Source organism: Stenotrophomonas sp. 22DLJC03 (genome assembly GCF_056861405.1).
Genome location: NZ_JBSPUG010000003.1, coordinates 679,442 through 905,205 on the forward strand (window position 1 = coordinate 679,442; position 225,764 = coordinate 905,205).

At 66.6% G+C, this 225,764-nt stretch carries 195 protein-coding genes, 1 tRNA gene, 1 other RNA gene, 1 pseudogene and 1 riboswitch (2 of these 199 running past the window's edge); of the genes and pseudogenes, 100 read left to right on the plus strand and 98 right to left on the minus strand.

The genetic code is table 11. The features are described 5' to 3' along the window. From rodA (AC13GA_RS13835) to AC13GA_RS13855, 5 genes are all read left to right on the plus strand, one after another. On the plus strand, positions 1 to 934 hold the 3' portion of the coding sequence (rodA, locus tag AC13GA_RS13835) for a rod shape-determining protein RodA (RefSeq protein WP_046985025.1). It extends 179 nt beyond the left edge of the window; 934 of the gene's 1,113 nt are visible here — the last part of the coding sequence; its start codon lies off the left edge, out of view; its stop codon occupies positions 932 to 934. Positions 935 to 1,093: 159 nt separating this feature from the next. Then, positions 1,094 to 2,173 carry a rod shape-determining protein RodA gene (rodA, locus tag AC13GA_RS13840; protein ID WP_482998456.1) on the plus strand — a complete coding sequence of 360 codons (1,080 nt, stop codon included), beginning with the start codon at positions 1,094 to 1,096 and terminating at the stop codon, positions 2,171 to 2,173. A gap of 1,065 nt (positions 2,174 to 3,238) precedes the next feature. Next, complete coding sequence (gene mltB, locus AC13GA_RS13845) at positions 3,239 to 4,384, plus strand: lytic murein transglycosylase B (RefSeq protein WP_046985795.1); 1,146 nt, start codon at positions 3,239 to 3,241, stop codon at positions 4,382 to 4,384. Further along, on the plus strand, positions 4,381 to 5,652 hold the full coding sequence (locus tag AC13GA_RS13850; protein WP_136638948.1) for a septal ring lytic transglycosylase RlpA family protein: 1,272 nt from the start codon (positions 4,381 to 4,383) through the stop codon (positions 5,650 to 5,652). Before mltB ends, AC13GA_RS13850 begins: the two co-directional genes overlap by 4 nt. Positions 5,653 to 5,752: 100 nt before the next feature. Next, positions 5,753 to 6,967, plus strand: a complete 1,215-nt coding sequence (locus AC13GA_RS13855) for a D-alanyl-D-alanine carboxypeptidase family protein (RefSeq protein WP_136638949.1) — start codon at positions 5,753 to 5,755, stop codon at positions 6,965 to 6,967. Between the two features lie 90 nt (positions 6,968 to 7,057). On the opposite strand, the gene AC13GA_RS13860 is transcribed toward AC13GA_RS13855, so the two are convergent. Beyond that, the gene (locus tag AC13GA_RS13860; protein ID WP_136638950.1) at positions 7,058 to 8,131 is read right to left on the minus strand and encodes a lipid A deacylase LpxR family protein; all 1,074 of its coding nucleotides are present in this window, start codon (positions 8,129 to 8,131) and stop codon (positions 7,058 to 7,060) included. 359 nt (positions 8,132 to 8,490) lie between these two features. Between AC13GA_RS13860 and AC13GA_RS13865 the strand changes: the two genes are divergently transcribed. The 8 genes from AC13GA_RS13865 (at position 8,491) to gnd (ending at position 17,143) form a co-directional block, all read left to right on the plus strand. Next, positions 8,491 to 9,483 carry a CsgG/HfaB family protein gene (locus AC13GA_RS13865; protein WP_136638951.1) on the plus strand — a complete coding sequence of 331 codons (993 nt, stop codon included), beginning with the start codon at positions 8,491 to 8,493 and terminating at the stop codon, positions 9,481 to 9,483. A gap of 168 nt (positions 9,484 to 9,651) precedes the next feature. Then, the gene (locus tag AC13GA_RS13870) at positions 9,652 to 9,930 is read left to right on the plus strand and encodes a YbeD family protein (RefSeq protein ID WP_012512125.1); all 279 of its coding nucleotides are present in this window, start codon (positions 9,652 to 9,654) and stop codon (positions 9,928 to 9,930) included. Next, entirely contained in the window at positions 9,918 to 10,628 is a 711-nt protein-coding gene (lipB, locus tag AC13GA_RS13875) for a lipoyl(octanoyl) transferase LipB (RefSeq protein ID WP_482998365.1), read from the plus strand. The genes AC13GA_RS13870 and lipB overlap by 13 nt, the downstream gene beginning before the upstream one ends. Before the next feature lie 18 nt (positions 10,629 to 10,646). Next, a complete protein-coding gene (gene lipA / locus AC13GA_RS13880) occupies positions 10,647 to 11,657 on the plus strand; it encodes a lipoyl synthase (protein WP_136638952.1) in 1,011 nt (336 codons plus the stop codon). A gap of 301 nt (positions 11,658 to 11,958) precedes the next feature. After that, positions 11,959 to 14,136, plus strand: a complete 2,178-nt coding sequence (locus AC13GA_RS13885) for a carboxy terminal-processing peptidase (protein WP_046986307.1) — start codon at positions 11,959 to 11,961, stop codon at positions 14,134 to 14,136. 247 nt (positions 14,137 to 14,383) lie between these two features. Then, the gene (locus tag AC13GA_RS13890) at positions 14,384 to 14,974 is read left to right on the plus strand and encodes a DUF2242 domain-containing protein (RefSeq protein ID WP_482998366.1); all 591 of its coding nucleotides are present in this window, start codon (positions 14,384 to 14,386) and stop codon (positions 14,972 to 14,974) included. Between the two features lie 17 nt (positions 14,975 to 14,991). Further along, positions 14,992 to 16,227, plus strand: a complete 1,236-nt coding sequence (locus AC13GA_RS13895; protein WP_136638983.1) for a hypothetical protein — start codon at positions 14,992 to 14,994, stop codon at positions 16,225 to 16,227. Between the two features lie 10 nt (positions 16,228 to 16,237). Next, positions 16,238 to 17,143, plus strand: a complete 906-nt coding sequence (gene gnd, locus AC13GA_RS13900; protein WP_482998367.1) for a phosphogluconate dehydrogenase (NAD(+)-dependent, decarboxylating) — start codon at positions 16,238 to 16,240, stop codon at positions 17,141 to 17,143. A 244-nt stretch (positions 17,144 to 17,387) separates the two neighbouring features. On the opposite strand, the gene AC13GA_RS13905 is transcribed toward gnd, so the two are convergent. Further along, positions 17,388 to 18,431: an oxidoreductase gene (locus AC13GA_RS13905; RefSeq protein WP_482998368.1), complete on the minus strand. Its 1,044-nt coding sequence runs from the start codon at positions 18,429 to 18,431 to the stop codon at positions 17,388 to 17,390. Between the two features lie 171 nt (positions 18,432 to 18,602). Here AC13GA_RS13905 and AC13GA_RS13910 point away from each other — a divergent pair, with 171 nt between their 5' ends. The 4 genes from AC13GA_RS13910 (at position 18,603) to AC13GA_RS13925 (ending at position 23,043) form a co-directional block, all read left to right on the plus strand. After that, complete coding sequence (locus AC13GA_RS13910) at positions 18,603 to 18,986, plus strand: BON domain-containing protein (RefSeq protein ID WP_012512120.1); 384 nt, start codon at positions 18,603 to 18,605, stop codon at positions 18,984 to 18,986. A gap of 286 nt (positions 18,987 to 19,272) precedes the next feature. Continuing rightward, complete coding sequence (locus AC13GA_RS13915) at positions 19,273 to 21,090, plus strand: sensor histidine kinase (protein ID WP_482998369.1); 1,818 nt, start codon at positions 19,273 to 19,275, stop codon at positions 21,088 to 21,090. Continuing rightward, a complete protein-coding gene (locus AC13GA_RS13920; protein WP_005411057.1) occupies positions 21,087 to 21,527 on the plus strand; it encodes a response regulator in 441 nt (146 codons plus the stop codon). Before AC13GA_RS13915 ends, AC13GA_RS13920 begins: the two co-directional genes overlap by 4 nt. A 4-nt stretch (positions 21,528 to 21,531) precedes the next feature. Beyond that, complete coding sequence (locus AC13GA_RS13925; protein WP_012512119.1) at positions 21,532 to 23,043, plus strand: ATP-binding response regulator; 1,512 nt, start codon at positions 21,532 to 21,534, stop codon at positions 23,041 to 23,043. An 81-nt stretch (positions 23,044 to 23,124) separates the two neighbouring features. Here AC13GA_RS13925 and AC13GA_RS13930 read toward each other — a convergent pair whose 3' ends face one another. Beyond that, positions 23,125 to 23,862 (minus strand): proteasome-type protease, encoded by a 738-nt coding sequence (locus AC13GA_RS13930; protein ID WP_482998370.1) that lies wholly within the window; start codon positions 23,860 to 23,862, stop codon positions 23,125 to 23,127. Between the two features lie 92 nt (positions 23,863 to 23,954). Between AC13GA_RS13930 and folK the strand changes: the two genes are divergently transcribed. After that, positions 23,955 to 24,440, plus strand: coding sequence for a 2-amino-4-hydroxy-6-hydroxymethyldihydropteridine diphosphokinase (gene folK / locus AC13GA_RS13935; protein ID WP_253078733.1), 486 nt, complete (start codon positions 23,955 to 23,957; stop codon positions 24,438 to 24,440). Positions 24,441 to 24,505: 65 nt separating this feature from the next. On the opposite strand, the gene AC13GA_RS13940 is transcribed toward folK, so the two are convergent. Further along, entirely contained in the window at positions 24,506 to 25,243 is a 738-nt protein-coding gene (locus tag AC13GA_RS13940; RefSeq protein ID WP_006391894.1) for a pteridine reductase, read from the minus strand. Between the two features lie 59 nt (positions 25,244 to 25,302). Here AC13GA_RS13940 and AC13GA_RS13945 point away from each other — a divergent pair, with 59 nt between their 5' ends. After that, the gene (locus tag AC13GA_RS13945) at positions 25,303 to 26,487 is read left to right on the plus strand and encodes a class I SAM-dependent methyltransferase (RefSeq protein WP_046986316.1); all 1,185 of its coding nucleotides are present in this window, start codon (positions 25,303 to 25,305) and stop codon (positions 26,485 to 26,487) included. Further along, on the plus strand, positions 26,484 to 26,876 hold the full coding sequence (locus AC13GA_RS13950) for a VanZ family protein (protein ID WP_482998371.1): 393 nt from the start codon (positions 26,484 to 26,486) through the stop codon (positions 26,874 to 26,876). Before AC13GA_RS13945 ends, AC13GA_RS13950 begins: the two co-directional genes overlap by 4 nt. 137 nt (positions 26,877 to 27,013) lie before the next feature. Here the strand turns inward: AC13GA_RS13950 and AC13GA_RS13955 are convergent, their stop codons facing one another. The 3 genes from AC13GA_RS13955 to AC13GA_RS13965 form a co-directional block, all read right to left on the minus strand. Further along, positions 27,014 to 29,371 (minus strand): beta-N-acetylhexosaminidase, encoded by a 2,358-nt coding sequence (locus AC13GA_RS13955; protein WP_482998372.1) that lies wholly within the window; start codon positions 29,369 to 29,371, stop codon positions 27,014 to 27,016. Positions 29,372 to 29,482: 111 nt separating this feature from the next. Next, positions 29,483 to 32,143, minus strand: coding sequence for a TonB-dependent receptor (locus tag AC13GA_RS13960; protein ID WP_482998373.1), 2,661 nt, complete (start codon positions 32,141 to 32,143; stop codon positions 29,483 to 29,485). A 143-nt stretch (positions 32,144 to 32,286) separates the two neighbouring features. Then, positions 32,287 to 33,306 (minus strand): glucokinase family protein, encoded by a 1,020-nt coding sequence (locus AC13GA_RS13965; protein WP_136638960.1) that lies wholly within the window; start codon positions 33,304 to 33,306, stop codon positions 32,287 to 32,289. Positions 33,307 to 33,682: 376 nt separating this feature from the next. On the opposite strand from AC13GA_RS13965, the gene AC13GA_RS13970 reads away from it, so the two are divergent. From AC13GA_RS13970 to AC13GA_RS13995, 6 genes are all read left to right on the plus strand, one after another. Next, complete coding sequence (locus AC13GA_RS13970; RefSeq protein WP_006391721.1) at positions 33,683 to 34,972, plus strand: sugar MFS transporter; 1,290 nt, start codon at positions 33,683 to 33,685, stop codon at positions 34,970 to 34,972. A gap of 39 nt (positions 34,973 to 35,011) precedes the next feature. Beyond that, positions 35,012 to 36,079: a LacI family DNA-binding transcriptional regulator gene (locus AC13GA_RS13975; protein WP_006391719.1), complete on the plus strand. Its 1,068-nt coding sequence runs from the start codon at positions 35,012 to 35,014 to the stop codon at positions 36,077 to 36,079. A 7-nt stretch (positions 36,080 to 36,086) separates the two neighbouring features. Then, entirely contained in the window at positions 36,087 to 37,115 is a 1,029-nt protein-coding gene (locus AC13GA_RS13980) for an SIS domain-containing protein (RefSeq protein ID WP_097048877.1), read from the plus strand. After that, the gene (gene nagA, locus AC13GA_RS13985; RefSeq protein ID WP_136638962.1) at positions 37,115 to 38,263 is read left to right on the plus strand and encodes an N-acetylglucosamine-6-phosphate deacetylase; all 1,149 of its coding nucleotides are present in this window, start codon (positions 37,115 to 37,117) and stop codon (positions 38,261 to 38,263) included. The genes AC13GA_RS13980 and nagA overlap by 1 nt, the downstream gene beginning before the upstream one ends. Then, the gene (locus AC13GA_RS13990; protein ID WP_482998374.1) at positions 38,263 to 39,330 is read left to right on the plus strand and encodes an acyltransferase family protein; all 1,068 of its coding nucleotides are present in this window, start codon (positions 38,263 to 38,265) and stop codon (positions 39,328 to 39,330) included. Before nagA ends, AC13GA_RS13990 begins: the two co-directional genes overlap by 1 nt. 264 nt (positions 39,331 to 39,594) lie before the next feature. Then, entirely contained in the window at positions 39,595 to 42,621 is a 3,027-nt protein-coding gene (locus tag AC13GA_RS13995) for an autotransporter family protein (protein WP_482998375.1), read from the plus strand. A 92-nt stretch (positions 42,622 to 42,713) separates the two neighbouring features. Here AC13GA_RS13995 and AC13GA_RS14000 read toward each other — a convergent pair whose 3' ends face one another. Further along, complete coding sequence (locus tag AC13GA_RS14000; RefSeq protein ID WP_430766894.1) at positions 42,714 to 43,076, minus strand: hypothetical protein; 363 nt, start codon at positions 43,074 to 43,076, stop codon at positions 42,714 to 42,716. A gap of 30 nt (positions 43,077 to 43,106) precedes the next feature. Continuing rightward, the gene (locus tag AC13GA_RS14005; protein ID WP_430766893.1) at positions 43,107 to 43,553 is read right to left on the minus strand and encodes a hypothetical protein; all 447 of its coding nucleotides are present in this window, start codon (positions 43,551 to 43,553) and stop codon (positions 43,107 to 43,109) included. Between the two features lie 414 nt (positions 43,554 to 43,967). Between AC13GA_RS14005 and AC13GA_RS14010 the strand changes: the two genes are divergently transcribed. The 4 genes from AC13GA_RS14010 (at position 43,968) to AC13GA_RS14025 (ending at position 46,948) form a co-directional block, all read left to right on the plus strand. Continuing rightward, positions 43,968 to 45,005, plus strand: a complete 1,038-nt coding sequence (locus AC13GA_RS14010) for a S41 family peptidase (RefSeq protein ID WP_482998376.1) — start codon at positions 43,968 to 43,970, stop codon at positions 45,003 to 45,005. A 3-nt stretch (positions 45,006 to 45,008) separates the two neighbouring features. After that, complete coding sequence (locus tag AC13GA_RS14015; RefSeq protein WP_253078722.1) at positions 45,009 to 45,344, plus strand: hypothetical protein; 336 nt, start codon at positions 45,009 to 45,011, stop codon at positions 45,342 to 45,344. 49 nt (positions 45,345 to 45,393) lie between these two features. Continuing rightward, positions 45,394 to 45,828, plus strand: coding sequence for an SseB family protein (locus AC13GA_RS14020; protein ID WP_136638968.1), 435 nt, complete (start codon positions 45,394 to 45,396; stop codon positions 45,826 to 45,828). 115 nt (positions 45,829 to 45,943) lie between these two features. Then, positions 45,944 to 46,948, plus strand: coding sequence for an RHS repeat-associated core domain-containing protein (locus tag AC13GA_RS14025; RefSeq protein WP_482998377.1), 1,005 nt, complete (start codon positions 45,944 to 45,946; stop codon positions 46,946 to 46,948). A 239-nt stretch (positions 46,949 to 47,187) separates the two neighbouring features. Here the strand turns inward: AC13GA_RS14025 and AC13GA_RS14030 are convergent, their stop codons facing one another. Both AC13GA_RS14030 and AC13GA_RS14035 read right to left on the minus strand, forming a co-directional pair. Next, positions 47,188 to 48,408 (minus strand): multifunctional CCA addition/repair protein, encoded by a 1,221-nt coding sequence (locus tag AC13GA_RS14030; protein WP_482998378.1) that lies wholly within the window; start codon positions 48,406 to 48,408, stop codon positions 47,188 to 47,190. 153 nt (positions 48,409 to 48,561) lie between these two features. Then, positions 48,562 to 50,547: a transglycosylase SLT domain-containing protein gene (locus AC13GA_RS14035; protein WP_482998379.1), complete on the minus strand. Its 1,986-nt coding sequence runs from the start codon at positions 50,545 to 50,547 to the stop codon at positions 48,562 to 48,564. Positions 50,548 to 50,698: 151 nt separating this feature from the next. Here AC13GA_RS14035 and AC13GA_RS14040 point away from each other — a divergent pair, with 151 nt between their 5' ends. Beyond that, positions 50,699 to 51,106, plus strand: a complete 408-nt coding sequence (locus AC13GA_RS14040) for an ExbD/TolR family protein (protein ID WP_482998380.1) — start codon at positions 50,699 to 50,701, stop codon at positions 51,104 to 51,106. 9 nt (positions 51,107 to 51,115) lie between these two features. Here AC13GA_RS14040 and AC13GA_RS14045 read toward each other — a convergent pair whose 3' ends face one another. Then, positions 51,116 to 51,457: a hypothetical protein gene (locus AC13GA_RS14045; RefSeq protein WP_253078718.1), complete on the minus strand. Its 342-nt coding sequence runs from the start codon at positions 51,455 to 51,457 to the stop codon at positions 51,116 to 51,118. 362 nt (positions 51,458 to 51,819) lie between these two features. Here AC13GA_RS14045 and AC13GA_RS14050 point away from each other — a divergent pair, with 362 nt between their 5' ends. After that, a complete protein-coding gene (locus tag AC13GA_RS14050; protein ID WP_136638974.1) occupies positions 51,820 to 54,681 on the plus strand; it encodes a TonB-dependent receptor plug domain-containing protein in 2,862 nt (953 codons plus the stop codon). Positions 54,682 to 54,812: 131 nt separating this feature from the next. Here AC13GA_RS14050 and fhuE read toward each other — a convergent pair whose 3' ends face one another. From fhuE to AC13GA_RS14065, 3 genes are all read right to left on the minus strand, one after another. Then, positions 54,813 to 56,945, minus strand: coding sequence for a ferric-rhodotorulic acid/ferric-coprogen receptor FhuE (fhuE, locus tag AC13GA_RS14055; protein ID WP_482998381.1), 2,133 nt, complete (start codon positions 56,943 to 56,945; stop codon positions 54,813 to 54,815). A 185-nt stretch (positions 56,946 to 57,130) separates the two neighbouring features. Continuing rightward, positions 57,131 to 57,682 carry a M23 family metallopeptidase gene (locus AC13GA_RS14060; RefSeq protein ID WP_295379888.1) on the minus strand — a complete coding sequence of 184 codons (552 nt, stop codon included), beginning with the start codon at positions 57,680 to 57,682 and terminating at the stop codon, positions 57,131 to 57,133. Between the two features lie 77 nt (positions 57,683 to 57,759). Further along, positions 57,760 to 58,242 (minus strand): Lrp/AsnC family transcriptional regulator, encoded by a 483-nt coding sequence (locus AC13GA_RS14065; RefSeq protein WP_482998457.1) that lies wholly within the window; start codon positions 58,240 to 58,242, stop codon positions 57,760 to 57,762. 72 nt (positions 58,243 to 58,314) lie between these two features. Here AC13GA_RS14065 and AC13GA_RS14070 point away from each other — a divergent pair, with 72 nt between their 5' ends. Beyond that, positions 58,315 to 59,190, plus strand: a complete 876-nt coding sequence (locus AC13GA_RS14070) for an EamA family transporter (RefSeq protein ID WP_253078713.1) — start codon at positions 58,315 to 58,317, stop codon at positions 59,188 to 59,190. A 185-nt stretch (positions 59,191 to 59,375) separates the two neighbouring features. Here AC13GA_RS14070 and AC13GA_RS14075 read toward each other — a convergent pair whose 3' ends face one another. The 4 genes from AC13GA_RS14075 to AC13GA_RS14090 form a co-directional block, all read right to left on the minus strand. Further along, complete coding sequence (locus AC13GA_RS14075) at positions 59,376 to 60,113, minus strand: endonuclease/exonuclease/phosphatase family protein (protein WP_211195202.1); 738 nt, start codon at positions 60,111 to 60,113, stop codon at positions 59,376 to 59,378. Positions 60,114 to 60,166: 53 nt separating this feature from the next. Continuing rightward, the gene (locus AC13GA_RS14080) at positions 60,167 to 60,994 is read right to left on the minus strand and encodes a thiol:disulfide interchange protein DsbA/DsbL (protein WP_136638980.1); all 828 of its coding nucleotides are present in this window, start codon (positions 60,992 to 60,994) and stop codon (positions 60,167 to 60,169) included. Between the two features lie 106 nt (positions 60,995 to 61,100). After that, positions 61,101 to 61,751 (minus strand): thiol:disulfide interchange protein DsbA/DsbL, encoded by a 651-nt coding sequence (locus AC13GA_RS14085; RefSeq protein WP_482998382.1) that lies wholly within the window; start codon positions 61,749 to 61,751, stop codon positions 61,101 to 61,103. Between the two features lie 106 nt (positions 61,752 to 61,857). Next, positions 61,858 to 62,658, minus strand: a complete 801-nt coding sequence (locus AC13GA_RS14090) for a c-type cytochrome (protein ID WP_136638981.1) — start codon at positions 62,656 to 62,658, stop codon at positions 61,858 to 61,860. A gap of 155 nt (positions 62,659 to 62,813) precedes the next feature. On the opposite strand from AC13GA_RS14090, the gene yihA reads away from it, so the two are divergent. Then, the gene (gene yihA, locus AC13GA_RS14095; protein WP_041864681.1) at positions 62,814 to 63,416 is read left to right on the plus strand and encodes a ribosome biogenesis GTP-binding protein YihA/YsxC; all 603 of its coding nucleotides are present in this window, start codon (positions 62,814 to 62,816) and stop codon (positions 63,414 to 63,416) included. Between the two features lie 120 nt (positions 63,417 to 63,536). Here the strand turns inward: yihA and AC13GA_RS14100 are convergent, their stop codons facing one another. The 3 genes from AC13GA_RS14100 to AC13GA_RS14110 form a co-directional block, all read right to left on the minus strand. Beyond that, the gene (locus AC13GA_RS14100; protein ID WP_337302189.1) at positions 63,537 to 64,511 is read right to left on the minus strand and encodes an MBL fold metallo-hydrolase; all 975 of its coding nucleotides are present in this window, start codon (positions 64,509 to 64,511) and stop codon (positions 63,537 to 63,539) included. 665 nt (positions 64,512 to 65,176) lie between these two features. Then, positions 65,177 to 66,001 (minus strand): helix-turn-helix transcriptional regulator, encoded by an 825-nt coding sequence (locus tag AC13GA_RS14105; RefSeq protein WP_046982986.1) that lies wholly within the window; start codon positions 65,999 to 66,001, stop codon positions 65,177 to 65,179. Continuing rightward, a complete protein-coding gene (locus AC13GA_RS14110) occupies positions 65,998 to 66,702 on the minus strand; it encodes a VIT1/CCC1 transporter family protein (protein WP_046982987.1) in 705 nt (234 codons plus the stop codon). Before AC13GA_RS14110 ends, AC13GA_RS14105 begins: the two co-directional genes overlap by 4 nt. Positions 66,703 to 66,854: 152 nt before the next feature. Between AC13GA_RS14110 and AC13GA_RS14115 the strand changes: the two genes are divergently transcribed. Next, a complete protein-coding gene (locus tag AC13GA_RS14115; RefSeq protein ID WP_482998383.1) occupies positions 66,855 to 68,219 on the plus strand; it encodes a glutamate--cysteine ligase in 1,365 nt (454 codons plus the stop codon). A 91-nt stretch (positions 68,220 to 68,310) separates the two neighbouring features. Here AC13GA_RS14115 and AC13GA_RS14120 read toward each other — a convergent pair whose 3' ends face one another. Next, the gene (locus tag AC13GA_RS14120; protein ID WP_032129891.1) at positions 68,311 to 69,369 is read right to left on the minus strand and encodes an NAD(P)-dependent alcohol dehydrogenase; all 1,059 of its coding nucleotides are present in this window, start codon (positions 69,367 to 69,369) and stop codon (positions 68,311 to 68,313) included. Between the two features lie 107 nt (positions 69,370 to 69,476). Between AC13GA_RS14120 and AC13GA_RS14125 the strand changes: the two genes are divergently transcribed. Next, the gene (locus AC13GA_RS14125; RefSeq protein ID WP_428710409.1) at positions 69,477 to 70,361 is read left to right on the plus strand and encodes a LysR family transcriptional regulator; all 885 of its coding nucleotides are present in this window, start codon (positions 69,477 to 69,479) and stop codon (positions 70,359 to 70,361) included. A gap of 48 nt (positions 70,362 to 70,409) precedes the next feature. On the opposite strand, the gene AC13GA_RS14130 is transcribed toward AC13GA_RS14125, so the two are convergent. Continuing rightward, complete coding sequence (locus AC13GA_RS14130) at positions 70,410 to 71,072, minus strand: TetR/AcrR family transcriptional regulator (RefSeq protein ID WP_046982990.1); 663 nt, start codon at positions 71,070 to 71,072, stop codon at positions 70,410 to 70,412. A gap of 76 nt (positions 71,073 to 71,148) precedes the next feature. Here AC13GA_RS14130 and AC13GA_RS14135 point away from each other — a divergent pair, with 76 nt between their 5' ends. Continuing rightward, positions 71,149 to 71,844 (plus strand): DAPG hydrolase family protein, encoded by a 696-nt coding sequence (locus tag AC13GA_RS14135; protein ID WP_136639620.1) that lies wholly within the window; start codon positions 71,149 to 71,151, stop codon positions 71,842 to 71,844. A gap of 12 nt (positions 71,845 to 71,856) precedes the next feature. Here the strand turns inward: AC13GA_RS14135 and AC13GA_RS14140 are convergent, their stop codons facing one another. Both AC13GA_RS14140 and AC13GA_RS14145 read right to left on the minus strand, forming a co-directional pair. Next, the gene (locus AC13GA_RS14140; protein ID WP_482998384.1) at positions 71,857 to 72,273 is read right to left on the minus strand and encodes a VOC family protein; all 417 of its coding nucleotides are present in this window, start codon (positions 72,271 to 72,273) and stop codon (positions 71,857 to 71,859) included. 99 nt (positions 72,274 to 72,372) lie between these two features. Continuing rightward, a complete protein-coding gene (locus tag AC13GA_RS14145; RefSeq protein ID WP_426355170.1) occupies positions 72,373 to 73,476 on the minus strand; it encodes an alkene reductase in 1,104 nt (367 codons plus the stop codon). Between the two features lie 131 nt (positions 73,477 to 73,607). Here AC13GA_RS14145 and AC13GA_RS14150 point away from each other — a divergent pair, with 131 nt between their 5' ends. Continuing rightward, complete coding sequence (locus tag AC13GA_RS14150; protein ID WP_482998385.1) at positions 73,608 to 74,513, plus strand: LysR family transcriptional regulator; 906 nt, start codon at positions 73,608 to 73,610, stop codon at positions 74,511 to 74,513. Positions 74,514 to 74,560: 47 nt separating this feature from the next. Here AC13GA_RS14150 and AC13GA_RS14155 read toward each other — a convergent pair whose 3' ends face one another. Then, positions 74,561 to 77,653 (minus strand): TonB-dependent receptor domain-containing protein, encoded by a 3,093-nt coding sequence (locus AC13GA_RS14155; RefSeq protein ID WP_482998386.1) that lies wholly within the window; start codon positions 77,651 to 77,653, stop codon positions 74,561 to 74,563. A gap of 212 nt (positions 77,654 to 77,865) precedes the next feature. Between AC13GA_RS14155 and frmR the strand changes: the two genes are divergently transcribed. From frmR to AC13GA_RS14180, 5 genes are all read left to right on the plus strand, one after another. Beyond that, positions 77,866 to 78,141 carry a formaldehyde-responsive transcriptional repressor FrmR gene (gene frmR, locus AC13GA_RS14160; RefSeq protein ID WP_005411009.1) on the plus strand — a complete coding sequence of 92 codons (276 nt, stop codon included), beginning with the start codon at positions 77,866 to 77,868 and terminating at the stop codon, positions 78,139 to 78,141. A 57-nt stretch (positions 78,142 to 78,198) separates the two neighbouring features. Continuing rightward, positions 78,199 to 79,308, plus strand: a complete 1,110-nt coding sequence (locus tag AC13GA_RS14165) for an S-(hydroxymethyl)glutathione dehydrogenase/class III alcohol dehydrogenase (protein ID WP_480982185.1) — start codon at positions 78,199 to 78,201, stop codon at positions 79,306 to 79,308. A gap of 8 nt (positions 79,309 to 79,316) precedes the next feature. After that, positions 79,317 to 79,676, plus strand: coding sequence for a YqcC family protein (locus AC13GA_RS14170; RefSeq protein WP_428710271.1), 360 nt, complete (start codon positions 79,317 to 79,319; stop codon positions 79,674 to 79,676). Between the two features lie 63 nt (positions 79,677 to 79,739). Next, entirely contained in the window at positions 79,740 to 80,570 is an 831-nt protein-coding gene (gene fghA / locus AC13GA_RS14175; protein ID WP_482998387.1) for an S-formylglutathione hydrolase, read from the plus strand. A gap of 186 nt (positions 80,571 to 80,756) precedes the next feature. Then, the gene (locus tag AC13GA_RS14180; protein WP_447782553.1) at positions 80,757 to 82,202 is read left to right on the plus strand and encodes a GGDEF domain-containing protein; all 1,446 of its coding nucleotides are present in this window, start codon (positions 80,757 to 80,759) and stop codon (positions 82,200 to 82,202) included. A 29-nt stretch (positions 82,203 to 82,231) separates the two neighbouring features. Here AC13GA_RS14180 and AC13GA_RS14185 read toward each other — a convergent pair whose 3' ends face one another. Continuing rightward, on the minus strand, positions 82,232 to 82,702 hold the full coding sequence (locus AC13GA_RS14185) for a hypothetical protein (protein ID WP_482998388.1): 471 nt from the start codon (positions 82,700 to 82,702) through the stop codon (positions 82,232 to 82,234). 5 nt (positions 82,703 to 82,707) lie between these two features. Continuing rightward, positions 82,708 to 83,154, minus strand: coding sequence for a universal stress protein (locus tag AC13GA_RS14190; RefSeq protein ID WP_478474047.1), 447 nt, complete (start codon positions 83,152 to 83,154; stop codon positions 82,708 to 82,710). A 141-nt stretch (positions 83,155 to 83,295) separates the two neighbouring features. On the opposite strand from AC13GA_RS14190, the gene AC13GA_RS14195 reads away from it, so the two are divergent. The 4 genes from AC13GA_RS14195 (at position 83,296) to AC13GA_RS14210 (ending at position 88,410) form a co-directional block, all read left to right on the plus strand. After that, positions 83,296 to 84,213 carry a LysR family transcriptional regulator gene (locus tag AC13GA_RS14195; protein WP_012512076.1) on the plus strand — a complete coding sequence of 306 codons (918 nt, stop codon included), beginning with the start codon at positions 83,296 to 83,298 and terminating at the stop codon, positions 84,211 to 84,213. A 154-nt stretch (positions 84,214 to 84,367) separates the two neighbouring features. Further along, on the plus strand, positions 84,368 to 85,897 hold the full coding sequence (locus tag AC13GA_RS14200) for an MFS transporter (RefSeq protein WP_482998389.1): 1,530 nt from the start codon (positions 84,368 to 84,370) through the stop codon (positions 85,895 to 85,897). Positions 85,898 to 85,918: 21 nt separating this feature from the next. After that, on the plus strand, positions 85,919 to 87,001 hold the full coding sequence (locus tag AC13GA_RS14205; RefSeq protein ID WP_482998390.1) for an HlyD family secretion protein: 1,083 nt from the start codon (positions 85,919 to 85,921) through the stop codon (positions 86,999 to 87,001). After that, entirely contained in the window at positions 86,998 to 88,410 is a 1,413-nt protein-coding gene (locus AC13GA_RS14210) for an efflux transporter outer membrane subunit (RefSeq protein ID WP_482998391.1), read from the plus strand. The genes AC13GA_RS14205 and AC13GA_RS14210 overlap by 4 nt, the downstream gene beginning before the upstream one ends. A gap of 110 nt (positions 88,411 to 88,520) precedes the next feature. Here AC13GA_RS14210 and AC13GA_RS14215 read toward each other — a convergent pair whose 3' ends face one another. The 5 genes from AC13GA_RS14215 to AC13GA_RS14235 all read right to left on the minus strand — a co-directional run bounded on the left by AC13GA_RS14215 (position 88,521) and on the right by AC13GA_RS14235 (position 93,298). Further along, positions 88,521 to 88,859, minus strand: coding sequence for a hypothetical protein (locus tag AC13GA_RS14215; RefSeq protein ID WP_005410998.1), 339 nt, complete (start codon positions 88,857 to 88,859; stop codon positions 88,521 to 88,523). Positions 88,860 to 88,936: 77 nt separating this feature from the next. Then, positions 88,937 to 89,878 (minus strand): DegV family protein, encoded by a 942-nt coding sequence (locus tag AC13GA_RS14220; RefSeq protein WP_046983004.1) that lies wholly within the window; start codon positions 89,876 to 89,878, stop codon positions 88,937 to 88,939. A gap of 95 nt (positions 89,879 to 89,973) precedes the next feature. Beyond that, on the minus strand, positions 89,974 to 90,606 hold the full coding sequence (locus AC13GA_RS14225) for a 2-hydroxychromene-2-carboxylate isomerase (RefSeq protein ID WP_447782544.1): 633 nt from the start codon (positions 90,604 to 90,606) through the stop codon (positions 89,974 to 89,976). Positions 90,607 to 90,626: 20 nt separating this feature from the next. Further along, positions 90,627 to 91,889, minus strand: coding sequence for an amidohydrolase family protein (locus AC13GA_RS14230; protein WP_478474043.1), 1,263 nt, complete (start codon positions 91,887 to 91,889; stop codon positions 90,627 to 90,629). Then, a complete protein-coding gene (locus tag AC13GA_RS14235; protein ID WP_337302182.1) occupies positions 91,889 to 93,298 on the minus strand; it encodes an amidohydrolase in 1,410 nt (469 codons plus the stop codon). Before AC13GA_RS14235 ends, AC13GA_RS14230 begins: the two co-directional genes overlap by 1 nt. Before the next feature lie 152 nt (positions 93,299 to 93,450). Here AC13GA_RS14235 and AC13GA_RS14240 point away from each other — a divergent pair, with 152 nt between their 5' ends. Together AC13GA_RS14240 and AC13GA_RS14245 are read left to right on the plus strand one after the other, a co-directional pair. Next, complete coding sequence (locus AC13GA_RS14240; protein ID WP_005414446.1) at positions 93,451 to 94,227, plus strand: AMP nucleosidase; 777 nt, start codon at positions 93,451 to 93,453, stop codon at positions 94,225 to 94,227. Positions 94,228 to 94,270: 43 nt separating this feature from the next. Beyond that, a complete protein-coding gene (locus tag AC13GA_RS14245; protein WP_046983008.1) occupies positions 94,271 to 94,810 on the plus strand; it encodes a DUF924 family protein in 540 nt (179 codons plus the stop codon). 77 nt (positions 94,811 to 94,887) lie between these two features. Here the strand turns inward: AC13GA_RS14245 and grxD are convergent, their stop codons facing one another. After that, positions 94,888 to 95,814, minus strand: coding sequence for a Grx4 family monothiol glutaredoxin (gene grxD, locus AC13GA_RS14250; protein WP_046983009.1), 927 nt, complete (start codon positions 95,812 to 95,814; stop codon positions 94,888 to 94,890). 59 nt (positions 95,815 to 95,873) lie between these two features. Here grxD and AC13GA_RS14255 point away from each other — a divergent pair, with 59 nt between their 5' ends. Beyond that, the gene (locus AC13GA_RS14255) at positions 95,874 to 96,653 is read left to right on the plus strand and encodes a polysaccharide deacetylase family protein (protein WP_046983010.1); all 780 of its coding nucleotides are present in this window, start codon (positions 95,874 to 95,876) and stop codon (positions 96,651 to 96,653) included. A 68-nt stretch (positions 96,654 to 96,721) separates the two neighbouring features. Here AC13GA_RS14255 and AC13GA_RS14260 read toward each other — a convergent pair whose 3' ends face one another. From AC13GA_RS14260 to AC13GA_RS14270, 3 genes are read right to left on the minus strand one after another with little or no spacing between them, the layout of a single operon-like run. Beyond that, positions 96,722 to 97,438 carry a methyltransferase domain-containing protein gene (locus tag AC13GA_RS14260; protein ID WP_295381536.1) on the minus strand — a complete coding sequence of 239 codons (717 nt, stop codon included), beginning with the start codon at positions 97,436 to 97,438 and terminating at the stop codon, positions 96,722 to 96,724. A gap of 4 nt (positions 97,439 to 97,442) precedes the next feature. Beyond that, complete coding sequence (locus AC13GA_RS14265) at positions 97,443 to 98,060, minus strand: SGNH/GDSL hydrolase family protein (RefSeq protein WP_046983012.1); 618 nt, start codon at positions 98,058 to 98,060, stop codon at positions 97,443 to 97,445. Between the two features lie 3 nt (positions 98,061 to 98,063). Further along, positions 98,064 to 99,338: a pyridoxal phosphate-dependent aminotransferase gene (locus tag AC13GA_RS14270; RefSeq protein WP_046983015.1), complete on the minus strand. Its 1,275-nt coding sequence runs from the start codon at positions 99,336 to 99,338 to the stop codon at positions 98,064 to 98,066. A gap of 114 nt (positions 99,339 to 99,452) precedes the next feature. Between AC13GA_RS14270 and rsgA the strand changes: the two genes are divergently transcribed. Together rsgA and AC13GA_RS14280 are read left to right on the plus strand one after the other, a co-directional pair. Next, on the plus strand, positions 99,453 to 100,562 hold the full coding sequence (gene rsgA / locus AC13GA_RS14275; protein ID WP_426355188.1) for a ribosome small subunit-dependent GTPase A: 1,110 nt from the start codon (positions 99,453 to 99,455) through the stop codon (positions 100,560 to 100,562). Positions 100,563 to 100,700: 138 nt separating this feature from the next. After that, positions 100,701 to 101,954, plus strand: a complete 1,254-nt coding sequence (locus AC13GA_RS14280; protein ID WP_295382282.1) for a flavohemoglobin expression-modulating QEGLA motif protein — start codon at positions 100,701 to 100,703, stop codon at positions 101,952 to 101,954. A gap of 438 nt (positions 101,955 to 102,392) precedes the next feature. Here the strand turns inward: AC13GA_RS14280 and AC13GA_RS14285 are convergent, their stop codons facing one another. The 5 genes from AC13GA_RS14285 to AC13GA_RS14305 form a co-directional block, all read right to left on the minus strand. Next, on the minus strand, positions 102,393 to 104,687 hold the full coding sequence (locus tag AC13GA_RS14285; RefSeq protein WP_482998392.1) for a TonB-dependent receptor: 2,295 nt from the start codon (positions 104,685 to 104,687) through the stop codon (positions 102,393 to 102,395). Positions 104,688 to 104,821: 134 nt separating this feature from the next. Beyond that, complete coding sequence (locus AC13GA_RS14290) at positions 104,822 to 105,280, minus strand: hypothetical protein (RefSeq protein WP_482998393.1); 459 nt, start codon at positions 105,278 to 105,280, stop codon at positions 104,822 to 104,824. Between the two features lie 227 nt (positions 105,281 to 105,507). Then, positions 105,508 to 106,248 (minus strand): acetoacetyl-CoA reductase, encoded by a 741-nt coding sequence (gene phbB / locus AC13GA_RS14295; RefSeq protein ID WP_340571989.1) that lies wholly within the window; start codon positions 106,246 to 106,248, stop codon positions 105,508 to 105,510. Between the two features lie 24 nt (positions 106,249 to 106,272). Next, positions 106,273 to 107,601, minus strand: coding sequence for a CitMHS family transporter (locus tag AC13GA_RS14300; RefSeq protein ID WP_046987164.1), 1,329 nt, complete (start codon positions 107,599 to 107,601; stop codon positions 106,273 to 106,275). A 75-nt stretch (positions 107,602 to 107,676) separates the two neighbouring features. Next, positions 107,677 to 108,816, minus strand: coding sequence for an OprO/OprP family phosphate-selective porin (locus tag AC13GA_RS14305; RefSeq protein WP_253078689.1), 1,140 nt, complete (start codon positions 108,814 to 108,816; stop codon positions 107,677 to 107,679). A 245-nt stretch (positions 108,817 to 109,061) separates the two neighbouring features. On the opposite strand from AC13GA_RS14305, the gene AC13GA_RS14310 reads away from it, so the two are divergent. Genes AC13GA_RS14310 through AC13GA_RS14325 form a run of 4 tightly spaced genes read left to right on the plus strand, consistent with a single transcriptional unit; the run spans position 109,062 to position 112,898 of the window. Continuing rightward, positions 109,062 to 109,751 (plus strand): response regulator, encoded by a 690-nt coding sequence (locus tag AC13GA_RS14310; protein WP_253078688.1) that lies wholly within the window; start codon positions 109,062 to 109,064, stop codon positions 109,749 to 109,751. Beyond that, positions 109,744 to 111,135: a sensor histidine kinase N-terminal domain-containing protein gene (locus AC13GA_RS14315; RefSeq protein ID WP_482998394.1), complete on the plus strand. Its 1,392-nt coding sequence runs from the start codon at positions 109,744 to 109,746 to the stop codon at positions 111,133 to 111,135. The genes AC13GA_RS14310 and AC13GA_RS14315 overlap by 8 nt, the downstream gene beginning before the upstream one ends. Continuing rightward, on the plus strand, positions 111,132 to 112,187 hold the full coding sequence (locus AC13GA_RS14320) for an ABC transporter substrate-binding protein (protein ID WP_426355195.1): 1,056 nt from the start codon (positions 111,132 to 111,134) through the stop codon (positions 112,185 to 112,187). The genes AC13GA_RS14315 and AC13GA_RS14320 overlap by 4 nt, the downstream gene beginning before the upstream one ends. A 60-nt stretch (positions 112,188 to 112,247) precedes the next feature. Continuing rightward, complete coding sequence (locus AC13GA_RS14325) at positions 112,248 to 112,898, plus strand: response regulator (protein ID WP_337302179.1); 651 nt, start codon at positions 112,248 to 112,250, stop codon at positions 112,896 to 112,898. Between the two features lie 400 nt (positions 112,899 to 113,298). On the opposite strand, the gene AC13GA_RS14330 is transcribed toward AC13GA_RS14325, so the two are convergent. Together AC13GA_RS14330 and AC13GA_RS14335 are read right to left on the minus strand one after the other, a co-directional pair. Beyond that, positions 113,299 to 115,941, minus strand: a complete 2,643-nt coding sequence (locus AC13GA_RS14330; protein WP_482998395.1) for a hybrid sensor histidine kinase/response regulator — start codon at positions 115,939 to 115,941, stop codon at positions 113,299 to 113,301. Positions 115,942 to 116,007: 66 nt separating this feature from the next. After that, on the minus strand, positions 116,008 to 117,177 hold the full coding sequence (locus tag AC13GA_RS14335) for an OprO/OprP family phosphate-selective porin (protein WP_065724721.1): 1,170 nt from the start codon (positions 117,175 to 117,177) through the stop codon (positions 116,008 to 116,010). Between the two features lie 332 nt (positions 117,178 to 117,509). Here AC13GA_RS14335 and AC13GA_RS14340 point away from each other — a divergent pair, with 332 nt between their 5' ends. Then, entirely contained in the window at positions 117,510 to 118,853 is a 1,344-nt protein-coding gene (locus AC13GA_RS14340; protein WP_253078774.1) for a dicarboxylate/amino acid:cation symporter, read from the plus strand. A 229-nt stretch (positions 118,854 to 119,082) separates the two neighbouring features. Beyond that, complete coding sequence (locus tag AC13GA_RS14345) at positions 119,083 to 121,374, plus strand: NADP-dependent malic enzyme (protein WP_136638946.1); 2,292 nt, start codon at positions 119,083 to 119,085, stop codon at positions 121,372 to 121,374. Between the two features lie 495 nt (positions 121,375 to 121,869). Here AC13GA_RS14345 and AC13GA_RS14350 read toward each other — a convergent pair whose 3' ends face one another. Both AC13GA_RS14350 and AC13GA_RS14355 read right to left on the minus strand, forming a co-directional pair. Beyond that, positions 121,870 to 122,607, minus strand: a complete 738-nt coding sequence (locus AC13GA_RS14350; RefSeq protein WP_136638945.1) for a basic secretory protein-like protein — start codon at positions 122,605 to 122,607, stop codon at positions 121,870 to 121,872. Further along, entirely contained in the window at positions 122,604 to 125,948 is a 3,345-nt protein-coding gene (locus tag AC13GA_RS14355; RefSeq protein WP_482998396.1) for a GH92 family glycosyl hydrolase, read from the minus strand. The genes AC13GA_RS14350 and AC13GA_RS14355 overlap by 4 nt, the downstream gene beginning before the upstream one ends. Positions 125,949 to 126,369: 421 nt before the next feature. Here AC13GA_RS14355 and AC13GA_RS14360 point away from each other — a divergent pair, with 421 nt between their 5' ends. Genes AC13GA_RS14360 through AC13GA_RS14370 form a run of 3 tightly spaced genes read left to right on the plus strand, consistent with a single transcriptional unit; the run spans position 126,370 to position 129,010 of the window. After that, positions 126,370 to 126,567 (plus strand): zinc-finger domain-containing protein, encoded by a 198-nt coding sequence (locus tag AC13GA_RS14360; protein WP_012512052.1) that lies wholly within the window; start codon positions 126,370 to 126,372, stop codon positions 126,565 to 126,567. Positions 126,568 to 126,582: 15 nt separating this feature from the next. Beyond that, positions 126,583 to 127,698 carry a glycosyltransferase gene (locus AC13GA_RS14365; protein WP_046985256.1) on the plus strand — a complete coding sequence of 372 codons (1,116 nt, stop codon included), beginning with the start codon at positions 126,583 to 126,585 and terminating at the stop codon, positions 127,696 to 127,698. Beyond that, the gene (locus tag AC13GA_RS14370) at positions 127,679 to 129,010 is read left to right on the plus strand and encodes an O-antigen ligase family protein (protein ID WP_253078770.1); all 1,332 of its coding nucleotides are present in this window, start codon (positions 127,679 to 127,681) and stop codon (positions 129,008 to 129,010) included. Before AC13GA_RS14365 ends, AC13GA_RS14370 begins: the two co-directional genes overlap by 20 nt. Positions 129,011 to 129,110: 100 nt before the next feature. Here the strand turns inward: AC13GA_RS14370 and AC13GA_RS14375 are convergent, their stop codons facing one another. Then, positions 129,111 to 130,028: an LpxL/LpxP family Kdo(2)-lipid IV(A) lauroyl/palmitoleoyl acyltransferase gene (locus AC13GA_RS14375; protein WP_046985258.1), complete on the minus strand. Its 918-nt coding sequence runs from the start codon at positions 130,026 to 130,028 to the stop codon at positions 129,111 to 129,113. Positions 130,029 to 130,087: 59 nt separating this feature from the next. On the opposite strand from AC13GA_RS14375, the gene waaA reads away from it, so the two are divergent. Together waaA and AC13GA_RS14385 are read left to right on the plus strand one after the other, a co-directional pair. Beyond that, on the plus strand, positions 130,088 to 131,386 hold the full coding sequence (waaA, locus tag AC13GA_RS14380) for a lipid IV(A) 3-deoxy-D-manno-octulosonic acid transferase (RefSeq protein ID WP_046985259.1): 1,299 nt from the start codon (positions 130,088 to 130,090) through the stop codon (positions 131,384 to 131,386). Positions 131,387 to 131,605: 219 nt separating this feature from the next. Continuing rightward, entirely contained in the window at positions 131,606 to 132,856 is a 1,251-nt protein-coding gene (locus tag AC13GA_RS14385) for an amino acid transporter (RefSeq protein ID WP_295379133.1), read from the plus strand. A gap of 99 nt (positions 132,857 to 132,955) precedes the next feature. Here AC13GA_RS14385 and AC13GA_RS14390 read toward each other — a convergent pair whose 3' ends face one another. The 3 genes from AC13GA_RS14390 to AC13GA_RS14400 all read right to left on the minus strand — a co-directional run bounded on the left by AC13GA_RS14390 (position 132,956) and on the right by AC13GA_RS14400 (position 135,795). Next, a complete protein-coding gene (locus AC13GA_RS14390) occupies positions 132,956 to 134,314 on the minus strand; it encodes a TolC family outer membrane protein (RefSeq protein WP_046985261.1) in 1,359 nt (452 codons plus the stop codon). 16 nt (positions 134,315 to 134,330) lie between these two features. Then, positions 134,331 to 134,978 carry a protein-L-isoaspartate O-methyltransferase family protein gene (locus AC13GA_RS14395; RefSeq protein ID WP_006390984.1) on the minus strand — a complete coding sequence of 216 codons (648 nt, stop codon included), beginning with the start codon at positions 134,976 to 134,978 and terminating at the stop codon, positions 134,331 to 134,333. Positions 134,979 to 135,114: 136 nt separating this feature from the next. Beyond that, positions 135,115 to 135,795 (minus strand): TetR/AcrR family transcriptional regulator, encoded by a 681-nt coding sequence (locus AC13GA_RS14400; protein ID WP_046985263.1) that lies wholly within the window; start codon positions 135,793 to 135,795, stop codon positions 135,115 to 135,117. A 123-nt stretch (positions 135,796 to 135,918) separates the two neighbouring features. Here AC13GA_RS14400 and AC13GA_RS14405 point away from each other — a divergent pair, with 123 nt between their 5' ends. Together AC13GA_RS14405 and AC13GA_RS14410 are read left to right on the plus strand one after the other, a co-directional pair. Beyond that, on the plus strand, positions 135,919 to 137,058 hold the full coding sequence (locus AC13GA_RS14405; RefSeq protein WP_046985264.1) for an efflux RND transporter periplasmic adaptor subunit: 1,140 nt from the start codon (positions 135,919 to 135,921) through the stop codon (positions 137,056 to 137,058). Between the two features lie 3 nt (positions 137,059 to 137,061). Next, positions 137,062 to 140,223, plus strand: a complete 3,162-nt coding sequence (locus AC13GA_RS14410; RefSeq protein ID WP_046985265.1) for an efflux RND transporter permease subunit — start codon at positions 137,062 to 137,064, stop codon at positions 140,221 to 140,223. Positions 140,224 to 140,455: 232 nt separating this feature from the next. On the opposite strand, the gene AC13GA_RS14415 is transcribed toward AC13GA_RS14410, so the two are convergent. Then, positions 140,456 to 141,361 (minus strand): LysR family transcriptional regulator, encoded by a 906-nt coding sequence (locus AC13GA_RS14415; protein WP_295379120.1) that lies wholly within the window; start codon positions 141,359 to 141,361, stop codon positions 140,456 to 140,458. Positions 141,362 to 141,476: 115 nt separating this feature from the next. On the opposite strand from AC13GA_RS14415, the gene AC13GA_RS14420 reads away from it, so the two are divergent. Further along, a complete protein-coding gene (locus AC13GA_RS14420) occupies positions 141,477 to 142,250 on the plus strand; it encodes an SDR family oxidoreductase (protein ID WP_046985267.1) in 774 nt (257 codons plus the stop codon). Between the two features lie 104 nt (positions 142,251 to 142,354). Here the strand turns inward: AC13GA_RS14420 and leuB are convergent, their stop codons facing one another. From leuB to ilvC, 9 genes and pseudogenes are all read right to left on the minus strand, one after another. Then, positions 142,355 to 143,416, minus strand: a complete 1,062-nt coding sequence (leuB, locus tag AC13GA_RS14425; RefSeq protein ID WP_046985268.1) for a 3-isopropylmalate dehydrogenase — start codon at positions 143,414 to 143,416, stop codon at positions 142,355 to 142,357. After that, positions 143,406 to 143,984 carry a 3-isopropylmalate dehydratase small subunit gene (gene leuD / locus AC13GA_RS14430; RefSeq protein WP_482998397.1) on the minus strand — a complete coding sequence of 193 codons (579 nt, stop codon included), beginning with the start codon at positions 143,982 to 143,984 and terminating at the stop codon, positions 143,406 to 143,408. The genes leuB and leuD overlap by 11 nt, the downstream gene beginning before the upstream one ends. Further along, positions 143,984 to 145,402, minus strand: a complete 1,419-nt coding sequence (gene leuC / locus AC13GA_RS14435) for a 3-isopropylmalate dehydratase large subunit (protein ID WP_482998398.1) — start codon at positions 145,400 to 145,402, stop codon at positions 143,984 to 143,986. Before leuC ends, leuD begins: the two co-directional genes overlap by 1 nt. A gap of 60 nt (positions 145,403 to 145,462) precedes the next feature. After that, positions 145,463 to 146,236 (minus strand): class I SAM-dependent methyltransferase, encoded by a 774-nt coding sequence (locus AC13GA_RS14440; protein WP_482998399.1) that lies wholly within the window; start codon positions 146,234 to 146,236, stop codon positions 145,463 to 145,465. A 10-nt stretch (positions 146,237 to 146,246) separates the two neighbouring features. Beyond that, positions 146,247 to 147,833 (minus strand): 2-isopropylmalate synthase, encoded by a 1,587-nt coding sequence (locus AC13GA_RS14445; protein WP_482998458.1) that lies wholly within the window; start codon positions 147,831 to 147,833, stop codon positions 146,247 to 146,249. Positions 147,834 to 147,863: 30 nt separating this feature from the next. Beyond that, a pseudogene (locus AC13GA_RS14450) lies at positions 147,864 to 148,928 on the minus strand (threonine dehydratase); the annotation flags it as partial. Between the two features lie 96 nt (positions 148,929 to 149,024). Further along, the gene (locus AC13GA_RS14455) at positions 149,025 to 149,276 is read right to left on the minus strand and encodes an ACT domain-containing protein (RefSeq protein WP_012512039.1); all 252 of its coding nucleotides are present in this window, start codon (positions 149,274 to 149,276) and stop codon (positions 149,025 to 149,027) included. After that, positions 149,260 to 150,996 (minus strand): acetolactate synthase 2 catalytic subunit, encoded by a 1,737-nt coding sequence (gene ilvG / locus AC13GA_RS14460; protein WP_426355232.1) that lies wholly within the window; start codon positions 150,994 to 150,996, stop codon positions 149,260 to 149,262. Before ilvG ends, AC13GA_RS14455 begins: the two co-directional genes overlap by 17 nt. Before the next feature lie 38 nt (positions 150,997 to 151,034). Further along, positions 151,035 to 152,009 (minus strand): ketol-acid reductoisomerase, encoded by a 975-nt coding sequence (gene ilvC, locus AC13GA_RS14465; protein WP_046985437.1) that lies wholly within the window; start codon positions 152,007 to 152,009, stop codon positions 151,035 to 151,037. Between the two features lie 733 nt (positions 152,010 to 152,742). Between ilvC and ggt the strand changes: the two genes are divergently transcribed. Further along, entirely contained in the window at positions 152,743 to 154,461 is a 1,719-nt protein-coding gene (gene ggt / locus AC13GA_RS14470; protein ID WP_482998400.1) for a gamma-glutamyltransferase, read from the plus strand. A gap of 557 nt (positions 154,462 to 155,018) precedes the next feature. Here the strand turns inward: ggt and AC13GA_RS14475 are convergent. Beyond that, positions 155,019 to 156,596: a BCCT family transporter gene (locus AC13GA_RS14475; RefSeq protein WP_482998401.1), complete on the minus strand. Its 1,578-nt coding sequence runs from the start codon at positions 156,594 to 156,596 to the stop codon at positions 155,019 to 155,021. 246 nt (positions 156,597 to 156,842) lie between these two features. Then, positions 156,843 to 156,944: riboswitch (TPP riboswitch) on the plus strand. An 82-nt stretch (positions 156,945 to 157,026) separates the two neighbouring features. On the opposite strand from AC13GA_RS14475, the gene thiC reads away from it, so the two are divergent. The 6 genes from thiC (at position 157,027) to AC13GA_RS14505 (ending at position 166,559) form a co-directional block, all read left to right on the plus strand. Beyond that, the gene (gene thiC, locus AC13GA_RS14480) at positions 157,027 to 158,871 is read left to right on the plus strand and encodes a phosphomethylpyrimidine synthase ThiC (protein WP_046983048.1); all 1,845 of its coding nucleotides are present in this window, start codon (positions 157,027 to 157,029) and stop codon (positions 158,869 to 158,871) included. A gap of 133 nt (positions 158,872 to 159,004) precedes the next feature. Beyond that, complete coding sequence (locus AC13GA_RS14485; RefSeq protein ID WP_136639586.1) at positions 159,005 to 159,676, plus strand: ion channel; 672 nt, start codon at positions 159,005 to 159,007, stop codon at positions 159,674 to 159,676. 259 nt (positions 159,677 to 159,935) lie between these two features. After that, a complete protein-coding gene (locus AC13GA_RS14490; protein ID WP_046983047.1) occupies positions 159,936 to 162,260 on the plus strand; it encodes a winged helix-turn-helix domain-containing protein in 2,325 nt (774 codons plus the stop codon). A gap of 115 nt (positions 162,261 to 162,375) precedes the next feature. Continuing rightward, the gene (locus AC13GA_RS14495) at positions 162,376 to 163,275 is read left to right on the plus strand and encodes a helix-turn-helix transcriptional regulator (RefSeq protein WP_046983046.1); all 900 of its coding nucleotides are present in this window, start codon (positions 162,376 to 162,378) and stop codon (positions 163,273 to 163,275) included. A 49-nt stretch (positions 163,276 to 163,324) separates the two neighbouring features. Then, positions 163,325 to 166,174 carry a TonB-dependent receptor plug domain-containing protein gene (locus tag AC13GA_RS14500; RefSeq protein ID WP_253078754.1) on the plus strand — a complete coding sequence of 950 codons (2,850 nt, stop codon included), beginning with the start codon at positions 163,325 to 163,327 and terminating at the stop codon, positions 166,172 to 166,174. Between the two features lie 175 nt (positions 166,175 to 166,349). Further along, on the plus strand, positions 166,350 to 166,559 hold the full coding sequence (locus tag AC13GA_RS14505; RefSeq protein WP_295376882.1) for a hypothetical protein: 210 nt from the start codon (positions 166,350 to 166,352) through the stop codon (positions 166,557 to 166,559). A 60-nt stretch (positions 166,560 to 166,619) separates the two neighbouring features. Here AC13GA_RS14505 and AC13GA_RS14510 read toward each other — a convergent pair whose 3' ends face one another. Both AC13GA_RS14510 and ppa read right to left on the minus strand, forming a co-directional pair. Next, the gene (locus AC13GA_RS14510; RefSeq protein ID WP_295376885.1) at positions 166,620 to 167,741 is read right to left on the minus strand and encodes an HDOD domain-containing protein; all 1,122 of its coding nucleotides are present in this window, start codon (positions 167,739 to 167,741) and stop codon (positions 166,620 to 166,622) included. A gap of 151 nt (positions 167,742 to 167,892) precedes the next feature. Continuing rightward, positions 167,893 to 168,429: an inorganic diphosphatase gene (gene ppa, locus AC13GA_RS14515; protein ID WP_005410935.1), complete on the minus strand. Its 537-nt coding sequence runs from the start codon at positions 168,427 to 168,429 to the stop codon at positions 167,893 to 167,895. A gap of 183 nt (positions 168,430 to 168,612) precedes the next feature. Between ppa and AC13GA_RS14520 the strand changes: the two genes are divergently transcribed. From AC13GA_RS14520 to AC13GA_RS14535, 4 genes are all read left to right on the plus strand, one after another. Further along, entirely contained in the window at positions 168,613 to 169,086 is a 474-nt protein-coding gene (locus tag AC13GA_RS14520; RefSeq protein ID WP_482998402.1) for a hypothetical protein, read from the plus strand. A gap of 72 nt (positions 169,087 to 169,158) precedes the next feature. Further along, entirely contained in the window at positions 169,159 to 169,659 is a 501-nt protein-coding gene (locus tag AC13GA_RS14525; RefSeq protein ID WP_046983041.1) for an RNA polymerase sigma factor, read from the plus strand. 104 nt (positions 169,660 to 169,763) lie between these two features. Beyond that, positions 169,764 to 170,702 carry a FecR family protein gene (locus AC13GA_RS14530; RefSeq protein WP_337302164.1) on the plus strand — a complete coding sequence of 313 codons (939 nt, stop codon included), beginning with the start codon at positions 169,764 to 169,766 and terminating at the stop codon, positions 170,700 to 170,702. A 210-nt stretch (positions 170,703 to 170,912) separates the two neighbouring features. Then, positions 170,913 to 173,834, plus strand: a complete 2,922-nt coding sequence (locus AC13GA_RS14535; protein ID WP_482998403.1) for a TonB-dependent receptor — start codon at positions 170,913 to 170,915, stop codon at positions 173,832 to 173,834. Between the two features lie 149 nt (positions 173,835 to 173,983). Here AC13GA_RS14535 and AC13GA_RS14540 read toward each other — a convergent pair whose 3' ends face one another. Then, a complete protein-coding gene (locus AC13GA_RS14540; RefSeq protein WP_046983051.1) occupies positions 173,984 to 174,241 on the minus strand; it encodes a DUF2789 domain-containing protein in 258 nt (85 codons plus the stop codon). 108 nt (positions 174,242 to 174,349) lie between these two features. Here AC13GA_RS14540 and AC13GA_RS14545 point away from each other — a divergent pair, with 108 nt between their 5' ends. The 5 genes from AC13GA_RS14545 to AC13GA_RS14565 are packed head-to-tail and all read left to right on the plus strand — an operon-like array spanning position 174,350 to position 177,302. Continuing rightward, positions 174,350 to 174,937, plus strand: coding sequence for a biliverdin-producing heme oxygenase (locus AC13GA_RS14545; RefSeq protein WP_253078748.1), 588 nt, complete (start codon positions 174,350 to 174,352; stop codon positions 174,935 to 174,937). Between the two features lie 31 nt (positions 174,938 to 174,968). Further along, a complete protein-coding gene (locus tag AC13GA_RS14550) occupies positions 174,969 to 175,436 on the plus strand; it encodes a YbaN family protein (protein WP_482998404.1) in 468 nt (155 codons plus the stop codon). Further along, on the plus strand, positions 175,423 to 176,151 hold the full coding sequence (gene exbB / locus AC13GA_RS14555) for a tonB-system energizer ExbB (RefSeq protein WP_482998405.1): 729 nt from the start codon (positions 175,423 to 175,425) through the stop codon (positions 176,149 to 176,151). Before AC13GA_RS14550 ends, exbB begins: the two co-directional genes overlap by 14 nt. Before the next feature lie 9 nt (positions 176,152 to 176,160). Beyond that, positions 176,161 to 176,586 (plus strand): TonB system transport protein ExbD, encoded by a 426-nt coding sequence (gene exbD / locus AC13GA_RS14560; RefSeq protein WP_046983035.1) that lies wholly within the window; start codon positions 176,161 to 176,163, stop codon positions 176,584 to 176,586. Further along, positions 176,583 to 177,302 (plus strand): energy transducer TonB, encoded by a 720-nt coding sequence (locus AC13GA_RS14565; RefSeq protein WP_482998406.1) that lies wholly within the window; start codon positions 176,583 to 176,585, stop codon positions 177,300 to 177,302. Before exbD ends, AC13GA_RS14565 begins: the two co-directional genes overlap by 4 nt. 85 nt (positions 177,303 to 177,387) lie before the next feature. Here the strand turns inward: AC13GA_RS14565 and AC13GA_RS14570 are convergent, their stop codons facing one another. Continuing rightward, entirely contained in the window at positions 177,388 to 179,415 is a 2,028-nt protein-coding gene (locus AC13GA_RS14570; RefSeq protein ID WP_136639593.1) for a sodium-translocating pyrophosphatase, read from the minus strand. Positions 179,416 to 179,672: 257 nt separating this feature from the next. Here AC13GA_RS14570 and AC13GA_RS14575 point away from each other — a divergent pair, with 257 nt between their 5' ends. After that, positions 179,673 to 180,176: a hypothetical protein gene (locus tag AC13GA_RS14575; RefSeq protein WP_223496440.1), complete on the plus strand. Its 504-nt coding sequence runs from the start codon at positions 179,673 to 179,675 to the stop codon at positions 180,174 to 180,176. Positions 180,177 to 180,256: 80 nt separating this feature from the next. Here AC13GA_RS14575 and AC13GA_RS14580 read toward each other — a convergent pair whose 3' ends face one another. Both AC13GA_RS14580 and AC13GA_RS14585 read right to left on the minus strand, forming a co-directional pair. Continuing rightward, on the minus strand, positions 180,257 to 180,646 hold the full coding sequence (locus AC13GA_RS14580; protein ID WP_253078742.1) for a DUF488 domain-containing protein: 390 nt from the start codon (positions 180,644 to 180,646) through the stop codon (positions 180,257 to 180,259). A gap of 117 nt (positions 180,647 to 180,763) precedes the next feature. After that, complete coding sequence (locus tag AC13GA_RS14585; protein ID WP_482998407.1) at positions 180,764 to 182,020, minus strand: 6-phosphofructokinase; 1,257 nt, start codon at positions 182,018 to 182,020, stop codon at positions 180,764 to 180,766. A gap of 136 nt (positions 182,021 to 182,156) precedes the next feature. Here AC13GA_RS14585 and AC13GA_RS14590 point away from each other — a divergent pair, with 136 nt between their 5' ends. From AC13GA_RS14590 to AC13GA_RS14600, 3 genes are all read left to right on the plus strand, one after another. Beyond that, a complete protein-coding gene (locus AC13GA_RS14590) occupies positions 182,157 to 182,720 on the plus strand; it encodes an adenylate kinase (protein WP_012512023.1) in 564 nt (187 codons plus the stop codon). Positions 182,721 to 183,048: 328 nt separating this feature from the next. After that, positions 183,049 to 184,413, plus strand: coding sequence for a UDP-N-acetylmuramate:L-alanyl-gamma-D-glutamyl-meso-diaminopimelate ligase (gene mpl / locus AC13GA_RS14595; protein WP_482998408.1), 1,365 nt, complete (start codon positions 183,049 to 183,051; stop codon positions 184,411 to 184,413). Further along, on the plus strand, positions 184,410 to 184,988 hold the full coding sequence (locus AC13GA_RS14600) for an LON peptidase substrate-binding domain-containing protein (protein WP_006389956.1): 579 nt from the start codon (positions 184,410 to 184,412) through the stop codon (positions 184,986 to 184,988). Before mpl ends, AC13GA_RS14600 begins: the two co-directional genes overlap by 4 nt. 190 nt (positions 184,989 to 185,178) lie before the next feature. On the opposite strand, the gene AC13GA_RS14605 is transcribed toward AC13GA_RS14600, so the two are convergent. After that, positions 185,179 to 187,173 (minus strand): bifunctional DedA family/phosphatase PAP2 family protein, encoded by a 1,995-nt coding sequence (locus tag AC13GA_RS14605; RefSeq protein WP_482998409.1) that lies wholly within the window; start codon positions 187,171 to 187,173, stop codon positions 185,179 to 185,181. Between the two features lie 85 nt (positions 187,174 to 187,258). Between AC13GA_RS14605 and AC13GA_RS14610 the strand changes: the two genes are divergently transcribed. Further along, positions 187,259 to 187,921 carry a serine/threonine-protein kinase gene (locus AC13GA_RS14610; protein WP_006389922.1) on the plus strand — a complete coding sequence of 221 codons (663 nt, stop codon included), beginning with the start codon at positions 187,259 to 187,261 and terminating at the stop codon, positions 187,919 to 187,921. Continuing rightward, entirely contained in the window at positions 187,918 to 188,424 is a 507-nt protein-coding gene (locus AC13GA_RS14615) for a DUF2867 domain-containing protein (RefSeq protein WP_482998410.1), read from the plus strand. The genes AC13GA_RS14610 and AC13GA_RS14615 overlap by 4 nt, the downstream gene beginning before the upstream one ends. Positions 188,425 to 188,487: 63 nt before the next feature. Here AC13GA_RS14615 and AC13GA_RS14620 read toward each other — a convergent pair whose 3' ends face one another. Beyond that, positions 188,488 to 189,171 carry a hypothetical protein gene (locus tag AC13GA_RS14620; RefSeq protein ID WP_100469489.1) on the minus strand — a complete coding sequence of 228 codons (684 nt, stop codon included), beginning with the start codon at positions 189,169 to 189,171 and terminating at the stop codon, positions 188,488 to 188,490. Between the two features lie 108 nt (positions 189,172 to 189,279). Here AC13GA_RS14620 and AC13GA_RS14625 point away from each other — a divergent pair, with 108 nt between their 5' ends. From AC13GA_RS14625 to AC13GA_RS14635, 3 genes are all read left to right on the plus strand, one after another. Beyond that, the gene (locus AC13GA_RS14625; RefSeq protein ID WP_482998411.1) at positions 189,280 to 190,098 is read left to right on the plus strand and encodes an SDR family oxidoreductase; all 819 of its coding nucleotides are present in this window, start codon (positions 189,280 to 189,282) and stop codon (positions 190,096 to 190,098) included. A 93-nt stretch (positions 190,099 to 190,191) separates the two neighbouring features. Continuing rightward, on the plus strand, positions 190,192 to 191,184 hold the full coding sequence (locus tag AC13GA_RS14630; RefSeq protein WP_482998412.1) for a YiiG family protein: 993 nt from the start codon (positions 190,192 to 190,194) through the stop codon (positions 191,182 to 191,184). Between the two features lie 17 nt (positions 191,185 to 191,201). Beyond that, on the plus strand, positions 191,202 to 192,167 hold the full coding sequence (locus AC13GA_RS14635) for a YiiG family protein (protein WP_482998413.1): 966 nt from the start codon (positions 191,202 to 191,204) through the stop codon (positions 192,165 to 192,167). Between the two features lie 65 nt (positions 192,168 to 192,232). Here AC13GA_RS14635 and AC13GA_RS14640 read toward each other — a convergent pair whose 3' ends face one another. Beyond that, positions 192,233 to 193,105, minus strand: coding sequence for an ion transporter (locus AC13GA_RS14640; protein WP_253078736.1), 873 nt, complete (start codon positions 193,103 to 193,105; stop codon positions 192,233 to 192,235). A 63-nt stretch (positions 193,106 to 193,168) separates the two neighbouring features. Between AC13GA_RS14640 and AC13GA_RS14645 the strand changes: the two genes are divergently transcribed. After that, on the plus strand, positions 193,169 to 194,395 hold the full coding sequence (locus AC13GA_RS14645; RefSeq protein ID WP_006467246.1) for an acetylornithine transaminase: 1,227 nt from the start codon (positions 193,169 to 193,171) through the stop codon (positions 194,393 to 194,395). A gap of 51 nt (positions 194,396 to 194,446) precedes the next feature. Here the strand turns inward: AC13GA_RS14645 and AC13GA_RS14650 are convergent, their stop codons facing one another. Continuing rightward, entirely contained in the window at positions 194,447 to 195,049 is a 603-nt protein-coding gene (locus AC13GA_RS14650; RefSeq protein WP_482998414.1) for an HAD-IA family hydrolase, read from the minus strand. Positions 195,050 to 195,172: 123 nt separating this feature from the next. Between AC13GA_RS14650 and azu the strand changes: the two genes are divergently transcribed. Further along, positions 195,173 to 195,622 (plus strand): azurin, encoded by a 450-nt coding sequence (azu, locus tag AC13GA_RS14655; RefSeq protein ID WP_164161125.1) that lies wholly within the window; start codon positions 195,173 to 195,175, stop codon positions 195,620 to 195,622. Positions 195,623 to 195,728: 106 nt separating this feature from the next. On the opposite strand, the gene hemL is transcribed toward azu, so the two are convergent. Continuing rightward, positions 195,729 to 197,018 (minus strand): glutamate-1-semialdehyde 2,1-aminomutase, encoded by a 1,290-nt coding sequence (hemL, locus tag AC13GA_RS14660; RefSeq protein WP_337302158.1) that lies wholly within the window; start codon positions 197,016 to 197,018, stop codon positions 195,729 to 195,731. Between the two features lie 16 nt (positions 197,019 to 197,034). After that, positions 197,035 to 197,661, minus strand: coding sequence for a thiamine phosphate synthase (gene thiE, locus AC13GA_RS14665; RefSeq protein ID WP_253079558.1), 627 nt, complete (start codon positions 197,659 to 197,661; stop codon positions 197,035 to 197,037). A 34-nt stretch (positions 197,662 to 197,695) separates the two neighbouring features. Here thiE and AC13GA_RS14670 point away from each other — a divergent pair, with 34 nt between their 5' ends. Beyond that, complete coding sequence (locus AC13GA_RS14670) at positions 197,696 to 197,920, plus strand: rubredoxin (RefSeq protein ID WP_014038358.1); 225 nt, start codon at positions 197,696 to 197,698, stop codon at positions 197,918 to 197,920. A gap of 71 nt (positions 197,921 to 197,991) precedes the next feature. Here the strand turns inward: AC13GA_RS14670 and AC13GA_RS14675 are convergent, their stop codons facing one another. The 8 genes from AC13GA_RS14675 to AC13GA_RS14710 form a co-directional block, all read right to left on the minus strand. After that, positions 197,992 to 198,837 (minus strand): SirB1 family protein, encoded by an 846-nt coding sequence (locus AC13GA_RS14675; protein ID WP_010484022.1) that lies wholly within the window; start codon positions 198,835 to 198,837, stop codon positions 197,992 to 197,994. A gap of 297 nt (positions 198,838 to 199,134) precedes the next feature. Beyond that, positions 199,135 to 199,578: a DUF192 domain-containing protein gene (locus tag AC13GA_RS14680; protein WP_046988280.1), complete on the minus strand. Its 444-nt coding sequence runs from the start codon at positions 199,576 to 199,578 to the stop codon at positions 199,135 to 199,137. Positions 199,579 to 199,598: 20 nt separating this feature from the next. Further along, entirely contained in the window at positions 199,599 to 200,246 is a 648-nt protein-coding gene (gene rpiA, locus AC13GA_RS14685) for a ribose-5-phosphate isomerase RpiA (RefSeq protein ID WP_046988281.1), read from the minus strand. 22 nt (positions 200,247 to 200,268) lie between these two features. Beyond that, positions 200,269 to 200,748 carry an EVE domain-containing protein gene (locus AC13GA_RS14690; RefSeq protein ID WP_012512007.1) on the minus strand — a complete coding sequence of 160 codons (480 nt, stop codon included), beginning with the start codon at positions 200,746 to 200,748 and terminating at the stop codon, positions 200,269 to 200,271. Continuing rightward, positions 200,745 to 201,338, minus strand: coding sequence for a 5-formyltetrahydrofolate cyclo-ligase (locus AC13GA_RS14695; RefSeq protein ID WP_482998415.1), 594 nt, complete (start codon positions 201,336 to 201,338; stop codon positions 200,745 to 200,747). Before AC13GA_RS14695 ends, AC13GA_RS14690 begins: the two co-directional genes overlap by 4 nt. Positions 201,339 to 201,421: 83 nt before the next feature. Continuing rightward, positions 201,422 to 201,607, minus strand: a non-coding RNA gene (gene ssrS / locus AC13GA_RS14700) — 6S RNA. A gap of 97 nt (positions 201,608 to 201,704) precedes the next feature. Then, a complete protein-coding gene (locus tag AC13GA_RS14705; RefSeq protein ID WP_006467013.1) occupies positions 201,705 to 202,001 on the minus strand; it encodes a cell division protein ZapA in 297 nt (98 codons plus the stop codon). Then, on the minus strand, positions 201,998 to 202,219 hold the full coding sequence (locus AC13GA_RS14710; RefSeq protein ID WP_005410898.1) for a TIGR02449 family protein: 222 nt from the start codon (positions 202,217 to 202,219) through the stop codon (positions 201,998 to 202,000). The genes AC13GA_RS14705 and AC13GA_RS14710 overlap by 4 nt, the downstream gene beginning before the upstream one ends. 154 nt (positions 202,220 to 202,373) lie before the next feature. On the opposite strand from AC13GA_RS14710, the gene AC13GA_RS14715 reads away from it, so the two are divergent. Next, positions 202,374 to 202,922 carry a YecA/YgfB family protein gene (locus AC13GA_RS14715; protein WP_046988283.1) on the plus strand — a complete coding sequence of 183 codons (549 nt, stop codon included), beginning with the start codon at positions 202,374 to 202,376 and terminating at the stop codon, positions 202,920 to 202,922. Positions 202,923 to 202,927: 5 nt separating this feature from the next. Beyond that, positions 202,928 to 204,250 (plus strand): aminopeptidase P N-terminal domain-containing protein, encoded by a 1,323-nt coding sequence (locus AC13GA_RS14720; RefSeq protein WP_136639606.1) that lies wholly within the window; start codon positions 202,928 to 202,930, stop codon positions 204,248 to 204,250. Between the two features lie 476 nt (positions 204,251 to 204,726). On the opposite strand, the gene pepQ is transcribed toward AC13GA_RS14720, so the two are convergent. From pepQ to rph, 7 genes are all read right to left on the minus strand, one after another. Further along, the gene (gene pepQ / locus AC13GA_RS14725) at positions 204,727 to 206,058 is read right to left on the minus strand and encodes a Xaa-Pro dipeptidase (protein WP_482998416.1); all 1,332 of its coding nucleotides are present in this window, start codon (positions 206,056 to 206,058) and stop codon (positions 204,727 to 204,729) included. A 75-nt stretch (positions 206,059 to 206,133) separates the two neighbouring features. Continuing rightward, positions 206,134 to 206,508 (minus strand): PilZ domain-containing protein, encoded by a 375-nt coding sequence (locus AC13GA_RS14730; protein ID WP_046986667.1) that lies wholly within the window; start codon positions 206,506 to 206,508, stop codon positions 206,134 to 206,136. Continuing rightward, positions 206,505 to 208,787 (minus strand): DUF1631 family protein, encoded by a 2,283-nt coding sequence (locus tag AC13GA_RS14735; RefSeq protein WP_482998417.1) that lies wholly within the window; start codon positions 208,785 to 208,787, stop codon positions 206,505 to 206,507. The genes AC13GA_RS14730 and AC13GA_RS14735 overlap by 4 nt, the downstream gene beginning before the upstream one ends. 203 nt (positions 208,788 to 208,990) lie before the next feature. Further along, on the minus strand, positions 208,991 to 210,217 hold the full coding sequence (gene hemW / locus AC13GA_RS14740; RefSeq protein ID WP_482998418.1) for a radical SAM family heme chaperone HemW: 1,227 nt from the start codon (positions 210,215 to 210,217) through the stop codon (positions 208,991 to 208,993). Positions 210,218 to 210,273: 56 nt separating this feature from the next. Continuing rightward, on the minus strand, positions 210,274 to 210,870 hold the full coding sequence (gene rdgB, locus AC13GA_RS14745; RefSeq protein ID WP_337302873.1) for an RdgB/HAM1 family non-canonical purine NTP pyrophosphatase: 597 nt from the start codon (positions 210,868 to 210,870) through the stop codon (positions 210,274 to 210,276). Continuing rightward, positions 210,867 to 211,256 carry a VOC family protein gene (locus AC13GA_RS14750; protein WP_046986671.1) on the minus strand — a complete coding sequence of 130 codons (390 nt, stop codon included), beginning with the start codon at positions 211,254 to 211,256 and terminating at the stop codon, positions 210,867 to 210,869. The genes rdgB and AC13GA_RS14750 overlap by 4 nt, the downstream gene beginning before the upstream one ends. Then, entirely contained in the window at positions 211,253 to 211,978 is a 726-nt protein-coding gene (rph, locus tag AC13GA_RS14755) for a ribonuclease PH (protein WP_012512000.1), read from the minus strand. Before rph ends, AC13GA_RS14750 begins: the two co-directional genes overlap by 4 nt. A 124-nt stretch (positions 211,979 to 212,102) precedes the next feature. Here rph and AC13GA_RS14760 point away from each other — a divergent pair, with 124 nt between their 5' ends. Further along, positions 212,103 to 212,963 (plus strand): YicC/YloC family endoribonuclease, encoded by an 861-nt coding sequence (locus AC13GA_RS14760; protein WP_046986673.1) that lies wholly within the window; start codon positions 212,103 to 212,105, stop codon positions 212,961 to 212,963. Positions 212,964 to 213,020: 57 nt separating this feature from the next. On the opposite strand, the gene selD is transcribed toward AC13GA_RS14760, so the two are convergent. The 9 genes from selD to fdnG form a co-directional block, all read right to left on the minus strand. After that, positions 213,021 to 214,100: a selenide, water dikinase SelD gene (selD, locus tag AC13GA_RS14765; RefSeq protein ID WP_482998419.1), complete on the minus strand. Its 1,080-nt coding sequence runs from the start codon at positions 214,098 to 214,100 to the stop codon at positions 213,021 to 213,023. 26 nt (positions 214,101 to 214,126) lie between these two features. After that, positions 214,127 to 214,222 (minus strand) — tRNA-Sec (locus tag AC13GA_RS14770). A gap of 24 nt (positions 214,223 to 214,246) precedes the next feature. Further along, the gene (selB, locus tag AC13GA_RS14775; RefSeq protein WP_482998420.1) at positions 214,247 to 216,178 is read right to left on the minus strand and encodes a selenocysteine-specific translation elongation factor; all 1,932 of its coding nucleotides are present in this window, start codon (positions 216,176 to 216,178) and stop codon (positions 214,247 to 214,249) included. Further along, positions 216,175 to 217,599, minus strand: coding sequence for an L-seryl-tRNA(Sec) selenium transferase (selA, locus tag AC13GA_RS14780; protein WP_253079569.1), 1,425 nt, complete (start codon positions 217,597 to 217,599; stop codon positions 216,175 to 216,177). Before selA ends, selB begins: the two co-directional genes overlap by 4 nt. A gap of 3 nt (positions 217,600 to 217,602) precedes the next feature. Next, the gene (gene fdhE / locus AC13GA_RS14785) at positions 217,603 to 218,586 is read right to left on the minus strand and encodes a formate dehydrogenase accessory protein FdhE (protein ID WP_482998421.1); all 984 of its coding nucleotides are present in this window, start codon (positions 218,584 to 218,586) and stop codon (positions 217,603 to 217,605) included. After that, positions 218,567 to 218,752 (minus strand): hypothetical protein, encoded by a 186-nt coding sequence (locus tag AC13GA_RS14790; RefSeq protein WP_482998422.1) that lies wholly within the window; start codon positions 218,750 to 218,752, stop codon positions 218,567 to 218,569. The genes fdhE and AC13GA_RS14790 overlap by 20 nt, the downstream gene beginning before the upstream one ends. A 202-nt stretch (positions 218,753 to 218,954) precedes the next feature. Beyond that, the gene (locus AC13GA_RS14795) at positions 218,955 to 219,602 is read right to left on the minus strand and encodes a formate dehydrogenase subunit gamma (RefSeq protein WP_482998423.1); all 648 of its coding nucleotides are present in this window, start codon (positions 219,600 to 219,602) and stop codon (positions 218,955 to 218,957) included. Next, the gene (gene fdxH, locus AC13GA_RS14800) at positions 219,599 to 220,516 is read right to left on the minus strand and encodes a formate dehydrogenase subunit beta (protein ID WP_006389637.1); all 918 of its coding nucleotides are present in this window, start codon (positions 220,514 to 220,516) and stop codon (positions 219,599 to 219,601) included. Before fdxH ends, AC13GA_RS14795 begins: the two co-directional genes overlap by 4 nt. A gap of 10 nt (positions 220,517 to 220,526) precedes the next feature. Continuing rightward, on the minus strand, positions 220,527 to 223,595 hold the full coding sequence (fdnG, locus tag AC13GA_RS14805; RefSeq protein ID WP_482998424.1) for a formate dehydrogenase-N subunit alpha: 3,069 nt from the start codon (positions 223,593 to 223,595) through the stop codon (positions 220,527 to 220,529). A gap of 291 nt (positions 223,596 to 223,886) precedes the next feature. Here fdnG and gmk point away from each other — a divergent pair, with 291 nt between their 5' ends. The 3 genes from gmk to AC13GA_RS14820 all read left to right on the plus strand — a co-directional run. Next, positions 223,887 to 224,552: a guanylate kinase gene (gene gmk / locus AC13GA_RS14810; protein ID WP_005410878.1), complete on the plus strand. Its 666-nt coding sequence runs from the start codon at positions 223,887 to 223,889 to the stop codon at positions 224,550 to 224,552. Positions 224,553 to 224,662: 110 nt separating this feature from the next. Then, complete coding sequence (rpoZ, locus tag AC13GA_RS14815; RefSeq protein ID WP_005410877.1) at positions 224,663 to 224,962, plus strand: DNA-directed RNA polymerase subunit omega; 300 nt, start codon at positions 224,663 to 224,665, stop codon at positions 224,960 to 224,962. Between the two features lie 106 nt (positions 224,963 to 225,068). Continuing rightward, positions 225,069 to 225,764: the 5' end (the start) of a RelA/SpoT family protein gene (locus AC13GA_RS14820; RefSeq protein WP_046987317.1), read on the plus strand. 1,467 nt of this gene lie beyond the right edge of the window; 696 of the gene's 2,163 nt are visible here — the first part of the coding sequence; the start codon lies at positions 225,069 to 225,071; its stop codon lies beyond the right edge, outside the window.

Genomic DNA, 225,764 nt, shown 5'->3' on the forward strand with positions numbered 1-225,764 from the left:
GCTGTGGGGCATCTCGCGGGTGCCGATCCTGCGCATCCGCTCGGCCACGCCGATGATCTATGCGATCTCGATGATTCCGCTGCTGGCAGTGTTCGTGCTTGGCACCGGCAAGTACGGTCGGCAGTGGCTGGACCTGAAATTCTTCTACCTGCAGCCGGCCGAACTGCTGAAGGTCAGCCTGCCGATGATGGTGGCCTGGTACCTGCACAAGATGCCGCTGCCGCCGCGCTTCAACACGGTGCTGGTTGCCCTGGTCATCATTGGTGTGCCGACCGGCCTGGTGATGCTGCAGCCCGACTTCGGCACCGGCGTGCTGATCGCTGCCAGTGGCGTGTTCGTGCTGCTGCTGGCCGGCTTGCCGTGGTGGTGGGTTGGCCTGGGCGTGGGTGGCGTGGCAGCGGTCGCACCGGTGGCCTGGTTCTGGCTGCTGCGGCCCTACCAGAAGGACCGCATCATGATGTTCCTGGATCCGGAGATGGATGCACTGGGCGCAGGCTGGAACATCATCCAGTCGAAGATCGCGATCGGCTCCGGCGGCTTCGATGGCAAGGGCTGGGGCGAAGGCTCGCAGTCGCACCTCAACTTCATTCCCGAGCAGACCACCGACTTCGCGTTCTCGGTACTGAGCGAGGAATTCGGCTGGATCGGCGTGGCCACCGTGCTGGCGCTGTACCTGGTGGTGATCGGTCGCTGCCTGTGGATTGCCAGCCAGTCACGCGACTCCTATTCGCGCCTGCTGGCCGGTGCCACCGGGCTGGCGTTCTTCGTCTACGTGCTGGTCAACGGCGGGATGATTTCCGGCCTGCTGCCGGTGGTGGGCGTGCCAATGCCGCTGATCAGCTACGGCGGCACCTCGGCGGTTTCGCTGCTGGCCGGCTTCGGGCTGGTGATGGCCGTGCGCAGTCACAACCCGGTGCACGGCGGCTACGGTTGAGTCCGGCTGTGGGGTCAGATCCCTTTTTCCACAGGAAAAAGGGATCTGACCCCACAGCTCGGAAGCAGTCGAGCATGGCTCGACGCTACAAACGCAGAAGCACCATGACAGCTTCACGCAAGCGCCCGTTGCTACCGTGGCCGCGTGGAATGGAAACGTATGCTTGGCGGCTGCCGTGAGGCGGTGCGCACGATCGATCTGCCGTTGCTGGTCGCGCTGTTAATCCTGATGGCCGCCGGCCTGGCGGTGCTTCACAGCGTGTCCGGACCAGTGGCCGGGCAGGCGGCGCGCTTTGCCGGTGGTCTGTTGGCAATGTGGCTGCTGTCGCGTGTCTCGCTGCTGCGTCTGCGCGCATGGACGCCTGCGTTGTATGCACTGTCGATGCTGCCGCTGATGGCGGTGTATGTGATCGGCACCGGCAAGTACGGGCAGCGCTGGCTCAACCTGGGCGTGTTCTACCTGCAGCCGTCCGAACTGCTCAAGCTCAGCCTGCCGTTGATGATGGCCTGGTACCTGCATCGGCAGCCGTTGCCGCCGTCGCCACGCTCGGTACTCACCGCAGTGGTGCTGATTGGCGTGCCAGCGGTTCTGATCTTGATGCAGCCCAACCTCGGCACCGCCACGCTGGTGACCGCCAGCGGCGTGTTTGCGTTGTTGCTGGCCGGCCTGCACTGGGGCTGGGTGGCGACGGGTGCGGCGGGGCTGGCGGTGGCCGCGCCACTGGCGTGGTTCGGACTGCTGCGGCAGTACCAGAAGGATCGCGTGCTGACCTTCCTTGACCCAGCGGCGGACCCGCTCGGCACCGGCTGGAACATCCTGCAGTCTCGCATCGCCATCGGCTCCGGAGGCTGGCAGGGCCGTGGCTGGGGGCAGGGTACGCAGGCGACACTGGATTTCCTGCCCGAGTACACGACCGACTTCGCATTTTCAGTGCTCGCCGAGGAGTTCGGTTGGATCGGCGTGGCGACAGTGTTCGCACTCTATCTATTTGTGGTTGGGCGCTGCCTGTGGATCGCGGTGCAGGCGCGCGACACCCATGCACGGTTGCTGGCCGGCAGCCTGGGGCTGGCGTTCTTCGTCTACGTACTGGTGAACGGTGGAATGATTTCCGGCCTGCTGCCGGTGGTGGGCATTCCGATGCCGTTGATCAGCTACGGCGGGACATCGGCGGTCTCGCTGCTGGCCGGTATCGGATTGGTGATGGCGGTACGTGGGCACCGGCCGGTGCACGGGGGATAGGGTTTCCAGCCAACGGCGCAGCCCCTCGTGGGTGGTCGCGCAAAGCAGTTCATCGGTGGGGCCGGGTAGATGGGCTGCGCAGGGGGCGCTGCAAGTACGTCCATGTAAGCTCGGTCGCCGCATCCATGCGGCTCACGCCCCTGCGCAGCCCATCTACCCGGCCACGGACAGGTTCCGTGCGCGTCCACCCACGGAGAAGAAAGAGAAGATCAAAAGCAAAAACGGCCTGGCGGGTCGCTTCCTTGCCTTGTGTAGAGCCGAAGGCAGCGGCAGGAGCCGCTGCCAACGTCGCCCACGGCGACGGCCCGAAGGGTGCCGGTCAGGACGACCGGCATAGCCATGCTCGGCTCACGAGCAAGCGCAGCGCGCGACCCGCTTTTGATCTTCTCTTTCTTCTCCGTGGGTGGCAGACCTCCGAAATCTGTCAGAGGGCGGTCGGGTTGGGTACGCGGGGGTGTCAGCCGCATGGATGCGGCTGCCAAGCCTCCAGGGACGGATTCACGGCGTCCCCCGCGCACCCAGCCCGACCGGCCCACCCACGGCTTCTGCTTTCCACGACCAACCAGACACCACCCACGAGGGGCTGCGCCGTTGGATGGAAACTTCCTGACTCTGCGCAACGCCCGTTGTGGAAGCGTTCTCACGACGATGCACGGCAGCACGCCCGCCGACCAAAGTCCGTAAAAAACGTTATCTGGTTCACACTTTTACAGCGCGTTGATCCTGATCAATGGACTTGTCGTAATCGGCCTGCACAATGGCGGCCCGTTCGGCACGGCGCGCCGTCAATCGTTGCAGCGCGAGGGGGCGTCGGGCGGGAAGCAGTACTGGTCCAACGGGTACAGGGAGCGCGGGGTACTGCCACTGGGGAGCGGCAGCCGCGCAGGTACCGACCGGATCCGGTCGCCGGTTGCGTCTGCGGGGATGGGGACGCAACCGGCAACCTCTATCTGAATGGGGAAACGGGATCACGAGGTCTTCACATTTCCCGCTGCTCGCAGGCAAATCGTTGTGATTCATGGTGTTAGGGGTTTTAATTCATCCATGACCTGCTAACCTGCGACGATGATTCGACGCACTCTGGCCTGCATGCTCACCCTCGGCCTGGTCGCCTGCGCGACCCAGCCGAAGTCCCCACCGTCTTCGCCCCAGGCCAGCAGTACGCCGCGCCAACCTGCCGCCAAGGCCCATGGCCCGGCCGAGGCCGCGCCTGAAGCCACCGCTGCCACCGCGCCGCCGGTCGACCTCACCCCGGTCCCGTTCGAGACTGCGCGGGCACGGTTCATTGCCGATACCGCCAAGCGCTACGGCCTGAAGCCGGAGCAGATCAGCAGCGTGCTCGACCAGGCGCAGGTGCGCCAGCCGATCATCGCCGCCATGTCGCGCCCGGCCGAACGGGTCAAGCCGTGGAACGAATACCGGCCGATGTTCATCAGCAAGGCACGCATCGATGGCGGCCGCGCGTTCCTGGCCCAGCACCGTGCCGAACTGGATCGCGTGCAGCAGCGCACCGGGGTGCCGGCTGAAGTGATCGTGGCGATCATCGGCGTGGAAACCAGTTACGGCAAGAACGCCGGCAGCCATCGCGTGCTCGATGCGCTGTACACGCTGGCGTTCTATTACCCGCGCAGTGGCGACCCGGCCAAGCTGGAGCGCGAAGTGCGCCGCGAACTGTTCTTCCGCGATGAGCTGGCCAAGCTGTTCGAGCTGGGCCGCGAAGAAAACCTGGACATCACTACGCTCAAGGGCAGCTATGCCGGTGCGATGGGCATGGGCCAGTTCATGCCGTCCAGCTATCTGGATTACGCCGTTGACGGCAACGGCGATGGTCGCCGCGACCTGTTCACCAGCTATGACGACGTGTTCTCGTCCATCGCCAATTACTTCGTGAAGAAGGGCGGCTGGGTACGTGGTGGCCAGGTCGCCGTGCCAGCAACGCTGGCTGCTGGCCGCGAGGAATTCAACCCGACCGAGTGGATGCCCACCTGGTCGCTGGCCGATCTGGCGCAGCGCGGCTACCAGCCGAACGCAGCGGTACAGCCGGGCGCCACCGCTACCCCGATCACCCTTGAAGGCAGCGCCGGCAAGCAGTACTGGCTGGGCTTCCAGAACTACTACGCGATCACCCGCTACAACCTCTCGAAGATGTACGCGATGGCCGTGTTCCAGTTGTCCCAGGCCATCGCCGGACAGGAGCTGCCCCCGGCATGAACATCAGATGGCTGGTCCCAGGCTTGATCGTCCTCGCGCTGGCTGCCTGCAGCAGCGCGCCGAAGAAGCCGGCCACGGCCGGCCATGGCGGCAAGTCCGGCGGTACGCTGGTGCAGGGCCGTGGCTCACGCCCGGCGCATTGCCCGGAGGGCTCGCCGTATGCGGCCGCCAAGGAAGACCTCAATACCCGCGGCAACTACACTGCCGGTGGCCTGTACAAGCCGGGCGTGCGTGACAGCACGCCAGACTACATTCCCAACGTGGCCTGCATCCCCGAGCCGGAAGTAACCGCGGAAGAACGCTCGGCGATCGGCAACAAGACCCCGTACGTGGTGCTGGGCAAGTCCTACAAGGTGCTCGACGACACCCGCAACTATGTCGAGCGCGGTACCGCGTCGTACTACGGTGCCAAGTTCCATGGCCGCCTGACCTCCAACCGCGAGGTCTACGACATGTACCAGTTCACCGCCGCGCACAAGACGCTGCCGCTGCCCAGCTTCGCCCGCGTGACAAACCTGGACAACGGCGAATCGGTGATCGTGCGCGTCAATGACCGTGGCCCGTTCCACGACGGCCGCGTGGTCGATCTCAGCTATGCGGCCGCCGTGCGCCTGGGCATTACCCAGCGCGGCACCGGCAACGTCGAAGTGCGCGCGCTGCAGCCGGGCGAAAGCAACCTGATGGCGCAGAAGCCGTCTCGTCGCGAACGCCGGGCTGCGGAAGCCGCCGCTGCGGCAACTGCGGTGGCCAGTGCGCGGCCGGTACCGGGCGCACGTGCCGCCGCCGACAGTGACATCGATCGCCTGGTCAAGGGCCTTCCTGCCGAGGGCATGCCGGCGCGCGGCCAGCCGGCCACCACCCAGGGCGTGGCCAGCACCGTGCCGGACGTGGCGGTCAGCAGCCTGCCGCCGAGTGCGCCGCCGGTACGCGGCACCGCGCCGGCACAGGCGGTCGTTGCCAGCACCACGCCGCGTGCTGTTGCGCCGGCGCCGGTCCGCACCACGCCAGCGGCACCCAGCCTGTCGCAGCAGGTAGTGGGCGCGGTGATGGTGCAGGTCGCCAGTTTCTCAAGCCGCGACAACGCCAACCGCGCGATGGGCCAGCTCAACGCCGCCGGTATCGTCGGCGCGACCATCAGCGACATCGCTGCCGGTGGCCGCACCCTGTTCCGCCTGCGCGTTCCCGCCAGCGACCATGCCAGTGCCGCGGAACTTGCCGGCCGCATCGCCGGTCTGGGCCTGGGTTCGCCGCAGATCGTCAAGGATTGATCCGCCCGGGCCGGTGCTGCCGGCCCATGCTCCCCCGGCCTTACAATGGCCGTTACGTTCCACCCTCCATTCCCGGCCGTCCCCTGGAGCCTGCTGTCCAATGAATTTCCGTTCCGCCGCCACCGCCCTGGCCGCCACCCTGGTGGTGGGCCTGGCCTCCGCCCAGACGCCGCTGCCGACCCCGGCCACGCCGGCGCCTGCCGCCGCTGCCCCGGCCACCGTCGCCACCCCGCCGGCACCCGCGCCCAGCGTGTCCAAAGCCTGGGTGCTGATGGATTACGCAACCGGCCAGGTGCTGGCTGGTGAAAACATCAACGAACAGCTGGCCCCGGCCAGCATTACCAAGGTGATGACGTCCTACGTGATCGCCGCCGAGGTCAAGAACGGCAAGGTCCGTCCGGACGACCAGGTGATGATGAGCGAGCGCGCCTGGCGCGAAGGTGGCGCGGGTACCGATGGCAGCTACAGCGGCTTCCCGGTCAACCAGACTGCACGCCTGGAAGACATGGAAAAGGGCATGGCGATCCAGTCCGGCAATGACGCCGCGATCGCCCTGGCCGAGCACGTGGCCGGCAGCGAAGAAGCCTTCGCTTCGCTGATGAACAGCTACGCTGCCAAGATCGGCATGAAGAACTCGCACTTCGTGAACGCCCACGGCCTGACCGCCCCGGGCCATCACAGCAGCGCCTACGACCTGGCCCTGCTGGGCCGCGCGATGGTGCGCGACTACCCGGAAACCTACGCGTACAACAAGATCAAGGAATTCCAGGTCGGCAACATCAAGCAGCCGAACCGCAACCTGCTGCTGTGGCGCGATGGCAGCGTGGACGGCATCAAGACCGGCCACACCTCGGAAGCCGGTTACTGCCTGATGAGCTCTGCCCAGCGCGGCGACCAGCGCCTGGTGGCCGTGGTGCTGGGTGGCGCTTCGGAAAAGCAGCGTGCCGACGACAGCCTGGCGCTGCTGAACTGGGGCTTCCGCTTCTTCGAGACCCACCGCCTGTATGAGCCGGGCAAGGCCGTGGCCGAGCACAAGGTCTGGAAGGGCACCACCGACAAGGTGCAGCTGGGCGTGGCCCAGCCGATGCTGGTGAGCGTGCCGCGCGGTCGCTACAACGACCTGAAGCCGAGCATCGACGTACCCAAGACCCTGGAAGCACCGTTCACCGCCGGCCAGCAGATCGGCACCGTGAAGGTGATGCTGGATGGCAAGCTGGTGGCCGAAGCGCCGCTGGTGGCGGTCGCTGCCGTTGAGCAGGCCGGCTTCTTCAAGCGCCTGTGGGACAGCTTCTGGATGTGGTGGGAATCGGAATGATCCACGCCTTGGCGTGGTGAACGAAAAAGGCCGGCGAATGCCGGCCTTTTTCGTTGGAATCGGTGTGCCGACCAACGGTCGGCAACTACCTTACAGCGACCGGCTGATGGTGAAGCTGCCGAACACGGGCGACTGGCGCTGGCCATCGAATTCGCGGGTGCTGTGGTAGCGCGCCACCGCGAACTTCCAACGGCCGCGCATCACTGCAATGCCATAACCGCCCTGTGCGACCACGTGGCGCTTGTCCACACTGTGGCTGCTGCGGAACGTGTTGCCGTCCAGCGTAATGTCGCGGATCACCCACGCCGCGTCGGTGGTCAAGAACATGTGCCACGACCAGCCGCTGGCACGTCCACCACGTGTCGGCGCGGTGTTTTCGCCGGCCGGGCGCAACGGCGTGCTGCCGAAGTCGTCGGGCAGCTTCCAGCCGAAGCGCACTTCGCCACCGGCGTTGGCCTTGGTTTCCAGGTTGCCGATCGCGCCGCCGTAGTGGCTGATCGCATCCCAGCCCCAGCCGCCGGCATTGACGCTGGCATCGGCCGGCCAGCGCCGCATGCGCTCGTGGGTCAGCATGAACACCGGCTCGTTGTGCAGCTGGTTGTCCCAGCCTTCGAACTTCTTGTCGTTGAGGATGTTGTGCACCGCATCCTGCACCTGCTTGCCCTGCGCCCACGGGCCGACCACGCCCAGCGCCAGCTGGGTGGTCTGCAGGCGGTCGCCGCTGCGCGCGTTGAAGCCGAAACTGGCCAGCAGCACACCGGCATACGGGCGGTCATCCTCGATCAGGTCGCGGCGCGTCGGGTCGGTCGGGGTGAAGATGCCCTGGCCGATGCTGAAGATCATGTTCTGTTGTTCGAACTTTCCCGGGTGCAGGCCTTCCAGGTACTGGTTCACCCAACGCGCCATACGCGGCAGGCACGGGTCATCGGTGTAGTCGACCAGATTCGGCGAGACCAGGGTCAGCTGCGCGCCGTTGGTATAGCCCTGGTCCTGGTGGCGGCCGCCAAACAGGTCGTTGTCGACGCGGAAGTTGATCTGCGGCGGATGGTCGCGCATCGCGTCCGGACCACATTGTTCAGCTGCCTGGGCAGCAAGGGGGAGGGCGGTGGCCAGCAGGCCAGACAGCCCGAAGGCTGCGAAACAGCGTTTGGAAGGGGGGCTCATGGGGGGCGGATTCTATTTGTCGTTTTCAGCCGCGACACGGTACCCCCAGGCGGTCCGTGAAACGACCACACGGCGCTCACTTGTCTGTTCCGAAAACAACATTGTCCATCCGACACGATGTGATACGGAATGTGGGGGACTGCGGGCAGGGACGGGTGCCGGTGGCCCCGTGCTCGGGACCGGTCGCGCGCCCCGGCGGGGGCCAAACCGCACGTCCAGTCAGCTGCGGTTGTGGTTGGGGGCACCTTGCCCTATTCTCTGCGCCGACGCCTGGGGGGCGTCGCAAAGGATTCAGGTCCCAGACCCTTTCTCAACCCATGGATTGTGCTTCGCCGTCGGCGAGGTGCTGGATGACTCAAATGAACAAATCGAATTCGCTCGCCCATGCGCTGGCCTGCGCGCTGCTGGGTGTCGGTCTGGTGGCCATCAGTGCCCCGGCTTCGGCTGGCCTGCGTGACAGTTTTGCCAACAGCCGTACCTCTGCCCAGGAGCAGAGCAAGAAGGGCCAGGCCGAGATTCCGGTGTGCACCAAGCCGCTGGGCTCCATCTCGGTGATCGAGCCGGAAGACGTTGTGAACTGGTGGACCGGCCAGCAGCTGCCGGCGCCTTCGAAGCTGATCAAGGTGTTCGTCAACAAGTCCAAGTGCTTCACGCTGGTGGACCGTGGGGTCGGCATGGCGGCGGCCCAGGCTGAGCGCGCGCTGGCCAGCGAAGGCCAGTTGCGCGGCCGCTCCAACATCGGCAAGGGCCAGATCCGTGCCGCCGACTACGTGCTGGTGCCCGACCTGATCTCGCAGAACAGCAACTCCGGCGGCAACGCCATCGGTGGCCTGCTGGGTGGCCTGATCGGCGGCAAGGCCGGTGCCGTGGTCGGCGGGCTGAACTTCCGCAGCAAGACCGCCGACGTGACCCTGACCCTGACCGACGTGCGCTCCTCCGAGCAGGTGGCCATTGTCGAGGGCAACTCCAAGAAGACCGACCTGGGCTGGGGCGCTGGTGGCGGCCTGTTCGGCGGCGGCGGCATCGGGGCCATGGGCGTGGGCGGCTATGCCAATACCGAAATCGGCCAGGTGATCACCCTGGCCTACCTGCAGGCCTACACCAACATGGTGGCCGAGCTGGGTGGCCTTCCGGCCAATGCGTCGGCCGCCAACGCCGGCCAGGCCGTGACCATGCTCAAGGCCGGTCGCCTGCTGGCCAATGCCAAGGGCACCGGCGCGCCGGTACGCTCGCTGGAGCCGGGCATGCTGCTGTACCCCACCGGTGTCAAGGAAGGCACGATGTGGGAAGTGGAAGACGAAATGGGCAACAAGGGCTGGGTCAACTCCACCCTGATGGAAACGGCCAAGTAAGCGGCCTGCATACCGGCCGCGTGCGGTATGTGTCCTGCCAGGGGCCGGCCTTCACGGGCCGGCCTTTTCCATGTGTAGGCCCCCTTGCAACGCAGCGGCCCGCAGATGCCGCGTTTGACGTTGATGAATACTCTTGGGTTTGTTGCCCTGCGGCCCGATAATGGGGGCATGGAAATCAAGTCCGACAACCCCGACCACGGCTTCCAGTTCCCCGGCCAGTTCGAGCTCAGCGCGATGGGCCCGGCCAACCGCGGCCTGGAACATGAGCTTCCCCGCCTGCTGCTGGCTGCCGGTATCGATGTGGTCAATGAACGCATCAGCTGGAAGCACTCGACCAACGGCAAGTACGTGTCTGTGCGCATGGTGTTCAAGGCCGAGAGCCGCGAACAGTACGATCTGGCGCACCAGGCACTGCGTGACCATCCGGAAGTGAAGTGGACGCTGTAGCCGACAGCTGCCCGGCCGAAGCCGCCCCTGAGCACCGCGCGCCGCGTCCGGCGCTGGTCCGTGATCTCGGTCGCCAGGCCTATGAGCCGGTGTGGCGTGCCATGCAGCGCTTCACCGACCAGCGTGGCGACGCCGATGCCGACGAGCTGTGGGTGGTCGAGCACGATCCGGTGTTCACTCTCGGCCAGGCTGGCAAGGATGAGCACGTGCTGGCGCCGGGTGAGATCCCGGTGCTGCACGTGGATCGTGGTGGCCAGGTGACCTACCACGGCCCCGGCCAGATCGTGGTCTATCCGCTGCTGCGCCTGCCGCGGCTGGGTATCGGCGTGCGCGACTACGTGTGCCGCATCGAACAGGCGATCATCGACACGCTCGCCGAATGGAACATCGGCGCTAAGCGCCGCGAGGGCGCCCCCGGCGTCTATGTCGGTAACGCCAAGATCGCCGCGCTCGGCATCCGCGTGCGCCGTGGCTGCACCTTCCACGGCCTGGCCTTCAACGTGGCCATGGACCTGGAACCCTTCCACCGTATCAACCCCTGTGGCTATCAGGGGTTGCAGGTGACCTCGGTGGTAGACTTGGGTGGCCCCTCCGGGATGGATGCCGTCAAGCCGGTGCTGCTGGACCACCTGGCCCGCCAGTTCGGCCTGCTGCTGCAGCACACGCCCGAACTGCCTGATTTTTCTGCGGCCGCCTGACCGCCACCCGGAACTGCCATGACTGAATCCACCGCCCGTTCCATTCCCCTGCAGATCGTGCAGGGCGATTCTCCGTCCGCCGCGCCGTTGCAGGCCGGGGTCAAGCAGCTGGGCGGTGACAAGATCAACCGCTCGCCGGTGCAGTTCGCCGACGCGCCGGTGCTGCGCAAGCCGTCCTGGATCCGCGTGCGCATTCCCTCGGGCAATGCGGTGCAGAACCTGAAGGCCAAGCTGCGCGAGAACCGCCTGGTGACGGTGTGCGAGGAAGCCAGCTGCCCGAACATCCACGAGTGCTTCGGCCACGGCACGGCAACGTTCATGATCCTCGGCGAAGTCTGCACCCGCCGCTGCTCGTTCTGCGACGTCGCCCATGGCCGCCCGAAGCCGCCGGATGCCAACGAGCCGGCCAGCCTCGGCCAGACCGTGGCCGACATGGGCTTGAAGTACGTGGTGGTGACCAGCGTCGACCGCGATGACCTGCGCGACGGCGGTGCCCAGCACTTCGTCGACTGCATCACCGCCATCCGCGAGAAGTCGCCGGGCACCCGCATCGAAGTGCTGACCCCGGACTTCCGTGGCAAGGGCCGCATGGAGCGCGCGCTGGAGATCCTGGCGCAGAACCCGCCCGATGTGTTCAACCACAACATCGAAACCGTGCCGGACCTGTACCGCAACGTGCGTCCGGGTGCGGACTACCAGTGGTCGCTGAACCTGCTGAAGAACTTCAAGGCGCAGCATCCGGAGGTGCCGACCAAGAGCGGCATCATGCTGGGCCTGGGCGAAGAGTTCGAACAGATCAAGGCCACCATGCGCGACCTGCGCGCGCATGACGTGGACATGATCACCATTGGCCAGTACCTGCAGCCGACCGCGCACCACCATCCGGTGCTGAAGTACTGGACGCCGGAAGACTACAAGGCGCTGGAAGACTACGGCTACGAGCTGGGCTTCAGCCACGTGGCCTCCGGCCCGATGGTGCGCTCGTCGTACCACGCCGACGTCCAGGCCAAGGGCGCAGGGGTCTCCTGAGGCCCCAGGCGGGCGCGGCCCGCCACCTTCGGTGGGTGCGAACCGTCCCGGTGGGTGCGAACCTTGGTTCGCACGCCTTTGCCTGCTATAGAGCCGAGCCCATGCTCGGCTGCTTGCTGACGGCTTGCCGAGCAAGGGCTCGGCCGTGCCTTCGCCTGCATTCACAATTTGCTACACCGGCCCCGCTAGGCTGGTTTTCCACCGAGCGCGGCCGGGTGACAAACCCGGCAACTTTCGGCACTGTCGTGGTGTCTGAACACCCCGCAGTCTCCCCCTTGGCAAGGCGCCTTCGAGCACGTCAATGAAATTCAAAGCCCCCGCATTCCTGATGGCCCTGGCGCTGGTCGCGCCGCTGGCGCTGGCGGCCAAGGCCGACTCGCCTGCATTGCCCGCAGCGGCAACTGCCGATCAGGTGACCACCTCCAAGCTGGTGTACGGCCTGTTGTCCGACAGCCGCTACGCCTATCGGCCGCGCGCGCTGGACGAGGCCACTTCCAAGGACGTGTTCAAGCGTTACCTGGAAACGTTGGACGGCGGCAAGCAGTACTTCACCCAGGCCGACGTGGCGCGCTTCGCGCCGTTCGAGGCGAACATTTCCTCGGCCATCCGTGGTGGCGAGCTGGAGCCGGCGTTCCAGGTGTTTGCCGTGTACAAGCAGCGGGTCGGCGAACGCGTGGCGTATGCACGCAGGCTGCTCAAGCAGGAGCCGGACTTCACCGCCGACGAGCGCTTCGAATACGACCGCAAGAAGGTGCCGTGGGCGGCCAGCAGTGCCGAACTGGACGAGCTGTGGCGCAAGTCGGTCAAGAACGATTGGCTGCGCCTGAAGCTGGCCGGCAAGAAGCCGGACGACATCCGCAAGACGCTGGACAAGCGCTATGCGACGCTGCAGAAATCGGTCAACGAACTGAAGGGCGAAGACGTCTTCCAGTTCTTCATGAATTCGTACACCAGCGCGGTCGATCCGCATACCGACTACTTCACCCCGCGCACCGCCGAGAACTTCAACCAGGCGATGTCGCTGTCGCTGGAAGGTATCGGCGCGCAGCTGCAGCGCCAGGACGACGTGGTGGTGATCCGCGAGATCATCGCCGGTGGTCCGGCGGCGGTGGACGGCACGCTGAAGCCGGGTGACCGCATTGTCGGCGTTGGCCAGGGCAAGTCCGGCCTGGTCGAGGACGTGATCGGCTGGCGCATCGACGATGTCGTCGCCAAGATCCGCGGCGCCAAGGACACCGAGGTCAAGCTGGAGTTCATTCCGGCGGCCGAAGGTGCCGACGGCAAGCACCACACCCTGGTGCTGACCCGGCAGAAGGTGCGCCTGGCCGAACAGGCCGCCAAGGGCGAGACCATGAGCATTCCGGCTGCCAACGGCGAGCCGGCACGCAAGATCGGCGTGATCAAGCTGCCGACCTTCTACCAGGACTTCGAAGGCCGTCGCCGTAATGCCGCCGACTACGCTTCGGCGACCCGCGACGTGGCCAAGCTGCTGGCCGGCTTCAAGAACGACAAGCTGGACGGCGTGGTGCTGGACCTGCGCAACAACGGCGGTGGTTCGCTGGATGAAGCCATTGAACTGACCGGTCTGTTCATCGAGCAGGGCCCGGTGGTGCAGGTGCGTGAATCCGGTGGTCGCATCACCGTCAACAGCGACCGCAACCAGGGCGTGGCCTGGGACGGCCCGCTGGCGGTGCTGATCAACCGTGGTTCGGCCTCTGCCTCCGAGATTTTCGCCGGCGCCATCCAGGACTACGGTCGTGGACTGGTGATCGGTGAGACCAGCTTCGGCAAGGGCACCGTGCAGAACATCGTCGACCTCGACCGTTGGCCGAGTGGCGAAACCCAGCGCTTCGGCCAGGTCAAGCTGACCATCGCCCAGTTCTTCCGCATCAGCGGCAGCAGCACCCAGCACAAGGGTGTGGTGCCGGACCTGGCGTTCCCGGCCAGCGTCGATGCAACCGAATTCGGCGAGAGCACCTACGACAACGCGCTGCCGTGGACCCGCATCGCCGCCGTGCCGCACACCCAGTACGGCAACTTCGCGCCGCTGCTGCCGAAGCTGGAAACCCGCCATGACGCGCGCATTGCCGCCGACAAGGAATTCCAGTGGTGGAACGAGGACGTGCAGCAGTTCCGCACCGAGGCCGCGAAGAAGTACATCTCGCTCAACGAGGCCACCCGTCGCGCAGAGCGTGAGCGCCAGGACACCCAGCGCAAGGAGCGCCAGGTGATGCGCAAGGAACTGGGCCTGGCCCTGGACCCGCTGGCCGATGACAGTAGCGATGACGGTCTGACCGGCAACGAGCGCGACATCGTCAAGGATGCCGCCCGCGAAAAGGCTGCCGAGAAGCGTCCGGACCCGCTGCTGCGCGAGTCCGCGTCGATCCTGTCCGATGCGGTGAACCTGCTGGCCAACGATCGCCCGCTGTCGGCGCAGGTGCTGCCGCAGTCCACTGGAGCCGGTCGCTGGGCTGACTGAGCCGGGGCGACGACGTTAGATACCCGAGGGGCCGGCATTGCCGGCCCCTTTGCGTTTGAGGACCTCATTCCAAGTGGCGCCTGGCCATGCCCGGCGAGCGAAGTGGATCGCGCGCTTCCGCCGGGCATGGCCCGGCGCTACCGGTGCATGAACAGGCCGCAACGACGGGGTCTGGTGGGCGTACTTTCGACCTGCCGCACACGGGCGCGGGACTACCCTTGGCCGTACTGTCCTCGCAGGAGTACCCATGCGGGCCTCCCGTTTTTCCAGTGCTGCCGTGGCGCTCGCCAGCGCCCTGATCCTGTCGGCCTGCGGTGGTCGTGCCGCCGACAGCACCGTGCTGCGCGAATCCTTTGATTCCGGCGATACCTTCTCGCGCACCGTCGATGGCCGCGCGGCTGACGCCTGCGAGGCTGCGCGGCGCACGCTGCTCAGCCAGGGCTACGCAATCGCCCGTTCCGACGACACACAGGTGGAAGGCAACAAGAACTTCCAGCCGCGCGAGGATGACCACGAACAGCTGGTGCTGCGCATCTCCTGCGCGCCGCGTGGCAGCCAGACGCTGGTGTTCGTCAGCGCGGTGCAGGACCGCTACGCGCTGAAGAAGAGCCCGACCTCAGCCAGTGTCGGTGTCGGTGCGCTGGGCTCGGTGTCGCTGCCGTTCGGCAGCAATGACGACTCGCTGGTGAAAGTGGCCAGCAGCACGGTCACCGATGCCGAGTTCTATCGCCGCTTCTTCCAGCGCCTGCAGCAGTATCTGCCGGCGGCCGCAGCCCCGCCCGCGCCGCCTCCGACCGCACCATCGGAACCCGCACCGGCCAGCCTGGACCAGGGTTGAGCGTGCGCGGCAGGTTCATGTGCGTGGCCCTGTTGCTGGCCCCGCCGCTGGTCACGGCAGCTCCCATCGACTGCACGCAGGGCCTGCTGCAGCGGTTGGGCTGGCAATTCGACGAGGCGACGGTGGCCGCGCCACAGGTGCAGGGTGGTCCGGTGTGCACGCGTGCGTCGCTGGCTGAAGCGCAGGCGGCAGGTGATCTGCGCGTGCGCTGGCCGACGGCATTGCCGACCCAGGCTCGACAGGCGCTGCTGCAGCAACTGCTGGACGATCCGGCCACGGTCTGCGCCTATGCCTTCCAGTTGGGGGCAGCCACGCAACGTACGGCCTCGGCATTGCAGGACAACCCGGCCTTCCGCTTCTCCGGCCCGCAGCTGGGCTGGATCGGCTTCGGACTGGAGGGCGCGCAGGCACAGGGCTGGCAGCGCACGCGTAGTTTCGGCCGCGGCTTCGTGCCCAGCGCGGGCAACAGTCAGGCGCTGCAGGCGTTCTACAGCGGTGCCGTGCGTGCCGAATGCGGGGTCGGCCGCCAGGTCGCGCAGCTGGCCACGCAACGAGAGCTGTATGGCGATGCTGCGTTCGATACTGAGTTCGCAGCGGATGAACTGTCGATCGGCACCTTCCTCGCCCTGCACAAGACCGACAGCATCCTGCTTGGCGCGCATGCCGGCGATTTCTTCGCCGATGGCAAGGCGGTGCGCACGTCGGCGATGGGGCGGCAGGCCTTCGTTGGCGTGCCCGGTTTCATCGAGCATGTGTATGACAAGGGCACGCTGGATGACCTGAGCAACCAGGCCGAGAACTTCGTCGTGGTCGAGGTGGGCGAGGGCGCCGCGCAGGCACTGGCTGAGCATGGCGGCCTGGCCTGGTACGACCAGCGCAATGCCGAACTGTGGACGCTGGCGCAGCGTATTCCGCGCGTCGGCCGGCGCTACTTCGAGCGGCTGCTGTTCGAGCGCGACCCGGACCTTCGTGCACGGCTGGAACCGCGCTACCACGACACGCTCGCGCGAATGGACCAGCTGCTGGACGATCCGTTCTACCAGCAGTTCGTGATCTATGTGCACCCGCGCGGTATACGTCCCATCGGCTACCACATCGCCCGCCTGCTTGATCGCAACCCGCGAACGCCGTTTTCGATCGATCTGGCGGTGCACAATCTGCATACCACGCTCTACCGGCGTTGGCGCGAGGCGCAGCTGCGCCACTGCGCGGCTACCGGCAGGCCAGGCAGCCTGACCCTAGACCCCAACTGAAGGTGAAACAATGGACATTGCAATGATCGGCCTCGGCCGCATGGGCGCCAACATGGCCCAGCGCCTGCATCGCGGCGGCCACCGCGTGGTCGGCTACGACCCGGGCGAGGGCGCCCGCCAGCGCGCTGCCGAGGCCGGCCTGGAAGTGGTTGATTCGCTGGCCGCGGCCGTCACCGCCCTGCCGGTACCGCGCGTGCTGTGGCTGATGGTGCCGGCCGGCGAAACCGTCGACCAGACCCTGGGCCAGCTGACCCCGCACCTGGCCGAGGGTGACATCGTCATCGATGGCGGCAACTCCAACTACCAGGACTCGATCCGCCGCGCCAAGGCGCTGGCCGAGGACGACCTGGGCTATGTCGACTGCGGCACCAGCGGTGGCGTGTGGGGCCTGCAGGAAGGCTACAGCCTGATGGTCGGTGGCGAAGCGTCGGTGGTGGAGCAGGTCGCACCGCTGCTGCGCACGCTGGCACCGGCCGAAGACCGCGGCTGGGCGCGTGTCGGCCCGTCCGGCGCCGGCCACTTCACCAAGATGGTCCACAACGGCATCGAGTACGGAATGATGCAGGCCTACGCCGAAGGCTTCGCACTGATGGAGCGCAAGCAGGAAATGGAGCTGGACCTGGCCCAGGTGGCCGAGGTGTGGCGCCACGGCAGCGTGGTGCGTTCGTGGCTGCTGGACCTTAGCACCGAGGCGCTCAAGCGCAATCCGTCGCTGGATGGCATTGCACCGTACGTGGAAGACTCCGGCGAAGGTCGCTGGACGGTTGCCGAAGCGATCGCACTGGATGTACCGGCGCCGGTGATCACCTTGTCGCTGCTGGAACGCCTGCGCTCGCGTGAATCGAATTCGTTCACCGACCGCCTGTTGTCGGCGATGCGCAACGAATTCGGCGGCCATGCCATCAAGAAGTCGTAATCACTGCGGTGGGGTCGGATCCCTTTCCGCAGGAAAGGGCTCTGACCCCATGAAGCCAATGGTTTCCACGTCGATGTGTCGACCAAGGTCGACACCTACCGTCGGGCGCGGATAACTGTCGAAGGCGGAGTGGGTCCGGTTGCGGGGGCGTGAGCGGCCCCCCCGCCATCACATGGATAGCCAGCTATTGCTTTGACGTTGACGTTGCCGTTGATTCGGCAGGTGCAGGGCGCAGCCCTGCCGGTCACCCCAACTGAACCCGCCGCCCTTCGCGCGCACTGACCATCCCCGCCTCCAGCAACCGCATCAGCTGCAGCGCCTGCATCGGGCTGACCGTCGCTTCGCCGTCACCATGCATCGCCGCCGCGAACTGCGCATACAACCGCCGGTAGTCACCGGGCAGGTTGTCGACAGTACTGCGCTGCACGTTGTCCTCCGCATCGCATTGCACCCGCTCACCATGCCGTGGATCGATGCCCCAGCCTGGCGCCCCCGGCGCAACCCCACGCCGCAACTGCGCTTCCTGCACGTCAAGGCCGTGCTTGATCCAACTGGCCTTGCTGCCATGCACGCTGAAGTGTGGTGTCTGCGCCGCAACCAGCGAACCGGCATGCACGATTGCGCGATGCCGTGGGTAGTGCAGCACCGCATGGAAGTAATCGATGCCGCTGCCGCCTTCGCGCTGCACGGCCAGATCGGCATCGATCGACTGTGGCCAGCCGAACAGCTCCAGCATCTGGTCCAGCAGGTGCGGTGCCAGGTCGTACCACAGGCCGCTGCCGGGGCCATCCTGCTCGCGCCAGCGGTCGCGCACCTGCGGCCGGTAACGGTCGAAGTGCGCGTGGCATTCGGCAACATCACCCAGCACGCCTTGCGCCAGCAGTGCCTGCAGGGTGAGGAAGTCGGCGTCGAAGCGCCGGTTCTGGAACACCGTAGCGATGCGCCCGGCGTCGCGCGCCGCAGCCAGTACCGTTTCCGCTTCGGCCACGTCCAGCGCGAACGGTTTGTCGACCAGCACGTGCTTGCCCGCGGCCAACGCCGCGATGGCCAGCGGAGCGTGTTGTTCGTTCGGTGTGGCAATCACTACCGCATCCACTGCAGGATCGCCGAACACTTCCTGCGGCGTGGCACGCACGTGCACGTCGCTGAACGCGCGCAGCAGCGTGTCGCGTTGCGAACTGACGATGCTGTGCAGCACCAGGCCGGGCGTGTGCTGGATCAGGGGCGCATGGAAGACGCGGCCGGCGAGGCCGTAGCCGATCAGGGCCAGTTGCAGGTCGGGGCGCATGGCAGAGCTCCGGCAGTGGGGAAGGGCAGGGTAAACGACGGGGGATGGCAGGCCAAAACTGAACCGTTGCCGTTGGAAACGCTTCGATTCACGGCAGCATGACCGTAACGCCACGCCTGCTCTACGCCGGTATGTCCAGACTGGCAGCACATTCCGAAGGAGTACGACACGATGAGCAATACCACCCGCACGCTGATTGCTTCCGCCCTGACGCTGGGCCTGGCGCTGTCCTCCTCGGCCGCATTCGCCAAGGATCCGGCCGCGAAGAGCCCGCCGACCAGCACTCATCCGGCCACCCACGCCGACCGCCATGATTCCAACGAGCCGGTGACCGACAGCTGGATCACCACCAAGGTGAAGGCCGACCTGCTGGCCAGCAGCAACGTCCCGGGCACCGAAATCAAGGTGGAAACGGTGAATGGCGTGGTCAGCCTGAGCGGTGCCGTGGCCACCCAGGCCGAGAAAGACAAGGCGGTCACAACTGCCAAGGGCATCAAGGGCGTGACCCGCGTCGATGCCGCCGCATTGAAGGTCAGCGCGGCCGCCAAGCGCTGAACCCGGTGGGCGCCCCGCATGGGGCGCCCACTGCCCGGGTAGATTCGAGCTTGCTCGGCTCGCTCCACTGCAGATCAACCCCGAGTCAACCGCCCGAGCAGTCGAGCGAGCTCGACTCTACGAAGCAGAGCCGACGGCCCCGGCCGGCCCTACCGTGGGTTTCCGGAACCCGTTCAGCCAACCAGGCTGGAAACTCCAGAGTTGTGACCGCCTGCGCTATATTGCCCGTTCCGCCGCAGCCGGGCCGGTATCGGCCTACGCTCCGCGGCCGTGCTGACGAGGAACTATGGCGCAGGTTTTCAGTGATGACGTCTGGGATCGCTGGCGATTGCCGGCCCTGGCGCTGGCGGCTGCCGCGATCATCGTGGTGCCGTGGTTGACCCTGCGCAAACTGCAGCAGGACAACGAACAAGCGATGGCCTGGGTCAGCCACACCCAGGCCGTGGGCGTGGCCCTGCAACAGCTGCAGGCCGATGTCCGCGATGTCGAATCGGCTGCGCTGACGCTGTCCAAGGGTGTGGACGCGCCGGGCCTGCGTGAGCGCATGGCCAAAGCGAATGAAATACCGGGCCGGCTGGCCCAGCTCGGCCGCATGACCCGCGACAATCCCGAACAGCTGATCCGCATCGGCCGCATCGAGTCGATGCTGGACGGGCGCTTGGTGGTCGCGCGCGAGCTGGCCAAGTCCGAACCGAACAGCGACCAGCGTGAACTGGTGCAGGACCTGAGCACGCGTTACCCGATCCGTGGCCTGGTCGAGGAGCTGCAGGCCAGCGAGGAAAAGTTGCTGGCTCTGCGCGCCGAGCAGGCCGCACGCCAGCGCAGGCAGACCGAGTTTGTTTCCTGGAGCTCGCTGGTGGTGCAGCTGGCCCTGCTGGGCCTGGTGCTGTGGTTGTTGCAGCGGCAGATCGGCCGCCGCCTGCATGCGGAACAGCAATCGCAGCGCGCGGCCGCGCGCGCGGCGTCGGTACTGCAGACTGTGCGTGAGCCGATCGTGCTGCTGGATCGTGAGTTGCGTGTACAGCTGCACAATCCTGCATTTGCTGAGCTGTACGGGTTGCAGGATGAGCGTGCCGATGGCCTGCTGCTGGAATCGGTCGGTGATGGCGCCTGGCGGGATCCGGTCATGCGCCAGCGACTGTCCGATGTGCTGCTGCGTGGCCGCGAACTATGGGACTTCGAGCACGAACAGTGCGCCGCCGACGGCATGGTGCGCTACATGCTGCTCAACGCCCGGCGCATGCCGCTGCCCGATACCGATGACGAGGTGGTGCTGATGACCGTCAGTGACGTCACCGTGCAGCGGGCCGTGCAGCTGCGCGTGGAAGAGCTGAACCGCCAGCTGGAGGGCAAGGTGGCGCAGGTATCGGAGGTCAACCGCGAATTGGAGGCGTTCAGCTATTCGGTCTCGCACGACCTGCGTGCGCCGCTGCGCCATGTTGCTGGTTTCTCCGACAAGCTGTCGCGCCATCTGGGCGAGCAGGCCGACGACAAGAGCCGCCATTACCTTGAAGTGATCTCCAGTTCGGCGCGGCGCATGGCAGCCCTGATCGACGACCTGCTGGTCTACTCGCGCCTGGGGCGCGTGGCGATGCGCCAGCAGGCGGTGGACATGCAGTCGCTGGTGGCCGATACCCGTGCCATGCTCGATTCCAACCTGCAGGCCGAGGCCGAAAACAACGGCCATGCGCATCAGGTGGAGTGGAGCATCGCACCGCTGCCGATCGTGGTCGGCGATGAAAACATGATCCGCCAGGTCTGGCTGAACCTGCTCGGCAACGCGGTGAAGTACTCGGGCAACCGCGAGCCGGCAAAGATCCGCGTGGACTACCAGCTGCAGCCCGACGGTGGTCATCAGTTCACGGTCAGCGACAATGGTGCAGGCTTTGACATGGCGTACGCCGCCAAACTGTTCGGTGTGTTCCAGCGCCTGCACAAGGCCAGCGACTACCCGGGTACCGGCATCGGCCTGGCCAGCGTGCGCCGCGTGCTGACCCGCCATGGCGGCCGTATCTGGGCAGAAGCCGAGCCTGACGTCGGCGCCACCTTCCACTTCTACCTGCCTCCCGCGATCGACGCGGACAAACAAGGTCCCTCTGCATGACGACTCTGCGCACCATTCTTCTCGCCGAAGACAGCCCGGCCGATGCCGAAATGGCAATCGACGCTCTGGAAGAGGCGCGTCTGGCCAATCCCATCGTGCACGTCGAAGACGGCGTGGAAGTGATGGACTACCTGCTGCGCCGCGGCGCCTTCGCCAACCGTGAGGAAGGCCTGCCGGCGGTGCTGCTGCTGGACATCAAGATGCCGCGCATGGATGGCCTGGAAGTGCTGCGGCAGATCCGCGAGCACGAAGAACTCAAGCGCCTGCCGGTGGTGATCCTGTCGTCCTCGCGCGAGGAAAGCGACCTCGCCCGCAGCTGGGACATGGGCGTGAACGCCTACGTGGTCAAGCCGGTGGACGTGGACCAGTTCTTTGGCGCGGTGCAGACCCTGGGCAAGTTCTGGGCGTTGATCAACCAGGCACCGGAACTCGAGTGAGCCCATGCCCCTGACCGGTCCCGCCCTGGGGGCGCTGCGCATCCTGCTGGTGGAAGATTCCCCGGAAGATGCCGAGCTGATGTCCGAACAGATGCTTGATGCGGGCCTGGAAGCCCGTTTCGAGCGTGTCGAGAGCGAGGTCGAGCTGCGCCAGGCGCTGGCTGCGTTCGTGCCGGACATCGTGCTGTCCGACCTGAGCATGCCGGGGTTCTCCGGTGACGATGCACTGCGCATCGTGCGTGAGACCTCACCGGAAGTGCCCTTCATCTTCGTCTCCGGCACCATGGGTGAGGAGAACGCAGTGGCGGCGCTGCAGAAGGGTGCCAACGACTACATCATCAAGCACCTGCCGGCGCGCCTGCCGTCGGCGGTGGCGCGCGCGATCCGCGAGGCGCGCAGCGCTGTTGAACGCGCACGCGTGGAAACCGAGCTGATGCGCGCACAGCGGCTGGAAAGCCTGTCACTGCTCGCCGCCGGCCTCAGCCATGACCTGCGCAACATCCTGCAGCCGCTGCTGATCATGCCGGACCTGCTGAAGGCCCGTACCGACGATCCACAGCTGCACCACCTGGCCGACGTCATCGCCGAGTGTGGTCGTCGTGGCCACGAGATGGCCGAATCGATGCTGTCGTTCGTGCGTGGCTCGCGCAAGCCGAGTGAACGCATCGAGATCGATGGCCTGTTCGATGCAGTCGCACTGCTGTTGCGCAGCAACGTGCCCGATGCCGTGCGCCTGGAACTGCAGGTGCAGGACCAGGGCCTGGTGGTCGATGCCAATTACACCGAGCTGCAGCAGGTGATGTTGAACCTGGCGCTCAACGCGATCCAGGCGATGCCCAACGGGGGCCGGCTGAGCCTGACCGCCAGCCATGCCGGCCAACGCGATGGCGTGGACTGGATGCAGATCCGTGTGGTCGATGAGGGCATCGGCATGGATGCGGACACGCTCTCGCACCTGTTCAACCCGTTCTTCACCACCAAGGCCGATGGCACCGGCCTGGGCCTGATTTCCTGCAAGCGCATCGTTGAAGGCGCCGGCGGCAGCATCCACGTCAGCAGCCAGCCGGGGCAGGGCACCTGCTTCGAACTGCGTCTGCCGATGCATGAGGCCATTGATGGCAGCGAGCCGATCGAGCAGCTGGTGGCGCTGGGCAGTGGCCAGTCGATCCTGGTGGTCGATGGCGAAGCCACCCGCCTGTCGCTGCTCGGCAATGCGCTGTCCAGCCAGGGCTATCAGCTGCAACTGGCGTCCGATGGTCCGGCGGCGCTGCGCTGGATGCAGCAGGAGGCGTTGCCGGCACTGGTGATCGCCGACGCCGGTTCCAAGCTGCTGCCGGCCAGTCAGCTGCTGGGCGAGATGGCTGTACTGGGCTATCGCGGCCCGGCGCTGGTGCTGGAAGACGCAACGGTGGATGTATCGGCCGATGCATTCCCCGCTGGCGTGGAAGTGCATGTGCTGCGCAAGCCGCTGCAGATGCAGCAGGTGTTCCGCGCGGTGGCCGAAGCGCTGGGCTGACGCCGCGGTAGTGCTGGCCGCTGGCCGGCGTCTGCGTGTGGTGGGATCATTGCGGTTGCCGGCCAGCGGCCGGCACTACCGTTAGGCGGTTTCCCACGGAAACCGCGGCAGGCTGTCCACTGCCTGTTCCAGCCGCCGCGACCAGTTCTGGTGGATGTCCGCATACAGCGCTGAATCCGCACCCAGCCGCAGCTGCTGGCCGATGCGCAGTTCGCCGTCGCGCAGCAGCGCCAGGTCGATCGGCAGGCCCACCGACAGGTTGGAGCGGATGGTGGAGTCCAGCGAGACGATGGCCGTGCGTGCGGCATCTTCCAGGCGTGTTGCCGGGCTGAGGATGCGGTCGAGGATCGGCTTGCCGTACTTGGATTCGCCGATCTGCAGGTAGGGCGTCTCCGGCGAGGCGGCGATGGCGTTGCCCAACGGATAGACCATGTACAGACCTGGGCGTTCGCCGGCGACCTGGCCGCCGAAGATCAGCGTGGCCTGGGTGTTGACCCCGTCATGGCCGTGCTCGCTGTGCTCGGTCTTGACCTGGCTGTCGACCAGCAACTGGCCGACGTAGGCCGCGGCCTCGAACAGGTGGGCCATGTCACGCAGGTTGGGCGTACGCCGCTCGTCGGCGTCGCGGACCAGGCGCGACACCAGCAGCTGGGTGGTGGCCAGGTTGCCAGCCGCCATCAGTACGTAGGCTGCCTGGCCGGGGTACTCGAACACGTGCAGCTTGCGGTGCACGCGCACATCGTCCAGCGAGGCATTGGTCCGGGTGTCGGCGGCGAAGACCAGGCCCTCGTCCACCTCGATTCCAACGCAATAGGTCATGTCGGTGCCCTATCATGTGCGTCCCGGATTGTAGGCAGGCCGCCGTGACGACGGCATGTCCACGCCCCCCCAAGTGCCGTCACCTGAACCGCATGACCACCGTGCTCCTGAGCCTGGGCAGCAACGTCCAGCCCCGCCGCTACCTCCACGCCGCGGTGACGGCCCTGCGCGAGCGCTTCGGCGCGCTGCAGGTGTCACCCGCCTACCGTACCGCTGCGGTCGGCTTCGATGGCCCGGCCTTCCTCAACAATGCGGTGGCGATCGAGACCGACCTGCCACTGCAGGAACTGGACGACTGGCTGCATGCGCTGGAAGACGCGCACGGGCGTGACCGCAGTGGCCCGCGCTTCTCCGACCGGACCCTGGACATCGATGTGGTGTTCTACGGCGACCTGGTGGTGGAGGGCCCTGGCCACCTGCGCATCCCTCGCCCGGAGCTGAAGCATGCCTTCGTACTGAAGCCGCTGGCGGACATTGCGCCGGGCTTCGTCGACCCGGTCAGCGGCCAGGACCTGGCCACGCTGTGGCGTGCGCACAGGCAGTTTGGCGAAGCGTTCGAGGTCGTGGACCTCGAATAAAGGGGTCAGATCCCTTTTCCTGCCTGGAAAAGGGATCTGACCCCATCGTGCATCCCGGCAACGCCTCAGCTGACCGTACGCCCGCCATCCACGCGCAGGGTATGGCCGGTGACGAAGCTGGCATCGGCCACCAGCCAGTACACCGCCTCGGCAATCTCTTCCACGGTGCCGATCCGTGCCAACGGCGTGCGCGCCAGCAGCGCCTCGCGGGCGAAATCGTCCTTGCCCTGTTCCGGCCACAGGATCGCGCCGGGGGCGACCGCGTTGACCCGCACCTTCGGCGCCAGTTCCAGCGCCAGCGAGCGGGTGGCCATCTCCAGCGCGGCCTTGGCCATCGTGTAGGCGATGTGGTCGCGCATCGGGTCGGTGCCGTGCAGGTCGGTCAGGTTGACGATGCAGCCGTGTTGGCGGCGCAGGTACGGAGCTGCCGCCTGCGACAGCAGCAGGGGCGCCCGTGCATTGACCGCGTAAAGCTCGTCCATCGCCTCGGCGGTGACCTGGCCCAGCGGGGTAGGGAAGAAGTTGGAGGCGTTGTTGACCAGCGCATCCAGGCGGCCGAAGTGGGTCACGGCCTGTTCCACCAGATCGGTCAGCGCGTCGGCGTCACGCAGGTCGGCCTGCAGCGCCAGCACGCTGCCGGGGCGCACGTTGTCGAAATCGAACGCGGCCTGCTGCAGCTCGGCGCTGGAGGTGTTGGCATGCAGCACCACCGACCAGCCACAGGCATGGAACTGGCGGGCAATGGCCGCGCCGATCCGGCGCGCGCTGCCGGTGATCAGGACCACGGGGGTGGTGTCGCTCATCGAGGGTCCTCCAAGGCTCGGCTATCCTGTGCACCATTGTCACCGCATTCGAAGACGCCATGCAGCCCACCTTCCCTCTGCCCGAAGCCGATGCCCTGGCCCACAGCGACCAGCTGGCCGCCGCCCTGCGCGCTGAAATCCTTGCGCAGGGCGGGGCGATGCCGTTCTCGCGGTTCATGGAGCTGTGCCTGTATGCCCCCGGCTGGGGCTATTACAGCGCCGGCGCCAGCAAGTTCGGCGGCAGCGGCGACTTCACCACCGCGCCCGAGCTCGGCAGCCTGTTCGCCGGCAGCGTGGCCAATGCACTGGCCCCGGTGCTCGCCCAGTTGGGCGCGCAGGCGCGCATGCTGGAGCTGGGCGGCGGCACCGGCGCCTTCGCCGAAGCCGTGCTGCTGCGCCTGGCCGAGCTGGACGCACTGCCGGCGCGCTACGCCATCCTCGAACCCAGTGCCGACCTGCGCGAGCGCCAGCAGCAGCGTCTGCAGCAGAACCTGCCGGCCGAGCTGGCCGCGCGCGTCGACTGGGTCGACCGCCCGTTCGAAGAGGATTGGGAGGGCGTGGTGTTCGCCAACGAGGTGATCGACGCGCTGCCGACTCCGCGCTTCCTGATCAGGGACGGCGAGGTGTACGAGGAGACCGTCGAGCTCGATGGCGATGGCAACTTCATCCGCGGAGCGCAGCCGGCCGACATCCTGCTCAACGGTGCGGTGCGCCATCTGGAACGCTACCTGGAAAAGCCCTTTGCCGAGGGCTACCGCTCCGAAGTGCTGCCGCAGCTGCCGTATTGGCTGCAGGCGGTGGCCGGTGGCCTGCAGCGTGGTGCAATGCTGTTCGTCGACTACGGCTACAACCGTGGCGAGTTCTACATGGAAGATCGCGATGACGGCACCGTGCGCGCGTTCTATCGCCAGCACGTGCACAACGAGATCTACCGCTGGCCGGGCCTGCAGGACATCACTGCTTCGGTCGATTTCACCGCGCTGGCCGAAGCTGGCCTGCACGGTGGCTTCGAGCTGGCTGGCTACTGCAGCCAGGCCAGTTTCCTGCTCGGCAACGGCCTGGACCAGGTGCTGCTGCTGGCCGAGGAACGCACCGATGAGGTCGGCCGCATCCAGCTGCGTGACCAGGTGAAGAAGCTGACCCTGCCGACCGAGATGGGCGAGCGCTTCCAGGCTATCGGCCTGCAACGGGGCGTCGATTTCGAGCCGGCGTTCGAGCTGGGTGACCTGAGCTGGCGCCTGTGAGTGACGTGTTGCCGGTGATCAAGCCGCTGCAGCGGCCGCGGCTGTGGGGCGTGCTGTGGGCGCTGGCGGTGCTGTTGGTGATCGTGGTCTGCCTGATCCCGCCGCCGCCGATCCCGCTGCCGGAAAACAGCGACAAGGGCGAGCACTTCCTCGCCTATTTCATCCTCGCCGGCAGCGCGGTGCAGCTGTTCCGTCGCGGCCGCCCGCTGCTGTGGGTGGGCATGGGCCTGGTGCTGATGGGCATCGGCATCGAGTTCGCGCAGGGCGCACTGACCAGCAACCGCATGGCCGACCCGATGGATGCGCTGGCCAACACGATTGGCGTGCTGGCCGGCATGGCCACCGCGCTGACCCCGCTGCGCGACCTGCTGCTGCGCTGGCGGGGGTAAAGGCGTGCCAACCAAGGTTGGCACCTACCAGTAGATCCACGCCATGCGTGGATGGAATTTCAGTAGATCCACGCCAAGCGTGGATGGACTGCCCGAGGTGCCGACTAAGGTCGGCACCCACCAGGACAGACCTGCCGTTACTTCCCCAGCGTCACCTCATCCAGCACCCACATCGCCGGGCGCGTATCGCCGGTGAAGTTGATGCACAGGTCACCGGTGCCCTGGGTCCCCTTCGGCAGCGTGGCGCGCAGCGTCACGAAGCCATCGGCATCCGGCTTGGCCGGTAGCAGTACCTCAGCCAGCACCTTGCCGCTGCAGTCACCGCGACGCACCTGCATCTCGCCGTGCGCACGCTTGGCCTTCTCGAAGCGGCGCTTGGGTTCGTCGTGGGCCAGCTGGAAGTAGTACGGAATGCGGCCAGCACGTACCTCCACGCTGCCGACGCCCTCCAGCTGCGCCTGCGGCCAGCGCCAGCACGGCTGGAAGATGTCCACGTTGAACACTGCACGCGTTCCCTCGCGCGGGCCATCGTCTTCCAGGCGCAGCACCAGCCCCTTCTTGCCTACGCAGCTGAGCAGTTCATCACTGCGGCGGCTGAGCAGTGACTGCGCGGTGAACGTGGCGATGGTCGGTTTCGCGGCCAGCATCTGGCCCTGGTAGAACGCAGCGGCCTGCACGGTGGCGGGCAGCTGCGCCGTCAGCGGCTGCTGGTACAGCGGCGACTGCGCGGTCACCGGCTGGCCATCGGTGCTGTAACGCACTTCATAGCCCAGCGGATTGGCCAGCGACACGGTCACGGTGTTCTTCGCGCGATCATCGGTGTAGTCCACGCCCACCTCGAACGGGGTCTGCGCGTAGGCCAGGCCCCAGGCGCGGTAACGCTGCAACTGTGCGGGCAGGCGTGCGAGAAAATCGCGGAAGTCACGATGCTCCGGCGTGCTCCAACCGGTCTCGGCCACCGCAGCCAGGCGCGGAAACAGGTTGTGCTGCAGGCGTGCGTAGCTGCGTGTGTGCTCGGTGAACATGTTGGCTTGAAGGCCGAGGATGTGCCCGCGCTTGTCGGCCGCCAGCTCGGCTGGCACCGGCTCGAAGTTGTAGAGCTTGCCGAGGTTGACCTGGGTCGGTCGGCCCGGCGGTTCGTTCGGCGAGGCGGTCTGCAGGTAGTCCAGGTACAGGTAGCCGACCGGCGACATGATCACGTCATGGCCGGCACTGGCTGCAGCCAGCCCACCTTCGGTGCCCTGCCACGACATCACCGTGGCCTGTGGCGGCAGCCCGCCTTCGAGGATCTCGTCCCAGCCGATCAGGCGCCGGTCGTGTTCCTCCAGGAAGGTCTCCAGGCGCTTGATGATGTGGCTCTGCATGGCCATCTCATCCTTGATGCCCAGCGCACGCATGCGCTGCTGCACCTGCTTCGAAGCTTCCCACTGGTCCTTCACTGCCTCGTCGCCACCCACGTGCACGTACTTGGCCGGGAACAGTGCGATCACTTCTTCCAGTACGTTCTCGAGGAAGGTGACGGTGCTGTCTTCCACATTGAACAGGTTCGGGAACACGCCCCATTCGCTGATCGGCTTCAGCGGCATGCTGATCGAACCCAGCTCCGGATACGCGGCGATCGCGGCGGTGGCATGGCCGGGCACGTCGATTTCCGGGATCACCTGGATATGAAGTTTGGCGGCATAGGCGATCACTTCGCGGATCTGCTCCTGCGTGTAGAAGCCGCAGTACGGATGCTCCTGGCCACTGACCGGATCGATGCCACCGTCGCCGGCCGGCAGGCGACAGCTGCCCACTTCGGTCAGCTTCGGGTAGCGCTTGATCTCCATGCGCCAGCCCTGGTCATCGGTCAGGTGCCAATGGAACGTGTTGAGCTTGTGTGCGGCCATCGCGTCGAGCACGCGCTTGATCTCGTCCAGGCTCTGGAAATGCCGCGCCGAGTCGAGCATGAAGCCGCGCCAGCTGAAGCGCGGCGCGTCCTGGATCTGCACCGCTGGCAGCACCCCATTGCTGCCGCCGGTGGCGAGCTGGGCGAGGGTGGTCGCGCCGTAGAACAGGCCGGTCTCGTTGCCAGCCTGCACCAGCACGCCCGTCGCCGTACTTTCCAGCGTGTAGCCCTCACCGCTGTCGCGGAAGGTCGGGATGATCTGGAAACGGATGCCGCCGTCCTGGGCGGCCGACTTGCCCTTGGCCAGCGCAAGGCGCGGGCCTCCGCTGCGCGCCAGCAGGTCGGCGAACTGGCTGGCGACCCGCTGCGCGGCCTCGCCTTCGGCATGCAGCGGAGTGCCAGCGCGTACGCTGATGCCGCTGCCCTGGCCGGCTTGCACTTGGGTGGGTGCGGGAATCAGCATCAGGCTGCCGGCGCGCAGCTGCGGGCCAGGAGCTTCAGCGACGGGCGTGGGATCGGCGGCGAGTGCCGGCATCGCCGGCAGCATCGCGAACAGGCTGCCCAGCAGCAGTGCGCTGCGCATCCGGGCGCGGGAAGGCTTGACCATCGGAACGACTCCTTGGAACGGTGCGATGAACGCTATACATGAAAAACGCCGGGCCCGGAATGACCCAGGCCCGGCGTGCGTGCACGACTCGGCGATGTTGCCGCCGCTGGATCAGTACTTGAAGCGGAAGTTGAGGTAGTACTGGCGACCGTTGCTGTAGAACGAGGTCGGGATGGCCGCGGTCTGGTAGTACTTGTAGGTCGGGTTGTTGAGGTTCAGCGCATCGAAGCTGATGCTCAGCCAGTCGGTGGCCTTGTAGCTCAGCGATGCCGACAGCGTGCCGAAGTCATCCTGGTAGTAAGGGTTGGCACCGGACAGGCCGATCAGGAACGACGAACGGCGGGTGTAGCTGACGCGTGCACCGAAGGTGTCGTTCTCGAAGTAGGCACCCACGTTGTAGGTGTTCTTCGAGGTGCCCAGCAGGTTGTCGGTGCCATCGGCCCAGGTGTGCTCGGTGCTGCCATCGGCGTAGGTGTAGTTGGCGTTGACGCCGAAGTACTCGCCGATCGGCTGCTCATAGGCCACTTCGATACCGCGTACCTTGCCGTCGGCGTTCTTCGGACGCGAGATGTCGTACTCCTCGAGCTGGTTGGTCAGCTCGCTGAACAGCATCTGCTTCTCGGTGCTGAAGGCCACGTAGTCCTTCAGGCGCATCGAGTACGCACCGACCGACAGCATGCCGCGCGGCATGAAGTACCACTCCAGGTTGGCGTCGAAGTTGGTCGAGATCACCGGCTTCAGCTTCGGGTTGCCGCCGCCGCCCTTGCGGTTCAGATCCGAGCCGTACGAAGACGCACCCAGCGCCGAGTAGTCCGGCAGGGTCTGGGTCTGGGAGGCGGCGAGGCGCAGCACCAGGTCGTCGCGCAGGTCGTACTTGAAGTTGGCGCTCGGCAGCACGCGGTTGTGCTTGTTCTCGAAGGCTTCGCGGGTCCACGCACCGAACAGGCTCTTCACGTCCGGCACGGTCGAGCCCGTGGCGGTGGCATAGGTATCGATGTCCTGCTTGATGTTGACGTAGCGCAGGCCGACGTTGCCGCTCCAGCGGTCGCCGCTGAAATTGCCCTGCACGTAGGCAGCGAAGTTCTTTTCGGTCACCTTCCATTCGGCGCCGTAGTTGTGGCGGCCATCCGGACCATCATTGCCCGACAGCCATTCGGAATTGTTGGTCACCGCATTGCGCAGCGCTGCCGGGGTGTAGTACCAGATGTTGCGCGGGAAGTTGCCGCCGATGTCGCCGGCGAAGCCACCCGGGTAGTTGGCGGTGGGGCTGCCGCGCAAGGCGTCCCAGATGTTGCCCGGGGTAGCGCCTTCCGGCGACTTTGCTTCACGCGTGTGCTTGGCGTAGCGCGCGCCGAAATCGATCGAGCTCAATACGCCGGCATTGAAGTACTGGCTGAAATCGACGTTGGTCCACTTTTCCTTGTCGATCGCAGTGACCTGCTGGTTGCCCCAGGTACCGCCCCAGCTGGCGCCGGCGGGGCTGAGGTCGCCCCCTACGTTCCAGTCCACCGGCGAGCCATTGCCATGGGTGGTCCAGCTGGCGCCACCACCGTTTGCGGTCAACAGCTCCGCGATGTACTGGCGTGGCGTTTCGCCAGTGCCCTTGGTGGTACCGGCCTGGAACTTCGCAGTCAGGTTTTCGCTGACCTGCCAGTCGGCATCCAGGGTGATGTAGTTGGTCTTGGCGGTCGACTCGCGGTAGATCATGTCGTACACCGCGTAGTTGGTGCCCGGCTTGCCTGCGTAGCTTGCCTGGGTCAGCACGCCATCCTTGACCACGTAGCCCGGATCAGGCGCCTGCGACTTGCCGAAGCTGTTGCCGAACATCATGAAATTGCGGTTGTAGTTGTTGGCTTCCAGCTTGGAGCTGAAGCCGCTGAGTACGAAGCTCAGATCGTCGGTCGGCTTGAACTGCAGCGAAACCAGGCCGCCGGTACGCTTGCGGGTCTGTTCGAACAGGGTTGAGCCCAGCAGGCCCGGAACCTGTACGCCGACCAGATCCGGGTTGGTCTTGGCCACCGGATCGTTGGCTTCAATAGTGAAGAAGCCACCCGGGATTTCCTGCGCTTCGCGGCGCAGCTCGCGCTTCTGGCTGAAGGCCTGCAGCATCACGCCGAAGGTGCCTTCATCGTTCTTGTAGTTGAACAGCGCCGACAGCTGCGGGTCGTTCGACTTGGCCTGGTCCGAGCGCACCGCGCCGATCGAGCCTTCAGCGGTGAACTGCTTGGAGAATTCCAGCGGCTTGCGGGTGATGATGTTGACGGTACCGGTGGTGCCGCCGTCCTGCAGCTTGGCCTGCGAGGACTTGTTCACTTCCACCGAGCTGACCAGTTCCGACGGCAGCAGCGAGTAGCTGACGCTGCGGCCGACGTTGTTGCCCTGGCTGAGCACGAACCAGTCGGCGGAGCCGACGGTGTGGCCGTTGATCAGGGTCTGGGTCAGGCTCGGGCTGGTGCCGCGAAGGCTGACACGGTCGGCTTCGTCGAAGCCGCCTTCATCGGCGCTGGACGAACTGATGTTGACGCCCGGCAGGCGCTGCAGGGTGTCGGCGACGTTGTGCGCGGGCAGTTTGCCCACGTCTTCGGCAGTGACCACTTCCACGCGCGCATTGGCTTCGCGCTTGGTGTCCAGCGACTTTTCCATCGAACCGCGGATGCCGGTGACGGTGACGGTGTCCAGATCGGTGGCGGTCTGGGGGGCCTGCTGCGCGTGCGCACTGAAGGCGATGCAGCTGACGATGGCGGCCGAAAGCAGGGTCTTGCGGGTGTTCATGATGTCTCTCCTCATCACTCGAATGGATGCCGGCGGCGGTGTTCGATTACGGTTGCGATGACATGCGCGGGGCGGCGGCGAAGTCCCGTGCGTTGGCGTGCCACGTACTGCGTGCTGCGATTGCGTTGAAGCCTGTTGCGGTGTCAGGCGGCGGACTGCTGCTGCAGGTACCAGCTGGCAGCGCCGACCACGCCCAGCTGGCCGTGTTCGACCACCTTCACCGGGATGCGTGCCAGCGCTTCGCCCATCGGACCCTTCTGCAGGTAGCGTTCGACGAAGGTGCTGCCGCGCAGGTATTCGCGGATCTGCGGCAGGATGCCGCCGGCCAGGTAGACGCCGCCATGGGCGCCGTAGAACAGGGCCATGTCGCCGATGGTGCTGCCGAGCAGGCCGCAGAACACATCCAGCGCCTGGCGCGCATGCGCATCGGTATCGGCCATGGCCGCTGCGGTGACCGCGTCGGGGCTGGCCAAGGTCGGTGCCTGGTCCTGCAGCGCACACACTGCGCGGTACAGGTTCATCAGGCCCGGGCCGGAGATTGCGTGTTCGATCGACACGTGGGCGCGGTCACGCTGCATGTGGCGGACGATGGCCATTTCCAGTTCGGTGCTGGCCGCCAGGGTCGGCTGGCCGGCTTCGGTGGGCAGGACCACCGGGCCGTGCGCGGTGGGAATCCACAGCGCCGCGCCAAGCCCGGTGCCGGGGCCGACAACCAGGGTCGGACCGCGTGCGGCAGTGTCAGGTCCGCACAGGTGCAGCACGCCACTGGCGTCAACCTGCGCGGCTGCGTAGGCCACTGCTTCGAAGTCGTTGACGATGTAGACCCGCTGCAGGCCGACGTCGGCTTCCACCTGGCGGGCTGACAGCGGCCACGGCAGGTTGGCGGTGATCACCGTGCCGTCTTCGCGGGCATAGCCGGCGCTGGCGACCACGCAATGGGTAGGACGCACGCCTTCACCCAGGAAATCGGACAGGATCGCGCTGAGGCCAGCATGGTCGGCATTGCGGTACTTGCGGTATTCCAGCACCTGCACCGGATGGGCAGCATCACCGCTGGCCTGGACCCGGGCAACGCGCACATGGGTGCCACCGACGTCGGCGGCCAGGAACGAGGGCGCGACTCGGGACAGGACATGGGCCGGGGCGGGGTGGCTGGCGGTCACGCGGGCTCCTGCTGCAGGTGGGGCCGGCCCCGGGATCGGGGGCGGCGATTGGGGCGGAGTCTGTAACCCCGCTGACAACGATGTCAACGAGTTCGTGACACTTTCGTTGCTGCATCGCAACGAATGCGATAGGCAGTAAACGTTTACATGGCGTGAGTGCGGGTTTCACGTTGGAACCATTGCCGCACATGGCCCAAGGCCTCCGGCGCATTCAGCACGAGGCGCCGCGATCGGGTTGCGCAGTGCAGCACGAGGTTCACAGGGCTGCGCGTGGAAGTTGACAAACCGCAGCTGTCCATCGAAAGAATGTGACAACGTTGTTCCCAGCCACTCTCCGACGCCGCGTTCTGCGGCCGTCGCCGCAGGAGCCCTCCTGATGTCCGCCGTCCCCGCTGCAAGCGCGCGCCCGAACGTGGCCACCTCCATCGCCATCGTTGGCGTGTTGTTCTTCCTGATCGGCTTCTTCACCTGGCTCAACGGCCCGCTGATCACCTTCGTCAAGTTGGCCTTCGAACTCAGTGAGGTCGGCGCCTTCCTGGTGCTGATGGTGTTCTACCTGTCCTACTTCTTCCTGGCCTTGCCGGCGTCGTGGATCCTGCGTCGCACCGGCATGAAGAAGGGCCTGAGCCTGAGCCTGCTGGTGATGGCCGGTGGTGCCGCGTTGTTCGGCGAATTCGCCACCCAGCGTTGGTACCCGGGTGCGCTCGGCGGCCTGTTCGTGATCGGCAGCGGCCTGGCCCTGCTGCAGACCGCGATCAACCCCTACATCTCCATCCTCGGCCCGATCGAGACCGCGGCGCGGCGCATCGCGCTGATGGGCATCTGCAACAAGATCGCCGGCATGCTCGCCCCGGTGCTGATCGGTACCGTGGTGCTGCATGGCATCGGTGACCTGTCGGCCACGGTGGCCGCTGCGGACGAAGCCACCAAGGCGCAGCTGCTCAACGAATTCGCCGCCAAGATCCACGCGCCGTACCTGGCCATGGCCGGCCTGCTGGTGGTGCTGGCGGTGGCCGTGCTGTTCTCGCCGCTGCCGGAAATCAAGTCCTCCGAGGCCAACGCCACGCCGGTGGCTGCCGGTGCCGCCGAGCGCCGCAGCATCTTCCAGTTCCCGCACCTGTGGCTGGGCGTGCTTTGCCTGTTCGTCTACGTGGGAGTTGAGGTGATGGCCGGTGATGCGATCGGCACCTACGGCCATGGTTTCGACCTGCCGCTGGACCAGACCAAGATGTTCACCTCGCTCACCCTCGGCGCGATGCTGGTGGGCTACGTGGTCGGCCTGCTGCTGATCCCCAAGGTCGTGTCGCAGTCGCGCTACCTGACCATTTCGGCGGTGCTGGGCGTGGTGTTCTGCCTCGGTGCCTGGGCCACCCACGGCTATGTGTCGGTGGCCTTCGTGGCCCTGCTGGGCTTCGCCAACGCGATGATGTGGCCGGCGATCTTCCCGCTGGCGATCCGCGGCCTGGGCCGTTTCACCGAGACCGGCTCGGCGCTGCTGGTAATGGGCATTGCCGGTGGCGCGATCATTCCGCAGCTGTTCGCCGTGCTCAAGCAGCACATCGACTTCCAGCTGGTGTTCGTGCTGCTGATGGTGCCCTGCTACCTGTACATCCTGTTCTATTCGGTGATCGGCCATCGCGCCGGCCTGCCGCAGGACAAGGTCTGATCGGCGATGATGGACGGCAGCCAACCCCAGGGGAAACCGATGCGCAGAGCGACCATCAAGGACGTTGCGGAGAAGGCCAAGGTCTCGCTGAAGACGGTCTCGCGGGTGATCAACAACGAGCCTTCGGTGATGCAGGCCACCCGTGCACGGGTGCTGCGTGCCATCGCCGAACTCGATTACGAGCCCGATCCGTCCGCGCGTAACCTGCGCAGTGGCACCACCTTCGTGATCGGGCTGGTCTACGACAACCCGAACCCGTACCACATCATCGGCGTGCAGAACGGCGTGCTGGCCGCGTGCCGCGAGACCGGCTTCGGCCTGCAGATCCATCCCTGCGATTCCAGCTCGCCGCTGCTGGCCGACGAGCTGGCCGATTGGGTGCAGCGTTCGCGCCTGGCCGGTCTGGTACTGACCGCGCCGATGTCCGAGCGTCGTGACCTGATCCAGGCGCTGACCGCGCGCGGCATCAAGCTGGTACGCATCATCGCCGCCACCGAAGACCCGGCCGACGGCGCCTGCGTGTTCGTCGACGACCGTGAGGCCGCCTATGAGATCACCGAGCACCTGATCCAGCTGGGCCACCAGCGCATCGGCTTCCTCTGGGGGGGCATCTCGCACCGTTCCTCGGGCGAGCGCTACGCCGGTTACGAAGCCGCGCTGAAGGACTACGGCATGACCGTGGACAAGCACCTGGTGGTGCAGGGCGACTACACCTTCGACGATGGTTTCCGTGGTGCGCGCCGCCTGCTGGCGCTGCGCGAACCGCCCACGGCCATCTTCGGTTCCAACGACGAAATCGCCGCCGGTGTGCTGGCCGCAGCGAAGTCGGCCGGCATGAACGTGCCGTACGACCTGTCCATCGCCGGCTTCGAGGACAGCCCGTTCTCGCGCCAGTCATGGCCGCCGCTGACCACCGCCAAGCAGGCCACCGAAGACATCGCCCGCCATGCCGCGCGCCTGCTGATCGCACAGCTGCGCAGCGACGCCTACGACGACGCGCCGGCACCGCTGCACAACCAGGGCTTCGTGCCGCAGCTGGTGGTGCGCGGTTCGACCGCGCCGATGCGCCCGGCCGGCGCACGCCCCCTTCCTTCCGATCCTGCCTGAGCCTGCCATGTCGCTGTCAGACCCCACTTCCACCCTGATGTTCGCCGAAGCCGCTGAAGCGGCCGACGTGGTCGCCCGCCAGTTCTCGCGCAACCACGCCACCATGGAGACCCTGGCCGCCAGCCTGCGCGCGGCGCCGCCGCCGTTCGTGGTCACCTGTGCCCGTGGCAGCTCCGACCATGCCGCCACCTACGGCAAGTACCTGCTGGAAACCCAGCTGGGCCTGGTGGTGGCCTCGGCCTCGCCGTCGGTGGGGTCGGTCTATGCCGCACCGCTGCAGCTGCGCGGCGCGCTGTTCATCGTCATCTCGCAGTCGGGCAAGAGCCCGGACCTGCTGCGCAACGCCGAGGCCGCCAAGGCGGCCGGCGCGCGCGTGATCGCGCTGGTCAATGTCGAGGATTCGCCGTTGGCGCAGCTGGCCGACACGGTCATTCCGCTGCATGCCGGTGCCGAGAAGAGCGTGGCAGCGACCAAGAGCTACCTTGCTTCGCTGGCCGCATTGCTGCAGCTGGCCGCGTACTGGAAGCAGGACAGCAGCCTGCGCAATGCGCTGGATCTGCTGCCGGATGCGATGCGCGAGGCCTGGCAGTGCGATTGGACGCCGGTGACCGAGGGCCTGGTCGAGGCGACCAATCTGTTCGTGCTGGGGCGCGGCTTGGGGCTCGGCGCGGCGCAGGAAGCTGCATTGAAGTTCAAGGAAACCTGCAGCCTGCATGCCGAGGCCTACAGCTCGGCCGAAGTGAAGCACGGCCCGATGGCGCTGGTCGATCGCGGTTTCCCGGTGCTGGCTTTTGCCCAGCCCGACGAAACCGGCGCCGGCACTCGTGCTGTCGTCGAAGAATTCACTTCGCGTGGCGCGCAGGTGTGGATGGCCGGTGCCGGTGGCAACCTGCCGGTGGCCGCCGCGCCGCACCCGCTGTGCGCACCGCTGCTGACCGTGCAGAGCTTCTACCGCGCGATCAACGCGCTGGCACTGCGTCGTGGCTTCAACCCGGACCTGCCGCCGCACTTGAACAAGGTCACGGAGACGGTGTGATGGCAACGGTCCTGCGCAACGCTCGTGTCCTTGCCGGCGACGAGTTCCGTGATGATCTGGCGGTGGTGATCGAGCACGGACGCATCAGCGCGCTGCTGCCCGATGCAGCGCCGCAACTGGGCCAGGCTGCCGAGCAGTTTGATCTGGGCGGTGGCTGGCTGCTGCCCGGTTTCATCGATGTGCAGGTCAATGGCGGTGGTGGTGCGCTGTTCAACAACACGCCGGACGTGGCGGCACTGCGCACCATCGCGCAGGCGCACCGCCGCTTCGGTACCACCGCGATGCTGCCGACGCTGATCAGCGATGACGTGGGCGTGATGCGTGAAGCCATCGATGCGATGCGCGAGGCGATCGCGCAGGGTGTGCCAGGCGTGATCGGCATCCATCTGGAAGGACCGTACATCGCGCCGGCGCGCAAGGGCACGCACGATGCCAGCAAGTTCCGCGTACCGGACGAAGATGAGATCGCGCTGGCCGCCTCGCTGGACAACGGCGTGACCCTGCTGACGCTGGCACCGGAACGCGTGCCGCTGGAAACCATTCGTGCGTTGGTCGAGCGCGGTGTGATCGTTGCCGCTGGGCACACCGCAGGCACCTACGAAGAGATCCGTGCCGGCCTGGATGCCGGCGTGCGTGGCTTCACCCATCTGTACAACGCGATGTCGCCGCTGCAGGGGCGTGAACCCGGCGCGGTTGGCGCTGCGCTGGAAGACCGCGACAGCTGGATCGGCATCATCGTCGATGGCGTGCATGTACATCCGGCCAGCCTGCGCGTGGCGCTGGCAGCCAAGCCGCGCGGCCGCCTGTTGCTGGTCACCGATGCGATGCCGCCGGTGGGTGCCGATGAACCCAGCTATGTGCTGTATGGCGAAACCATCACCGCCATCGATGGCGTGGTGCGCAATGCCGCCGGTTCGCTGGCCGGCTCGGCGCTGGACATGGCCACTGCCGTGCGAAACACCGTGCAACTGCTCGGCCAGCCGTTGGCAGAAGCCGCGCGCATGGCCTCGACCTATCCGGCGCAGTTCCTCAACGTTGACGATCGTCTGGGTCACATCGCCGAGGGCTACCAGGCTGACCTGGTGCTGCTGGATGATGCCCTGCAGGTGCGTGGTACCTGGATTGCCGGACAGTACGAGGCTGCCTGATGAACAGTACGCCGCCACGCCGGCTGGGCTCGATCGATGCCCTGCGCGGCATCACCGTGGCGGCGATGCTGCTGGTCAACAACCCGGGTGACTGGAGCGCGGTGTTCGCGCCGCTGCGTCATTCGGAATGGCATGGCTGCACGCCCACCGATCTGGTGTTCCCGTTCTTCCTGTTCCTGGTCGGCGTGTCGATGGCCTTCAGCGTAGCGCCGCGCGCGCTGGACGCGTCGGCGCGACCTGCACTGGCGCGTGGCGTGCTGGAACGCGCGCTGCGCATCCTGGTGGCCGGTGCGCTGCTGCATCTGCTGATCTGGTGGGCGCTGCATACCCATCACTTCCGCATCTGGGGCGTGCTGCAACGGATCGCGGTGTGCGCAGCCTTGGTGGGTGTACTGGCGGTGTATGCACGGCCGCGCGTGCAGTCCGGCGTGCTGGTCGCGCTGCTGGTGGGCTATACCGTGTTGCTGCTGGGCATCGGTGATCTGGCGCCATGGACCAACCCGGCCAGCCGCCTGGATACCACGCTGTTCGCACCGTGGATCTACCAGTGGCATGCCGATACCGGGCTCGGACATGACCCGGAAGGATTGCTGAGTACGCTGGGCGCGCTTGCCAGCACGGTGCTCGGCCTGCTTGCCGGTGGCCTGCTGCGCAACGGGCGTTCGGCGGCATTGGCCGGGCTGGGCGTGGCGACCGCTGTGCTCGGCCTGCTGCTGGCCATCGTGTTGCCGCTGAACAAACAGCTGTGGACGCCCAGCTACGTGCTGTGGGCCGGCGGCCTGGCCGCGCTGGCGCTGTGGCTGGGCCACATACTGATCGACCAGAAGGGCTGGCCGGCGCTGGGCCGGCGCTTCGGCGTCAACGCGATCACCGCATACCTGGGGGCATCGGTGATGTCGGTGGTGCTGATGGCGACCGGCGCCTGGGGCTGGATCTGGCAGCAGCTGGCCAATGCAATGCCGCAGTCGCTGGAACTGGCGTCGATGCTGCAGGCGCTGGCGTTCGTCGCAGTGTGGTGGGGCGTGGCGTGGTGGCTGGACCGGCGGAAGATCTATCTGAAGATCTGATGGCACTTCATCCACGCATGGCGTGGATCCACCACATGGGGCAGTAGATCCACACCATGCGTGGATGCTCTCCGCCTGGCTCGCGCCCGCCGCCATGATGAACAGTTTCAGCCACGTAGAGGTGAGGTGATGCCCGATCAAGTTCGCATCTGAACTGTGATGGCTGGCACGCAATTTCACCTATCGGAACCGTTCACCACACGGCAGACTGCCTGCGCAGTACCGCATGTCCGCAGTTCCTGATCCCCTGTCCAGGAGTGCTGTATGACCCATGCCGTCCCGCGCGCATTCCGTCCGCGCCGCCTCACCGTTTCCGTGCTGCAGGCCCTGGCCGTCCCGTCCGTCATGCTGATGACCGCCAGCGGCGCCTGGGCCGGCTGCAACAACTCGGCACCGACCGCCGGCCAGACAGTCACCTGCGATGCCAATGCGCCGAATCCACAGACCGTTCCCATCACCGCCAGTGGCGCGGCCGGCATCATCGTCAACGTCTCCAATGCCGCACAGCTGCAACAGAGCGGCGGCGGAAGTGCGATTTCGCTCGTCGGTGCAGGTGGTCACCTGCTGTCCAATCTGGGGGCGATCAGTTCGACGGGGGGTGTAGCCGTCCAACTTGGTGGCGGTAGCCGCGTCGAGAACAGCGGCAGCATCAGCACGGGCAACAACGTGGCCCTGCAGTTCGTCGGCACTGGTGACAGCGTTCTGGTCAACCGCGGAACGATCAGTGGCCGCACTGGCGTGCAGTTCGGTGCCGGCAACGATCGCCTCGAGATGCAGGCCGGCAGCATTACCGGCGGCGTCCTGCAAGGGGATGGCAACGACGTGTTGCTGCTCAACGACGGAACGATCGACAGTGTCGACCAGGGCGCCGGTGATGATCAGATGACGATCAACGGTGGCACCGTTACTGGCCTGGTGACGCAGGGCAGCGGCCGCGACGATTTCGTCATGACCGGCGGCACCGTCGGGGCCCTCCAGCAGGGTGACAACATCGATACCTTCCGCATGAGCGGCGGTCGCATCGTCGGCGCGTTCGAGGATGGCGATCAGGCCTGGATGACCGGTGGCCGCATCGGCCGGGTCAACATGAAGCTGGACAAGAACCTGTGGGACCAGTCCGGCGGCACGGTGGACGGCAACGTGGTCACCGGCTTCGACACCGATACCATCATCATCTCGGGTACGGCCTACATCGGCGGCAACATCAGCGTCAGCGGCGGCAATGACAGCGTGACCATCACTGATGGCACCGTGCGTGGCCAGGTGCTGCTCAGTACCGGCAATGACACGTTCAACTGGAATGGCGGTGGCATCGTCTACGGCGCGATCGACATGGGCCCGGACAACGATGTGGCCAACCTCAGTAACCTCAACCAGGCCAACATGGGCGCGGTGCCGCTGTTCGACGGTGGCGCAGGCGACGACAGGCTCAGCTTCAACAACGTAAAGACCGCAGGCGTGGGGCGCTTCCAGAACTGGGAAGCGATCAGCCTGGCCAACAGCACCGAGCTGAACTTCGACGGCGATCTGGTGCTGGGCGACAGTGCCAGCGGCACCGGTTCGCTCACCGTGGATGACACCAGCACGGTCTACGCAGGCAGTGGCGGCCATGCCATCCGTCCGTTCAACAGTGGTGCATTGGTGGAGATGGTCAATGCCGGGCGCATCGACCTGACCGGTAGCGGCGCCGGGGATGTGTTCACTGTCCGCGGCAACTATCGCGGTGACGGCGGTGGCCTGTACCTGCGCACCGTGCTGGGCGCGGACAATTCCACCAGCGACCGACTGGTGATCGATGGCGGCGCCGCAACCGGCACGACCGGCATCGGCATTCTCAACGCCGGCGGCGGCGGAGCGGCGACGCTGGCAGACGGCATTCTGGTGGTACAGGCCTTGAATGGTGGCAGCACCGCAGCAGGCGCATTCTCCTTGTTCGCGCCGGTGTCTGCGGGTGCCTACGAGTACTTCCTGTTCAAGGGCGGCGTCAGTGCCGGCACCGGCGAGAACTGGTATCTGCGCTCCACGTTGGTCAGCGGGCCGACGCCGGCACCCAACGGCGGCGGCAGCGAGACACCGCCGCCCCTGACGCCGCCGGTGGCGCCACCTCCGCCGATCACCCCAGCGCCGCCACCGCCGCCCGAAGGCGCCACTGATCCGGACCTGACCGCGGGCGAGACCGCACCGCCACCGCCGCCTCCAGAACCCGCGCCGGTGGCCCCACCCAGCGATCCAGCGGTGCCTGACGTGCCGGTGGCCGGCGGTGCATTGCCCGGTACCGGCGCGCCGCCGACACCGGGTGCGCGTCCCGCCGAAGGCGCGGTGGTGCCGCTATACCGCGTGGAGACCGCCACCTATGCGGTGGTGCCTCCGTTGCTGCGTGAGGCTTCGCTGGCCAGCCTGGGTACCTTCCACGAGCGCCAGGGCGAGCAGCGCCTGCTGTACAACCAGGGTGCGCTGCGTACCGCATGGGGCCGGTTGGTCGGGCAGAGCAGCGAGATCCACTGGAAGGGCGATGCGCAGCCGGGCTTCGACGGCGACGTGATGGGCCTGCAGGCCGGTCTGGATGTGTGGGCGGTGGCCAACGACAACCATCGCAACCAGATCGGCGTGTTTGTCGGACGTACCCGTGCGCAGGGCAAGACCACCGGCCTGGCACTGGGCTGGGAAAACGTGCAGGTGGGCCAGAGCCGTTTGGATGACAAGCACGTCGGCCTGTACTGGACATTCACCGACAGCAGCGGCAGCTACATCGATGCGGTGGCGATGCAGAGCCGTTACGACGGCCGCGTGCATTCCTCGCGCGGGCTTGGCTTCGGCGTGAGCGGTGACGGTACCAGCGTGTCGGTGGAAGCCGGAAAGCCGCTGCTGCACTTCGGGCAATCCGCATGGTGGCTGGAGCCGCAGGTGCAGGTGATCTGGCAGCGCACCTCGCTGGACGATCGCCGCGATGAAGTGTCGAGCGTGCGCTTCGACAATGACAATGCCTGGACCGGCCGCATCGGACTGCGCCTTGCCGGCGACTACCAGCTGGCCGACAACGGCTGGCAGCCGTACTTCAAGCTCAACTACTGGCATGGCCGTTCCGGCGAGGATCGCATCCGTTTCGACGACGACGTGATCGTCAATTCGCAGCGCTCACGCGCGCTGGAAGCCGGTGTCGGTGTGGTCGGGCGCTTCAACCGCACCATCAGCGCCTATGCCGTGGCCGACTACACCCGCGAACTGGGCGGTGACCGCAACGAGAAGCGCCGCATCATCGAAGGCAACATCGGCCTGCGCGCGGATTGGTAGCGCCGGGTATGGATGTCATGACCCGCTCTGGTGGGTGTCGACCTTGGTCGACACGTTCTGAAATATGGTTCGCTTTGGGCGATCGGGAACTGCTATGAATTGATGAATCCGTAGATGAGATTACCTTTCTCGAAATGGACATGAAGAATGGCTTCGCTGGGCTCGCCGTCCTCGAGGAGATAGCACTCAACTGCAATGTCACCATCACCATAGTCATATGTGGTCATCAACGGTACTAGGTCGTCTGCTGCGCCGTACGTAGGTGGAGGGATGGAAATGGCGGCACCTTCCAGGAGGTACACCGGAAGAAGTTCGTAGATTTCCAGAATCATGGCTGAGGTCAGGTCAAATTCTTCCTGTAGTGTGCTGCTATCTCGATCCGATAGCGCCTGCACGAACCTCCGAAGTAACTCATATCTCTTTTCGTCCAGGGCTTGCTCTGATTGCTTTCTCATGGGTCGATTTTTCCAGTAGGGTTCTAATGCCTAGCAGTATTCGTTGGCTCGTATCGGCAGCAGCTCTGGCGCGACCAGCGCCCCGGCATGATCGGCCAGCACCACCACCGCGTGCAGCAAGCCTTCCTCCACCTGCGGCGGACACTGCGCCGCCGCATCATCCATCTCGCGTGCCGACTGTGCGGCCAGCAAGACACCCCCACATGCAGACAACGCCGCCAGACAGCGCGTCGCCTCGGCCAGGTCCCGGCCGCGCGCCTCGCTGAGTTGCCGCTCGCGCCACGGCTGCCCATCGGCCGCGTGGTTGTGCGCGATACCACGCAACCGCGCGAAGAATGCGGAGGGCGGCGCCTGTTCGTGGACTTCGGCGAGCGCATCTTCCAATGCTTCGGCGGCGGTAGTGGACAGCTGCAGGCCGGGCAATGCTGCGCCGAGCAGTGCCTGCAGGCGTGGATAGGTGGGGTAAGGTGTGTTCATGGCGGCAACCTCACAAGGCAAGGCCACCTGCGGGATGCGAGGTGGCGGGCGGTGCGGGTTGGCGTGCCGGTGAAGCTCTTCACGAGGAATGACGCCGGCGGATCCGGGGATCCCCACGCACCGCCCGCCGCAGAACGACAGACGGTGCATTGTTCGGGCCGGCAACGACGTTGCAAGCCCGCTCGTGAAAAGCTTCATTCAGGACGCCAATCCCGGTCAGCGCAGGAAGCGCCGACGGGGCCACCTTGGCGCGTTGTACACCGCGATGACATGGGCAAAGTTGCAATGTTGTGATCGCCTGGCGCCTGCTTTACTGCAGGTCGCGGCAGGGTCAGATACGTCAGTTCGCGCGTGGCGCAAGCGATCATGCCCCGGTTATGCTGCGGTCCTGATTCAACGACAAGGAAGCGTCGCATGCAGGTTCGCAAGGGAGTGCGTCGCATCAGCGCGCTGATGCTCGTGTTGCTGGCGACCGGCGCCATGGCCGATACGCCAAGCGCCGTCGAGGTGCCCTCGCCGGAGGCCCAGGCCGAGATCCTCAATCTGCTTGAACGCCAGGCGCTGTATCGCGATCGGGTGGACTGGCCCGCCACCCGCGTACGCCTGCAATCGGCGCAGGGCGACCCCGCGCAACGGCTGGCCGTTCTGCGCGAAGCCATTGCGCTCAGCACCGGCCACCATGGTGCGTGGACAACGACCCAGCGCCAGCGCGAATCCCTCGCGCGTGCGCAGCAGGCCGGTGCCGCCGCCGTGGACCGGGCCAGGGCCGCTGATGCGGTGGATGCGCGCATCGGCTGGGTGGTCATCGAGGGCTATGCCTCCACGCCCGGCGCGACGCCGCAGGAAAAATTCCGCCAGGACATCCAGCGTGCCGCGCGCTGGCAGCAGGTCATCCGCAGCAAGGACGACGGCGCGCGCTGTGGCTGGATCGTCGACCTGCGGGACAACGGCGGTGGCGCCATGTGGCCGATGCTGCTGGGCATGGCCCCGCTGCTGCGCACCTCGGTGGTGAACAACGAGGACGTGGGCTCGTTCGAAACCGCGCACGGACCGCAGCGCTGGACGTTGACGGCGACCGCTGTGCAGCTGGCAGGCAAGCCATTGCTGGATTTCGGCCAGTCCGGTTATGTGCTGCGGCAGCCTGGCGCGCCGGTGGCGGTGCTGTTCGGGACCCGCACCGGCAGCTCGGGCGAGGCTTCGGTGCTGGCGTGGCGTGGCCGCCCGCAGGCGCGGAGTTTCGGCCAGCCGACCGCGGGTGTCTCCACCGGCAATGTCGTGCACACGCTTGCCGATGGCAGTCGCCTGCTGCTGACCACCAGCGTGATGCGCGACCGCAATGATCGTGGCGATGGGTTGAAGATCGAGCCTGACCAGCGCGTCGAGGGGGAGGTCGCCACCGTGGCTGCCGCCCAGGCCTGGCTGCTGGCCCAGCCCGCCTGCCAGGGCCACTGAGCCATGATCCTGATCGGCCAACAGGAACGGGTGCTGATCGTCGGCCCCATCGAAGTGCACCACTGCCTGCGCTGCCAGACGGAAACCGAGTTCGCCCCGCAGCTGCGCTACAAGATGGCGCGCATCGACCTGCTGTTTGGGTTCACCTACCAGCGCCGCTACGAACTGGCCTGCACCCGGTGCGGGCACGGTTGGCTGCTGGACACCGACATCCTGGACCAGCAGCTGGGCGGGGTGCCGATCCCGTGGCGGCATCGCTTCGGCCTGCCGCTGATGCTGGTGGTGGTAACCGGGCTGGCCCTGCTGGGCTGGCTGTGGCGGCACGGATTCATCGGTTGAGGGCCGGGGCTGTTAAAGTCTGTCCTGCAATCACGTACCGGAACCGACCATGGACCACGACACCCCGTTCGAACCCCTCAACGACCTCGAGGTGCGCCTGCTGCAGGCCCAGGACGGCACGCTGACCGCAGCACAGTTCCTCGATGGCCTGCTGACTTCGACGGCGTTCGTGCTGCTGGACAAAGCCATCGGCGAAGACGGTGCCTGGGATGAAAGCATTTCGCCGCTGGTGCTGACCAGCGAGAACGGCGAGGCGATGTTCGCGGTGTTCACCGCGCCCGAGCGCGCCGGCCTGTGGCACGAGCAGCTGCCGCAGTTTGCGCATGCCATGCCGATCGCGGTGCACGCGCTGCTGGCCGGTATCGGCGATGGCGTGGGCCTGGTGCTGAACCCGGGCCTGGATGTGGGCATGGAGATGATTCCCGATGCCGTGGCCCAGCTGAAGCAGCGTGCGGCGGCGATCACACGTGGCATGGCGCATTGAGATTGATGGCATAGAAATCGAACCGTCCTCTTCGTTCCTTGATGCTAGGCATTGATATGCCATTCGATTTGGGAATGTAAGAGCAAGAGCATTGGTGAAGAGCTTAAGAGTGAATATGCTATTCAAGGAGAGAGTAGCTATGCGGTCGATAGGTGTTGGTCTAGTTTTCGCTGTTTTCTCTGTAATCTATGCTTTTGAATCCAAAGCGGAAACAGTTACATATATTCATACTGATGCTCTGGGGTCAGTAGTTGCCGAGTCAGATGAGACTGGCCGGGTGACAAAGCGCTATAGCTATGAGCCGTACGGAGCGCAGATTGGAACTGGTATTGAAGATGGAGTGGGTTACGCCGGGCACGTGAGTGATTCGGCGACTGGGCTGAGCTACATGCAGCAGCGCTATTACGATCCAGGCTTGGGGCGTTTCTTGTCAGTGGATCCAGTCACAATGTACGGGAATGGTGATGGGAGACATTTCAATGCCTATGCATATGGATTCAACTCACCCTACACATTCAAAGATCCTGATGGCCGTTGTCCAATCTGCCCAGCCCTGTTTGGAGGCGCCGGTGGCATGGCGGTGGACTATGGGATTCAGAAGTACATGAATCCCGGAAAGCCAATCAACAAGACAGAGCTGGCAATTGCCGGCGTTGCTGGAGTTGTAACTGGTGGTACCGGCGGCCTGGTGGTTGGAGCCCTGGCGAGAGGGACGATTTCGATCGGTCAGGTCGTAGCAATTCAAGCGACGGTGGGTGCCGCGACTGGTGTTGCGGGTACGGCTGCACAGGGCGCAATCGAAGGAACACCAGTGACAAGCGCTCAACTGGGCTTATCGGCTGTCGGCGGGAGTGTTGGCAGTTTGGCGGGCAGCGGAATTGGAAAACTCGCTGGTGACTTTTCGCAGGCGTCTACTCAAGGGGCAGTGAGTAATATGATGAAGGCGCCAGTGAGTTCACCTACTGGCATCGGTGCACATATTGCAGAGGCGACTGCGAGCGCCGGCGCAATTGGAGCAAAGCAAGGGGCGGTACAGGGTGCATTGTCTAATGCGGGCCAACGCGGTGCTGATGCCGCAGTTGGAACTGGACAGAAAATCGCTGAGGACAGGTTGAAGTGATGAGATTTTTTAATCGATCTCTCCTTGTGTACGAGCTTGGGCTTCTAGTCGTATTCATACTGGTCGCATTCTTCATCACCCGGTTCAATCCGGTGGAGACGCTCCGGTTGGGTGGATGGCTGTTCCTCTTGATGCAACCCATCTTGTTGGGTGCTCATGCTGTCGACCATTTTTCGCGCAAGCGCCGTCGATAGACGGGAGATGTGAAGGTGCCGGCCAGCGACCGGCACTACCCGGCTTCAGCGGGCGGCGGCGATGGCTTTCACCCGCGCCTTGGCCAGTGCCTCACCGATGGCCGGACCCTTCAGATGCGTCGTATCCAGATCCCGTGCCTGCACTGACAGCGCCGCCTGATGCAGGCGTTTGAGCGTTTCGCCCTGTGGGTAGTCGCTGTCCTCGAATCCAAGCCGCCCGCGCTTGTCGGCCTCGCAGCACAGTGCGATGCGTGCCACGCGTTCTGGCCGGCGCAGCGCATCGCAGCGGCCCAGTAGTTCCAGCACGGTGGCATCGCGCAGATCGTCAATGCGGTGCACGTTCAAGTGCTCGCGGCAGACCGCTTCGGCCAGCTGCTGGTGCTCGGTGGGAATCTTCAACCGCGCGCACAGTGCCTTCAGCGGCTTGATGCCGCGCTGCTCGTGCATGATGTGGCGCGGCCATTCCTCCGGCGGGGTCAGGCCCTTGCCGAGGTCGTGGGTGAGGGCAGCGAAGCCGACCAGGTCATCACCCGGCGCCAGTTTCGCGGCCATGTCGCTGACCATTTCCTGGTGGATGCCGGTGTCGACTTCCGGGTGGAATTCGGCACGCTGCGGCACGCCGTACAGCGCTTCCAGTTCGGGCAGGATCGGCCCCAGTGCCTGTGCATCGTGCAGCGTGCGCAGGAAGGCGGAGGGCCGTTCACTGATCAGCGCCTTGCGCAGTTCCTGCCAGACGCGTTCCGGCACCAGCGCGTCCAGCTCGCCACTGGCGGCGACCTCGCGCATCAGTGCCATGGTCTCTTCGGCGATGGTGAAGCCCAGCGGCGCGAAGCGCGCCATGAAGCGCGCCGCGCGCAGCACGCGCAGCGGGTCTTCGACAAAGGCCGGACCGACGTGCCGCAGCACACGCTGTTCGATATCGCGTAGGCCGCCGTAAGGATCGACCAGTGAGCCGGTCTCCTCATCGCAGGCGATCGCGTTGATGGTGAAGTCGCGGCGCTGCAGGTCTTCTTCAAGGGTGACCGCCGGATCGGCATCGACCACGAAGCCGCGATAGCCACGGCCGGATTTGCGCTCGGTGCGAGCCAGCGCGTACTCCTCGCCGGTCTTCGGGTGCAGGAACACCGGGAAATCGCGGCCCACCGCAGTAAAGCCCTGCGCTTCCATCTGCGTGGGCGTGGCGCCGACGACGACCCAGTCACGGTCGCCGGCCGGGCGCTGCAGCAGGCGGTCGCGTACGGCGCCGCCGACAAGATAGATCTTCATGGGGGGCATGATGGCATGCCCGACCTGTAGAGCCGAGCCTATGCTCGGCTGATCAGCTGGTAGCGCGACCTGACAGAACGGCAGCCGAGCGTGGGTTCGGCTCCACAGGGGCAAGCGCCAGGCCGTACCCGGCGCTCCGGCATCGGCTCGCGATCAATCCCCGCCCTGGTCCGCGTTGGCGGCGCAACTGAAGCTCTTGCGCTTGTCCACCAGGCGGCCTATCAGGCGGTCGCTCAGCGGCAGCGCATCGCCGTTGAGGCGCCAGTCGTAGATCACGCTGAAGGCCAGCACGCGGGCGACGTACTCGCGGGTTTCCTTGTAGCTGATGGTCTCGATCCACAGGTCCGGATCAAAGCCCGGGCGCTGGCCCTGCCAGCGTGCGGTCGGGGTCGGGCCGGCGTTGTACGCGGCGATGGTCACGTACGGCAGGCCGTCGTACTTGTTCATCAGCTGGCGCAGGTAGGCGGTGCCGATGGCAATGTTGGTATCCGGGTCGTACAGGCTGTCGGCGCCGCCGTAGCCGGTCAGGCCGATCGACTTGGCCACGCCGGCACCGGTGGCCGGCAGCACCTGCATCAGGCCCATGGCGTTGGCAGGCGAGCGCGCGCGCGGGGTGAAGGTGCTCTCGGCGCGGATCTCGGCGGCCACCCAGGCCGGATCGATCGCATTGCGCGCCGATTCGCGGCGGATGGTGGCGTCGTGGTGCAGCGGGAAGCGCAGGTCATACAGGCGCTGTTCCTGCGGCTGCTTGCCGAGTGCGAACACGGCGCGGTCGAACCAGCCGTTGTCCTGCGCCACGCGAACGGCGAGGCGGCGCTGGGTGTCATCGAAGCGCGACAGCGCGCTGTTCCATTCGGCCACGGCCCAGCCAGCGCGATCGATCTGGTACAGCGCCATCGCGCGCTGGATGGCCGGGTCGCGCGCGATCACCGCCTGTGCCTGTGCGCTGTCGTTCGGCTTCCACGGGCACAGCGTGTAGCCCTGCTGCAGTTTGTCGGCGGCGAGGAAACCATGGAAGGTCGGTGCACGCGCGGCCTCGCGGAACAGCGGCTGCGCCTGCTGGGCCTGGCCGGTCTTCTCCAGCATGCGGCCTTCGAAATAGCGCCAACGCGGGTCGCTGCGCTGCTTGCTGGCCATCTTGCGGATCGCGGTCAGCGCCGCCGGCCAGTCACCGCGCGACATCGCTTCGCGCACGCGCCATTCGTGCAGGCGTTCGTCATACGCCGATTCGGGCACCGCGTTGAGGCGGCGCGCCGAATCGGGCAGGTAGGAGGCCACCGTCCACAGCGCAATCTGGTACAGCACCTGGCCCTGCTGGTCGGCACTCAGGCCGAGGGCCTGGGCGTACTGCGGCAGCTGCTGTTCGGTGGCGCCGGGATCGGCCTTGGCCAGCTTGGCCAGGCCATCGGTGGCGATGCGCCGGCTGCGCTCGTTGCGCGGCCAGTTCAACGCGCTGGTATTGGGCTTATCGACAAAGGCGGCGTAGTTGTTGGCCAGTGTCAGGTCGGTGGCAGGCAGGCCACGTGCGGCGCTGCGCATCACGGCCGGCTGCTGGGCGTCGGCGGCGGCATCGATGCGTTCCCAGCGCAGGGCGTCGCTCAGACCACCCTGTGCCTGCAGCATGGCGAAAACGGCATCACAGCCGTCCGGCAGCGACTTGCCGTTCTTGCGCCACAGATCCTGCGCTTCGCTGATCCACTGCGGATCGACCTTGCCCGTCACTTGGCGCGCGGTCAGCTGCGCACAGCGCAGGCCGGCGTTGTCGGTGGGCACCCAGTTGGCGAGCAGGGTCGGCCAATCCTGGCGGCGCGCGACCGAGGGCAGCCACACGCTGCGGAACGTGTTGGCCACGGCCTGGCCGTCATAGCGCTTGAGGAAGGCCTGCGCCTGCGCGGTATCGACGGTGTCGATGTTGCGGCGCAGGTTGGCGTACTCCAGCCAGCCGTATGCCGGATGGCGGCTGAGCGCAGCGGCCTGGCCAGGATCGAACTGGCCGCGTTCGGCGGCTGCGATCGCGGCCTTCAGCTGCGCGTTCTGGGCGTCGAGGGACTGGGCATTGGCGCAGCCGATCAGCAGCGTGGTGGCCAAGGGCAGCAGGGACAGGGCGGTCGAAGAGCGTCGGGTCATGGCGATCAGCATAGCGGGCAGAGGCTGAATTCAGTTTCGCATTGCGTGCACGTCCTTGGCCGGCAACGGCAGCTGAATGTCACAGCGGCGGGCACTGCCCCGCAGGGCTGCGGGAGCCGTACTGTCGACCTTGGGCGAACGGCCCGGCTGCAGGGAGCGGCACATGGCGTTCAGTAGCGCAGGAAGAAGCTGCCCGCTGGCGGACATCAATGTCACGCCACTGGTGGATGTGATGCTGGTGCTGTTGATCATCTTCATCGTGACCGCGCCGATCGTGGCCCGGCCGATTGCCGTGCAGTTGCCACAGGCCACCGATCGCGTGGTCGACCGTCCCGAACCGCCACCGCCGATCGAACTGCGCTTGGATGCGGCGAACCAGCTGAGCTGGGATGGCCAGCCGATGACCATCGGCGATCTGCAGGCGCGTCTGCAGGCACAGGCCGGCGAGCATGCCGGCAACCTGCCGGAGCTGCGCATCGCCACCGATCCGTCGGCCGAGTACGAAGGCATGGCCCGGATCCTGGCCGCCGCCGAGGCCACCGGCATGGAACGCATCGCCTTCGTGCGATAGGGCGTTGTCTCACTGCCGCTCATGCGGTGATTGCTGCATGAGCGGTGCTTGCCCTGCTGACAGCGTCGCATCCAGGATCCGCAGAAAAGCCATTTCAATCTGCGCTGGAACCGGGGTTGGATGTGCTCGCCACCTTCCGGTCCCAGGGTCATGTTCGACGTCGAAAGCAGTCAACTCGGCTCTCTCGAAATCCACCACAACCGTCAATCCCTCTCCCGAGGCCAAGGCCGCATCGGTGGGAGAAGGGCAGTTGTTGCACTCGATCAGGCCGCCTGCTCTCGGTTCGCCCGCTGGGGAAAGAAGCAGCGTCATCACCGTCGTGACCCCCAGCACCGCACTCACTGCTTTCATGATCGACTCTCCCGCGAATGGCTGGAGGTGCGAGTCTGCGCTGGGTCGATTAGCGGTGCCTTCTGAATGAAGGAATTTCAAACTATTCCTGAAACGGTCCGGCAAAGACCTTTTCCATGAATGCGGCAGCTCCCGGCGCGCGCTGTCGCAGCCGGCATCAAGGCTGCCTGTCGTGAACAATATCGTCCGGTCATAAACTGCAGCTATCTGACGCAATCACCAGCCAATTGCGTCAATTCCGTGTGAAAGAGTGTCGATCATCACGCCGTGGTTTTTACCACTTGTTTACAAAGGAGACGCTGCCGCCATGCAGGGGGGAGCGCGGCAGCCAATGTCCCGACATTCCTTTGGAGAGAGAGCGAATGATTCACCTGCATCACCGCCCGTTGGCGGTTGCCGTTGCGCTGTGCGTGACGGCCCTGGCACCGCTGGGTGCCGCTGCACAATCCACCACCAACCTCGATGCGGTGGAAGTGACCGGTACCCGCATCAAGCGCGCTGAAGTCGAAGGCCAGGTACCGATCCAGACGCTGACGCGCGGCGACATCGAACGCACCGGCCTGACCTCGATCGGCGAGGTGCTGCAGCAACTGACCGGGTCCGGCTCGGCGCTCAATGCCAAGTTCAATTCATCCGGCAACTTCGGCTTCCCGCCTGACGGCAGTGGCGTGGGTGCCGGTTCCGCGCAGGTCGATCTGCGCCATCTGGGGGCCAAGCGCGTGCTGGTGCTGGTCGATGGCATCCGCTGGGTCAATGAGTCGTCCGCCTCCGGCGTCGGCTCGGCCACCGATCTAAATACCATTCCGCTGGCCATCGTCGAGCGCATCGAAGTGCTGGAAGATGGCGCGTCGTCGCTGTATGGCTCCGATGCCATTGCCGGCGTGGTCAACATCATCACCCGCCGCGATTTCGACGGCGGGCAGGTGACACTGAACTACGGTGAGTACAGCAAGGGCGACGGCACGCAGAAGGGCGTGGATCTGGCCTGGGGCAAGAGCGGTGACCGCTACAGCCTGTTCCTGGGCGCCAGCTGGACCAAGCAGGATCCGGTGTTCGCCAAGGATCGCGAGCAGTCGCGCTTCCCGATTCCCGGCACTGGCCTGGCCTTCGGCAGCGGCGGCATTCCGCAGGGCCGCTTCGCCTTCGTCGATCCCAACACCGGTGCCGAGCAGGATATCGTGCCCAATACCGGCGTAGGCAACCCGCGTTACGACGGCAGTGCCGGCTGCAACCGCAGTGATGACTACCACTGCTTCACCAGCGCCGACCGCTTCAACTTCGCCGAGTACAACATGGTGCTGACGCCGTCGGAGCGAAAAGGCCTGTTCGGTCAGTTCCGCTTTGACATCACCGACAATGTGCAGTGGTACGTCAAGGCACTGGGCAACCGCCGCGAGTCGACCAACCAGGCCGGGCCGGAGCCGCTGTTCTTCGGCCCCGATGGCGCCACAGGCAACCCGCTGGCCGACAACATCGTGGTGTCGCGCTTGAACCCGTACAACCCGTTCGGCTTCGATCTGGTGTCCGGCGGCAACATGAGCCTGATCGGCCGCCGCCCGGTGGAAGGCGGCGCGCGCGTGTTCGAGCAGAAGGTGGATACCACCTACTTCGCCACCGGCCTGGTCGGTGACTTCCATGCCGCTGATCGCAGCTGGTACTGGGACGTCAACGGCATGTACAGCAAGAACAAGGCCGAGCAGACCAACTACGGCAGCTACAACATCTACAACGTCAACATGGCGCTGGGCGATCCTGCAATCTGTGCGGCGACGCCGGGGTGTGTGCCGCTGAACATCTTCGGCGGCGTCGGCTCGATCACGCCGGACATGCTGAAGTGGATCCAGCCGGTGGTGCGTGACCGCAGCCAGAACGAACTGAGCCTGTTCACCGCCAACCTGTCCAGCGAACTGTTCTCGCTGCCGGCCGGTCCGGTCTCGTTCGCCACCGGTTTCGAGTACCGCAAGTACGAGGGGTCGTACCAGCCGGATCCGTTGACCGTGGCCGGCCATTACAACGGTGTGCCATCGCAGCCGACCTCGGGTTCGTACGACGTCAACGAGGCCTACCTGGAGCTGAGCGTGCCGATCTTCGCCGACTCCTCGTTCGGCAAGAAGCTGGACCTGAGCCTGGCCGGTCGCTACTCGGATTACTCGACTTTCGGCGGAGAGTTCACGCCCAAGTACGGTCTGCGCTGGCAGGTGACCGATGACTTCGTGCTGCGCACGACCTATGCGGAAGGCTTCCGAGCGCCGTCGATCGGCGAACTGTATGGCTCGGCGGCGCGTGCCGACCTGCAGCTGTTCGATCCATGCTCGGTGGGCCTGGGCGGTACGCCGCCGCGCGGCAGTGCGGCCAACTGCGCTGCGCTGGGCGTGCCGGCCGGCTTCCAGCAGGCCAACTCGCAGATCTCGGTGACCACCGGCGGCAACCGCGAGCTGGACCCGGAGCGTTCGCGCAGCTTCAGCGCCGGCTTCGTCTGGAGCCCATGGTTCGGCAACAACACCTCGTGGTCGGAACGCTTCGACGTGGAAGTGACCTTCTACCGCCACGCCATCGACGGCGCGATCCAGGCGATCAACGCGCAGACCCAGCTGGACCTGTGCGTGGAGACGCTCGACCCGGTCTACTGTGATGGCATTACCCGGGCCAGCACCGGTGCGGTCAGCAGCTTCAACAATCGCCTGACCAACCTCGGCTCGATCAAGACAGATGGCTGGGACGTGGACCTGTTCTGGACGTTGCCACAGTCCTCCATCGGCCAGTTCAAGCTGGGCTGGAAGAACACCTTCGTCGGCCGCTATGAGGCTACCGGCGCGGCTGGCCAGAAGCAGCCGCAGAAGCCGGGCGTGGAAGTGGCCGACAGCTCGATTCCGGAATGGACCAGCAATGCCAGCATCGGCTGGACACTGGACCGCTGGAGCGCCAACTGGACGGTGCGCCACATCTCCGAGCTGACCGAGAATTGTGGAGATGCCGCTGCGTTCCCGGTGTGCAGCAACCAGGCCGCCGGTACCAATACGCTCTCGGCCACCACCTTCCACGACATGCAGGTGGGCTACAAGATCGACTGGATGAAGGGGCTGCAGCTGACCGCTGGCCTGAACAACGTGTTCGACAAGGATCCGCCGATCTGCCTGTCGTGCTCGTTGAACGGCTACGACGCTTCGACCTATGACATCCCGCGTGGCCGTTACTGGTACCTGCGCGCGGATTTGCGCTTCTGATGTGACGTGGCAGCGCCGGTCAGTTCCGGCGCTGCCTTGCTAGTGTGGAGCCGAGCCCACGCTCGGCTGATTCTCTGATCCGGGCATGGGCTCGGCTCTACAGGAGCGGGGCGGTTGTGCCCCGCAGCTGATCAGAACGCCCAGGTAAACGTCAGCGAGCCGTTGCGGCCATCGCCGTACGCACCGTAACCGGTGATCTGCGAGTAGTACTTCTTGTCCAGCAGGTTGTTGAGGTTGGCCTGCACGCTGAACTCCGGCGAGATGCGGTAGCGCAAGAAGGCACTCACCAGCGCGTAGCCTTCCTGTTCGAAACGGCCCACCACCGGCGCGGCGTAGTAGATGCGGTTCTGCCAGTTGGCACCGCCACCGACGGTCAGTGCCTGCAGCGACTGCGGGGTATAGCTGGTGAACAGTTTCAGCGCGGTCTGCGGCAGGTTGGTGTTGATGTCGGCGTCGTTGATGTCCTTGGCCACATAGCGCGAAGCACCGAAGGTGGCATTCCAGCCCGGTGCCAGTTCGCCGTTCACTTCGAACTCGAAGCCACGGCTGACGGTGCCGCGTGCGGCGATCGATGCGAACTCGCCTGGACGGCCGATGATCGGTTCGCTGGTGGCCTGGGCCACGTTGTCCTGTTCGATACGGAACACCGCCAGCGAAGCGTTCAGGCGGTTGTCGAACCAGGCACCCTTGACACCCACCTCGTAGCTCTTGCCATCAACCGGATCGAGGTAGCGGTCGTTGCGGTCGCGTGCGGTCTGCGGCTGGAAGATCTCGGTGTAGCTGGCGTAGGCCGAGTAGGTGTCGTTGATGTCATACACCAGGCCGGCATACGGGGTGGTCACCTTGTGCTCGCGGTCGTCGTTCTCGCCTTCGCTCTTCCAGTTGGTGTAACGCGCACCGAGGATCAGCTTCAGCGGATCGGCCAGGGACAGGCGTGCGGCCGCGTAGCCGGCCTTCTGGGTGATGGTGCCCTGGCTGGCGAGCGCCAGCGGATTCCAGTTCGGCTGGGCGATGTTGCCGGTCCAGTTGAGATAGCTGTCGAACGGTTTCCAATTGGGACCGCCCATTTGGAAGTCACCATAGTTGGCGAACTCGCGCTTGTTGTAGCTCAGGCCGGCCATGAACTGGTGTTCGCGTCCGAACAGCTGGAACGGTCCGTCGATGTAGCCATCGATGCCATCGACCTTGCGCTCGGTGTTGTAGAAACCGGCCATCGGTGTGACGCCAGCACCGGTATTCTTGTCGAACGCGGTGTAGGACGGATAGAACAGCTTGTCGTCGGCCTTGGTGCGGTCATGGGTGGCGCCGATCTTGAACTTCCAGCCATTGCTGAAGGCGTGCTGCAGGGTGGCGAACGCACGCTTGCTGGTGGTATCCCAGTAGGTCCAGTCCGGCGACGGATTGAACGAGGTCGGGTAGTTGGTCGGGCTACCGTCGGCGTACCACATCGGGAAGCCGCCCCAGGTTGCGCCGTTGGCACGCTTCTGCTGATAGTCGTAGCCCACGCTGAGCTGCGTGTCCGGGGTCAGGTCGGCGTCGATCACCGCATAGCCCAGTGTCTTGCGCTGGTTGTAGCGGTCCATCTGGCCATCGGTATCCAGGTAGCTGCCGATCACGCGGCCACGCACCGTGCCGCTGGCATTCAGCGCACTGCCGACGTCCACGGTGGTCCGGGTGCGGCCCCAGCTGCCCACGTTCACCGAGACACTGCCGGTCAGCTCGGCGCTGTCGGCGTGCTTGCGGATCAGGTTCACCGATGCGGATGGATTGCCGGCGCCGCTGAGCAGGCCGGTGGCGCCGCGCACGACTTCCACGCGGTCATAAAGGGCCAGGTCCAGGCCGGAATCGCCGTAGCTCCAGTTCTGCACCATCTGCGTCGGCAGGCCGTCGAACTGGTAGGCATCGATGTAGAAGCCGCGCGCGTAGAACTCGGTGCGCTCGCTGTCGGACTGGGTGCTGGTCACGCCGGTGGTGTTGGCCAGCACGTCGATGATGTCGTCCAGCTTCTGATCTTCGATGCGCTGGTGGCTGATGATGCTGACCGACTGCGGGATCTCGCGCGGTGCCAGATCGAAGCGGGTGCCGGCCGAGGTGCGGCGTACCGAATAGCCTTCGGCACGCTCGCCCTTGACCACCACCTTGTCCAGCGTGGTCGGGTCGGCGGCGGTGTCGGCAAAGGCGGCCGGGGCCACGGTGCAGAGAACAGCGAACACGGCAATGGACAGCCGCTGCGGCTGCAGGGTACGGAAGGCGGGACGGGTCATGGGGAATCCTGGACGAGCACGCGCGTTCGGCCGGCATCCAGGAGGCGAGGCGCTTACGGGTAGGGGAAGGGCGGGCAGGCCGTCCTGGCACCACCGGAAACGAAAGAAATGGTAATACGAACTATTCCCATTTACAAACCATGAACGATGAAGGCAGTCGGGCATGCTTGACGGTACAAAATGGGTCAGCGCAGCAGTGGCAGTGGATCGCGTGCACCGTCGGCGCCGTAGATGCCCCAGTGCAGGTGCGGCGGCGTGCCCTTGGCGTTGCCGCTGTCGCCGACGTGGCCGAGCAGGTCGCCGGGCTGGACCACCTGGCCGCGCGCCAGGCCCTCGGCCCAGCCTTCCAGATGCGCGTAGTAGTAGCGTTCCCGCCCGGGCCCGATCACCCAGACCTGGCGACCACCGAGGCCGCGTTCGCTGACATCCGCGATGACGCCGGCAGTGACGCTGCGCACCGGCGTGCCGCGCTTGGCGAAGATGTCGATGCCGGCGTGGGAGCGGTCACGGCCTCGCGGCGCGCCGAAGGTGTCGGCAATCTGCCGGGGGCGTACACCCTCCACCGGCACCGGCAGTTCGGTGGCCGGCGGCATCCGCGATAGTGCCCACAGCATTTTCGGCGCGGCCGCCCATGGGCTGTTCCAAAGCATCATCGCGGCAACGATGGCAATGCCCAGCCACAGGCCGCGCAGCAGCCAGCGGCGCAGGCGGTGGGCAGGAGAGGGGAATGTGCTCATGGTCTCCGGCTGTAGCGTCGAGCCATGCTCGACGGCTGTTGCTTTGCGGTAGTAAGGCAGTCGTGCATGGCTCGACGCTATGGAACTGGCAGCAGCGGCACTTCGAAACTCCGCTTCAACGTGCCCAGTGCCACCGAGGTGCGGAAGCGCTCGATGTTGTCATCGCCACCGAACAACCGCTCGGTGATCGTCTCGTACTCCTCCATCGACGCCGCCGAAAGCAGCAGCAGGAAATCGCCGTCACCGGTAATTGAATAGCACTGCTGCACGGCCGGGTCGTCCTGCACGCGGCGCTTGAACGGCGCCACGCGTTCGCGTTGCTCGCTGACCACGCGCACCTCGACAATGATGGTCAGCGGCCGCCCCACCTTGGCCGCGGCAACCACGGCCACATTGGCCGCGATCACGCCACTGTCCTGGAGGCGCTTGATCCGGCGCTGCACCGCAGGAGTGGACAGGTGCACGGCCTCGGCGATCTCGCGCTGCGGCAGGGTGTTGTCCCGCTGCAGCAGGTCGAGGATGGCGCGGTCGAAACTGTCGAGCGCGGGGGCGATGGCCATGGTGAGCAGAAATTGCACGAACGGGCTGTCAATTGAGCCAAGTGCTCGGCGCCGGCGCAATAGACTTTGCGCATGCAGACTTCACGATTCGCGCCGATGTTGCCGGCGCTGGCAGTGCTCGGTTCGGTCACCTCGCTGGCCATCGGCACGTCCTACGCCAAACACCTGTTCCCGCTGATCGGCGCGCAGGGCACCAGCGCACTGCGGGTGGGCTTTTCGGCGCTGTTGCTGCTGCTGTTCTGGCGGCCGTGGCGCTGGAAGACCAGCCGCGTGGATGCGATCACCATCCTGCGCTACGGGCTCACCCTGGGCCTGATGAACCTGCTGTTCTACATGGCCCTGCGCACCATCCCCTTCGGCATCGCGGTGGCCATCGAGTTCACCGGCCCGCTGACAGTAGCGATGCTGTCATCACGACGACCGATCGACTTCCTGTGGGTGGGCTGCGCGGCGGTGGGGCTGCTGTTGCTGTTGCCGATCGGTGGCGGCCCGGCGCTGGATCCGGCCGGCGTGCTGTATGCCATGGGCGCGGCGGCGTGCTGGGGCCTGTACATCGTGTTCGGCAAGCGTGCCGGTCACCTGCATGCCGGGCATTCGGTGTCGCTGGGCCTGCTGGCCGCGTCGCTGGTGGTGGTGCCGGTGGGCGTGGTACATGCCGGCGCCGCGCTGCTCGATCCGAGGATCCTGGCCGCTGGCCTGCTGGTGGCGCTGGTGTCCAGCGCGATCCCGATGTCGCTGGAGATGATGGCGCTCAAACGCCTGCCGAAGGAGACCTTCGGCATCCTGATCAGCATGGAGCCGGCGGTGGCCGCGCTGTGGGCGATGCTGCTGCTGCACGAGCACCTGCATGGACTGCAGTGGCTGGCCATCGGCTGCACGGTGCTGGCCTCGGTGGGCAGCACGATGACGGCACGACGGCTGAAGGCGCCGGTGGTGCAGGCGGGGTAGCGCCGGGCCGTGACCGGCGGAGAGCGTGCGGACCAACGGTCCTCACCCACCAGGGCAGCGTGCCAACCAAGGTTGGCACCCACCAGGGCAGTGGTCCGCACCCACCAGAGCGGCGTGCCAACCAAGGTTGGCCCCTACCAGGGTAGGTAGCGCCGGGCCATGCCCGGCGAGCGCAGCGGAAGCGCTCAGCGCAGGGCGTTGGCCGGTACGTCGATCGCCATCGCCAGCGCGAGGTGATCGGAGAACGCCGCCGGTACGGCTTCCACGCTGCGGGTCTGCAGGCCGCTGCTGACCAGGATGTGGTCGATGGCGCGGTCGGGGCGCCAGCTGGGGAAGGTCGGCACGATGCAGCCGGGTGGCTGCAGCCGGGTCTTCTGGTACAGCACCTGCATTTCCGGGCGTTCGGCCAGGCAGTTGAAGTCGCCCATCAGTACGGCGTTGGGGTGGTCGGACAGCAGCTCGGCGATGAAGCCCAGCTGCGACATCCGCGAACCCGCCCCCAGCGACAGATGGGCCACCGCCACCGCCAGGCCGTCCTCGCCATCCCCGAACTTGGCCAGCAGTACGCCGCGCCCGCCGATGCGGCCGGGCAGGGCGTGGTCCTGTACTTCCACCGGTTCCAGTTTGCTCAGCAGGCCATTGGCGCTGGAGGCAACCCCGCCCATGCGCCGGTTCGGCTGGTGGCTCCAGTAGTTGAAGCCGGCGCGCTGGGCCAGGTAGTGGGTCTGGTTGGTGAAGCCCGAGCGCAGGCTGCCCGGGTCGGCCTCCTGCAGGCCGACGATGTCGTGTTCGCGTGCCAATGTGGCGATCGCGTCAAGACTGCTGCGCTTGCGACCCGCCGGCAGTGCATGTGACCAGCTGCGGGTCACATAGTCACTGTAGCGGCGGGTACTCGAGCCGGCCTGGATGTTGGCCGTCAGCAAGCGCAGGGTCCGTGTGTGGGGGGAAGTCACGGCCGGGAACAGCTTCTCTTGGATCAGTGAGCCTGGGCCGCACCGCGCTCGCGGGCGATCAGGTGGTCGGCGATGCGCAGCATGTCCGGGAAGCTCTTGCCCTTCACCAGGTACTTGCCGTTGACGATGATCGACGGGGTGCCGCTGATCTGGCTGCGCTGGGCGAACTGCTTGGCCGAGTTGGTCTTGGCGTTCACCGCGAAGCTGCCCATGGTGGCGGCGAACTGCTTCGGATCCACGCCATAGGCGCCGTAGAACTTGGCGATGTCGTCCACCGAGTCACGGCCGCGCTCGCCCTTCAGGGTCTTCTGCGAGTGGATGGCGGCGTACAGCGCTTCGTGGGTCTTTTCCTGCACGCCCAGGGTCTGCGCGGCGTAGAAGGCACGGGCGTAGTCATCCCAGGTGCCGCCGAACATGGCCGGCACGTAGACGAAGTTCACATCGCTCGGCAGGCCGGCCTTCCACGGGCCGACCAGCGGCTGGAACGCTGCGCAGGCCGGGCAGACATAGCCGAAGATCTCGGTCACTTCGATCTTGCCGGCGGCCGGCTGGAACGGCTGGCCGTTCGGGATCACCTGGTAGTCGGCGCCTTCCACCGGGGCCGGGCCGGTCAGTGCGGCGGTGGTAGGGGCCGGTGCCGCGGCCGGTGCGGCTTCAGCCGGGGCCTTGTCGCCTTCAGCGGCCGGGGCGGCGCCTTCGCTGCCAGCGGCCGGTGCTGCCGGCTCGGTGGTGGCCGGAGCGGCGGTCGGCTCAGCCGGGGCGGCGGTGGTGTTGGTGCTGCCATCGTCGGCCTTGCAGGCGGCCAGGATCGGCAGCAGCGCTGCGAGTGCGAGGGCGTAACGGATCTTCATGGAAACGTCTCCAGCATCTGGATAGGTGGGGCCGGCAACCAGTGCCGGCCAGAGGGAAATGATGACATGCGGCGGCGACAGCGCCGTGTCGATGGTGTGTATTGGTTCAGCGGCCGCGGGCGGCGCGGGCCTGGGCGATCAGCGCCGAGGCGATGCGCAGCTGGTCGTCGAAACTGTTGCCACGCACCAGGTACTGGCCGTTGATGATGATCGCCGGGGTGCCCGGAATCTTGGTGCGCTGGGCGAAGGCGCGGGCCGCGTCGACCTTCTTCTGCACCGCATCGCTGCGCAGGGCCTGGATGTAGCGGTCCGGGGTCACGCCATAGGCCTTGTAGAAGTTGGCGAGCTCATCGGCCGAGACGTTCTGCATCGGCAGCGAGCCATCCTGATGCAGGGCCTTGAACACGGCCGCGTGGCTGCGCTTGGCCACGCCTACCTGGTCGGCGGCGTAGTAGGCCAGCGCCCAGGCATCCCAGGCGCCACCGAATGCGGCCGGGACCGGGGTGAAGCGCACGTCGGCCGGCAGCTTGGCCGCCCAGGCTTCCAGCTGCGGCTCGAAATGGGCGCAGTGTGGGCAGGTGTAGCCAAAGACTTCGACCACCTCGATCTTGCCGGCCAGCGGCTGGAACGGGCCCGGCTGGGCGATGCGTTCGTAGTCTTTGCCTTCCACCAGCGGCGCGTTGGCAGGGGGGGCGGCGCTGGCGGCCAGCGGCAGCAGGACCAGCAGGGACAACAGCAGGCGGGAAATCAACCTCATCGACACGCATCTCCGTTGAAAAAAGCAACGCCGGCGCAGTCGCCGGCGTGAAGGAAACATACCGCAGGCGCGGGCCGTGGTGGCGGCCCGGGCCGACCAATGGTGGTCAGGGGGCGGCGGCCGGTTGTGCCGGCACAGGCGCGGCAGCCACGTCATCGGCCTTGTTGTGCAGGCCCTGCAGGTAGCTCGACAGCGCCTGCACCTCCTGCTCGCTCAGCTTCTGCGCGACCGCAGCCATGATCTGGAAGTGCGCCTTGTCGGTCTCGTGGGTCTGCCCGGCCTGGTATTCCTGCAGGCGCCGCGCGACGTAGCTGGCGTGCTGGCCACCGATATGCGGGTAGGCCGGGCCCGGATTGCCGGCGCCGCTGGGGCCGTGGCAGGCCATGCAGGCCGGCAGGCCACGCTTGGCGTCGCCGCCGCGGTACAGCTGCTGGCCGATCTCATAGAACTTCATGCCCTTGTAGGGGCCTTCGGTGACCGCCGTGTCGTCGGCGATGCCGGCGGTGGCTTTCTGCGTGGCGAAGAACGCGCCGATATCGCGCATGTCCTGCGGGGTGAGGTTCTGCACGAACGGCACCATCGCCACCGCCGCACCGGAACTGCGCTGGCCGTTGGCGATCAGGGCCATCTGCTGGGCCACGTAGCGTTCGCTCTGGCCGGCGATGGACGGGTACATCTCCACCGTGGAGTTGCCGTCGGCGCCATGGCAGGCCGCGCAGGCCGAGGCCTTGGTCTGGCCTGCCTTGGCATCGCCCCAGTGGGTCTTGCTGAAATCCACCTCCAGCGAGGCGGTGTTGATCGGCCCGTTGTCGGGCAGCGGGGTCAACGTGGTCTGCGCGAACGCAGCGGCGGCAACGACTACGGCAGTGGCAAGGGCGGATACGGCAAGAACGCGAGCGTGGCGCATGCTAAAGCTCCGTATGGACCGGGCCGGGCGGCAGCCACGGCATCGCCCGGATTATCAACGCCGTTTCCGCGCACGGTCAACGCAGCAGTGCAGCATTTTCCCGGCAGAGGGCCCTGGGCCGGGCGCGCGGTGCCGCAACATGCGATCCTATGCACATGTCATTGCTCATCGAACGCGCTCAATACCACCTCTCTGCCCACAACATGGGGCAGCTGCCGCCCGATGAGGGGGCCGAAGTGGCCTTTGCGGGCCGCTCCAACGCCGGCAAGTCCAGTGCTCTCAACGCATTGACCCGCCAGAACAGCCTGGCCCGGGTCTCCAAGACCCCCGGCCGCACCCAGCAGCTGGTGTTCTTCCAGGTGACCCCGGAAGCCCATCTGGTCGATCTGCCCGGTTACGGCTACGCCAAGGTGCCGCTGGACCTGCAGGCGCACTGGCAGGCCTTCATCGACCGCTACTTCCGCACCCGCAATGCGCTGAGGGGGCTGGTGGTGGTGATGGATATCCGCCACCCGCTGAAGGACTACGACCGGCAGATGCTGGCCTATGCCGTGCAGCGTGGCCTGCCGGCGCATGCGTTGCTGACCAAGGCCGACAAGCTGAGCCGCAGCCAGCAGATGCAGACCCTGCAGAAGGTGCGCAAGGAACTGCACTCCTCCTTCGGGGATACGGTCAGCGTGCAGGTGTTCTCCGGCGCCGCCCGCACCGGTGTGGACGAAGCCCGCGGCATCATCGGCGGCTGGCTGGGGCTGGAATAAGAACAAGGTGCGCCGGGCGACGCCCGGCGGCATTCCTGTAGAGCCGAGCCCATGCTCGGCTGCCGCGCGCAGCGCGGCGAGACCCCGAAGAACCGAGCATGAGCTCGGCTCTGCAAGGTTTCATTTCAGCGGCGAATACTCCGCCGGCACCCAGGCATAGGCCTGGCCCTCGCTGCGCACATGGCCCAGGCCGGGGAACGGCAGGTGCGCACCTGCCACCCACCAGCGGTTGGCGGTGGCCTGCTGCAGCAGGCTGCGGCGACTGGTGATGGCCGCCTTGCGGTCCGAATCGGCCTCGAACGCGGCCTCCGGGTGCGCGAACTGCACCGCGTGGAAGTGCAGCACATCACCCCACACCAGCAGTGACTGGCCCAGGCTGTCGAACCGGTAGGAGACATGGCCCGGGGTATGGCCATGGGTATCCATCGCCACAGCACCGCCGGGCAGGGCATCGCCGGGGCTGAAGGTACGCAGATGGCCGCTGGCCTGGTACGGCGCTACCGCGTTGCGTGCCAGTGGGAAGGCGAAGCGTACGCCTTGCGGTGCACTGGCCTCGCTGGCCGGGTTGAGCCAGTAACCGGCATCGGCCTTGGACAGCCACACCGTGGCGTTCGGGTAGGCCGGCTTGCCCTGCGCGTCGAGTACGCCACACAGGTGATCCGGATGGGCATGGGTCAGCAGCACGTCATCCACCTCGGCCGGGTCGACGCCGGAAGCACGCAGATTGCCCAGCACCTGGCCCAGGCCAGGACCGAAGCACTGCGCGGTACCGGTATCGACCAGGGTCAGGTGATTGCCCTGACGCACAAGGAAAGCGTTGATCGCGGTCTGCAGCCCCTTCTTGTCTTCCGGCACATAGCGACCTTCCAGCAGGCGGCTGACCAGCGTCGGCGGCACGTCCACCACTTCCTGCCGGCCCAGTGCGACCACACCATCGAACAGGGCGGTGACCTGCAGCGCCCCGACGCGCTGGTGGTAGACGCCGGGCACCTGTTGTGTGGGGGCAGGCGAGGTGGCTTCGGCCAGCGCGGTCAGCGGCAGGCAAGACAGGGCCAGCAGCAGGGCGCCGTGCAGCGGCAGGTGACGCAGGGTCATGGCGGTTCTCGGTGGATGACGGGCAATTCCGTTGCTGCATAGCCTGCCGTGGCCGGTGTGCGCGCGGCGCTCAAACCACTACGCGGAATGCTCAGGGAAGGGGTGTCTGCAGGGCTGCGCCCTGCACCCGCAGAGGCAAAAGCCGAAGCAACAGCAACAGCAACAGCAACAGCGGCTATCCGTGGGATGGCGGGGTGGGTCCGGTTGCGGGGGACGCTGCAAGTACGTCCATGTAAGCTCGGTCGCCGCTTGCTCGTGTGCGCTGTCCTGCGCACACGGCAAGGCCCGGGTTGGGCGTCCTGCCCAACCCGCCCGAGGCATGCCTCGGGCCCATGCGGCTCACGCCCCCGCAACCGGACCCACCCCGCCTTCGACAGTTTTCCTCGATCTGTTGGATCTGACCCCAGAATTTCATTCGATATCTGACAGATGTGTCGACCAAGGTCGACACCTACCAACAGCCGCCGGAATCTATCGAAGGCGGGGCACTGTGGGGTTGCGGGGTGTGAGCGGCATGGATGCCGCGACCAAGCCCCCACGGACGGGTTTACGGCGTCCCCGCAAGCCCACAGTGCCCCGCCATCCCACGGAATGCACGCTGTTGCTGTTGCTTCGGCTGTTGCCGTTGCCTCTGCGGGTGCAGGGCGCAGCCCTGCCGAACACCCTCAAATGTCTGTAGGAGCCAGCCCGTACTGCTCGGCAAAGCGCTTGCTGAAACTGGCGGCAGACCGGTAGCCCGCGCGTGCGGCCACGGTCTTCAGCGGCAGATCCGTCGTGTACAGCAACGTCATTCCATGTGCCAGCCGCGCCTCGGTCAACAACTGCCGCAGGCTGGTGCGCTCGGCTGCCAGCCGACGGCGCAGGGTCGCGCCGCTCAGCGCGAACTGCTCTTCCACATCGCGTGATTGCCAGTCGCGGGCCGGTTCGGCGGCGATGCGGTCGCGGATCTGTTCACCCAGGCTCGGTACCTGCGGCAGCAGCAGGTTGCCATGGCCCTGCCGGCACAGGGTCAGTACCAGCGAGGCCAGGGCCAGCCGTGCGTCGCTGTAACGGCCGTCCTGCAGCGATTGCCGCCACTGTCGCAGCACCGCGCCATGCTCGGTCAATGGCAACCGCCCCATCATCGGGCCGGGGCTGGGCAGCGCTTCGCTCCACAGCGTGCGCGCCGCGGCCAGTACTTCGGCACACAGCGGTACGATGGCACTGAGGTAGCGGCCGGTCCCCGGGTCGGGCGTGTTGACTACATCGATGCGGCAGCGCTGGGTGATCAGCAGGATGTCGCCGGGCACGAAATCCAGCGACTGATGCGCGGTGCGTACCTGCTTGCGGCCTTCCAGCAGGATTGCGAACTGCGGCTGTGGAATTTCCACCGAACTGGCGCCGTGTTCGCGGCGCGCAGTGATGCAGGCATAGCCTTCGGCGCGCTCGCAGCCGGCCAGGCTGGCCATCTCTGCCAGCAGGGCGACGGCCGGTGGCAGCATCGTGGTCATGACACGTGGGCTCCCAGCAGTCTGCCGACACCGGCAGCGGCGGCCATCGCCAGCGCGCCCCAGAACATTACCCGGATCGCACCGCGTGCAGGCGAAGCACCGCCGGCCCGGGCGGCCATTGCGCCGGTCAGGCACAGGCCGAGCAGGGTGCTGGCCGTGGTCATCATCGCTACCTTGTCGGCCGGTGCCAGCAGCGCGGTCAGCACCGGCAGCGCGGCGCCGCAGGTGAAGGCACCGGCCGAGGCCATCGCCGCCTGCAGCGGGCGTGCGCGCAGTTCTTCGGTGATGCCCAGCTCGTCGCGTGCGTGGGCGCCCAGCGCATCGTGGGCGGTGAGCTGTTCGGCCACCTGCCGCGCCAGTGCCGGCTCCAGGCCGCGGTGGCGGTAGATCGCGGTCAGTTCGTCCAGTTCGCTGTGCGGATCTTCGTGCAGTTCGCGCTTTTCCATCGCCAGGTCGGCGTCTTCGGTGTCGGCCTGGGTCTGTACCGACACATACTCGCCGGCGGCCATCGACATCGCGCCGGCCACGGTGCCAGCCACGCCGGTGGCCAGGATGGTCGCGGCGGAGGCGCCGCTGGCGGCCACGCCGACCACCAGGCCGGCGACCGAGACGATGCCATCGTTGGCGCCCAGTACGGCGGCCCGCAGCCAGCCGACGCGATCGGCACGGTGGAGCTCGGGATGTCGTGAATGGCGGCTCATGGCCCTGAGTGTACGAGGGTCAAGAGGGTGTCGGTAGGATGCTGAAACCCGTCACCGTCGCATGACGCGATGAAGTGCCACGCTATAGTGCGCCCTTGCGATGCAAGGCTCCCAGCCCCACATCCCCTGCCACTGTCCAGCGAGTCCTCCCCTTGTCGAGCCCCAGCCACGTCGCCGATACGCCCATTACCGACCGCTCGCAGCTGGTGGCGGAGATCGCCTCCGGCGAGAAGCCCCGCGCGCAGTGGCGCATCGGTACCGAGCACGAGAAGTTCGGGTTCCGCCTGGATGACCTGCGTCCGCCGACCTTCGAAGGCGAGCGCGGCATCGAAGCGCTGCTCAATGGTCTGGTGCGGTTCGGCTGGGCACCCGTGCAGGAGAACGGCAACACCATCGCCCTGCTGCGCGATGGCGCCTCGGTGACGCTGGAACCGGCCGGCCAGCTGGAACTGTCCGGTGCGGCGCTGGAAACCATCCACCAGACCTGCGTGGAAACCGGCACCCACCTCAATGAAGTGGCGCAGGTGGCCGGTGAACTGCAGCTGGGTTTCCTCGGCATGGGCTTCCAGCCGAAGTGGACGCGCGATGAAATGCCGTGGATGCCCAAGGGCCGCTACAAGATCATGCGCTCGTACATGCCCAAGGTCGGTTCGCTCGGCCTGGACATGATGACCCGCACCTGCACCGTGCAGGTGAACCTGGATTACGCCAGCGAAGCGGACATGGTGAAGAAGTTCCGCGTGTCGTTGGCGCTGCAGCCGATCGCCACCGCACTGTTCGCCGACTCGCCGTTCACCGAAGGCAGGCCGAACGGCTACCTCAGCTACCGCTCGCACATCTGGACCGATACCGATGCCGATCGTACCGGCATGCTCGACTTCGTGTTCGAGGACGGCTTCGGTTACGAGCGCTATGTCGACTACCTGCTCGATGTGCCGATGTATTTCTCCTACCGCGATGGCATCTACCACGATGCCAGCGGGCAGAGCTTCCGCGACTTCATGCAGGGCAAGCTGCCGGTGCTGCCAGGCCAGCTGCCGACGCTGCGCGACTGGTCGGACCACACCACGACCGCGTTCCCGGAAGTGCGCCTGAAGAAGTACCTGGAAATGCGCGGCGCCGATGGTGGCCCGTGGAGCCGCCTGTGTGCGCTGCCGGCATTCTGGGTCGGCCTGCTGTACGACCACACCGCCCTGGATGCCGCCTGGGATCTGGTGCGTGACTTCACCCTGGCCGAGCGTCATGCGCTGCGTGACGGCGTGCCGAAGCATGCGATGAACCTGCCGTTCCGCAATGGCAGCGTGCGTGACCTGGCCCGCGAGGCGGTGAAGATTTCCGTGGAAGGCCTCAAGCGCCGTGCCGCACGCAATGCCGACGGCCAGGACGAGAGCAAGTTCCTGGACGTGTTGCAGGAAATTGTCGAGTCCGGCCTGACCCCCGCCGAGCGCAAGCTGGCGTTGTTCCATGGCCGTTGGCACGGCGACGTCGATCCGGTGTTCCGCGAGTTCGCGTATTGATCGCCTTGCGGGGTTGCCGGCCAGCGGCCGGCACTACCAAAAGAAAAACCCCGGCATTGCCGGGGTTTTTCTTTTTCACACCTGCCTTGGATCAGGCGGCGTTCTTCATCGTCGCCATGTCGATCACGAAGCGATAGCGCACATCGTTCTTCGCCATGCGCTCCCAGGCTTCATTGACGTTCTTGATGTCGATCATCTCGACATCGCTGACGATGCCGTGCTCGGCACAGAAGTCCATCATTTCCTGGGTCTCGGCCATGCCGCCGATCGCAGAACCGGTCAGGTGCTTGCGGCCGAAGATCACGCTGCCACCGGTCAGCGGCGGGTCCAGTTCGGTCAGCACGCCGACCAGGCACATGGTGGCCTCGCGCTTGAGCAGACCCATGTACGGGTTGGTGTCATGGCCGACCGGGATGGTGTTGAGCAGGAAGTCGAAGCTGCCCGCATGTGCCTTCATCTGTGCGGCATCGCGCGAGACCAGCACTTCGTCGGCGCCCAGGCGCTTGGCATCGGCACCCTTTTCCGGCGTGGTGGTGATCATCACCACGTGCGCGCCGAGCGCCTTGGCGAACTTCACGCCCATGTGGCCGAGGCCACCGAGGCCGATCACGCCCACCTTCTGGCCTGGCCCCACCTTCCAGTGGCGCAGTGGCGACCAGGTGGTGATGCCGGCGCACAGCAGCGGCGCGGCCGCCTTCAGGTCCAGCGTTTCGGAGACCTTCACCACGAAGCGCTGTTCGACCACCACGTGGTCGGAATAGCCGCCGTAGGTGGGCGCGCCGCTTTCGCGTTCACGGCCGTTGTAGGTCCAGGTCGCGCCTTCGGCGCAGTACTGCTCCAGATCGTGCTCGCAGGCATCGCAGTGGCGGCAGGAATCGACCATGCAGCCCACGCCGGCATGGTCGCCGACCTTGAAGCGGGTGACGTTGCTGCCGACCTCGGTCACGCGGCCGATGATCTCGTGGCCCGGCACCATCGGGTAGATCGAACCACCCCAGTCGTCGCGGGCCTGGTGCAGGTCGGAGTGGCAGATGCCGCTGTAGAGGATCTCGATACGCACATCGTCCGGGCCGACCGCGCGGCGTTCGAACTCGTACGGGATCAGTGGGTCGGTATGTGAATGGGCGGCGTAACCACGGGCGAGGGACATTGGGAATCCTTGGCAGGGTTTGTCGAAAGGCGTTTTACAATACGCCCCGTACTCAGCGGCAAGAAGCACGGATATCGGCATGATTCATCAAGTAGGACTGCACAATCATGGCCACTGACAATCTCACGCACCTGGCCGCGTTCGCGGCCGTGGCCCGCCACCGCAGCTTCCGCCGTGCCGGCGCCGAACTGGCGCTGTCGACCTCGGCGGTGAGCTATGCGATCCGCGCGCTGGAAGAACGGTTGGGGGTGGGCCTGTTCCATCGCACCACCCGCAGCGTGGCCCTGACCGAGGCCGGGCAGCGCCTGCTGGAGCGCCTGCAGCCGGCCTTGGGGCAGGTGCACGATGCGTTGGAGGAGATGAATCAGTTCCGTGCTGTCCCGGCTGGCCTGCTGCGCATCAACGCCACCCGCGCGGCGGTGTCGACCCAGCTGGGGCCGCGGTTGGCGCGCTTCCTGCGCGCCCATCCCGACGTGCGGGTGGAGCTGACCGAGAACGACGGCCTGGTCGACATCGTGGCCGAGGGCTACGACGCCGGCGTGCGCCTGCACGAGTTCGTGCCCGAGGACATGGTGGCAGTGCCTATGGGGCCACCGCTGCGCGGGCTGATTGTCGGCTCGCCGGACTATCTGCGGCGTCACCCCGCGCCACAGCATCCGCGCGATCTCGCTGCACACGAATGCATCCGCTTCCGCTTCGCCAGCGGGCATCTGTACAAGTGGCAGTTCGAGCGCGGTGGGCAGGCGCTGGAGATCGACGTGCCCGGACGGCTGACGCTGGGCGAGCAGGGCACCGTGGTCGGCGCGGTGCTCGATGGAATCGGCCTGGCTTACGTGCTGGAAGACACCGCGCGGCCCTACATCGAATCGGGCCAGATGGTGGCGGTGCTGGAAGACTGGAGCGAGCCGTTCGCCGGCTTCGCGCTGTACTACCCGAAGCAGCGGCAGATGCCCGGTGCACTGCGTGCGTTCGTGGATATGCTGCGCGAGTGAGTGCTGGTCTGCTCCAGTAGATCCACGCCATGCGTGGATGGCGCCACGCTACGGCGCCTGCAACACCGGCGCCAACAACGCCATGCACTCGCGCAGATGCACCTCTACCGGCGCATCCTCGGCCACCACACCGATCACGCGTTCGCGTAGTGGCTCGGCCACGGCCATCGCCAGGATCAGCCGTGCCATGCACGCGGCATCTCCCTCGCGCAGCAGCCCACGCTGCTGCTGCCGTGCCAGCCAGTCGGCCAACAGCGCCCGGCAGCGCTCGATGCCGTTGTCCAGGTAGGCCTGCAGCAGCGCTTCCTTGCCGGGAAAGTCCGTCGCCAGCAGGCGGAACACCTGCACCGCCTGCGGCGAAAGCGCCTGTGCACACACTGCCTGCAGGATGACCTGCAGCAGCGGCAGTACCTCGTCACTGTCGCGCGCATCGCGCTGCAGCTGCGGCGCGAAGCCGTCGGTCCACTCGCGCACCGCCAACCCGACCAGTTCCTCGCGGTTGCTGGCGTGGCGGTACACGGTCTTCTTCGCCACCCCGGCATGCGCCGCCACCGCTTCGATGGTGGTGGCCTCGTAACCCTGTGCCAGCAACAGCTCCAGCGTGGCCTGCAGCACGGCGTGGCGGACTTCGGCTTCCGGCCGCGCAGGACGGCCGCGGCGGCGGGTCGGCGTTGAGGGCTCGGGCAGGGTGGTGCTGTTCATTGCGCCCATCTTACCTCATCCGGGCAATTGCGAAACGACGAACGTTTCCGTATTGTCGGGCATCCGAACCCCGTAGGAGACCTTCATGGATACCGCTGTGAACGCACGCGCCTGGCTGGATCACCACGATCTGCTCGACCCGGCACCGATGCATCTGGAAACCGGGATCCAGCGCCGGGAAGATGGCACCTTGCTGGTGGCGGTGCGCACTGACCTGCACGGTTGCAAGGGCCGCATGCTGGACTGGTGGTTCACCTTCTTCGAGACCACCCAGCACATCCGCTGGTGGCATCCAGTCGATCATGTCGAACATCGCGGCTGGGATGAGGCCTGGCAGCGCGGACGCAGCTATCACGGCGCCAGCATCCATGCCGTGGAATCGCTCGCCGACATCCCGCCGGTGGCGGCGCGTTTGAAGTTCCATGACCCGAGCACGCTGCTCGCACCCGAGCACCTGCGGGCGGCGCAGGAAGCAGGAGATGTGTCGGCGGTGATCGCCGCGCGCATCGGTTTTGGTGATCACGTGCGTCTGGATGCGCACGGTGATCCCTGCGACGGGCAGATGTTGCATGTGGCACGCGATACACCGTTCGGCTGCGTGCTGCGTAGCCGTTTCGTGCTCGGCCTGGACAGCACCGATCCGCAACGCGATGCCAGCGATGCGGTAGGCCTGGGCCTGCTCAAGCACTGCTACACGGAGTTCAGTTTTCTTTCCCGCCTGCTGCCGTCGCTGTACTACGGCGAGCGTGCCAACGGCGAGGCAGTGCCGTTGCCGTGGTGAACCACGCGCTGGTCATTCGAGCAACGCGTCGTAGCCTTCGCCACTGAACTGGATCAGGCAGAAACCGTGGCCGAAAGGATCGGCCAGCACGGCGATGCGACCCCAGCGATGTTCGCGCAGCGGCTGCTCGAGTGTTGCCCCGGCCGCAACCGCACGTGCCAACGCCGCTTCGATTTCATTCACCACCCAGTCCAGGTGCAGCGGCGTCCAATGGCGCTCGTAATCGCGCACGTCGCCGTCCTCGGTGGCGGCGCTGCCGGCCTCGTTCTGCAGCAGGTACAGCGGCGTTGGTCCGCCGAGCAGTTCCACGGCGCCCGGGCCGAGGCGGCGGCCGATCTGCAGGCCGAAGGCTTCGGTGTAGAAGGCCTCAGCCACCGCAAGATCGGGAACGTCGAGATTGACGATGAATGATGCGGTGGGCGTATCCATGGGCGCATCCAGTGAATCCGGGCGGGCAGTGTACGCCCGCTGTGCGATGCGGCGCACCGGCGCTGTGCGGGTGCGGCCGCATCCACGCATGGCGGGGATCTACTGTGCGCGCGGGTAATCGAGATAGCCAGCTTCGCCGCCGCCGTAATAGGTGCCGCGATCGGGTATGGCGAGTGCAACATCGCGTTGCAGGCGCTCGACCAGATCTGGATTGGCGATGAACGGCTGGCCGAACGCGGCCAGGTCGATGGTGCCGGCCTCGACCAGTTGCAGGGCGCGCTCGCGGGTCATGCCACCGGCCAGGATCACGGTGCCACCGTAGGCCTGCTTGAACTGCTGCAGGAACGCTTCGCCCAGCACCGACTGCCCTGCCTGCAGGTTGTCGTTGAGATGCACATAGGCCAGCCCGCGCTTGCCCAGTTCCTCGGCCAGATACAGATAGGTGGCCTCGTTGTCGGGGTAGTACGGCATGTCGAAGGTGAGGTTGTTCGGCGCCAGGCGCACGCCGATGCGGTGGGCGCCGATGCGCTGGGCCATCGCGTCGACGGTCTCCAGGATCAATCGCGTGCGGTTGGGCAGCGAGCCGCCGTAGCGGTCCTCGCGTTCGTTGATGAGCGGGTTGAGGAACTGTTCGAACAGGTAGCCGTTGGCCGCATGCAGCTCGATGCCATCGAAGCCGGCGGCGATGGCGTTGTCGGCGCCCCGTGCGAAGTCGGCAATGATGCCCGGGATCTCTTCAGTGGCCAGTGCACGTGCCGGAGTGGGATCAGCATGGCCTCGGCTGCCATCGTCCAGATACACGAATGAGGTGTTCTTCGGCGCGCTGGCCACCGTGCGCGTACCCGCACTTACCGGTTGGCCGCCATTGGGCTGCAGCGAGGAATGCGACATGCGGCCCACATGCCAGAGCTGGGCGAAGATCGTGCCTTGGGCGGCATGCACCGCCTCGGTGACCAGCTTCCAGCCGGCCACCTGTTCGGCTGACCAGATGCCCGGCACGTCGATGTAGCCCTGGCCTTGCGGCGAGACCGGCGTGCCTTCGCTGATGATCAGGCCGGCGCTGGCGCGCTGCCGGTAGTACTGCGCGGTGAGCGCGTTGGCGATCGAGCCGGGATTGCGGGCGCGGGTCATCGGCGCCATCGCGATGCGGTTGCGCAGGGCGGCTCCAGCGAGGTCGTAGGGGTGGAAGAGGGCGGCGGTCATGTCGGTCATCTCGGTGCGGGGGAGAGGCGCCACAGGCGCGATGCACACAGGATGGAGTTGACATGCGGGCGCATAAAGCGCTTCGATCTCCCTTGGTGCGGGACTATTTGTCCCCAATGGGGGTGTAAGAGATGCTGCCGCTGGAATCCTTGAATGGCTTGGTGACGTTCGTCACTACCGCACGCTCGGGCAGCTTCACCGAGGCCGCCGATGCATTGGGCATCTCGCGCTCGGCCGTGGGCAAGGCCATCGCCCGGCTGGAAACACGGTTGGGGGTGCGCCTGTTCCACCGCACTACGCGGCGCATCGCACTGACCACCGATGGCGAGGCGTACTACGCGTCGTGTGCGGCGGCGCTGGAAGAGATCTCCGCGGCCGAGGCCTGCCTGGGTTCGGCCGGCCTGCCCAGCGGGCGGCTGCGCATCGACATGCCGTCCTCGTTCGGGCGGCTGGTGGTGCTGCCGGTGCTGCTGCGGTTGTGCCGGCAGTACCCGGACCTGCAGTTGACGTTGACCTTCACCGATCACTTTGTAGATCCGGTCGAAGAGGGCATCGACCTGCTGATCCGGTTTGGTGGGCTGCACCATGCCGAGCATCTGGTCGCGCGCCGGCTGGGTCGCCAGCGCCTGGTCACGTGTGCATCGCCGGCGTACCTGCAGGCACATGGCGTGCCGCGCACGGTGGAGGAACTGGCGCAGCACCGCAGCATCGTCGGCTTCCGCCATGGCCAGCCGGTCTGGTGGCGGATCGGCAGCGAGGAGGACGAGGGAACGTTCATCCCCAGTGCGCCGTATCAACTCAATGACGGCGACGCGGTGATCGAAGCGGCCATCGCCGGGCTCGGTATCTGCCAGATGCCTGTTTCACTGGTGCGTCGCCACCTGGAATCCGGTGCACTGCAATCGGTGCTGGACGAGCACATGCAGCGGTACATCGACATCCATGCGCTGTGGCCACCGACGCGCCACCTGCGGCCCAAGGTGCGCTACGTGGTGGATGAACTGACCCGGTTGGCGGGTGAGGGATTGTTCGATTGAGCGGGGCCCGGAAACCGGGCCCCGCCTGTGGAACCGCTGCGCCTGGCCTACTTGAAGTTGTAGCGCAGGCTGGCCATGTAGCGACGGCCCAGTGAATCCAGCACATACGGGAACGGCCCGATGTCGTCGCCTACGTTGATCACCGACAACGTCACGCGAGCGGCATCGGTGATGCGGTAGGTGACGTTGGCGTCCCAGGTGGTCCAGCTGTCTCGATAGAAGTACTGACGACTTTCCGGGGTATCGGTCATGGTGTACTGGGCGCGGCTGGTGTAATTGGAGGCCACGCCGTAGTTCCAGTTGCCGATGCGGTGCTGTGCGGTCCAGCGGAACTGGCGCTTGGGCTCGTTGAAGCTGCCCGCCTGTTCGACGAACGGCACGTCCCGGTTCGCGGCCTGGCCACGGTTCTTCGGCATGTAGCCGTAGAAGTCCAGGTCCAGCACGCCGAAGCGCGACAGGTCCCAACGGTAGCCGACCTCGGCGGTCCAGCCACGGAACATCAGCACCGGGCCGTTGCCATACTCGGTCTTGATGCTGGTAGCCACGCCGGTGTTCGGATCACGCGTCACCAGGCCGCAGAAGCGGTTGGCATTGGGCACGTTGGCGGCATTGAAGTCGGCGTTGTCGAAGCAACCGGTGATGATGTCGTTGGCGCTCAGCGAGGTGATCACGTTGTTGATCTTGATGTCATACCAGTCGGCGGCGACGCGCAGGCCCGGGATCCATTCCGGCGCGAACACGATGCCGGCCGTCCACGACTTCGCCGTTTCGTTCTGCAGGCGGGTGCTGCCATTGGTCGAGCCCAGCGTATTGGTCGGTTGCTGGCGGAAGGTATTCGGATCGGCGCCCGGGTAAGCGGCGAAGAATGCCTGGCAGTTGCGGCGACGCACCGCCGGATTGGAGCCGCCGCTGATATTGTCCAGCGAGCACACTTCCGGGATGTTGTAGTAGGCCGGCTGCTGGGTGGTGTAGAGCTCGGCGATGGAGGGCGCGCGCAGTGACTGGGTCTTGTTGCCGCGCAGCTGCAGGCCTGCGATCGGTTCGTACTGGATGCCGTAGGTGAACGCATTGAACGCGCCGGCGACGGAATTGTCGACGCGGCGGAACTTGGCGGTCAGGTCCAGGCGATGCAGGCCCGGGAGTTCCCAGTCGGGATTGAACAGTGGCGCCAGCACTTCGGCGAACACTTCGTTGGTGTGGTACTTGCCCTCGGCCGCCTGGGTCGGCACCGAACGGCCCTGGCCCAGGCGCTGGTACTCGCTGGGGGTGAAGGAGCCTTCTTCGCGGCGGTGTTCGAAGCCGGCCGCCGCGGACAGCTCGCCGCCGGGAAGATCGAACAGGCCGCCGGATACCGATGCATTGATGACGGTCTGGCGGGTCTGCGCCTTGGCCACGGTCCGGGTGGAGACATAGTCCAAGGCTTCGCGTGATGCCTGGTTTTCGCCGAACAGGTTCAGCGGGCGGCAGTTCGCATCGGCCGTAGTGCCCGGGCTCGTGGCATCGCAGATGATGCGGCCGCTGGCATCGGTGGTCACGTTGATCGCATTGATGAAGTTCTGCTGGATCAGGCCGGTGCCGAGGTAGTCGAAGTCACCACGGCCGTGGGTGACGCTGGCTTCCCAGTTGAAGTTGCGTTTCCCAACCTCGAACGCACCACTCAGGCCAAGCACCGCACGGGTCAGGCGGGTTTCGGTGCTGGCGTTGTTCATCGACAGGTCGCGCGAAGAACGCGACAGGCGGAACGAGGTGATGCCGTTGTCGGCGAGGATCTTGCGGGTTTCCGCACTGAGGAACGGATTGCTGGCACTGAAGGTCAGCGCGCCGCTGGCGGTACCGCCACCGTCCAGGCGCGCATTGCCGAAGGACACCGCGTTGTAGACGTTCTGGTCCAGGGTTTCGCGGGCGGTCGCTTCGTATCGTGAAAGCTCGAAGAAGCCGCGCACGTTGTCGGTGAAGTCGAAGCTGCCGGTGGAGAACACCGAGCGTCGTTCGAGGTCGGCGATCAACGGCACCGTCTCGAACAGGTTCAGGCCGTCACCGCCGGAGGCATTGCCGCCCGCGTAGCTGGTGCCGGGGTTGAACTCGACCAGCTTGCCCTCGTTGTTGAACTGCCACAGTTTGTCTTTGTTCGGGCCGAAGCCAAGGATGTCACCCAGGCCGTTGCGCGTGTAGCTGCCGGTGGCCGGCATCACCAGGCCACCGAAGGTCATGCTGGCAATGCGCCGGTTGCGGATCCAGACCTGGTCGGGGATGCCATCGCGGGGCCCGGTGTTGAACGGAATGCTGCCGTCGATGCGGCCATCATTGGTCGGACGGCGCAGGGGCTGGGAAGTGGCATTGGCCACCGTGGGATTGGCCTGCAGGCTGTAGCCCTGGCGGTAGAAATCACGTTGCAGCGCGTTCACACCGTCGGCGTTGTCCAGCTCGGCGGCCACCACGATGTGGCCGCGCCCATCAGCGAAGTCGGTACCGAAGATGGCCGACCAGGAGTAGCGCTCGTTGTCGTTCTTGCTGGTTCTACCGTAGCCCAGCTCGACTTCGGCGCCATCGAACTTGTCGCGCAGGATGATGTTGTTGACGCCGGAGATCGCATCCGAGCCATAGGTGGGGGCACCGCCCACGCTCAGGCTTTCAATGCGTCGCACCATGACGCTGGGGATGGCGTTCATGTCGACCTGGATGCCAGAGCCGCCGCCGGCACCAAAGATGGTGGGCGGGGTGGAGGTCACGAAGCGGCGCCCGTTGACCAGGGTCAGCAGGCGATTACTGCCCAGGCCGAATTTGCTGGCGAAGTTGACGCCGGCACCGAAGCCGGCCTGGTCGCCCCGCGAACTGACGCCCGCGCTGACGCCGGGAATCCGGGTTACCGCATCGATGAGGTTGGTATCGCCATAGTTCTCGATCGATTCGCGGCTGACTACCGCGGCCGGTTCCAGCGTGTCGAAGCCTGCGCGGTAGATGCGAGAACCGGTGACCGTGATCCGGTCCAGTTGTACGGGGGTCTTGGTGCTGCTGGCGGGCTCGGCCTTCTCTTCCTGCGTGGCGGCCTGCTGTGCCATGGCCGGTGCGGCGGCCACCAGCACCAATGCCGAACCCAGCGCGACAGACAAGCGACTGCGGGCGAACAACGGTCGGTACATGATTTCTCCCTGGTCACGCCAATGTGACTCAGGGATAAACGCAGAGGCGAACACGGCACCCTACGTCATGAAAAAGTAACAATTGAATCTATTTATTATTCATTCATATTTACGGGCTGATCTATCCCTGGAGCATGCTCCGCCAGCACGATATGGCCTCATTCGCTCGCCTGTGTATACTATCCCCCAGTATAGTTCCGAGAGAGTTCGCCATGCCGCACTCCCCCGAAGAGAAGAAGAAGGTCCTGGCCCGCGTGCGCCGCATCCGCGGCCAGTGCGATGCGCTGGACCGCGCACTGGAAGCCGGCGCCGATTGCGGGCCGGTGCTGCAGCAGATCGCCGCCATCCGTGGTGCGGTCAACGGCCTGATGTCCGAGGTGATGGAGGCCCATCTGCGCGAGGAGTTCGGCCAGCCCGCGGCCTCCGATGAACAACGCGCCGAACGCGTGCGCGACATGAGCGCATTGATCCGCTCGTACCTGAAATAAGCGATGGCGCATCACCGCGCCGCTCATTCCGTTTTCCTTATGTCTGGAGAGTCCACCATGAAGTCCCGTGCCGCCGTCGCCTTTGGTCCCGGCCAGCCGCTGCAGATCGTCGAGATCGACGTCGCCCCGCCGAAGGCAGGCGAAGTGCTGGTCAGGATCACCCACACCGGTGTCTGCCACACCGATGCGTTCACCCTGTCCGGCGATGATCCGGAAGGCCTGTTCCCGGTGGTGCTGGGCCATGAAGGCGCCGGCATCGTGGTGGAAGTGGGCGAGGGCGTGACCAGCGTCAAGCCCGGCGACCACGTGATTCCGCTGTATACCGCCGAGTGCGGCGAGTGCCTGTTCTGCAAGAGCGGCAAGACCAACCTGTGCGTGTCGGTGCGTGCCACCCAGGGCAAGGGCGTGATGCCGGACGGCACCAGCCGCTTCAGCTACAACGGCGAGCCGATCTACCACTACATGGGCTGCTCGACCTTCAGCGAATACACCGTCGTTGCCGAGGTGTCGCTGGCGAAGATCAACCCGGAAGCGAACCCGGAGCATGTCTGCCTGCTCGGCTGTGGCGTCACCACCGGCATCGGCGCGGTGCACAACACCGCCAAGGTGCAGGAAGGCGACAGCGTGGCGGTGTTCGGCCTCGGTGGCATCGGCCTTGCAGTGATCCAGGGCGCGCGCCAGGCCAAGGCCGGCCGCATCATCGCGGTGGACACCAACCCGTCCAAGTTCGAGCTGGCCCGCGAATTCGGTGCCACCGACTGCATCAACCCGAAAGACTTCGACAAGCCGATCCAGCAGGTCATCGTTGAAATGACCACCTGGGGCGTGGACCACAGCTTCGAGTGCATCGGCAACGTCAACGTGATGCGCGCGGCGCTGGAATGCGCGCATCGTGGCTGGGGCCAGAGCGTGGTGATCGGTGTGGCCGGTTCGGGCCAGGAGATCTCCACCCGTCCGTTCCAGCTGGTGACCGGCCGCAAGTGGATGGGTACTGCTTTCGGTGGTGTGAAGGGCCGCAGCCAGCTGCCGGGCATGGTGGAAGACGCGATGAAGGGAGATATCGAACTGGCCCCGTTCGTCACCCATACCATGGACCTGGACAAGATCAACGAAGCCTTCGACCTGATGCATGAAGGCAAGTCGATCCGTTCGGTGGTCCACTACTGAGCCGCGTCATGGGCTGGCTGGATGCCCTGCACCGGCCGCGTGCGGAAGACCCGCGCGCGGCCCTGGTGGCCCCGATCGAGCAGGCGTTGCGTGCGCTGGGCTGGGTAGTGGGGGAGGTGGGGCCACCGCGTGTGGTGACCTCGGCCTTCGGCAGCGACGATGGCATGCCGTTCGAGCAGTGGCTTGCGCAGGTATTCCTGCCGCGCCTTCATGAGGCGCGCGCGGCCGGGCAGTGGCCGCCGCGCAGCGATGTGGCCGCGGCTGCCTATCGCAATCTTGATGGCCAGCCTGGCGTCGAATCGTTGCTGCGCCTGCTGGCGCAGCTGGATGAACTGATCAACAAAGGCATCCACGCCGCGCGTGGATAAGCCGACCAAGGTCGGCATCTACCAGAAGCACGCGTGCGCTCACGCGCCGCGCAGGAGAGCACCATGGAACGCATTGAACACCGCGCCTGTTTCGGCGGCTGGCAGGACGTCTACCGCCATCATTCGGCCACGCTGGGCTGCGACATGCAGTTCGCCGTGTACCTGCCGCCGCAGGCGGAGACTCGCAAGCTGCCGGTGCTGTACTGGCTGAGCGGGCTGACCTGCACCGAGCAGAATTTCATCACCAAAGCCGGTGCGCAGCGCTATGCGGCCGAGCACGGCGTGATCATCGTCGCGCCTGATACCAGCCCGCGCGGCGATGACGTGGCCGACGCCGAAGGCTATGACATCGGCAAGGGGGCGGGGTTCTACCTCAACGCCAGCCGTGCGCCGTGGGCGAAGCACTACCGCATGCACGACTACGTGGCACAGGAGCTGCCGACGCTGATCGAAGCCAACGTCGCGGTGACCGATGCACGTGCGATCAGTGGCCATTCGATGGGCGGCCACGGTGCGCTGGTGATCGCGCTGCGCAACCCGGGGCGCTACCGCAGCGTGTCGGCGTTCTCGCCGATCGTCGCGCCCAGCCGCGTGCCGTGGGGGCAGAAGGCGTTCCATGCCTACCTGGGGGACAACCCGGCCGACTGGGCGCAGTGGGATGCCTGCGAGCTGATCGCAGTGGCCAGCGAGCGCCTGCCGCTGCTGGTCGACCAGGGTGAGGCGGACGAATTCCTTCAGACCCAGCTGCAACCGCAGCGCCTGCAGCAGGCCTGTGATGCCGCCGGCCATCCGCTGACCCTGCGCCTGCAGCCGGGCTACGACCACAGCTACTACTTCATCGCCAGTTTCATCGGCGAGCACATCGCCCACCACGCCCGCGCCCTGCACGGCTGACGGCTTTCCGGTAGTGCCGGGCGCTGGCCGGCAACCTGCAGCCCTGTGATTCCCTGGGACTGCCGGCCAGCGGCCGGCACTACCATGGCGGTGCACGTGGAGTGTCGTCTTGCCGCAGTGGATCACGCCGCTGTGGCGCGGGCAGGACTATCGTGCGTCCATACGGCCTTGCGGATCGGGGGATGCATGCCGGTAGTGCTGGCGCTGCTGTATGTGCTGTGCCATGGCCTGGTGCTGGCCCTGTGGCCGGAAGGGGCGGGTGCCGGCTCGTTCGTGTTCCTGACCGGCGCGCCCCTGTTGGCGGCTGCCGCCTGCCTGTGGCGGGCCCGTCGCGACCGCGCAGCACTGGGCTGGCGTGCAACCGCACTGGCGCTGCTGCTGTGGGCCGGTGGCATGGCCATCAACATGTTCGACGCACTGGGTGCTGGCCGTGCCGACATCACCCCGCAGGCCAGCCTGTTCCTGTACGTGCTGTATGGCGTGCCGATGGTGTTCATCCTGGCCCGTGCACGACGCGAGCGGCTGAGCATCAGCCTGATCGATGCAGCGATGGCGGCACTGCTGGGCGTAATGTTCTTCGTACATACGCAGTCGTTCGCCGACCGGGTCGAGATCGATCCTTTGGCGCTGGTCAGCATGCAGCGCATGTTCGATATCCAGAACCTGTGCATCGCCGGCTTCGCGGTGGTGCGCTGGCTGGCCGGCGACGTGCCCGAGCGGCGCAGCTTCTTCCGCGCGCTGGCGTTGTATGCGCTGGCCTACCTGCTGGTGGCCTATTACATCAACCATTACACCTCGGAAGATTCCTTCGGTGCCTACAACGACCTGCTGATCGACCTGCCGTTCCTGCTGCTGGCGTTGCTGGCGCTGAGCCGGGCACCGCTGCCGGGCGCCGTGCCTCACCCGCGGCTGGCGCGCACGGTGCAGGCGGCTGGCCCGATGATCCTGCCGCTGCTGCTGCTGGTGGTCGGCACGCTGGTGGTCGATCACGCGCGGCCGTTGGCGGTCAGCGGGTTCGTGGTGGCGACGCTGGGCTTCGGCCTGCGCAGCATCCTGCTGCAGACCGACCTGATGGAGCGGCAGGCGGGCCTGGACCAGCTGGCGCGGCAGGACGGCCTCACCGGCGTGGCCAACCGCCGCGAGTTCGATGCACTGCTGCTGGCCGAGTGGAACCGTGCGCGGCGTAGTGGCAGCGAGCTGGGCCTGCTGCTGGTGGACATCGATCACTTCAAGGCGTTCAACGACCAGCACGGCCATCCCGCCGGGGATCGCTGCCTGCAGGCCGTGGCCGCGGTGTTGAAGGCCATTGCCGGTCGCGGCGGCGACAGTGTTGCCCGTTATGGCGGTGAAGAGTTCGCGGTGATCGTGCCGGCAAGCCCGCTGTCCGGTGTGCTGGCACTGGCCGAACGCCTGCGCGAGGCGGTGGAAGTGCTTCCGTTGCCGGAGGGACGGGTCAGCATCAGCGTTGGTGTGGGCTACCTGCATCCGCCGGCGCTGGCCAGCGCTGATCAGCTGCTGGCCGATGCTGACGCCGGCCTGTATGCCGCCAAGCGTGCCGGCCGCAACCGGGTGGTCCTGCATGCGCATGTGCTTGATGACGAAGGCAGCGCACATGGCACGATCGACTGCTGAATGCCGTGGATCCGCATCCCTGCGCTGGGTCAGCGTTGCCGCTGCCAGCCGGCCGGGTCGAGCAGCCTCAGCCCGACCGGTGACAACGAGCGTTGCCGCAACGGCAGGTTTGCCGTCTGCACGGCCAGCGCACAGCGCGCCAGTTGCTGGCGCAACGGTGCCAGCGTGTCATCTTCGCGCGGGCGTGCATGCCGCCACCGGGCGATGCGCAGCAGGCAGACCAGCAGGTCCAGTTCGCTGGCCGCGATGAACGGTGAGCCGGCGGGCAACAGGTCGATCGGGGCGGTGGGCGTGGCCAGCAGCGGCAGCAGGCCGACGAACGCGTCGCAGCCTTCGGGATCAATACCGAGGCTGCTCAGCTGGGCGAGTCCATCGGCCTGTTGATCAGGATCGTGCAGCTGGCGTATCGCCGCCAGCAGTGCCTGTTCGCCACGGCCGAACTGGCGGCCGAAGGCGCGGTAGTTGACGCGGGTGGGAAACAACGGGGAACGGGAGGCCATGGTTGCTAGGGCTGTGGGTCGCGGGTTTCCACCAGCACGGGACAGGGCGCGTGGTCGATGGTCCATTGTCCGATCGAGGGTTCGAACAGGCGTTCCAGGCGGGACAGATGGCGGTGGCCGATCACGATCAGGTCGCATTGCAGGCGCCGGGCCTGGTCGCTGATCACTTCGCCGGGGTCACCTGAAGGAATCTGGGCGATGGCATCGACGCCGCGTTCGCGCAGCTCGGCCAGTGCCTCGGCAAGTATCGCTTCGGCCCGCGAGCGCTGGCGCGCGGCTTCGGGGTACTCGACGCGGTCGGCGTCGCTGGCGTCGGCGGCCAGCGCGTACTCGGGGTCGAGCACGCACAGCAGGTGCAGGCGGCTGCGGGGGCCGGCAATGGCGGCGGCCAGGTCCAGCACGCGTGCGTGCTGGGGGCCACCGTCGAGGGCGACCAGCAGGGTAGTGAACATGGATGTCTCCTTTGCAGGCCAGGGATGGTCGCCGATGTCACCGCGCGCACCCATGCCGTGCGCGGCAGTCAATGAATGCGTCAAACGCACTTCATTCCAGTGGCGAGTGTCGTAGAGTCATCTGGTTTACTGGAGACTGTCATGCCCCTGCCGGACCTGAACCTGTTGTTGGCACTGGACGTGCTGATCGACGAATGCAGCGTGGCCGCCGCCGCGCGGCGGATGAACCTGAGCGCGCCGGCGATGAGCCGTACCCTGGGCCGGATCCGGACCGCGCTTGGCGACCCGGTATTGGTGCGCGCCGGCCGTGGGCTGGCTCCCACCCCGCGCGCACTGGAACTGCGCGAGCAGGTCCGTGATGTCATCGAGCAGGCGCACCGCGTGTTCAATGCCGGCCGTGAAGTGGACATGGCAACCCTGGAGCGGACCTTCAGCGTGCGCGCCAACGACGTGTTCATCGGCAGCTATGGAGGGCGGCTGCGCGAGGTGTTCCGCCAGCAGGCACCGGGCTGCATGCTGCGCTTCGTACCCGAGGGCGATACCGATGACGATGCGATGGTGCAGGGGCGGATCGACCTGTACATCAGCACCGCCGGCAAGCACAGCCCGGAAACCAAGGTGCAGCACCTGTTCACCACCTCGCTGCTGGGTGCGGCGCGCGCCGACCATCCCTTGTTCGATGGCGATATCAGTGCCGAACGTTTCGCCGCCTGCGACCACATCGCGGTGTCCCGGCGCGGCTTGGCGCACGGACCGATCGACGAGGAACTGGCAGCGCTGGGCCTGCAGCGGCGGGTGGCGGTGGTGATTCCCACCTTCCATGGCGCGATCTTCGCCGCTGCCGATTCGGATCTTGTGCTGCCGCAGATGCCGAGCGTGATGCTCGATCGCATCGCCCATATGGGCCTGCCGCTGCGCATGTTCCCGCTGCCAGTACCGGTGCGCACCGTGGCGCTGGTGCAGGCCTGGCACCCGCGGATGGACAACGATCCCGCCCACCAGTGGCTGCGGCGGGCGATCAAGAGCATGTGCGATTCGGTCGAGGCGGCTCGCCACTGATCGGCGGAAGGCGTGCGCCGGACGCACGCCTGGGATGCCGGTCACGCCATTTTTCGCAAGGTAACGGCTCCCTAGACTGCGCTCCCCGGAGTTTCACTGAGCGCATTCCAATGACCCCCAACATGCCGTGTACTGCACGGATCGGTGCCCGGCGATGAGTACGCCGGCCGCTGCTGTTCCGGCCGCCGCAGCGCCCCGTCCCGCCGCCGCCCCCGGGCTCGACCGCCGCGTCCTGGTCGGCTTGTGTGGCGTGCTGCTGGCGGTGCTGGTGTCGGGCTTCAACGAGAACATCACCAAGGTCGCCCTGGCCGACATCCGCGGTGCGATGGGTTTCAGCGTCGATGACGGCAGCTGGATTGTTGCCCTGTACAGCGCGATGTCGGTCAGCGCGATGGCCTTCGCTCCGTGGTGCGCCGCCACCTTCTCGCTGCGCCGTTTCGCGCTGGCGATGATCGGTGGCTTCATGGTGCTGGGTGTGCTGTGCCCGCTTGCCCCGAACCTGCAGATTTTCCTGCTGCTGCGCGCGCTGCAGGGTCTGTGCGGTGGCGCGCTGCCGCCGCTGCTGATGAGCGTGGCGCTGCGCTTCCTGCCGCCGGGCATCAAGCTGTATGGCCTGGCCGGCTATGCGCTGACGGCGACGTTCGGCCCGAGCATGGGCACGCCGCTGGCCGCGTTCTGGGTCGAGCAGGTGGGCTGGCACTGGGCGTTCTGGCAGATCGTGCCGTACTGCCTGGCCGCCATGGCGATGGTCAGCTGGGGCCTGCCACAGGACCCGCTGCGGCTGGAGCGCTTCGCCCAGTTCGACGGCGTGGGCCTGGCGCTGGGCCTGCCGGCGCTGGTGCTGCTGGTGCTGGGCCTGGTGCAGGGCCCGCGCCTGAACTGGTTCGACTCGCCGATGATCACCCTGATGATCGGTGGCGGTGCCAGCTTGATGGTGCTGTTCATGATCAATGAATGGTTCCATCCGCTGCCATTCTTCAAGCTGCAGCTGCTGGCCAACCGCAACCTCAGCTACTCGCTGGTGACGCTGGGTGGCGTGCTGTTCGTGCTGCTGGCGGTAATCTCGATCCCGTCCGGCTTCCTGGCCAGCGTGCAGGGCTACCGGCCGTTGCAGACCGCGCCGATGCTGCTGTGGGTGGCGTTGCCACAGGCGATCGCGCTGCCGCTGGTGGCGGCGTTGTTGAACGTTCGCGCGGTGGATTGCCGCTGGGTGCAGGCCACGGGCCTGGCGATGCTGGCGCTGGCGTGCTGGTTGGGCTCGCATCTGGATGTGGCCTGGATCCGCGACAACTTCCTGTGGGTGCAGCTGCTGCAGGTATTTGCCCAGCCGATGGCGGTACTGCCGCTGCTGATGCTGGCGACCAACGGCCTGCCACCGCAGGACGGCCCGTTTGCCTCGGCGTGGTTCAACACGGTCAAGGGCTTCGCTGCAGTGCTCGCCAGCGGCGTGCTTGATGCCGTCGCCCAGGGCCGCCGTCATTTCCATTCCACCGTGCTGGTCGACCGCCTTGGCGAGCAACCGTGGCTGGCCGAGGGCCCGCAGCTGGACGCGCGCCTGCATGCACAGGTACAGGCGCTGACCTCGGCCGACCTGTACTGGGTGGTCGCGCTGGTCGCGCTGGCCTTCATTCCCCTCATTGCCTGGATGCCCACCCGCATCCATCCGCCACGTGCCGTGGCCTGAACCTTTCGCAGGAACCCCCTCATGACGATCAATAGAACCACTCTCCACACCGGCCTGGGCCTGGGAGTGCTGGCCCTGGCCATCGGCGCCTGGCTGCTGCTGCGCGATGGCAGCCACCAGGCCACCAACAACGCGTACGTGGTGGCTGATTACACGTTGGTCGCGCCGAAGATTCCCGGCTTTGTCAGTGCCGTGGAGGTGGAGGACAACCAGTCGGTGAAGGCCGGCGACGTGCTTGCCCGCATTGACGACCGCGACTACCAGGTAGCACTGCAGGCGGCCCGTGCCGACCTGGCCAATGCCCGTGCACAGCTTGCCAACGCGCAGGCCGCGCTGGCCCAGCAGGACTCGCTGATCGAACAGGCCAGGGCCAACGTCGATGTCAGCCGTTCCGAATTGACCTTGGCCAGTGCCGACCAGCAGCGTTACCGCGAACTGGCCCGTGACGGCGCCGGTACCGTACAGAACGCACAGCAGGCGCAATCGAAGCAGGCCGTGGCCAGTGCGCATCTGCAGCAGGGCCAGGCCGCGCTGTCGACCGCACGCCAGCGCACCGACATCCTCAGCGCGGGCGTGCAGGCCGCGCAGGCTGCGGTGCAACGCGCAGAAGCGGCGCAGGCGCGCGCCGAACTGGATCTGTCGCACACCGTGCTGCGTGCACCGATCGATGGCGTGGTCGGTCGTCGCGCAGTGCGCGTGGGTGCCTACCTGACCCCGGGTACGCCGGTGGCTGCGGTGGTGCCGCTGAAGCGCGCCTTCGTGGTCGCCAACTTCCAGGAAACGCAGATGACCCGCATGCAGGCCGGCCAGCAGGTCGAACTGAAGGTGGACGTGTTCCCGGGCAAGCCGCTGCGCGGGCACATCGACAGCATCGCACCGGCGACCGGCGTCACCTTCGCCGCAGTAGCGCCGGAAAACGCCACCGGCAACTTCACCAAGGTGGTGCAGCGTATTCCGGTGAAGATCGTGCTGGAGCCGGGCCAGCCGCTGCTGGAGCAGCTGCGTGCCGGCATGTCGGTGGAAGCCAGCGTTGACCTGGGGAGCGGCACGCGTGCGCAGAGTGCGCAGCGCGAACAGGGCCACAAAGGCGAGGAGGGTGCATGAGCGCGGTCACCGTGTTCCGCACCTTCGTTGCGGCCAGCGTGTGCACGGTCCTGGCTGCCTGCACGATGGGGCCGGACTTCGTGCGCCCGCAGGCGGAACTGCCCAGCGACTGGCAGGGTGAGGCCGTCGCCGGCAACGCCATCGACCAGGACGCGGCCTGGTGGGCCGGCTTCGATGATCCACTGCTGGGCCAGCTGGCCAGCCAGGTGCTGGCGGCCAACCTGGACCTGCAGCTGGCGGCCAACCGCGTGCAGCAGAGCCGCGCCGCACGCGGCATCACTGCCGCTGATCGCCTGCCCAGCGTCAGCGCGAGCGCCAGTGGCGTGCGCGCACGCAACAGCGAAGTGGGCCTGAATGATCCATCCGGTAATGGCGGCCGTGATGACTATGGGCTGTTCCAGACCGGTATCGGCCTGAGCTGGGAACTGGACCTGTGGGGGCGCGTGCGCCGACAGGTGGAAGCGGCCGATGCACGCGTGCAGATGGCGGAGGAGGATGCACGCGCGGTGCGCATTGCGCTGCTGGCGGAAACCGCGCGTGACTACCTGCAGCTGCGTGCGACACGGCAGCTGCTGTCGATCACCGAGGACAACCTCAGCATCGCCCTCGACATGAAGCGCCTGACCGAGGCACGCCAGCAGCAGGGCGTTGCCAGCACGCTGCAGGTGTCCAGCGCGTCCGCGCAGGTGGCATCGCTGCAGGCACGCATCGCGCCGCTGCGGCATCGTGAATCGCAGTTGCGCAATGCGCTGGCGTTCCTGCTGGCCCAGCCGCCGCAGGCGCTGGACGCGCAGCTGCAGGATGCACGCCGTGACTGGCCAGCGTTGCCGACCGTAGCGGTGGGGCTGCCCAGTGAACTGGCCGAGCGTCGCCCGGACATCCGTCGTGCCGAAGCGGCACTGCATGCGGCAACGGCCGGCATCGGCGTGGCCAAGGCCAGTTTCCTGCCGCGCATCACCTTGAATGGCGACGCTGGCTTCCAGGCCAAACAGCTGGATGATCTGGACGGCTGGAACGCGCACCGCTTCAGCATGGGGCCGTCGATCAGCGTGCCGATCTTCCAGGGCGGCCGGTTGAAGGCCAACTTGGCGCTGAGCAAGCTGCAGCAGCAACAGTCGTCGCTGCAGTTCCGCCGCACCGTGCTGCAGGCCTGGCATGAAGTGGACGACGCCATTGATGGCTACAGTGCCGAGCAGCAGCGCACGGTGCAGCTGCACGTGGCGGTGGATGAGAGCGAGACCGCACTGGGTACGGCGCGTCGGCAGTACCAGGCCGGTGTGGTCGACATGCTGGATGTGCTGACCACCCAGCGCATTGCGCTGGACAACCAGGCCGCGCTGGCCAAAAGCCAGGCCACCGCCGCGATCGCGCGGGTGGAGCTGTACCGCGCGCTGGGCGGTGGCTGGTAGGGAAATGGAAACGCCGGGCCATGCCCGGCGGTTCGTCGGTAGTTGCCAACCTTGGTTGGCAGCTTTTTTCAGAAGCGCCAATCAAGGTTGGCATCTACCAGAGCATGGCCTCAACGCACGTCGCGCAGCTCCCAGTGGCTGCCGGCGAGCAGGCGCAGGCGTTGCTTGAACACGTCACTGTCGATGCGGGTGGTGGCGACCAGGTTGATGCGCAGGTCCTTCTGCTCACCGGTCACGGTGGCCTCCGGATCGGTCACGCCCCACTGCGGTTCCACCGCATCCGGGTCGGGCTGCTTGGCTTTCCAGCGCTCGAACAGCGTGCCGCTGCGCAGGGCATCCTGCAGTTCTTCGGCGAAGCCGGCCGCACCCTGCGAATGGAAGGACAGGTCGGGGTCGTTACCGCGGGCCTTGGACGGGTCGGGCAGGCTGATGTGGTACTGCGCAGGCATGGAGTTCTCCTTGAAGTGTGGAAAGGCTGGCACAGTCGCGGTGGAATCGATGTGCAGATACCAGCCTGCGTTGGCCCTCATTCAAACCGATGCGGCCCATCGGCGAAGCCCACGGTGACCGCGCCCTTGCCGACGTTGACCATGCCGGTCAGGCTCATCACCGATTCGTACACGGTCACGCCATGGGTGGCGCAGATTTCCTTCAGCTGCGCGTAGCCGGGCAGGGTGCGCAGCTCGTCCAGCTCGCCGCCGTAGCTGACGCACACCGTGGGTGTCATCAGCCCGGCGCGCACGCGCTGGCCGACCACCGCGAACAGCTTTTGCACGGCGTTGTCGAAGCCCTTGATCTTGGCCACCGGCCCGGTCTCGCCGCGGTAGCCATGCAGCACCGGCTTGATGTCCAGCGCGCTGCCCAGTGCGGCGCTGAGCAGGCCGACACTACGGTCGCCCTTGTGCCGCGCACGCGCGCGCATGTAGTACAGGTCACGGGTGACCATGTAGCCGTGTACGTTGCCAGCCAGTTCCTCCAGCCGCTCGCGGATCTGCTGCACGCTGGCATTGCTGTCGCGCAGGCGCACCGCTTCCACCGCCGTCACCGCCTGGGCGGCGAACAGGTTCTGGGTGTCGAGCACGCGCAGCGCGAACGGCGAGTTGTAGCCGGCCGCCTGACGCACCGGCTTGTAGTCGTTGAGGATGGCGAAACTGGCCTGCAGCGCGTTGTCGTGGATCGGGCTACGGGTCTTGGTGATGGTCATGCAGAACACGTGGTCGTAATCGATCACCAGCTGCTGCAGGAACAGGTCGCGGATCTGGTTGACGCTGAAGGGAATGGTCTCCGCTTCAGCACCGTGCTCGGCCACATGCGCATGCAGGAAGCTCAGCGTAGCCTGCTCATCGCGGTGATCGGCCAGCACCGCTTCGCCGATCCGTACGGTGATCGGCAGCAGCACGATGTTGTGTTCGGCAATGAAGGCCTGCGGCAGGTCGCAGGCCGAGTCGACGACGATTCCGATGCGCATCCGCGGCTCCCCCTCCAGGGCGGTTGTAGGTTCGGAAACGTGAAATCTATCTCAAATCCCAGCCAGGCGCGCGAGGGAAACGCGCCACGCCCTGTTCAGCGACTGCGCTGCACCGCCACCGGCAGGCTGGCCAGGCGCTGCCATTCGGGCTGCTGCAGCAGGCCAGGATCGGCCAGAACCGCGGCCATCAGCGGGTGGGCGTCGTTGCCCCAGAACAGTTCCCCGTCGATGGCCAGGGTCGGCACACCGAACACGCCGGCGCTGATCGCGGCCTCGGTATTGCGCCGCAACTGCTCCTTGACCGCCGGTTCGGCGATGGCCGTGGCGACATCATCGATGCCCAGCCGGGTGCCGGGCTCGCGCAGCGCCTCGGCGCTGTCGGCGGCATTGCCGTCGCGCCAGATCCAGTCGAACAGCACGTCCACCGCCTGCGCGCTGGCGCCGGCGGCCAGGCACAGGCGCAGGGCGGACAACGGGTTGAACGGATGACCCGGCGGGAAGCGCAGCGGCGTGCCCTCGGTCTGCGCGGTCCACAGCAGCTGGCGGTAGATGAAGCGCCGCTTGGCCGGAATCTCCGCGGGTCCGAGGTTGCCCAGGTGGTGCAGCACCGCACCGAAGGCGATCGGCACGGTCTGGATCTGCGCGAACTGCGGCAGCTGCTTCAGCTTCTGCCAATGCAGGTAGGAATAGGGCGAGATGAAATCGAAATACCAGCGCAGTGTGGCCATCGGTGTGTCCTCGTGTGCGGTCAGGGCTGCGCGTTGCGCTGCAGGTAGCGGTCGCGCAGTTCGGTCTGCCGTGAGCGCATCGGCATTGCACGACCACCCAGCCAGACCTGCTCGGCATAGTGCGCCACGTCCAGCGGGTCGCCTTCCCACAGCACCAGGTCGGCACGCTTGCCGGGTTCGATGCTGCCAATCTGGTCGGCCACGCCGAACGCCTGCGCCGGTACCCGGGTCAGGCCGGCCAGGCCATCGGCCCAGGGCAGGCCATTGGCCACCGCATTGCCGGCCAGCTGGCGCATCTTGCGTGCGTTGTGGCTGGCGTCGCCGCGCTGCACGAAGGAGACCGCTACGCCGGCACGCTGCAGGCGCGCAGCGTTTTCCAGGGTGGCACCGATCTGGTCGAAGCTGGCGGGCAGATTGGACAGTACGTCGACGAACACCGGCACGTGCGCAGCGGCCAGTTCCGGGGCCACCTGCCAGGCTTCGCTGGCGCCGGAGATGGCGATCTTCACTTTCTCGCGGGCGGCCCAGCGCAGCAGCTGGCGGATGTCGGCGGCACGGTCCACTTCCACCACGATGCGGCCCTTGCCGGCCAGGTAACGGCTGAGCGTGCGGCGCCCGGCGGGGGTCAGCAATGCATGCGGCGAGTCCGCAGCCACTTGGCCACGCGCCTCGTCGATCATCTGCTGCAGCAGCATCCACTGTGCGGCGCGCGAATGACCGGTCAGTTCTGAGGCCGCTGCGCCGATGCGCAGGAACAGCGCGCGCGGACCGATCGGGTCGATGCTGCCATCCAGCCGCATCACGCCGCCCTGGCCCGCCACGAAGCCACCGCCGGTGGCTGCCCCCAACGCAGTGAAGCCGATGCCTTCCAGCCGCGTGACCGGAATCAGCACTGAGGCCGGGTTGTAGGCGAGGGTGACGTCGAATTCCGGCCGCAGCGGTTGCTCGCCGATCTTCAGCGAACTGTCCACCGTGCTCGATTCACCGGAAACTTCTTCGATGCCGGTCTCGGTGATGCCGCCGAACAGTGCAGGCGTCAGTGGGCGGCCATTGGCCTCGACCACGGTGGCGCCGGCCGGTGCCGACAGGCCGTTGCCCACCGCGCGGATGACGCCACCCTGCACCAGCACATCGGCATTCTGCAGGCTGCCGCGCGCGCTGGCGGTATGCACCGTCGCGTTGCGCACCAACAGGTCCTGCGCCGAGGCTGCGGTTGTCATCAACAACAGCGCAACCAAGGTAGCGCCGGGCCATGCCCGGCGGCGCTTGTTCAACACGCCCATCAGCGCACCTCCTGGCCAAGCTGGAAATCGGAACGCGGCGTTGCTCGCGGCGCGTTGCGGTCGTACAGGCGTCGGCCATCGACGAAGACCTGCTCGGCCAGTGCGTACGAACTGAAGGGATTTCCATTCCACACCACCACGTCGGCCATCTTGCCGGCCTCCAGGCTGCCGGTCTGGCCTTCGATGCCCAGCGCCTTGGCGGCGTTGGCGGTCATCCAGGTGATGGCACGTTCGGGCGTGATCTCCGGCATGCGTGCGCGTCGCGCGGAGGCCATCACCTTGGCGGCTTCCTGGTTCAGGCGCTGGATGCCCTCGGGTGAATCGGAGTGGACGATGGCGCAGCTGTTTTTCGGGCGGTCGACCAGCGCGATGTTCTCCGGGATACCGTCGAAGGCTTCCATCTTGAAGCCCCACCAGTCGGCCCACAGCGCACCGCAGACGCCGTCGGCAGCCAGCCGGTCGGCCAGCTTGTAGGCCTCCACGCCGTGGTGGAACGCAGCGACCTTGAAACCGAACTCCTTGGCCAGGTCGAGCATGGTGGCCATCTCGTCGGCGCGGTAGCAGTGGATGTGCACGCGGATGTCGCCTTCGATGGCGCCGGCCAGCGTGTCCAGCTTGAGATCGCGCTTGCCGCCGGCATCACCGGCACTGTCGCCCTTGTCACTGCCGAACCAGCCCTTGCGCTTGGCCGGCTTGGGCTTGTTCTTGGCGATGTAGTCGGCCGCATCGATGAAGGCCGCGCGGTAGCCGGCCACGTTGCCCATCCGCGTGGCCGGGGTCACGCCCTTGCCTTCGCCGTAGACCCGTTTCGGGTTCTCGCCGCAGGCCATCTTCAACCCCCACGGCGCACCGGGGAATTTCATGGCCTGGTAGGTGATGGCCGGGACGTTCTTCAGGGTCACGCCGCGGCCACCCACCAGGTTCGCCGAGCCTGGCAGCACCTGCATGCTGGTCACGCCGCCGGCCAGTGCGGTGGCGAAGCCGGGGTCCTGCGGCCACACCGAGTGTTCGGCCCAGACGTTGGCGGTGACCGGTGCGGTCATCTCGTTGCCGTCGCTGTGCGCGCCAACCCCCGGGCTGGGGTACACGCCCAGATGCGAGTGCACGTCGATCAGGCCCGGGGTCACCCACTTGCCCTGCGCGTCGATGCGGGTGATGCCGGGGTCGGCCTGCAGCTGGCGGCCGACCGCGACGATGCGGCCATCGCGCAGCAGCACGTCGGCGTTGTCCAGGCGCTGGCCGGTGCCGGTCAGCACGGTGGCGTTCTGGATCAGCACTGGCGCATCGGGATGGGCCTGGTAGGTGCTGGGGTAGGGATCGGCGACGAAGCGCGAGGCGCCCACTGCCGGTGCCGTGCTCAATGAAAGCAGCGCCAATGCCACCCCGGCGTGCAACAACGTCGATGCCATGCAGTTCCCCTCGCGGCGTAGTCCAGCCGCCGACGCTAGCCGGGCGGTGGCGTGCTTGCCAAGTGACCTTCTTCACATGGTGGCATGCGGCTGCTCGACGGCATCGCCCGGCTGGCCGAAAATAGCCGGTCCCCCGCCGTACCGGACCGTCCATGAAGAGCAAGCAGGAAATCGTCGACAACTGGCTGCCGCGCTATACCGGCGTACCGCTGGACCAGTTCGGCCAGCACATCCTGCTGACCAACTTCGGCGGCTACCTGCATACGTTCTCGGAGCTGACCGGTGCGCCGGTCATCGGCCTGGACCGGCCGATGGCCAGTGCCACCATCGATGGCATCACCATGATCAACTTCGGCATGGGCAGCCCCAACGCCGCGATCATCATGGACCTGCTGTCGGCGGTGATGCCCAAGGCGGTGCTGTTCCTGGGCAAGTGCGGGGGCCTCAAGCGCAAGAACCAGCTGGGCGACCTGGTGCTGCCGATCGCGGCGATCCGCGGCGAGGGCACCTCGGGCGACTACCTGCCGCCGGAAGTACCGGCGCTGCCGGCCTTCGCGCTGCAGCGTGCGGTCTCGACCATGATCCGCGACCTCGGCCACGATTACTGGACCGGCACCGTCTACACCACCAACCGTCGGGTATGGGAGCACGACGAGGCCTTCAAGGAGCGGCTGCGGGCAATGCGCTGCATGGCCATCGACATGGAAACGGCTACGGTGTTCGCCGCCGGCTTCGCCAACCACATCCCCAGCGGCGCGCTGCTGCTGGTTTCGGACCAGCCGATGATCCCGGACGGAGTCAAGACCGAGGCCTCCGATGCCAAGGTCAGCTCCCAGTTCGTGGAAAACCATATCCAGATCGGCATCGAGGCGCTTAAGCTTATCCGGCGCAACGGCAAGTCGGTCCGCCACCTGCGCTTCGACGAATGATGATGAAGGCCGGGCGCGGGGCGTCCGGGCCTGGGAGTAGGTAATGGACGTTGCCGCGCAAGTGGTGGAATTCTGGAAGGAGGCGGGCCCTGCGAAGTGGTTCGCCCGCGACGACGCGTTCGACGCGCAGTTCCGCCAGTTGTTTCTGGATGAGCATTTCGCAGCGGCGTCGCGCGCGCGCGAACATTGGCTGGGCAGTGCCGAAGGGGCGCTGGCCCTGATGCTGCTGCTGGACCAGTTTCCGCGCAACTGCTTCCGTGGTACCGCGCATTCCTATGCGACCGACGGCCTGGCGCGGCACTACGCCACGCGTGCCATCGAGGAAGGCCTGGATCTGCAGCTGGTGCCCAAGCTGCGCGCCTTCATCTACCTGCCGTTCGAACATTCCGAGGATCCGCTGGACCAGGACCGCTCGGTGGCGATGTTCGACGTGCTGGGTGACAAGGAATACCTGCAGTACGCCGAACTGCACCGCGACATCATCCGCCGCTTCGGCCGCTTCCCGCACCGCAACGCGGTGGTTGGCCGCATTCCGACGCCGGAAGAACTGGACTACCTCGCCGAAGGCGGGTTTGCCGGATAAGAAAAAGGGGACGGAGGGGATCAAGTCGTTTGAGGCACAAACGACTTGATCCCCTCCGTCCCCTTTTTCAGTGCCGATCAGTACTTCGGCACGCCGTTGTCCACGTCTTCCGACCAAGCGTTGATGCCGCCGGTGACGTTGAACACCTTGGTGAAGCCCAGCGCGCGGAACTGCTCGGCCGCCTGTGCGCTGCGGCCGCCGTGGTGGCACATGAAGGCCAGCGCGGTGTCCTTGGGCAGAGCTTCCAGTTCGGCGCGGCCGTTGCCGTCGAAGCTCTTGAACGGCACGCCGACCGCTGCGATGGCGCGCTCATCGGCCGGGCGCACGTCCACCAGGGTGATGTTGCCGGCACGCACCAGGTCGTCGGCATCACGCACGCTGATTTCCTGCACCGGCTTGGGCGCGTTCGGGTTGTCGATCGCCAGGCCCTTGCCGCGGATGTCGTCCACCCAGTCGATGGTGATGCCATTGGCGCGGCGGGCGCTGGCCAGGTCGAACTGCACGCGCAGGCCGTTGGATTCGGCGGCAATCGCGCCTTCGTCGTGCGGGGCCAGCTGGAAGTTCGGCTGGAAGCCGGCGTCGATGCTCAGCTGCAGGGCGGCGCCCGGGGCGTCGGCCAGCGCGCCCTTGAGCATTTCCACGGCGGCCGGGGTGACGGTGATGTTCGGCGGGGTGCGGTCCGGCGCGGCCAGGCCGAGCACGCTGCTCAGCTCGCCGCTGGCGGCCATCTGCAGCACGATGTCGCTGCCGCCGACCAGTTCGCCGTCGATGTACAGCTGCGGGATGGTCGGCCAGTCGCCATAGGCCTTGATGCCTTCACGGATTTCCTGGTCGGCCAGCACGTTGACATGGGCGAACTCGATACCCAGGTCCTGCAGGGCGCCCACGGCCTTGGCCGAGAAACCACACTGCGGCATCGACGGCTGGCCCTTCATGAACAGCACGACGCGGTTGTCGTTGAGAATGGTTTCGATGCGCGAACGCAGGGCGGGATCGAGGGACATGGACGTCTGGGTTCCGGGAATTCGAATCGTCAATTCTAACCCCCATGGCATCATGGGGGATGAGCAGCGAAGGAACATTGCATCGCATCCCGGCCCGCCCCTGGCGCTGGCTGCCCTGGCTGGTGGCGTCGCAGATGGTCGTGATCCTGGCCTGGGTGCTGGCCGGCTGGCAGTGGGGACTGCCGCTGCTGGTGGCCAGCCATGCGTTGTTCATGGTGCCGGTGTTCCTGCCCAACAGCTGTTTCTATGCGCCCGTGCTGGCCCGGTTACCGAAGGCCGGAAACACGGTGTGGCTGACCATCGATGACGGCCCCAGCCAGGAAACCGGTGCCGTGCTCGACCTGCTGGACCGCCACCAGGCGCGTGCGACCTTCTTTCTGGTGGGCGCGCGCGCGCTGGCGCAGCCGGAACTGGTGCAGGAGATCCTGCGCCGCGGGCATGACCTGGGCAACCACAGCCTCAGCCACCCGCAGGCCCGCTTCTGGCGGCTTGGCCCGGCCGCGATGCATGCCGAGATCGAGGGCTGCCAGCACGCACTGCAGGCGCTGAGTGGCCAGCCGGTGCGCTGGTACCGCTCGGTGGTGGGCATGACCAACCCGTTCGTGGCGCCGGTGCTGCAGCGGTTGGGACTGGTCCGGGTGGGCTGGAGCGCGCGCGGCTACGACGGGGTCGACTGCACGCCGGACGGCGTGCTGGCACGGCTGCTGCCTGACCTGCGCCCGGGTGCCATCGTGTTGCTGCATGAAGGTGCGGCGCACGGCCACAACCTGGAGATCATCGAGCGCGTGCTGCAGGCGCTCGATGAGCGTGGGTTGAAGGCCGAACTGCCGCCCGGATAACCGGTAGCGCCGGGCCACGCCCGGCGAGCGCAGCGGCATGGATGGAATCCGCCGGGCATGGCGCGGCGCTAGCGGATGCGGTGCGCCACCAGCAGCCAGCTGTTGAAGGGGGTACGCCCGTGCAGCGGCCGGGGGGCCGTCACCTGCAATCCGGCTTCGGTCAGCGTCGCCTGCAGCACCTTTGGATCGGGGTAGTGGCACGGTCGCGTGCCCATCCAGCCAACCAGCCAGGCCAACCGGTCGGCCACCCGGGTGGTGCGGTCGCGGCCATCGCCGGTGGCCAGCGGCGTCCGCAGCAGCAGGCGGCCACCGGGGGCCACCCGCGCACTGGCCGCGCGCAGCAGCGCCTGTTGCGGACCTGCGTCCAGGTACTGCAGCACATCCAGCAGCAATACGTGCCCGGCCCGTGCCGGCAGCGGCGCCTGCAGGTCCAGACAATCGAAGTGCACATCGTGCAGATCGACGGCAGCGCGCCGGGCGCGCGTGATCTTGGCGGCATCCACGTCTACGCCCAGGTAGCGTTGGGTACCGCCACGCTGGCGCAGCACGTGGGCCAACAGGCCCAGTCCGCAGCCCAGGTCCAGTAGCGGCTGCCCGTCGTCAGGCAGGTGCTGCAACACGCCGTCGTACAGGGGGTCGCTGCCGAGTTTGCTGCGGGCGTAGTAGTAGTCGCGGCGGTTGCCCCAGGCCTGCGCTGGACGGAATGCCTCGGCGATCAAGCGAGACTGCGCGCTCGTCAGAGGAGTGCAGGGCAGCGGCGTGCCAGTCCGTGGCATGCCGTCCATCGCTTCAGTCCGTGCCGCCAAGCAGGTGCGCGGCCACCGGCAGTGCCCGCTCGCTCCACAGCGCATACATCCGCGCCGAGGGGTGCAGGCCGTCCTCGGCGATCATCGCCGGATCGGTGCCGCGGTCGCGGCTGATGTCGGTGATATCGACGAAGGCCACGCCCAGCCGGGTGCTGATCACCTCAGCGGCCGCATTGAACTCGTCGGTCTCGATCTCGACCGCGGCCAGGTCACGGCCACTGCCAGCACCGAACGGGGTGGTGCCCCAATCCGGGAAGGACAGCACCAGCACACGTTCGGCGCGGCCGGCAGCAAAGCCGATTGCCCGCTGCAGCAGCGCCTGGAACTGCAGGCGGTACTCGTCCAGCGGTCGGCCGCGGTACTGGTTGTTGACGCCGATCAGCAGGCTGACGAAATCGAACGGGCCCTGCGGCGCGGCTGCGTCGATGCCGGCGTCGAGCTCATCGGTGGTCCAGCCGGTGGTGGCGATGGTCTGTGGCTCGGCCAGGTCCACGCCCTGCGCGCGCAGGGCGGCGGCCAGCTGGTGCGGCCAGCGGCCTTCGACCGCCACCGCTTCACCGATCGTGTACGAATCGCCCAGCGCAAGGTAGGACAGCGCCACGGCTCAGGCCACCGAGCGGCGTGGCTTCAGCGGCACGACCTTGGTCGCGTCCTCGGCACGGCGGGCCAGCACGCGGTCGATGCGGGCGAACACATCGCGCATCACCGAGGCTTCCGGCAGCAGGGTCACGCGGAAATGATGGCGGTAGGGCACGTTGAAGCTGGAGCCCGGCACCACCAGCACGCCTTCGTTGTTCATCAGGTCCAGCGCGAAATCATGGTCGTCGAAGCCCTTGGCTGCGGCACCGACCACGGCCGGGAACGCGTACAGCGCACCGGCCGGCGCGACCAGCGACAGGTGCTCGCTGGCTTCGCAGGCCTCGATCACCGCGCGGCGGGTTTCATACAGGCGGCCACCCGGGGTGCACAGTCCGGAGATGGTATCCGGGCCATTCACCGCAGCATCGATGGCGTACTGGCCCGGCACGTTGGCGCACAGGCGCAGCGCGCCCAGCAGGTCCAGTGCGGCGCGGAAGTCACCCAGGCGCGCATCGTCGCCGCTGAGGTGGGCCCAGCCCACGCGCCAGCCGCAGGCGCGGTGCACCTTGCTAAGGCCACTGAAGGTCAGGCACGGGTGGTCGCCGGCCAGCGGCGCGACCGGCTGGAACACCGCGTCGTCGTACAGGATCTGGTCGTAGATCTCGTCGACCAGCAGCAGCAGGTTGTGGCGGCGCGCGATCTCGACCACGCGTTCCAGCAGCTCGCGCGGGTAGCTGGCGCCGCTGGGATTGTTCGGGTTGATCAGCACGATGGCGCGGGTGCGCGAGGACACCAGCGTCTCGATTTCGCTCGGGTCCGGCTGGAAGCCGTTCTCCGGCGCACAGCGGTAATACACCGGGCGGCCGTCATTGAGGATGGTCGAGGCCGACCACAGCGGATAGTCCGGCGAGGGCACCAGCACTTCGTCGCCCGGGTTGAGCAACGCCCGCAGCGACAGGTCGATCAGCTCGCTGACGCCGTTGCCGACGAACACGCGGTCCGGGTGTGCATCGGGCGCACCGCGACGGGCGTAGGCCGCGGCGATGGCTTCACGCGCTTCCGGCAGGCCCTGCTGGTGGGTATAGGGATCGGTGCGGCCCATGTCATCGGCGATCGCGCGCTGCAGGTGTTCCGGTGCACGGAAGCCGAACGCACCAGGGTTGCCGATGTTGAGCTTGATCAGCTTGCGACCCTGCGCCTCCAGCTCCCGCGCTCGCCGAGCCAGTTCTCCGCGGATTTCATAGCGCACTTCGGAGAGGCGCTCGCGGATGACCAGGGGCTTGGGCGAGGGGGTGGACATGGGCGGTGGGCCGTCGAATGGCATGGGGATTCCATGGTAGCGGAATTGCTGCAGCGCATGGCAAGGCCCCAGGGCTTGCCGTTGTTGGGCTGGCGGGGCACTGGCACAGGTAGAATGGCGGCGATGACCCAGACTCCCGATTTTACCGCCCTGCAGACCATCGGCTGGCCCTGGCCGGGCCCGGCGCAGCAGGCCGAGTGGCAGGCTGTGATGGCCGCCCACCCGCAGGCCCGCCCGGCGCGGGTGATCGAACAGCACCGCACCCACTACGTGGTGGCCGATGGCCCGGATGCGGCGATCAAGGCCGAATCGCTGCCGGAATGGCAGCGCCCGCGCTTCCCCAGCCACGAACGGCCGGCGGTGGGCGACTGGGTGCTGCTGGATGGCATCCGCATCGTTGCCCTGCTGCCGCGGCGTACCGCGATCAAGCGTGGCGCGGCCGGCGAGCATTACCACCAGCAGGTGATCGCGGCCAACATCGATACGGTGTTCATCGTCTGTGGCCTGGATGCCGACTTCAATCCGCGCCGCATCGAGCGCTACCTGCTGCTGGTCGGCGGTGGCGGTGCCGAGCCGGTGGTGGTGCTGACCAAGGCCGACCAGACCGAATACAGCGAGGATGCGCTGGCGGTGCTGGAAGAGCTGGAGATGCAGGGCATCGCCCTGCATGCGATCAACGGCCTGGATGCCGACAGCGTGGCGGTGTTGGAACCGTGGCTGGGCCCGGGCCGCACCGTGGTGCTGGTGGGATCATCCGGTGCCGGCAAGTCGACGCTGACCAACACCCTGCTGGGCGAGCAGCGGATGAAGACCAATGCGGTGCGCGCCAATGACTCGCGTGGCCGCCATACCACCACCCATCGCGCGCTGATGCCGCTGCCGATGGGCGCCTGTCTGATCGACACCCCCGGCATGCGCGAACTGAAGCCAACCGGTGAAGAGACGCTGGCCGAAGGCGGTTTCGCCGATATCGAAGCGTTGGCGGCGCAGTGCCGCTTCAACGACTGCATGCATCAGCAGGAACCGGGTTGTGCGGTGCGTGCGGCGATCGACGCGGGCGAGATTGAAGAAAGCCGGCTGCTGAACTACTTCAAGCTGAAGGAAGAAGTGGCCGCCGCCGCGGCCAAGCTGGCCGTTCGCCAGGCCGAGACCGCGCAGGAGCGGGGTGGCAGGAAGGGCAAGGGGCAGCAGTTCCGCCCGGCCGGCAAGCCGCGTAGGCGTTGATCGGTACTGCGGGGTCGGATCCCATCGCGCGGCAATGGGCTCTGACCCCTGCAATGAAACCCGCCTCTGCCTGCTTCGGGTGGATGCCAACCAAGGTTGGCACCTACCAAAGCAAGGGCAGGGCGCTATAGTCCGCGCATGGAACCGACCGCGACGCTGGACCGTGACGTGGCCCACCATGCAGCGCTCGATGCGCGCCTGGTCGAGGCCGTGGGAGGCATCCGCCTGCTGGGCCTGACCAGCTGGCCGGCAACGCTGCAGGCACCGTTCCTGGACAGCGTGGCGCGTGGCCAGCCGGTGCTGCCGAAGGTGGATTACCCTCGGCTCAACTTCAGCGAAGAGCGCCGCGCGCTGGCCGCGATCGCTGCCGACTGTGACGAGAATCATCCGCTGGGTCACTACGTGCGGCAGTCGGCGCAGAGCTGGGACCTGGCTGCGCAGCTGCTGGAAGGGCTGGGCACGGCTGCGGTCGATACCTGCTCGGTGCAGCTGTTCGGCGCCCCCGAGCAGCCGCTGCCGGGCAATGGCCCAAGCACGCGCGAAGCGGCGCGTCACTTCATCCAGATTGCTGCCGAACTCGATCACGAACTGCTGGCGCCGGAAGAGCAGGTGCCGGTTTCGGCCATTGCCCTGCAACTGCAGCTGCAGAACGATCTGGACGCGTTCTTCGAGTCGCGCATCATCCAGGTGCAGCTCGATCCGGAGCTGGTGTCCAAGGCCGCCGCCGGCCCGACCCGCATCCGCCTGCGCACCAGTGCGCGCTTCAGCGCCTACGACCGCGCGCAGTTGTTCCACCACGAAGCGCTGGTGCATTCGCTGACCGCCTTGAACGGCCGTGAGCAGCCTGTGCTGCCGAGCCTGGCACTGTCCTCGCCACGGGTGACCGCCACCCAGGAAGGGCTGGCGACGTTCGCTGAACAGATCACCGGCAGCATCGACATCGAGCGCCTCAAGCGCATCAGCCTGCGTACCGAGGCAATCGCGATGGCGCGCGAAGGTGCGGACTTCATCGAGGTGTTCCGCTACTTCTGCGATGCCGGGCAGAACCCGGAAGAGAGCTTCGCCTCGGCGCAGCGGGTGTTCCGCGGTGTGCCGCCGAGTGGCGGCCTGGCCTTCACCAAGGACACGGTGTACCTGCGTGGGCTGGTGTCGGTGCATACCTTCTTCCGCCACATGCTGGCCGAGGATCGCCTGCAGGTCTGCCGATGGCTGTTCGCCGGCAAGATGAGCCTGACCGATGCGATTGCGTTCGCGCCGTTGTTCGAGTCCGGTGTATTGAAGCCGCCGCGTTGGCTGCCGCATTGGGTGAGTCGCGCCAACGGCCTGGCCGGCATGCTGGCGTTCTCGCTGTTCGCAAACCGGATACGGATGGACCAGTTGGCGCCGGAATGAAATGCGTTGGCGACTTGTGGCGTCTTGATTGATATCGGAGAGAGCGGGGGGCTTGCGCTGGCCAGGACACGCCGCAAGTACGTCCCTGTAGGCTCGGCCACGGCATCCATGCCGTGGACGGTCCTGGCCAGCGCAAGCCCCCCGCTCCAGACGATTTCCCGCGAGACGGCCAGCAATCCACCAGAGGGATTGCGTTTGAAAAGCTTGAAAAGCAAAGAGCCGGGCATTGCCCGGCTCTTTGCTTTTGCATTTGCTTTCAATTGTCTCCGCGCCGGCGCGGGGAACTGTCCAGCGTGGGTAGGCAGGCCCATGCAGGACCGTGAGGCGCATGGATGCGCCGATCGAGCCCCCATGGATGGGTTTACGGCGTGTCCTGCATGGGCCTGCCTACCCACGCCATGCAGGAACAATCAACGCGCCGCAGCGCCTGCTTCTGACTTAGAACTCCGCCGCCACCGTCATGAACAGCTGCCGCGGTGCGCTCGCATGGATCGCATAACGCGTGCCCTTTGGATCGGTCGGTGCAAACGAGCTCAACTGGCCGGCATAGCGCTTGTTGGTCAGGTTGGTCGCGTTCAACGACACCCGCACGTTGCGCAGGCCCATGCCTGGGCCGAAGTCGTAGCCCGCACCGGCGTCGAAGGTGGTCACGCCCGGCACCGACTGGTCGTTGGTGTAGGTGTAGTAACGCTTGCCGGTGTACTTGGCACGCAGGCTGGCAAAGAAGCCATCGCGGTTCCAGCTGATTTCACTGGAGGCCATGCGCTGCGGCGTATCCACGGTGATCTTGCCGGCCACCGGCACCACCGCGCCGCCGGACAGGTAGTCGTCCTCGTAGGTGGTCTTGTTCCAGGACAGCGCGTTGTACCACTGCAGGCCGTCGATCGGCTTGAGTATGAAGGTCAGCTCCGCGCCGTGGCTCTTCACCGAACCGACGTTGATGAAACGGGTCACGCACTCCGGGCGCGTGCCGACTTCGATGCTTGAGCACGGGTTCAGCGACAGCAGGCGGTTGTCGAACTTCACGTTGTAGGCCGCGATCGACGCCTGGTACTTCTCACCGAAAGTACGGAAACCGGCTTCCAGGCTCTTCGACTTCTCCGGCTCCAGGCCGGCGCTGGCCGCGAACGATTCCGGCGACACCTGCAGCGGGCCGCCGCTGCCACCGCCGACGAAGGCAGCGATGTTCTCGGCATACGAGGCGAACAGCTCGTTGTTGGCGTTGAGCTTGAAGCCCAGGCCCAGCTGCGGCAGCACCGATTCCTTGGCAGTCAGCGTGCCCGAGGCGATGCTGGTTTCCACACCCGGGTTGGCGGTGGCGCGCATGCGGGTGTTCGGGCTCTTGATGCCGACGTCCACGGTCAGGCGCTGGTCGAGGAAGCGCATGCGGTCCTGCACGTAGAACTGGCGCGTGCGGATGTCGAAGTCCTGGTTGAACAGCAGGCGGTCCGGGTTCTTCAGGTACAGGTCGTCCAGGAAAGGACCGCTGATGTAGTAGAAGTTGCGCGAGACGTTATGGTCGTTCTGCTCGTACCACAGGCCGGCTTCCAGCTCGTGGATGCCCACCGTCCACGACAGCGCGGCAGTCAGGCCGTCGCGGTTGATCGTGTAGTTGGTGCTGCGGATCGAGATCGGCAACATCTTGTCGGTTCCCGGGTAGGACGGCTGGCCCGGTGCCCACCAGTGGCCCTGGCCACGGTTGTCATGGTGGTAGGCCAGCAGCTTGAGGCGGCCCTGCTCACCGAGGCGCAGGTCGGCATCGACCGAATAGAGGTTGTCGTCGCGCAGTGCGCGGCTCTGGTAGTAGGCATCGTCGATGCTGTTGACGCCACCACTGAACTTGCACTTGCTGCGGTCCAGCGTGCCCGGTGCGCAGTATGCGGCGGCGACGGCGCGCTCCCAGTCCGGCGCGTAGATGTTCCAGTCATAGCCCAAGCCTCGCGCCAGCATATCCTTGGACAGGTAGGCGTAGTTGGCCTGGCTGGCGCGCGAGGTCGCGACGAACGCACCGAAACGATGGTCGCCCACGTTCCACACCGCCTTGGCATTGAACTGGCGGGTGGTCTGGTTCTGGTACGGCGCGGCCCACATGTCCTGGTCCTGGTGTACGCCGGAGACGTAGGCCGAGAAGCCGTTGATGTCGCCGGTGTCCACGCGCAGGTAGCCGCGGCGCTGGCTGTTGTCGCCAACGGTGACGCTGGCGCGGCCACCGAACTCGGTCGACGGGTCCATCGAGAAGTACTGGATGGTGCCACCCAGGTTGCTGGTCGAGGCCACGCCCAGCGAACCGATGCCCTGCGACAGCTCTGCGCCGGCCAGGTTCTCGGCGATGATCGCGCGGGCAATGCTGAGGCCGTTGTAGTTGCCGTAGCTGTTGTCACCCAGCGGGATGCCGTCCAGCGTGTAGCCGAGGCGACTCTTGTCGAAGCCGCGCAGGCTGATGGTCTGCGACTCCTCGTTGGCACCGAAGGCATCGTTGGACTGCACCGACACGCCTGGCAGGCGGTCGAGGATCTTCTGGCCGCTGGTGCCCGGCGGCAGCACCTGCTTGTCCACCGTGGTGATGCGCTGCACCTGGCGGGTCTCGCCCTGGCCGATCACGGAGACAGTATCCAGCGTCTGCGCGCTCAGCGCGGCATCGGTGCTGGTGCCGGTATCGGCGGCGGTGGCGGCATGGGCGCTGGCGGCGGAGAGCGCGATCGCCACGGCGATCGTCAGGTGTCGGGTCTGCATGGTGGTCCGTTGCATTGGGGGTGGTCACCGGCACGGATGCGCGGTGCATGGCCACTATGCGAACGGAACATGAAACCTTCTTTACGGAAAACCAACGAACGGTGCAGGGTGGTGTGCAACCTGCAACATTCCTGTCACGGCGGCGGTGCATCTGCCGGTTTGAGGATCACCTGCGCGACGCACGCGTGATGCAATCCGGGAAAAAGGTAGCTCACCCATCGATCCGGGGATGGGTAGCTCAACGTCAACGCCTGTTCCGGGACGTGGCCTGAAGGAGGAAGCACGCGCGCTGGCGCGACCTGGCGCTGGACGATCTGCCGACGCGTCACGCATGCGCCCCCGACATCCAGGCGCACGGAGTGCACGTGCTGGCGATCGGCCTGCAGCAGGACCATGCCGCCGGTGATCTGGAGTGGTGGGGACAGGGCCACCGGTGGCAGCGTGATGCCCGGCAATGCATAAGGTGTTTCGATGATGGCCACTGTCGCTGGCAGCATGGCGCGAAGGTCTTCCAGACGCGCCGCGCGGGGCAACGGTTTGCCCCAGCTGCGGGTCAGTTCGAGCAGACGATCTGCCTGCACGTCGTCAGCCATCGCCAGCTGGTCGGGTGCGGCCGCCGCACACAGTACAGGCAGCAGGATCGCAAGGTTTCCCCACCATAGACGCTGCATGGGTGAACTTCCGGTTCACGGATGCTGCCGGTATAGCACGCACCGGGTACAGGCAATAAAAAAGGGGCCGGATCACCCCCGCAATCGAAGGTTCTCCGGCCCCGCGCACTCCGTGGGGGAGGCGGTCCACGTACTGCGTGGACGAGGGCTTACCCCATGTACAGGCCACCGTTGACCGGATAATCGGCACCGGTCACGTACGAGGCTTCATCCGAGGCCAGCCATGCGCACAGGCCGGCCACTTCTTCCGGACGGCCCAGGCGGCGAACTGGCACCGAGGCGGCCAGCCGGTCCAGCACATCTGGCGGGAAACTGCTGATGGCCTGGCTGGCGATGTAACCCGGCGACAAGGTGTTGACGGTGACCCCGCGCGAGGCCACTTCCGCGGCCAGCGCACGGCTGAAGCCATGCATCGCGGCCTTGGCAGTGGCGTAGTTCACCTGGCCGATCTGGCCCTTGTGGGCGCTGACCGAACCGATGTTGATGATGCGGCCCCAGCCCCGCGTGGCCATGCCGTCGACCACCTGCTTGGTCAGGTTGAACAGCGAGTTGAGGTTGGAGGCGATCACCGCATTCCAGTCCTCCACCGTCATCTGCCGGAACAGCAGGTCGCGGCTGCCACCGGAATTGTTGACCAGCACGTCCACCTCACCCACTTCGGCACGCACCTTGGCAAATGCGCTGGTGGTCGAGGCCCAGTCGGTAGCGTTGCCTTCGGAGGCGATGAAGTCGAAGCCCTGTTCGCGCTGCTCGCGCAGCCAGTTGGCCTTGCGCGGCGAGTTCGGCGCGCAACCGGCAACCACGGTGTGGCCGCTGCGGGCCAGGCTCTGGCAGATGGCAGTACCGACACTGCCCATGCCGCTGGTGACGTAAGCGATTCGAAGCGTCATTGCAGAAGGCTCCTTGGTAAGAGGTCAGGCGGCGAGCGGGTACAGGCCGAACAGCAGGCTGCCGACCATCAGCAGCATCGAGATGGCGATGGCCCACTTCAGGGTGAACTTCTGGTGGTCGGCGAATTCGACTTTGGCCAGGCCTACCAGCAGGTAGGTGGACGGCACCAGCGGGCTGAGCAGGTGCACCGGCTGGCCGGCCAGCGAGGCGCGCGCCATTTCCACCGGGGTGATGCCGTAGTTGCCGGCGGCCTCGGACAGGATCGGCAGCACGCCGAAGTAGAACGCGTCGTTGGACATGAAGAACGTGAACGGCATCGATGCCACGGCGGTGATCACCGCCAGGTACGGGCCCCACGATTCCGGAATGACAGCCAGGAAGCTGTGCGACATCGCTTCGACCATGCCGGTGTTGTTGAGGATGCCTGTGAAGATGCCTGCGGCGAAGATCAGCGACACCACCGACAGCACGTTGCCGGCATGGTTGACTACGCGGCGGCGCTGCTCGGCCAGGTTCGGGTAGTTGATCACCAGGGCGATGGCGAAACCGACCATGAACAGGACCGGCATCGGCAGGATGCCGATGATCAGCGCGGTCATCAGTGCCACGGTCAGGGCCAGGTTCACCCACAGCAGCTTCGGACGCTTGATGTCCTCGGCGTCTTCCACCGTCGGCAGCGCATTGCTGTCGTCGGACACGCTGTTGTCCATCCAGCTGCCACCCTTGGGCAGGGTCACCACACCCAGCCGGCGGCGTTCCTTCAGGCCCAGGTACCAGGCCAGCAGCAGCACGCCGGCGCAGGCGATCACCATCGACGGGATCAGCGGCACGAACACATCGGCCGGGTCCACGTGCAGTGCAGTGGCCGCGCGTGCGGTCGGGCCACCCCACGGCGTCAGGTTCATCACCCCGCCGGCGAGGATGGTCACGCAGGTCATGTTCAGCGCGTTCATGCCCAACCGCTGGTACAGCGGCAGCATTGCCGAGACGGTGATCATGTAGGTGGTCGAGCCATCACCATCGAGCGAGATCAGCATCGCCAGCACGGCGGTGCCAAGCACGATCTTCATCGGATCGCCCTTGACGAAGCGCAGGATGATCCGCACCAGCGGATCGAACAGGCCCGCATCGATCATCACGCCGAAGTAGAGGATGGCGAACATCAGCATCACGCCGGTCGGCGCGATCTTCTTGATGCCCTCCAGCATCATCTCGTCGAGGCCGGCGCCGAAGCCACCGATCAGTGCGAACAGGATGGGGATGGTGATCAGGGCGACGAGCGGCGACAGGCGTTTGCTCATGATCAAGTACATGAACGTAATGACCATGCCAAAGCCGAGGATGCTCAGCATCATCTGCGGACTCCTTGCGAAAACAGGACGTGGGGGAGTGGAAGGGGTCCGGGCGGCATGCCCGGGATTGCGGGCTTAGAAGTCGTACTGCAGGCGGCCGGTGACCGCGCGCGTGCGGTCCACCGTGACCCCGGCCAGGCGGTCGCGGTTGCGGCTTTCGATGACGTTGAGCATGAAGCGCAGGTTGTCGCGCAGGTACCAGTTGCCACCCAGCGTCCAGGCTTCGGTGCTGCCGCGGCGCAGGTCCGGCGCACCGTCCAGGTGCTGCGCGCCCCACATCTGGTCGTAGCGCAATGCCAGTTCGAAGGCACCGGCCTTGTGGCGGATATCCTTCACCCGCGCGAAGCGGCCGGTCTTGCGGTCGTAGGCGCGGCTCTCGCCGGTGACAAACCAGCTGAGCATGCCGTAGGCGGCCATCACGTCACCGCGCTGGGCACCGTCATCGAAGGTGGCGCCGCTGAATTCGCCCTGCCAGGACAGCGGGCCGCGCACCTGCGCGTATTCCAGCGACCACTTGTTGACGTCGGTATCGCGGCCGGCGGAGAAGTTGACCAGGGTCAGGCGGCTTTCATCGGACAGATGGCCGGCCGGGCGCGGGCGGATGCTCAGGCCTGGAGTGCCGTTGGCGCCGGGGTTGTCGTACGCCTCGCGGGCCAGCGACAGGCCCAGGTGCAGCACGTCGCCCTCGCTGGGCGCGGGGGCCCAGGTGACGCGGCCACCGGCGGCGCGGCCCTTCACCTGCCAGGCGTCGATGCTTTCCAGGCTGTAGATGCTGGCCGCCCAGGTGAAGTCACCCGGATTGGCCTGCCACGACGCACCCAGGCGGTACAGCGGGGCCAGCGTGGTGCCGGCGTTGCCGCGCTCCAGGAAGCTGCCATAGTTGGAACCGGTGCGGTCGTCCAGCGAGAAATACTGCTTGAACTGGCCCACGGTGAGGCGGCCGGCATCACCGAAGCTGCGGCTCAGGTAGACGTCTTTGGCCTCGACACGGTCGCCGGAGAAATCGGCTTCCAGCTTGTAGTCGACCACGAAGAACTTGCCGGAAACGTCAACCCAGGCGCGGCGGATCTCGGTGTCGTCCTTGTTCGGCGTACCGCGGTTGTCGTTGTCGAAGGTGGCGAAGTCCAAGTGCAGGCGGCCGCCCAGGCTGGCGGTGACCGGACGGTCGTCTTCGGCGGCAAAGGCCGGCGCCGACAGGGCAGCCATAGCCATCATGGCGGCAGGACGCCGCCAGGCAAACGTGAATTCCACAAACCCTCCCAGGTGCACGCCAGGCGCGCGGCAATCGTGGGCACCGGACGGTGCGCGGCCGCAGTCTGGGTCGGGCAAGCTGTCATCGTCCTGTCAGCGATTTGTGCGGTGCAGCGAGGATCGTTGCCGCTGCGCTCGCCGGGCCATGCCCGGCGGACGCCATCCCGCTCCACGCGGTAGCATTCGTTTCCCCTCCCACCCCCGTGCCCATGCGCCTGCTGCTGGTCGAAGACAATCAGGATCTGGCCGATGCCATCATCCGCCGCATGCGCCGCAGTGGGCACGCCGTGGACTGGCAGGCCGATGGCCTGGCCGCCGCCAGCGTGCTGCGCTACCAGAGCTTCGACCTGGTCGTGCTGGATATCGGGCTGCCCAAGCTGGATGGCCTGCGCGTGCTTTCCGGCATGCGCGAGCGCGGCGACAGCACGCCGGTGCTGATGCTGACCGCGCGCGATGGCATCGAAGATCGGGTGCAGGCGCTGGATGTCGGTGCCGACGATTACCTGGGCAAGCCATTCGATTTCCGCGAGTTCGAAGCGCGCTGCCGCGTGCTGCTGCGCCGCGCGCGTGGCCAGGCCAGTGAGGTGGTGCAGATCGGGGGGTTCCAGTTCGACAATGCCGCGCACCGCGTCAGTCTCGACGGCGAACCGATCGAACTGCCCAACCGCGAGTACCGGTTGCTGGAGATTCTGGTCGGCCGCCTCGGCCAGGTGGTCGGCAAGGACGAAATCGGCAATGGCCTGTTCGGCTTCGATGACGAGGCCGGTCCGAATGCGATCGAGCTGTACATCGGTCGCCTGAGAAAAAAACTGGCCGCTGCGCCGTTGCGCATCACTACGGTGCGCGGTGTCGGCTACCTGCTGGAAGCCAGTGATACCCATGCCGACGCCGATGGCTGACGCACGTGCTGCGACCGCGGCGCCGGGTTCGTTGCGGCGCACCCTGCTGCTCTACCTCGGCGTGCTGCTGGCGGTGTTCGCGGTGGCCCTGCTGTTTGCCGCACGCGATTACGGCCAGCGCGCCGCCAACCGATCCTATGATCACCTGCTGGTGTCCTCGGCGCTGTCCATCGCCGATTCGGTGGCCCTGGTCGACGGCCAATGGCAGGTCGACCTGCCTTATGCGGCGCTGGACCTGCTGGCGATGGCGCCGGAGGATCGCGTGTTCTATCGGGTCGCCGACAGCCGCGGCAACCTGATCACCGGCTATGGCGATCTGCCGGAGCCGCCGCGCCGGCCGGGCACGCAACCGCAGTTGTTCGATGCGGCCTACAGCGGTGAAACCGTGCGTTTCGTCATGGTCGGCCGCAGCTTTGCCGCGGCCTCCGCGCAGGGCGAGGTGCAGGTCCAGGTCGGTCAGACCCGGCGCGCCCGCGAAGCGGTGGCGCAGGACCTGGTCAATCGAGCGTTGCTGGCGATCGGTGTGCTGTCCGGCCTCCTGCTGGCGCTGGTGGCCTTTGGCGTGCATCGCGCGTTCCGGCCGCTGGTGCGGGTGGAACGCGAGCTGTCGCGCCGCGAGCCGTCCGACCTGAAACCGCTGGATGCGCGCGTGCCGCGTGAGATGGACCAGATGGTGGCCGCCTTGAACCGCTTCATGGAGCGCCTGTCCAGCAGCAACGAGACGCTGCGCGCCTTCATGGCGGAGGCCGCGCACCAGATGCGCACGCCGCTGGCGGCGCTGCGTGCGCAGGCGCAGCTGGCGCTGGACGACGACGACCCGGAAGACATGCGCCGCAGCCTGCAGGCGATCGAGCGCAACGCCACCCATATGAGCCGGTTGCTCAACCAGCTGCTCAGCGATGCCAGCGTGATCCATCGTTCGCACCTGCAGCGCTTTGCGACGGTGGACCTGGCCGAGACCGTGCACCAGGCCCTGCATGAAGCGCTGCCGCAGGCCGGCCCGGCGCCGCGCGTGCAACTGGCGATGACCGCCGAGCCGGTGCAGGTGCATGGCGATGCACTGCTGCTGCGCGAGGCGATCAAGAACCTGGTCGACAACGCCCTGAAGTACGGTGGCGATGGCCCCTTGCAGATCGCACTGACCGTGGAAGGTGGGCAGGCGGTGCTGACCATTGCCGACCACGGCACCGGGATTGCCGCAGCAGACGCAGAGCGCGTCTTTGAACGTTTTGCCCGTGGCGAAGGTGCGCCGTCCGGCGGTGCTGGCCTCGGCCTCGCCATCGTCAAGCGCGTGGTCGACAGCCACGGCGGCCGCATCGACCTCAGCAACCGTCCGCAGGGCGGCTTGATCGCTACCATCCGCCTGCCCCGGAGCAGTTCATGATCCGCCTGTTCGCCGCTGCCGTTGCCTTGCTGCTGGCCGTGCCGGTGCTGGCCGCGCCGGGCGACGTGCGCCGCTTCCCTGCGCAGGGAAAGGCGGCTGCGCAGCTGCGCATCCACGGCACCACCGACATCGAAGTGTTCGCTGTGGTCATCGCCGACTACCAGCGCCTGCATCCCGGCACCGAAGTGGTGTACGAGGACATCATCACCCAGGACCTGTACGCGCGTTACCTGCATGACCGCGCCGGACCTGCATCGCCGGACCTGCTGATCTCCAGCGGCATGGATCTGCAGACCAAGCTCGTCAACGACGGCCATGCACTACCGCACCGTTCGGCGCAGACCGCTGCGCTGCCGGCCTGGGCGCAGTGGCGCAACGAGGCGTTCGGGATCAGCTACGAGCCGGTGGTCATGGTCTACAACACCCGAGCGCTGCCTGCAGCGAAGGTGCCGCACACCCGGCGTCAGCTGCTGGACCGGCTGCGCGCGGAGGGCGCGCCGCTGCGCGGAAAGGTCGGCACCTATGACATCGAGCGCAGCAGTGTCGGTTACCTGCTGGCGACCCAGGACGCGCAGCGTGGCAGCATCGCCGGTGCATTGCTGGGTGCGCTCGGTGACAACGACGTGGTGCGCGAAGAGCGCACCGGCGTGCTGCTGGACCAGGTGGCCAGCGGTCAGCTGTCGCTGGTCTACAACGTGCTCGGCTCCTACGCGCAGGCACGTGTTGATGCCGGCGCGCCGCTGGCCATCGTCGAACCCGAGGACTACACGCTGGTGGTGCTGCGTACCGCAGTGATTCCGCGCACGGGTCCGCACCCGGAAGAAGCGCGGCGCTTCCTCGATTACCTGCTGTCGCCACGCGGCCAGCAGGTGCTGTCGCGCGAGGCGCGGCTGATGCCGATCGTCACCGGCAGTGCACGCGGCGCGAATGCACCCGGCCGCAGCCGCCGCCCGATCCAGCTCGGTCCCGGCCTGCTGGTGTACCTGGACGCGCTCAAGCGCCGCCAGTTCCTCGATGCGTGGCGCAGCAGCGTGGAGCCGGCGGGGCGCTGATGCCCTGATGGCGCCGGGCCATGCCCGGCGGAGGCCGTTGGCTGCCCGTACAATGGCGGCATGAGCGAATACACCATCCTGATCGCCGATGACCACCCGCTGCTGCGTTCGGCGGTGGTGCAGTCATTGCGGCAGAGCCTGCCGCTGGTGCAGGTGCGCGAGGTTGCCAGCGCCGAAGCGCTGGCTGAGGCACTCGACGCGCACCCGGATGTGGACCTGGTGCTGCTCGACCTGACCATGCCCGGCGCACACGGTTTTTCCGCGCTGCTGCACGTGCGCGGCTCGCATCCGGACATACCGGTGGTCATCCTCTCGTCCAACGACCACCCGCGTGTGATCCGCCGCGCGCAGCAGTTCGGCGCGGCCGGTTTCATCCCGAAGTCGGCGCCGGCCGAGACCATCGGCGAGGCGGTGCAGGCCGTGCTTGATGGGGGCCTGTGGTTCCCGGCGATGGCCGCCGAGCGTTCGGAGGCCGATGCGCTGCTGGCCAGCCGCCTGGCGCAGCTGACCCCGCAGCAGTTCCGCGTGCTGCTGTGCCTGGCCGATGGCCTGCTCAACAAGCAGATTGCTTACACGCTGGGTCTGGCGGAAAACACGGTGAAGGTGCATGTCACCGCGATCCTGAAGAAGCTCGAATGCCACAGCCGCACGCAGGCCGCAGTGCTGGTGAAGGCGCTGGAGCCTGAGGGCGACGCCGGCACCGGGTTGTAGTTTCCAACCAACGGCGCAGCCCCTCGTGGGTGGTGCCTGGTTGGTCACCGAGAGCCGGATTGCTGAGGGCTGGCCGGGTGGGTGGGTAGTGCGGGGACGCCGTAAACCCATCCATGGGGGCTTGGCCGCGGCATCCATGCCGCGGACACCCCGCACTACCCACCCACCCGGCCGCTGACAGTTCATGGTGTTCTCCCACCCACGGAGAAGAAAAGAAGATCAAAAGCGGGTCGCGCGCTGCGCTTTCTCGTGTAGAGCGGAGCCGATGCTCGGCTTCGCGGACCCGCCCAAAGCAGCCGAGCGTGGGCTCGGCTCTACAAAAAAAAGCGGCCCACCCACGGCTTTTGCTTTCCACGACCAACCAGACACCACCCACGAGGGGCTGCGCCGTTGGCTGGAATCACCCGCGATGCCGCACCAGCAACTGACTCATCAGCGCCCGCAGCGCCGGCGGCTTCACCGGCTTGGCCATCATTCCCCAGCCACGTTCGGCGGCCATCTCACGCAATCCCGCATCGCGTTCGGCGGTGACCAGCACCACCGGCGGACGGGCCTGCCACAGCTCTGCCAATGTCTCGTACAGCACCGGTCCATGGTGGTCGCCCATGCGTACATCCAGCAGCACCAGCTCCGGCACTGTTCCGGCGCTGGCCAGCTGCAGCGCGGCCTGCGGGCCGTCGGCCAGCACCACCTCGCAGCCCCAGCGCTCCAGCAACGCGCGGCTGGCTGCACACACGTGCGGGTCGTCGTCGATCACCCACACCCGGCACCCGCGCAGGGGATTGTCCGCAGCAGGCTCCTGCACCAGCACCGGAGGTGGTGCAGTGGCTGGAATCGCGCTGGCCTCGCCGAATGGCACGCCCACCGCGAACACGCTGCCCTGGCCCAGCTGCGAGCGCAGCCGGATCGGATGGCCGAGCAGGCGGCCGATACGGTCGACGATCGCCAGGCCGAGGCCGGCACCGCGTTGCTGGCCATCATGCAGGCGGCGGAATTCCTCGAAGATCTCGCCTTGCAACGCGTCCGGAATGCCAGGACCCTGGTCGTGCACTTCGATCCACAGCAGCCCTTCGCGGCGTCGGCAGCCCAGCAGCACGCGGCCGCGCTCGCTGTAGCGCAGTGCATTGGACAGGAAATTCTGCAGGATGCGGCGCAGCAGTGCCTCATCGCTGACCACTACGGCATTGGTATCGACCCAGTCGACCACCAGCCCACGCGACTGTGCGGCGATGCCGAATTCGCGTGCGAGCGTCTGCAGCAGCGGCCCGAGCCGGAAGGCCTGTACACGGGTCGGCAGGCTGCCCGATTCCAGCCGGGCGATATCCAGCAGGCTGTTGAGGATCGCATCCTGCGCGGCCAGTGCAGCGTCGATGTGGTCGCTGGTCTGCTGCTGCACCGGGTCACTCAGCTTGCCGCGCAGCACCGAGACGAACATGCGCGCGGCATTGAGCGGTTGCAGCAGGTCGTGCACGGCCGAGGCGACGAAGCGGGTCTTGTAGCGGTTGGCCTGTTCGGCCTCGCGGCGTGCTTCGTCCAGGTCACGGGTGCGCTCGGCAATCCGATGTTCCAGTGCATCGGCCAGCGAGCGCAGTTCGCGCGCGGCATTCTTGTAGCTGGTGATGTCGGCGTAGCTGGTGACGAAGCCGCCGTCAGGCAGCGGATTGCCGCGGATTTCCAGCACCGTGCCGTCATCCTTCTCGCTCTCGCGCATGTGCGGGCGGCCACTGCGCAGGTGGTTCAGGCGGCGCTCGATGGCCTCGTCGACCGGGCCGGGACCGAGCAGGCCGCGGCGGGCATTGAAGCGGAACAGCTCTTCGATCGGCCGGCCCACGCGTACCAGGTCCAGCGGGAAACGGAACAGCTCCAGGTAGCGCGAATTCCAGGCAACCAGGCGCAACTCGCGATCGATCACCACCACGCCCTGCGGCAGGTGTTCGAGGCTGCGGCTGAGTCCGCTGTCGGCGTCGGTGGCCGCCTGCAGCAGGCCATCCTGTGCGGTGCGCAGTTCCTGTGCGTGCTGCTTGAGCAGGGTTTCCAGTTCGCGGCGGCTGCGCAGTCGATGCTTGGCCAGGCGCCGCCGCTGCTGCACGAACAGTACCAGGAAGCCCAGTGCCAGCCACGCTGCGCCACCGGTCAGGGCCGCGGCTCGCCCGGCTGCAGTGGCGGCACTGGCATCGTGCAGCAGGTGCAGGTTCCAGTTCTCGGCTGGCAGCGGCAGGCTCTGCCACAGCATCGGCTGCGGCAGTACAGGATCCAGCAGGCGCACCATGCGGCCACCGTCGGCCAGCACGTCTTCAGTGCGTGCGCGCAGTGGCTGCAGGGCACGGTCGGCGTACTGGCGCGCATCCAGCATCTCGCGGCGCTCATCCGCGCCCAGCGGGCGCAGCAGCCTGTAGCGCCAGCTGTCACGGTTGGCCAGGAACACCACGTCGTGGTCGTCACTGGCCAGCACCACGTCCGGGCTGCTCAGCCATTCCTGTTCCAGTGCGGACAGCTCGACCTTGATCACCACTACGCCCAGTCGCTTGCCGTCTTCCTCGATGGCCTGCGACAGGTAGTAGCCGGGCACGCCGGTGGTCATGCCGATCCCGTAGAAGCGGCCACGGCCCTGGGCCAGCGCCTGGCGGTAGTAGGGGCGGTAGCTGTAGTTCTCGCCGACGTTGGTGGTCGGCTGGTCCCAGTTGCTCGCCGCCACGGCCACGCCATCGTGACCGACCAGGGTCAGGGTGGAAGCGCGGGTGACTTCATTGGCACGTTGCAGCTTGAGGTTCAGCCGCTGCCGTTCGGTGGGCGAGGGTGGCACGCGTAGTGCGTGCAGAAGATCCGGATCGAGCGCCAGCACCTGCGGCAACGTGCCGAATCGGTCGATACGCTGCTGCAGCCCCTGGCCGTAAAGCTGAAGCTGGCGTTGCACCTGGCTGCTCTCGTCGCCGAGGGCGCGTCGCCATGCGTAGTGGCCGGCGGCGACGGCGCACAGCACGGTGCCGCCGACCATGACCAGCAGGGTGAGCAACAGCATCCGGTGGCGGCTGAGCCAGTACATGGCGGCAGTCTACGCAGGGCCGGCGGGCGTGACGTGCACGCCCGCCGGGGTCTGACGTGGAAGGGGTCAGAAGTGCATCTGCGCGCGCAGTTCGAAGATCTCCGGCGTGCTGTGCACGCCACGACGGCTGGCGTCGACCTTCACGTAGTTGGCCTGGAACTTGAAATGGCTGGTCAGGTACCAGTTCGCGCCCAGGGTCAGGTCGTGCTGGCGGCCGCCGAGGATGCTGCCGTCGTCGAGGTCGAGGCGGCTGTAGCGGGCCACCAGTTCCACCGCGCCGTAGTCGTGGGCCGGCTTGATGTTGGCCACCGCACCGGCGTTGTACGGGCGCGATTCGCCGGTCAGCACCCAGCTGGCCATCGCGTACTGGCCGCTGCCGGTGTAGTCGGGCTTGCCGTCATTGCGGGTGACCGTGGCGCGCAGGGCTTCGGCCTGCAGCGAGAACGGGCCGCGGATCCAGATGCCTTCCAGGCCGGTGCGCCGGATCTGGTCGGCGGTGACCAGCGCGCCGGAATCGACGAAGCGGATATCGGTCAGGCCGGCTTCCGGGCGGGCACGCAGGCGTGCGCTGGCTTCGTGGTGGACGTCGCGGCCATCGCTGTAACCACGCGGATTCTCCTGAGAATAGGCCAGGCCCAGGTGGATTACGTCACCAGGTGCCTTCACCGGGGTCCACACCGCACGCACCGCCTGGGTGGTGCCGGGGTTGTCACCCTGCAGGTCCTTGCCGCCATAGGCGCCGGCCTGCAACAGGTACTGCGGGCGTTCCAGCACCCATTCCACGCCGGTACGACGGCCTGCGTAGAAGGCCTGCACGGGCAGCGCGGTTTCCAGGAAGCTGCCGGCGCGCGAGGAGGTATTCGCATCCAGGCCGACCGGGGTCTTCATGTAGCCGAAGCGGAAGCGGCCGATGTCGCGGCCGAAGAAGGCCTTGCTCTCGAAGCGCACGAATACGTCCAGCCAGGTGTCGGCCTGGAAGTCGTAGTAGACCATCGCGTCGTAGACGCCCTTCTTCTTCAGCGTTGCACCGAATTCCTTGCGGCGCACGGCATCGTCATCCTCAAGGCCGCTGCCCGAGGAGAAATCGTTGTAGTCGTAGGCGATGTTGGCGGTGGCCGCCAGCTCGGTGCCGTCGCCGAAGGCGTACTTGGTCGGCCAGTTGTCGAAATCGGCAGCCGAAGCGAAGGCGGGAAGGGCGGCCAGCGACAAGGCCAGCAAGGTGGGAATCGGGCGCATGTTGTGTGCGGCTCTCTCAGATTGCGTGTGGACAGGACAACAACGGCCGCAAGGGCCGGAACTTTCGCAATGACGCGCCCGGCCATTCAGCTCGGGCCACCGGCCTCCCCGTGATCGGGCGGTGCGGCGCCAGTGTAGGCACCGCTGCCACCTGAACCGGGGGGCTAGTACCAATAGGTTATCTGCGCCGGCGTGCCCGGCGCGTACAAAGGCGTCCATTGGTCGCACCCCCTGCGCGTGCAGCACAGGGCCTGCGAGCAGTTTCCACGGTAACGGTTCCCGTGCAGTGCTGGGGCCGTACGTGCCTGAAAACGCCCCTTCCGGAGTCCGCCATGCACATCCCGACCGCAGCCCCGGCGCCTGCAAAGCCGTTGCCGATCTATCGCCAGCTGTACTTCCAGGTGATCGTGGCGATCGTCCTGGGCGCCATCCTCGGCCACTACGAACCGCTGGTTGGCGAGAAGATGAAGCCGCTCGGCGATGCCTTCATCAATCTGGTGAAGATGATCATCGCGCCGGTGATCTTCCTGACCATCGTCACCGGCATCGCCAGCATGACCCACCTGCGCACGGTGGGCCGCGTATTCGCCAAGGCGATGGCGTACTTCCTGTTCTTCTCCACGCTGGCGCTGATCGTCGGCATGATCGTGGCGCATGTGGTGCAGCCGGGCGCCGGCATGAACATCAACCCGGCCGAGCTCGACCAGACCGCGGTGCACAGCTACGTCGAGAAGTCGCACGACCTGACCCTGGTCGGCTTCCTGATGGACATCATTCCGAAGACGCTGGTGAGCGCCTTCGTCGATGGCAACATCCTGCAGGTGCTGTTCATCGCGGTGCTGTTTGGCATCGCCCTGGCATCGGTGGGCGAGAAAGGCAAGCCGATCCTGAGCTTCCTGGAGGCGCTGGTCGCCCCGGTGTTCAAGCTGGTGCACATCCTGATGAAGGCCGCGCCGATCGGTGCCTTCGGTGCGATTGCCTTCACCATTGGCAAGTACGGCGTCGGTTCGCTGGTCAACCTGGCCTGGCTGGTCGGCTCGTTCTACCTCACCGCGTTCCTGTTCGTAGCGGTGATCCTGGGCGTGGTCTGCCGCCTGTGCGGGTTCTCGGTGTTCAAGCTGGCGCGCTACCTGAAGGCCGAACTGCTGCTGGTGCTGGGCACGTCCTCGTCGGAGTCGGCGCTGCCGTCGCTGATGGAGAAGATGGAACGCGCCGGCTGCAGCAAGTCGGTGGTCGGCCTGGTGGTTCCCACCGGCTACTCGTTCAACCTGGACGGCACCAACATCTACATGACCCTGGCCGCGCTGTTCATCGCCCAGGCCACCAATACCGAACTGACCCTGGGCCACCAGATCGCCCTGCTGCTGGTCGCCATGCTCAGCTCCAAGGGCGCAGCGGGTGTCACCGGTGCCGGCTTCATCACCCTGGCCGCTACGCTGGCGGTGGTGCCGGAAGTGCCGGTGGCCGGCATGGCACTGATCCTCGGCGTGGACCGCTTCATGAGCGAGTGCCGCTCGCTGACCAACTTCATCGGCAACGCCGTGGCCACCGTGGTGGTCTCGCGCTGGGAAGGCGCGCTGGACCGCAACCGCCTGCAGCTGGCGCTGGACGGCCGCGAGAGCGAGCTGCCGCCGCCGATCGACGCGGTGCCCGAGGCACTGCCGGCCAAGGGCTGATCCAGGTGTGTGGTACTGCGGGGCCGATCACGACAGTGGTACGGCCCCGCAGCGTTTCAAGGCGTCCCATGGCTGTCATGGCCAGCGCCGAAGCTGTCCCTTCAGGCCGTCGCATACGCCCCGGAATTGTGCGGTCGCAGCATGACTGCGACAGGGTAGCGACAGGTCCGAGCGCTCCAACGGGGGTATGATCCCCTGTCCCTTCTGCCCATTCATGTAACCCACATCGATGTCCAACGAAGATTTCAAACAGGCCGCCCTCGATTACCACCGGATGTCCCCGCCGGGCAAGATCAAGGTTTCCGCTACCAAGCCCATGCTGACCCAGCGCGACCTGTCGCTGGCGTATTCGCCGGGCGTGGCATATGCCTGTGAAGCGATCAAGGCCGACCCGCAGCAGGCCAGCGAGCTGACCGCGCGCGGCAACCTGGTGGCGGTGATCTCCAACGGCACCGCGGTGCTGGGCCTGGGCAACATCGGCGCACTGGCCGGCAAGCCGGTGATGGAAGGCAAGGGCGTGCTGTTCCAGAAGTTCGCCGGCATCGATGTGTTCGACATCGAAGTGGATGAAACCGACCCGGACAAGCTGGTCGACATCATCGCCTCGCTGGAACCGACCTTCGGCGGCATCAACCTGGAAGACATCAAGGCACCGGAGTGCTTCATCGTCGAGCGCAAGCTGCGCGAGCGCATGAAGATCCCGGTGTTCCATGACGACCAGCACGGCACGGCGATCATCGTCGGTGCGGCGGTGCTCAACGCCATGGCGATCACCGGCAAGAAGATCGAGGAAGTGAAGCTGGCGACCACGGGCATGGGCGCGGCTGGCATTTCCTGTGTGAACATGCTGGTACAGCTGGGCCTGAAGCCGGAAAACATCCTGGCCTTCGACCGCGAGGGCGTGATCCACACCGGCCGTACCGATCTGGACCCGGAAAAGCAGCGTTATGCGCGCGACACCGACAAGCGCACCCTGGCCGAGATCGTCGCCGGTGCGGACATCTTCCTGGGCCTGTCGGCGCCGGGCATCCTGACCGCCGACATGGTCAAGACGATGGCGCCGGATCCGGTGATCTTCGCGCTGGCCAACCCGACCCCGGAAATCATGCCGGAACTGGCGCGCGCGGCGCGCCCGGACGCGATCATCGGTACCGGCCGTTCGGACTACCCGAACCAGGTCAACAACGTGCTGTGCTTCCCGTACCTGTTCCGTGGTGCGCTGGACGTGGGCGCGACCGCGATCAACGAGGAAATGAAGATAGCGTGCGTGCGCGCGATCGCCGCGCTGGCGCGTCGTGCGGCCACCGACATGGGTTCGGCCTATGGCGGCGAGACCCCGAGCTTCGGCCGCGAATACCTGATTCCGCGCCCGTTCGACCGCCGCCTGCTGGTGGAGCTGTCGGCTGCGGTGGCCCAGGCTGCGATGGATTCGGGCGTGGCCGCCCGTCCGATCGCCGACATGGGCGCCTACCGCGACAAGCTGGCCCAGTTCGTCTACCGCACCAGCCTGATGATGAAGCCGGTCTACGACCGCGCACGCAGTGACAAGCAGCGCGTGGTCTACGCCGAAGGCGAAGAGGAGGTGGTGCTGCAGGCGGTGCAGAACGTGGTCGATGACGGCCTGGCGCATCCGATCCTGATCGGTCGCCCGGAAGTGATCGAGTCGCGCATCGAGCGTCTGGGCCTGCGCTTGAAGATCGGCGAGAACATTGAAGTCACCAACATCAATGACGACCCGCGCTTCAACGAGTACTGGCAGTACTACCACGGCCTGACCGGCCGTCGCGGCGTGACCGTGGCCGCGGCGAAGAACCTGATGCGTTCGCGTCCGACCCTGATCGCGGCGGTGATGGTGGCCCGTGGTGAGGCCGACGCGATGCTGACCGGCATCGTCGGCCGTTTCCACAAGAAGCTGGGTTACGTGCGCAGCGTGCTGCCGCTGGAGCCGAAGGTCACCTCGACCTCGGCGATGACCGGCGTGATCAACCAGCAGGGCGTGTTCTTCTTCGTCGATACGCACGTGCAGGAAGACCCGACTGCCGAGCAGCTGTGCGAAGCGACCCTGCAGGCCGCCTACCGCATGAAGCTGTTCGGCGTGGAACCGAAGGTGGCGCTGCTGTCGCACTCCAACTTCGGCAGCCACGACTCGAAGGATGCGCTGAAGATGCGCCAGGTGCGCGAGCTGCTGCTCAAGCGCAACCCGCGTCTGAACGTGGATGGCGAGATGCAGGGCGACACCGCATGGGATGAAGCGCTGCGCCAGAAACTGCTGCCGGGTTCGACCCTGCAGGGCCGTGCCAACCTGTTCGTGTTGCCGAACCTGGAAGCGGCCAACATCGCCTACAACCTGGTGCGCGTGTTCACCGACGGCGTGGCGATCGGCCCGATCCTGATGGGCGTGAACAAGCCGGTGCACATCCTGACCACCAGCGCGACCTCGCGCCGGATCCTGAACATGACCGCGATTGCCGCGGTCGATGCGCAGATCCGCAAGCAGCTCGAAGCGGAAAAGAAGGCGTAAGCCTTCTTTCCGATTCCGGCTGCAGAAGCGCGCCCCCCGGGGCGCGTTTCTGTTTCAGCAAAGCGGAAACGGGTAGTGCCGGCCGCTGGCCGGCAACCCCAATGAAGTCCAGGTACGACGACAGCCGGCCAGCGGCCGGCTCTACCGCCCGCCGGCCTGTGCCACACGCGCTACGCAACCCGGTCATTACCCTGCAACGCCACTACGGTCCAATACGCCCACGTGGCCCGGCCGCGGGAAGGGACCGGACCGGCCTTCCTGCCCTGGGCCCGACCAACTTTCCATTGGCGAGGGTGCCATGCGCAATCGAGTGACGCGTCGTTATTTCCGGCAGCTGTTCGCGCTGTACGCCGGCTTCGTGCAGTCGCGCTGAGGCGTTGGCCGGCCACGATGTAGCGACCACGAGGGTTGTGAGATCGGGTAGCGCCGGGCCATGCCTGGCGAGCGCGCAGCGCGGCGCTCTGCATTCCGCCGGGCATGGCCCGGCGCTATCCGTCAGCGCTTGCCGCGGCGTGTTGGCGGCGGCGGCGCATCCGAGCGCGGCTTGGCGTACTGCGCCCATAGTGCCGGCAACAGCTTGCCGGTCTGCTTCTGCCACAGCGCAGGCGTGTAGCGGCCATCGCGCAGGGCTTTGTCCAGCGCCAGCACCAGGCCCGGATGCTCGGCCTCGGCCCACTTCAGGAAGGCGCCGGTGACCCGGTAGCCGCTGTCGAAGTTTTGCCCCTTTTCGACCTTGCCGGGCAGCGTCCAGCCGGCGGCCGCGTTGTCCATGCCGTAGCGATCACGCGCATAGTCGGCAATGCCTTCCACCAGCCAGCCCGGCACCCGCGCATCACCGTAGCCGGGATAGCCCTGCACGATGTGCATCGCTTCGTGGGTGACCAGGTCAATGTCGTTGGGATGCTGTGCCAGCCAGCCCGGATTGATGGTGATGGTCGCCGCCTGGTCCTTGTCGCCGACGAAGGCGATGCCGGTGTAGGCAGGATCGATCACGATGCGGACCATCGATGGCGCCGCCGGACGGAAGTCCGCGCGCTCACGCAGGTAGGCGAAGTAGAACGTGTCGATCAGGCGCTTGCGCTGCGGCGCGGCCAGGGCGCCACGGGCGTCCTGGTAGTTCAGCGTCACGCCATCGCGGGTCAGCTGCGTATCGAACGCCTGGGTCTGGCCGAAGCTGGAGAAGGACAGGGCAACAAGGGCCAGGGGCAGCAGACGGTAGCGCATAGGGCTCATTGTACGGTGCTGGCTGCCAACAGTTCGATCTCTGCCAGCGGCAGTCGGCCCGGTGCCAGCAGGCGCAGGCGGTACTCGCTGTAGCGGCCAGGCTTGGCGATGCGGAACGGACGGGTCTGGCGGGCGGATTCGAAGTCTTCGCCGCTGCGCTGGTCAAGCACGGCCCAGCTGCCATTGCCGTTGCGTGCCTCCAGCGCCCATTCGCCGCCACGGATGCTGCCGTCGCCACTGGTCAACGTGTACATCGTCGGGGTGCCGTCGGTCAGGCCGGTCAGCGCGATGGTTGCGCCACCGCCCAGGCCCACCGTGGTGGTGGCATCGTCATCAACCAGCGCGGGCAGGGCACGGCCATCGGCCAACGTCGCCTTGGCGCCGCTGCCGAGCAGGTCGTGCAGCAGCTGCGGGCGCTGGCCGCGTGCGGTCAGCGAGCGCGGCACGTCATCCACGCCGCTGCCCCAGCGCGACGGCTGTGGTCCCATCACGAAGTCCAGCGTCGCACCCTTGGCGATCACGTCGTGCGGCACCCAGGTCTTCGTCCACGGCGTGCCGTTGATCTTCAGCGACTGCACATAGACGTTCTCGCGCGAGTTGTTGGCCGCGTTCACGGTCAGCACCGCGCCGCCCTGCAGCTCCACCCGTGCGTGCTGGAATGCAGGCGAGCCGATCACGTACTCCGGCGCGCCCATGCGCAGCGGGTACAGGCCCAGCGAGGCCAGCACATACCATGCCGAAGTCTCGCCGTTGTCCTCGTCTCCCGGATAGCCCTGACCGATCTCGCTGCCGACATACAGCCGCGACAGGATCTCGCGCACATGCTGCTGGGTCTTCCACGGCTGCCCGGCATACAGGTACATCCATGGAATGTGGTGCGCCGGCTGGTTGCTGTGCGCGTACATGCCCATGCGCACGTCGCGCGCTTCGGTCATCTCGTGGATGGTGCCACCGTAGGAGCCGGCCAGTGCCGGATCGGCGGTTTCCGGGGTGGCGAAGAACGCATCGAGCTTGGCGGCCAGCCTGTCGCGGCCACCGTACAGCGCCGCCAGGCCTTCGCCATCGTGCGCGGCGGTGAAGGCGAACGTCCAGCCATTGGATTCGGTGTAATCGTGGCCCCACACCCGCGGGTCGTAGTGCTTGGGGTCCACCCGCCAGCGGCCATCGGCCCTGCGGCCCTGGAAGAAGCCCACGGCCGGGTCGAACATCGTCGCGTAGCTGGCGGCGCGATGACGGAAGTAGTCGGCCTCGGTGCCGTAGCGCTCGCGTGCGACGGGCGTGGTCGCGCGCTTGGCCAGCGTCTCGGCCATGTTGGCGATGCCGAAATCGTTGAGGGCACCTTCCATCGTCCACGACATGCCTTCGTGCACGTCGGCGCTGGCGTAGCCACGGAAGGTCGAGCGCTCCATGCCCTTGCGCCCGACATGACGGTCCGGCGGTACCACCGTCGCGTTCTTCAGCGCGGCGGCGTAGGCCTCGGCCGGGTCAAAGCCACCGATGCCCTTCAGCCATGCATCGGCGAAGGCCACATCGGAGCTGGTGCCGACCATCAGGTCGGCGTAGCCCGGCGACGACCAGCGTGCGATCCAGCCGCCGGCACGGTACTGCTCGATGAAACCCTGCACCAGCTGCCCGGCATCCTCCGGAGTAAACAGCGCATAGGCCGGCCAGGTGGTGCGGAAGGTGTCCCAGAAGCCGTTGTTGACGAACACCTTGCCATCGCGCACGGCGGCAAAGCTGCGGGTCGCGCTGCCGTCGGTATTGTCGTCGCTGGAGCTGGCCTGGTTGGCGTAGCGCCAGTCCGGCGCCGCCGCGCTGCCCACGTTCTCGTGGCCGGAGTTGGGGTACAGGTAGAGCCGGTACAGGCTGGAATACAGCGTGGTCTTCTGGTCGTCGCTGGCATCGCCGATATCGAAGCGGGCCAGGCGTGCGTCCCATGCGTCCTGGGCGCGCCCGGCCACGCTTTCCAGCGTGTCGGTTGTGGCGATTTCCAGCGCGAGGTTGTGCCGCGCCTGTTCCACCGACATCAACGAGGTGGCGATGCGCATGGTCACCCGACGCTCGCTGCCGGTGTCGAACGTGATGTAGCCGGTGGGGCGGCCGGTATCGAGACGGCCGCTGCTGCGCCAGGGCTTGTCGAAGCTCGCTACCACGTACATGCGGCTGGCGCCGTTGGACAGGCCGCTGCGTGTATCGGTGTAGCCGGACAGCGTCTGCGTCGCAGCGTCCAGGGTCAGGCCGCCACGTGCATCGACATTGTCGAACAGCAGGTTGGCATTGCCGTCTGCGGGGAAGTCGAAGCGGAACAATGCGGCATGGTCGGTCGGTGCGATCGAGGCCGCGATGCCATTGTCGAAGCGCACGTCGTAGCGGTGCGGGCGTGCACTTTCATGAGCGCGGTCGAACGACAGTGCGCGCTTGCGGCGGTCTGCCTCCGGCACACCACGGCTTGCCGAGGGCATCACCTGGAAGGTCTGGCGGTCGCCCATCCACGGGCTGGGCTGGTGGCTCAACGCAAGCGCCTGCAGCTGCGGCCGGTTCTGCGCGTCGTTCTGCTCGTTCCAGCGGTACAGCCAGTTAAGCGCACCGGCATCGGTCACCGGGGTCCAGAAGTTGAACCCGTGCGGCACAGCGGTGGCCGGGAAATTGTTGCCGCGCGAGAATGTGCCGTTGGCCTGGGTGCCACGGGTGGTCAGCACCCAGTCGGAGACGCGCTGCGGTTGCTGGCGTGGCTGCGCGTCGAGGCGCACATCGTCGATCCAGCCGGAGACCGGTGCACCGTCGGCACTGGCTACTTCCAGTTCGATCGCCACCACGCGGCGGCCCTTCAGCGCGGCCACGTCGCCCAGCCGCACTGCCTTGCGCGCCCACTGCTGCGGATACAGCGTCTTCGAATCGCCCTGCGCGCGCGCACCGATGGCCACGCCATGCTGGTCACGCGCGGCGCTGGCGGAAACGCGGCTGCCGTCGTCCAGCAGCAGGTCCAGCGACACATAGGTCGAGGCCACGGTGTCCTTGCCGACGATCTCCGGCAGTACCAGCCACGACAGGGTGGTATCGGCCTCGATGGTCATGTCCGCCTTGAACAGCTCGCGCCGCGCGCTACCGCCTTCGCCGCTGTAGCGCAGTGCATGCAGGCCGCTGTAGCCGGCGTTGCGCTTGGCGGTGTAGGGCGCGGCGGGGCCGTTGCCGATCGTCACCTGCGGCGCACCTGCTGCCTGCACTGGCGCCGGTTCGCCGGGTTCGAAGGAGGTCTGCAGCCCCTGTGCCAGTGCCGGCATCGCAGTGGTCGCACAGGCCAGGGCCAGGGCGAGCGGAAGCAGGGCGCGGCGCGGATCGGACAGGGTCATGCAAGGGTCTCCCGGAGGGGCAGGCGGCAGGCAGAACCCGCATCGGCGGACACCACGGGCAGCATCGCTCCGTCCGCCAGGCTGGCAGTGGTAGAGGCGATGCCGGTCCGGTGGGGGCGGGCCATGCGATCGGGTCGGATTGGGCAGGTCGGGTTGCGACCTGGCCCGATCCTGCAACAGCCATCGCGACCTGACAAGTGCCATTTAGTTCGATCCAAATGCGGAAAATATCGCTGTCGGCCGATTTCCAGTGCCAACCAGGCGGATCGATCGGGGAAATCCCTGGGGCGGCGCCCTTCGATGCCCAGCGCAAAGACGCATGGAATGACCGCGGCGTGCGCAAAGACCTGTTGCGGCGCAATGTCGGGGCAGCCCGGATGCTAGAATCGCAGGCCTCGCAACCCGTTCATCGACATCCGCCATGAGCCATACCGCCACCGCGCCCGCCAACGCCGAAAAGCGCTACACCGTGCACCGCAGCGATCTTCCGCTGAGCTGCCCGACGCCGGAAATGGCGCTGTGGAACTCGCATCCGCGCGTGTACCTGCCGATTGAAGACGAACCCAACGGCGAAGCGAAGTGCGCGTACTGCGGCTCCGTGTTCGTGCTGGCCGACTAAGCAGGCCTTCGATCGATGCGCCGATTGACCGTGGTGCAGTTGCTGCCGGCGCTGCACTCCGGCGGTGTCGAGCGCTCGACCCTTGAAATTGCAGCGGCGCTGGTGGCTGCCGGCCATCGCGCGCTGGTGGTGTCCGCTGGCGGTCGCCTGGTACAGCCGTTGCTCGATAGTGGTGCCGAGCACCTCACCCTCGATATCGGCCGCAAGTCGCTGCTGACCCTTCGTCACCTTCCGACCCTGCGTCGCCTGTTCACCGAGGTCGGAGCGGACATCGTGCATGCCCGTTCGCGGCTGCCGGCCTGGCTGGGCCTGTACGCGATCCGTGCGATGCCCGCCGCACAGCGCCCACATTGGGTGACTACCGTGCACGGCCTGAATTCGCCCAGTCGCTACAGCGCGGTGATGACCAGCGGTGAACGCGTGATCTGCGTGTCCAACACCGTGCGCGACTATGTGCAGCGGCACTATCCGACGGTTCCCGAAGCGAGGCTGCAGGTGATTCCGCGCGGCGTCGATGTCGGCCAGTTCCCGCGCGTGGCGCGTGCCGATCGCCGTCCGCGGCTTGCGCTGGCCGCGGATTACCCGTGGCTGGCGCAGGTTGAAGGGCCGCTGCTGCTGCTGCCAGGGCGGGGTACCCGCCTGAAGGGCCACGCACACGCGCTGCAGCTGCTGGCTGACGTGCGCGCCACCGGTGTGCCGGCACAGCTGTGGATGCTGGGCACTGATGAACCCGGCCGCGAAGCCTACGTTGCTGATCTGCGCAGGCAGGCGGTGGCGCTGGGGATCGCCGATGCGGTGCAGATCAGCACGCCGACCGCGCGCATCGCCCAGGCCTATGCCGCCAGCGACCTGGTGCTGCAGCTGTCGGACAAGCCCGAAGCGTTCGGCCGCACCGTGGTCGAGGCGTTGTCGGTCGGTCGCCCGGTACTGGGCTGGGACCATGGCGGCGTCGGCGAACTACTGCGTCAGCTGCAGCCCAGCGGCGCGGTGCCGCTTGGTGATGCGCGCGCACTGGGTGAACGCGCGCTGGCCCTGCTGGCGCAGCCGCCGTCCTTGCCGACCCGCATCCCGTTTACCCTGCAGGCCATGCAGCGCGATACCCTCCGCCTCTATGCCGACCTCGCCGGCTGATCCTGCCGTCATCGTGCGCGACGACCGCGCCGGGCGCTGGGCGCCCTGGTGGGTGCTGGCGTACGTGGCGATGTGGCCGTTGCCGGGCATCGCCGAAACCGTGCTCGGACTTGGCGCGCTGTACGCTGCCGCGCGCATGGTCATGCGTCGGCTGCAGCGCCGCCCGCACCTGTTGAGCACGGCGGCGTGGGCGCTGACCTCGATCCTGTTCCTCGGCTATTGGCTGCCGCAGGCGTTCTCCGCGTTCGATGCCATCGATCCGGCGGCGTCGTGGACCAAGGCCGCCGCCGGCCTGCGCTATCTGCCCTTCATGTGGCTGGTGGCAATTGCTGTGGCCACGCCGGAACGGCGGCGGCTGACCTTCGGCGGGCTGGCGCTGATCACCGCTGCCTGGACGCTGGATGCGCTGGTGCAGGCCGCCGCCGGTACCAGCCCGTGGTTCTGGTCGCTGGAACACCTGAAGCTGGCCGTGAGCGGCCATGCACTGTGCCCGGCCGACGAGGCCGCGCTGGCCGACCGCCTCAGTGGCGCACTGGGTCCGTGCAACCTGAAGTTCGGGCAGGTGCTGGCCAGCCTGTCGCCGTTCCTGCTGCTGCCAGTGGCGCGCCGCTTCGGCAACCTGGGCTGGGTGCTGGCAGCGGTGGCACTGGGCTGCGTGCTGCTGCTGGCCGGCTCGCGCGCGTCATGGATCACTTTCGCGCTGGTGCTGGCCTACAGCGGCGTGCGCCAGTTCGGTTGGAAGCGGTTGGCGGTGCTGGCCCTGGTCGCTGTTCTCGGAGCAGGAGCGCTGGCCGCCAGCGTGCCGCAGCTGCGCGATCGCATGGCACGCACAGCGATGGCCTGGGACGATGGCGGACAAGGCGTTGATGAAGCGCTGTCGGGTCGCGCCCGGATATGGGAAGCCGCTGCATGCATGATCGAGGCGCATCCGGTCAATGGCGTCGGCGCACGTGGCTTCCGCGATGCCTATCCGGACTGCGTGGCTGAGGAGGGCCCTGCGGTGTGGGGCAATGCTCCGGCCTTGCATGCACACCAGATCGTGCTGGAAATCCTTGCTGAAACCGGCGTGCTCGGCCTGCTGCTGTGGCTGGCCGCGGTCGCCCAGGCCTGGCGTGCGTGGCGTTTCGCGCCCGCCGCCGCCCGCGAGCGAGCGCGCCCGGCAATGCTGGCGCTGGCGGTCACGGTGTTTCCGCTCAACACCCACCTCGCGTTCTATTCCGCGTTCTGGGGTGGCCTGACGGTGCTGCTGGCCGCATTGTTCGCCGGCAGCCTGCTGGCACGCGAATCGGATGAATCTCCGCCGATCCAGTAGTTGCCAACCTTGGTTGGCTCCTCGGGACCGGACTCGGTTCATCGGCGCCAACCAAAGTTGGCGACTATCATGAGCACGCCGGCCCTTCCACCGCATCCGGTTATTTGTAGAAATCGCTCCGCCCACCGGGCTGGCGCTTGAAACGGCGGTGGATCCACAGGTACTGGTCGGGCGCCTCGCGCACCATCGCTTCGATGGCCTGGTTGACCCGCGTGGTATCGGCTTCCACGTCTTCGCTGGGGAAATTCTCCAGCGGCGCGCCGATCTTCAGGAAATACTTCCCGCCTTCGCGGCGGTGGAAGTACGGGATCACCGCACAGCCGGTCATCCGTGCCAGCTGGTGGGTGGCAGTGATGGTCGACGCGGTGTGGCCGAAGAACGGCACGAACACGGTGTCCTTGCCGCGCATGTCCTGGTCCGGTGCGTACCAGAGGAAGCCGCCCTTCTTCAGGTGGCGCACCGTGGCACGGATGTCTTCGTTGGCGTACATCGCCTTGGCGTAGCGCAGGCGGCCGAACTTCACCGCCCACTCGTACACCGGGTTCTTGTGCTTGCGGTACATGCCCGACAGGTCAACGTAGTCGCACAGCAGGCGGCCACACATCTCCAGGGTCATGAAGTGGCCGGAGACCAGCAGTACGCCGCGACCCTCGGCCTGCATCTGCCGCAGATGTTCCAGACCCTCGATCTGCACCTGCGGGCGGATGCGGTCGATGCTGCCCCACCAGGCGCGGATGCACTCGAACACGCCCACGCCCAGTGCATCGAAGCTGTCGCGGACCAGGCGCTGGCGCCAGGCTTCGTCCTTCTCGGGGAAGCACAGCTGCAGGTTGACCTCGGCGGCGCGGCGACGGCTGCCAAGCAGGCGCCAGCTGATCCAGCCGACGCCACGGCCCAGCGCACGCTGCAGCATCCACGGCAGGCGGGCGATGGCGAAAGCGCCGAACATGACGGCGAACATCGGCCAGTTGCGGGGATCGCGCAGCGACGGGCGGACGGCGGTGGAGGCATCGGACATTCCCCATTCTACCAACCCGGCCGCGTGTCTTTCCCGGGGGGCTCCCGTATCCTTGCCGCATGCGTAAAGACCCTGTCGAATGGATCCTGCGCGGCCTGTATTCAGCCGTGCTCTACATCCTGCTGCCGATCACGGTGTACCACCTGGTCTGGCGGGGTTTCCGGGTCCGTGAATACTTCCGGCGCTGGGACGAACGCTACGCGTCCTACCCGCAGCCCAGCGGACAGCCGCGGGTCTGGCTGCACGCGGTGTCGGTGGGTGAGGTCAACGCCGCCGCCCCGTTGGTGAACGCCCTGCGCCAGCAGCGCCCGGACATCCGCTGGGTCATCACCACCATCACTCCGACAGGCTCGGAGCGCGTGCGCGCGCTGTGGGGCGATGCGCTGGACCATGTCTACCTGCCGTACGACGTGCCGGGCAGCGTCAACCGCTTTCTTGGCCATTTCCAGCCCAGCCTGGCGCTGATCCTGGAAACCGAACTGTGGCCGAACATGCTGTTCGGCTGCCGCGACCGCCGCATCCCGGTCTATATCCTCAATGCCCGCCTGTCGGCGCGTTCGTTGCGAGGCTACCGTTTGCTGGCCGCACTGATCCGCCGCGCGCTGCGCACCGTCACCTGCGTTGCCGCACAGTCGCAGGATGATGCCGAGCGCTTCGTGCAGCTGGGCGCCGTGCCGGAACAGGTGCAGGCGCTGGGCAATCTGAAGTTCGATATCGCCACGCCGGAGGTACAGGGCTTTGTCGAACAGTTCCATGCACGCGTGCCGGCCGGGCGCCCGGTGTGGATCGCGGCCAGTACCCACGACGGCGAAGAACAAGCGGTGGTCGATCTGCATCGACGCCTGCGCCAGCAGCACCCCGGCCTGCTGCTGTTGTGGGCGCCGCGTCACCCCGAGCGTTTCCCCAAAGTGGAAGCCCTGGCCCGCGAACAGGGCTGGAACGTGGCGACCCGTCGCGCGAAGCAGTGGCCCGAGGCCGATACCGATGTGTTCGTCATCGATACCCTGGGCGAGCTGATGCCGTTCTACGCCTGCGCACAGGTTGCGTTCGTCGGTGGCAGCCTGCAGCCGATCGGCGGCCACAACCTGTTGGAACCGGCAGCGATGGGTACGGCGACGGTGACCGGCCCGCACCTGCATAACTTCGCCGAGATCTCGCGACGCATGCGTGAGGCCGGTGCATTGCTGATCGGCGAGGATGTGCAGGCGGTTGGCGATCTGCTGCAGCATCTGCTCGACAGCGTGCAGGCGCGCGAAGAGATGGCGCGTGCCGGGTGCACGTTGGTCAGCAATGGTCGCGGCGCGTTGCAGCGCACGCTGGAGCTGGTTGCGCCGCACCTGCCGCCGCCTCGCCGATAGGCAAGGGGCAGTTTCTCTGCCCGCAGCCGGGCTGTCGTGAACGCCTGCATCAATTCTGCTTAGCGGTTGGATTCCTGTCGCCGCCGGACCGGTTGTGTAGAAGACAGCGTGCGTGCGATCACATCGCGGCATAGACCGCACGGAATCTGATACCGCCCCTTGGCGCGGGCTGCCAGCCTGCGGTCGCCCGCATCTGGGCGGATATCAAGAGGACTTGCGATGGATGGCGGCAGCAGCAGGGATGGCGTCGGCGGACTGCATCCCGGGAAGGAACATCTGGCGGTGGTTGCGTTGACGCTGCTGCTGGGAGGAAACGTGGTGGCGCGGGTCGGCCAGTACACCGCTGCCCAGGCCGGTCCAGCGATCGTGCTCAGTCTGCTTCTGGCCGCATTGGCTGCCGGACTTGTGCTGTGTTGCCTGCAGGTAGTGCGCCAGCAACGGCCAGGCGCGGATGGCCTGCACGGGCTGCTGGTTGCAAGTTGGGGCAGGGGCCTCGCCGGCCTGCTGGGCGCCGTATTGCTGCTGGAGCTGGTGGCGACGGCCGCAGGCGTCGCGCAGTCCGCCGCCCTGCATCTACATGCGGTGCTGGCCAGCCGAGGCATCAGCACGGACAGCTGGCTGCCGGGCCCGTTGCTGGCGGCTGCCGGTGCGCTGTCGTTGGGAATGTTCGCGGTGTTGCCGCCGCGGCGTGCAGCACTGCTGGTCTGCGCGCTGCTGACGGTGAAGATCGGTATTGGTGTGCTGCTGCTGGCGCTGGCGGCGCGGCATGTGCACTACGCTTATTGGATTCCCTGGTTGCCAGAGGCAACCGCGCCCTATCACTTCGGGCTGGGTGGCGTGCTTGCCGCGAGCGTGTCGTTGCTGGGCGTGTTTGCCAGCGTCGGGCTGGCGCTGGGCTTTCCCGGTCTGCGCCTTCGAACGGTATCGCAGCAGTCCAGGGTGCTGGCGGTGATGGTGCTGCTGGCCATGCTGCTGTTGATGCTGCTGGCCGCGCTGCAGGCTGGGCTGGTCGCGTTCCCGGCACTGGACAGCACGCGTCCGTTGTCGGTGGCACTGCAAGCCCATCCGGAACTGCAGTGGCTGCTGCCGCTGCTGCCTTTCGCCGGCATGACCGGATTGGCGGCGCTGCTACTGGTGCTGGTGTTGCTGGCCGCACATCTGGCAATGGGGATGTGGTCAGTGGCATGGGAAGAGGAACGCGGGCCCAGGAAAACGCTGGCGACCGTGGTCGTCGTTCTGCTCTCGGCCCTGCTGGCGCTATGGGTGCCGATCGGGTGGCTGCCGGTGCTGCCTGGCCCGGTGGCCTTGCTGGTGACGGCAGCGCTGTGCCTGGGAGCGCTGCGCACGCGGCACCGCATCGAGGTGTCGCGCGGCTCGCGATGGTCGGCGACGATGCCGGTGCTTGCGCCCTTGGCGGCGGCACTATGCCTGTTGTCGGCGGTGCTGCAACTGCGCGCATGGCCCGGCTGATGCCGGTAGTTCCGCGTCATGCGTGGATGCGTGTGCATGCGGCGTCCACAAAAAAGCCACCCTCGCGGGTGGCTTCTTCGTTGCCGGCAGGGCGACGACTCAGTTCGTGGTCGTTGCCGGGTTGCCCGCGTCCTGGGTCAGCAGGCGGTTGACGTCCTGCAGCTCGGCCACGTCCAGCGCGCCCAGCGACTGGCTCAGCAGCAAGCGGTTCTGCAGGAAGGTGTAACGGGCCTGTGCATAGTCCAGCTGCGCCGAGAACAGGATGCGCTGGTTCTGGATCACGTCCAGCACGGTACGGGTACCGACTTCCAGGCCGACCTGCGACGCGTCGTACGCGCTCTGCGCCGAAACCACCGCCAGGCGGCGGGCTTCCACTTCGCTGATGCCCTGCACCAGGGTCTGGTAGGCATTGCGGGTGTTGCGGTCCAGGGCACGCTTCTGCTGCTCGTAGCCGTCCTGGGCGATGTCACGCTGGGCCAACGCCTGACGCACGCCGGACTGTGTGGCACCGCCGGAGAAGATCGGCACGCTCAGGGTCAGCCCGATGCTGTTGGTACGAGCGTCCGGCGACAGCGAACCGGCGCCGGTGCTGTCACCCCAGGTCGCGCTCTTGCCCCAGCTGCCGCCCAGCGACAGGGTGGGGTAGTGACCACCACGGGCGGCCTGCACGCCGGCTTCGGCGGCACTTACCTTGAGTTCCTGCGCCTTCAGCGCCGGATTCTGGGTGCTGGCCTGGTGCACCAGCTCGTCGATGTTGCCGCGGTTGGCCGGCACTTCCGGACGGAAGTCCGCCGGCAGGCCCCGCAGGTTGACCACCGGCTGGCCGGTCAGTTCGGTCAGCGCCTGATAGTTATCGGCCAGGGTGTTCTGCGCAACGATGGTGTTGGCGCGCGCCTGGTCGTACTGGGCGCGTGCTTCGTGCACGTCGGTGATCGGCGCCAGGCCCACTTCCAGGCGCTTGTCGGCGAAGTCGAACTGCTTCTTCGCGGCCGCTTCATTGGTCTGTGCGGCGTTCAGAGATTCGATCGCCACCAGCACGTTGAAGTAGGCCGCCGAGGTGCGCACGATCAGGCTGTCGTTGGCCGAATCGAGGGTGAAGTCCGCTGCCTTGCTCAGTTCGCGCTGCGAACGCAGGTTGTTGATCTGGGTCCAGTTGAACAGCGTCTGGCTGCCGTTGATCGTGTAGTTGCGGCGCTTGCTGGTGACCGTGCCGGAGTTGGCGTCATGGTCGGCTTCGCTGCGCGAGCGGTTCAGTGTGGCCGTGCCGTCGATCTGCGGCAGCAGGGCAGCACGCGCCTGCACGGCGCCTTCCTTGTCGTACAGCCGGGTGGATTCGGCGGCGGACAGCTGCGGGTCACCATTGCGCGCCATTTCATAGACCTGCAGCAGGTCGGCGGCATGGGCGGACAACGGCAGCAGGGCAGTGGCCAGCGCAACAGCGAGGGATCGGCGGATCATTGCGGCTTCCTTGGACTCAGAGGTGGAACTGGGGTGCCGGGGCGGCACCGCGCAGGTAATCGATATCGGTCTCGAACAGGGACTCGCTGCTGCCGTCGGCCTTGACCAGCAGGGCCTCCATCGCCGGCGAACGGCCATGGATCACGAACAGGCGACCACCCGGACGCAGCCACGATGCGAACTGTGACGGCACCACGTCGACGGCACCAGTGACACAGATCACGTCAAAGCGGCGTTCGGTCTGCCAGGCCAGGGCGTCGGCCACTTCCACGCGGACGTTGGTGCCCAGGCCGGAAGCATCCAGGCGCGCGCGTGCGGCGGCGGCCAGCTCCGGGTCGATCTCCAGGCTCAGCACGTCGCGCGCCAGCGCGCCAATGCAGGCCGACAGGAAACCGCTGCCGGTGCCGATTTCCAGCACTTCGTCACCCGGCTGCAGGTCCAGTGCCTGCAGGGTACGGCCCTCGATGACCGGCTTCATCATCTTCTGGCCATGGCCGATCGGCAGTTCAACATCGGCGTAGGCCAGCGCCCGGTGCGCGTCGGCGACGAAGGCCTCGCGCGGCAGGCGGGCCAGGACGTCGAGCACCTTGATGTCCAGCACGTCCCAGGGACGGATCTGCTGTTCCACCATCAGTTCGCGGGCGTGGGCGTAATCAATCGTCATGAGGTTCAAATCCAGCGCAGTGGGCCGGCCATTTTACCGGTGCCGGAGGCCGGCGGCGCGCCCAGAGCATCAGCTGCCGGGTAGCCGGGGTCGCAGTGCCGGAAGTCATCGCGACCTCCGGTTCGTTCAGTTTTGGTTATCCGGCCGTCCCGGCCCCTCTTGGCGCGTAGGCGCGCAGGAAGAAGTCGATGCTGGCGGTCACGTGGGTGAGAGGGTCGCATTCCACCGGTGACAGTGGCATGCCGCACATCATATGCATGTGCACTTCGCCCTTGACCAGGGTCAGGAACTGCTGGCCGGCCAGGTAATAGTCGGGGATCTCCAGTTCGCCTCGCGCACCGCGCGCGCGCAGGAAGTCGGCCAGGGCCTCGCAGGTGCGCTCCGGACCGGCCTGCCAGAACAGCTCGCGCAGGCGCTCATCGGTTTCCGGCGCCATCATCATGCGCTGGATGGAGATCGCAGCATCGGAGGTGATCAGCTCGAAGAAGGCCAGGCCGATACCGATCAGCTGGTCGCGCAGCGGGCCGTCCGCGTCGGCCACGAACAGCGCGTCAGGCAGCATTTCAATGCATTTTGACTGCACTGCCTCGGAGAACAGGGTCTCCTTGTCGCCGAAGTGGCTGTACACGGTCAGCTTCGAGACGCCGGCCTGAGCGGCGATGGTGTCCATGCTCACACCCGTATAGCCCTGTTCGATGAACAGTGCTTTGGCTGCTTCAAGGATCGCCGCGCGCTTGCCGAGGTCCTTGGGACGCCCGGGTCCGGCGGCCTTGGCAGCGGGCTTGGCCGACGGCTTGCGGGAAGTGGGAGAACTCATTACGACAATACTAGACCAAGCGGTTCGATATTTATACTATACCGACTGGTTCACTAATGTCCGTGTCGCAACAGTATGTTGCCGACGCGTTCCCCCGGATCCCCTTTTCAGGTCTTGTACCTCATGAAGAACATGCGTTGGTTGGGTGTTGGCGTGCTGGCGGTGGTGGTGGCAGCCTGTGGCAGGCAGGCCGCCGAACCGGTGGCGGCCATTCCGGTGCTGGTGGTGCATCCCACCACGCAGGACGGACAGGCGCCGGCGGCCTACCCCGGCGAGGTACGCGCCCGCCAGGAGAGCCCGCTGTCGTTCCGGGTCGGCGGCAACCTGATCAAGCGTCATGTTGACGCCGGGCAGCGCGTGAAGAAGGGCCAGCTGCTGGCCGAGCTGGACGTGGCCGACTACGCCTCGCAGGCAGCCGCCTCGCAGGCGCAGCTGGCGGCGGCGGAAGCCGACCTGGTGCGCGCCCGCGATGACCAGAAGCGCTACGCCAAGCTGGCCGAGGACCAACTTGTCAGCCGCTCGGCGCTGGACCAGCAGACCGCCGCGTTCAAGGCCGCGCAGGGCCAGGCCAATGCCGCCCGCGCCAACCTGGCGGTGGCCCGCAACCAGGCCGAGTACGCGCAGCTGCGCGCGCCGGCCGACGGCGTGATCGCCAACCGCCAGGCCGAAGCCGGGCAGGTGGTCAGTGCCGGGCAGACGGTGTTCACCCTGGCCGCAGATGGTGGCCGCGAAGTGCTGATCGCGCTGCCGGAAAGCAGCATCCGCGACTACAAGGTCGGTCAGTCGGTGCAGGTGGAACTGTGGAACCGCCCTGGCCAGCTGCTTCCGGGCACCCTGCGCGAGATCGCGCCGGCCGCCGATGCGCAGGCGCGCACCTATGCCACGCGGGTCAGCCTGGCGCCGGAAGCCTTGAGCGAAGTCGAACTGGGCCAGAGCGCGCGGGTGTTCGCCGCGGCTGGCCGCAATGGCACCCTGCAGCTGCCGCTCGGCTCGGTGCTGCGCGGCAGTGATGGCAAGGCCAGCGTGTGGGTGGTCAATCCGTCCAATGGTGCGCTGAAGGCCACCCCGGTGACGGTCGGTGCCTATGGTGCGCAGGCGGTGCCGGTGCTGTCCGGCGTGGCCGCGGGTGACTGGGTGGTGGCTGCCGGCGGCCATCTGCTGCGCGAAGGCCAGGTGGTGACGCCGGTCGACCGCCAGAATCGTCCGGTGCTGGCACCGGCGGCCACGCCGGCCGCTGCGCCGGCCGCAGGCAAGGGGCACTGATCCGTGCGCCGCTTCAATCTCTCCGAATGGGCGTTGGGCAATCGCCCGCTGGTGCTGTTTGCGATGCTGGCTTTCGCCGTCATCGGCGCCTGGTCCTACAAGCACTTGGGTCAGTCTGAAGATCCACCCTTCACCTTCAAGGCGATGGTGGTGCGCACAATGTGGCCTGGCGCCACCGCCGAGCAGGTCTCGCGGCAGGTAACCGAGCCGATCGAGAAGGCGCTGATGAACACCGGCGAGTACGAGTTCATCCGCTCGTACTCCCGCCCGGGCGAATCGCAGGTGATCTTCATGGCCCGCGACAGCCTGCGTTCCAAGCAGATTCCCGATCTCTGGTACCAGGTGCGCAAGCGCGTGGGTGACATCAAGGCGACGCTGCCGCGCGAGATCGTCGGCCCGTTCTACAACGATGAGTTCGGCGATACCTTCGGCAACATCTATGCGCTGACCGGCGAAGGCTTCGACTACGCGGTGATGCGCGACTATGCCGACCGCATCCAGCTGGAACTGCAGCGCGTGCCCGACGTCGGCAAGATCGACCTGGTCGGCCTGCAGGACGAGAAGGTCTGGATCGAACTGTCCAACACCAAGCTGGCCACGCTGGGCGTGTCGCTGCAGCAGGTGCAGCAGGCGTTGGCCGACCAGAACGCGGTGACCGCCACCAGCTTCTTCGAGACCCCGACCGATCGCGTGCAGCTGCGTGTGACCGGCCAGTTCGATTCGATCGAAGACATCCGCAAGTTCCCGATCCAGGCCGGCGAGCGGACCTTGCACCTGGGCGACATCGCCGAGGTGAAGCGTGGCTTTGCCGATCCGGCCTCGCCGAAGATGCGCTTCATGGGCCAGGATGCGATCGGCCTGGCGGTGGCGATGAAGGATGGCGGCGACATCCTGAAACTTGGTGCCACCCTGGATGCCGAGTTCGAGCGGCTGCAGAAGACCCTGCCGGCCGGCATGCAGCTGCGTAAGGTGTCCGACCAGCCGCACGCGGTGGAAGAGTCGGTGGGTGAGTTCGTGCAGGTGCTGACCGAAGCGGTGGTGATCGTGCTGCTGGTCAGCTTCTTCTCGCTGGGCCTGCGCACCGGCCTGGTGGTGGGCGTGACCATTCCGCTGGTGCTGGCGATGACCTTCTTCGTCATGCACTACTTCGACATCGGACTGCACAAGATCTCGCTGGGCGCGCTGGTGCTGGCGCTGGGCCTGCTGGTGGACGATGCGATCATCGCGGTGGAGATGATGGCCACCAAGATGGAGCAGGGCTACGATCGCCTGCGTGCGGCCAGTTTTGCCTGGGAATCGACCGCGTTCCCGATGCTGACCGGCACGCTGATCACCGCGGCCGGCTTCCTGCCCATTGCAACGGCGGCCTCAAGCACTGGCGAGTACACCCGTTCGCTGTTCCAGGTGGTGACCATCGCCCTGGTGGTGTCCTGGATCGCAGCGGTGCTGTTCATCCCGTACCTGGGCGACAAGATGCTGCCGGACCTGTTCAATCCGCAGCTGCCCAAGCCCGACAGCCTGGCCGGTCGCTGGCGTGCCAAGCGCCTGCAGTGGGCCGACCGCCATCCGGCGCTCGCGCGCTGGATCGCGCCGAAGGAGCATGCGCACGACCATGACCCGTACCAGCGGCCGTTCTATACCCGCTTCCGGGCTTTCCTGGATACCTGCCTGCGCCATCGCTGGTGGGTGATCGGTGCGACCATCGCGCTGTTCATCGGCTCGCTGATGCTGTTCCGCTTCGTGCCGCAGCAGTTCTTCCCCGATTCCACCCGGCCCGAACTGATGGTGGACATCGAACTGGCCGAAGGCGCATCGCTGGCCGCCACCCAGGCGCAGGCCAGCAAGCTGGAAAAGCTGCTGAAGCAGCGCGAGGGCATCAGCAACTACGTGGCCTACGTCGGCACCGGTTCGCCGCGCTTCTACCTGCCGCTGGACCAGCAGCTGCCGGCGACCAACTTCGCCCAGTTCGTGGTGCTCACCGAAGACGCCAAGGCCCGCGAAGCGACCCGCGACTGGATGCTGAAGGACGTGATCAAGCAGTTCCCGGACGTGCAGATGCGCGTGACCCGGCTTGAGAACGGCCCGCCGGTCGGCTACCCGGTGCAGATGCGTGTATCCGGCGAGCACATCGCACAGGTGCAGGCGATCGCGCGCCAGGTCGAGGCCAAGGTACGGGAGAACCCGCACGTGATGAACGTCAATCTGGACTGGAGCGAGCCGAGCAAAGTGGTGCGGTTGGTGATCGACCAGGACCGAGCACGTGCACTGGGCGTCAGCAGCGCGCAGGTCAGCCAGTTCCTCAGCAGTTCGCTGTCGGGCATGAGCGTCAGCACCTACCGCGAAGGCAACCGCCAGATCGAGATGCTGCTGCGTGGCCCGGACAACGAGCGCGCGCAGCTGGACCTGATCGGCAGCCTGGCGATGCCCACCAGCAGCGGCACGGCGGTGACGCTGTCGCAGGTCGCGCGCCTGGAATACGCCTTCGAGGACGGCATCATCTGGCATCGCAACCGCCTGCCGACGGTGACCGTGCGTGCCGACATCAGCGACGGCATGCAGGCGCTGGACGTGGTGCAGCAGATCGTGCCAACGCTGGACGGCATCCGTGCCGAACTGCCTAGTGGCTACCTGCTGGAAACCGGTGGCTCGGTGGAAGATTCGGCACGCGGGCAGAACTCGATCAAGGCCGGCATGCCGTTGTTCCTGATCGTGGTGGCCACGCTGCTGATGCTGCAGCTGCGCAGCTTCTCGCGCGCGGCGATGGTGCTGGTGACCGCGCCGCTGGGCATCATTGGTGCCACGTTGTTCCTGCTGCTGTTCCGCGCCCCGTTCGGCTTCGTGGCGCTGCTGGGCACGATCGCGCTGGCCGGCATGATCATGCGCAACTCGGTGATCCTGATCGACCAGATCCAGCAGGACATCGATGCCGGGCATGACCGCTGGCATTCGATCATCGATGCGACGGTGCGCCGTTTCCGCCCGATCGTGCTGACGGCATTGGCGGCCGTGCTGGCGATGATTCCGCTGTCGCGCAGTGCGTTCTATGGCTCGATGGCGATTTCGATCATGGGCGGCCTGATCGTAGGTACGGTGCTGACCCTGGTGTTCCTGCCGGCGCTGTACGCGGCGTGGTTCCGGGTCAAGCCGGACGAATCCGGGGCGTGACGCCCCGGGTTCTGCGGCCGGGGTCGGATCCCTTTCCCGCTGGGAAAGGGCTCTGACCCCATCCACGATGTGCACATCCACGCATGGCGTGGATCTATCGCCGTGGGCCTGGTAGGTGCCAACCTTGGTTGGCACTGCGGCATGCATCCACGCATGGCGTGGATCAACGGGCCGGCTCTGGTAGGTGTCAACCTTGGTTGGCACTGCGGCATGTATCCACGCATGGCGTGATCTACTGTAGCTGCAGGCTGTTCCGCAGCAGTGGCAGCAGCCATTCGATGAACACCTGCACGCGTTGCGCACGATGCTGCCGATGCGGCTGCAGCAGGGTCACCGGCAACGATTGCGCCACGTACTGCGGCATCACCTCCACCAGCGCGCCGGAGTGCAGTTCCGCCTGCACGTCGTAACGCGGAATCTGCAGCAGCCCCAGCCCCGCCACGCAACAGGCAATCGACGCCTCGGCGCTGTTCACCCGCACCCAGCCGGGCATCGGCTGCGTACGCAGCTGGCTGCCGTCCTGCCACTCCCACGGTTCCACCCGTGCCGTTGTTGGTGAGGCATAGTTCACTGCTCGGTGCTGCGGCAGATCCGCGGGATGCTGTGGCACCCCGTGCTCACGCAGGTAGCTGGGCGCGGCAACGTTGACGAAGTCGAGCTGGCCCAGCGTGCGTGCCACCAGGCTGGAGTCACCCAGGTGGCCAACCCGCAGCACGGCATCGCAACCGTCCTCGATCAGGTTCACCGCGCGATCGGTCATGCCCAGGTCCAGTTCCACCTGCGGGTAGCGCGCAAAGAAATCCGGCAGAGCAGGGGCGAGGATGCGACGGCCGATGCGGCTGGGCACGTCGATCTTCAGCAGGCCCGCCGGCTGCGCATCGTCCTGTCGGAACAGCGATTCGGCGTCTTCAACCTCGGCGATCAGGCGCAGGCAGCGGGCATGGAACACGTCGCCGTCGTGGGTGGTGGACACCCGTCGGGTTGAGCGCTGCAGCAGGCGGGTGCCGAGCCGCTGCTCCAGTTCGGCGATGGCCGCCGATACCGTGGAGCGGGGCAGGCCGAGCTGGTCGGCGGCGCGGGTGAAGCTGGCGCACTCCACCACCCGGGTGAAGATGCGGAAGCGATCGATGCGGTCCATTGTTCGCTGGCTCTGGAAAGTTAAGTCAATGTAGCGGGCTTTACCCGGATTTTCTGCACGATATCGTCATCAGGGCAGGTTGCCATCCCGGGCAACCCCTCCCCGAGACCAAGCCATGACTGACCATTCCCTCAAGGGCAAGACCGTGCTGATCGCTGGCGGTGCCAAGAACCTGGGCGGGCTGCTGGCCCGCGACTTTGCCAGCCAGGGTGCCAAGGCCATCGTCATCCACTACAACAGTGCCGCCACCCAGGCTGATGCGGAAGCAACCGTGGCCGCTGTACAGGCCGTCGGCAGCAAGGCCGTGGCCCTGCAGGGCGACCTGACCTCGGCGGCGGCGATGGAACGCTTGTTCGCCGATGCCGTGGCTGCAGTCGGCCGGCCGGACATCGCCATCAACACCGTCGGCAAGGTGCTGAAGAAGCCGATGCTGGAGATCAGCGAAGCCGAGTACGACGAGATGAGCGCGGTCAATGCGAAGACCGCGTTCTTCTTCCTCAAGGAAGCCGGTCGAAACGTCAATGACGGCGGTCGCATCTGCACCCTGGTCACCTCGTTGCTGGGAGCGTTCACGCCGTTCTATTCCAGTTATGCAGGCACCAAGGCGCCGGTGGAGCATTTCACCCGTGCGGCCTCGAAGGAATTCGGTGAGCGCGGTATCTCGGTGACCGCGATCGGCCCCGGTCCGATGGACACGCCGTTCTTCTATCCTGCCGAGAGCGCCGATGCGCAGGCGTACCACAAGACGGCGGCGGCGCTGTCGGCATTCACCCGCACCGGCCTGACCGACATCGCCGACATCGTGCCGTGGATCCGCTTCCTGGTCACCGACGGCTGGTGGATGACTGGCCAGACCATCCTGGTCAATGGCGGTTACACCACCAAGTAGAGACGAATCACCCGCGATTGCGGCGGACCTGAGGCGTCGCGCCATGCTCGACTGCTGTTGCATGAGCCGAGCATGGCTCGGCTCTACAGGTGCCGCCGGATGGATCAGGCGAGCTTCGCCAGCACCGCATCCGTGGCGGCGGCGGTACTCACCGCCGTTCCCTTCGCGGCCAGGTCGGCAGTGAACACGCCGTCATCCAGCACCGCATGTACCGCGGCTTCCACCGCAGCGGCTTCTGCTTCCAGGCCCAGCGAATGGCGCAGCAGCATCGCTGCACTGAAGATCGTTGCGTACGGATTGGCGATGCCCTTGCCGGCGATATCCGGCGCCGAACCATGGATCGGCTCATAGATGCCGACTGCGCCCGGCTCACCCAGCGAGGCCGACGGCAGCAGGCCCAGCGAGCCGGCCAGCATCGAGGCTTCGTCGGTGAGGATATCGCCGAACATGTTCTCGGTGACGATCACGTCATACTCGCGCGGCTTGGCCAGCAGGTGCATCGCCATCGAATCGACCAGCTGGTGCTCCAGTTCAACGTCGGGGAATTCCTCGCGGCCGATGCGCGCGGCCACGTCACGCCACAGGCGCGAGGTTTCCAGCACATTGGCCTTGTCCACCGAGGTGACCTTGCCGCGACGCTGCTGCGCCAGGCGGAAGGCACTGCGCAGCACGCGCTCGATTTCCACCACGGTGTAGCGGCACAGATCGCTGGCGCTGTCGGCGTCGCGGGTCTTGTCGCCGAAGTAGATGCCGCCGGTCAGTTCGCGCACGACCACGAAGTCCACCCCCTGCAACAGCTCGGCCTTGATCGGCGAGGCGTGCAGCGCGGCTTCATGGGTTCGCACCGGGCGCAGGTTGGCGTACAGGCCCAGCGCCTTGCGGATCGCCAACAGGCCCTGTTCCGGGCGCACCTTGGCGTTCGGGTCGGACCACTTGGGGCCACCGACCGCACCCAGCAGTACGGCGTTGGCAGCCTGGCAGGCAGCCAGGGTGGAGGCGGGCAGCGGTTCACCATGGCGATCGATGGCAATGCCACCGATATCGTGTTCGCTGAAGGCAAAGGTGTGGTTGAAACGTTCGGCGACGGCCTTCAGGACGGCGACTGCCGCGGCGGCCACTTCCGGGCCGATGCCATCACCGGGCAGGACAACAATTTCAGCGTGCATGCTCACTCTCGTAACGTTCGATTTCAGGGACACGGCCCAACAGATACCCCAACTGGTCGACACCTTCCAGCAGGCAGGTCTGCGAGAAACCATCCAGCGGGAAGGAATAGACGCGACCATCGGGCGTGCGCAGTTCGCGGCTGGCCACGTCGATGGTCAGTTCATCGTCCGGGCGCTGCATCAGCGCCTGCACATCGGCCTCGTCCAGCACGATCGGCAGCAGGCCGTTCTTCAGCGAGTTGCCACGGAAGATGTCGGCGATCTCGCTGCTGACAATGGCACGCAGGCCGAGGTCGGTCAGCGCCCACGGTGCATGCTCGCGCGAGGAACCGCAGCCGAAGTTGCGGCCCGCCAGCAGGATGCTGCGGCCGACGTTGTGCGGCTGGTTGAAGGCGAAGTCGGCGACCGGCGAACCGTCGGGCTGCCAGCGCCAGTCATTGAAGGCGTTGCGGCCAAGGCCCGCGCGCTCGGTGGTGGACAGGAACCGCGCCGGGATGATCTGGTCGGTGTCGATGTTGGTCTGCGCCAGCACTACGCTGGACGAGGTCAGGGTACGGAAACCGGCCATCACGCCACCTCCTGGGCGAACAGTTCGCGGGTGTCGGCGACGTGCCCCTGCACGGCGGCCCACGCCGCAGTCATCGGCGAGGCCAGCAGGGTGCGGGAACCGGGGCCCTGACGGCCTTCGAAGTTGCGGTTGCTGGTGCTCACGGCCAGTTGGCCGGGGGCGACCAGATCGCCGTTCATGGCGATGCACATCGAGCAGCCCGGCTCGCGCCATTCGGCACCGGCGGCACGCACGATCTCGTGGATGCCTTCGGCCTCGGCTTCGCGCTTGACGATCTCCGAGCCCGGCACCACCAGCATGCGCACGCGCTCAGCGACGCGACGACCGCGCAGCACCTGCGCCACTTCGCGCATGTCGCTCAGGCGGCCATTGGTGCACGAGCCGACGAAGACTACGTCCACCGGCGTGCCGGCCAGCGCCTTGCCTGCCTCGAAGTGCATGTAGTCCAGGCCCTTCTGCGCAGCGGCGTCGTTGGCAGCGGGAATCGGTGCATCCACCGCGATGGCGGTGCCGGGATGGGTGCCCCAGGTCAGCGTCGGGCGGATATCGGCGGCGTCGATATGCACCTCGCTGTCGAAGCGCGCGCCTTCGTCGCTGCGCAGTTGCGTCCAGCGTGCGACGGCCGCCTCGAAGTCGGCACCCTTGGGGCCGCGCGGGGTGGCGGCGACGAAATCGAACGTCACCTGGTCCGGCGCGACCATGCCGGCGCGCGCGCCCGCCTCGATCGACATGTTGCACAGGGTCATGCGCTGTTCCATGTCCATCGCTTCGATGGTGCTGCCACGGAACTCGATCACGTGGCCGGTGCCGCCGTTGACGCCGATCACGCCGATGATGTGCAGGACCACGTCCTTGGCACCAACGCCGGGTGCCAGAGCGCCATCGACGCTGATCGCCAGGGTCTTCGCCTTGCGCTGCAGCAGGCACTGCGTGGCCAGCACGTGGCCGACTTCACTGGTGCCGATGCCGAAGGCCAGCGAACCGAATGCACCGTGGGTGGAGGTATGGCTGTCACCACAGACGATGGTCATGCCCGGCTGGGTGAAACCCTGTTCAGGGGCGATCACATGAACGATGCCGCGATTGTCCGAGGCCATGTCGAACAGTTCGATGCCGTGCTCGGCGCAGTTGCGCGCCAGCGTGGCGACCTGGGCTTCGGAGGCGGCGCTGGCATAGGGCAGCTTGCCGTCGGCTGCAGCCGGCAGGGTCGGCGTGGAGTGGTCCATCGTCGCCTTGGTGCGATCCGGTCGGCGCGGAGCCAGGCCGCGCTCGCGCAGCTCGGTGAATGCCTGCGGCGAGGTCACCTCGTGGATCAGGTGCAGGTCGATGTACAGCACGGCGGGCGCGCTGTCGGATTCGGGGACAACCACGTGGGCGTCCCACAGTTTGTCGTACAGGGTGCGGGGTGCGGAAGTCATGCGTGTGCCTGGCAGAAGTACGAAGTTGCGAACATCGGAAAAGATAACGAATGGATCACGTCAGCGGCGACGGGCAAGTACCCGCAACCGCACATAGTCGGCCAGCGGCTGGCCGGCGGCATCGCGCGGCAGCTCGGCCAGCAGGGCGGCAGCGGCCTCGCGCACGGTGGCGCGTGCCTCCGCCGGCAGATCGTCCAGCAGTGGCGCAGCGAACACCCGCAGCCAGCCGGCCACGCCGGTCGGCAGTGCGGTCGGGCGCGGCGTGCACTCGATCAGTTGAACCTGGAAGCCATGCTGGCGCAGGCGGTCGGCATAGGCGTCGGCAGTAGGGAAGTACCACTGGAATGCGCTGGCGCCGTGGCCATGGGCCACGCGTGCGGCCTGCACCGCGGCAATGATCGTGGCCACGTTGCCATGGCCGCCGAACTCGGCAACGAAGCGGCCGCCCGGGCGCAGTGCGCGGCGCACACCATCCATCACCCGGTCGGGGTTGCTCATCCAATGCAGTGCCGCGTTGCTGAACACCGCATCGAACTCACTGTCGAACGACAGCGCGTGGCCGTCCATCACCTGCGCATCGACGCCGCGTGCACGTGCGGCGATCACCAGCTCCGGCGAAGCATCCACACCGTGGATGCGCGCACCGCTGAGCGCCAACTCAGTGCTGAGCACGCCGTCGCCACAGCCCAGGTCGAGGATGCGTTCACCGGCGCGCGGGTCGAGCAGGCGCGATACCGCGCCGCCGAGCAGCGGCACGAAGCCGGCGTCGATTGCATAATCCTGGGCATTCCAGTGCTGCCCTGCGGGCAGTGCCGTGGTGTCGAAGGCGCTCATGTCGGGTTCCTCAGGCGGTGGCGGGGGCGGCAACGTCGGTGCTGCTGGGGGCGCTGGCCTGGCGCTGGCGCAGCAGGCGGTTGGCCACGTCCAGCCAGGCCAGCGCGGAGGCTTCGATGATGTCCTTGCTGGTGCCGGTGCCGTCGTACTCCACGCCTTCGTGGCGTACGCTCAGGTTGGCTTCGCCGCGCGCATCGGCGCCGATGCCGACGCTGTGCACGTGGTAGCTGTCCAGCATCAGCTGCACGCCAGTGGCCGCCGACAGCGCGCCGAACAGCGCATCGACCGGGCCGTCGCCCTGCGCGGTCTCGGCCACGCGGTTACCGTCCGGGTCGGACAGTTCGACCAGCGCATTGGCGCGGCTGCCGACGTCGCTGATGGTCATCGACGCCAGGCGATAGCCCTGCGTGGTGGAACCGCCCTGCATCAGCGTCTGCAGGTCGGCATCGGTGACCACGCGCTGTTGCTCGCACAGGCCCTTGAACTGCTCGAACACCAGCTTCAGTTCGTCTTCGTCCAGCCAGAAGCCCAGCGCACGCAGGCGCGCTTCGACGGCGGCGCGGCCACTGTGGCGGCCCAGCACCATCTGCGAATCCTCCCAGCCCACGTCTTCCGGACGCATGATTTCGTAGGTGCCGCGGTGGCGCAGCATGCCGTGCTGGTGGATGCCCGATTCGTGTGCGAACGCGTTGGCGCCGACGATGGCCTTGTTGCGCTGTACCGGCATGCCGACCAGGCGCTGCAGCAGCTGCGAGGTGCCGACGATGCGCGGGGTGTTGATCGAACTGTCCTGCTCGTAGAAGGCCTGGCGCACCTTCAGCACCATCGCGATCTCTTCCAGCGAACAGTTGCCAGCACGTTCGCCGATGCCGTTGACGGTGCACTCGACCTGGCGTGCGCCGCCTTCGATGGCGGCCAGCGAGTTGGCCACGGCCAGGCCCAGGTCGTTGTGGCAGTGCGCGCTGAAGATCACGTTGGCCGCGTTTGGCACATCGGCCACGCCAGCAATCACCTGCTGGAACATCGCACGGATCTCTTCCGGCGTGGTGAAGCCCACGGTATCGGGCAGGTTGATGGTGGTGGCGCCGGCAGAGATCGCCGCGCGCGACACTTCGATCAGGTAGTCCAGCTCGGTGCGGGTGGCATCTTCGGCGGAGAACTCGACGTCGTCGATATACGAACGTGCCAGCGATACGTGCTTGCGTACCGACTCCAGTACCTGCTCGCGGGTCATCCGCAGCTTGTGCTCGCGGTGCAGCGGGCTGGTCGACAGGAACACGTGCAGGCGCGGGTTGGAAGCGGCCTCCAGGGCACGTGCGGAGGTCTCGATGTCGGCCTGCAGGCAGCGCGACAGCACCGCCAGGCTCAGGCTCGGGCGGCGCAGCTCGCGGCCGATCAGGGCCATCGCCTCGCGATCGGACTGCGAGCTGGCCGGGAAGCCGGTCTCGATGATGTCCACGCCCAGTTCATCCAGCGCACGCGCCATCACCAGCTTCTGCGGCGGGCTCATGCTGCAGCCGGGGGACTGCTCGCCGTCACGCAGGGTGGTGTCGAAGATGCGGATGCGCGGGGTGGTAATTCGTTCGATGGTGGTCACAGGGAAATCTCCTCGACAGCGGGCGTGACGGCTTGCAGGGGGGGAAGGGGAAGGGGAAGAGGTGGGGGGAACGGTGGCGCTGGCCTTGCTGGGCGAGCCCGGGGATTCACTGCGCCGTCGCCGCGGTTTGCGCGGTGGGCGTGGGCGGATGTCGGTGAGCAGGCCGGCCAGTACGCCGGCATCGATGTTGCCGCCGGAGACCACCGCGCATTTGCGGCGGCCGGCGACGCGGCGGCCGGCGGCCAATGCCAGCGCACCGGCGCCCTCGGCGATGATGTGTTCTTCCAGCGCCAGGCGGACCAGGGTTTCGCGCAGCTCAGCCTCGCGCACGATCACTACGTCGTCCAGCAGCGAGGTGCACAGGCGGCGGGTCAGGAAGCCGGGGATCTTCACCCGCACGCCATCGGCCAGCGAGGCAACGGGGGCGATCTCGCGCACGTCACCGCGGATCGCGCGTGCCATCGAATCGACACCTTCCACCTGCGCACCGACGACGCGTACGCCCTGCGACTTCAGCGCCAACGCAACGCCGGAGGCCAGCCCGCCGCCGCCGATCGGCACGATCACCACGTCCGGCGCGTGCGCGGCCAGCTCGATGCCGACCGTGCCCTGGCCGGCGATCACGTCGGCATCGTCGAAGGCGGACAGGAAGCGGTAGCCGTGACGCTGAGCCAGTTCAACCGCGAACGCGTAGGCCTCGTCATAGCTGTTGCCATGCTGGCGCACGGTCGCGCCCCAGTGGGCGACGCCGGCGATCTTGGTGGCCGGCGCGCCGTGCGGCATCACTGTGATGGCTGGTACGTCCAGGCGGTAGGCGGCCCAGGCCACGCCCTGGGCATGGTTGCCGGCCGAGGCGCAGATCACCGGGCGTGTGTCGCCGCGCTCGCGCCCGGCCAGCAGCGCGTTGAGCGCACCACGCACCTTGTAGGAGCCGGTGCGCTGCAGGTTTTCCAGCTTCAGCCAGGTGCCGAAGCGCTCGGCATGGTGCAGCGGCGTGGGCGGCAGGAAGCGGCGCAGGCGTGCCTGCGCTGCCAGTACGTCGGCGACGCTTACGTCGCCGACATCGCTTTCCTTGCTGGTGTCAGCGCCCGGCATGGACCACCAGCGAGAGGCAGGCGACCACCGCGCGCGGGGACGGACGGCGAAGAAGACGCCTCCGTACCGGCACCGTGTTGGAAACGGTACGGGTGTTCATGCGGATACTCCCTCCAGTGCGGTCATCTGCACCGACACGCAGTCGTAGATCTTTTCCATCTGCCGGCACAGCGTTTCCGCCGGGCGCTGGCCATCCACCACCAGCTGCAGGTGCCAGCGACCATCATCGGCGGCCACCGGCGCACCGCTGATCGCGCACGGTGCGAAGCCGCGACGCTCGGCCATGCCGATCACGCGCAGCAGCGCTCCTTCGGCCGGGTGCAGCACCAGGTCAAGCCGGTATTGCATTGGGGATCTCCTGGCGGGCATGGGCGGGGTTGCTTTCCAGCATCGTGCTGTTGGCGGTGTTCGGCGGCACCAGCGGCCACACGTTGGCGCGTGCATCGATGGCCACGTGCAGCAGCGCCGGGCCCGGTTCGGCCAGCAGCGCGGCCAGCCCACCTTCGACGTCATCGCGTGCATCGATGCGGGTGGCGGCGATACCGAACACCTTGGCCAGCGCCACGAAGTCCGGGTTGTCGGACAGGTCGATCTCGCTGTAGCGCTCGGCGAAGAACAGTTCCTGCCACTGTCGCACCATGCCCAGCGAACTGTTGTCCAACAGCACGATCTTCACCGGCAGGCGGCAGCGGGCAATGGTCGCCAGCTCCTGCACGTTCATCATGAAGCTGCCGTCACCGGACACCAGCACCACGGCGCGATCGGGGCAGGCGAACTGCGCACCCATCGCCGCTGGCAGGCCGAAGCCCATGGTTCCCAGCGCGCCACTGGTCAGGTGGTTGCGTGGGTGATTGAAGCGGCAATGCTGGGCGACCCACATCTGGTGCTGTCCAACGTCACAGGCGATCACCGCATCGGCCGGCGCCAGTTCGCTCAACCGCTTCAGCAGCGCCGGTGCGTAGATGTGCTGGCCGGGTGCGTCGTAGCGTGCGGTGAAGCGTTCGCGATGCTGCGCGCAGCGCTTGCGCCACGCGTCCTGGTGGGCCTTGGGGGAGGGAAAGGCCGCACGCAGGGCACGGATGGCGTGGCCGACATTGCCGGGCACGGCGACATCGGCGCTGCGCAGCTTGGAGATCTCGTAGGCGTCGGCGTCGATGTGGACGACGCGGGCGAACGGTGCGAACTCAGCCAGCTTGCCGGTGGCACGATCATCGAAGCGCGCACCCAGCACCAGCAGCAGGTCACTTTCCTGCACCGCCATGTTGGCCGCGCGGGTGCCGTGCATGCCCAGCATGCCCAGCGAGTGCGGGTGATTGGCCGGCAGCGCGCCCAGTCCGCGCAGGGTCATCACGGTGGGGATGGCGCTGGCCTCGACGAAGTCACGCAGGTCCTGCACTGCATCGCCCAGTGCGATGCCACCACCGGCGTAGACCACTGGCTTCTCGGCCGCCGCCAGTGCGGCGATGGCTTCGGCGATGGCTGCTTCCGCGGGGGCCGGCGGCGGTTCGACGCTGCTCGGCACGTGCACCGGGAGATGACCGGCATCGGCCAGCTGCACGTCCTTGGGCAGGTCGATCAGCACCGGGCCGGGACGGCCCTCGCGGGCGATGCGGAAGGCATCGGCGACCACGCGCGGCAGGTCGTCGACGCTGCGCACCAGCCAGCTGTGCTTGACGATCGGCATGGTCAGGCCGAACACATCCAGTTCCTGGAAGGCATCGGTTCCCAGCAGCGGGGTGGCGACCTGGCCGGTGATGCAGACCATCGGGACCGAATCGAGCATCGCGTCGGCGATGCCGGTGACCAGGTTGGAGGCGCCCGGGCCGGAAGTGGCCACGCAGACGCCGACCTGGTTGCTGGCGCGGGCGAAGCCGTTGGCAGCCAGCGCCGCGCCCTGCTCATGACGTACCAGGATGTGCTTCAGCGAAGAATCCACCAGCGCGTCGTAGAACGGCATGATGGTGCCGCCGGGATAACCGAACAGCGTGCGGACGCCTTCGGCCTCCAGCGCCTGGGTCAGCCAGCGCGCGCCGTTGGCTGGCGCGCTGCGGTGTGTGGAAGAGTTCATGGGGGAACCTTGCAAAGCGGGTGGGGGAGGCCGCGTGGTTACGCGGCCTGTCCTTGCAACCAGACCATCTTGGCGCGCAGTTCCTTGCCTACCTTCTCGATCGGGTGCTCCAGGTCGGCCTGCTTGAACTTGTTGTAGTTCGGCAGGCCCGCTTCGTATTCGGCTACCCAGTTCTTGGTGAAGGTGCCGTCCTGGATGTCCTTCAGGACCTCCTTCATGCGCGCCTTGGTACCGGCGTCGATCACCCGCGGGCCACTGACGTAGTCGCCGTACTGCGCGGTCTCGGAGATGAACTCCAACATGCGCGAGATGCCACCTTCATAGAACAGGTCGACGATCAGCTTCAGTTCGTGCAGCACTTCGTAGTAGGCGATTTCCGGCTGGTAACCGGCTTCCACCAGCGTTTCGAAGCCGGCCTGCACCAGTGCCGATGCGCCGCCGCACAGCACCGCCTGCTCGCCGAACAGATCGGTTTCGGTTTCTTCCTTGAAGGTGGTCTGGATCAGGTTGGCGCGGGCGCCGCCCAGGCCGGCGGCATAGGCCAGGGCGTACTCGGCGGCCTTGCCGCTCTTGTCCTGGTAGACCGCCCAGATGCAGGGCACGCCGCGACCGATTTCGTACTCGCGGCGCACCAGCGCGCCGGGGCCCTTGGGTGCGACCAGCACCACGTCCAGATCCTCGCGCGGCTTGATCATGTCGAAGTGCACATTCAGTCCGTGCGCGAACAGCAGCACCGCGCCCTGCTTCATGTTCGGTGCCAGCACATCGTCGTAGAGCTTCTTCTGCACCATGTCCGGGGTCAGCACGGCGACCAGGTCGGCATCCTTCACCGCATCGGCCGGTGCTTTCACGGTGAAGCCGTCGGCCTGTGCCTTGACCTCGGTGGGGCCGCCCGGACGCAGGCCTACCACCACATCGAAGCCGGATTCACGCAGGTTCAGCGCGTGCGCGCGGCCCTGGCTGCCGTAGCCGATGACAGCGATCTTGGTCTGGGGCAGGTCGTTGGTGCTCATGGGGGAGGTTCCTTGCGGTGGGAAGAAAAAAGAACGGCCGGTCGTCGTAGTGACGTACCGGCCGGTCAGGGGAAAGCGGTGGGGGAGGCGCCATGCATCGCACAGGCACAGCCACCACGAGGTGTCGCGGTGGTGCTGGTCCTGGTTTTGAAGGTGGCGTTGTTCATGGTGGTTGCGTCTGAAACCAGGTCCTGAAATGAAAAAACCCGCACCTGGACGGGTGCGGGTTTTTGAAGAGTTCCGGTGTGTTTGTTGCTTACACGCTGGCTCGTCCCGCACCTGTTGGTTGGGTAATAAGTACGAGCACAAGAATCGAACGCAGCGAGGCGGCGCCGGTGTCGGCGGCTTCGATGTGGGTTCGCGGTGGCGTGTTGTGATGCAACATGTGATCGAGAGAAACACAGCCGTTTCGGCGATGTCAACCCTTGCGATGGAATTTCCATCGGTTGCCGCTGCATCCAGTTCAATCGCTTGCAGCACAAGGATGGTTGCCGATGAAAGTGTTTCTGTGAACCCAAATTCACTCCTTTCAGCGGGTTTTTTGCGCGGATTCCGGCGGATTTTCACCTTGGTTGGTGCGGACCTTGGTCCGCACCGGATTCACAGAAGTCGGGAACAGTGCGGACCCAAGCCAGCACCCACCCCAGAATCAACGTCCATGACCTCTGCCCGATACCACGTGAAGGCCGCAGCGGCGAAGATCGGGGAACCACCCTTCCATCGGAACCCGACCGTGTCCCGACGCCTTGCCCGTTCCCTGCTCGCCGCCGCCGTGCTGGCTGCCGTGCCCGCGCTGTCCTTTGCCGCTGACCGCATTACCGGTCATACCTTCGCCACCCGATCGGAGGTGATCGCCCCGCACGCGATGGCGGCCACTTCGCAGCCGCTGGCCACCCAGATCGCGCTGGACGTGATGAAAGGGGGCGGCTCGGCGGTGGATGCCGCGATCGCCGCCAATGCCGCCCTTGGCCTGATGGAGCCGACCGGCAACGGCATCGGCGGCGACCTGTTCGCCATCGTCTGGGACCCGAAGACGCAGAAGCTGTACGGCTACAACGGCTCGGGCCGCTCGCCGAAGTCGCTCACCCTGGCCGAGTTCCAGCGCCGTGGCCTGAAGGACATCCCGGCCACCGGTCCACTGCCGGTGTCGGTACCGGGCGCTGTCGACGGCTGGTTCGCACTGCACGACCGCTTCGGCCGCAAGCCGATGGCCGACAACCTGGCACCGGCCATCCGCTACGCCCGCGACGGTCACCCGGTGGCTGAAGTGATCGCCTACTACTGGGACCGCTCGGTGCCCAAGCTGTCGCAGTACCCGGGCTTCAAGGAACAGTTCACGATCAACGGCCACGCCCCGCGCAAGGGCGAGATGTGGAAGAACCCGAACCTGGCCAGCACCCTGCAGAAAATCGCCGATGGTGGCCGCGATGCCTTCTACAAGGGTGACATCGCCCGCACCATCGGTGACTACTTCAAGGCCAATGGCGGCTATCTGAGTTACCAGGACATGGCCGACCACCACGGTGAGTGGGTCGAGCCGGTCAGCAGCAACTACCGTGGCTACGACGTGTGGGAACTGCCGCCGAACAGCCAGGGCATCGCCGCGTTGCAGATCCTCAATGTGCTGGAAGGCTACGACTTCTCGAAGATCCCGTTTGGTTCACCGGAGCATGTGCACCTGTTCGTTGAAGCGAAGAAGCTGGCCTTCGCCGACCGCGCGCGTTTCTACGCCGACATGGCGTTCCAGCCGGCACCGGTGCAGAAGTTGATCTCCAAGGAATACGCCGCGCAGCGCCGAACGCTGATTTCGATGGACAAGGCGCTGAAGGAAGTACAGCCGGGCACGCCGAAGCAGCTGGAGCAGGGCGACACCATCTACATGACCGTGGCCGACGCCGACGGCATGATGGTCTCGCTGATCCAGTCCAACTACCGTGGCATGGGCAGTGGCATGGCACCTCCAGGACTGGGTTTCATCCTGCAGGACCGCGGCGAGATGTTCGTGCTGCAGAAGAATCATCCCAACGGCTACGCGCCGGGCAAGCGCCCGTTCCAGACCATCATTCCGGCCTTCATTACCAAGGGCGGCAAGCCTTATGCAAGCTTCGGCGTGATGGGCGGTGCGATGCAGCCGCAGGGGCATGCACAGATCGTGATGAACCTGGTGGACTTCGGCATGAACCTTCAAGAGGCCGGTGATGCACCCCGCATCCAGCATGAGGGATCGACCGAACCGACCGGGCAGGCGACGGCGATGACTGATGGTGGCGAGGTCAATCTGGAAACCGGGTTCCCGTACGAGACGGTGCGGGCGCTGATGCGCAAGGGGCATCGCATCGTGTTCGCCGATGGTCCGTATGGCGGGTACCAGGCGATCATGCGCGATCCCGAGACCGGGGTGTATTACGGTGCGTCGGAGAGTCGAAAGGATGGGCAGGCGGCGGGGTATTGAGGTTTCCCGGCCACCGGGCTGAGCCCCCTCTGCGGTGTCGGTTCAGAAGCTGGATTGCGTGATTGGGCCGGGCGGGTGGGCTGCTCGGGGGACGCCGTGAATCCGTCCCTGGAGGCTTGGCCGCGGCATCCATGCCGCGGACACCCCCGCCCAGCCCACCCGCCCGGCCCCTGACAGTTTCCGTGCCCATCACCGCAGGAAAAGAAAAAAGAAGATCAAGAGCAAAGGCAACGGCAACAGCCGCGCGCTTTGGGTTGGGGTCGGATCCGTTTTCCAGAGGAAAACGGATCCGACCCCTTCTTGTTTTCCCGATACACCTCATCCACGCATAGCGTGGAAAACCCACCGTCACACGGAAACTGTCGGCGGTGGGGCGGTGTGGGTGGGCAGGACCGTTGGCGCCATGGATGGCGCCATCGAGCCCCCATGGACGGGTTTACGGCGTGTCCTGCCCACCCACACCGCCCCGCCCAACCAGCAACAACCCAGAGCCGCCTTGGCTTCGGCCGTTGCCTTTGCCTGAAAAAAGCGGTGCAGCCGCAGGCTGCAAAACACGCTCAATCCTGATCGTGCGCGCGCGCGGCCTCCGCCTGGGTTTCCTCCTGCGCCGCCATCTCGCGTGCGATCCACGCATCGATCATGTGCCGCTGGCGCTGCGCCTGCCGCCGCTCGCGCGTGTACTCCTGGTCCAGTACCCGGTACAGCGACACCATCACCAGCACCATCAGCAGCGCGAATGGCAACGCCGCAATCGTGATCATGCCCTGCAGTGCCTCCAGGCCACCGGCCAGCAGCAACGCCGCTGCGATCAGCGCCACCGCGATGCCCCAGGCCAGCTTGCGTTTCAACGGAGGATCGCCTGCCTCGTCAGTGGACATGCTGGCCAGTACCAGCACCGCCGAATCGGCTGATGTCACGAAGAAGATCATCAGCAGCACCAGTGCGATGCAGGAAAGCAGCAAAGGCAGCGGCATGCTGTCAAACAGGGTGAACAGCACCGTTTCATAGCCGTTGCCCAGCGCCTGCACCAGGTCGGCATGGCCGAAGATCTGCGCCCACAGCGCAGTACCACCAAACACGGCGAACCAGAAGAAGCCCAGCACCGTCGGTGCCAGTACGACGCCGATGACGAACTCGCGGACGCTGCGCCCACGCGAGATACGCGCGATGAACGAGCCGACGAACGGCGCCCAGGAAATCCACCACGCCCAGTAGAAGATGGTCCAGTCCGCTACCCATGTGCTGCCCGAGAACGGCGACATGCGCAGGCTCATCGTCACCAGCTGGTTGAGGTACGACCCCAGAGTGGTGGTGAACGTATCGAAGATGAATCCGGTCGGGCCCAGCACCAGTACGGTGGCCGCAAGAAGCGCGGCCAGCGCAAGATTGAAGTTGGACAGCCACTTCACGCCGCGCTCGACACCGCTGGCGGTGGACGCCATGTACAGCACGAACGCGATGGCGATGATGGTCAGCTGCAGTGGCACACCCGCGTGCAGGCCGAACACGCGTTCCATGCCGGCAGCGATCTGGATGGTGCCAAAGCCCAGCGTGGTGGCAACGCCAATCGCGGTGGCCACGACCGCGGCGATATTGACCACGCGTCCGATCCAGCCGCGATGGTGGCGGCCGATGATCGGTTGCAGCATGTCACTGACCAGTCCACGGCCATTGCGGTTGAACTGGAACCAGGCCATCGCCAGGCCAATCAGCGCGTAGATTGCCCATGGATGCAGGCCCCAATGGAAGAACGCATAGCGCATCGAAGCCCGCGCCGCGTCCATGCTCTGCGGTGCAAGACCTTCCGGAGGCTTGGTGAAGTGGGAAATCGGCTCGGCCGCACCCCAGAACACCAGGCCGATGCCCATGCCGGCGGCGAACAGCATCGACATCCAGCTGGCGCGGGAGAATTCGGGTTCGGCGTCCTCGCCACCGATTCGCAGGTTGCCGAAGCGACCGAAGGCCAGGTACATGAGGAACGTCAGCGCAAGGAATACGACCAGCAGGTACAGCCAGCCGACGCTGCGGATGACATCGGCCAGCGCCGATTGCACCACGGCATTGAAGGGCCCCGGTGCAACACCGGCAAGCAGCACCAGCAGTAGAACCAGCGCGATGGAAACGCGAAACACCATGAAGGAGCTTCTCCGATCAAGGGATTGAGGGGAGCGAGCAGAGCTTGCTGCGAGGGGGCCGGCGGCATGCAGCACGAGCCGGGCAGGGGCCGCGGAGACGGCAACGGAAACACCGGCCGCAGCGGCACGATGCGCGTGCACGTTACTGAATGCGATGTCACGGTTCTGTTAATGCCGATGGAGCAGCGCCATGCCATGCGTGGATGAATCGCCAGGAGATGCAGTGGTTTCTATGCTCTAATGCACGCCAAGAAGCGGGGGTACCGTGGCCTGGTGGCCACGGTTGAGACAGTCCCTTGGAACCTGATCCGGCTCATACCGGCGTAGGGAAGCTTTGCAGTGCAGCCGTGCCCGGACTCCGCCCAAGGACCGTCCGCGCGCGGCAGCAGTGCGCCGCCGCTTCGTCCCTGACCTTTCTGGACGATGCCCGATGAACGCACAGCTCTCCGCCCTGCAGCAACAGGCCCAGCAACTCTCCGAATCCGTGACCCGGCCGATTCCCGGTTCGCGCAAGATTCACGTGCCCGGCTCGCGCCCGGACCTGCTGGTGCCGATGCGCGAGATCGCGCTGACCCGCACGCCGACGCTGTTCGGTGGCGAAGAAAATGCACCGGTCACCGTCTATGACACGTCGGGCCCGTACACCGATCCGGAGGTGCGCATCGATCTGTCGGCCGGCCTGCCGGCGCTGCGGCGCGGTTGGGTGGAGGAACGTGGTGATACCGAGCAGCTCGACGGCCTGAGCTCGTCGTTCGGCCGCGACCGCGAGCATGACCCTAAGCTTGATGCGGTGCGCTTCCCCGCGCGCAGCCTGCCACGCCGTGCGCGCGCAGGTGCCAACGTCACCCAGATGCACTACGCGCGCCGCGGCATCATCACGCCGGAGATGGAGTTCGTCGCCATCCGCGAAAACCAGCGGCTGGACGCGATCCGCGATGCCGGCCTGCTGCAGCAGCACCCGGGCGAAGCGTTTGGTGCCTCGATCCAGAAGATCATCACCCCGGAGTTCGTGCGCGATGAGATCGCACGCGGCCGCGCTGTGCTGCCCAACAACATCAACCACCCGGAAAGCGAGCCGATGATCATCGGCCGCAACTTCCTGACCAAGATCAACGCCAACATCGGCAACAGCGCGGTGTCCTCGGGCATCGCCGAGGAAGTGGAGAAGCTGGTGTGGGCGATCCGCTGGGGTGGTGACACAGTGATGGACCTGTCCACCGGCAAGCACATCCACGAAACCCGCGAGTGGATCATCCGCAATTCGCCGGTGGCGATCGGCACGGTGCCGATCTACCAGGCGCTGGAAAAGGTCGACGGCCGAGCCGAAGCACTCACCTGGGAGATCTTCCGTGACACGCTGATCGAGCAGGCCGAGCAGGGCGTGGACTACTTCACCATCCACGCCGGGGTGCTGCTGCGCTACGTGCCGCTCACTGCCAAGCGTGTTACCGGCATCGTCAGCCGTGGTGGCTCGATCATGGCCAAGTGGTGCCTGGCGCATCACAAGGAGAACTTCCTCTACACGCACTTCGAAGACATCTGCGAAATCATGAAGGCCTACGATGTGACCTTCTCGCTGGGTGATGGGCTGCGCCCGGGCTGCATCGCCGATGCCAACGACGCCGCGCAGTTCGGTGAGCTGGAGACACTGGGTGAACTGACGAAGATCGCCTGGAAGCATGACGTGCAGACCATGATCGAAGGCCCCGGCCATGTGCCGATGCAGTTGATCAAGGAGAACATGGACAAGCAGCTGCGCGAGTGTGGTGAAGCGCCGTTCTATACGCTGGGCCCGCTGACCACCGATATCGCACCCGGCTACGACCACATCACCAGCGCGATCGGCGCGGCGATGATCGGCTGGTTCGGTACCGCCATGCTCTGCTACGTGACGCCGAAGGAGCATCTGGGCCTGCCCAACCGCCAGGATGTGCGCGACGGCATCATGGCCTATCGCATCGCCGCGCATGCGGCCGATCTGGCCAAGGGCCATCCGGGCGCGCAGGTGCGCGACAACGCGTTGAGCAAGGCGCGTTTCGAATTCCGCTGGGAAGACCAGTTCCACCTTGGCCTGGATCCTGAGAAGGCCAAGGAATTCCACGACGAGACGCTGCCCAAGGACGCGCACAAGCTGGCCCACTTCTGCTCGATGTGCGGTCCGCACTTCTGCTCGATGAAGATCACCCAGGACGTGCGCGAGTACGCAGAGTCGGGCATGAAGGAAAAGTCGGAGGCGTTCCGCGCCGCGGGTGCCGAGGTCTACCACCAGAGCTGATCCCGAGCGGGTAGCGCCCGGCCATGCCAGGCGACGCGGTGGTCCAGGAAAGCCGCCGGGCATGGTCCGGCGCTACCGGAGCCTCACATCCGTCCCGGTTATCCTCCGCCCATCACCCCGGGGAAGGGACGCCATGCCTGTTGCCTTGACTACCCGCTGGCTGGCCATCGCCCGCCGCATTCCGTCCGCCTGGCTGCTGGGCGCACAACTGCTGGCGGTGCTGTTGTATCCGGCGCTGGATGACACCGCCAGTGGCCGTGCGGCACTGGGCATGTTCGGCATGGCGGTGCTCGGCCTGGCGTTGTGGGTGGTGCAGCGCAGTCCGCTGGGCACCTGGTTGGCGCTGCTGTTGGCGATCCCTGCAGTGGTGTTCTCGCTGGCTGGCGCGCTGCTGGACCGTAGCGCCCTGCTGACCACCGCACAGTTGCTGGAGAGCCTGCTGTACTTCTACACGGCCGGTGCGTTGATCGCCTACATGCTCCAGGACCATAAGGTCACACGCGATGAACTGTTCGCAGCCGGTGCAACGTTCACGTTGCTGGCCTGGGCATTCGCCTTTGCTTTTTCTGTGTGCCAGCAGTGGTATCCGGGCAGTTTCCAGGGCACGGGCGGGGGTGCGCAGCGCACTTGGATGGAGTTGCTTTATCTGAGCTTCAGCTTGCTGTCAGGGGTGGGCTTGAGCGACGTCGTGCCGCTGCATCCACAGGCACGCGCATTGGTCATGCTGGAGCAGTTTTCCGGCGTGATGTACGTGGCTTTGGTGGTTTCGCGACTGGTCGGATTGACCATGCTGAGGCGCGTTTGAAAATGAACGCCAGATAAAAATTTCGCGCCCAAAAGGGCGCGAATGGTGTTGCGAATTATGTGAATGCGTCGGCGAGAGAGAGCCTGATGTCGACCACGCGATAGGCGAGGTAACCGGCATAGGCTAGTATTCGCGCGCTTCATTGTTTTTGCGGTATGCGCCGATGCTTTGTGCGGAGTCTGGCTTTTCGCTGTTCCCAGGACGGGACGGTATCGAAGGCGAACACTGCCCGGGACCTGTCTCCACTGTGTAGCGGAAAATGAACAGCAGCGAATTCCAGCCCCCCGGATTCGATCGGATCCGGATAGGAGAGTGCACCGTCACTCTGTCCTCGCGCGAAGTCGAGGTCGTCGGTGCGCGTCGCCCGCGCCGGCTGACGCCGAAGGCGTTGGGCGTGCTGCGCGCGTTGCTGCGGCAGCCGGGTCGTGTCGTCACCCGCGATGAACTGTTTGCCGAAGTGTGGCCGGACACGCTGCCGACCAACGATGTGCTGACCCAGGCCGTCACGCAGCTGCGCAAGGCCTTCAGCAACGACGACGACAATGGTCAGGCCTATATCGAGACCATCGCCAAGACCGGCTATCGCCTGCTGGTGCCCGTGCAGGTGCTGGACGATGTCGAGCCGGTCTCATCGCTGATGCCCGATGACGAGCCCGTGGAAGTGCAGCCAGCCACTGCGGCGATTGCCGTGGTGCCTGCGCATGTGCAGGAGAAACGTCGCCGTTGGCGTCATGTCCGTCGTCGCGTGCTGCTGCTAGTGGGTGTGGTGATGCTGGTTGCGTTGCTGGTATTGACCGCGCTGCTGCTTCGCCGGGCACCGGCCAGCAGTTCGGCGGTGGACGCCGCCGTGGAGAACGGCACGCGAGTGATTGGCAGTCCAGAACGACCCTATCGGCTGATCACTGCGACCAGCGGCTTTGAAACCTATCCCACGCTCTCACCTGATGGCTCGCTGGTGGCCTATGAAGGCGCCAACGAAGATGGCACTGGCGGTGGCGCGATCAAGGTGCAGACCTCCGGCAACGCACCGGCACGGCAGCTCCTGGTGCCACCGGCCGGCGCGGTCGATCGTTTCCCGAACTGGTCGCCGGATGGGCGCGAGATCGCCTTCGCGCGCTTTTCTGCCGATGGTGGCTGCCAGGTGCTGGTCGCCAGCGCCACCGGCGGTGCAGTGCGCCAGGCCACGCGTTGCGATGGCACCGAGCTGCTCAGTTTCGACTGGACCCCCGATGGCCGCGGGTTGGTGTTTGGCAGTATGGTCGGGCGCTACGCACATCGCGGCATCCGAGTGCTGGATCTGGCCAGCGGCCAGTGGCGCGCGCTGGAATACAGCGTCGACCAGGATGACTTTGACTACGCACCGCGCTATTCGCCCGACGGACAGTGGCTGGTGTTCGTGCGCAATCCGCAGTTGGGTGATCTGTGGCGCATGCCGGCCAGTGGTGGTGTGCCCGAACAATTGACCAACGAAGCGGCCGAGCTGCGTGGCTGGGCCTGGCTGGACGATGGCCGCACCATCGTGTTTGGTCGCCGCGTCGACAGCGAAGCGCGGCTTTACTACCTGGATGTCGAGCGACATACGCTGCGTGATGCCGGTCTGGATGATGCACAGTGGCCGGCAGTGTCGCGCCGCGGTGGCATGCTGGCCTTCGTTCACCGGCGCGCTCAGTTCGGCGTGTTCAAGGTGCCGATGCAGGGCAATGGCGCGCCTGAGCGCCTGTTTGCTTCCAGTGGCCGCGATGGGCAGCCGATGGCCGCGCCGGATGGGCGGCAGCTGGTTTTCACCTCCGATCGCTCCGGCAGCTTCGCGCTGTGGTGGGCGGACATGCAGCGCCCTGATTCGCTGCGACCCATTGAAGGGCTGCGGCCGGAAGCGCGGCAGGCGCCGGACTGGTCGGCCGACAGTCGGCAGTTGCTGGTGGTCGGCCGCGACCAGCATGGACGGACCGTGGTCTATGAAATCGCCCCGCGTGATGAACGCCTGCACCCTTTGCCGGTCCCGGCCGAGCAGCCCCTGCAGGCCTTGTATGGAGCCACGCCGGAACAACTGCTGGTGGTCGAGCGCGATACCGACCAGCGCACCCGGCTGAGCCTGTTCGATCGCAGTGTGCAGCCATGGCGCCTGCTGGCCAGCATCGATGGTGTTTCGCAGGCGCGATTCGACCGCAACAGTGGCCGGGTGTTGTTCACGCGGTTGGCCGCTGGCGGGCTGTGGTCGGTGGACGCGGCGCTGTCGCCAGCCAGCGTGCAGCAGATCAGTGATGACCGGCCCAGCCGTTGGCGATACCGGGCCTGGACCGTGGCCGGCAACAGCAGCATCGGTTACCTGGGCACATCGACCAGCTGTGGCACGACTCTGGTGCGGATCCAGGTCGGTCGCGAGGAACCGGAGCGCTGCCTGGACGCAGAACGGCTCAGTGCCGGCAACGGGCTCAGCGCCAGTACCGATGGACGTGACCTGTTCGTGGCGATGGCGGTCAGCGATGGTGCCGACATCGGTGTGATGCGGTTGCCTGAACGCCCGCCCGCGCTGTTCCCGGCTTTCTCCAAGTTGCTGTTGTTCAAGGGAAATGGGCCTTCGTAATTTTTTCGTCGGGACCTCGCCGCGAATTCGTGGCGATCTCGTCGGACTTTCCTGACGCGGTGCCGCCTGATTTGGCAAAACGGAGTCCTGTACTAGGCAAATCCGTGGTGCCCCCATGCGTCAACTCTCGCTGGCCGATCGCGGCCAAACCGTCTCCCTGGATCGCTCGCTCGACGATGTCGCCCCGACCTGCCTCGGTGTGGCACGGCTGGGCAGCCTGCAGACCGCTGGCAGCAGCTTCACTGTCTGGATGCAGGTACGTGGCAGTTCCTGGGTGGAAGCCAAGGAAGGGCGTTTCCGCCTGCGCCAGGGCGAGTGGATCGCCTTCGAGAAGGAATCGCGTCCACTGGTGCAGGCAGGTCGCAACGGGTTGTGCATTGGCCTGAACCTGACCGTCGAAGCCCTTCGCGTGCTGACCGAGATGGCCGACTGCGGACTGTATGCCGGTCGTGGCCGGATGAACCGCGGCGACGCCCGTGTTGCCCTGCGGCTGTGGCGCGATGCGCTGGCCAGCGGCCAGCCGGCCCAGGCGCTGCGCCCGCTGCTGCTGCACCTGGCGGGCCTGCAGCGCGGACTGGCCGACAACGTGCAGCGCTGCCCGGGCCGCTCGCGCAGCCGCAAGCGCCAGGTGTTCGGCCGCATGCAGCGCGCCCGCCTGTACCTGGAAGGCAACAGCCACCGGGTGGTGCGCATCGGCGAGCTGGCCGAGCTGACCAATTTCTCCAGCTGGTACCTGTCCAAGACCTTCCAGAGCCTGTACGAGGAAAGCCCGCAGTCGCTGTCGGCGCGGCTGCGCCTGGAGCGGGCCGCCGATCTGCTGCGCGACACCGACATGATGGTCGGTGAGGTCGCTGCGGCCAGTGGTTTCGACAACTGCTGCAGCTTCGCGCGTGCGTTCCGCGCCCGCTACGGCCAGTCGGCTTCGCGCTTCAGGGAGAACGGCGGCTTGCTCCCGCCACATTCTGCAAAGTCTCCGGTTGGTTCGCGCAAATACAGCGCTGCAACGCAATCGTAACGTGCTGGGGTGTTTTAACACGCTGCTAACACGTACCTTGGAGAGATTGATGAACGTTCGTAATCCCGCAGTGCGGTTCGGCTTGCTGCCGGCCGGCATCGCGCTGGCGCTGGCGCCGGCCTTTGCTTCGGCTCAGGAAGCAAAGGGCACCACCGACCTGGACCGCATTTCGGTCACCGGCTCGCGTATCCGCGGCGCTGCCGTTGAAACCCAGCAGCCGATCCTGACGATGACCCGTGAGTCCCTGGAAAAGCAGGGCTTCTCGAGCGTCGCTGACGTGCTGAACAACCTGACCTCGGCTGGCTCCCCGGCCATCTCGCGTTCGGAATCGCTGGCTTCCGGCGAGAACGTGGGCGGCTACTACGTCGACATCCGCAACCTGGGCGCCGAGCGCACCCTCGTGCTGATGAACGGCAAGCGCCTGGGCGCCTCCACCTCGGGCCTGCAGGACCTGAGCCAGATCCCGATGTCGGCCATCGAGCGCATCGAGATCCTGAAGGATGGTGCCTCTTCGATCTACGGTTCCGACGCCATCGCCGGCGTGGTCAACGTGATCACCCGCAAGAACTTCGACGGCGGCGAAGCCAACGTCTACGTCGGTCAGTACGGCAAGGGTGACGGCGACACCGAAACCTATTCGATGACCTTGGGTGCCCGTGGCGAGCGCGGCAGCCTGACCTTGTCGGCCGAGTACTCCAAGCAGGATCCGGTGTGGGCCAAGGACCGTTGGTACAGCCGCGACGGTGCGCTGGGTCCGAACTCGACCTCCGCTGACTGGAGCCCGATCAGCCAGAACAGCAGCTGGTGCAATCCGCGCCTGTACGACTGCTCCAAGGCGAGCGCGGTGTGGCAGACCCTGAACCCGGGTGGCAATCCGAAGAACCCGAACGACTACCACGCGATCACCGAAGACGAGTTTGCAAACTCGAACGAGCAGATGACCCTGCTGACCGGTGTGAAGCGCAAGTCGGTCTACATCAACGGCACCTACGACTTCACCGATTCGATCAGCCTGAACACCGACGTGCTCTACAACGAGCGTCAGACGTTCCAGCAGATCGCCGGTTATCCGTACCAGTCCTCTTCGAAGTCCATCAACACCCCGCTCTCGGGTGCAAGCGCTTTCAATCCGCTGGGCCAGGACGTCAGCTTCCGTCGCCGCCTGTGGGAAGTGCCGCGTACCACTGACAGCCAGCTGAAGACCCTGCGCTTCGCACCGACCATCACCGGCTTCTTCGAGCTCGGCGGCAAGACCTTTGATTGGGATGTCGGCGCGCTGTGGAACCGCAACGAGTCGATCAAGAGCAATCGCGGTGACATGAGCCTGATCGGCTCGCGTCAGGCGCTGGGCCCGTCGTTCATCGATGCCAGCGGCGTCGCTCGCTGCGGCACCGCTGCCGCCCCGATCCTGGGTGACTGCCGCCCGTGGAACCCGCTGCTGCCGTACGGCGTTGATGGTCAGGGTTCGCTGGCGAACCAGGAGCTGCAGGACTTCCTGTTCCCGACCTTCACCACCCGTGGCGTGACCAAGACCACCAGCTTCAGCGCCAACCTGTCGGGTTCCATCGTGACCCTGCCGGCCGGTGACCTGGGCTTCGCCCTGGGTGTCGAGCACCGCAAGGAAGAAGGCAGCTACGTGCCGGACGCCTTCGCACAGTCGGGCCAGTCCACCGGCCTGGGCCAGAAGCCGACCCGCGGCCAGTACGATCTGAACGAGGTCTACCTCGAACTGAACGTGCCGCTGCTGGCCGACATGGCCTTTGCCAAAGAGCTGACCCTGAACGTGGCCAGCCGCTACTCGGACTACAGCAACTTCGGTGGCACCACCAACAGCAAGTTCGGCCTGACCTGGCGTCCGCTGGATGAACTGCTGGTTCGCGGCACCTACGCCCAGGGCTTCCGTGCTCCGACCATCAATGACCTGTACGGTGGCCTGAGCTCGAGCTTCGAGTCGTACATCGATCCGTGCGGCGTCAAGGCACCGGGTAGCGTTGCAGGAAATGCTGCGTGCTCCGGCGCGGGCGTGCCGGCGAACTACGTGCAGCTTGGCCAGGGTGGCAAGGAATGTTCGACTCTGCCGTGCCAGTCGGGTGACCAGTTCATCTCGGGTGCCAACCCGAACCTGAAGCCGGAAACCTCCAAGAGCACCACCTTCGGCGTGGTGTGGAGCCCGCGTTGGGTGCAGGGCCTGGACCTGTCGCTGGATTGGTACAAGTACGAAATCAGCGACATGATCATCGCTGACAGCGTCGACCGCATCCTGCGTGACTGCTATGTGCTGGGCAACTCTGCCCGTTGCGGCAACGTGACCCGTGCAGCTGATGGGCATGTGAGCGGCGTCACCTATGGCACCGCCAACCTCGGCAAGATGAAGACCGAAGGTTACGACCTGGGCATCAAGTACCGCCTGCCGGAACTGGCGATCGGCCAGTTCGCCATCGACTGGACCACCAGCTACACCGCCAAGTACGACGAGCAGGGCCAGAACAGCGACGGTAACAACATCATGATCGGCCGCGTTGGCGAGCCGGGCCTGTTCCGCGTCCGTTCGAACCTGGGTGTCAACTGGCAGTACGGCGACTTCGGCGTGAACTACACCGCTCGCTACTACTCTGGCATGAAGGAAAGCTGCATCTCCCTGGCTGATGGCTGGTGCGATGCTCCGAACCACATGGCCAACGGCGAGAGCGATCCGCTGCGTCACACCGGTTCCAACACCTTCCACGACCTGCAGGTCAGCTGGAAGGCGCCGTGGGATGCGACCATCGCCCTGGGCGCGAACAATGTGTTCGACCACAAGGGTGCGCTGCAGTACTCGGCTCCGAACTCGGCGTTCGCCTACTACGGTGGCTTCGACGTGGGTCGCTTCCTGTACATGAAGTACACCCAGCGCTTCTGATAGTTCGAAGTGCGACAGCAGTAACAGGAGGGCGGATCGCAAGGTCCGCCCTTCTTCATTTCCGAATGTGGGGTAGGGAAAATCTGAATCTACCCAGACGGTGAGCGCAATCACCGTCTTGTATTGACGCAATCAGCACAGTCTGTCTGTCCACTACCGGACATTGGAGATGGAAATGAAGACAACGCTCTTGCACAAGGTGTCGGCAGCCGTTCTCATCTACGCAACCCTGGCAAGTACAGCCTTCGCTGCAAACATCATCGTCTGTCGTGGCGGTGTTTACTGCGAACAGATCCGGTTGCAGTGCATCGCCGAAGGGAACTCGGCTGCCATGTGCGAGCACCAATGGCGCCAGTGCGTGCTTGACGCCTGTCCACAGCGCTGATGAAAAAAGGGCGCGTCGTCAGGCGCGCCCCTTGAGTTTCCCTGCGACGCAGGGACGAGCTCAGGCCTCGCCGGGTACCAGTCCCATCAACGCATTGGCATGCTCGCGCCACTGCGGCAGCTTGTTGAGTACGCCCGCGCGCTGCAGGTAGTCCTCGTCCACCGGGTCGCCATTGACCAGTGCCAGCGCCACATGCACCGCGCCGGTCACCCAGAAGCTGCGGGTGCTGGCACGCTGTGGCTGCAGATGGAACGCCACCGCTTCGATGATCGGCATCGGCAGTCCCCACAGGCCCAGCAGGTAGGCGCCGGCTTCGGCGTGGCCTGGGCGCGCGTCGCCAGCCAGCGACGGCTCGGTGCGCTCGTTGCGTACACCCGGCAGCAGCAGGCCGATATCGGCCAGCAGCGCGGCGGTTGCGCCCAGTTCGGCACTGGATTCGGGCAGCAGGCGTGCGGCAAGCCGCGATGCGAGCAGGGCACGTTGCTGCAGCGAGTTGCGTTCGGCCGTGGACAACGTCGGTGCCGAGAACACTTCGCTGGCCAGTACCAGGTCGCGCAGCGTCGACAGGCCGAGGCGTGTCACCGCCGTGCGCAGGTCGGCAATGGTGCGGCCCTGGCTGAAGAACGCCGAGTTCGAAAGCTGCAGCACCTTGGCGGCAATCGCGGGATCGGCGGCAACCAGCTTGGCCACGTCGGCGCTGTCGGCATCGTCGTCGTGTTCCAGCGCCTGGGTCAGGCTCAGGTACAGGTGCGGCGGCGACGGCAGCTTCTCGATGCGGCCGATGGCACCGCGCAGACGGGGGCTGTCCAGTACCTCGCGCAGCTCTTCCAGGCTGGTCAGTGCCTCCAGCAGCACTTCCGGCGCCAGCGGCAGTGGCAGGAAGCGGTGGGCGACACCGATCAGGCGCGCCGGCGGCGGACGGTTGCCATGCTGGGCATCCACCAGTGCGATACGGATGGTTTCCGGGCGCAGCGTCCGGATCTGGCCGAGCAGCGTGGTTGCATTGAGGTCCGGCAACTGCGGACAGACAATCACCGCATCCACGCCCTGCGTAGCCACCGCGGTCATCGCGGTCTGGCCATCGGTGGCGGTCAGCGGCTGCCAGTCTTCCCCAAGATCGGCAATGAATTCGGTCAGCTCGGCCGGCAGGCTGGCTGCATCCCCAACAAGCAGAATACGCACGACACATTCCCCTGGCTGTCTCGACGATGGATGTCGACGACGTGTGAAGTGACGCAATTTACCTAATACGGCGGCACGTGTGATGTGCCGCAGTCATGAAACGTGACCCGCATCGCTCCGACGGCCTGCGCCGGAGCGATCCGGTTCAGGCTCAGGCCTTGCTGTCGAGATGGCGCTGGTGCGCCTCGATCAGGATCTGCTTGGCCTCAGCGGCGCCGCCCCAACCGTCCAGCTTGACCCACTTGCCCTTCTCCAGGTCCTTGTAGTGCTCGAAGAAGTGGCCGATGCGCTCCAGCCAGTGGCTGGACACCTGGGCGATGTCTTCCACGTGGGCGTAGCCGCTGAAGATCTTCGAGACCGGCACAGCCAGGATCTTCTCGTCGCTGCCTGCCTCATCGCTCATCTTCAGCACGCCGACCGGACGGCAGCGCACCACCGAGCCCGGCACCAGCGGCAGCGGCAGCACCACCAGCACGTCGGCCGGATCGCCATCGCCGCACAGGGTGCTCGGCACGTAGCCGTAGTTGCAGGGGTAGCGCATCGGGGTGGACAGGATGCGGTCGACGAAGATCGCGCCGGTTTCCTTGTCCACTTCGTACTTCACCGGCTCCGAGTCCTTCGGGATCTCGATGATGACGTTGATTTCTTCCGGCGGGTTCTTGCCGGGCGAGACGAGTTCCAGACCCATGGTCGTGCTCCAGGTGGGGATATAGACGGATAGCCCCCCATTTTATGCCTTTGCCGGGCGCTGTGCAGGGGAGGGTGCCGACAGTACGGCACGGCGGGCGCCCACACGTGCTGGTGGGGTTGCCCGATGGGGACGTCGGGACGCCGGGTGCAGGCTGGAACCCTCATCCCAAGGAGCTCCCGCATGAACGCATCTGCCCTGTCGATCGGCCTGACCTGCGCGCTGCTGATGGTGTCGCCGGTACAGGCGTTTCCCTATGTCGATCTGATCGACTACCCGCACCAGGAGGCCAACTGGGACCGCTTCTTCGCCCTGGAAGGCCGGTTGCAGCATGGTTTCGACGCCATCTGTGGCGACACCTTCTGCGAGGGCGAGTACAGCGACATCCGTGCCCTGCGCCTGCGCTGCTCGGTCGATGCGGTGCGTGGCACGGTGCACGAGTGCCTCTGGGCATTTGCCGCCAGTGACCTGGCCGTATCGCGGAATGACGGTGCGATCGTGGCCCGGCAGCCGACCTGGCTGTGCCGGCTGCCGCTCATGCCGGGCACGGCGGTGGAGGCCTTCCATGCCGCCCTGACGGCTCGCAATCCGCTGCACGATCCGCTGCCAGGCACGTCGCAAAGCGCCTACGACGGATTGACCGAGTGCATTCACTGATGAGAACGTGACTGATTCGTATTTGCGGAGTAGCATGCGCGGCGCCTTCCGTCTGTCCTCCCGGCCTCGCGCATGTCCTCCAATGCCGCCACCCTCACCGAACTGCTGATCCGCGAGCGGCCGGCACTGCTGCGCCGGGTGCAGCGCATCCTGGGGGGCGACAACGGCGCCGAAGACGTGATCCAGGCGGTGTGGTTCAAGGCGCGTGGGGTCGACGACAGCCAGGCCATAGACAACCCACGGGCCTATCTGTACCGGCTGGCCGCCAACCTGGCCACTGACCACGGCCGCGAATCGACCCGCCGCAACCGCCTGCTCGCAGACCATTACCTGTGGGGGCCGGACGAGGTGATCTCGACCGAAGAGCAGGCGATGGCACAGGACGAACTGCAGCGGGTGCTGGATGCCGCAGGCCACCTGCCGGAGCCGACCCGCACCATTTTCCGGCTCAACCGCCTGCAGGGCCTGACCCAGGCCGAGATCGCACGCCGCCTCGGCGTGTCGGTGACCACTGTCGAAAACCACGTGCGCTCCGCGCTGCAACGCCTGGCCTGGGCGCGCAGCGGCCGATGATCGCCCCGGCTTGGGGCAGGCCTTCGCTGAAACGTCTTGATTACTGGACCGTGCATGCGGTCTAGTTCCTCTGCCCGCGCTTGAATGCGCCTCTCTGCCAGCCGATGAGCCCGCCGAACACGCTGCCCGCCGCCAACGACGATGCCCTGGCCGAACAGGCCCGGGGCTGGATCGCGTGGTTGGCGTCGGGCGACATCAGTGATGCCCGCATGCGCGACTTCGAGTGCTGGCTGGCACTGCCGGGGCATCGCCGTGCCTTCGAGCACGAGCGTGTGCTGTGGCGCAGTGCCGGGCCGCGTCCGCCACAGGCCGCGACGATCGTGCGGCGCCGGCCGCAGCGCCTGCGGTGGGCGATGGCCGCCGCTGCTGCGCTGGCGATGCTGGTGGTGTGGCCGGAAGCCTGGCTGCGTGCGCAGGCCGACCATCGAAGCACGCATGTCGTACAGAACGTGCAGCTGCCCGATGGCAGTCGCGCGGTGCTGGATGCCGACAGCGCGATCGCCGTGCGCTTCGATGCGAATGCGCGCCAGATCGAGCTGCTGCGTGGCCGCGCCTGGTTCGAGGTCAGTCCGGACGCGCAGCGGCGTTTCAGCGTGCGCGCCGGCAATGGCGTGGTTGAGGACATCTCCACCGCGTTCACCGTTGCGCGCGGCGATGACCGGGTGGAAACCCAGGTCGGGCAGGGCAGGGTGCGTGTGGCCAGCCCGGCCGACGGTGGCTGGACCTACCTGCAGGTGGGGCAGCGTGCGGTCTATGGCGAGCGCAGTGGCGTGACGCGGCTCGATGACGTGGCCGCTGACAGTGTCGGCGCCTGGCGGCAGGGTGAGCTGTTGCTGGAGCAGGCCAGCGTCGCCGACGCGGTGCGAGGGGTGGGGCGCTATCGTGCCGGCCCGACCTTCGTACGCGGTGATCTGTCGCGGTTGCCGGCGGTCAGTGCGGCGCTGCGCATCGATCGCCCGGAACAGGCGCTGGACGCGCTGGCGGCAACAGCGGGGCTGCAGGTCACCCGCCTGCCGCTCGGGATCGCCATCGTCCACCCGTAGATCCTCGCCATTGCCCGTGTGCCGACCAACGGTAGGCACCCACCGCGACAACCCGGGATACACCTTCAACTGCAAATCCCTCTTGGGGTTGTCGCCACCCTATCCGTCTTACTCCGCGAACGTACCCGCCGCCGCCACGTACGTCGCCGTGTCCGCGCCTGCCGCGGATGACGCCGCGCCTGCGGCTCCGATTACCTGACAGGTTCCCCCATGTTCGACTCCCATCGTCCGGGCCGCGTGCTGCGCCCGTCCCGCCTGTGCATCGCGTTGCTGGCTGCCGGCCTCGCCAGCGCCGCACCATCGTCCGTATTGGCGCAGGACGCCGCCAGCGGCCATGCGGCCATGCAGCGTTTCGACATTCCCGCGCAGCCGCTGGATGAAGCGCTGCGCAGCTACATGCGCCAGTCCGGCGTGCAGGTGGTGTATCCGGCTACGCTGGCCCAGGGCGTGAGCTCGCACGCGGTCAGTGGCAACCTGTCTTCCGATGAGGCCCTGGCCCGCCTGCTGCAGGGCAGTGGCCTGGCGGTGCGCCGGGTCGGCGCCGATGCAGTCACCCTGGAGGCGGCATCCCCAGCGCAGGCCGACAGCGGCGTGATCGTCACCGACACGCTGAGCGTGGCCGGCGACCGCGTCGACAGTGGCGCGGCCAGCGACGAGGCGCGGCTGCTCGACAGCTACCGCAGCGTGGGCTCCACCACCACGCTCAATCGCACGCATCTGGAGCGCTTCCGCGGCACCTCCAACGGCGACATCGTCAAGGGCGTGGCCGGCGTCACCGCCGGTGATCCGCGCGTGGGCAACGGTTTCGACGTCAACATCCGTGGTATCCAGGGCCAGGGCCGCGTGCCGGTGATCATCGATGGCGGCCAGTCCAGCATGGATACCTATCGCGGCTATGCCGGCCAGTCACAGCGCAGCTACCTCGACCCGGACCTGATCTCCAGCCTGACCATCACCAAGGGCCCGAGCCTGCAGGCCAACGCCTCCGGTGGCATCGGCGGCGTGGTCGAGATGGAAACGCTGAAGATCGGCGACGTGCTGCGCGAAGGCCATGATTTCGGCGTGCGCGTGCGTGGTGGCCTGGCCAACGCCAGTGCCAACAACCTGCCTTCCTACAGTGCCGCGCCGCGCAGCGATCGCAGTGCCACCGGCAGCCAGTTCTTCAACGTCGCCGCGGCTGGTCATTGGGATCGTTTCGATCTGGTCGCCGCCTATGCCTACCGCGACAACGGCAACTACTTCTCCGGCAAGCATGGCTACGACGATTTCCCGCAGACCCGGCGCACGCTGGCACCGCTGAATCCGCCGCGTACCGAGGTCTTCAATACCTCGGCGCGCTCGAAGTCGGCGCTGCTCAAGGGCACCTGGCGCATCGACGATGCACAGACGCTGGAAGCAGGCTATCGCCGCTACGAAGGCACCGCCGGCGAGATCATGGCGTCGCAGATCATCCGTGTGGATCGCGACCGCATCCCGCAGTGGGATCCGGGCCACGTTGACATGGACAGCTACACCCTGCGTTACCGCTTCAACCCGGACAGCGAGCTGATCGACCTGCGCGTCAATGCCGCCTACACCGACACCGACAGCGTGATGTACAACAGCCTCACCGGCATCACCCCGTGGTACTTCGATCGCCGTACCGAGTGGTACGACGCGCCCAGTTTCAGTGGCGACCCCGGCTACAAGGATGCCTACCGCAATCCGCTGCGACAGAAGCGCTTCGGCCTGGATGCCAGCAATACCTCGAAGTTCGACACTCGTGCCGGTGCGTTCACCCTCGACTACGGCCTATCCTACAGCGACGAAGACATCGCGCCGGGCAGTTCGGGGCCGATCATGCACGACGATCTGATCAACAACCGTTTCCTGCGCAACGCCGAGCGCAAGGAATACAGTGCCGTGGCCTCGCTGAAGTGGCAGCCCGATGAGCATTGGGAACTGCTGGCCGGCGGCCGCTGGAACCGGGTGGACGTGCAGGACCGCAACCGCTTGGCCACGCCCGATGCCTATGAGGTGCAGGGCCAGTACCGCTACACCGAACTGCTCAACGGCAACCCGGCGCTGCCGTCGTGGCGTGCCAAGCGCATCGCGCTGCTGAACTGGTATCCGGATGCCAACGGCAACTTCACCCAGGCATCGCTGCTGGCTTCACCGTACAAGAAGGGTACGGTGGGCGACATCGGTGGCTGGAACTTTTACGACGCCGGCAAGGCGCAGGAGCTGGAGGTGCCGGTCAGCTGGACCTGGTCGCAACCGATCCGCCGTCGTGACACCGCGTTCTCGCCGACCGCCAGCGTGGCCTACCGCTTCAGCGAAGACACCATGGTCTACGTGAAGTACGCCGAAGGCACCAAGCTGCCGAGCCTGTTCGAGACCACGCTGGGCCTGTTCACCGCCGCCAAGCCGGTCGGCGAGCTGAAGCCGGAGCGTGCGCGCAGCTGGGAAATCGGTGCCAGTACCATCCGCTACGATCTATTCACTGCCGGCGACCGCCTGGCACTGAAGCTGGCCTACTTCGATACCCGCATCGACGATCTGATCACCCGCGACTACCGCACGCTGTCGGCCGGCCTGATCCGCAACGTCGATCAGTTCAAGGTCTCGGGCATGGAGTTCCAGTCCAGCTATGACAGCGGCAAGGTGTTTGCTGATCTGTCCGCGCACTACTACTTCAAGGCCAAGACCTGCGCACCGGACATCGCCGCCGAGCGCCGTGCCTATGGTGCGCAGCGCAAGAACGATGAGCTGGCTAATACGCCCAACTGCGTGGACGGCGGCTTCGAGGGCTCGTATACCAACACCCAGAACCCGCCGCGCTACATGGTCAACCTGACCCTGGGCTCGCGCCTGTTCGACGAACGCCTGACCTTCGGTACCCGCGTGGTCCACAACGCCGGCCCGATCAGCAAGCTGGACAAGGACTGGAACGTGGGCCTGTCGGCGATCCAGCAGCTGTACCGGCCGACTACCCTGGTCGACCTGTTCGCCAGCTGGAGCTTCAACGACCAGCTGTCGGTGGAAGCGGGCGTGGACAACGTCACCGACCGCTACTACCTGGATCCGCTGGCGCTGGGCGTGATGCCGGCCCCGGGCCGTACCGCGAGGCTGGCGCTGACCTGGAAGTACTGATCGGTCGCGGATGAGTGGTGGGGTCGGATCCCTTTCCTGCGGAAAGGGCTCTGCCCCCATCGGGCCCCGACCGCCCTCGGTGGTGCGGACCTTGGTCCGCACCGCTTCTGCCGTGCAATCGCCAGCGCCGGGCCATGCCCGGCGTCTGCTTACAGCCCGGTGGCAGCCTTCACTGCATCTTCGTGCAGCGACTCGTTCAACTCATCCACCACGGTGCTCCACGCCGCGTCGGCCTGCAGCGATTCGGACAGGAACTGGCGCTGGGCGTCGTTCCAGTAGGTCGCCTCGGCCACCTCCACATCGGTGGCCAGCTGGTGCTCGCGGATGAAGCGGGCGATGCCCTCGGCGCTGGCGTCCAGGCCCAGCTGCAGGAACAGGTTGGTCATGCGCGGTTCGGTGGTGATCATCATCGGTTCCGGGTGGAAGAAGGGACTGGCCCATTATCGGTGCACATGGGCTTGGGGAAAGCCCCGTGGCGAACGTCTACAGCAGGACGACCCCCTTGGCATTCCCCCATGAACGCACACATCGCCCCTGAAGACAGCCGCAGCCTGCGGCTCAAGGCCGCCACCCGCGACAGCCACGGCGCTTTGGACAAACGCATCATGGCCGGCGACATCTTCGCTGACCGCGGCAACTTTGCCCGTTTCCTGCGCGTGCAGTACCGCTTCCACCGCAGCATCGATGCGCTGTATGCCAACCCTGCGCTGGACGCACTGCTGCCCGACCTCGGTGAGCGCCGCCGCCTTACACAGGTAGCACGCGACCTGCAGGACCTGGAGCAGAGCCTGCCGGGCGCCGACATCGCCGCGTTGCCGTCCGATCTGGAGCTGCCCGCTGCATTGGGGTGGCTGTATGTGGCCGAGGGCTCCAACCTGGGCGGCACCGTGCTGTACAAGATGGCTGCCAAGCTCGGTCTGGACCGCGACTTCGGCGCCCGTCACCTGGCCGCGCACCCGGATGGCGCGGCGCGCCACTGGCGTGAGTTCACCGCTGCGCTGGATGCGGTGCCGCTGAGCGCCGAGCAGGAGCAGCAGGTGATCGATGCGGCGGACGCCGCCTTCCGCAGCGTGCACGGCCACGTTGAAGTGGAATTCGCCTGATGGACACCTTCTGCGTGCAGGCGCACGGCTGATGCGCTGGCTCTGGTTCGCGCTGGGCTGGGTGATGGTCGGGCTCGGGGTGATCGGCGCGCTGCTGCCGGTGATGCCGACCACCATCTTCCTGATCCTGGCAGTGGGCTGCTTCGCACGCAGTTCACCGAAGTTCGAGCAGCGCCTGCTGGCGCATCCGCGTTATGGCCCGTCGCTGCGTCTGTGGCGCGAGCAGGGCGCGGTATCGCACAAGGGCAAGGCGTTTGCCAGCGCCGGCATGGCGGTGGGCTTCGCCCTGTTCTGCTGGGGCGCGCACCCGTCGTGGCGGCTGCTGCTGGGCGTGGGCCTGTTCTTCGCGGTCAGCGCCGGCTACGTGCTCACCCGCCCGGCACCGCGGCTGGAGCCCAATCCGGTCGTGGAAGTGGACGACGCCAATGATCCGCGCACGGCACGCCGCCGTGCAGCGACCCCTGATGCTGATGGAAAACGAGACGATGCTGCCTGCTGACCTGGCCCCCGTGGCTGCCCCTGCACTGACGCCCTGGGGCATGTATCTGGCCGCCGACGTGGTGGTGAAGACAGTGATGATCGCGCTCGCGCTGGCATCGCTGGCCACCTGGACCGTCCTGTTGGCCAAGGGCTGGGAGCTGGCCCGCCAGGCACGGCAGCTGCGGGCGGCGCGCGCGCTGTTGCTGCAGGCGCCGAGCCTGCCCGGCGAGAGCGCCGACGCCAGTGTTCAACAGGGCACCGCATTCGCCATGCTGGACGCAGCGCGCACCGAATTGCGCCTGTCGCAGGAACTGGATAGTCGCGACGGCATCAAGGAACGCATTGCCTCGCGCCTGGACCGCATCGAACTGGAGACCGCGCGCATGCAGCGACGCGGCATCGGCGTGCTGGCCAGCATCGGCGCGGTGGCGCCGTTCGTCGGCCTGTTCGGCACGGTGTGGGGCATCATGAACAGTTTCATCGGCATCGCGCACAGCAACACCACCAACCTGGCGGTGGTTGCACCCGGTATTGCCGAGGCCTTGCTGGCGACCGCGCTGGGCCTGGTCGCAGCGATTCCCGCAGTACTGGTCTACAACCATTTCAGCCGCGTGCTGGCCGGCCTGCGTGGCCTGCTCGGCGATCTGTCGGCGGCGGTGCAGCAGCTGGTGTCGCGTGACCTCGATCGTGCCGTTCCGCGTAACGCAGCGGCGCCGCTGCGTGCCCTGCACTGAGGCGCGACGATGGCGATCAGGACCGCGTCCGACCGTGACGACGCGCCGGAAGAAGCGCACGAGATCAACGTCACGCCCTTCATCGACGTGATGCTGGTGCTGCTGATCATTTTCATGGTGGCTGCACCGCTGGCCACCGTATCGGTTCCGGTGCAGCTGCCGGCCAGCAGTGCCAGTGCCACGCCGCTGGAACAGGCGCCGGTGTATGTGACCGTGCAGGCTGATCTGTCGCTGCGCGTTGGCGAACAGGCCGTCGCGCGCGACGGGCTGGCGGCTGCATTGCAGGTGGCCACTCACAGTGACACCGAGCAGCGCATCTTCCTGCGCGCCGATACCCGTGTGCCCTACGGCGAACTGATGGCGACGCTGGATGCATTGCGTGCGGCGGGTTACCTGAAGGTGGCGCTGGTCGGCCTGGAGCAGGGCACGCGATGAGTGGACTGCGGCGCTGGGCGACCAGCCTGGCGATCGTGCTGCTGGTGCATGCGCTGTTGATCGGCGCGGCCTGCTGGTGGGCGGCGCGCGCACCGGTGCTGGCTGCGACGGCCCCACCTGCCGCGCTGATGCTGGAACTGGCGCCGATGGCACAGGCACCGCCGGTGCCGCCGCGCGAGGTCGCCACCGGGCCACTGCAGCAGCAACAGCAGCGGCAGGCGCCGAAACCGGCCCTGCGTGAGCTGCCGAAGGCGCCGGTGCAGCCGCAGGGCGACCTGCCACCGGCGCGTACACCGGAGCCGACGCCGTCGCCGGACAGCGCTGACGCCAACGTCGCGCAGACCAGCGCACCGCCGCAGGTGGCGGCCGACGCGGCCGCACGCTACGCCGCGCCGCAGACCACGGCCGGCGAACGCAGTCGCGCCGAGGCAACCTGGGAAGGGCGCCTGCTAGGGCATCTGCAGAAGCACCGGCGCTATCCGCGCCAGGCCGAGCGGCTGCGCCAGCAGGGCGTGGTCTATGTGCGCTTCGCAGTGGCCCGCGATGGCACGGTTTCCAGCCTGAAACTGGGCCGCAGCAGTGGCTTCGAACTGCTCGACCAGGAGACGCTGGACACCGTGCGGCGCGCCAGCCCGTTGCCGGTGCCGCCGGCCGAAGTGGCCGGCGACCCGGTGGAAGTGATGGTGCCGGTGTCGTTCTTCCTGCGCGGGCGGTGACCTTGTAGAGTCGATCCGATGCTCGGCTGTTCTCCGATCCCGCGAGCCCGTTGAGCCGAGCATGGGCTCGGCTCTACAGGGGGCCTTACAGCAGCGGCACCAGCAGCAGCGCCACGATGTTGATGATCTTGATCAGCGGGTTGATCGCCGGGCCGGCGGTGTCCTTGTACGGGTCACCCACGGTATCGCCGGTCACCGCGGCCTTGTGCGCTTCGCTGCCCTTGCCGCCGAAATGGCCATCCTCGATGTACTTCTTGGCATTGTCCCAGGCACCACCGCCGGTGGTCATCGAAATGGCCACGAACAGGCCGGTCACGATCGTGCCGATCAGCAACCCGCCCAGCGCACGTGGCCCCAGCAGCAGGCCGACCACCACCGGTACCGCGACCGGCAACAGCGAGGGCACGATCATTTCGCGGATCGCCGAGCGGGTCAGCATGTCCACCGCACGGTCGTACTGCGGCTTGGCAGTGCCCTGCATGATGCCGGGGATCTCGCGGAACTGGCGCCGCACTTCCTCCACCACCGCGCCGGCGGCGCGCCCAACGGCTTCCATCGCCATCGCACCGAACAGGTAGGGAATCAGGCCGCCGATCAGCAGGCCGATGATCACCGTGTGGTCGCTGAGGTCGAAGCGGAACTCCTGGCCGGGATTGGCTGCCTGCAGGTTGTGGGTGTAGTCGGCGAACAGCACCAGCGCGGCCAGTGCTGCCGAGCCGATGGCATAGCCCTTGGTCACCGCCTTGGTGGTGTTGCCCACCGCATCCAGCGGATCGGTGATGTCGCGGATTTCCGAGGGCAGCTCGGCCATCTCGGCGATGCCACCGGCGTTGTCGGTGATTGGCCCGTAAGCATCGAGGGCGACGATCATGCCGGCCATCGACAGCATTGCAGTGGCAGCGATGGCGATGCCGTACAGGCCACCCAGCGCGAACGCACCCCAGATGGCCGCGCACACCGCGATTACCGGCAGCGCGGTGGACTTCATCGAGATGCCGAGGCCGGCGATGATGTTGGTGCCGTGGCCGGTGGTCGATGCCTGTGCCACGTGCTGCACCGGCTTGTACTGGGTGCCGGTGTAGTACTCGGTGATCCACACGATCAGCCCGGTCAGGACCAGGCCGATCAGCGCGCAGCCGTACAGCGCGATGGGGCCGTGTACGTTGTCGGCCATCAGCCCGGTGGTGATCGGGTAGAACGCGATGGCCGCCAGCACGCCGGACACGATCACGCCCTTGTACAACGCGCCCATGATGGAACCGCCCGGCTTCACCTTGACGAACAGCGCACCGATGATCGAGGCGATGATCGATACGCCGCCGAGTACCAGCGGGTACAGCACCGCATTGGCACCGGCTTCGGCCAGCATCAGGCTGCCCAGCAGCATGGTGGCGATGACGGTGACCGCATAGGTTTCGAACAGGTCCGCTGCCATGCCAGCGCAGTCGCCGACGTTGTCACCAACGTTGTCGGCGATCACCGCCGGGTTGCGCGGGTCATCCTCGGGAATCCCGGCTTCGACCTTGCCGACCAGATCGGCGCCGACGTCCGCGCCCTTGGTGAAGATGCCGCCACCCAGGCGCGCGAAGATCGAGATCAGCGACGAGCCGAACGCCAGCCCGACCAGAGCATGCAGCGCCTGGTCCATCTGCAGGCCCATGCGCAGCAGCAGCGCGTAATAGCCGGCCACGCCCAGCAGGCCCAGCCCGACCACCAGCATGCCGGTGATCGCACCGCCGCGGAAGGCGACGTCCATCGCCGCGCTGATGCCGTGTCGTGCAGCCTCGGCAGTGCGCACGTTGGCACGCACCGAGACGTTCATGCCGATATAGCCGGCTGCACCGGACAGCACCGCACCGACCGCGAAGCCGATTGCGGTGTACCAGCTGAGGAAGATGCCGACCAGCACGAACAGCACCACGCCGGCGATGCCGATGGTCAGGTATTGGCGGTTGAGGTAAGCGCGTGCGCCTTCCTGGATCGCGTTGGCGATCGCGATCATGCGCTCATTGCCGGTGGGTTGGCGCAGGATCCAGCGCGCCGAGACGATTCCGTACAGGATCGCGAGAATGGCGCAGCCCAGCGCCAATGACAGCCCGTGACGTTCCAGCATTAGACCCCTCCGCAGAATGGATGGACAAGCATCCAGTGGCGATGAACGGCACCACGAGGGGGACGACGGGCTGCAGCCTGGAACCAACCCGTACCGACCTTGGTGGTCGTCCGACGTATGGCGGTGTTCAGCATTCCCTGGTGCCCGCAGTATGCGTGCCACCACCTGTGGAGTCGAGCGGCGCCCGGCAGGGTCTTCTTTGCACCCCGTTAAGCCAGCCTCTGCAAGCCTGCGCGCAGTCCCGTCGGAGAATCCCCATGCGCCTGTCCCTGTTGATGCTTGCCGTTCTGGCCCCGGCCATGCCTGCCTTCGCGGCGGAAGCACCGGAACTGCAGCGAGCGGTGGGTGCACCACAAGCGGTCGGCGCCGTGCATACGCTGCGGCAGATTCCCGAAGCCTGTGCCCGCCTGGAAGGCGCGTTCACCGGCCAGGCCGCCGAGCCCTATCGTTTCTCGGCGGTGCGTACCAGCGAGCAGTGCCAGCCGCGTGCCCGGTTTGTCGACTACAGCAAGGCGCAACCAAGCGCGGACAAGGGTTGGAAACTCAATGATGTGATCCGTGTTCCGAATGCCGCCTGCCCGGCACAGCAGGCGGTGGTGCGCGTATGGCGCCTTCCGGTGAACAACGCCCAGGCGCTGGATGGGCAGGGACAGTCGCGCATCTATCTGGAAGAAGCCAAGAAGCAGGCCGCCGCCGGCAAGATCCCGCAGGTGACGATGTTCGCCGCGCAGCTGCAGATGGAAGGCAAGGCCTGCAATTGAGGCTGAGCATCCACGCATGGCGTGGATCTACTGGGAGGGAGACCTGGGGTAGTGCCGGCCGCTGGCCGGCAACCCCGCGATCAATCCGCAAGCCTCGCTCCACGCGCCACCAGCAGCTCGCGCAGTGCCGATCTGTGGCACTGCGCCTCGTCCTCGCAATAGCAGCCCACCGCGATATCGCTGTGCTGCGATAGTGCGGCCAGCAGATCCAGCGCATGCGCCGCATCAGGCGCCTTCATCTCGGCTTTGTAGTGGCGGAAGAACGCATTCCAATCGGCAGCGGTCTTCGCCTCATGCGCCTGCTTCACCAGCTCCGCGCTGGGTGACAGCGTCGGGAACCACACGTCGTACCAGTCCTGCCGGGCAAATTCGCTGCGCGGCACACCGCGCGGCGGGCGCCGCACAGTGCCGATGCGCAGGCCTTCACCGGGCGCACGCGGAGAGCCAAGTCGAACAACACGCAACGCCATGGCATTCCTCGCAAAAAGGGGACGGAGGGGATTAAGTCGTATCCGACCCACGGCTGACGCTGTTGGAGATGACGGAGCGGCAGATGCGACTTAATCCCCTCCGTCCCCTTTTTCGACTCAGCCCTCGAAGGCCGGCAGCTTCTGCTTCACCGCCACGTTTTTCAGCGTCACGTACTTCGGCAGGCCATCGGTGCCATACGGCAGCGGCGCTTCGCCCTTGATCAGCGGCGACAGGTAGGCGCGTGCCTTGGCGGTGATGCCGAAGCCATCGCGGCGGATGAAACCGGCGGGCATCTTCTTTTCATGGTTGGCGATCTTCGACAGCGGCGCCGCTTCGATTTTCCAGCGGTAGGGCGCATCACTGCTGCGCACGATCACCGGCATCACACCGTTCTGGCCCTTCAGTGCCAGCTGCACCGCGGCCTTGCCCACTGCCTGCGCTTGCTCCCAGTCGGTCTTGCTGGCCAGGTGGCGGGCCGAGCGTTGCAGGTAATCGGGCAGCGCCCAATGCACCTTCAGGCCCAGCTGGTCCTTGACCCTGCCGGCCAGATGCGCGGCCACGCCGCCCAGCTGCGAGTGGCCGAACGAATCCTTGCCGCCACCGGCGTCGGCGACGAAGCGGCCATCGGCGGTAGCGATGCCTTCGGAGGCCACCACCACGCAGTAGCCGACGCGGTCGACCACGGCCTTGACCTTGGCCAGGAACACCGCCTCGTCATAGGCGCGTTCGGGCAGCAGGATGATGTGCGGTGCTTCGTCATCGCCGTTGCCGGCCAGGCCAGCGGCCGCAGCCAGCCAGCCAGCGTGGCGGCCCATTGCCTCGTAGATGAAGACGCGGGTGGAGGTCTCGGCCATCGCCGCCACGTCCAGCGCCGCTTCGCGCACCGACACGGCGGTGTACTTGGCCGCCGAGCCGAAGCCGGGGCAGGTGTCGGTCACCGCCAGGTCGTTGTCGATGGTCTTGGGCACACCGATGCAGGTCAGGTCGTAGCCAGAGGCCTTGGCCAGCTGCGAGACCTTCAGCGCGGTATCGGCCGAGTCGTTGCCACCGTTGTAGAGGAACCAGCGCACGTCGTGTGCGCGCAGCACCTCCAGCAGGCGGTCGTAGCGGGCGCGGTCGGCGTCCAGCGATTTCAGCTTGACCCGGCATGAGCCGAAGGCGCCGCCCGGGGTATGGGCCAGCGCGCGGATGGCCGCGGCGCTCTCCTTGCTGGTGTCGATCAGCTCCTCGCGCAGGGCACCGAGGATGCCGTTGCGGGCAGCCAGGACCTTGATGCCCTTGGCCCGGGCCTGCTCGATCACCGCTGCTGCAGTGGCATTGATGACCGCGGTGACACCGCCGGACTGGGCATAAAGGAGAGTACCGTTGCGCATGCTTCTACCTGCTCGGGGGAGGGGACATTGCAGGGACATTACCCGTATGCGGTAAAGTGGCGCTATTGCGGTGCAGCGATACCGGACCGTCCGGGACGCGAACCTTCTTAATTTTCAACACGTTGGAGTCAGGTCGATGCGATTGGTTCTGTTGGGACCGCCCGGTTCGGGCAAGGGGACACAGGCGACGCGCCTGAAGGAAAAGCTGGGTATCGCCCACATTTCGACCGGTGACATGCTGCGCGCGGAAATCGCTGCCGGCTCCGAGCTGGGCAAGCAGGCCAAGGCGGTGATGGACGCCGGCAACCTGGTCTCGGACGACATCCTGCTGGGCATGCTGGAGTCGCGCCTGACCCAGGCCGATGTCGCCAAGGGCTTCATCCTGGATGGCTACCCGCGCAATGTGGCCCAGGCCAATGCGATGGACGGACTGCTGGCCAAGATCGGCCAGCCGCTAGACGCGGTGGTGCAGTTGGACGTGGCCACCGAGCTGCTGGTCGACCGCATCGCCGGTCGTGCCAAGGAGCAGGGCCGCGCCGATGACAGTCCGGAAGCGGTGCGTCAGCGCCTGCAGGTCTACAACGACCAGACCGCCCCGGTGGTCGACTTCTATGCTGCCCGTGGCACCCTGGCCCGCGTCGACGGCGTCGGTGAGCTGGACGAGATCGAAGCCCGCATCCTGGCGGCGATCAAGGGTTGAACCGGCCGGGCCGGCACCTTGCCGGCCCCCGGGCGCAAAAAAACACAGGCCTGGTCCGCGAGGATCAGGCCTGTGTCGTTTGATAGGCGCCAGCAGAGGGCTTGCTCAGGGCCCCGCAGCATGAGCTCCCTTGGGGATGGCCTCTTGGGGAGTAGGACCGGTTCGGGTACTGCGGCTGGCAGTTCGAATTGTGTCCGGGTTCACAGAACATCGCTATCGGGATTTCCCTGACAGAAGATTGGAGTTTTCTCACATCCTGTGTAGGACTTGTCTTACCCCCGGTCGGACATTGGCCCTATACAGCCGTCATCAGTCACAATCCTCGGTCATGAGCAGCGTACATATCCTTGCAATCGCCGGCACCTTCATGGGCGGCGTGGCCGCCCTGGCGCGGGAACTGGGCCATACGGTCAGCGGCAGTGACCAGGCCATCTACCCGCCGATGTCGACCCAGCTCGAGCAGCTGGGCATCACCCTGGACCAGGGCTACCGCGCCGACAGCGTGCCGGCCGGCACCGGCCAGGTGGTGATCGGCAACGCGCTGTCGCGCGGCAACGCGGCCGTGGAGGCCGTGCTTGATGCCGGCCAGCGCTACATTTCCGGGGCGCAGTGGCTGTCCGAGCAGGTCCTGCCGGGGCGCGATACCCTGGCCGTCGCCGGCACCCACGGCAAGACCACCACCACCACCATCCTCACCTGGCTGCTGGAAAGCGCCGGCCGCTCGCCGGGTTTCCTGATCGGCGGCGTGGCCGAGGACTTCGGCGTTTCGGCCCGGCTGGGCAAGGGCCGCGAGTTCGTGGTCGAGGCCGATGAATACGACACCGCCTTCTTCGACAAGCGCAGCAAGTTCGTGCACTACCGGCCGCTGGTGGCCATTCTCAACAACCTCGAATACGACCACGCCGACATCTTTCCGGACGTGGCGGCGATCCAGCGCCAGTTCCACCACCTGGTGCGCACGGTGCCGGCTCGCGGCCGCTTGATCGTCAACGGCGAGGACCAGCACCTGGCCGAAGTACTGGCCATGGGCTGCTGGACCCCGGTGGAGCGTTTTGGTTTTGATCCCTCGCTGGAATGGCACGCCGAACTGCTGGCCGCCGATGGCAGCGCGTTCCGCGTGCACCATCGCGGGCAGGCACTGGGTGATGTGCAGTGGTCATTGCTGGGCCGCCACAACGTGCTCAACGGCCTGGCCGCACTGGCTGCCGCGCATGCGGTGGGCGTGGCCCCGGCCGAGGTGATTCCGGCGCTGGCGCACTTCCGCAGCGTCAAGCGCCGCATGGAAGTGATCGGCAGCCACGATGGCATCACCGTCTACGATGATTTCGCCCATCACCCGACTGCGATCGCCACCACGCTGGAAGGCCTGCGTGCCAAGGTCGGCGATGCGCGCATCGTGGTCGCGATGGAGCCACGCAGCAACTCGATGCGGCTGGGCGCGCATGCGCATGCGCTGGCCCCGTCGCTGGCGCTTGCCGATGAAGTGGTGTTCCTGCATCGTCCTGAGCTCGCGTGGGACGCGGCGGCAGTGATCGCCGCCGTGCGTGGTGAAGCGCATGCGGTGCCGGATACCGACGCACTGCTGGCGCAGCTGCAGTCCAGCGTGCGCAGCGGTGACCACGTGGTGTTCATGTCCAACGGTGGCTTCGACGGCGCGCCGCGTCGCTTCCTCGCCGCCCTGCAGGCCCGATGAGCGCCGACGATTCGCTGCCGCTGTTTCCGCTGCACACCACGCTGGTGCCGGGTGCAGCGGTGGGCCTGCGTGTGTTCGAGCGCCGCTACCTGGATCTGGTCCGCGACAGCGGCCGAAGCGGCGAGGGCTTTGGTGTGTGCCTGATCCTCGATGGCCAGGAAGTGGGGGCACCGGCGACGCCTGCGGCGTATGGCGTGCAGGTACGCATCGAAGACTTCGATGTCGGCGCCGACGGCGTGTTGCAGCTGCGCCTGCGCGGCACCCGCCGCTTCCATGTCGAGCGCACCCGCGTGCGCGACAACGGCCTGGTGGTGGCCGATGTGCATTGGTGCGAGGAAGATCCCGACGACGAACTGAAGCCGCAGCATGCGCTGCTGGCCACGGTGCTGGGGCACATCATCGAACAGGCGGGCGAGGCCTATGCGCCCGCCAGCCCGGCACTGCTGGACCAGGCCAGCTGGGTCGGCTGGCGGCTGGCCGAACTGCTGCCGCTGAGCGAGCAGCAGCGCCTGCAGCTGCTGCAGATGGATGACCCGCACCAGCGGTTGCAGCAGTTGCTGGGCTGGATGCCGTAAAACGCCAACCAAGGTTGGCGACTACCAGAGCGCGGCGGAGCCGGAAAACGCCAACCAAGGTTGGCGACTACCAGGGCGCGGCGGAGCCGGTAGATGCCAACCTTGGTTGGCAGCCTTTTCCCGAAGCGCCAACCAAGGTTGGCATCTGCCAGAGCGCGGCGGTAGCGCCGGGCCATGCCCGGCGGCTCCATCACGGCGTGGTATTCAACCGCAGCACCGGCAGCCCGGTTTCGCTGTGCACGTCTTCGCGCTGCGGCAGGTCCTGCACGGCGTCCTTCACCGCGTTCAACGCCGGGTCGACGCCGCGCAGCGGGTGCCACATGCCGATCCACTCGAAGTGGCGCTCGTAGCGCAGGGTCTGCGCGCTGCCCAGCCACAACGGCGTGTTGCCCGGCTGCAGCTGTGCCGGTGCAGGCCACAGGCGCAGCACATAGCGCTCATCCGGCTTCGCGCCCTGGCGCACCATCAGCAGTGCTTCCACGCGGGTGTCCAGCGTTGCCGGCAACACCGGCAGTTCATCTGCACCGGTGTTCTTGTCCAGCATCAGCAGCGCCTGCTGCCAGCCGGCCTGTTCCTGCCGCTTCCAGCCGCGCGCTTCCAGCTGTGCCTGCAGCGGTGCCAGCGGCCCGGCCACCTGCACGTCAAGCGGCCAGCGCTGGTCGTCGTCGAACTCGTTGCGGCGCGCCGGCAGCGTGGACCAGTCGTGCTGCCACCAGGCCTGCGCATCCATCGCCTGCGGGGCCGGCAGGGTCGGCTCGAAGCGTTCCAGCTTCACCGGAATGTGGCGCGGCGCGTACCACATCGCCGCTACCGCGAACACGCCATAGAACAACCAGGCCACCGGCTTTACCCAGAACGAGCGGTTGAAGCGGCGGCGGTAGGCGATGCCCAGCACCAGCAGCCAGAACGTGCCGAACAGCATGCCGCCGATCACATCGCTCAGCCAATGCGCGCCCAGGTACAGGCGCGAGAAGCCGATCAGGCTGACCACGATGCCGGACACCAGGTACGGCCAGACGCGGGTGCGGCCGGGCATCTCGCGGGCAATCAGCACCGCGAAGAAACCGAAGGTGATGGTGGCCATGGTCACCGACACCGACGGGAAGCCGAAACCGCTGCTGGCATCGACCGGGCGCACCACATCCACGGTGGCGCCTAGCAGCATGGTCAGCGCCAGGCCGAAGGCGAGTGCGGCCAGCCAGTGCGCGGCCGCCATCCAGCGCCGGCGCCAGATCAGGTAGCCCATCGCCGCAGCGGTGGCTGGCAGCAGTACCTGCCAGGCGCCCAGCGAAGCCAGTGCTGCCATCGGGTAGTCGGCCAGCGGGTTGCGCAGCGCCAGCATGGCCTGGTGCACCAGCAGGTCGATCGCCAGCGGTTCACCGTGCGCGACCACCACGGTGAGCAGCGCGAACCAGCCCCAGCCCAGCACCAGCAGCATCAACGCCAGCATCGCCAGCGGCACCGATTCACGGCGCTTGGGATCCAGCACGCCGACGGTGTAGCGGCCCAGCGTCGGGTGGCGGTTGGACCAGTCCAGCAGGCGCGCCAGCCAGTTGTCCATGCGCGCGGCCGACCAGCGGTAGCCGTACAGCACGATGGCCCAGACCAGGCTGAGGATCACCGCCAGCAGGCCAACCACCACCACCAGACGCCCGGCCACCGCCGCGACTGCGTCATAGGCTTCGCCAAGAATCCAGCCCGGCGCCAGGAACAGCACCGCCCACGAAATGCTGGCGATGCCGCTGGCCTGCACGTAACGGCTGGCTGGCATCTTCATCATGCCGGCAATGGCTGGCACGAACGGGCGGATCGCGCCGACGTAGCGTGCGATCAGGATGCTCTTGAACGCATTGCGGCGGAACAGGTTCTCGCCGCGGTCGAGCAGCTGCGGGTAGCGGCTGAACGGCCAGACGCCGCGAAGGCGGTCACCCCAGCGGCGCCCGATCCAGTAGCTGATGCCGTCGCCGGCAAAGGCGCCCAGGGCTGCAGCCGCAACCGCGTACGGCCCGGAGATCTGGCCCAGGCCGATGAACACGCCCACCGCGAACAGCAACGGCAGCGCCGGCACGATGGCGCCAAGAATGATGACCGCATCGCAGAAGGCGATGAGGAAGATAACGGCACCCGCCAGCACGGGGTGAGCGGCAATCCACGCGAGCGTGGCGTCGATCCATGAAGAGTCCATTGCCCGATTATAGGGGCGTGAAGGTGACTGGTTCCCAGCCGCTTCGTGACCGTTTGCAACCGGCGCCATCGCCTAGAATGGGCCCATGCCGCATACGCCAGACGCTCCACCGCATGCTTTGAAGGCCGACAGTTTCGGCCAGATCCTTCTTGTGAAAGGGCCCGATGGCCCCTTCGTGCGCCGTGATCTGGGCGCCACACCGCTGTGGCTGCGGCTGCCGGCCTGGTGGCTGGCCCGCCGCGAGGCACGCGCGCTGCAGCACATCCACGGCATGGCCGATGTGCCGCAGCTGCTGGCCTGGAATGGCCGCCACCTGGACCGCAGTTTCATGGCCGGCGATGCCATGTACCAGCGTCCGCCGCGCGGCGATCTGGCCTGGTTCCGCTCGGCGCGTCGGCTGCTGCAGCAGCTGCATCGCAACGGCGTTGCCCACAACGACCTGGCCAAGGAAGCCAACTGGCTGGTCACCGAGGATGGTCGGCCGGCGCTGATCGACTTCCAGCTGGCGGTGATCGGCAACCCGCGCTCGCGCTGGATGCGGCTGCTGGCCCGCGAGGATCTGCGCCACCTGCTCAAGCACAAGCGCATGTACTGCCGCGAGTCGCTCACCCCGGTGGAGAAGCGCGTGCTCAAGCGCACCTCGTGGGTGCGCGAGCTGTGGTTCGCCACCGGCAAACCGGTCTACCGCTTCGTTACCCGCCGCATCCTGCATTGGGAAGACAATGAAGGGCAGGGGCCCAAGCCGTGAGCCGTGCGCAGGTGATGACCGGCCCGCCGGGTGCGGGCAGCGTCCTGCGCCCACAGCTGGCTGGCGCCGACTTCGTGCACGCCTGCCAGGCGACGACCCGTCGGGATGGGCGCTCGGCCCTGCAGGCCTACCGCGATATGGCCACGACCATTCCCGGCTGGTTCGACGGGCTGATGGCGCTGCGCAACCACGGCATGCGCCTGCTCGGCATGAAGCATCTGGGTTCGTTGCGGGCGGTGCAGGTTGTTGCGGATCCTCAACCTGGCCAGCGGCTGGGCATCTTCACCCTGCAGTCGATGGATGACGATGCCATCGTGCTGGAAGACGACGACCGCCATCTGCGCGTGCAGCTGGCCCTGCAGTGGCAGGGTGACGTGCTGGAAGTGGCCACCGTGGTGCATACCCATAACGCGTTCGGCCGGGTCTACATGCTGCCGGTGGCGCCGGTACATCGATTGATCGTGCCGCACCTGCTGCAGAAGCAGGTACGCGCCTATCGGTAGCGCAGGGCCATGCCCGGCGGCATTGAGCGTTGTGTCCGCCGGGCATGGCCCGGTGCTACCTGCTTACGGCGTTGCCGGCACCACCTGCTGGCCGATGAAGTTACGCTTGGCGTCGAAGTCGTAGGCGATCTGCAACTGCCCCACATCCGGGCAGGCGTGGCAGTCGCGCAGCGGCGTGCGGTACAGCAGGCGGATGCCGCCGTTCTCCAGCGGCGAAGCACCGGCCGACTGTGCTGGCGCGAACGGCGTGGCCTGCGGGTTGGTCTTCAGCAGTTCCTGTACGGCAGGATCGGCGCGCAGCGTGTCGTCCAATTGCACGGCATCCACGTCGATGCGCTTGCCACCGGCATCGACCAGTCGCGTGCCTTCATTGGTGTTGGCGCGGAAGGGATACTCGACCGTGGCAATGCCCAGTCCTTCGTTCTCGTGCCAGGCGGTCACATAGGCCAGCTCGCCGCCGGTGGACAACTGCTCGGCGGCGGTAATGGCATCGGCGCTGGCGCCACCGGCGCGCATCGCATCGCGCAGGCAATCCCGGGTGGCCGCATTCTCGCCCTGGCGGCAGGCGTTGAGATCGCCATCCCAGACCACCGCCTCGCTCCAGCGCATCTTGCCGTCGGCGGCGGCCTTCTCCGCACTGGGCGCGTCACCGGCGGGCGGCTCCTTGCCGGGTTCCGGCGAACGGCCCTGGCAGGCAGTCAGCAGGGCAAGCCCCAGGGCAGGCAGCAACAGGCGGGAACGGCGCATGGCGTGGACCTCGTGCGTTGTCTGGAGGCCCGAGTATCGTCAAGGCCGGGTGAACTCCGCGTCGGCGCGGCATACTAGCGACTCATTGCATACGCTGGAGTGTGGAACGTGGGCAGTCTGCAGGGCAAAACGCTTTTCATCACCGGTGCCTCGCGCGGCATCGGCTTGGCCATCGCACTGCGCGCTGCGCGCGACGGCGCCAATGTGGCCATTGCGGCCAAGTCGTCGGTACCGAACCCGAAGCTGCCGGGCACCATCCATAGCGCGGCCGAAGCGGTAACGGCGGCTGGTGGCCAGGGTCTGGCCCTGAAGTGCGACATCCGCGAGGAAGAGCAGGTGCAGGCGGCGGTGGCGGCCACGGTCGATACCTTCGGTGGCATCGACATCCTGATCAACAACGCCAGTGCAATCTGGCTGCGTGGCACGCTGGATACGCCAATGAAGCGTTTCGACCTGATGCAGCAGGTCAACTCGCGCGGCAGCTTCCTGTGCGCGCAGGCCTGCCTGCCTTACCTGCTGGAGGCGCCGAACCCGCACATCCTCACCCTCGCACCGCCGCCGAGCCTGGACCCAAAGTGGTGGGCACCACATACCGGCTACACGTTGGCGAAGATGGGCATGAGCTTCGTCACCCTGGGTCTGGCCGCGGAATTCGGTCCGCAGGGCGTGGCGGTGAATGCGCTGTGGCCGCGCACGGTCATCGCCACCGATGCGATCAACATGATTCCGGGCGTGGATGCGGCCGGCTGCCGCACGCCGCAGATCATGGCCGACGCCGCGCATGCGGTGCTGGTGCGTGAGGCGGCCGGTTTCCACGGCCAGTTCCTGATCGATGATGAAGTGCTGGCGCAGGCCGGTGTCACCGATCTTTCGGGATACGCGATGGATCCGTCGCGTCCGTTGTTGCCGGATCTGTTCCTGGATTGACCGCGCGTCGCGGGAAGAGGCCGAGGGCTGCGACCCTCGGCCTGCTGCGCTAGAATGCGCGGCTGTAATCGTTTTCAACAGGGATGTGAACACATGTCACGCACTCTTTCCGTTGCGGCGCTGGCCGCTTCGCTGTCGTTGATCCTGACCGCCTGTGGTGGCAAGGCCCCCGCAGCTGCGGGCGGCGCCGCTGCCTCCGGCACGGCGGACGCCATCGCGGCCCCGTCCGACACACAGCAGCAGTTGACCGCCAAGCTCAACGCCTACATCGGCTGCTTCAACGCGCTGGATTCGAAAACCCACGGCAGCATCCAGTCCTACACGCGCTGGATCAAGGATGTCGACGCTGGCCCGACCGGGCGCGAGACGCACGTGTACGGACCGTTCGAGATCAGCGATTACGACATGAAGCAGTGCGACGCCCCGGTGACCGAGGCGATCGCTGCCAAGCCGGCGCTGGCCGATCTCGATGCGGCTGCAGGCCATTACCAGCAGGCGCTGAAGGCGCTGGTGCCGCTCAGCAAGGACGCGCATGATTACTACGATCGCCAGGACTACGAGGACGACCAGTTCGCCAAGGGCAAGCAGCTGCACGCGCCCTTGATGGTCGCCTTCAAGGATTTCGTGGCTGCCAGCGAAACGTTCAATGCCGAGCTGGAGCGTCAGAACGACGCTGCCCAGCGCGAGCAGCTCAAGGCGCTGGAGCAGGCCGAGGGGCGCACCCGCGAGTACTACCGTCTGGCGATGATGCTGGAAGCCAAGGCCATCATGGATCTGATGAGCGAGGATGATTTCGATCAGGCCAAGGCCCGTGAACGTCTGGATGCCTTCAACCGCATTTCCGATGAAGCGCACGCCAAGGTTGCCGACCAGGAACCGGGCAAGTCGGACTGGGAAGGCTTCGAACGTGGGGCCGAGAATTTCCGGCGCGAAGGCAAGGAGCGGCTGCAGCGCGTCAGCGAGAAGAAGCCTTACACCGATTTCGAACGACGCATGCTTGATTCGCCGTCGATGGCGCCGCGTGGCTCTGCCAACAAGCTCATGCAGGAATACAACACGCTAGTTTTCCAGAGCAACCGCCAGTGACCGGCGCGCCAGCACCCATGCTAGAGACCATGACGACTTCCTATCTGCGTATCGCGCCGCTGCTGCTGATCGGCGCTGTGGCTGGCCTGAGCGGCTGCAACAAATCGGCAGGGTTGCCTGTGGCCGACCCCGGCCTGGAGAAGGTGAACGCCTACATCGAATGCTACAACGGCGTTGAACAACCCATTCACGAGGGTTTCCAGACCTACACCAGCTGGATGAAGGACCCTGAAGCCGGCCCGACCGGCAAGGAAGCGCAACCTCGTTCGCCCGGCAAGGTGCTGTCGCACCGGGTCGAGTACTGCGGCCAGCCACTGACCGACGCGCTGGCGAAGACACCGGCACTGCCGATGGATGGCCCCGCGCGTGACTATCAGCAGGCATTCCAGGCATTGAACAACCTGGTCGAGCGCGCCGATGGCTACTTCACCCGCGAGGACTATCGTCGTGATGGCGGTGAAGGGATGCGCAGCCAGCATACCCCGTTGATGCAGGCCTATGCTGAGTTCTTCAAGGCCAGCGAAGCGATGGATGCGGCGCTGGAAAAGAACGAGAACGATCGCCGTGCCGCGCAGCTGAAGCAGATCGAGGAAAGCGAAGGACGTTCGCTGGCCTACTACCACCTTCGCCTGCTGGGCGATGGCAAGCAACTGACCACCGCGTTCCAGCACGACGCACCGGACGTTGCGGCGTTGCGCGCGCAGCTGGCTGACTATCAGGCTCTGGTGACGGAAATCCAGAACGGCGGTGTCGGCAAGGACGACCCGATGTGGGGCCATGTGCAGCGTTCGGCGGACAAACTGGTGCGTACCGCGGGACGCGGCGTCGAGCGCCTGGAGCAGCACAAGCCGATCACCGCCGAAGCGCTGGCGGCAGAGCGGAAGGCGTCGGGTAGTTGGCTCACCACCGACCCGGAAGGGGCGCAGTCAACGATCCTCGCCGCATACAACGATCTGGTGACCACCAGCAACCGCATGCGGTGAGCAACGACGCACGCATTCATGCGTAACCGCCGAGGGGTAGTGCCGGCCGCTGGCCGGCATGTACCTCAATGGTTGAACGCATCCGGCAGCTTGCCGCCGCACTTGCGGCAGTGCCGCGCATCCGGTTCGTGGCCTTCCAGCCCGCAGTGCGGGCAGCCACGTGCATCGCGGCGCGCGGCCAGTTCGGCATCGCGCATGGTGCTGGCCAGTTCGGCGGTGTAGATGCCGGTGGGTACGGCGATGATGCTGTAACCGATCAGGATCAGCACTGACGTGACGAAGCGGCCGAGCACGGTCTGCGGAACGATGTCGCCGAAGCCGACCGTGGCCATCGTCACCACCGCCCAGTACATGCTGCTGGGAATGCTGGTGAAGCCATGGTTCGGTCCCTCGATCACGTACATCAGCGTGCCAGCGATGATGGTGATGGTGACCACCGTGAACAGGAACAGCAGGATCTTGCGCCGGCTGCGCCATAGCGACTGCATCAGCACGCCGCTTTCTTCGATGTAGCGGGTCAGCTTGAGGATGCGGAACACGCGCAGGATGCGCAGTGCGCGCACCACCAGCAGGCTCTGCGCACCGGGAATGAACAGCGACAGGTAGGTCGGCAGGATCGAGGCCAGGTCGATGATGCCCCAGACGCTCACCGCGTAGCGCAGCGGGCGCTTGACCACCACCAGCCGCAGCACGTATTCGGCGGTGAACAGCAGGGTAAAGCCCCATTCCAGCACGTACAGCCAGTCGGCATGGGCGATGTGGAAGCGCTGCACGCTGTCGAACATCACCACCAGCACGCTGGCGATGATCGCGTAGACCAGCAGCAGGTCGAAATTGCGCGAGGGCCGGCTGTCGTGGCGGTAGATGATGTCGAACCACCGACGGCGCCAGCCGGTCTCGGTGGCGGGGTTCAGCTGGGGGGCGGTAAACGGTCGCATGCGCGCATTGTGCCGCAGGGGTTCCGGCGCGAGAATGGGGATTCCTGAACCCTGCCGACTGCCATGACCGCCGCTACCGATCCGCTGATCTCCCTTTCGCACTACTACCTGCCGGTCTACAAGCCCCGCCAGGTGGTACTGGAGCGAGGCCAGGGCGCCCGCGTGTGGGACAGCCAGGGCCGTGAGTTCATCGACCTGGCCGCCGGCATCGCCGTGTGCGGCCTGGGCCACAACGATCCGGACCTGGTCGCCGCACTGGTCGAGCAGGCCGGCAAGCTGTGGCACACCAGCAACGTGTTCTACAGCGCACCGCCGCTGCACCTGGCCGAGGAACTGGTGAAGGCCAGCCGCTTCGCCGAGCGCGTGTTCCTGTGCAACTCCGGCGCCGAAGCCAACGAAGTGGCGATCAAGATGGTCCGCAAATGGGCCTCCAGCCAGGGCCGCCCGGCCGACAAGCGGGTGATCATCACCTTCCGTGGCAGCTTCCACGGCCGCACCATGGGCGCGGTCACCGCGACTGCGCAGCCGAAGTACCAGGAAGGTTACGAGCCGCTGCCCGGTGGCTTCCGCTACATCGATTTCAACGATGAGGTGCAGCTGGAAACCGCGATGGCCGCCGGCGACGTGGCGGCGGTAATGCTGGAACCGATCCAGGGCGAGGGCGGCGTGATGCCGGCCAAGTCCGGTTTCCTCAAGCGCGTGCGCGAACTGTGCGACCAGCACAACGCACTGCTGGTGCTGGACGAGATCCAGGCCGGCATGGGCCGCACCGGCACGCTGTTCGCGCACTGGCAGGACGACGTGGTGCCGGACATGGTCACCCTGGCCAAGGCGCTGGGCGGTGGCTTCCCGATCGGCGCGATGCTGGCCGGACCCAAGGTCGCTGAAACCATGCAGTTTGGCGCGCACGGCACCACCTTCGGTGGCAATCCGCTGGCTGCCGCCGTCGCGCGTGTGGCGCTGCGCAAGCTCGCCTCGGCGGAGATCGCCGCCAACGTCAGCCGCCAGTCGAAGGCGCTGCGCGATGGCTTCGCCCGCATCAACGACGAGTTCGGCGTGTTCAGCGACGTGCGTGGCCGGGGCCTGATGCTGGGCGCGGTGCTGAGCAAGGACTTTGCCGGCCAGGCTGGTGCGATCCTCGATCACGCTGCCGAGCAGGGCCTGCTGACCCTGCAGGCAGGCCCGGACGTGCTGCGCTTCGTGCCGTCGCTGAACATCACCGACGAAGAAGTGGCCGAAGGCCTCAAGCGCCTGCGCGCAGCGATTGCTGCGTTCATCGCCGCGCGCTGAGGCCAGCGGCGATAACTATAGAGCCGAGCCCATGCTCGGCTCTACATTGGTTCACGCAATCTGGTAACGCTTCAACACCTTGCCCAACCCACGGCCATCGCGCACGGTTTCCGCGTGCAGGCCGGCGGCACGTGCGCCGCGCACGTTGGCGAACAGATCATCGACGAACAGCGTGCGCGCAGGCGCCACGTCCAGTGCTTCCAGCGTGCGCAGGAATACCGCAGGCGCCGGTTTGCGCAGACCGAAATCCGCGCTGCAGAACACGCGGCCCTGCAGGGCCGGGAACAGTTCCGGCAGCAGGCTGGGCAACGCCTGTACCATCAGCGCGCCATTGTTGGTCAGTACGGCCAGTGGCAGCTGCAGCACCTGCAGCCGCTGCAGTACGGCCGGCTGTGGCTGGCTGGCGGCCTGTCGCGCAGCGATCCAGGTGTGCATATCGACGGTGCGGCCCAGCTGTCTGCTCAGCTGCGCCAGATAGGTGTGGCCATCCAGTACGCCGCAGTCGTGCTGCGCCTCCAGCCCGCTGTCGTACAGCGCGGCCTGCACGGTTTCCGGCGCGACATCCAGCGCCTCGGCCAGGTGCAGCACGCGCTGCGCGCGCTGGTACTGCACCAGCACGCCATCCACATCCAGCAGCAACAGGTCGATCCGCATTGGCCGAGCATGCCATTGCAGTGAACACGCGGGAAACCCTGGACCAGTCATGCGACAGACGGTCGCAGACGGGGCCGCAGGCGCCTGCCTAGAATGGCGCTTGAATCCGCAGGAGATGCAACGATGAAGGCTTGGATGGTGGCAGTGGGACTGGGCGCGCTGATGCTGGCGCCGTCGGCGATGGCGCGGGTGTGCGCGGTGAGCATCGACAGCACCGACCAGATGAGCTTCAGCAGCCGCGAGATCAAGGTGGCGGCCGACTGCACCGCCGTCGACCTGACCCTGCGCCACACCGGCAAGCTGGCCACTACCGCGATGGGCCACAACTGGGTGCTGACCCGCAGCGCCGACTACCAGCCGGTGGCAATGGCGGGCATGCGCATGACCTTGGCCGACAGCTACCTGCCGAAGGCCGACAAGCGTGTGCTGGCACACACCAAGGTGATCGGCGGCGGCGAAACCACGCGCGTGCGCTTCTCTACCCAGGGGCTGCAGAAGGGGGGCGACTACACCTTCTTCTGCTCGTTCCCCGGCCACTTCGCGATGATGAAGGGCAAGTTCGTCTTCGGTTGATGCCTTATGTAGAGTCGAGCCATGCTCGACTGCTCCGTGCCAACCAAGGTTGGCACCTACCAGATGCGGCAGTGCCAACCAAGGTTGGCACCTGCCAGAGCGAGGCTCAGCCCTTGGCGGCCTTGAACGCCACGCGCGCAGCGGCCAGCGTCGCTTCGATCACCGCATCATCGTGCGCGCTGGACAGGAAGCCGGCTTCGTACGCCGACGGTGCGAGGAACACGCCCTGGTCCAGCATCGCGTGGAAGAAGCGGTTGAACGCCGGGATGTCACAGGCGGTGGCCTGCGCATAGGTCTCCACCTTCTCGCTGGTGAAGAACAGGCCGAACATGGCGCCCACGCAGGTGGTGGTCACGGCCACGCCGGCTTCGGCGGCGGCCGCTTCCAGGCCGGCACACAGGCGCGCGGTGCGCTCGGCCAGGTCGGCGTGGAAACCCGGTTGCTGGATCAGCTCCAGCATCGCCAGGCCGGCGGCCATCGCCACCGGGTTGCCGCTCAGCGTACCGGCCTGGTAGATCGGGCCGGCCGGGGCGATCTGCTGCATCAGTTCGCGACGGCCGCCGTAGGCGCCCACCGGCATGCCGCCGCCGATGATCTTGCCGAAGGTGGTCAGATCCGGGGTGATGCCGTAATGCGCCTGCGCACCGCCGAGGGCGACGCGGAAACCGGTCATCACTTCGTCGAAGATCAGCAGCGCGCCATGCTTCGTGCACAGTTCGCGCAGGTGCTGCAGGTAGCCTTCGCGTGGCGGAATACAGTTGGCGTTGCCGACCACCGGTTCGATGATCAGGCCGGCGATGTCGTCACCCTGCTGCTCGAACAGGGCAGTGGCCGCTTCGAAGTCGTTGTAGGGCAGGGTCAGGGTCAGTTCGCTCAGGCCGGCCGGCACGCCGGGCGAGGTTGGCACACCGAGAGTCAGCATGCCGCTGCCGGCCTTGACCAGGAACGAGTCGCCATGGCCGTGGTAGCAACCTTCGAACTTCACGATGCGGTTGCGGCCGGTGGCGCCACGCGCCAGGCGGATTGCCGACAGCGTGGCTTCGGTGCCGGAGTTGACCATGCGCACCATCTCGCACGATGGCACCAGTCGGGTGATGGTCTCGGCCATGGTCACTTCGGCCGCGCACGGCGCACCGAAGGACAGGCCATTGTCGATCGCCTTCTTCACCGCCTGGCGCACCGCCGTGTGGTTGTGGCCGACGATCATCGGGCCCCAGGAGCCGACGTAGTCGATGTAGCGGTTGCCGTCGACGTCGTACAGGTAGGCACCGTCGGCGCGCTCGACGAAGAACGGCTCGCCGCCGACCGACTTGAACGCGCGCACCGGCGAATTGACGCCGCCCGGCAGCAGCTGCTGGGCGCGGGAGAACAAGGCGTGGGACTGGTCGTGGTTCATGCGGATTTCCTGGGCATTACGCGAACTGGGCGAGGTAGGCGCGCTGGGTCGCCACCGGGTCTTCGGCGGCGAACACGCTGCTGACCACGGCGACCAGATCGGCGCCGGCGTCGATGATGGGACCGACATTGTCCGGCGTCAGCCCGCCGATCGCCACCCGTGGCACGCCCAGTGCGGCGCTTTGCCGCAGCAGGTCGGTATGGGCGCGGCTGTTGGTGACCTTGGTGGTGGTCGGGAAGAACGCGCCGAAGGCCACGTAACTGGCACCGGCGGCCACGGCCTTCTCGGCATTGGCCAGCTGGTCGTAGCAGGAGGCGCCGATGATGGCGTCGGCGCCGAGAAGGGCGCGCGCGCTGGGGATATCGCCGTCGGTGCCGCCCAGGTGCACGCCGGCCGCACCGACCGCTTTGGCCAGTGCCGGGTCGTCGTTGACGATCAGCGGCACGCCGTGTTCCGCGCACAGCGCCTGCAGGGCGGTGGCCTGCTCCAGTCGCAGCGCGTCGCTGGCGGTCTTGTTGCGGTACTGCAGCCAGGTGGCTCCAGCGGCCAGCAGCGGCGCGGTGCGGGCCAGCAGGCGCGCGGTATCGGGCTCGTCCGGGGTGATCAGGTAGACGCCGCGGGGCGCCGGGGAAGCAGAAGTCATCGATGGCTACCGGTGAGTGGGCCGCGATGGGACAATGGCGGCCCGTGAATCCAGCCCTGATTATCCGATGAGCGACGCCACCCCCACCACCTTGCGTACCTGGATGTGCGTGGTCTGCGGCTTTCTTTACAGCGAAGCGGAAGGCTTGCCGGAAGAGGGCATCGCGCCGGGGACGCGCTGGGAAGACATTCCCGAGACCTGGACCTGCCCGGACTGCGGGGTGACCAAGGCCGATTTCGAGATGGTCGAGGTCGATTGATTGCAATGGCCGCCGGGCATGGCCCGGCGCTACCGGTGGGTGCGGACCGTTGGTCCGCACACCGGACAACCTCAATGCAGCCGCGGCACCGGCCCACCCAGGTCGATCAGCTTCTCGCGCAGCCACTGCGCATCGCTGGCTTCCGGGTTGCGCTTCAGGTACTGCCCCAGGTCATGGCGGGCACCGGCCAGGTATTCCAGCTGCAGGTAGGCCAGGCCGCGATCACGCAGCGCGTCGTCCTGCTCTGGGGCCAGTTTCAGCAGGCGGTCGGCACTGCGTGCGGCGCGGTCCCATTCGCCCGCTTCGGCATACACGCCGTGCAGGTTGCGCAGCATCCGCATCAGGATCGCGCGCGCAGGGGCCGGGTCGAGGATCTGCGCCAGCACCTGATCGTCGGGCATCTGCCCGCCCAGGTGTGACTTGGCCCGCTCGCGCAGTTCGTCCACGTCCAGCGGGCGGCCGCCATTGAACGGGTCCATCACCAGCACGCCGTCGTCCACCGGCAGGCGCACCAGGAAGTGCCCGGGGAAGGACACGCCATCCAGCGGGATTCCCAGCCGGCGCGCGACTTCCATCTGCACCAGCGCCAGCGAGATCGGGTTGCCCAGGCGGCGCTCGAATACCTGGTTGAGGTAGCTGTTGCGCGGGTCGTAGTACTCGTCGTGGTCGCCGCTGTAGCCCAGCTCGTCGAACAGGTGGCGGTTGATCGCCGCCATCTTCAGCGGGCTGTTGTCGATGCTGTCCACTTCCGAGCGGAGGTGATCGACGTGGCTCTGGATCAGCGCGTCGTACGTGGACGGCTGCAGATCGGGGTACTCGTCGCGCGCGATCAGCAGCGCGGTCGGCAACAGTGGCAGCGCCTCGTCTTCGAGGTCGGCCAGTGCATCCCAGTCGGGGAGTGAGATCCGGTCCTGCATGACCACAGACTGGCGTCATTCGCAGGCGGTTTCAAGCGGTGCCGCGTGAAAAGAACATCGTCTTGGAACTGTCGTGTCGATCAAGGTCGACACCTACCAACAGCCGCCGGCCAACTGTCAGAGGCGGGGCGGTGTGGGCTTGCAGGGCCGCAGGCGCCATGGATGGTGCCTACGAGCCCCCAGGGATGGGTTTACGGCTGTCCTGCAGGCCCACACCGCCCCGCCATCCCTCGGTAGCCCAGCTTTTGCCTTTGATGTTGATTCGGCGGGTGCCGGGCGCAGCCCGGCAGAACCCTGTTACTCGATGCCCGGGCCGAAGGTCAGCTCAGTGCCGTCCTTCAGCTTGAGTTTCTCAGCCTGGCCGGCATTGAGCTCCAGCACATAGCGCGCCGGGCCTCCGCTGGGGTAGGGCGGGCACATGTCCCCGGCCGAGCACGGCGGCACATCGCGCTGCTGGCTGACCAGCTTGCGCTCGCTGTCGAAGTACAGGATGTCCAGCGCAAGCTTGGTGTTCTTCATCCAGTATGCCTGCATTTCCTCGCGGTCGTGGATGAACAACATGCCGTGGTCAGCGGCCATCTGGTCGCGGAACATCAGTCCGCGCGCGCGGGTTTCATCGTTGGTGGCCAGCTCTACCTGGTAGCGCGCACCATCCAGCTCGACCCAGTGGCGGGCCGCATCGGTGGCGCAGCCGGCCAGGGCCAGCAGCGGAAGCATCAGCAGCGAACGCAACAGCGACATCGTCAGGATCCTTGCAAAGGTCAGAGCACGACCGGCGGCTCGCCGCCGACGATCACCACATCGGCGCGACGGCGTGCGAACAGGCCGACGCAGACCACGCCCGGCAGCTGGTTGAGCTCGCGCTCCAGCTTTTCCGGATCGGTGATCTGCAGGTTGTGGATGTCCAGGATCTGGTTGCCGTTGTCGGTCACCACGCCTTCGCGCCAGGTCGGCTGGCCGCCGGTCATGTCGCGGATCTGGCGGGCGATCAGGCTGCGCGCCATCGGAATCACCTCCACCGGCAGCGGGAATCTGCCCAGCACCGGCACCTGCTTGCTCGGGTCGACGATGCAGATGAAGCGCTCGCTGGCCTCGGCGATGATCTTCTCGCGGGTCAGCGCGGCACCGCCGCCCTTGATCAGGCACTTGTTGGCATCGCACTCATCGGCGCCGTCCACGTACAGCGACAGGTTGCCGCTGTGGTTCAGCTCGATCACCTCGATGCCGTGCTGCTTCAGGCGCGCGGTGCTCTGTTCGGAGCTGGACACGGCGCCCTTGATGCGGTGCTGGATGCGGGCCAGGGCATCGATGAAATAGGCCACGGTGGAACCGGTGCCGACACCGACGATCATGCCGTCTTCAACGTACTCGATGGCTTTCTCGGCGGCCAGGCGCTTGGCTTCGGACATGGGAGAACTCTCAGGCAGGGAATCAGGATTTCTTTTCCAGCGACAGCAGCAGCTTCCACTGCGCAGCCGTCACCGGGAACACCGACAGGCGGTTGCCCTTGGCAACCAGCGGGAAGCCTTCGCCCAGCGCTTCGGCGTGCAGCTTGATCTCGTCCAGCGCGATCACCTGCTTGAGCTTGCGGTCGAAGGCCACGTCCACCAGCATCCAGCGCGGGTTCTCGCGCGTGCTCTTGGGGTCGTGGTAGTCGGATTTCGGGTCGAACTGGGTGTCGTCCGGGTAGGCCGTGCTGGCCACCGTGGCCAGGCCGACGATGCCCGGCACCTTGGTGTTGGAGTGGTAGAACAGGATGCCGTCGCCCACCTGCATGCCATCGCGCATGAAGTTGCGCGCCTGGTAGTTGCGCACCCCGTTCCAGGGTTCGACCTTGACCTTGGCCAGGTCATCGATGGAGAAGGCGTCCGGTTCGGACTTCATCAGCCAGTAGCGCTTGCGGGCGGTCATGCGTTCACGGGGGCAGCGGAGGGGAACAGGGTGCCGTCTTCGGTGCAGATCGCATCCACCGGCACGTCCCACGACGCCACCGGCAAGGACTCGACCTGCTGCACCGCGAATGCAGCACCGACCAGCCAGGGCGGCGCCGGCCGGTCGTGGCGGAAGGCGAAGCTGCGATCATACCAGCCGCCCCCCATGCCCAGCCGCCGGCACTGTGTGTCGAATCCCACCAGCGGGGTTACCACCAGCGCCATCTGCGCCGGTTCCAGGGTGTCTTCCACGGCCACATCCGGTTCGGGGATGCCGTAACGGTTGCTGGTCAGCGGTTTTCCGGGCCGCCACGGCGCGAAGCGCAGCGTGTCGCCTGCCAGAATCGGCAGGCAGTAGGTCAGTGTGTCGGGCAGCTGCAGTTGCCAGCGGTGCAGGGCGATTTCGCCATCCAGCGCCCAGTAGCCGGCCACGGCACCTTTGCGCGGGGCGAAGGGCAGGGCCAGCAGGGCATCGGCGAGGGATTCGGCGGCGGCGATGCGCTCACCGGCGGAAAGGTCGCGGCGGCGTTGCCGCAGGTCGTGGCGCAGGGCCTGGCGCGGGTCGGTCATGGCAGCGTGCGGCAAGGATCAGCCGTCATTGTGCCGGAAAGAACAAGGGCGACGCCCGAAGACGCCGCCCTTGCTGGAATATTGCATTCTCCGCAATGTCGATGCATGCGAAACGACCTTGAACCCGGGGGCTCAAGTGGGAACGCTGGAGAACCATCGGGCTTCCCGCTACAAGGCGGACCTGCACTCCCGGCGCTGTCGCGCTCCCGGTGTCGTTCTTAAGGGACAAGGCGAATGTTTGCACATGCCGTCGAGTACCGCAGAGAACGCGTGGCCATTATAGCCAGCACACAGGATCTGGATAGGCCGTTCGTCGGCAACAGTCCGTGCCAATTCAGATATGAGAAGACGCGTTATGCGCGTTTCTCACGCACCGCCGTCAATCGCACGGTCCAGGCGCCGGTTCAGGTCGGCCAGCGTCTGCTGCAGCGCCACCGCTTGGCGGGCGTTCTCGTCGCGCAGCAGCTGCAGTTCGTGGGCCAGGTTCAGCGCGGCCAGCACGGCCACGCGGTCCACCGCAGCCATGCGGTTGCTGCCACGGATCTCGCGCATGCGTGCATCGAGCAGGCGCGCGGCCGCCATCAGGCTGTCGCGTTCATCACCGCCGACACCCACGGTGTATTCACGATCGAGGATGCGGACACTGACCGGTTCGGCGCTCATGTGTGCTGCTCCAGGGATTTGAGCCGGCTGATCATTGCTTCCACCCGCGAGCGCGCCTGTTCGTTCTTGGCCAGCAGCGTGGAGCGCTCGGCCACCAGTTGTTCCTGCTGGTGGCGCAGGCTGCGGTTCTCCTCGGCCAGCCGCTGGTTGCGTTCAAGCAACGCTTCCACGCGGGCGGCGAAGTCCTGCAGCTGGGCAAGGGGATCGGCGGGTTCCATGCGGGCACGATAGGCAAGCGGGGCAAGGGCGGTCAAGCGCTGTCGCAGCAAGGCCCGGCGGCCACGGGGAGGAGGCCGCCGGGTTGCTACACTAGGCGGTCTCACGGGCGCGCGCGTGCGCGCTCCTGGTTTCCTTATCCGAACGAGCCGCACGATGACCGAACTTCCCTCCGTCGACGACGTTTCCCGCGCCAGCCAGGCGCTGGGCCTGGGTGCCACCGCTGCCGAGCTCCACGGTGCGCTGTGTGGCTGGCTGGCCGCCGGCGGCGCCCCCGGCAATGACTGGCCGGCGCGCGTGCTGGCCGACGACAATCTGGCCCCGGTGGCCGCCGACAGCGTGCTGGCTCAGCTGCTGCAGGCCACCATCAAGCAGCTGGAAGACCGCGACTTCGCCTTCGAGCTGCTGCTGACCGACAACGACGACGTGGCCGCGCAGGCCGATGCCATGTTCGCCTGGACCCGCAGCTTCCTCGGCGGCTTCGGCCTGGGCAGTGGCGGCCATCGCCCGGCGCTGTCCGAAGAGGGCGAAGAAGCGTTGAACGACATGGCCAGCCTGGCCCGCGCCTCCAGCGAGGATTTCGAGGCCGGTGGTGACGATGACGACGAAGCACTGTCGGAGATCGAGGAGTTCATCCGCGTGGCGGTGCTGTTGCTGCACGGTGACGTGGTGCTGGCCTCGCGCCATCGGCAGCGCCTGAACTGATGGATATCAAGCAGCGCACCGGCATCGCGGCCGGCGAGTACAAGCGTCGCCGCCGCCAGCTGATGGACATGGCCGGCGAGGACGCGATCCTGGTGCTGCCCGCCGCGGCCGAGAAGGTGCGCAGCCTGGATACCCATTACCCGTTCCGGCAGGATTCGGACTTCCAGTACCTGAGTGGCTTCCCGGAACCGGAAGCGGTGCTGGTGCTGATTCCCGGTCGCCGCCATGGCGAGGCGATCCTGTTCTGCCGCGAGCGCGACGCCGAGCGCGAAGCCTGGGACGGTGGCCGTGCCGGCCAGGAAGGCGCGGTGGCGCAGTACGGCATGGACGATGCCTATCCGATCGATGATCTGGACGAGATCCTGCCGGGCCTGCTGGAAGGGCGTTCGCGCGTCTATTACCACTTCGGCCGCGATGCCGACTTCGACCTGAAGCTGATCGGCTGGGTCAACCGTGTTCGTTCGCAGGTGCGCCACGGCGCGCAACCGCCGCATGAGTTCCTGGAGCTGGGCCATCTGCTGCACGAGCAGCGCCTGTTCAAGTCCGGTTCGGAAGTGGCGCTGATGCACCATGCCGCGCAGATCAGCGTGCGCGCGCACCTGGCGGCGATGAAGGCAGCGAAGGCGGGCATCCACGAGTACGAACTGCAGGCCGAACTGGAACGGGTGTTCCGTGCCAACGATGCGGTGCCGGCGTACTGCAGCATTGTCGGTGCCGGCCGCAACGGTTGCATCCTGCATTACCGCGACAACAACGCGCGTTCGCGTGACGGCGAACTGGTGCTGATCGATGCCGGTGCCGAGTACCGTGGCTATGCCAGCGACATCACCCGCACGTTCCCGGTGAATGGCCGCTTCAGTGCCGAACAGCGCGCGCTGCACGACCTGGTCGGTGATGCACAGGCCGCGGCACTGGCCCAGGCCAAGCCGGGCGTGGCCTATGAGATGGGCCACCTGGCGGCGGTGCAGACCCTGACCGAAGGCCTGCTGCGGCTGGGCCTGCTGAAGGGCACGCTGGAAAAGAACCTGTCCGAGGGCCTGTACCAGCGCTTCTACCGGCACAAAACCGGGCACTGGATCGGCATGGACGTGCACGACGTGGGCGACTACCGCCTGGCCGGCGATTCGCGCCTGCTGGAGCCGGGCATGGCGTTCACCATCGAGCCGGGGCTGTACATCGGCGTGGACGACACGACGGTGGAACCGCGCTGGCGCGGTATCGGCATCCGCACCGAGGACGATGTGCTGATCACCGATGACGGCCATCGCGTGCTGACCGAGGGCCTGGCGCGCAGCGCCGACGAGATCGAAGCGGTGATGGCGGGGTAAGGGGTTTCGGCAGGGCTTGCAGCCCTGCACCCGCAGAGGCAACAGCCAAGGCCAAAGCCAATGCCAAAGCCAAGACCAAAGCGGGCTATCCGTGGGATGGCGGGGCACTGTGGGATTGCGGGGACGCCGTGAATCCATCCCTGGAGGCTTGGTCGCGGCATCCATGCCGCTCACACCCCGCAAGCCCACAGTGCCCCGCCTTCGACAGGTTCACGCGGCTGTTGGTAACGGCGGTTGTTGGAACGAACGACGATTGGTAGGTGTCGACCTTGGTCGACACAGAGCGAGCGCAGCGAGCGACCAGCTTTTGCTTTTCTTTTTTCTTTTCCGTGGGTGAACGCGCGCAGGAAACTGTCAGAGGTGGGGCGGGGTGGGTTCGCGGCCAAGCCTCCAGGGATGGATTCACGGCGTCCCCCGCGAACCCACCCCGCCCCGCCAAGCGCGGCTTTTGATTTCAGCGACCAACCACGAGGGGCTCAGCCGTTCGCCGCCGCAAACTCCGGCCGCGTCAGATTGTCCGCTTCGCCCTCGGTGCAGAGCACTTCGTCTTCGATGCGGATGCCGCCGTACGGACGGAAGAAGTCCACGCGGTCCCAGTTGATCGCATCGCCATGGCCGGCGTCCTTTACTTCATTCAACAGCATGTCGATGAAGTACAGGCCGGGTTCGATGGTCACCACCATGCCCGGTTCCAGCACGCGGGTCAGGCGCAGGTACGGGTGGCCGGCCGGGCGCTCGATGCGGCCGCCTTCATCGCTGGCCGCGAAACCGGCCACGTCGTGTACCTGCAGGCCGATCAGGTGGCCGATGCCGTGCGGGAAGAACGCGGCGCTGACGCCGGTCTCCAGTGCGGTCTGCGGCGAGACCTTGATCACGCCGAAGTCCTTCAGCACGCCCATCAGCGAAAGATGCGCGTCCACGTGCAGCTGCTTGTAGTCGAAGCCCGGGCGCACCGCCGCGCACATCTGCTGCTGCGCGGCATCGACGGCAGCGATCATCGCCGCGAACTCGTCGTGGCCGTGTGCGGCGTAGGTACGGGTGATGTCGCTGGCATAGCCGTGCGCGCTGGCGCCGGCATCGATCAGGAAGCTGCGCAGCGGCTGCGGCGCCTTGCGGCCCAGCTCGGTGTAATGCAGCACGGCGGCGTGTTCGTTCAGCGCCACGATGTTGCCGTACGGCAGCTCGGTGGCATCCTGGCCCACGGCCTGGCAGTACGCCATGTGGATGCTGAACTCGTCGGCGCCGTTGCGGAACGCGGCTTCGGCGGCGCGATGGCCGCGCACGCCCAGCACCTGCGCCCGGCGCATCAACGCGATTTCATACGGCGTCTTGCTGCCGCGGTGCCATTCCAGGTAGTTCACCACCGGTGCCGGGTTGTTCGGCACGTAACTGCCCAGCGCGCTCTGCGGCTCGCCGAGGATCGCGCAGCGCGACGGGTCGGCCGGCAGCAGCGCCAGCGCCTCTTCGGGCTTGCGGATGATGTGGATGTCGAAGTGCTCCACCCACCAGCCGCTGGGTGCGTCCGGTACCACGTGCCAGTAATCGAACGGCTGGTGGAAAATCACCGCCGGGCGCTTGCCGGGGGTGAACACGATCCAGCTGTTGGGCACGCGGGTCAGCGGCAGCCAGGCCTTGAACTGCGGGTTCACCGCGTACGGGTAGTCGCGGTCGTCGAACACCTGGTAGTGCAGGGTGCCGCTGGGCACCACCAGATGGTCGAGGCTGCCGCGGGCCAGCGCCTGTTCGGCGCGTCGGCACAGCACGGCCAGGTGGTCGGAATACAGGGCGCCGGGGTCTTGCTGGATCATTGCGGTGGCTCGACACGGAAAACGGCCCTAGATTCTGCCGCATACCGCGAAAAACCGCTGTGCCGGAACCGGCACTCAGGCCGTCGAAACCGGTCCCTCGTCGCTGTCCTCGCCTACCCATTGGCGCAGCAGCTGCCGATGTTCGCGTGACAGGGTCAGGAAGCGGAAGCCGGTCCAGCTCTGCCCGGGCGCGTGCGCCGGCTCGCTCCACAGCAGATGCACGCCGACGTCGATCGCTTCCTGGCGACCATCTCCCATCGGCAGCGGGAAGCGCAGCTGGTACAGCGCATCTTCGCGCAGCGGGGCGCTGGCCAGCATCAGCATGCCGGTCTCGGAGACATTGCCGAGCCGGCCGACCACGCATTCGCGCATCTGGTCGGTGACCGGCACCAGGTCCGAGACTTGGCGGCGCGGTGCGCGGCGCGTGTCCTGCGGCGGGACGGGTTTCATGCGTGGGTCTCCTGCGTGCGATCAGCGGCCAGTGCGCGCAATGCACCAAGGCTGGCCTGCCAGGCGCGGTCGACCAGCCGGCCCTTGTCCTCGGTGACCAGTTGCGCATGGCCAGCGCTGATCTGCCGGGCCAGCGTATCCAGGTCGGTGTCGGCGATCTTCTGCCCGCGTGCGTTGACCAGCAGCGCGTGGCCAGTCAGCAGGCTGTACCAGGACAGTCGCTGGCGGCGCAGCGTGCCGTCGTCGTTGGCGATATCGAACCAGCTGCCGAACGGCAGCGTCGACAGCTGCTGGTATGCCGCTTCTTCTGCACTGTTGCGCGGTGCGGTCGCCGCGGTACCGGCAGTCGTGCCGGCATGTTCACCCAGGCGTGCGCGCGCCTTCAGGCGAGCGCTCAGTTCGGTACGCGAGGTGCTGTCGTCTTCGCCACCGGGCGTGGCCAGGCGACGGGCGACGGCAGCAGCTTCCTCGGCGTGGTAACCAACCTGCAGCAAGGCCGCTTCAACCTCGGCGGCCAGTACCGTATCGGTGCCGGCAGCGGCACCCACAGGCTGTGCTGTAACCGCGGCGATGCGCTCGGTCTGCTGCAGGCGCTCCTGCCACTGTGGTGAGTCGTCGCCATGGCGCAGCCGGGTCAGGGTCAGGGCATCGGCCCATGCCTGGCGCAACAGGGTCTGCACGAAGCGCGGTGGCTCCTGCGCATCGCAGCACTGATCGATGCGGGCGCTGGCCTGGCGTCGGGCCAGTTCCAGCCGTTCCTTGCCGCGTGCGGCTTCCACGTGGCGGCGCTCGGCCAGTTCGGCACGATGCGCGGCGGCACGCTGGTGCTGCTGCACATCTTCATTGGCAGCGGCGAAGGCTTCCGGCGCGCGTGCATCCTGTCCGAGCAGGCCCTGCACGCTCTGCGCCATGCGCTGCAGCAGCTGCGGGTCGACATCATCGTCGCCCAGCCAGTTGGCACCGACTTCGGCGATCTGGTTGAGCAGCTCGCGCGCGGGATGTTCGTCGCGTACGAAGAAGCCCGGGTCGGCCATCGCAGCCCGCGCCAGCGGTACCTGCAGGCGCGCCAGCAGGGCAGCGGGTACCGGGTCGGGGCGCTGTTGCTGCTGCACCTGCTGCATCAGCATGCGCAGCAGGTCGAGGTTGTCGCGGTCGTGGCTGCCTAACTGGGCCTGCGCGCCGTGTTCGCTGCGCAGTTGGGCGACAACGGCGGCCTGCAGGTCGGCCACGCCGGTGGCGGAACTGGACTGGGCCTGCAGGCGCGCGAGTACGGCGTCCACCGCAGCGCTGGGTACGGCACTGCTGTCCGCGGGTGCGGCGCTGGCATGGCGTGCCTGCTGCAATAGCTCATGCAGTGCGCTGCCGGTGGACGTGGTCAGTCCCGGCATGGCGGCGGGGCCGGCAGCGCCGCCCTCGTTGAAGGCGTCCTGTACCAGGCTCGACCAGGAGCCCGAAGGGCCTGAACCGTTCCAGCCGGTCAGGGGCGCAGCGGCGCGTTTGGCAGGCTGCGTGGTGCGGCCGCCACCTACCGACTGGGTGATGATCCGCCGCGTGCTCGAGGAACGCGCCAGATAGGGGGTGTAGACCAGCCCCGGCAGCACACCGTGCTGGGCCAGCAGTGCATTGGCGCGGTCGAGTACATCGCCCAGCCGCTCCAGCACCTGCCGTTCAAAGCTGCGGTAAAGCGCCAGCTGCACCTCGGCGCCAAGCGCATCCTGTTCTGCCAGTCTGCGCACCATCGCGCACAGCGCCTGCGGCGCCAGTGGCAGGGTGTCGGCTTCGAAAGCCGGCGCTGCGGCCAGCACGCCCAGGCGTTGGCCCAGCAGGTTCAGCGTGTTGGTCGAACGCAGGGTTTCCCGCCGCACCATCTCGGTCAGCAGCAGGTCGCGGTCGACGTCATGCTCGGCTACCAGTGACAGCCCCAGCATGCCCGGCAGCGGTGGCGGAGCCGCGCTGGTCGTGGCGCCGGTGGGCGGCTCGCGCAGGCGTGCCAGTGCGTCGGCAACGGCATCGAGCATGCGGTCGGCGAAGTGACCGGAGAAGGTGTGCAGCTGGCCGCGGTGGGCCATCAGTTCAGATTGCTGCTGCGGATTGCGTGCACGGTCGGCGTCGTGCAGCAGGGTCTGCTCCAGTGCTTCGACGGTCAGGATCAGCGGCGCGGCCAGCGTTTGCCGGCACAGGCCGATCAACGCGCCCAGCAGTTCGCGCACCCGCGGTGGCAGGTCGCTTGCGGCCAGGCGGGCTTTGTCGGCAGGGGTGATGGAAAAGACAGCTGACATCGGCAGGCGGTACCCGGATTCCCGCGGATCGATCTGGTGAATCTACCGTGTCGGCCGCTGTCGGCGCTACTTTAGGGTGAATGTGCATCCCGTTCGCCAGGCATCGCCCGGCGGATGAACGGTAGTGCCGGCCGCTGGCCGGCAACTCTGTCTTTACCGGATTGCCGGCCAGCGGCCGGCACTACTCAATTACTCCAGGAAGCTCATTCCTCCAGGAACAGGCTCACCACATCGTTGGTGAAGCGCCGGCCCAGTTCGGTCGGCTGCACATGGCCATTGGTCACGTCCAGCCAGCCGCGCTGCACGGCCTCGGCCAGCGGTGCATCGAGCACGCTGCGTGGCAGCCCGGTGCGCGACTCGAAATCGCGCAGGCCAAAGCCTTCATGCAGGCGCAGCAGGTTCAGCATGTATTCGAAAGGCAGGCGCTCGGGCGGGATCACCTCGTCACCGCCGAACGAGGCTGGCGTGCCCGCGCTGTCCAGGTAGGCCTGCGGATGCTTGAGTTTCCAGCGCCGCAGCACGTGTTCTTCTGCACCGGAGCTGATCTTGCCGTGCGCGCCGGCACCGATGCCGAGATAGTCGCCGAAGCGCCAGTAGTTCAGGTTGTGCGCACTCTGCCGGCCGGGGCGGGCGTAGGCGCTCACCTCGTACTGGCCGAAGCCGGCCTGCGCCAGCAGCGCCTGGCAGTGCTCCTGCATGTCCCAGGCGTTGTCTTCGTCGGGAATGCCTTGCGGCGGTCGTGCGAAGAACACCGTGTTCGGTTCCAGCGTCAGCTGGTAATGCGAGATGTGCGCCGGCTGCAGCGCGAACGCACGTTCCAGGTCGGCCTCGGCACCGGCCAGGGTCTGTTCCGGCAGCGCGTACATCAGGTCGATGTTGAAGTTGTCATAGCCCGCGTCCTGCGCCATTTTCACGGCGCGTTCGGCCTCGCCGCTGTCATGGATGCGGCCCAGGCGCTTGAGCATCGCATCGTCGAAACTCTGGATGCCGAAGCTGAGGCGGTTCACGCCGGCCGCGCGGTAACGGTCGAAGCGGCCATGCTCGGCGGTGCCCGGGTTGGTTTCCAGGGTGATTTCGGCATTGGGCGCGAAGCGCAGGCGCGCGCTGGCCTGCTGCAGGAAGCGGTCGATCGCTTCCGGCGGGAACAGGCTGGGCGTGCCGCCGCCGAAGAACACGCTGTGCACCACCCGGCCCCAGACCAGCGGCAGATCCTGGTCGAGATCGCGCAGCAGTGCGTCGATGTAGGCGTCGAACGGCAGTTCGCCCTTGGCCTGGTGCGAATTGAAATCGCAGTACGGGCATTTGCGCACGCACCACGGCAGGTGCACGTACAGCGACAGCGGCGGCGGCACCAGTCGCGGCGGGCTGTCGTGGTCAGCGGAGCAGGCTTCGCCGGGCAGGTGGTTGCAGTGATCGTGGGCGTGCGGCATGGGTTTCTTCGGTAGTGCCGGCCGCTGGCCGGCTTCCCTGAGGAATCAGTAAGGTGTCAAAGCCAGGTCGCCAGCTGCTGCTTGAGCTGCTGCAGGGCGAGGGCACGGTGGCTGATGGCGTTTTTCAGGGCCGGCTCCATCTCCGCGGCAGTCAGGCCGTGGGTGGTATCCAGGAACACCGGGTTGTAGCCGAAACCATTCGTGCCACGCAGTTCGCGGATGATCTGCCCCTCCCAACGGCCTTCACAGATCAACGGCTGCGGGTCGGTGGCGTGACGCAGCAGCACGATCACCGCATAGAAGCGGGCGTCGCGCTGGCCATCGGGAATGTCCGCCATTGCCTCCAGCAGCTTGGCATTGTTGGCTGCGGCGTTGGTCGGGTGGCCGGCATAGCGCGCGCTGTACAGGCCCGGTGCACCGCCGAGGGCATCGACGATCAGGCCCGAATCATCGGCCAGCGCCGGCAGGCCGGTGGCTTCGCAGGCTGCGCGCGCCTTCAGCAGCGCGTTCTCGACGAAGGTCAGGCCGGTCTCTTCCACGTCGCCCAGGCCCAGCTCGGCGGCCGAGGTGATCTGTAGCGGCAGGTCGGCGAGGATCTCCTGCATCTCCACCAGTTTGCCGGCGTTGTGGCTGGCCAGTACCAGTTTCTTCATTGACGTGGCTCCAGCAGGTCCCAGGTGTTGCCATACAGGTCGCGGAACACCGCCACCGTTGCATAGGGTTCTTCGCGCGGCGCTTCCAGGAACTCGACACCAGCGGCCAGCATTGCCGCGTGGTCGCGGTGGAAGTCGTCGGTGTTGAGGAAGAAGGCGACGCGGCCACCGGTCTGGTTGCCGATGCGGCTGCGCTGTTCCTCATCGCTGGCGCGTGCCAGCAGCAGGGCGGCGGCGTTGCCGTCGGACGGACCGACCACCACCCAGCGCTTGTGGCCCTGGTCGATGTCTTCCAGCAGCGCGAAGCCGAGCTTGCCGGTGTACCAGGCAATGGCTTCGTCGTAGTCGGCCACCACCAGAGTGGTCAGGGCAAGACGCCGCTTCATGCCGACAGTGCCGCCTGCTGCGCGTCCAGCAGCTCGCGCACGCCCTTTTCGGCCAGGCCCAGCAGCGCATCCAGTTCATCGCGACGGAAGGCATGGCCTTCGGCGGTGCCCTGCAGTTCGATGAAGCCACCGCCGTCGTTCATCACCACGTTCATGTCGGTGTCGCAGTCGCTGTCTTCAGCGTAGTCCAGGTCCAGCACCGGGGTGCCGCGGTAGACGCCCACCGACACGGCGGCCACCGCGCCCAGGATCGGGTTGCGCTTGATGTCGCCGCGCTTCATCAGCACGTTCACCGCATCGACCAGGGCCACGTAGGCGCCGGTGATGGCGGCGGTGCGGGTGCCGCCATCGGCCTGCAGCACATCGCAATCCAGGGTGATGGTGCGTTCGCCCAGCGCGTTGCGGTCCACGCAGGCGCGCAGGCTGCGGCCGATCAGGCGCTGGATCTCCAGCGTGCGGCCGCCCTGCTTGCCACGGGCCGCTTCACGGTCACTGCGGGTGTGGGTGGCGCGCGGCAGCATGCCGTATTCGGCGGTGACCCAGCCTTCGCCCTTGCCACGCAGGAAGCCCGGCACGCGGTTCTCGACGCTGGCGGTGCACAGCACGCGGGTTTCACCGAAGCACACCAGCACCGAACCTTCGGCGTGGCGGGTGAAGCCGCGTTGGATGACGACCGGGCGGAGCTGGTCGGGCTGGCGGCCGCTGGGGCGGGAATCGGACATGGTGCGGGTTCCGTAATGGCGAGGGAGTACGCCGCCACGCCCGCGGCCTTCACGGGGCGGGCAAGGGGGCTCTGGTGAGGGCGCTAGGGTACCATTCCCCCTTTGCACGCACCGGACACAATCCATGATTCGAAGCATGACCGCCTACGCCGGCGGCGAGCGGGTCACCCCGTGGGGCACGCTGGGCTGCGAGCTGCGCTCGGTCAACCACCGCTTCCTGGAGGTCGGCACGCGCCTGCCCGATGAACTGCGGGCGCTGGAACCGCAGCTGCGCGAGCGCATTGCCGCACGCCTGAGCCGCGGCAAGCTGGATCTGGTGATGCGCCTGCGCGCGCCGGAAGCCGCCGCCAACCTGCAGGTGGACGAGGCCCTCCTGGGCCAGCTGGGTCGCCTGGCGCACCGCCTGACCTCCGATTTCCCCAACCTGCAGGTCAGCTTTACCGATCTGCTGCAGCTGCCGGGTGTCACCCGTGGCGAGGCCACCGATGCCGCTGCCCTGCAGGCAGAGGCACTGGCCCTGCTGGACCAGGTGCTGGACGGCTTCGTCGAGGCCCGCGAGCGTGAAGGCAGCAAGTTGTCCGCGGCCATCAGCGAGCGCGTGGACGGCATCGAGCGCATTGCAACGGAAGTGCGCACCCTGATTCCGGCCATTCGCGACGGCCAGCGCGCCAAGCTGGCCGCCCGACTGGCCGACCTGCCGCACCCGGTCGACCCGGGTCGTGCCGAGCAGGAACTGGTGCTGTGGCTGCAGAAGCTGGACGTGGATGAAGAACTGGACCGGCTGGGCAGCCACATTGTCGAGATCCGCCGCGTGCTCAAGCAGCGCGAGCCGGTCGGCCGCCGCCTGGACTTCCTGCTGCAGGAGTTCAATCGCGAAGCCAATACGCTGGGGTCCAAGTCGGTGGACAGCCGTACGTCCAATGCGGCGGTGGAACTGAAGGTGCTGATCGACCAGATCCGCGAGCAGGTGCAGAACATCGAGTGATGTTGCATCCAGTGATACAGCAGGGGCGCCTTCGGGCGCCCTTGTCGTTTCAGCGCATCAGCGCACGCTGACACCCGGTGTTCCCGCACTCAACCGCCCCACCACGGCCGCCTGGCCGAACCCGGCGTCGTGGAAGCAGGCGAGCACCGCATCCACTGCCTCCGGGGCGCAGGACACCAACAGCCCGCCGCTGGTCTGCGGGTCGGTCAGCAGCGGCTGCCAATGGGCGGGCAAGCCCTCGGCGAAGTGCACCTCGGCGCCATACGAGGCCCAGTTGCGGTTGGAGGCGCCGGTTACGCAGCCACGTTGCAGCAGGTCCAGGGTCTGCGGCAGCAGCGGCACCCGTGCACTGTCCACCTCGGCAGCCACGCCACTGGCGCGGCACACTTCCAGCAGGTGGCCGAGCAGGCCGAAGCCGGTGACGTCGGTCATGGCATGCACGCCGTCCAGCGTGGCAAGGGGCACGCCCACGCTGTTCAGGCGGGTGGTCGACTCGATCATCTGCTGGTAGCCGTCGGCGTCCAGGACTTCTTTCTTCAGGGCTGACGAGTACACGCCCACGCCCAACGGCTTGCCCAGCACCAGCACATCGCCGGGGCGGGCATCGGCATTGCGCTTGAGTCGTTGCGGGTCGAGCACGCCGATCGCGGCCAGGCCATAGATGGGTTCCACCGAATCGATGCTGTGGCCACCAGCGACCACGATGCCGGCGTCGGCGCAGGCGCGTTCGCCGCCCTGCAGGATGCCGCGGATGGTGTCCTGCGGCAGGGTATTGATCGGCATGCCGACGATGGCCAGCGCGAACAGCGGCCGCGCGCCCATTGCGTACAGATCCGACAATGCGTTGGTGGCAGCGATGCGACCGAAGTCGAACGGGTCGTCGACAATCGGCATGAAGAAGTCGGTGGTGGCGACGATCGCCTGATGGTCATCCAGGCGGTACACCGCGGCATCATCGCTGGTCTCGCGGCCGACCAGCAGTTCGGCCGGTGCGGGAAGTGCGGGAACCCCGCGCAACAGTTCGGTCAGCACGCCTGGCGCGATCTTGCAGCCGCAGCCACCGCCATGCGCGAGAGACGTCAGTCGTTGCGGGGCATCGGCCGTTGAAGGAGCGGGGGACTGCACGTGCGTGGCCATGCCGACATCTCCTGCGGAAACACGAATGGCGGAAGGCAGCAGGAGTCGAACCTACCAGGGAACGATCGACGCCCCCTACTGGGTTTGAAGCCCAGCCGCATGCCCGGATGCGCATGCCTTCCGAAAGTACGGCAATGCCGGTGGGCTCAGTCGCGGGCTGCATTCCACTGCAGGTCGCCGCGCGGCCGATGCTGGTCACCGACGCGTCGAGTGTAGCCAACGCGATTGAAGAACTCCAAGATCTGGATGCTGCGCTTGCGGCCGAGGCCGATGGCATCGCGGAACGCCGCCGCATCCACCGTGCCGCTGGCCTGTGACAGCTGCGCGACGATCGCGGCCAGCTCGGCGATGCGGGCCGGTGCATAGAACAGGTCGGGCACCACCTGGAACAGTTCACCACGCGCGGCAGCGCGGCGCAGGACCGCGCGGACCTCATCCTCGGGCAGGCCGATGTCGGCCGCCAGGGTACGTATCCACGGCGGATCGAAACCGCCCGCGTGCAGTTGCGGCAGCACGCGTTCGAGCAGCAGGCGTTCGCGTTCCGGCGGTGCGTGATCGTGGCCGGGCAAGCGCCACCATGCACCCGCGCGCTGCACGCTGCCATCGTCGAGCAGGTCCTGCAGCAGGGCGTTCCACAGGCTGGTTGCCAGCGCAGGCAGGGTGCTGCGCTGAAGGCGTCCACTGTCGACGCCGGGTTCGTCGGGGCGGTGCTCATGCCAGCCGCGCAGCGAGGTGAGCACCTGTTCGCGCAGCGCCTGCCAGTGCGGGGCAAGAATGATCACCGTGTCTTCGCGGGTAGTGATGCGGCGCGCGTCGTCGGGCAGGTCGATCCGGTCGGCGGCACGCCGGCAGTAGCGCTGCAGGGCGCCGAGGGGAATGCCGGCGGGTGCCTGCTGCAGCAGCGGGCCAACTCCAGCGGCGGCCGCCAGTTGCTCCAGCGCACCCAGCCACGCGAGCCGCGCCGGGCTGCGCCGACGCCGCTGCGGGGGATCTGGATCGAGCACTACACCACCGCCCAGGGTACGGGTCGCGGCCGAATCGCGGGCAATGAAGCGGTCGCCGCACATCGCGCAGACTGGTGCGTCGAACACCAGCTGTACCAACTGACCATTGCCGTGGTCATGGTCCTCCAGCAGCACCACGTGGGCCTGCCGGTGCATCGTGCCCCAGTGGATATGCAGTGGCGCCCAGTCGCGCAGAGGGACTTCCCGCGCGGAAAGCCGCAGGCGCACATCGACACGGGTGGTGGCCAGCAGCGCGCGCGGGTCGGCGATCCAGTCGCCGCGCGTGATGTCGTCGCGGGCGATGGCTGCGAGGTTCAGCGCGCAGCGCTGCCCAGCCACTGCCTGTTCGCTGGCCTGGTTCTGCGCGTGGATGCTGCGCACGCGAACTTCAGTGGCGGCCGGCATCAGCTGCAGATGTTCGCCAACAGTAGCCACGCCGCCATGTACTGCGCCGGTCACCAGCGTGCCGTGGCCGGCCAGCGAGAACACGCGATCCACCGGCATGCGGAACAGTTCGCTGCGCAGCCCGGCCTGGCGCATGCTGGCACCATCCGCGGCCCATGCGTGCAGTCGGGTACGCAGCGCGCTGACGCCTGCGTCTTCAGGTGACGTGCTGTTGCAGGCGAACATGGGAGCGTCCTGCAGCGGCGTGCCGGCCAGCAATGCAGCGATCTCGATTTCGACCTGAGCGAGGCGTGCGGCATCCACGCGGTCGATCTTGGTCAGCGCCACCGCGCCACGGTCTACGCCCAACAGCTGCAGGATCGCCAGATGTTCGCGGGTCTGCGGCATCACACCGTCGTCGGCGGCAATTACCAGCAACGCGACGTCGATGCCGGTGGCGCCGGCCACCATGGTGTGTACGAAGCGCTCGTGGCCGGGCACATCGACGAAGCCAAGCGTGGCTGCTGGTCCTTCTCCGGCGGCGGCTTCAACGGGCACATAGGCGTAGCCCAGCTCAATCGATATGCCGCGCGTGCGCTCTTCCTGCAGGCGGTCGGTCTCGATGCCGGTCAGCGCCCGCACCAGGCTGGTCTTGCCATGGTCGATATGCCCGGCGGTGCCGACGATCATGCCTGCAGCGTGCTCCATTGCGCGAGGAAGGCGGCTTCGTCAGCAGGCTCGAGACAGCGCAGGTCCAGCCACAATGCGTCATCTGCGATGCGGCCCAGTACCGGCTGTGGCAGCTGGCGCAGGCGCTTGGCCAGGCGATCCAGTCCGCCACGGCGTGTACTGGTGACGCGCAGTCCGGCACTGGCCAGCTGTGCCTGCGGTTGCGCACCGCTGCCGATCTGGCTGTGCATCGCCGCGCGTTCAAGGCTGTGCTCCGAGGCCAGCCCGTCGCGCATCGGTTGCAGCAGGCGCTGTGCCTGCGCATCGATGTCGTCCTGCGTGCGCGACAGGGTGCGCAGGGTCGGCAGCCTGTGCGCCAGCAGCTCCGGCTCGCGGTACAGGGCCAGTACCGCTTCCAGCGCGGCCAGCCCCATCTTGTCCATGCGCAGCGCGCGCTTCAGTGGGTTGCGGTTGATCCGTGCGATCAGATCGGCGCGGCCGGCGATGATGCCGGCCTGCGGTCCGCCCAGCAGCTTGTCGCCGCTGAACGAAACCAGGTCGGCGCCGGCCGCCAGCGTTTCCTGCACGGTCGGCTCGTGCGGCAGGCCGAACAGGGCCAGATCACACAGGCTGCCGCTGCCCAGGTCCACCACCAGCGGCAGGCCATGCTCGTGCGCGATCGCCGCCATCTTCGCGGTCTCGACCTTGGCGGTGAAGCCGGTGATCGCGTAGTTGCTGGCGTGAACCTCCATCAGCAGCGCAGTGCGCGCGCCGATGGCGTTGGCGAAGTCGGCCGGATGAGTGCGGTTGGTGGTACCCACTTCCAGCAACCGCGCGCCGGCGCTGCGCATCACATCGGGAATGCGGAAGGCACCGCCGATCTCCACCAGTTCGCCGCGCGACACCACCACGTCGCGCCGGTTGGCCAGGCTGTTGAGCAGCAGCAGGACCGCTGCCGCATTGTTGTTGACCACGGTTGCGGCTTCGGCGCCGGTCAATTCGCAGACAAGCGCCTGCACCCGTGCATCGCGGTCGCCGCGGCGGCCCCGGCTGATGTCGAATTCCAGATCGACCGGTGCGGTCATCGCACGCGCCACCGCCTGTACCGCAGTCTCGGGCAGCAGGGCGCGGCCCAGATTGGTGTGCAGCACGGTGCCGGTCAGGTTGTACATCGGCTGCAGGTCCAAGCGTGCATCGCCGGCGAGCGCTGCGTTGAGTGCGGCGACCAGCGCCGGGCCGTCAATGGCCTGCTGAAGGGCCTCGACCGAGAGCTGTGCGGCACCGATGCGCTCACGCAGCGCCTGCAGATGCACGCGCAGCAGCTGGGTGATGCGACTGCGCCCGTGGCCTTCAATCAGATCGGACAACGCCGGCAGTCGCAGCAGCCGATCCAGCGAGGGCAGGGCAGCGGCTGATGCTGGAGCAGGAGGCGTGCGTGGCATCGGTCAGTCGCCGTCGGCCTGCCACAGCAGCGGGTTCTGGCTGGCACGCGCGTAGCCTTCCTCGCCCAGCAGCAGGTCCAGTGCGAGGGTGCCCAGATCGTCGGCCACCGGCTCCAGCATCGGGTCTTTTTCCAGGTACAGGATCTTGCGGTAGCTGTGGCAGTGGTCGCAGGTCTCGGCACGCACCGCACTCTCGCGCACGGCGTGGCCGGCATCGCCATCCACATCGGCCAAGGCACGGTAGGCGATGTCTTTGCCGGCGGTGCCGCATTGACTGCACTGCACGCGCACGTAATGCCACTGGCAGGCGCACAACGCGCACGACAGGTAGCGATAGGACGCATAGGGTGGGCGTGCCTGCACCACGCTCACCACCGGCAGGGTGCCGCACAACGGGCACAGCCCGGGTGCATCGGCCAGCGGCTTCAGATCGGCCGGGCGGAAGCTCTCGGCCAATACCGCCCAGTACACCTGCAGCGCCGTCATCACCAGCAGCGCAGCCACCGCATCCAGTGACGGTGCATCGTCCCGCTCCAGCACCGCGTGAGCCTGCGCATCCAGCCACGCGTCATCGGCAGCGGCAACGCGTTGCAGTTCCTGGCGGGTTTCCTCCGGGAGGCCGGCTTCATCGGCACAGTGTTGGCAAAGCGTGCGCAACCAACCGCGCCAGCGGTCGTCGAGCTTCAGGGTGTTGGCGGGACGCAGCGGCATGCCGGCGCCGGCCGCAGCGCTCGACTGTTGCGCGCGGGCCTGCACCTGCAGCGCTTCACGTTGCTGCGGCGCCAATTCATCCAGCAGCGCCTGCTGCGCATCGGCCAACGCCGCCAGCAACTGCAGGTATCCGCCGATGGCACTGTGCGTGGCCAGGCTGCGGAGGCGGGCCGCGCGATCGGCGAACAGGGACGCAGCATCGGGCAGGATGATGCGCGGAACATCGCGCGAGGCCAGCGTCTCGATTTCACCGGGTTCAAGGATGCGTTGCGCCATGCAGGGCCAGCCGGAAGAACCAGCCTCCATCCTCGCCGTTGTCGGCGCTGGCGTCCAGCGTGCTGCCGGCCATTTGAAAGGATGGGGTCAGATCCGTTTTCCAGAGGAAAACGGATCTGACCCCATCGGTCGTTGCCGTGTTCATCGTGTAGACCAAGGTCGACACCTACCAACAGCACCGGGAAACTGTCGAAGGCGGGGTGGGTCCGGTTGCGGGGGCGTGAGCCGCATGGATGCGGCGACCGAGCTTACATGGACGTACTTGCAGCGGCCTCCGCAAACGGACCCACCCCGCCATCCCCAGGAAACCCGCTTTTGCCGTTGACGTTGACGTTGATTTTGCGGGTGCAGGGCCGCAGGCCCTGCCGTCAACCCTCTCCCCGTCGCCCGCGCAGGATGTCCCGGAACCACTGCCGGTGGTGCTTGTAAGCCCACCCATAGGTCACCTTGCCCTGGGTCATCGCCCGCACCGAGCCCTTGATCCAGATCGCCGCGTAGATGTGCACCACGATCGCGCACACCAGCACCCAGCCGAACAGCGCATGGGCAAGTACCGAGAAGCGGATCACCTCGATCGGGAAGAAGTGGCTGAAGTACTGCCGCCAGATCACGAAGCCGGTCAGCAGCAGCGCCGACAGGCAACCGATGATGGCCCAGAACAGCAGCTTCTGGCCGGCATTGAAGCGCCCCACCGGCGGCAGCTTCTCGTCCTCGTTGCGCAGCACATCGCGCATGCCACGCATCCACTTGCCGTCGTCGGCGGTCGGCAGGTTGTCGCGCCACATGCGGAACGCCAGCAAGGCGAAGCCCACCACCATCGCCAGGCCGATGAACGGGTGCAGGATGCGCGTCCACGGCCCGCCGCCGAACAGCTGGGTCAGCGGGAACAGGGCAGGGTGGAACAAGGCCAGCCCGGACAGCGCGGTCAGCACGAAGCAGATCGCCACGATCCAGTGGTTGATGCGGGTCGGCGCGCGGTAGCGCACGATCTGCCGCGGGTGCGGGGCGTACTTCATGGCCGCTGCTCCTCTTCGATCTTCTTCGCCTCGTGCTCGGCCTCTTCTTCTTCCTCATCGTTCACCGTGTTGCGGCCGATGCCGATGTAATGCAGGAAGCCGGCGAAGGCGGTGGCGGCGATCGCCAGAACGCCCAGCGGCTTGGCCACGCCCTTCCACACCTCCACCATCGGGCTGATGCGCGGGTCCTTGGGCAGGTCGGCGTACAGCTCGGGCTTGTCCACGTGCTGCAGCACATACATCACGTGGGTTCCGCCGACGCCCTGCGGGTCGTACAGGCCAGCGTTTTCGTAGCCACGCGATTTCAGGTCTTCCACGCGCCCCGCGGCATGCTCGGTCATCGCCTGCTTGCTGCCGAAGGTGATCGCACCGGTCGGGCAGGTCTTCACGCAGGCCGGTTCCTGGCCCACCGCCACCCTGTCCGAACACAGCGTGCACTTGTAGGCCTTGTGGTCCTTCTTGGAAATGCGCGGCACGTCGAACGGGCAGCCGGTCACGCAGTAGCCGCAGCCGATGCAGTTCTCTTCCTGGAAGTCGACGATACCGTTGGCGTACTGGATGATCGCACCCGGTGACGGGCAGGCCTTCAGGCATCCCGGGTCGGCGCAGTGCATGCAGCCTTCCTTGCGGATCAGCCACTCCAGCTTGCCTTTCTCGTCCTCGTACTCGCGGAACTTCATCACCGTCCACGACTGGTCGCTCAGGTCGGGCGGGTTGTCATAGCTGCCAACGCAGCTGCCGACCTCGTCGCGCAGGTCGTTCCACTCCATGCAGGCGACCTGGCAGGCCTTGCAGCCGATGCACTTGCTCACATCGATCAGCTTGGCGACCTGGCCGGTGTGCGCACCACGTGCCTCCGGCGAGGGCGTGGTGGTGGCCGAGCGGCGGATGATATCCAGCGATTGCAGTGACATGGCGTGTCTCCTACACCTTCTCGACCTTGACCAGGATGCACTTCGATTCGGGCGTCTGCGAGTTGCCGTCACCGATGGCGTTGGTCAGCGTATTGGCGATGTATCCGGGCTTGGCCGCACCGAGGAAGCCCCAGTGGATCGGCACGCCCACCTGGTGCACGGTTTTGCCATCAATCTGCAGGGCCTTGATGCGCTTGGTCACCATCGCCACCGCTTCGATGTGGCCGCGCTTGGAACTGACCCGCACGCGGCTGCCGTTGTTGATGCCCAGCTCGTCGGCCAATGCCGCGCCGATCTCGACGAACTGCTCGGGCTGGATGATGGCGTTGAGCTTGCCGTGCTTGGTCCAGAAGTGGAAATGCTCGGTCAACCGGTAAGTGGTGGCCACATGCGGGAACTCATCCGGCGAACCGATCTGTGCACGATCGCTGTCGAACACACGGGCCGCCGGGTTGTTCAGCGTCAGTGCCTGGCCGGGGCTGAGCGGGTTGCTGCGCAGCGGTGTATCGAAAGGTTCGTAGTGCTCCGGGAACGGGCCCTCGGCCATGCCTGCCTTGGCGAAGAAGCGGGCAATGCCTTCCGGGTTCATGATGAACGGACCCATGCCGCCGGCGGGATCTTCGTCGGCCTTGAAGTCCGGCACGTCCACGCTGCCCCAGTTCCTGCCGTTCCAGGCGAGCAGTGTGCGCCGCGGATCGAACGGCTGGCCGGCCACGTCGCACGAGGCGCGGTTGTACATCACGCGGCGGTTGGCAGGCCACGCCCAGGCCCAGCCCAGCGTGTTGCCGATGCCGGTGGGGTCGCTGTTGTCACGCCGCGCCATCATGTTGCCGGTCGGGCCCCAGGCGCCGATGTAGATCCAGCAGCCGGAGGAGGTGCTGCCGTCGTCGCGCAGGTCGCCGAACGCGGCCAGCTGCTCGCCGGCCCTGCGCACCAGTTTGGTCGGGTCCTTCGGATCGAACACGTCGGCCAGCGCCTTGCCGTTGTATTCCATCGCCAGTTCTTCCGGCGTCGGCAGCGCCGGGTTGGAATACTTCCAGGCCAGGTCGCGCACCGGCTCCCACCACGCACCGCCGTCCTTCTCGTACATCGCTTTGATGCGATGGAACAGCTCGGACATGATCTCGATGTCGCTGCGTGCTTCGCCCGGCGGATTGGCCCCCTTCCAGTGCCACTGCAGCCAGCGTGAGGAGTTCACCACCGCGCCGTTTTCCTCGGCGAACGAGGTGGTCGGCAGGCGGAACACTTCGGTCTGGATCGTGCCCGGGTCGACGTCGTTCAACGCGCCGTGGTTCTGCCAGAACGCGATGGTCTCGGTTTCCAGCGGGTCCATGCTGACCATGAACTTCAGCTTGGAGAACGCGCTGATCAGCTTGCCCTTGTTCGGCGCCGAGGCCAGTGGGTTGAAGCCCTGGCAGATGTAACCGTGGATCTTGCCTTCGTTCATCAGCTCGTACGCCTGCAGCATGTCGTACGGCTTGTCGAGCTTGGGAAGATGGTCGAAGCACCAGTTGTTGTCGGCGGTGGCGGCGTCGCCCCACCACGATTTCATCAGGCTGACGTGGAACTTCGGGTAGTTCTGCCAGAACGACATCTGGTTGGCGCGCAGGGGCTTCTGCGTGCGCTTGGCGATGTAGGCGTCGTAGTCCTGCTCGTCCTGCTTCGGCAGGGTCAGGTAGCCGGGCAGCAGGTCGGACATCAGGCCGATGTCGGTCAGGCCCTGGATGTTGGAATGCCCGCGCAGCGCGTTCATCCCACCGCCGGCCACGCCGATGTTGCCCAGCAGCAGCTGCACCATGGTGCCGGCACGCACGTTCTGTGCGCCTACCGAGTGCTGCGTCCAGCCCAGCGCGTACAGGATGGTCATCGCCTTGTCCTTGCCGGCGGTGGACGCGATCATGTCCCAGACTTGGCGGATGCTGTCGGCCGGCGTGCCGCAGATACGTTCGACCATCTCCACGGTGTAGCGCGCGTAGTGCTGCTTGAGCAGGGTGTAGACGCAGCGCGGGTCCTTCAGCGTCGGGTCGCTGCGCACGAAACCGTCATCGCCGTACACGTAGTCCCAGCTGGAACGGTCGTAGCTGCGCTTCTCCTCGTTGTAGCCCGAATACAGGCCGTCCTTGAAGGCGAACTCGTCCTTCACCAGGAACGACATGTCGGTGTAGTTCAGCACGTACTCGTGCTGGATGCGGTCTTCTGTCAACAGATAGTTGATCAGGCCGCCCAGGAACACGATGTCGGTGCCGGTGCGGATCGGCGCGTATACGTCGGCCACCGCGGCCGAGCGGTTGAAACGCGGATCGACCACGATCAGGCGTGCCTTGTTGTGGGCCTTGGCCTCGGTCACCCATTTGAAACCGCACGGGTGTGCCTCGGCGGCATTGCCACCCATGATCAGCACCAGGTCGGCATTCTTGATGTCGACCCAGTGATTCGTCATCGCACCACGGCCTAGCGTCGGGGCAAGACCTGCCACCGTCGGGCCGTGTCAGACACGTGCCTGGTTGTCGAATGCCAACATGCCAAGGGAGCGCACGACCTTGTGGGTCAGCACCGCGGTTTCATTGCTGGTGGCCGAGGCGGCCAGCATGCCGGTGGTCAGCCAGCGGTTGACCGTCTGCCCGGCCTCGTTCTTCTGCACGAAGTTGGCATCGCGGTCTTCCTTCATCAGCCGGGCGATGCGGTCCAGCGCATCGTCCCAGCTCAGCCGCTTCCACTCGTTCGAGCCCGGCGCGCGGTACTCGGGGTAGAGCAGGCGCGACTTGCTGTGGATGATGTCGGCCAGGCCGGCACCCTTCGGGCACAGCGTGCCGCGGTTGACCGGATGGTCCGGGTCGCCCTCGATATGGAAGATGCTCGGCTCGGCGTTCTTGGCGCCATCGCCGAGGCTGTACATCAGGATGCCGCAGGCCACCGAACAGTACGTACAGGTGTTGCGGGTCTCGGTCGCGCGGGTCAGCTTGTACTGCCTGACCTCCGCGAGCGCGATGCCGGGCGCGAAGCCCATCAATGCCAGACTGGAGCCGACCAGGGTTGTCCCGGTCACTTTCAGGAACTGGCGGCGGCTCATCGAGGGCATGCCGTTCTCCTGGGATGGCGAGGAGGCGCAGGCCTCCGGGCTGTCGGTGGGTACGGCCCGGTTATAGCACAGGCCCCCGCACGCCCATGTGGCACAAGGCCCTGCACCCTGCTGGCCGGGCGCGGAAAGGGGCGCCTCTGCTAAAGTTGCGTGCCCGCACCCCGGGGAGCCGTCTGCCGGGCCTGGTTCCAGGATGTTCCGCGCAGCCCCCGCCGTCCTGGCGCGATCCTCCGCGCCGGATCTGGAACACTGAGGAAAAATTTTGCGAAATCAACCAGTTGGGTTCCGCGCATGAGCGCCCCGTCGAAGCCGTCGGACGCCGTTGCGCGCGGCACGCTGTACATCGTTGCCGCCCCCTCCGGTGCCGGCAAGAGCAGCATCGTCAATGCCACCCTGGCGCGTGATCCGCAGATCGCCCTGTCGATCTCCTTCACTTCGCGCGCGATGCGCCCGGGTGAAGTGAACGGCCAGCACTACCACTTCGTCAGTGCCGAGAAGTTCGAGCAGATGATCGCTGCCGGCGACTTCTTCGAGCATGCCTGGGTGCACGGCGACTGGAAGGGCACCGCCCGCCAGTCGGTGGAACCGCAGCTGGCTGCCGGCCAGGACGTGCTGCTGGAAATCGACTGGCAGGGCGCGCAGCAGGTACGCCAGCTGGTGCCGGGCACGGTCACCGTTTTCATCCTGCCGCCGTCCAAGCAGGCCCTGCAGGACCGCATGCGCAAGCGCGGCCAGGACAGCGAGGCGGTCATCGCCCAGCGCCTGGGTGCTGCCCGCGATGAGATGCTGCACTTCAACGAGTTCGACTACGTCATCGTCAACGAGGTGTTTGACACCGCCGTGGACGAGCTGTGTGCCATCTTCACCGCCAGCCGCCTGCGCCGGGAGGCCCAGAAGGTCCGCCACGCCGGCCTGATCCAGGCGCTGCTGACCCCTGATCCGGGCGCAACTGACTGATTCCAAAAGAATCGGGTAGGGGTTGGCTTGATTTTGTCCAGCCCCTGCCAGTACACTCCGTCCCCTTTCCCTCATTCGACTGAGCGGCCGACCGGTCGCCGGGAGCCCGTATGGCCCGCATCACCGTAGAAGATTGCCTGGAAGTCGTTAACAACCGTTTCGAACTGGTCATGATGGCTTCCAAGCGTGCCCGCCAGCTCGCCAACGGCGTGCAGGCCACGCTGGACAACAGCGAGACCGAGGACAAGCCGACCGTGCTGGCACTGCGCGAAATCGCCGCCCGCAAGATCGACAACGCGCTGATCGACGAAGTCGAGAAGGCCGAGCGTGAGCGCGCCGAGCGCGAAGCGCTGGAGTGGGCCGCCGCCGAAGTGGTCGCCGACGAAGACATGTCCAAGAACGACGATTGATCGCATCGATCAAGGTCATTGCTGGATACGCCGAACAGCCCGCCCCGTGCGGGCTGTTTCGCATTCAGGATTTGCCGTAAACGGCGCACTGGCATAGGCTTCGGGCATGAACCCAGGCCCCACTGCCAAGGTCGCCGCAGTCCCCGCTGCCGCCGTACCCGACTACGTCCTCCAGCTTGAACGCGCCGCCCACTACCTGCCGCCCGAGCAGCTGCCGCTGCTGCGCCGCGCCTGGGAAGTTGGAGCCGCCGCGCATGCTGGGCAGACGCGCAAGTCGGGCGAGCCCTATATCACCCATCCGGTGGCCGTGGCCCAGGTGCTGGCCGAGCTGGGCCTGGACGTGGAAGCGCTGATCGCCGCGATCCTGCACGACACCATCGAAGACACCCCCCTGACCCGTGAGGCGCTGGCGGCCGAGTTCGGTGAGGCCGTGGCCGAGCTGGTCGACGGCGTGACCAAGCTGGACAAGCTGAAGTTCCGCGACCGCCAGGAGGCTGCCGCCGAGAGCTTCCGCAAGATGCTGCTGGCGATGTCGCGCGACCTGCGCGTGATCATGATCAAGCTGGCCGACCGCCTGCACAACATGCGCACGCTGGGCGCGCAGAGCCGCGAGGCACGTGGCCGCATTGCCCGCGAGACGCTGGAGATCTACGCGCCCATCGCCCAGCGCCTGGGCATGAGCCTGGTCAAGAGCGAACTGCAGAACCTCGGGTTCAAGGCGCTGTATCCGTGGCGCCATGCCATCCTGGAAAAGCACATCCGCAGTCAGCCGGTGGTGCGCCGCGAGGCGCTGGCGCAGGTG

What these genes read in the sequence shown, in the direction of transcription:
- AC13GA_RS14285 (WP_482998392.1), bottom strand. Translation starts at nt 104,687, where the DNA reads ATGCAGACCCGACACCTGACGATCGCCGTGGCGATCGCGCTCTCCGCC.
- rsgA (WP_426355188.1), top strand. Translation starts at nt 99,453, where the DNA reads ATGGCGGCGATGACCCAGACTCCCGATTTTACCGCCCTGCAGACCATC.
- AC13GA_RS14795 (WP_482998423.1), bottom strand. Translation starts at nt 219,602, where the DNA reads ATGAAGTACGCCCCGCACCCGCGGCAGATCGTGCGCTACCGCGCGCCG.
- AC13GA_RS13995 (WP_482998375.1), top strand. Translation starts at nt 39,595, where the DNA reads ATGACCCATGCCGTCCCGCGCGCATTCCGTCCGCGCCGCCTCACCGTT.
- AC13GA_RS13895 (WP_136638983.1), top strand. Translation starts at nt 14,992, where the DNA reads ATGTGCGTGGCCCTGTTGCTGGCCCCGCCGCTGGTCACGGCAGCTCCC.
- AC13GA_RS14100 (WP_337302189.1), bottom strand. Translation starts at nt 64,511, where the DNA reads ATGACCCTGCGTCACCTGCCGCTGCACGGCGCCCTGCTGCTGGCCCTG.
- AC13GA_RS14570 (WP_136639593.1), bottom strand. Translation starts at nt 179,415, where the DNA reads ATGCTGGAACGTCACGGGCTGTCATTGGCGCTGGGCTGCGCCATTCTC.
- AC13GA_RS14090 (WP_136638981.1), bottom strand. Translation starts at nt 62,658, where the DNA reads ATGCGCCACGCTCGCGTTCTTGCCGTATCCGCCCTTGCCACTGCCGTA.
- AC13GA_RS14760 (WP_046986673.1), top strand. Translation starts at nt 212,103, where the DNA reads ATGATTCGAAGCATGACCGCCTACGCCGGCGGCGAGCGGGTCACCCCG.
- AC13GA_RS13920 (WP_005411057.1), top strand. Translation starts at nt 21,087, where the DNA reads ATGACGACTCTGCGCACCATTCTTCTCGCCGAAGACAGCCCGGCCGAT.
- AC13GA_RS14365 (WP_046985256.1), top strand. Translation starts at nt 126,583, where the DNA reads ATGCGCCGATTGACCGTGGTGCAGTTGCTGCCGGCGCTGCACTCCGGC.
- rph (WP_012512000.1), bottom strand. Translation starts at nt 211,978, where the DNA reads ATGTCCGATTCCCGCCCCAGCGGCCGCCAGCCCGACCAGCTCCGCCCG.
- AC13GA_RS14260 (WP_295381536.1), bottom strand. Translation starts at nt 97,438, where the DNA reads ATGGACGGCATGCCACGGACTGGCACGCCGCTGCCCTGCACTCCTCTG.
- AC13GA_RS14305 (WP_253078689.1), bottom strand. Translation starts at nt 108,816, where the DNA reads ATGATGGCTATGGCTGCCCTGTCGGCGCCGGCCTTTGCCGCCGAAGAC.
- selA (WP_253079569.1), bottom strand. Translation starts at nt 217,599, where the DNA reads ATGCCACGCACGCCTCCTGCTCCAGCATCAGCCGCTGCCCTGCCCTCG.
- AC13GA_RS14210 (WP_482998391.1), top strand. Translation starts at nt 86,998, where the DNA reads ATGAGCGCGGTCACCGTGTTCCGCACCTTCGTTGCGGCCAGCGTGTGC.
- AC13GA_RS14105 (WP_046982986.1), bottom strand. Translation starts at nt 66,001, where the DNA reads ATGACCACGATGCTGCCACCGGCCGTCGCCCTGCTGGCAGAGATGGCC.
- AC13GA_RS14320 (WP_426355195.1), top strand. Translation starts at nt 111,132, where the DNA reads ATGATCCGCCTGTTCGCCGCTGCCGTTGCCTTGCTGCTGGCCGTGCCG.
- AC13GA_RS14315 (WP_482998394.1), top strand. Translation starts at nt 109,744, where the DNA reads ATGGCTGACGCACGTGCTGCGACCGCGGCGCCGGGTTCGTTGCGGCGC.
- AC13GA_RS14455 (WP_012512039.1), bottom strand. Translation starts at nt 149,276, where the DNA reads ATGCAATACCGGCTTGACCTGGTGCTGCACCCGGCCGAAGGAGCGCTG.
- AC13GA_RS14715 (WP_046988283.1), top strand. Translation starts at nt 202,374, where the DNA reads ATGACCGAACTTCCCTCCGTCGACGACGTTTCCCGCGCCAGCCAGGCG.
- fdxH (WP_006389637.1), bottom strand. Translation starts at nt 220,516, where the DNA reads ATGTCACTGCAATCGCTGGATATCATCCGCCGCTCGGCCACCACCACG.
- AC13GA_RS13990 (WP_482998374.1), top strand. Translation starts at nt 38,263, where the DNA reads ATGAACAGTACGCCGCCACGCCGGCTGGGCTCGATCGATGCCCTGCGC.
- ilvC (WP_046985437.1), bottom strand. Translation starts at nt 152,009, where the DNA reads ATGAGCACCAACGACCTGCCCCAGACCAAGATCGCTGTCATCGGCTAC.
- AC13GA_RS14045 (WP_253078718.1), bottom strand. Translation starts at nt 51,457, where the DNA reads ATGAAAGCAGTGAGTGCGGTGCTGGGGGTCACGACGGTGATGACGCTG.
- AC13GA_RS14375 (WP_046985258.1), bottom strand. Translation starts at nt 130,028, where the DNA reads ATGTCCGATGCCTCCACCGCCGTCCGCCCGTCGCTGCGCGATCCCCGC.
- exbD (WP_046983035.1), top strand. Translation starts at nt 176,161, where the DNA reads ATGGCGATCAGGACCGCGTCCGACCGTGACGACGCGCCGGAAGAAGCG.
- AC13GA_RS14360 (WP_012512052.1), top strand. Translation starts at nt 126,370, where the DNA reads ATGAGCCATACCGCCACCGCGCCCGCCAACGCCGAAAAGCGCTACACC.
- AC13GA_RS14125 (WP_428710409.1), top strand. Translation starts at nt 69,477, where the DNA reads ATGGCCACTGACAATCTCACGCACCTGGCCGCGTTCGCGGCCGTGGCC.
- AC13GA_RS13890 (WP_482998366.1), top strand. Translation starts at nt 14,384, where the DNA reads ATGCGGGCCTCCCGTTTTTCCAGTGCTGCCGTGGCGCTCGCCAGCGCC.
- AC13GA_RS14355 (WP_482998396.1), bottom strand. Translation starts at nt 125,948, where the DNA reads ATGACCCTGTCCGATCCGCGCCGCGCCCTGCTTCCGCTCGCCCTGGCC.
- AC13GA_RS14575 (WP_223496440.1), top strand. Translation starts at nt 179,673, where the DNA reads ATGCGCCTGTCCCTGTTGATGCTTGCCGTTCTGGCCCCGGCCATGCCT.
- AC13GA_RS14170 (WP_428710271.1), top strand. Translation starts at nt 79,317, where the DNA reads ATGGGCTGGCTGGATGCCCTGCACCGGCCGCGTGCGGAAGACCCGCGC.
- AC13GA_RS14025 (WP_482998377.1), top strand. Translation starts at nt 45,944, where the DNA reads ATGCTATTCAAGGAGAGAGTAGCTATGCGGTCGATAGGTGTTGGTCTA.
- AC13GA_RS14370 (WP_253078770.1), top strand. Translation starts at nt 127,679, where the DNA reads ATGCCGACCTCGCCGGCTGATCCTGCCGTCATCGTGCGCGACGACCGC.
- AC13GA_RS13945 (WP_046986316.1), top strand. Translation starts at nt 25,303, where the DNA reads ATGCAGCCCACCTTCCCTCTGCCCGAAGCCGATGCCCTGGCCCACAGC.
- waaA (WP_046985259.1), top strand. Translation starts at nt 130,088, where the DNA reads ATGCGTAAAGACCCTGTCGAATGGATCCTGCGCGGCCTGTATTCAGCC.
- ppa (WP_005410935.1), bottom strand. Translation starts at nt 168,429, where the DNA reads ATGGGTCTGGAACTCGTCTCGCCCGGCAAGAACCCGCCGGAAGAAATC.
- AC13GA_RS14040 (WP_482998380.1), top strand. Translation starts at nt 50,699, where the DNA reads ATGGCGTTCAGTAGCGCAGGAAGAAGCTGCCCGCTGGCGGACATCAAT.
- hemW (WP_482998418.1), bottom strand. Translation starts at nt 210,217, where the DNA reads ATGCCGCACGCCCACGATCACTGCAACCACCTGCCCGGCGAAGCCTGC.
- AC13GA_RS14395 (WP_006390984.1), bottom strand. Translation starts at nt 134,978, where the DNA reads ATGACGATTGATTACGCCCACGCCCGCGAACTGATGGTGGAACAGCAG.
- gnd (WP_482998367.1), top strand. Translation starts at nt 16,238, where the DNA reads ATGGACATTGCAATGATCGGCCTCGGCCGCATGGGCGCCAACATGGCC.
- fdhE (WP_482998421.1), bottom strand. Translation starts at nt 218,586, where the DNA reads ATGGCGCAACGCATCCTTGAACCCGGTGAAATCGAGACGCTGGCCTCG.
- hemL (WP_337302158.1), bottom strand. Translation starts at nt 197,018, where the DNA reads ATGAACCACGACCAGTCCCACGCCTTGTTCTCCCGCGCCCAGCAGCTG.
- AC13GA_RS14545 (WP_253078748.1), top strand. Translation starts at nt 174,350, where the DNA reads ATGAACGCACACATCGCCCCTGAAGACAGCCGCAGCCTGCGGCTCAAG.
- AC13GA_RS14695 (WP_482998415.1), bottom strand. Translation starts at nt 201,338, where the DNA reads ATGACCGACCCGCGCCAGGCCCTGCGCCACGACCTGCGGCAACGCCGC.
- AC13GA_RS14200 (WP_482998389.1), top strand. Translation starts at nt 84,368, where the DNA reads ATGAGTACGCCGGCCGCTGCTGTTCCGGCCGCCGCAGCGCCCCGTCCC.
- AC13GA_RS14530 (WP_337302164.1), top strand. Translation starts at nt 169,764, where the DNA reads ATGAGCCCGCCGAACACGCTGCCCGCCGCCAACGACGATGCCCTGGCC.
- AC13GA_RS14035 (WP_482998379.1), bottom strand. Translation starts at nt 50,547, where the DNA reads ATGCTGATCGCCATGACCCGACGCTCTTCGACCGCCCTGTCCCTGCTG.
- AC13GA_RS14705 (WP_006467013.1), bottom strand. Translation starts at nt 202,001, where the DNA reads ATGAGCGCCGAACCGGTCAGTGTCCGCATCCTCGATCGTGAATACACC.
- AC13GA_RS14145 (WP_426355170.1), bottom strand. Translation starts at nt 73,476, where the DNA reads ATGACCGCCGCCCTCTTCCACCCCTACGACCTCGCTGGAGCCGCCCTG.
- AC13GA_RS14675 (WP_010484022.1), bottom strand. Translation starts at nt 198,837, where the DNA reads ATGCAGGACCGGATCTCACTCCCCGACTGGGATGCACTGGCCGACCTC.
- AC13GA_RS14330 (WP_482998395.1), bottom strand. Translation starts at nt 115,941, where the DNA reads ATGTACTGGCTCAGCCGCCACCGGATGCTGTTGCTCACCCTGCTGGTC.
- AC13GA_RS13855 (WP_136638949.1), top strand. Translation starts at nt 5,753, where the DNA reads ATGAATTTCCGTTCCGCCGCCACCGCCCTGGCCGCCACCCTGGTGGTG.
- AC13GA_RS14030 (WP_482998378.1), bottom strand. Translation starts at nt 48,408, where the DNA reads ATGAAGATCTATCTTGTCGGCGGCGCCGTACGCGACCGCCTGCTGCAG.
- AC13GA_RS14585 (WP_482998407.1), bottom strand. Translation starts at nt 182,020, where the DNA reads ATGCGCAACGGTACTCTCCTTTATGCCCAGTCCGGCGGTGTCACCGCG.
- AC13GA_RS14220 (WP_046983004.1), bottom strand. Translation starts at nt 89,878, where the DNA reads ATGCGCATCGGAATCGTCGTCGACTCGGCCTGCGACCTGCCGCAGGCC.
- AC13GA_RS14190 (WP_478474047.1), bottom strand. Translation starts at nt 83,154, where the DNA reads ATGTTCACTACCCTGCTGGTCGCCCTCGACGGTGGCCCCCAGCACGCA.
- AC13GA_RS14475 (WP_482998401.1), bottom strand. Translation starts at nt 156,596, where the DNA reads ATGGTGTTTCGCGTTTCCATCGCGCTGGTTCTACTGCTGGTGCTGCTT.
- AC13GA_RS14535 (WP_482998403.1), top strand. Translation starts at nt 170,913, where the DNA reads ATGTTCGACTCCCATCGTCCGGGCCGCGTGCTGCGCCCGTCCCGCCTG.
- grxD (WP_046983009.1), bottom strand. Translation starts at nt 95,814, where the DNA reads ATGTCCCTCGATCCCGCCCTGCGTTCGCGCATCGAAACCATTCTCAAC.
- AC13GA_RS14290 (WP_482998393.1), bottom strand. Translation starts at nt 105,280, where the DNA reads ATGGCTGACGACGTGCAGGCAGATCGTCTGCTCGAACTGACCCGCAGC.
- selD (WP_482998419.1), bottom strand. Translation starts at nt 214,100, where the DNA reads ATGGCCACGCACGTGCAGTCCCCCGCTCCTTCAACGGCCGATGCCCCG.
- AC13GA_RS14630 (WP_482998412.1), top strand. Translation starts at nt 190,192, where the DNA reads ATGTCACGCACTCTTTCCGTTGCGGCGCTGGCCGCTTCGCTGTCGTTG.
- AC13GA_RS13970 (WP_006391721.1), top strand. Translation starts at nt 33,683, where the DNA reads ATGTCCGCCGTCCCCGCTGCAAGCGCGCGCCCGAACGTGGCCACCTCC.
- AC13GA_RS14600 (WP_006389956.1), top strand. Translation starts at nt 184,410, where the DNA reads ATGAGCGCCGACGATTCGCTGCCGCTGTTTCCGCTGCACACCACGCTG.
- AC13GA_RS14385 (WP_295379133.1), top strand. Translation starts at nt 131,606, where the DNA reads ATGGATGGCGGCAGCAGCAGGGATGGCGTCGGCGGACTGCATCCCGGG.
- rpiA (WP_046988281.1), bottom strand. Translation starts at nt 200,246, where the DNA reads ATGTCCGAAGCCAAGCGCCTGGCCGCCGAGAAAGCCATCGAGTACGTT.
- AC13GA_RS14165 (WP_480982185.1), top strand. Translation starts at nt 78,199, where the DNA reads ATGAAGTCCCGTGCCGCCGTCGCCTTTGGTCCCGGCCAGCCGCTGCAG.
- folK (WP_253078733.1), top strand. Translation starts at nt 23,955, where the DNA reads ATGACCACCGTGCTCCTGAGCCTGGGCAGCAACGTCCAGCCCCGCCGC.
- AC13GA_RS14270 (WP_046983015.1), bottom strand. Translation starts at nt 99,338, where the DNA reads ATGTCCACCCCCTCGCCCAAGCCCCTGGTCATCCGCGAGCGCCTCTCC.
- AC13GA_RS14130 (WP_046982990.1), bottom strand. Translation starts at nt 71,072, where the DNA reads ATGGGCGCAATGAACAGCACCACCCTGCCCGAGCCCTCAACGCCGACC.
- AC13GA_RS14650 (WP_482998414.1), bottom strand. Translation starts at nt 195,049, where the DNA reads ATGCGGATCGACCTGTTGCTGCTGGATGTGGATGGCGTGCTGGTGCAG.
- rpoZ (WP_005410877.1), top strand. Translation starts at nt 224,663, where the DNA reads ATGGCCCGCATCACCGTAGAAGATTGCCTGGAAGTCGTTAACAACCGT.
- AC13GA_RS14140 (WP_482998384.1), bottom strand. Translation starts at nt 72,273, where the DNA reads ATGGATACGCCCACCGCATCATTCATCGTCAATCTCGACGTTCCCGAT.
- AC13GA_RS14605 (WP_482998409.1), bottom strand. Translation starts at nt 187,173, where the DNA reads ATGGACTCTTCATGGATCGACGCCACGCTCGCGTGGATTGCCGCTCAC.
- AC13GA_RS14050 (WP_136638974.1), top strand. Translation starts at nt 51,820, where the DNA reads ATGATTCACCTGCATCACCGCCCGTTGGCGGTTGCCGTTGCGCTGTGC.
- lipA (WP_136638952.1), top strand. Translation starts at nt 10,647, where the DNA reads ATGACTGAATCCACCGCCCGTTCCATTCCCCTGCAGATCGTGCAGGGC.
- AC13GA_RS14645 (WP_006467246.1), top strand. Translation starts at nt 193,169, where the DNA reads ATGACCGCCGCTACCGATCCGCTGATCTCCCTTTCGCACTACTACCTG.
- AC13GA_RS14245 (WP_046983008.1), top strand. Translation starts at nt 94,271, where the DNA reads ATGGACGTTGCCGCGCAAGTGGTGGAATTCTGGAAGGAGGCGGGCCCT.
- AC13GA_RS14215 (WP_005410998.1), bottom strand. Translation starts at nt 88,859, where the DNA reads ATGCCTGCGCAGTACCACATCAGCCTGCCCGACCCGTCCAAGGCCCGC.
- AC13GA_RS14495 (WP_046983046.1), top strand. Translation starts at nt 162,376, where the DNA reads ATGCGTCAACTCTCGCTGGCCGATCGCGGCCAAACCGTCTCCCTGGAT.
- AC13GA_RS14540 (WP_046983051.1), bottom strand. Translation starts at nt 174,241, where the DNA reads ATGATCACCACCGAACCGCGCATGACCAACCTGTTCCTGCAGCTGGGC.
- nagA (WP_136638962.1), top strand. Translation starts at nt 37,115, where the DNA reads ATGGCAACGGTCCTGCGCAACGCTCGTGTCCTTGCCGGCGACGAGTTC.
- frmR (WP_005411009.1), top strand. Translation starts at nt 77,866, where the DNA reads ATGCCGCACTCCCCCGAAGAGAAGAAGAAGGTCCTGGCCCGCGTGCGC.
- AC13GA_RS14525 (WP_046983041.1), top strand. Translation starts at nt 169,159, where the DNA reads ATGTCCTCCAATGCCGCCACCCTCACCGAACTGCTGATCCGCGAGCGG.
- AC13GA_RS13925 (WP_012512119.1), top strand. Translation starts at nt 21,532, where the DNA reads ATGCCCCTGACCGGTCCCGCCCTGGGGGCGCTGCGCATCCTGCTGGTG.
- AC13GA_RS14590 (WP_012512023.1), top strand. Translation starts at nt 182,157, where the DNA reads ATGCGATTGGTTCTGTTGGGACCGCCCGGTTCGGGCAAGGGGACACAG.
- AC13GA_RS14400 (WP_046985263.1), bottom strand. Translation starts at nt 135,795, where the DNA reads ATGAGTTCTCCCACTTCCCGCAAGCCGTCGGCCAAGCCCGCTGCCAAG.
- fhuE (WP_482998381.1), bottom strand. Translation starts at nt 56,945, where the DNA reads ATGACCCGTCCCGCCTTCCGTACCCTGCAGCCGCAGCGGCTGTCCATT.
- AC13GA_RS14345 (WP_136638946.1), top strand. Translation starts at nt 119,083, where the DNA reads ATGTCCAACGAAGATTTCAAACAGGCCGCCCTCGATTACCACCGGATG.
- phbB (WP_340571989.1), bottom strand. Translation starts at nt 106,248, where the DNA reads ATGACGCTTCGAATCGCTTACGTCACCAGCGGCATGGGCAGTGTCGGT.
- AC13GA_RS14310 (WP_253078688.1), top strand. Translation starts at nt 109,062, where the DNA reads ATGCGCCTGCTGCTGGTCGAAGACAATCAGGATCTGGCCGATGCCATC.
- AC13GA_RS13885 (WP_046986307.1), top strand. Translation starts at nt 11,959, where the DNA reads ATGAAATTCAAAGCCCCCGCATTCCTGATGGCCCTGGCGCTGGTCGCG.
- AC13GA_RS14670 (WP_014038358.1), top strand. Translation starts at nt 197,696, where the DNA reads ATGGCGGCCCGTGAATCCAGCCCTGATTATCCGATGAGCGACGCCACC.
- AC13GA_RS14635 (WP_482998413.1), top strand. Translation starts at nt 191,202, where the DNA reads ATGCTAGAGACCATGACGACTTCCTATCTGCGTATCGCGCCGCTGCTG.
- AC13GA_RS13940 (WP_006391894.1), bottom strand. Translation starts at nt 25,243, where the DNA reads ATGAGCGACACCACCCCCGTGGTCCTGATCACCGGCAGCGCGCGCCGG.
- AC13GA_RS14490 (WP_046983047.1), top strand. Translation starts at nt 159,936, where the DNA reads ATGAACAGCAGCGAATTCCAGCCCCCCGGATTCGATCGGATCCGGATA.
- thiE (WP_253079558.1), bottom strand. Translation starts at nt 197,661, where the DNA reads ATGACTTCTGCTTCCCCGGCGCCCCGCGGCGTCTACCTGATCACCCCG.
- AC13GA_RS13980 (WP_097048877.1), top strand. Translation starts at nt 36,087, where the DNA reads ATGTCGCTGTCAGACCCCACTTCCACCCTGATGTTCGCCGAAGCCGCT.
- AC13GA_RS14405 (WP_046985264.1), top strand. Translation starts at nt 135,919, where the DNA reads ATGAAGAACATGCGTTGGTTGGGTGTTGGCGTGCTGGCGGTGGTGGTG.
- AC13GA_RS13960 (WP_482998373.1), bottom strand. Translation starts at nt 32,143, where the DNA reads ATGAACACCCGCAAGACCCTGCTTTCGGCCGCCATCGTCAGCTGCATC.
- AC13GA_RS13850 (WP_136638948.1), top strand. Translation starts at nt 4,381, where the DNA reads ATGAACATCAGATGGCTGGTCCCAGGCTTGATCGTCCTCGCGCTGGCT.
- yihA (WP_041864681.1), top strand. Translation starts at nt 62,814, where the DNA reads ATGTCATTGCTCATCGAACGCGCTCAATACCACCTCTCTGCCCACAAC.
- AC13GA_RS14010 (WP_482998376.1), top strand. Translation starts at nt 43,968, where the DNA reads ATGCAGGTTCGCAAGGGAGTGCGTCGCATCAGCGCGCTGATGCTCGTG.
- AC13GA_RS13915 (WP_482998369.1), top strand. Translation starts at nt 19,273, where the DNA reads ATGGCGCAGGTTTTCAGTGATGACGTCTGGGATCGCTGGCGATTGCCG.
- AC13GA_RS14020 (WP_136638968.1), top strand. Translation starts at nt 45,394, where the DNA reads ATGGACCACGACACCCCGTTCGAACCCCTCAACGACCTCGAGGTGCGC.
- AC13GA_RS14230 (WP_478474043.1), bottom strand. Translation starts at nt 91,889, where the DNA reads ATGGGCGTGTTGAACAAGCGCCGCCGGGCATGGCCCGGCGCTACCTTG.
- AC13GA_RS14610 (WP_006389922.1), top strand. Translation starts at nt 187,259, where the DNA reads ATGCCGCATACGCCAGACGCTCCACCGCATGCTTTGAAGGCCGACAGT.
- leuD (WP_482998397.1), bottom strand. Translation starts at nt 143,984, where the DNA reads ATGGCCGGTTTCCGTACCCTGACCTCGTCCAGCGTAGTGCTGGCGCAG.
- leuB (WP_046985268.1), bottom strand. Translation starts at nt 143,416, where the DNA reads ATGCACGCTGAAATTGTTGTCCTGCCCGGTGATGGCATCGGCCCGGAA.
- AC13GA_RS14135 (WP_136639620.1), top strand. Translation starts at nt 71,149, where the DNA reads ATGGATACCGCTGTGAACGCACGCGCCTGGCTGGATCACCACGATCTG.
- AC13GA_RS13905 (WP_482998368.1), bottom strand. Translation starts at nt 18,431, where the DNA reads ATGCGCCCCGACCTGCAACTGGCCCTGATCGGCTACGGCCTCGCCGGC.
- AC13GA_RS14120 (WP_032129891.1), bottom strand. Translation starts at nt 69,369, where the DNA reads ATGTCCCTCGCCCGTGGTTACGCCGCCCATTCACATACCGACCCACTG.
- AC13GA_RS14500 (WP_253078754.1), top strand. Translation starts at nt 163,325, where the DNA reads ATGAACGTTCGTAATCCCGCAGTGCGGTTCGGCTTGCTGCCGGCCGGC.
- AC13GA_RS14155 (WP_482998386.1), bottom strand. Translation starts at nt 77,653, where the DNA reads ATGTACCGACCGTTGTTCGCCCGCAGTCGCTTGTCTGTCGCGCTGGGT.
- AC13GA_RS13975 (WP_006391719.1), top strand. Translation starts at nt 35,012, where the DNA reads ATGCGCAGAGCGACCATCAAGGACGTTGCGGAGAAGGCCAAGGTCTCG.
- AC13GA_RS14440 (WP_482998399.1), bottom strand. Translation starts at nt 146,236, where the DNA reads ATGAGCGCCTTCGACACCACGGCACTGCCCGCAGGGCAGCACTGGAAT.
- selB (WP_482998420.1), bottom strand. Translation starts at nt 216,178, where the DNA reads ATGATCGTCGGCACCGCCGGGCATATCGACCATGGCAAGACCAGCCTG.
- AC13GA_RS14580 (WP_253078742.1), bottom strand. Translation starts at nt 180,646, where the DNA reads ATGGCGTTGCGTGTTGTTCGACTTGGCTCTCCGCGTGCGCCCGGTGAA.
- ilvG (WP_426355232.1), bottom strand. Translation starts at nt 150,996, where the DNA reads ATGAACTCTTCCACACACCGCAGCGCGCCAGCCAACGGCGCGCGCTGG.
- AC13GA_RS13930 (WP_482998370.1), bottom strand. Translation starts at nt 23,862, where the DNA reads ATGACCTATTGCGTTGGAATCGAGGTGGACGAGGGCCTGGTCTTCGCC.
- AC13GA_RS14620 (WP_100469489.1), bottom strand. Translation starts at nt 189,171, where the DNA reads ATGCGCCGTTCCCGCCTGTTGCTGCCTGCCCTGGGGCTTGCCCTGCTG.
- AC13GA_RS13860 (WP_136638950.1), bottom strand. Translation starts at nt 8,131, where the DNA reads ATGAGCCCCCCTTCCAAACGCTGTTTCGCAGCCTTCGGGCTGTCTGGC.
- AC13GA_RS13955 (WP_482998372.1), bottom strand. Translation starts at nt 29,371, where the DNA reads ATGGTCAAGCCTTCCCGCGCCCGGATGCGCAGCGCACTGCTGCTGGGC.
- AC13GA_RS14415 (WP_295379120.1), bottom strand. Translation starts at nt 141,361, where the DNA reads ATGGACCGCATCGATCGCTTCCGCATCTTCACCCGGGTGGTGGAGTGC.
- AC13GA_RS14150 (WP_482998385.1), top strand. Translation starts at nt 73,608, where the DNA reads ATGCTGCCGCTGGAATCCTTGAATGGCTTGGTGACGTTCGTCACTACC.
- AC13GA_RS14730 (WP_046986667.1), bottom strand. Translation starts at nt 206,508, where the DNA reads ATGAAACCCGTCCCGCCGCAGGACACGCGCCGCGCACCGCGCCGCCAA.
- rdgB (WP_337302873.1), bottom strand. Translation starts at nt 210,870, where the DNA reads ATGAAGAAACTGGTACTGGCCAGCCACAACGCCGGCAAACTGGTGGAG.
- pepQ (WP_482998416.1), bottom strand. Translation starts at nt 206,058, where the DNA reads ATGATCCAGCAAGACCCCGGCGCCCTGTATTCCGACCACCTGGCCGTG.
- azu (WP_164161125.1), top strand. Translation starts at nt 195,173, where the DNA reads ATGAAGGCTTGGATGGTGGCAGTGGGACTGGGCGCGCTGATGCTGGCG.
- AC13GA_RS14335 (WP_065724721.1), bottom strand. Translation starts at nt 117,177, where the DNA reads ATGCGCCCGATTCCCACCTTGCTGGCCTTGTCGCTGGCCGCCCTTCCC.
- mpl (WP_482998408.1), top strand. Translation starts at nt 183,049, where the DNA reads ATGAGCAGCGTACATATCCTTGCAATCGCCGGCACCTTCATGGGCGGC.
- AC13GA_RS14000 (WP_430766894.1), bottom strand. Translation starts at nt 43,076, where the DNA reads ATGAGAAAGCAATCAGAGCAAGCCCTGGACGAAAAGAGATATGAGTTA.
- AC13GA_RS14520 (WP_482998402.1), top strand. Translation starts at nt 168,613, where the DNA reads ATGAACGCATCTGCCCTGTCGATCGGCCTGACCTGCGCGCTGCTGATG.
- exbB (WP_482998405.1), top strand. Translation starts at nt 175,423, where the DNA reads ATGCTGCCTGCTGACCTGGCCCCCGTGGCTGCCCCTGCACTGACGCCC.
- AC13GA_RS13910 (WP_012512120.1), top strand. Translation starts at nt 18,603, where the DNA reads ATGAGCAATACCACCCGCACGCTGATTGCTTCCGCCCTGACGCTGGGC.
- AC13GA_RS14550 (WP_482998404.1), top strand. Translation starts at nt 174,969, where the DNA reads ATGCGCTGGCTCTGGTTCGCGCTGGGCTGGGTGATGGTCGGGCTCGGG.
- AC13GA_RS14005 (WP_430766893.1), bottom strand. Translation starts at nt 43,553, where the DNA reads ATGAACACACCTTACCCCACCTATCCACGCCTGCAGGCACTGCTCGGC.
- AC13GA_RS14240 (WP_005414446.1), top strand. Translation starts at nt 93,451, where the DNA reads ATGAAGAGCAAGCAGGAAATCGTCGACAACTGGCTGCCGCGCTATACC.
- rodA (WP_482998456.1), top strand. Translation starts at nt 1,094, where the DNA reads ATGCTTGGCGGCTGCCGTGAGGCGGTGCGCACGATCGATCTGCCGTTG.
- AC13GA_RS14110 (WP_046982987.1), bottom strand. Translation starts at nt 66,702, where the DNA reads ATGAGCCGCCATTCACGACATCCCGAGCTCCACCGTGCCGATCGCGTC.
- AC13GA_RS14640 (WP_253078736.1), bottom strand. Translation starts at nt 193,105, where the DNA reads ATGCGACCGTTTACCGCCCCCCAGCTGAACCCCGCCACCGAGACCGGC.
- AC13GA_RS14390 (WP_046985261.1), bottom strand. Translation starts at nt 134,314, where the DNA reads ATGATCCGCCGATCCCTCGCTGTTGCGCTGGCCACTGCCCTGCTGCCG.
- fghA (WP_482998387.1), top strand. Translation starts at nt 79,740, where the DNA reads ATGGAACGCATTGAACACCGCGCCTGTTTCGGCGGCTGGCAGGACGTC.
- AC13GA_RS14195 (WP_012512076.1), top strand. Translation starts at nt 83,296, where the DNA reads ATGCCCCTGCCGGACCTGAACCTGTTGTTGGCACTGGACGTGCTGATC.
- AC13GA_RS14255 (WP_046983010.1), top strand. Translation starts at nt 95,874, where the DNA reads ATGAGCAGCGAAGGAACATTGCATCGCATCCCGGCCCGCCCCTGGCGC.
- AC13GA_RS14505 (WP_295376882.1), top strand. Translation starts at nt 166,350, where the DNA reads ATGAAGACAACGCTCTTGCACAAGGTGTCGGCAGCCGTTCTCATCTAC.
- AC13GA_RS14185 (WP_482998388.1), bottom strand. Translation starts at nt 82,702, where the DNA reads ATGGCCTCCCGTTCCCCGTTGTTTCCCACCCGCGTCAACTACCGCGCC.
- AC13GA_RS14205 (WP_482998390.1), top strand. Translation starts at nt 85,919, where the DNA reads ATGACGATCAATAGAACCACTCTCCACACCGGCCTGGGCCTGGGAGTG.
- AC13GA_RS14065 (WP_482998457.1), bottom strand. Translation starts at nt 58,242, where the DNA reads ATGGCCATCGCCCCCGCGCTCGACAGTTTCGACCGCGCCATCCTCGAC.
- AC13GA_RS14015 (WP_253078722.1), top strand. Translation starts at nt 45,009, where the DNA reads ATGATCCTGATCGGCCAACAGGAACGGGTGCTGATCGTCGGCCCCATC.
- AC13GA_RS14350 (WP_136638945.1), bottom strand. Translation starts at nt 122,607, where the DNA reads ATGAGCCCTATGCGCTACCGTCTGCTGCCCCTGGCCCTTGTTGCCCTG.
- AC13GA_RS14680 (WP_046988280.1), bottom strand. Translation starts at nt 199,578, where the DNA reads ATGTCGCTGTTGCGTTCGCTGCTGATGCTTCCGCTGCTGGCCCTGGCC.
- AC13GA_RS14325 (WP_337302179.1), top strand. Translation starts at nt 112,248, where the DNA reads ATGAGCGAATACACCATCCTGATCGCCGATGACCACCCGCTGCTGCGT.
- AC13GA_RS14565 (WP_482998406.1), top strand. Translation starts at nt 176,583, where the DNA reads ATGAGTGGACTGCGGCGCTGGGCGACCAGCCTGGCGATCGTGCTGCTG.
- AC13GA_RS14060 (WP_295379888.1), bottom strand. Translation starts at nt 57,682, where the DNA reads ATGAGCACATTCCCCTCTCCTGCCCACCGCCTGCGCCGCTGGCTGCTG.
- AC13GA_RS14280 (WP_295382282.1), top strand. Translation starts at nt 100,701, where the DNA reads ATGGAACCGACCGCGACGCTGGACCGTGACGTGGCCCACCATGCAGCG.
- AC13GA_RS13870 (WP_012512125.1), top strand. Translation starts at nt 9,652, where the DNA reads ATGGAAATCAAGTCCGACAACCCCGACCACGGCTTCCAGTTCCCCGGC.
- AC13GA_RS14225 (WP_447782544.1), bottom strand. Translation starts at nt 90,606, where the DNA reads ATGGCCACACTGCGCTGGTATTTCGATTTCATCTCGCCCTATTCCTAC.
- gmk (WP_005410878.1), top strand. Translation starts at nt 223,887, where the DNA reads ATGAGCGCCCCGTCGAAGCCGTCGGACGCCGTTGCGCGCGGCACGCTG.
- AC13GA_RS14340 (WP_253078774.1), top strand. Translation starts at nt 117,510, where the DNA reads ATGCACATCCCGACCGCAGCCCCGGCGCCTGCAAAGCCGTTGCCGATC.
- AC13GA_RS14070 (WP_253078713.1), top strand. Translation starts at nt 58,315, where the DNA reads ATGCAGACTTCACGATTCGCGCCGATGTTGCCGGCGCTGGCAGTGCTC.
- leuC (WP_482998398.1), bottom strand. Translation starts at nt 145,402, where the DNA reads ATGACTTCCGCACCCCGCACCCTGTACGACAAACTGTGGGACGCCCAC.
- AC13GA_RS14750 (WP_046986671.1), bottom strand. Translation starts at nt 211,256, where the DNA reads ATGAAGCGGCGTCTTGCCCTGACCACTCTGGTGGTGGCCGACTACGAC.
- AC13GA_RS14235 (WP_337302182.1), bottom strand. Translation starts at nt 93,298, where the DNA reads ATGGCATCGACGTTGTTGCACGCCGGGGTGGCATTGGCGCTGCTTTCA.
- AC13GA_RS13865 (WP_136638951.1), top strand. Translation starts at nt 8,491, where the DNA reads ATGAACAAATCGAATTCGCTCGCCCATGCGCTGGCCTGCGCGCTGCTG.
- AC13GA_RS14710 (WP_005410898.1), bottom strand. Translation starts at nt 202,219, where the DNA reads ATGGAACCCGCCGATCCCCTTGCCCAGCTGCAGGACTTCGCCGCCCGC.
- AC13GA_RS14085 (WP_482998382.1), bottom strand. Translation starts at nt 61,751, where the DNA reads ATGAGGTTGATTTCCCGCCTGCTGTTGTCCCTGCTGGTCCTGCTGCCG.
- AC13GA_RS14180 (WP_447782553.1), top strand. Translation starts at nt 80,757, where the DNA reads ATGCCGGTAGTGCTGGCGCTGCTGTATGTGCTGTGCCATGGCCTGGTG.
- mltB (WP_046985795.1), top strand. Translation starts at nt 3,239, where the DNA reads ATGATTCGACGCACTCTGGCCTGCATGCTCACCCTCGGCCTGGTCGCC.
- AC13GA_RS14080 (WP_136638980.1), bottom strand. Translation starts at nt 60,994, where the DNA reads ATGAAGATCCGTTACGCCCTCGCACTCGCAGCGCTGCTGCCGATCCTG.
- AC13GA_RS14735 (WP_482998417.1), bottom strand. Translation starts at nt 208,787, where the DNA reads ATGTCAGCTGTCTTTTCCATCACCCCTGCCGACAAAGCCCGCCTGGCC.
- thiC (WP_046983048.1), top strand. Translation starts at nt 157,027, where the DNA reads ATGAACGCACAGCTCTCCGCCCTGCAGCAACAGGCCCAGCAACTCTCC.
- AC13GA_RS14300 (WP_046987164.1), bottom strand. Translation starts at nt 107,601, where the DNA reads ATGCTGAGCATCCTCGGCTTTGGCATGGTCATTACGTTCATGTACTTG.
- AC13GA_RS14420 (WP_046985267.1), top strand. Translation starts at nt 141,477, where the DNA reads ATGACTGACCATTCCCTCAAGGGCAAGACCGTGCTGATCGCTGGCGGT.
- AC13GA_RS14690 (WP_012512007.1), bottom strand. Translation starts at nt 200,748, where the DNA reads ATGACCGCCCGCAAGCGCTACTGGCTGATGAAGTCCGAACCGGACGCC.
- AC13GA_RS14485 (WP_136639586.1), top strand. Translation starts at nt 159,005, where the DNA reads ATGCCTGTTGCCTTGACTACCCGCTGGCTGGCCATCGCCCGCCGCATT.